This is a genomic window from Kaistella sp. 97-N-M2 (assembly GCF_021513235.1).
Lineage (GTDB): Bacteria > Bacteroidota > Bacteroidia > Flavobacteriales > Weeksellaceae > Kaistella.
In genome coordinates this window covers 2,075,270-2,305,955 of the sequence record NZ_CP090976.1, presented here as the reverse complement: position 1 = coordinate 2,305,955, position 230,686 = coordinate 2,075,270, and the positions used below count along the sequence as shown (strand labels likewise).

Genomic DNA, 230,686 nt, shown 5'->3' with positions numbered 1-230,686 from the left:
TTGCTCACGGCGATATTCTCGATATCTTCAATATTCTTAATGTAGCCCAGACCGCGAATGATATACGCCATGTCCGCCATCTCAAATTTTCTGCCGCCGACATCATTATTATTGGTTTTCACTGCGTTCATTACATCTATTAACGAAATGTTGTAATACTGCAGTTTCACAGGATCGATGACGAGTTGATATTGTTTTTCAAAACCGCCAAAAGAGGCAACCTCAGCAACTCCAGGAACGGTTTGCAGGGCGAATTTTATATACCAATCCTGCAATGCGCGCTGATCGCCCAGATCCATGTTTGGTGCATCTAAATGATACCAGTAGACATGTCCTACTCCGGTGCCATCAGGTCCCAAAGTAGGTGTCACATCTTGTGGAAGTAAACGTTGTGCATAATTGAGCCGTTCCATGACCCGTGTTCTTGCCCAGTAAATATCGGCATCGTCCTCGAAAATGACATAGACGAAACTCATCCCGAACATCGAGGAAGCCCGAATATTTTTAATTTTCGGAATTCCCTGTAGATTGCTCACGAGCGGAAAAGTTACCTGATCCTCAATAATCTGAGGACTTCTGCCCATCCATTCGGTGAAGACGATAACTTGGTTTTCACTTAAATCCGGAATGGCATCAATGGGATTGCTCCGTACGGCAAAGATTCCCCAAATAAAAAGGGCCGCCGCAATAAGTAATACAAAGTATCGGTTTTTAAGTGATAATCTTATTAAATTTTGAATCATAATGGTTGATATGTTTACTTGATTTCTTCCTGAACCTCGCCACAGCTAAGCATGTCTTTTCCATAGTAAGGATTTTTCACTTCTGCAGAATTGCTCAGCCAGAAAGCACCTTTGCTTTCATTGTACATCGGGCAAAAGACTTTGTAAACTGGTTTTGAAGTACCGAAATCTTTAACCAAATCATAAAAATCTGCACTTAATAAATCCAGATGTTCTCTTTGATGTTCGATATTTCCAGCATTTTCTCCGATGTGTTCTGCATGTTCTTTAAGGTCAGCGACGATATCTGCGAACCCTTTTTTTGTTCCGTTGAAAAGCTGCTTTGGTCAATTTTCGCGAGTGACTGTACTATATTTTTACCGACAGAAGCAGCTTTCCCATCATCGTCATTTGCGAGGGCTGAAGTCAATTCCATATAATTTAATGTAAGTTCGTCAAGATTGGCGGAGGATTTTTTGGCCGCGGTAACGGTCATGTTGGTACCCTCCATCATTTGGCCATCTTTCATACCTTTCATATCGTGTTGCATGGTAGTGTTAGCAGTTTGTTCTTTGTTGTCTTTGCAGGCACTCATAGATAGTGTTCCGATTGCCAATAAACTGAAGATTAATATTTTCATTATTTTAAAAGTTTAAAAGTTATTTGTTAAAAAAAGTAGTATAATTAGATTGATTTTCGAAGTACAAAACGCCATCGTTCTGATCAGAGATCGCGATAATTGCAGTCGCTTTATCTACCGGTTTCTTAGATACCGGATCAGTAGCCGTACGTGCGCTTTCCTGCGTCGGGATTTTATTCTGACAATCTGCGCAACAGCCGTAATAAACTTTGCCGTCATATTTTACTTCCAGCTGTTTTTTACCCATATAGGCATTATTCACCATGCAAACTTCATCGTTGGGAACGAGGTCTCCAATTTTTGGCTGGTTATTAGTAACACCAGCATTTACCACTGCGGCATTTTTATCGGTTTCGGGACTATTACAGGAATAAAGGAATACGGCCAATACAGCCATTATACCAAAAGCCAAATTTTTCATGAAATTCAGATTTAAGATTAAGATTGGATTTGTTGAAGTGTCAGATAGAAATTGACCTTTAAAGATCAATTTATTAAAGTGTGACGTATGATCACAATATTATTTCCCGTACATGACAATTACGGATACAGCAAAAAATAGGATGCCGACAAGAAACAAACTACGTTGTACGACAATGCATAATTTTGGCTGTAAGAAGAGTATTTACCCTATTTTTGGCGGTTGCCAAATGGTGTGAAATCCATTGGAATAAAACGGATTAAGATAATAGAATTGCGATCTTTTGGAAGTAAAATCAAACTTGTTTTGAGAATTTAGGAACTTATTGCTATCAGCGAGCACTGGATATTGAAAGGAACTGCAAGTATTTCCACTGCAGTTTCCGGAACAGTCACCGGTTGAGCATTGATGGGATTTAGGATGACAACATTCATCTTCACAGTCTCCGCTGGAACATTCGGGCTGTAGCTCAGCAAATGACTGTCTGAACTCTAATACAATCAAAGACTTTTCTACTTTATCAGCCTTACTATTTATGGCGCAACCGAATAAAAAATTAGGTACTAGAAATAAAACCAGTATAAAACAGAAAAACGGTATTTTAGAATTAATATGCATTTTTAAGTAATCCGTTACAAATATAGTTATTTTAACTTATAGACCGATCATTATTTGGCTATGTTTTATGATAAAAATCATTTTTTTTACAAGTTATCATGATAGATTTCTGTGTGTATAGTATGACATTTGGCTTTTCCAATATTTAGAATATTTTAATAAAAAAGTTGTTCTTACTAATTAGATGTTAGAGATTCCACTGCTGAAGTGTAAAAATCGATGGGTTGTCAATATTACATTTTGTAAACTTGACAAATTAAAAATTATCTATCTTCTACCTGCAAATTTCCTATTCTCAGTTTTGGATTCAGAATACTTAATGGCAACTACTCTATGTTTATCGTTTATGGCAGCGAAAAGAACATGCTTAAATAATTTTCTATTTTCCTCTTCCCTATCCTTCACATGATCAGTTTTGACATTCAATTTCAGCCGCGCTTTTTTCTCTTCTTTATATTGTTCAATTAAATTAGTTTCTATAAAGGGCAATTCTTCCAATTTCTCATCTATTTTGGATATATTCTCTGCGGTTGCTTGAGATTGTTTTTCTATTTCCGTAACATTCACGCCTTTCTCAGATAATTTTAAAATAGTATTATGGACTTCCACTTTGGCTAAATCTATACTTTTTTGGTACGATGTCAGTTGGGTTTCCCAATAATCTGCATTTACGTCTTCGCTATTTTTTGAATATTCTAAAATCCTGTGATAAGCATATTCCGCCTTATGAACTTCGGACTGTACTTTTGTAAATTCTTCATATTTTCTTAAAACGAAAGCACTATCTGCAAGAAATTTATTTTTTTCACTCTCTAATTTTTTTTTCAGCAACTCTATTTCAATTTTCGCTCTGGTTTCGGGATTTGTGATGATAGAAGTTTTCAATTCTTGAGTGCTTATATCCGAGATGTCTAAAACATCTGCACCCCTTTTCATCGCTTCCAAATATCTCGCTTGTTTAGACTGCAATTTTTGCAACATGAAAACATCAATACTATCATTGGTCAGCATAAAATTGATGCGCACGTTTTCATTTTTGTTTCCCTGTCGCCACGCTCGATGACCTTCTCCCACAAAACCGTAACACCTAAAAGTAGAGATTTTTCGATAAAGTAATTAACTTTAATACAAGAAAAATCAAATGAAAAAAAGCAGATTTACAGAAAGTCAGATTGTCTTCGCCTTGAAGCAATCCGAGACGGGAGTAAAAGTGGAAGAAGTATGTCGCAAAATGGGTATCAGCGAGGCAACTTTTTACAATTGGAAAAAAAAATTCGGAGGCTTGGGCATCACGGAACTTCGCCGTTTGCGCCAGCTGGAAGAAGAGAACAGCCAGCTCAAAAAGCTGGTAGCGGACTTAAGTTTAGATAAGCAGATTCTTCAGGATGTTCTGAAAAAAAGTTCTAAAGCCGGTTCAGAGGCGTGAACTGGCGAAAGGGATACAGCAGGATTACCGGGTTTCTAAGCGAAGAAGCTGTCGTTTGGTGTTTTTACAGCCCAGTGTTTATTATTACCATCCACATCGTAGAGATGATAAGGCGGTGAGGATGCGACTCATAGAACTTTCCAACATTCGTGTTCGGTATGGCGTGCAGCGTTTACATATTCTTCTGAGACGGGAAGGATGGAAGGACAATCATAAAAGGATCTACAGAATCTATTGTGAGGAAGGTTTGAACCTAAGGAGAAAACGGAACAAAAGAATAAAATCTGCACGATCCCGGGTTCCTACCAATGGCATTGCTTCTAGTTTACATGAGTGCTGGAGCATGGATTTTATGAGCGATGCCCTGTTTGACGGCAAGAAATTCAGGGTCTTAACTTTAGTGGATAATTATAGCCGTAAATCCTTGGTACTTCATTCCGGAATTTCCATTAAAGGAGAAGATGTTGCTGAAATATTAAAAAATGTTACCTTTGAGCAGCAAGCCTATCCCAAGCGGATTAAGATTGATAACGGACCGGAGTTTATCAGTAAAGCATTGGACAGATGGGCTTATGAAAGGAAAATAGAACTGGAATTCTCCAGGCCTGGAAAGCCTACAGATAATGCGTTTATAGAGAGTTTTAACGGATCATTAAGGGATGAATGCCTCAATGTGAATTGGTTCTTATCACTGGAAGATGCACAGCAAAAGCTGGATGTCTGGAAAGAGGATTATAACAGTTACAGACCCCATAGCTCATTGGGAAATTTAACGCCAAACGAGTTCATTGAAAACAGTCAAAACATGCAAATTTCTCTATTTTAGATTGTTCCATATATCGGGGGGAGGTCAAAGTTAATTAATTTTATACTTTTAAACCGTACTGTTTTCGGGGGAGCTTACAAAGTTCCCTCCAGCAAAAGAGATTATCAACAGAAAAGGACTCCAGACAACCCAATTTTATATTTGAAGAAATATGGTATTAGTGATATTTTCCGCTTTATCATTACTCATCCAGATATGGATCATCTTGATGGAATCAGTGATTTATATTCTGAGTTTAATATTATGAACACTTGGGATACCGATAACAATAAAACTGTAGCAGATGGTGCTAACTTTGCTGGTTATAACAAAGAGGATTGGGATTTCTATACAAAAATCAGAAGTGGTCAGATCAGTGAAACCAGACGTTTGACTTATTTTGCAGGACAAGAAAATTCATTTTATAATGAGGATAATATAAAAATATTAAGCCCTACCGCAGAACTTGTTAGAAAAGCAAATTCAAATGGCGATTATAATGATTTATCTTACGTTCTATTACTAACACACCCTAGACCAGATGGTACAAGTTGGAAAATACTTTTTGCGGGAGATAGTGATAATGATTCTTGGGACTATATTTTAAAAAATCACAGAGATCAAGTGACAAACATTGATGTATTATTTGCACCACATCATGGAAGAGATTCAGGAAGGAGCTATGAGTTCTTAAAAACATTGAATCCGAGGGTGACACTATTTGGTAACGCAAGTTCAAAATATCTTGCTTATGAATGTTATCCGCGAACTAGGATTACAAACAATCAAGCCGGTTATGTAATAATGGATGTTACTGCGAGTAAGATAGTTTTTTATGTAAAAAATTACGAGTTTGCGAAATATTACAAGGCTAAACGCAATTGGACAGATACAACTTACTCTACTAATTTTCAAGCATATGATTTATTTCAACTGAACCCCAAAAATAATAATTAAATTATTAGCATATTATTTATAATATAAAACCAAGTAATTAAGAAAGCTTTGCTAGTTCGGTACTAATTCATAAAAATATATTTAAAAACTATATTTTTTCACAAAAACCGGAGTAAAAATATAGTTTTTAAATTTGGGATATTATTAAAAATAGTAAATTTCAGTAGTTGCGATTCTCTGGTTTTTATCTGAACAAATCAGGGAAACCGTAATTAATTTTACGAAGATTTATATATTTTAGCTTCTAACGAAAATATTAAGTAGAAATTATGACTATAGCAGAAAAAATTATCAAACCCACTCAAGCTGGTATCTTTCGAACTATCTTTTTCTACACAGGGCAAGGTGAGTCAACATTAATGGTCATTCCAACAGGTCAAAATATAGATGATTATATGTACATATTAGTGGACTCTGACAAAGACAATGAGGAAAATGAAATTGATTTAGTTTATTTATTTAAAGAATTATTCAGCAATGGTGGGAAACTTTCAACTTTCATCAACACCCATCCACATAATGACCACATAGGTGGTATTAAAGAAATATATGACGAAATCGGGTTTTCTGAAGTTTGGCATTCAAACCATAAAGCAGGAGGTAAACATAAAGAAAAATATGAAGTTTTCACTGAAGTTGTAAAGAAAGTTGGAAAGAGCAATGAATACTTTTTATTAGGAACTAATGAGCTTAACAAGATAAGAACATCTGATAATGTAGCAACTACAAAAAAGTTAGGATTAATTGATTTTCAAGTGATATCTCCTGCACAATATTTATGTGAAGATATTCGAGAAGGTGATGCCGATGAAAGAAATAAAAGGATTCACGAGCAATGCGGTGTCATCAAGTTTACTTATGGAATAAATCCAAAAAGTATTTTAATGACAGGAGATTCTGATAAAGAAGCATGGAAAGAACACATTACAGAATATCATAAGAATAGTTTACCTGCTGATGTCTTAAGTGCGAGCCATCATGGCTCTCGAACATTTTTCAAAAATAACAAAGATGACGAGGACGTTTATGAAACACATATAGAATATATAAAGCCTTCTTATCTAATAATTAGTGCTCCAAAACAAAGTGAAAGTCCACACGAACATCCACATGACGATGCTATGGAACTATATAAGAAACACATTGACGAAGACGGTATTTTGCATCTTGGTGCTAACATTGAATCTGTAATTGTAGATATAGACTCCTATGGCAACATAACTGTTAAAACTGATAAAGAATTAATTGAAAAATATGGCATAACGGATAGTGGTGGTGAAAGCGGAAAAAATGATACATCTAAAAATGTTTACATCGGGGTACAAACATCAAGGATTGATAATAAACCTATGGGATAATGTTACAGTGGTTTAAAAAACACCCAGATTTTTTACGCAGAGAAAGTAATGCTTTGGCGAATGATAGTAATTATAAGGAGTTATTTCAATTTCGTGATAATTTATTTATCTCTCATGGCAATATTATCGTGAGGGTCAATGGTTTACATCGTTTTCCAATCTTAGTCTTGTATTCAGACGCAACACCGTATCGATTACCAATGATTTTCCCATTGGAAAGACAATTATCACAGGAAGAAATTGTTCAATTATCTAAGCTACAACTTTCTGAAGCACTTGAAAATATTAAATCTTTCACAAAATTTTATTATAATCTTAGACATCAGAATAGCTCAGGAGAACTATGTACTTTAGAAAGGGAGGATTTAGATAAACCTATAAATATTTACGGAATTTCAACGATACTTCAACGTGTTACAGATTGGCATGCAGGACATATTACAGGAGAATATCCTCCAGACAGTGAGGATGTTAATTTTATTGCACATTTTAATAATATCTGCTCAGATACAAAGTTTTTCTATTCCGAACAATTTTTAGATTTAACCTTAGCAGAAGGAGATTGTTACGCTAATCTTTTTAAATTTATTCCAAAAGATCCAATTTTCACTGAAGACAAGTATATATACTTCGGTTGTTTTATTGATGGCAAGGAGAATGGGATTTTTAAACAAATCAATATTGACCTTTCTCGATTTGGAATAAAAGATATTAAAACTTCTCTCGACTTATACTCTAAAAACAGCACTGTTGAGAGATTATTAAAGGATAAAATTTTATTAAAAGCATCTTGGTTTCATATAAGCTCAGAACCCGCTCCTTTTCGTAAAATTGAAGATCTTATTACAATTATTGGCAATGGGGATTATCAGCAAGGGTTAAGCAGATTATTCCAATCAATTCACCATTTTAAGAACTTGGATGAATATTTCTTTTTAGGATTAAGATTTCCAAACAGAAAAGGCATTTACGAATTTCAACTTTTCAAAATTTCTAAAAAAGAATTGTCAGGTGGCTACGTATTTGTACAAACAGACAATACACAAAAAATAAAAGAAATTTTTGACTGTTATGATAAAATTGAAGCTATTCAATCTGAAAAACTAACAGAAGAATCATTTCATCAACGGAATAGCAAAAGAGCTGATTATGATGTTCTAAAAAATGCATCAGTCAATATTTTTGGTGTTGGAGCTTTAGGAAGCGAAATTGCTGATTGTATTGCCAAGGCTGGTGTTGGAGATATTATGCTTGTGGATAACCAAGCTATGCATGCACATAATGCTGTAAGACATTTAGCTGGTATGGAATACATTGGCCTTCCGAAGGTAATAGCTGTATGGCAAATACTTAATAGTCACAATCCTTTTGTGAAAATTTTACCTATTACTGAGGATTTGTATCAGTTAAATCCAAAAAATTTGGAAGATGATTCTATTACAATCTGTTCAATTGCTGATGATAATGTTGAAGGATTTATCAATCAGCAGCTGGTTTTATCAAACAAACCTGCATTTTACGTTAGAGCTTTACGTGGTGGAAAAACTGCACGGATTTTCAGAATAATCCCTGAAAAAGACGCTTGCTTCCATTGTTTAAGCCTTTACAGAAATGAGAATAAACACTTCATTGAGATTCCTGAAGATGCGGAATATCCTACACTAAAAAATGAATGTAATAATCCTATCAGACCTGCAAGTGCCGCAGATTTAAAACTAACCGCTTCAATGGCTTCAAGATTTATCATTGAACATCTCCAAGGTGGAGAATCGGAAAATAATCATTGGATATGGTCAACTGAGACAGTTGACGGAACTCCTATAAATGCTAATAGTATACACAGTCAATACATTCCACCACACAAAGACTGTGTTTATTGTAATAATAAGAAGAAAATAAAGGTTGTAATAAAAGAAGATTGTATCTCATATATGCAAAACTTAATCCGTGAAAATCCAACCATAGAAACAGGTGGAGTTATGGCAGGAATTAAGGATGAAAAAGGCAATATAGTTATTACTCGTGTTTCTAGTCCAGGACCAAAAGCAGTAATGTCATCAACCAAATTTGAAAAGGATATTGAATTTTGCCAGAACTTTTTAGATGAAATATATCAGAACTCTAATCAAAGTACAATTTATGTTGGAGAGTGGCATTCCCACCCTTCTGCAAATAATCATCCAAGTGAAACAGATATAAAAAGTCTTACGGAAATTGCTATTGAAAAAAATTACCTAACAGATTGCCCTGTTATGATTATTTTCTCAAATCAAGGAAGCCCGTCTTGTACCCTACATCCAGCTGATAAATCATATTATTTTTCTGATTTGGAAAAAAAATAATTAATACACAATGTAAAAAATGCTTACGAATCCATATTTTTATCGTGCCCGACTTTTCCCCGCATTAATAACATCCATACCGATGCTTATTTTTGTTAATAAAATTATTGCTATACAGTATGCAGATGCATTAAAAAATGTTTATGATATTTTACCGTATATAGCACATTTTGGGCTTTCAGGAGCAATCATTTTTTTATGTATTCAAATAAATCGAATTGTTGCAAAAGAAATTTTTCAACGATTCCATTTTAGAGAAGAATTATTTATGCCAACTACTAACCATTTGTTGATTAGTGATACACACTACCCTAAACCAATAAAAGACAAAATTCGAAACAAAATCAAAAAAGAATTTAAAATAGTTTTGGCTGATGCTCAATCAGAAGCACAAAATGAAAATGATGCTCGTAAATTAATTTCTACCGCTGTTTCTCAAATTAGAAATGTTTTGCGGGGTGACAGTTTATTATTGCAACACAATATTGAATATGGTTTTTGGAGAAATTTAATTGGAGGAAGCCTGATTGCAGTAATTTTTGCTATTGCAATTTATTGGTATGGCACGTACAATAAATTAGAAGACCAAATAACTCTGGGAATAATTTGCTTTATCCTTTATCTAATGCCAATTGTTTTAAGCAGATACATTATCCGTCGATATGGTAATTATTACTCGAAAATATTATACGAACAATTTTTAAGTATAAAATAATAATGAAAATAGCTAACAATTTTAAGTAATAATTCATAAATACTTTAGTTTATTCACGATTTGTTAAAATTTGCAAGTGCTCTTAAATCTGCTATATAAAATCATCACTTCAGATATTTTATACAACAAATAATTTCATATAATGAATGAAGTTTTTAAATAATCATTAATTTAGATTATGGATCAAAAGAAACTTTATGGACGTTGGAATTTTTGGGAAGAATTTGTAGGTTATCCTATGATGATTTTTTACTGGATCAAAGGTGAAAAAATTTCAAAGATGTTGTCAAAAAGAATTGAAATAGCCAAACAAAAATCCAGCGAAATTAGTCTTACTAATAAGAAAAGAAATGAGTTTCTTATTCGATATGAAAAGTTAGATAACTTTTTCAGTTTCCACTTCAAAAATATAGATGCTTCCCGAAATCACAACTTTGAAGAGAAGATTGAATATTGTATAGAGCAATATCGAAAAGAATCATTAAGTATTTTAAGTTCAGGCAACCTAATGAAATTACAGGGCAATTTTTTGAATGGAGCTCAAACGACGCTTTTTCTATATTTTGCTTTGGAGAGCAAAACAAAAAGAGAAGTCCTATTAACAGATATTATGATTGGGGAAAATAGTTCTAAAATCTTTATTACTTTTCTAAAGGGTAAAAAATTCATAGATGAAAATCACAACCTAATCGTAGATCAGAAATCTTCCTTCATCAGAATCCACCGATTCTTAAAAGACAATCATATTATTAATCCGGATTTTCAAGACACCACTATTATTGAGGCTATGGAAAACGAATATAATTCCAATTTTGACAAAGGAACATTTTCACGGGCAATAACTGTGAAACCTAATGATTTTGAGGAAACTATCTATCAAGAATTATCTAAGTTATTTAATATCAAGTATTAAACTTTACGCAATTGAGTAGAATTGCATCATTAGTTATTCCAATCATACAATTTTGTCTGCAAATAAATATCAGATTATGCAGACAACAAATCCATTCCAAACCATTCTCGACGAATTAGGGGAAGTGAAAGACTTACTCTATTCTCTCAAAAAAGAACCTGAAATTGAGTTGAAAAAGAAACTGTACTCTATCAAAGAGTGTTCAGAAATTCTAAAACTCGATTATCAAACCGTACGCTCACATATTTTAAAAGGTAACATTAAGGCGGAACAAATTGGAAGATTCTACAGGGTCAACCATTTTGATCTTATGGATGCTTTGAACGAAGTCAAGTCGCTTAAGTATAGAAGATAGATAGAGAGTTTTATTTATCAAGCATTCCAATTCACCCTTCCGTATTTCCTATACGGAATCAAACCTTTAAAATATGAGCGAAAAAATCCCATATCTAAGAGTAGGGACAACCTACTATAAAACTATTGAGAAACCATTAATCTCAGGAGATAGAATCTCGATACTGACTCGATGGAATCGTGAGACCATTATTAGCGATCACGGAAAGATATATGTCTCACAAGTTCCTAAGTATGACGGTTTCTGTTGTATACCATCCCATTTGCAATACCAACAAATTATCCAAGGATTCTATAATGTTTACAATGAGATTCCTTACCAGCCTATTAAAGAGACACCGGAGCAAACAACCCTACTAGAAAAGATTCCATTTTCACTTAGATTTATGGAGCATATTTTTGGAGAACAGTTGGAACTGGGTTTAGATTATATCAAGATCTTAATGCAATATCCAACACAGATACTCCCGATTCTCTGTCTTGTAAGCAAAGAAAGGTCTACAGGAAAATCTACATTCATAAAATGGCTTAAATCCATTTTCGGGCTTAATATGACCTACATCAAAGGAGATTCGTTCAGCAGTCAATTTAATGCTGATTGGACATCGATGCTGATTGTCGCCATTGATGAAGTATTCTTTGACAAGAAGGAGATCACAGAACGCTTAAAATACCTTTCCACTACCGATAAAGACAAGAAAGAAGCCAAGGGGAAAGACCGTGAAGAAGTGGAATTCTTTGGAAAATTCATTCTCTGTTCCAACAATGAGGACAACTTCATTCAAATTGATGAAAATGAGATCCGATTCTGGATCATCAAAGTAAAATCTATAAAAAGTGAAAACACAGAATTTCTACAAAACCTAAACAAAGAGATTCCCTATTTCCTTCGATACCTTATCCAGAGACCTTTTCACAGTCGCAAAGAGACAAGGATGTGGTTCACAGATTCCGAGATCAGAACGAAAGCCCTTCAGAAATTGGTTTGGAAAAATAACAACAAACTCGAATCAAAGATCACTGAACTGTTATATGAATTTTTTGAAAGCACAGAGGACAGCAAGATCCATTGTGTTCCACAGGATATTTTCAGTATGCTGGGTAAAATGTTCAGAAATCATTATTGGACGGTCAACGATGTCCGAAAATTCCTAAAGGAAAACTGGAAACTTGAACCTCAAAACAATTCATTAGCCTACATCAAATACGACATTGATTACAGTGGAAATTTCTACCAGCAGAACAAAACAGGGCGGTATTTTATAATAGAAAGGAATTTTATTCTCCAAAAATTTGATGAAATGATGAATTAATAGATAATGAAAAGAAAATCAATATGTTATCTCTCATCAAAAGCCTCATCAAATTTTGAAGCCTTATTTTTTGATGAGAGTGTGATGAGAAGAATATCTCAAGTTTGATGAGATGATGAGAGTTTGATGAGGGCATAAAATATTATAATTCAATTAATTACAAGGTTTTATCATCAATTCATCAAAAATTAGTCAAAACCAAACCCGTCCGCTTGAACCGACAGGACACCTACTATTTATTACTAAAAAACATTAAAAATTACAAAATGAACTGCAAACAATTCAACAGCATATCGTTGGAAGAAGTCCTCCTTTCTCTCGGACACCTACCCACGAAACAATCGGAAAAAGAAGCTTGGTATCTCAACCCCTTTGCCACCGAATCCCAAGCCTCTTTTAAAATCATTAAAAGAATAAACTATTGGTACTTATTTTCAGAAGGAATCGGTGGAACGAATACCGACTTTATGAAGAAATATCTGAACGCTTCAGTCAATGAAGTTTTAGTATGGGCAGAAGATCAGAATTTCTCTTCTTTTCAAAAGCAAAACATTCCTGATCAGAAGTTCGAAAACCCGAGTAAAAATTATGAGATACTTAACGTGAATGAAATCCAGCATCCTGCGCTTTTGGAATATTTAAGAGAAAGAAAAGTTGGAAATCAAACTCAGTTCTTACACGAAATTCATTACCGAATGAATGATAAAAACTATTTCGGAATTGGTTCCAAGAACGATTCTGGCGGTTATGAAATCCGCAATAAATATTCTAAAATTTGTTTGGGCAAAAAAGATATTTCAACCATAAAAAACGGATCAGAATCGCTTCGGATTTTCGAGGGCTTTTTCGATTTTCTTTCCTTTAAAAATGTAGAGAATTTTTTAGAAAAAGAACCTGTCGATTATCTCATTTTGAATTCCGTTTCGATGATTCACAATATTAAAAGTTCAATAGGAAATTATGAAAATATTGAGCTTTATTTTGACAATGATGAAGCTGGAAATCGTGCCGTTGAAATGATTAGAAATGAAAATCAAAACGCAGAAGATTGTCGGATTTTATATTCAGATTTTAAAGACTTAAATGACTGGATGATTCGCAAAAATCCATTACCTGAAAGACAAGTAAAACTTAGGAGAAGGTGAGTAAAATAAATACAGGTGAATTATGGTGGTATGTTAGTGCAAAAAGTACCCAAAGTTTACAATAAGCGGATCCGCTGATTGCAAAATTGGGATTTTTGATTTCTTCCTATCGTCAGAAATCTTTTAAATACACTAAAATCAACACAATGGAAAAAGACTTTTTACAAGAATTTATAAACCGAGCCACCAAAGAAAACGAAGCCAAAATTGCTCAGGAAAAAAGAAAAAAACATTTTCAGGAGCTGGGCAGAAAAGGTGGTTTGAAGACTAAAGAAAATAAAAAATTAGACAAAGTTATTTCAATACGAATGACCAATTCTGAATATGAAATTCTACTTCAAAAGCAAGAAAAACATCCGCTCAAATTATCAACCTATCTCCGAAATGTTTTGTTGGAAAAAGAATTAAAAATCAATGAATTTAAAACTGATGAAGTCTTACTTCAGTATGGAAACCATTTCAAAAAAATAACCAATCTTTTGCGAAATCGGGAATGGAATGTTTTTGAAAATAAGAAAGAAATTTTAGTAAAAATTGAAAATCTGATCCAATTAATTCATCAATATTTATATTCAAAAATGCAGAACGATGAATAATTCAGCAACCACAAGAGCAATCACAAAAATTGCTTTGGAATACAATGCAAACGATAAAGGAACAGCAGAGATGGTGGCTTCTAATTATCTTCTAAGCGATACTTCTGAAGGTCAATTTCAGGAAATGAAAAGAGTAGCTGAAAGAAATACCAAAGTGAACAAATGGGCTTTGACGGGTTATATTTCTCAACCAGACGAAATTGGTAGAAAATTGAAGGATGAAGAATTCAAACAAATTGCGATAGAAGCTCTTGCAAAAGTAGGTTTGACAAACAAAAATCAATATCGACTCGATATTCACAACAGTACGAAACATAAGCATATTCATTTTGTCGTCAATAGGATTGATATATCGGGAAAGTGCACCGTGAAAGCACACGATATCGGAAAGAGATTTGGTGAAGCTGTTCGAGAATTTTGTAAAGCAAGAGGATTATTGACCGATGTTGAAATTGGAATTCAGAAAAAAGCAGAGATTCTGAGAAGCTTGACTGAAGCTATTAGGTCAGAAGATAATTTTGATGATCTGATCTTAGCAATGAACAAAAAAGGTTTTGAAGTTCAATTGTCTTCAAATGTCAAGGACGGGATTTCGGGAATGCGAATAGTGATGGAAAACGACAAGAATCATCAGACGGAAAGAATTTATAAAGCAGGTTATAAACTGTCTGAAATCTCAAATCAACTGAAAATTTCTGAAATAAAATCCTTGTTTGAAGTGAAAAATGCAGTTCAGGAATTCGAGAAAACGGCTGAGAATTGGAAAGAGTTTCGAGCCAATCTTCATCAGAAAGGATTTTCTTTAAAAATTCAATATAAAGAAGAATTTACACCCAATCAAAAAAATGAAATTCAAGATGTGTGGATAGGTAAAACTGAACAATTGGGAAATAACAAGCAGAAAAACGGATTGCTTTTTAATCAATACAAGGGGTTTTCTCTTTCTGAAATAGATTCTACCTTTCAAGATCTGATAAAATCAATGTCCGGAATCAGCGAAATAAATAGTCTGAACACGCAACCACAATCATCATCAAAGGAAAGTGTAGCAAAAATTGCAAGTGAACTTTTAGAAGAGCTTTTGAAGCCGAATTATGTTGCGCAAAACGATGATGAACTTTGGAAAAAGAAGCGGAAATCAAGGTAAATATTAACTATTCAAAAATCAAAAAAATGGAAAATCAAAATCAAAACGAAGAATCTAAAAGTAGTGGAATGGAACTTTTGGAAAACGTGATAAAATCTAATAACAATAACATTGCTTCAAATTTGGAGAATAAGGAATCTAATGCGGAAGTGAAAGCGGATATTGAAGATCTGGTATTGGCAATTGGTCAAATGCAATTAGACCTTGAAGTCATAAAAGAAATTCCTAATGAGGTATTGGCTTTTTATGAAAAAGAACAACTTTCAAGAAATCAATATCTAGGAGATATTGCCACCATAATAGGAGCCGTTATTTCAAAAAAAACCAGCGATTTTTTAGAAAGTTTTCACAAACCAGCAAAAAGGATGGAGAAATTTATTTGGAGCGGAATTGGAGTTGCAATTTTTGCAGTTTTGGTGCTGATTATTTCTATCAATTTAGCAACCAATTGGTATAAAGAAAGCATCAAAGCAAAAAGTGAACTGCGCCAAGATATTTTAAATGAAATTGCTGATGAAGGAAAAAAAATCTATAACGAAAACGAAATAAAAATATTGACTGAAAACACTCAAGTAATGCAATTGTGGATTAAAAATAATCCTAAAAAAGCGGAAGATTTTTTAAGATTTAAGGATGGATTTACTGCGAGTAAGCAAAAGGAGTAGTTAAAATATAGGCTGTGGTATGATTTGCAAGAATTACTCGCATTAAAAAGTTTTAGTAAGAGGTTCATAGTGAGACGTCAACTGAGAATAGTTTTGTGTAAGGTGTGTTGCAGGGTAAAAATTCAACTTTAGCGGTAATTTTAATAGATTTTCACTTTTTGTCAAATAACTTAAAATGTGCAAAATTTATTATATTAGCCATCTTGGACATTTATTTTATGTTCAGAATAATAACAAGGCAATAAACTATGGCTAAAGCATTTTTATCTCACAGTAGCAAAGACAAAGAAATAGTTCGTAAAGTAGCTAATCAACTTGGAAACAAAAATTGTGTATTAGACGAAATATCATTTGACCCTGGACGCATAACCCTCGAACAAATATTTAGCGAATTGGACAGTTCGGATATTTTTGTTTTGTTTATCTCAGATGACTCATTAGAATCTGAATGGGTGAAAAAAGAAATTCAAAGAGCAAAAGAAAATATGAATAGTGAGATCTTACACAGAATTATTCCTATAATCATTGACGAAAAAATTTTGTATTCTGACGTTAGGCTACCAAGTTGGATTGCTAAGCCTTACAATTTGAAATATATAGACAATGAAGTCATAATCTTAAAAAAGATACGTCAGGCACTTAGAGAAGTTAATTTCAAAAAAACAAAATTTAATCAAGATATCGAAAATAATTTTGTTGGGCGTAATTCCGAAATGGAAAAATTTGAAAATGAGATTAATAACATTGACAGTTGGACACCGACATACATAATCGCATACAACTACTTTGAAGGTATAGGAAGACGAACTTTTCTTAAGAATGCTCTTAGAAAATATAAATTAACAGAATATCTAGACACACCAACATATATTACAATTGAATCAAAAGAAAGCATTGAAAACTTCATTTATAAATTAAATACTATAAGTAAAAATCCTGCAATTTTAGATTATGATTTTTCAAGCTTAAGTATTGAATCTAAAATTGAAATTGCTGTTAATCTTGTTAAGCAATTTATGGACTTCAAGGAATTGATTTTCATAGTTGATGAAGGTGGTATTATTTTACCTAATAATTCTGTAGTAAATTGGTTTAAGGAGCTTGTTAATAACGAAATCTTTGACAACAATCTTGTTTTATGTTTGATTTCAAAGTATAGACCTAATGAAGTAAAACTCAAAAGAGAAAGAAAATCACTTGTTTATAGAATTCCCGAACTATCTACGCCTGAAACGAAAAATTTATTTTTACGATTACTCAAAATATATCAACTTGACGGAATACGTCGCGAAGATAAAGAGTTTTTCATTGAACATCTAAAAGGAATACCCTCACAAATAATTTATGCAGTTAATTTGATAGAGATAAATCCTTTTGAAGCAAAGAAAAATGTCAATGACATTATTGAATACTCCGACAGATTTAGTAGCACACTATTGAATCACCTAAAAGATACCCCAATAGCATATCAATTAGCTATTTTACTTTCGACAAATGAAATTTTCAGCACCGAACTAATAAATAAAGTTTTAGGGGATAATGAAGAAACTTCAAATGCTCTTCAAACATTGTTTGACTTATCATTATTCAATTTCGTTTTTGGTGGATATGATTATGTAAAATTAAACCCCACCTTATCAGACTTCATTAATAGGACAAAAATAAAGCTCGAAGAGAAGTACAAAACGAAACTGGATGCTATTTCAAAAGAATTACTTGAAGAGGATTTAGACAAGATTATTGTAAATGATTATTCTGAGTTTATGGTAACTCTACAAGCAATGCTAGAGAATAAATTAAAAGTGCCTAAAAAATACTTTATTCCTTCGTTAATAATAAAAAATGTCATTAAGGAGTATGACAAAGGAAATTATGATTATGTAATTAAAATTTGTGTTGAATTATTAGAAAACCAAAACTATGATCAACAAATAATTTGGGAAACCAATTATAGATTAACGTTGGCTTATGCCAGAACCAAGAACGAGAAGTTTTTTGACCATATTTCGTTCTTTAGAAACGAAACAAATAATTTAGACTATTATTTTCTGTTAGGCTTTTATTACAGACATAAGGGAAATAGAATGAAAGCATTAGAAAACTATTCTAAAGCTCTTCAATATTACTCTGAGCATTCCCGATCAAAAAGAGAAATTGTAAACATATATTTATCGCTTGGTCAATATGATGATGCCGTAGATTTAGCAAAAGATAACTATGAGAAAAGAAAAACAAATATTTACCACATTCATTCCTATTTTGTAAGTATCATAAGAAGAAAAAAAACCAGTTCATCTGACATAAAAATTTTAGAAACATTAATGAACTCTGTAAAATCAAATCCAGACATTAAATCTGATGATATACTTAGATGTATGCAGGGTGAATACGCTTACTATATTGAGAACGATATTAATAAAGCAAATGAAATATTACTTGAAGCAATCAAGTTAAATCAAAACAAAAACTTCCCAAAAAAGTCGCTATCTGAAATTTATAAAAATGCAGGGTTAGACGATGCATATGAAGAAATAAACAGTACAAACATAGAAGAAGATGACAATGAAAATTATTAAAAACTAAGTCAGATGTGTTATTCCCAAAAGCTTTGCTGTTGGAATTCTGTAAAAATATTTTTAAGATTTCACTTTAGATTATTCCATTGAACTTTGTGCAACACCCAAACTGTAGGAAGTAATCTTTCAAAAACAAATTGTAAATTATCTATTTAAAAAGGGCTCAACTATCAGTTGAGCCTTCCCTATGAAAAAGTAATTATCCCGAATTACTTATATTTTATTTGTTAATAAGCTTTTCAAGCCTATTCATCATTTCATCTTTTTCCTTCAGCATTCTTTCATAAAGAGCAATCTTCTCTTCGTGCAACTGCACTAATTTATCAATAGAATTATTGTTAAAAGTTGGACTATAGTTAATCAAACCCTGCGTATCGTGAAAAGTATTTGAAATAAAATTAATCGCTTGCTCTTCATCAAAATTCTGAAAAGCTTCTACAGGAATTCTAAGAGCATTTGAAATGGCCTTTAGAAGATCTTCTTCGATGAAATCTTTCTGCTCCAATAAAGAAATTTTCTTCTGATTCCATTCATCACCCAAGTCAAAAGCCAAAGCTTCCTGTTTGATGCCTAGCATTTCTCTAAAGCGTTTTACATTTCTTCCCTGATGTATTTTCTGTTCCATAGCGGTTATCAAATTTAAAGGCTTAAAGATAAAGCCATTTCTATTAAATCATCTGAATTGTAAAGTTAAAAAATTATCCTGTAAAAATTATACAGGGTAAAAACAGGATTTACGCTTCAAGTCCCTATCATCCCGAGCCACATTGGGAATCTCCCCATCATTTGCATCAAGACTTGGATTGCTATTACAAATCAGCAAAAGGTAATGGCTTGCAGTTTTTGACTATGGTTGGGAATGAAAATCAAAACCATCAGGGAATACCATACCTTTTCGCTTTGTTTTTCCTTTCGTTTTGCAGAACCTACATTTTTGTGAAGCTTTGCTATATGCCCAATTATTTGTCCTTTCAATCATTGTGGCAACTATGTCTGTACGCCAATCCGGATATGATACGCTATCAACATTTATTTGATGGATTCCTGCTGAAACTTATCCCAACTTTTGAAAAATGGAAAGTGTGCAACAACATTCCTTACAAACTTGAAAAGTTCGCTTCCTATTTCAGATTCCATAGGAGGTCTTGTTTGCTTTAATTTCTCAATTACCAATTTTAAAGGTTCGTAGTTTAGCAATTCAGTGTATATCGAAAATGCTTGTTTTATTTTTGAAAATCTTTCCCAATCGGTTTTGTCCCAAAAATCATCATCCATAACTTCATCATAAATATCGTAAAATCGATTATATGCTAAAGTCAGAAATTGAAGTTCTGATTTGTTGGGATTTGTATCGTTCATAAAATGGATATTATCCTTGTGCGTTGGTTTTATTGAGGGATTCTAAATTTATTTCTAAAGATAAGCAAAATATCAACTTATTAATTTTCAGCCTAATAAAAATTATATAGCTATTGAAACAAAACGCTGGTGGTTTATATGCATTACTAAATCTTAATAAAATGACTTTATAATCTTTAACGCTTCATTTTTAGCGTGTGCTTCGTTTTTAAAATCCTTTTCATAAAAGTAAAAAAAGAACTTGCTATACAAAGGAATTTCTATGAATATGAATTCCCCGGAAGTATGCATATAATGAAATGACTTATTCTTAGTATTTCCAACCAAAAGATAAGAAATTCGTTTACTCTTATCTTTTGTTGCAATTCTTTTAAGAGATTTTCTTGTTTTCGTAGTTACACTCCTTACTGAAATATCACGCATAAATGCAATTGAAAAATCTGCCAAAAATGGAACATATTCAGATTTTTTGTGACGTTTAAATTCTGTTCTTAAATCCCAAATTTGGAATTTAAAATCAATAATTTCTAACCATCTAATTATAAGCAACCAATCTTCAGAACTGTAAAATGACCTCTTTAAATCAACTTTTGATAATACTTTTTGAATCTTACGCTCTATAGAATTAAATAAATCAGAATTGCATTTTCTGCATAATGGTATTGTAGCCTTAATGTACTTTTGCTCAAGTTGATTAACATCAGATTTAAAGAATTTTTCCGGATGGCTTTCAAAAACCCACTTAGGTATAATGTGTTCTTTTGTTAAATTCTCTTCATCACCACAAAAAGAACAGGACGGAATTTTTACTTTCGACATCACTCCCGTTAAGTAGTCATCAAACAATTTTCCCATTACGTATGTTCCCCGCTCTCTAGCAATTTTTCTTATCTCAAGTAATTTAGATTCAATATTCATATTTATGGCAATGCATTTCAGATAATAATTTGAATAATGTCAAAAAGCATTCACTTAACATGCTAAATTCTACACATACCAGAAATTAATATTTACAAAATCATTATCAAAACTGTTAAGCAAATTTATTTTCAGTGTTCATTACGTCCATCTAAAACTATGTCCATAATCTAGGTTAATTCTCATAATATATTCGTCTTCGCCTATAAACTCATTCAAAAATCTTTCCGTGAATCCGCAACCTCCAGAATCCTTCGCCTTTTTTAAAACATTAACAAGTGGATAAAATGTATGTTTGTATTCACCAATCTTATAAAATTTCCCTACGAATTGGAGTGTCTCTTTTGTATCACAAATCAATAAAAAACCTTCACCCCCGCTAAATCTTCTAGCACATTCCAAACGTCCTGTAAAACTTGCTATTGTACCATTTTTACCTATTTTTTCACAAGCCCTAAATAAAATAGGTGTTATTGCTGGAAGATAATTTTTTAAAACCAAATCCCATACATCGAAAAATGCCTTCCTTTTTTCATCAGGGCCAGTACGACACCAATTACAAATGAACCGTATAGTTTGTTCATTTATATCTACGTCTTTCTCTAAAATATCAATGAGATTTTGGGCTACTGCAGCTTTCACATCTTCTGATAACCGATATTGAAACTTATCATTCATATTTAATTAAGATTTTGATTATAAGAATTAAAATCAGATAATAACTACACATTAAAATTCTTTGAATTAAGATTTTAATGTTTTTTGGTTGGCGATTGCATCAGTTTATTTTATCTATTGTTGACCCCAACTTTTGCCAAAAATCGGTTATTAGACTAGGTAAGATTTCATTAAGTTTTATTTCATTATTGAAGAACCTATTTCTATTTTTGAAGGAATCAAAAATTCCATTTGTTGTGTCAGGAACAAAAATAAATTTCTCAATCATAATATTATTCTGAAATAACTGATAAACTTTAGGAATATTCTCAAATGAAGAATTGTGAATTATTTCATTTCTTAAGCTAAGAATTAATTTTAAGTTATCGGTTTTTTCGAAAATAGTATTAGAAAAATCAATGCTTTTTATTTTCCTGAAATCACCATAAAGTAATCCCTTTGATTTTAATTTAGGATATTCAACAAAGCTTTTAGGCAAATTTTCAAGCTCAAAAGAAATTTTTGTAATAAAATCCAATTGACTTACGAGATTAATAAATAAGTGATTTATTTTAGAAAATATATTGGTGACTAATTGCCCCGAAGCAAAAATTAGAATGTTAGGTTGAAGAGGTTTTTCAAGTAACATAAAAGAGTTCTCGTTTAGTGTCTTGTAAAAATCACAGAAAAGAAATCTCGATTCCTGCACTAAATTTTGCAGTGATCCAACAAGATTTTGAAAATCGTAATAAAAAAGTATCTTATGAGTTTGTTCTGATTTTTGTGAAATAACCCATTTTTCAAACTCTTGTTTTGAAACTTTAATTTCACCGTCCACACCGCCATAGGAATGTGCCATATTCAGTGGTAAAGAGTGGAGATTCTGCAGACTGCCGAATAGTTTCCCAGCGACTTTGTGATTTAAAGTAATGAGTTTGATATCTATTTCATCAGTATTGTCATTGGATGTAATTGAGAAATTATTGCTCCATTCATATACTACTGAATCACTAGTGGGATTAGTTGTGGAAATACCATTAATGTTGTAATGTTTGTCCATAATTTTTGGGTGTAGCTTATAATATAACTACTTTTTATTTGTATCTTTATGAAATACAGATATATACTAATATTTAATTTTAGTATTAAGCCTGCTATGTTATCAAAATGGCATTTATAGCATCAGTCTTTTTATATATTTAATCTGGTAGCATAAATGCCAAAAATAGTAATTCGGTTTTAGAGAAGTCGTTTTCAAATTTGAGGTTCCATCTTTTTTCCATAAACTCAATTAAATTCAGTCCACGGTCTAGTATTTTTTTAGCATTCCATTCCTCATTTGTCGAAACTTCAATTTCTGAATGTGACCCGTCGTAGTACCCCTGTCGTATTTTCTCTTTTTTCTCGTTATACCGTGGATTTTTCTTGTCCAAAAAACAGTCGTTTTGTAAGCTCGAATTTATGCTTTGTGATAATGGAAGTAAATTCCCCAATGTTCCTTGAAAAAAGTTTATTTCATTTTTTTTATAACCTTTGAAAGATGTTTTCCAACATTTGTTGTCAGGCGTTTGAGGATAAATATGCTCAATTGAAATTTTGTCTTTTTCACCTTTTATGAAAAGTTTCCAATCTATTTTTTGACTTCCTCTCTGCCTTACTTTTTCCATTTCATATTCGTACAAGAAATATCGTAAACCATTCCAATGGTAAAAGCCACCACCATTTTTGAATTTCTTATCAATAAATTTTTGAAAATATGTGTAATCAAAGAAATTATCTGTTGTGTTTTCAGGTGTGTAAAAACAATAACTCATTCGTTGTTCGAGGCGTTCAGTTATTTCTTCAACTGTCAATTCGTTATTTCTAAATTGTCTTGCTGCTCTATAAAATTCACTGTTTCGATAAGTTGAAAAAGCTCTACTTAAACGGAATGTTATAAAAATAAATCTTTCAATTGCTTTAAATAGTTTAACCCTTTGCTTTGAGTCAACTTCATTTGATAAGAAAGAAACAGTTACAAGTGGTCGGAAATAAATGATACCAATTCGGTTTAATCGGTCAATCCACAAACTTTCCGCACTTGTTAAGTCTGTATTATTAACTGGATTGTGAGTGTTGTAGCAATGGACAGCCGCAGATTTTAAGCTATTTACATAATCTTCGATTTCCTTTGCCGAAAGTTTGGAACGAAGAACAACTGTTTCTTCATTTTCATTTTCTTCAACTTCTTCTTGGTCGGTTTCTTCGTCTTCTCTAACTTCTTCAAATTCTTGTAACGAACTTACAACAACTTCCGTTTTTGCATAAATATTTTGTGGTGTGAATTTTTGCTCTAAAAGAAAACGTATGTAATCGTCTCCTTTCTCTCTTGTATATTGAAAATACATTATCCAATGAGCAACAAGAAAATCATCGTCATTCAATGGGTTTTGTTTGTTTCTTCCAAGTTGATAATAAACTTCTTTCCAAGAATCGTTAATTTTTTCACGAAGTGAAAAACGTTCATCTGTCTTTAATTCTTTCTCGTCATAAAGTGTTGTTAGATATATAAGTCTGTTCTTTAGAAGTTCAAGATTTGAAAGCTTTTTTCCTCTGTTGTTCATTGTCTCAAAGGCAACGAACACGTCAAAATCGTCACTAATTTCATAAACATTGAACATTAGATTTTGAGTTAGTTTTTTAAAAAGAATTTCAATCTCTATAAGTCCATATTTTTCATAATAGTTTGTAAGGTTTTCAGCAAAAAAGCGTTTGGCATTTTCAAGATTTAAAGTGTAAAAAGTCTCTTGAATAGTTCCGCTATTTGGTTCGTTGAAAATTCTATACTTTAAAAACTTGAAACTAGGATTATCAACTTCATAACTGAATTTGTATGTACTGATAATAAATTGAGGCGGTCTATGAACAACTAAATATTCTTCTTTGATTGCTTTTAAGCTGAACGAACCAAGGTAAATATCTTCGTCTTTTTTGTCTTTGTTTTCGGGAATTGCTTTTAATATTTCAGAAATTGCCTGAATGAAAATCACAAATGTTGTTAGTCTTTGTTGTCCGTCAACAACGTGAAAAGGTTTGTAACCTCGGTCTTCTAATAACCATCTTTCGTCATTCCAATTATTCCAAACGTTTCGATCAACTTTTTTAAGTGATAAAAGTCCGGTATAGTGAAATCTGTCGGCTGGTAGATTTATCACATCTTCCCAAAAGTCTTTTAATTGTCTTTCCGTCCAAGCGTAGCCACGTTGATAATCTGGGATTTTAAAAATTCTGTCCTTAAATATATTTTTTAAAGATTCTAATTCATTCATTTTTTTGCTTGTTTATGGTTAGAAGTTTCGGAAATATTAAATGATATGACCAGATTATTGAGACCGAGAATCATTAGTTGTAATGTTCATTAGAAGAAAGTTTCGTTGAACCATAGATTTTTCATCCAGGCAACTCACCGTTTGCCAGACAGGTGATAATATTCTTACTATTTCTTAATTTTTTCAATATCAACAAGCTTAACAGGAACAACATAATTTCCATTAGGAATTTGGTTAAGTACGTTTAATTCTTTTAACCCGTCAACCAACTTAATAATATCGGTTTGACCATTACTGGTGTATTTTTCAACAAATTCAGACACAGTCAAATTGCCTGTAAGAATAGCTTCAGATTTTAAAGAATTAAGAAGTTCTTGATTGCCGTTTAATATAATATTTGTTGTAGTAGATGCTTCTAACATCTCATTTGGTGCAATTAATTTGAGCGGAAGTTTCCTTTTATAAGAAGTTCCATTGTTTCCATAAAATTCTATAAGAACTACTATTTCGTGGCTTCTCAGATTAATATCAAAATAATTGTTATTAATAGGGATTGAAAAATTACCATTGTATTCATTGGTTCCTTTCAATTGGAAAGTGGCATCTGTTAGTAGTTTTTTTAAGTTTTGATCTATTGAAGTCGGCAATCCATAGACATCAATAATTTTTGGAGGTTTAGGAGTTGATATTATTGTTAATGGCAGATTAGATGTATTAAACTTAATTGGAATTGAGTAGTTGTATGTTTGACCTAACTTAGAAGATTTTATTTCATATTCTGAAGATGGGGTCGGATGCAGCTCGGTTGTTATGGTGATTGGTCTATATTTAATGTCTAAAGTATCACTTCCAATTGAATTACTGTAGTAAATCCTCAAATATAATTCAAGCGATATTTTAGGATTTACAGAATTAAGTGCTTGAGCTAAAAAATTTTCGTCTCTTGTAATTTCAACATCAAAATAATAATACCCATTCTCACTCGTTATCCTTGTTGCATCATCTGTTACTAAACGAATTGATTTAATAGTTTTTTTTAACTCGCTAGGAAGTTTACCAATAGAATACTCTTCGTCAAGTTTAACAATGGATAAAACTTCATTATTAGGAATTGGTCCAAATTTAACCTTTAAGATCAAAGGGGAATTTGCAGGAATATTATTATCTGTCGTCGCAGTTGAAGATCTAATTACATATTCTGAAGGCTTTAGATTATTCCAGCACGCAATAATCTTTTCTTTACTTGGTACTGGTTGTAAATCTGGTTGAGAAAACATATAAACATTATAAATATCCCTTTGAATAGAAAGACTATTATTATTTGTCCATTTTGTTTTTGCATTAACATTGTAATTTAAAAATGGATATTTACCAGACGAACCAACTTCAGCATTAAATTCTTCTGTTTCTTTTTTTCTACTCCTTTCATTGAAAAGTAGCATAAACCCTCAAATGATTTAATTATTTTATCATTAGGCTTAATGTTTCCCTTTCTATATTCATTCCAAAGCAAGAAAACAGGCTCAAACTCATTTGAAGAAATCTGTTCAATATTTCCGTAAATTTTCGCTAGCTTATTTTCAAAAACTCCTGCTCCAATATTTATTCGACTTCTATTTTCATTATTAATACTACCATTATATAAAAGTTTAGAAGTGTAAAAATCTTTAAACTCTGACGAAACGCCGTTTTCTAAATTTCCTTCAAACAATTTATTTGACGTATAGTTCAATAAGTAATTACTTCCCTCACTTCTTGGGCTAAAAATGCTTATTTGTGTTCCGTTTTCTAGAACTGGCAGTATCGGTGTAGAGCTACTATTTAATATTGACAAGTTATTATTATTAATGATGTAGCTTCCAAGTAATCCAAGTGATTTATTTTTGAAAATAAATTGAGGAGCAACATTTCTATTTTCACAAAATGATGGAGCTTTAAACTTATTGATGAACCTTTTTTTTAAATCATTATTATTTTTCAACCATTTGTCTCTTTTGTGATTGTTTTTCCAAAGTCCAATATTTGAACAATCTCCTTTGCAATCTATTTCAGATTGTTTTAATAAAATACCGTCTGATTGTAACATTGAAACTATTTCCATTTCTAATACTTGCGATGCAGTTTGTATTGCTGTCGTTTGAGCCGCTATGTTCATAGCGAACGTTAAACAAATTACCATAGATAGTTTTATCATTTTATATCAATTTTGATTTTATAAACTTCTCTGTGCAACCAAATATATTTTTTAGAAGTCGTCTCTTTTTGCTAATTACTCTTCTAGTTTAACTATTTACATTACTGCACATAATAAATATACCATAAATAACTTTAATAATTGCAATACTACACAAAAAATCATTATATTCATTACGTATTTATACTTATAGTGTTGTTATTTTTGAAAATTTCATTATTTAAAAGAGATTTCATTTAACATTATTCATTTTATTTACATTGTTGCAGTGAAGAACTAGATCGATATAATTCTTACTATTTAATATTTTAACATCGGTAAATCGTTAATAATTTCAAGAATGAATTAGAGTAGAAATTGTAGTAAGGCTGAAAGATTAGCACCTATAATAGCACCTAAAATTAAAAAAACCCCATAAACATTATGTTTATGGGGTTTTCTGCGGAGAGCTAGGGATTCGAACCCCAGGACCTGTTACAGTCAACAGTTTTCAAGACTGCCGCAATCGACCACTCTGCCAGCTCTCCAATGAAATAGATTTCTCTTTTTCGGTGGTGCAAATATAAAAAGCTTTTACATAGCGACCAAATTATTTGCACAAAAAACTTTTAAAAGGCTCATTATCAATCTCAAAATTAATTCTTAGCCACCTGCAAACCCAAATAAACAGCGATTAATCCTACAATAATGCTCAGTAAAATGTACAATCCCAGGATGAAATAGTTTCCGCTTTGCCATAACGAAAAATTCTCCGCAGAAAAGGTGGAAAATGTTGTAAAGCCGCCACAAAATCCTGTGATGAGAAGAAATTTAAGGGAACTGTCAATCCTGATAAAGTAAGTTGTAAAAACGCCGATTAAAAAACATCCAAGCATATTCACTACAAAAGTGCCCATCGGAAAGGAGCTGATGTTCCACAATTTCTGGGTATAATTGGAGATCAGGAAACGCAAAACACTTCCGAAGCCGCCGCCGAGAAATATGTAGACGAGGTTTTTCATGAGCAATTTTTATAAGCCATCGGTAATTCAGCAATTGAAAATTCAAAAACTTACGTACGCTTGCTTTAAACAAGTTCGGCCAAATATTTCTCTGCATCCATCGCCGCCATACAACCGCTTCCCGCCGCCGTAATGGCCTGTCTGTACATATGATCCTGCACATCGCCGGCTGCAAAAACGCCCGGCAAGTTGGTTTTGGTGGAACCCGGAATGGTTTGGATATATCCGTTTTCGTCTAAATCGATTTGGTCTTTAAAGATCGTCGTATTTGGCGTATGGCCGATCGCGATAAAAATACCGTGAACATCGATCGTCGAGGTTTCCTTCGTAATATTGTTGATCACCACGCCTCTTTCCACCAAAGAGTTTTCGCCTTCAATACCGGTTAATTCGTGGTTAAATTTAACTTCAATATTTGGCGTATTACTCACTCTGTGGATCATGGCTTTGGACGCGCGGAAATGATCTTTTCGCACTAAAACCGTTACTTTATTCACCAATTTCGCGAGGTAAGTAGCTTCTTCTGCCGCAGTATCGCCGGCTCCCACAACGATGACATCTTTTCCTTTGTAGAAAAATCCATCGCAGGTTGCACAGGCGGAAACACCGCCGCCGGAATATTTTTTCTCGTCATCCAGACCTAAATATTTTGCGGTAGCGCCTGTAGAAATAATGACTGATTTTGCGAAAATTTCTTTGTTCCCCGCCCACAACTTATGAACGCCGCCCACTTCCGTGGAAAATTGGGTTTTTGTGATCATTTCGTAATGAACTTTGGTATCGAAACGTTCGGCTTGTTTTTGCAGATCCATCATCATTGCGGGACCTGTAACGCCGTCGGGATAGCCGGGAAAGTTATCCACTTCGGTTGTGGTGGTTAACTGTCCGCCGGGTTCGAGGCCGGTGTAAAGTTGAGGTTTAAGGTCTGCACGGGCGGCATAAATTGCGGCGGTAAATCCGGAGGGACCGGAACCTACGATAACACAGTCTAAAATATTGTCTTCCATTAATTAAGGTTGAGGTTTTGAGTTGTCAAAAATCGTGATTTATTTTGGGTTAACGAAGGAAAGTGCGATGAATTTTGTCGATAACGAAAATTTCGAGCCTCATAGAAATCGTCATATATTTCCATTTTATTTTTTAAAACTATCAGCAAGGTTTGCTTTGTCATTTTTATAAAAGCAAAATCAAAGGTTACAAAAAAGTGAACTTATTTTTAAAAACTCCGCCGCGACCCGGCCTGAATGGAGCTCTTTTTGTGGAACGCAGTGGAACAAAAAAGCGGGAATGGAGGACGGATGAAGTCGCCCAAAAAAGTATTTTACGTCTTAACTTTATATTTGTCGACGTTCAGGATTTTGTACACCATTTCCTTCAAAAGTTCGCTTTCCGTCATATTCACCGCGCCCAGACCTTTGCTTTTAAGATCCATTTCGCGCAGTATGGAAATAATTCGGGTGCAGTGTTTCAGGTTGTAAAACCGCGCCGCTTCCGTAAAACTGGCAATAAAATAGGGATTTATGCCCAGAGCCGAAGCCTGCGCTTGCGGCGAAGCGCCTTTCATCGTATGAAAAATAACCAGATTTGAAAAGAAGTTGTAGAGATTTCCGACCATCATGGGGAAAGCATTCTGTTTCGGTGCCTTGCCGAGATAATGCGCGATTTTAAAGGAGTTTGCCGCATCTTTTTTGCCCAGAGCTTTGATGAGTTCGAAAATATTAAAGTCCTTGCTGATGCCAATGTGGCTTTCGATCATTTTTTCGTCGATGGTTTCGCCCTCTTTCAAAATCATCTTCAGCTTCTGCAACTCGTTGGAAATACGGGACAGATCGGTGCCCAAATAGTCCGAAAGCAAAGTTGGAATGTGAGGTTTGGTCTTGAAGGAAAGCTTCGTCATTTCAGCTTGAATCCATTTTGCGACCTCATAATCCTTAATTTTCTCGCTGAGGAAAAGCATTTTGTTTTTGGAAAGAATTTTGGCGAAACTTTTTCGGGCATCTACTTTTTTATATTTGTAGGCGATGACCAAAAGCGTGGAGGGAACAGGATTTTCGGCGTAGGCTTTTAAGGCTTCGGCTTCTTTTTCGATCATTTTGATTTCCTGCGCTTCTTTCAAAATAATCACCTGTTTGTCGCCCATCATAGGAAACTGGCGCGCAAGGGAAAGCACGTCGGAAAAAGTAGTGTCTTTGCCGTAAACCACCGTTTGGTTAAAAGCTTTTTCGTCTTCCTCCAGAAAATCGTTTTCAAAAGATTTCAGTGCCACATCCATGAAGTAAGGTTCTTCGCCATGAAAAAAATAAATAGGCAAAAGCTCTTTATTTTTGATATTTTTGAGGATTAAATCTAATTCTTTCATAAATGGAACTGCCGAAACTGAATTTTAAAGAGACTTATAATTTTGAGATCAAGAGAGACAAAGATAAGTTTTTTATTTATGATTTGGTGCGCAGATCCTGGCTGCTGATGACGCCGGAAGAATGGGTACGACAACATTGGGTGCATTATTTTCACTTCGAAAAGGGCCGGAATTTATCATCCCTTATCCTGGAAAAAAAGCTGCTTTTAAACGGAACGACGAAGCGCATCGATCTTTTGGTCACGGAAAAAACGGTAGCGAAAATTTTGGTGGAATGTAAGGCGCCCGCCATCAAACTCACGGAAAATACTTTCGAACAAACGGCGCGATACAACTCCATTTTACAAGCAGAAGAGATTATTCTGAGTAATGGTTTGCAGCATATTTTTGCGAAGTTCAGCGACAAAGGGTACGAGTTTTGTCCATTTGAATTTTAAAATAAATTTTAAATAAATCCGCATGAAAAAATTCTATATTCTGCTTCTTTCAATGAGTTTCTATTTATTTCAGGCTCAGGAAATTAAAGAAATTCTTCTCACGCAAAATGGCAAGAACGCCATCGTTAATCTAAACTTGAAAGGAACTGCAATATCCATCGATACAAATGGCTATCTGCTGTCCATGAATTTAATAACGGACACTCATGCAATTTTAAACCAGTCTGCATCGGCAACCTTTCAAAATGATGTCGAGTTTACTTACCGAGATCCGGCGTCAGGGGTTTCTTCCGATTCAGATTTCGAGTATTACGATGATTTTTATAAGTACAGAAGCGGCAAATTAAAATCGGTAAACGGAATTCCCATCAAATATTATGACGAATTTTATTCGTATCGGGAGGGGAAAATCAGTTCTGTTGGCGATGTAAAATTTGAGTATTTTGATGATTTTTACAACTATAAAGAAGGTAAAATCAAATCGATTGGAACAATTACTTTTACCTATTTTGATGACTTCCATCAATATCAAATAGGGAAATTAAAATCGATAAAAGGAAATGATAACAAAATCAGAATCACCGTTTTTAATGAATAAATCCCTTCATGCCGGTCAAAATAAATTGGACTTTTTGATCTGATAGCCTCTTGCATTTCTTCTTTTTGAAGCATAGTTTTGCAAAATGTCTACAACTACCGGTTCCTTCCGTTCCATTTTACCTTTACTCCTTTTCGTAGGAGTTTTTTTAGGCTTCGGAATTTATAACGACGATTTTTATGCTTTGCCCTCCCCGATCGCGGCTTTTGTAGGTATCGTGACGGCATTTTTTCTTTTAAAAGGAAAGGTAAATGATAAGATCGATACTTTTCTGAAAGGTTGTGGTGATGGCAAAATTCTCACCATGTGCATGATTTACCTATTGGCGGGCGCCTTCGCTACGGTTTCCAAAGCAACAGGAAGTGTCGATACCATCGTTAATTTAGGTTTAAATTATATTTCACCGGCTTATTTTCCCGTCGGTATTTTCCTGATCGCCTCTTTTCTCTCTTTTGCATCAGGAACCTCCGTGGGTTCTATTGTAACCTTAGGGCCCATTGTGATTGATCTTGCGGAGAAAAGCGGATCGCCGCTGGGTTTGGTTGGTGCAGCACTTTTATCCGGTGCCATGTTTGGGGATAATCTATCTGTAATTTCAGACACCACCATCGCAGCCACGCAAAGTTTGGGTTGCGAAATGAAAGATAAATTTCGCGCTAACTTTAAATTGGCGCTGCCGGCGGCGATTGTGGCAGTCATCATTCTTCTTCTTATTGGTTTTAATCAGGAAACGACGTCTGTTATTATCGAAGAAAAAGATTTTAATATTCTTCTCGTTCTTCCCTATTTGCTCGTTATCACGCTGTCGATCATCGGCATCAATGTTTTTGTTGTTCTTTTCTCAGGTCTGCTCTTCGCTGGGCTTTTGGGCATCGGCACGGGTGTTTTTGGACTGATGGATTTTGCCCAAAATACGTATGAAGGTTTTACCGAAATGACCGAAATTTTTCTACTTAGTCTACTCACAGGCGGTTTAGCGGCCTTAGTGGAAAAAGCAGGCGGCATTAATTTCCTCTTGAGAAATATTAATAAAATTATCACTTCGCAGAAAACAGCGCTACTGGGAATTGGCGGTTTGGTAACCGTGGCCAATTTCTGTGTTGCCAATAACACGATCGCTATTTTAATTTCTGGAAAAGTTTCGAAAGAAATCACAGAAAAATATGGTTTAAAGCCACAGGAAAGCGCTTCTATTCTCGACATCTTCGCATGTTATGTTCAGGGGATTATTCCTTATGGCGCGCAGATTTTAATTTTAATTTCGTTAAGTCATTTTACAATGGGCTATATCGAACTTATTGCAAATTCGTTTTATCTGCATCTGCTTCTAATCATTACGCTTGTTTCGATCTTTTTAAAAAAGAAAACTACATCATTACAACCTGAAAAATTAAGTAATGGCTATTAAAAATATTATTTTCGATTTCGGTGGCGTGCTGATGGACTGGAATCCGCGATACTTCTTCAAAGATTATTTTAACGATGAGGAAAGGATGGAACATTTCCTGAAAAACATTGCTACTGACGAATGGAATGCAGAGCAGGACCGCGGCAGATCTCTGGCTGAAGGCACGGAGTTTCAGGTAGCGAAACATCCGGAATGGGAAAAAGAACTGCGCGCGTATTATGATAACTGGACGAGCATGTTGCTGCGTGATATTCCCGAAAATGTGGCAGTTTTGCGTAAACTGGAAAATTCCGGATACGAACTTTTTGGCTTAACGAACTGGTCTGCGGAAACCTTTATTTATGCTTTGGATAACTACGATTTCTTCCAAATTTTCAAGGATAAAATCGTAGTTTCTGGGACAGAAAAACTAATCAAACCAGATCCTGAAATTTGGACTGTTTTATTGAACCGTTATAAAATTATAGCTGAAGAATCCGTGTTTATCGATGATAATGCGAAGAATATCGAAGTGGCGAAAAGCTTAGGATTTATCTGTGTTCATGTACAAGAAGCTACCGATCTGGAAAAAGAGTTGAGGGAGTTGGGTGTGGAATTTTAGTTTGAACCGAATTCCTATCTCAAAATCTTAGGGTTAAAAATGCTCGCGCTTAATTGCTTTCCTTGCATCCTCACCCTGAATCCCTTGCCTTGCCTCACCCTAAATCCCTCTCCAAAGGAGAGGGACTTTAATGCGAACAACAAAAAATTGGCAGACTTTTTAAAGGGCAGGATTGTCTGGCAGAGAAACTACTCGCGGTTGACCAAGTCCATAGAAAAAGCGGGCACACAGATGGCTAGATAATCGCACGGATTTTCAAAAGGGTTGCTGTACCGAACGCGGGCGCCTTTTTGGATGAGAATACTCTGTCCAGATTCCAGAACCACGGTTTCACCGTCTATTTCAAACTGTTTTTTTCCTTTGATGATGTAGGTGAACTCATCAAATTCCGGCGTCTGAAAAGGTTCACTCCAATTGGGTGGCGCCACCATGTGGGCAATTGAGATCCCTGAATTTCCGGTAGAATTTCCCCAGATTTCTTCGATGAGTTTTCCGTCGGTGGTCGGAACAACGAACGGCGATTTTTGAATTTTATATTTCGACATAAGAAACTGTATAAATGTTGATCAAAAATACACAATTATAATTTTTCGTTTTGAAAAGGGAACGCCGAATATCAAAATAATTCACACAATCAATTAGCCATTGCGATAATTCCCGGGACTTTATGAGTAAATTTACTTCCAATTAATTTACAATTATGATCAAATCACTTTTGTTAACTGCAGCAATTATGGGTTCAAGCACATTATTCAGTCAAAAACTTTCCAGCGTTTCCTATCAGGATGGAACCCAAAAACTCAATGGTCTCGTCACTTCGAATGCCGGTAAAAAACTGCCCGCCGTTTTAATTTTACCCGCCTGGAAAGGCATTGACGAAGAAGCGAAAACCGCCGCCTTAAAGTTAGAAAAAGCCGGCTATATCGCATTTATCGCGGATATTTATGGCGAAGGAAATTATCCGAAGGACAACGCGGAAGCTGGAAAAACCGCCGGATATTATAAACAAAATTACGAAGCGTACCAGAAGCGCATTGCTCTCGCCTTAGAACAGTTGAAAAAAAGCGGCGCCTTGCCCGATAAAATCGCGGTGATCGGCTATTGTTTTGGCGGAACAGGAGCTTTGGAAGTTGCCAGAGCAAATATGCAGGTTGTAGGAACCGTCTCTATTCATGGTGGTTTGGGAAAAGATTCGGCGCGGAAGAACGGACCAATTTCCACCAAAATTTTAGTTGAAAACGGCGCTGATGACGAAGGGGTAACGCAGGAAAATTATAATGCGTTGGTCGCAGAAATGAAAGAGGGAAAAGCAGACTGGCAAATTATTACGTACGCCAATTCCAAACACACTTTCACAAATCCGGAGTCGCCAGATTATAATCCCGTGATGGCGAGGAGAGCTTGGGAACATACGATGATGTTTTTGAACGAGATTTTAAAGTAATCTTGTCGTCAAAATTTAGCAGTTTGTTGTCAAATCAAGCAGCAATAAATATTCTTGTGTCACATACAAAAACAAAATAAATCCTTTTCAGCAGCTGAAAAGGATTTTTATTGCAAAGTATTTTTAAAACTGCATTTCGGGGATTTCTCCCTCAATGATCAGGTTTGCTTCAGTAGATTTTATGATTTCCTCTACAGAAACTCCCGGCGCTCTTTCCAAAAGCTGGAATCCTTTCGGCGTTATCTCCAGAACAGCCATTTCGGTAACGACCTTTTTAACGCAGGCAACTCCAGTTAGAGGCAAAGTACAGTTTTTCAAAATTTTAGATTCGCCTTTTTTATTCACGTGCATCATGGCAACGATGATGTTTTCTGCGCTGGCCACCAAATCCATGGCACCACCCATTCCTTTCACCATTTTTCCCGGGATTTTCCAGTTTGCGATATCGCCTTTTTCGGAAACTTCCATGGCTCCAAGAATGGTAAGATCTACTTTTTGACTGCGAATCATGCCAAAACTAAAGGCGGAATCGAAAAAAGATGCACCCGGAAGCGCGGTAATCGTCTGCTTTCCGGCATTGATAAGGTCCGGATCTTCTTCGCCTTCAAACGGAAACGGTCCCATGCCGAGAATTCCGTTTTCGCTTTGAAATTCCACGGATAGATTGTCGGGGACGAAATTCGCAACTAAAGTCGGAATGCCGATGCCGAGGTTCACGTAATACCCGTCTTTTACTTCTCTGGAAATCCGTTGCGCGATCTGTTCTTTTGTGAGCATAGTTTGATTGATAGTTGGTGGTTGAAAAAGATGCTCCTTGTAACGCAAGGTTCAGCGAAATTTTCAACTCAATTTGATTTTCGAAAGCAGTTGCAATTTATAGAATTTTCACCTCATATAAAAATACAGAAACCCTAATCTTGAAAATATCTTTATCGCTCACATTATATCTGTATTTTTGCACCCTACTTTTACAGCAAATGAAAACATTATTTTTATATTTGAAGCCGCACAAATGGCTATTGAGTTTATCTCTCCTTTTGGCGACCATTAACCAGGTTTTCTCTCTATTTGGTCCGGCGATTACGGGAAATATTCTCGATCAGCTTGTTACGCATCCGAATTTTTTTGACAAGGAAAAACTCTTGCCCAGAAATCTGGACGAATACTTTTACGGCTTCGGCGAGTATAATGGCGTCTTTTATTTTCTCGGCCTTTTAATAGGAACAGCGATGGTCAGCCGGATTGCGAAAGCTTTTCAGGATTATGTGGTGAACGTGATCACGCAAAAATTTGGTGCCAATATTTTTACTGATGGTTTGCAGCACTCTATGGCACTGCCCTATCAGGAATTTGAAGACCAAAGAAGTGGGGAAACGCTTTCTATTTTAACTAAAGTTCGCGAAGACTCGGTGAAATTCATCACCAATTTCATCAACATCTTTTTTGGGATTTTAGTGAGTATCATTTTCGTGTCCGTTTACGCGATTCAGCTACACTGGTCGATCATGCCGGTTTATGTGGTCGGAATTTTCATTATTTCCTTCATCACGAATTTCCTCAGCAAAAGAATCAAAAACATCCAGAAAACCATTGTTGCTGAAACCAATACTTTGGCGGGAAGCACTACGGAAAGTCTGCGCAATATCGAAATCGTAAAAAGTTTAGGCTTAACGAAACAGGAGGTGAAACGCCTTAACAGCAATACCTACAAAATCTTGGGTCTGGAATTAAGAAAAGTAAAAAGCATCCGGTCTTTGAGTTTTATTCAGGGCACGATGGTGAATTTTCTGCAGCAAATGATCACTTTCACGCTTTTGTTTTTGATCTTTAAAAACATCGTCACGCCGGGTCAGTATTTGTCCTTAATGTTTTACGGCTTCTTTATTTTTGGACCGATGCAGGAAATCGGCAACATCATTATTTCTTACCGCGAAGCACAGGCTTCCCTGCATAATTTCGATACGTTGATGAAAAAGCCTGCTGAGGAAAAACCCCTAACACCGAAAAAAATTGGCGGCATTGAAAAACTGAAGTTTGAGCATGTTTCCTTTCAGCACCGATCTGCTTCTTATAAAGCCTTGAACGATATTTCCTTTGAGGTGAAGAATGGCGAAACCATTGCTTTTGTAGGTCCGAGTGGTTCCGGAAAAAGCACTCTGGTGAAACTGCTCGTTGGCTTGTACCGTCCCAAAGAAGGAGCCATTTTTTACAATAATATTAATGGAAATGAATTCGATTTTGATGAGTTGCGAAATCAGATCGGCTTTGTGACGCAGGACACACAGCTTTTTGCAGGAAGCATCAAAGAAAATTTATTATTCGTAAATCCCGACGCAACAGACGAGGATTTGCAAATGGCTTTAAAAAAATCGAGCGCCACGGCATTAATCGAGAGAGCAGAAAAAGGCATCGAAACCGTGATTGGTGAAGGTGGATTTAAATTAAGCGGCGGGGAAAAACAGAGAATTGCGATTGCTCGGGCATTGTTGCGAAAACCGCATTTGCTTATTTTCGATGAAGCAACGTCGGCTCTGGACAGCATTACGGAAGAAGAAATTACCTCGACGATCAAAGAAGTTTCGAAAGATAAAGAACAGATTACGGTTTTAATTGCGCACCGATTAAGCACCATTATGCACGCGGACCGAATTTACGTTCTGGAAAAAGGAAAGGTTATAGAGACCGGTTCGCACGAAAATTTGCTGGAAGAAAAGGGATTGTATTATGCAATGTGGCGACAGCAGATTGGGGAAAGAAAGGTTTCTATGCGTGTTTAAATAATTAAGGTAAATGTTGTAACTTTAAATTTAAAGTAGGCAGATTATACAACTTTTGAAAAAGAGGATTATGGAAAATATTTTAATTACTCCAAAAAACGAAAAGCAATTGAATTTGCTCAAATTATTGCTCGAAGAAATGAAAATTCAGTACACCTTCGAAAGAAATGAAACTGAATTGATAAACCGTGAACTCGACAAGAAAATTAACGAAGCTCGACAGGAAAAAAAAGAAGGAGAACTACTGACCGTTGACCCAAAAAAAATATGGGAAAGTATATAATACAACTTTCAAAAAGAGCCTTGAAGGATTTGAGAACGATCAAAAAATCAGGGAGAAAATTGGACATGAGCAAAGTGCAAACCTTCCTTCAGGAATTAGAAGACCATCCAAGAGAGGGAAAAGGTTCACCGGAACAATTGAAATATCATGACGGCGAAATTTGGAGCCGGGAAGTTAATAAGAAGGACCGGTTTGTGTACGAAATTTTTGAGCGAGAAGTCTCTGTTATGCTCATCCAATCATTGGGGCATTATAACGATAAATAGAATTTTTCGCATTAAAACATCCACTTTTCCTTTTTATTTTAATTGGAAACAATGAGCTATGGTTAAAGTTAAATTTTCTTATTCATAGAAAACGGGCTAAAGCCCGTTCCTATTGATTGAAGAAATTTTATAATTAAAATTCTCTTTTTCTCACCGTTCTCTGCTCAATTCTCTTTTCAAATTTTTCACCCTGGAAAATCCTTTGAACCATAATGCCGGGAATATGAATTTCATTCGGATCAAGTTCTCCTGGTTCTACCAATTCTTCGACTTCGGCGATGGTGATTTTTCCGGCTCCGGCCATGGGTGCATTGAAGTTTCTTGCGGTCCCTTTGAAAATTAAATTTCCGGCATGATCGCCTTTCCATGCTTTTACGATAGAAAAATCGGCTTTGAAAGCGTGTTCCAGAATATGCATCTTACCGTCGAATTCTTTGGTTTCTTTTCCTTCCGCGACTTCGGTTCCATAACCTGCCGGCGTATAGAAGGCAGGAATTCCGTGCTGCGCGGCGCGACATTTTTCGGCTAACGTTCCCTGCGGCGTGAGTTCCACTTCGAGTTCACCGGACAACATTTGTCTTTCGAATTCGGCATTTTCGCCTACATATGAGGCAATCATTTTTTTGATCTGCTTTTTTTGTAATAACAGTCCCAAACCAAAATCGTCTACGCCGGCATTGTTGGAAATGCAGGTAATGTTTTTTACATTGCTTTCTACCAAAGCGTTGATGGAATTTTCGGGAATGCCGCAAAGGCCGAATCCGCCAACAATTAAGGTCATTCCGTCACTAATGCCGGCGATGGCTTCTTGGGCGTTTTTTACTCTTTTATCGATCATGGTCTACGTGTAATTTTGTGGTTTAAATTTACAAATTTTTTGGGAATGGAAAATTGTGGTGAGATCCTGAGTAGTGTTTTGAAAGTTTTTAATCGCGGATTGACGATATGGCGAAGCGGCTCAAAGTTTCTTTCCACAGTAATTATAGGAGTTTACTTTGTTCTTAGCATGTAGGACTTGTGCCTTTAATTTTAATCACAAAGTCACAAAAGTGTTTTTTAACACATTAGGCACATGAGATTTTGATGGTCTCTGTGGTTAACAGCGCACAATAGTTTAGTTTCGCGTTGATGCCTGTAATCAACAGAAACCGTCCCTTGGCCCATTTAGTTTTGGTTAATGGGTGGCTTTAGCCGAAAGCTTTTTGAATAATTTTTAACCACAAAGTCACAAAAGTTTTTTGGCATATGAGGCACATTAGGTTTGGAGTTTCTCTGTGGTTAGAAGCGCACAATAGTTTTGGCTTCGCTGCGGGGATTTTGCGTGAGGGATGGCAGCGGCATCCTTTTTTTTGAGGCGGGAAAAAGGAAGGGCAAAAAAAGATAGAGCGTACAGCCCGACCTGAGTGAGGGAGGGGGCGCGAGCGAAGCGAGCGCCAATGACCGAATGAAGGGCACGCCCAAATATACACTTTACGGCTGACTACTGATTAATGGTCGTTCCTCATTGGTAGTTGATGATTTGAAAATTCGTAGTTATTGAGAAATTTTTACTGGTAGTTATCGGAGAAACGTATTGTTATGTAATATTCCTATTAATTTCGGGCAGCCGCTTTGGGCGTGTGGTGCTATATTTATTTCGTAAAGTGTTGGCAGTTTGTATTTTTTGTCTTATTTTTGCAACCTGTTAATCAACCTCTGACGAAGGGCGTGAACGTTGCTTAGCTCGACAAAACAAATTTTTATTATAAAAATGGATTTAGTAAAGTACGTACAAGACAAGTACATCACAAAAAAAGAATTCCCAGAATTCAAAGCCGGTGACACCATCACTGTGTATTACGAAATTAAAGAGGGCGCAAAAACAAGAACTCAGTTCTTTAAAGGAACAGTTCTTCAGATCAGAGGAACGGGTGCTACCAAAACTTTTACCATCAGAAAAATGAGTGGTGATGTTGGAGTACAAAGAGTTTTCCCTTTGAATATGCCAGCTTTGCAAAAAATCGAAATCGACAGAAGAGGTAAAGTTAGAAGAGCAAGAATCTACTACTTTAAACAACTTAGAGGTAAAAAAGCGAGAATTAAAGACGCTGCATACAAAAAGTAATTCTGAGTACAAGAATAGAAAAACCCATCGATTTATTTTGATGGGTTTTTTATTGCTGTAAAGCGCCGATACATTCTTCGCGGATCTGCCAGAAGTCTACGATGGAGAAGGGAATGTGGTTATTTTCCTGAAGATATTTTTTCAGATAATTTTTGTGATGTTTTATCTTGAAATCGATGATCTGATCGGGCTGAATTTCAATTTCTTCCACCAAATCGTTTAGAAAATCTTCGGGACTAGAATTCTGCCGTGTACAGTCCAATATTTTTTTATCTATTTTTAAATAATTATGTGCTTCGGGCATTTCTTTTAAATGATATTTTTGAAGAACGGTGGCAATTTTGGGCGTATTTTGGGCATTCATTTTAAAAATTCCAAGCATTAATTTTACATTTTTTAAATGATTCTCTTCAGCTAAAATTTTGAGCAGCGCATGTTTGGTGCTGCAAGTTCCGCCCCCGTCCCGAAAAACACAGAAAATGTCGGATTTATCTCGATTCCTTTTGTAAGGCAAATTCTTCACCCACTCACAGGCTTGGTCGAAAGTCGCCAATCCGCGACGAGAAAGTTCGGTGGAAACCGGTCCGGAAGATTTAAGTGAGATGTTCATGTACTTTTCTTTAAATTCTATGCAAGAAATATTGGATTTTTTCAAATCAAAAATAACAGTTTTTCATCAAATCGACCGCGTCATTTTGAGCTGAAACATTTAAAAATAAAGTTTCTAAATTAACAAAAAATATGTTTGATGAACGCGCTGCTTTTCTTCGCAACTGCGGTAAAAAAATAGTGGTGATTAATATAATGTTTTCTTTAGTTTTTAAGATTACATAAAACATTACTTGTTCGCAGTTTTAATAAAACGATCTTCAGGACATGAATAAAAATCCTACCCGATTCAAAAGGAAATTCGGCGGGAAGAAGCCGATACAATCAACATAAAAAAACCGCCCTGCATAGCAGGACGGTTCTAAAAAAGAAGAATTAAAAATTATTTTTTAATCATCAGTTTGGAAGAATATTCAACTCCCAAGCCTGTAACTTTTACAACATACACTCCGCTGGCCAAAGCCTGCGTGTTTACAGCCTCGGTAGAAGCTATTTTTTGGCTGGAAACCATTCTGCCCGAAGCATCGAAAATCTCAACGCTCAATTTACCCAAAATACTTTTGTTCGATTTTAAGAAAAATTCGTTTTTAGCAGGATTCGGATAAATGCTGAAAGCTTTGGCAGCATCCACATCGTTTGTTGCCAAGACGCATTCCGCAGGTGTTTCGAAACTGGCGGTCTGATCGTTAATATTCGTTTTAGAGCCGGCGGATGCTCCTACTCCTAAACCTCTGTTTGCAAATACATTCCAGATCATACATTTATCTGCACCTCCTGTTGTAGTATTTGCAGCTTCTGCAGCCAGAATAGCATTTCTACCATCGATAAACGTTGGGCTACATGCCTGAAGTTTTAAACCGTTAATCACCGTCTGTAAAACTCTTGTACTTCCATTCGTTGCATTCGCGCTCACATCAGAAGAGTAACCGTATTTTTCAACATATTTCCAGTGAAGATCCCATAACATTGTGGCCCATACGAAACCAATTGAATGTACATCGGGAACGACCTGTCCTGAGGAGTTTGTATATTCCATTCCGTTGGTATCACCATACGTAAAGCCATTCACGGCCATGTCCGGCGAATATTTCGCAGGTCGAATTCCAGCGCCTGTAATTGGCTCAGATGAGGCGTAAGTCCCAATACCTCTGGCTACCTGCGCGGTTGCTCCGGGCTGATTGGTTAACATCAACGCAAAGAAGTCAGACCAACCCTCTCCCATTTGTTCTTTCGATGCAGAGGAGGTTAGACAGGATGAACCGTTACCTGTATTTCTGTTCGAAATTCCGTGGCCATATTCGTGAATTACAATCCCATTATCAAAACTGCCGTCTCTCATTTTCTGTGTGGCCGGATCATATTTCAGCGTAACATTTACATTTTGGGAAGCTAACAGCCCTTTAAGATAGATTGCTTCGGAGCTTTCAATTAAGACGGAAGGAATTGTGATATTAGGATTCACTCCAGCCATACCAGCGGTGGGTGCAGATTCGGGTAAATTGTAAATGATGGCAGCTACGGCTCCTGCATTCTGTGCGGCCTGCACTTTTACCTGAAACTCACATGTACCTCTTGCAATTAACCCAATTTTTCCACTTAAAGATCCTGCCGGAAGCGGAGAACACCCGTCGATAACAGCAGCTATTTTCACGTCTGCAGTAACCCCTGTTGCGTCTAAAGTTGGACCGAAAGTGGTGGAGACATAATTAGCCACTACTCTGCCGACTGCTTCGGGCGGAGAATTGTAAAAAAAGCGCTCCACAATAGCACCATCCCAAAGATACATTTGCATTTTTGGTCTAAAACCGTCTGGAGGCGTAGCAAAATTAGCATTGTTTTTTCCGCCGCCATCCTGAGATTCTGCCTGAACGTAATCGTTTTCTGCTCCACCTTTTCCAAAATTCCAGGCCTGGAAGTTTCTGGCGGTTTCAGTAAACCCTAAACGATAAAAAATATCGTGAATTTTATTGTTTACATAAAATAAATTCGTAGTCGAGGCATTCAGGTTTGCGGCCGTGGCATTTTCGACAAAAGGAAAATCGAAGGTGCGGGTTGCGCCGCCCTCCGCATACGATCCAGGTTCGTCCTTATTTGCCCCATCATCATATGCCATCACATTATTACCTCTCGTCGAGGTGTAATTTCCAACGTAAGCTCCGCCGGCGATAGAATGCCATCCATCGGGTGAAGCATCTGTAAACCATGGATTATTAACCAATGTTCTGGCGCCGTGGCTCGGACTTTCCAATGGTAGAGCGAATACGCGGTAACTCGCTGCTAACGGCGCTAAAGCACCTGCTTCTTTACCGGCGGAAAAATCGCTTCCAAAGCCTTCCGGTACGTGGGCAGAAAAATCGTGGCTGTAAGCATCGTGCTTAAAGGAACAGGAAAGTGTAAGATTTTGTTTGTTTACAATTTCGCCGGTATTTGCATCTGCAAGAATATCCCAGTAGTTGGATGTTCCTTTTTCTTCGAAAATAAACTCATGACATAATTTTAAATCATTATTTTCGGTTTGGAAATAAATTAAACGCGTTTTTACATAAAATCCACCGTCTTTACCTGCTTCGCTGGCGCTGATCAATTCGTACCGGCCGCTGTTTTTTAAGTTTAACGCCTGCGCAACATTGCCAAAAACAGACTGGCTTGCACGAGCCGACGTGGGCTGGGAAGCGTTAACATAATTTTTGGTAAAACTGTCGTTAAAAAAATTAACTTTCGAATCTTTAATTAAAGCGGTACCAATCGCATTGTACACGGGAATTCCGTTATAGGACTGTTGTACTTTTACAACTTCGCCATTCATTGTTTTTGAAAAATCCTGATTAAGAATTTCAAAGTTATTGAGGTTTGGTTTTAGGAACGTTGTTTTGGAAGAAATGTGATTTTGGATGATAGACTTGAAATCCTGCGCATTCACATTACCAAAAGAAAACATAAAGCAAACCGCCGCAATTTTTAAAGGTAAATTTCTATTTTTCATATATATTAATTAATTGGCACCGAATTTATAAAAAATATCAATATGTTTTGAATTTTTAACATAAAAATTGCGCCTAAGACTTCTCTCGCTGTTTGAGAGTAAAAACTTTTCGCAAGTTGATTTTTATCGGTTGCAGGAAACTTTTAAAAAATTTGTAAAATTTTCGTTTAAAATAACTGGAAAAAAATTAGCGCAGGAGAAATTTACAAACTCAACAATCAAATTTTCCGGTTTTTTAGTATTTTAGTTTTATAAAACAAGCCAGATCAAAAAAAAATCATTAAAGGAGCTTTACTTGAAACACGAACACTTCAATAACCTCATCACAAAAAGAAATCAATGAAAAAGAAATTATTTGTCGCTTTAACTTTAGGGATCACCTTCTTTCTCGGTTTCGCTTTTCGATCTGCAACAGAACCAAAAAATCATACAATGAAAAAAGTAACAGGCATTGGCGGCGTTTTTTTTAAATGCAAAGACCCAAAAAAGATGACCGAATGGTACCAGAAACACCTGGGTTTGGAAACAAATCCGTACGGCGCAACCTTCGAATGGTACGAAAGCCCGGACAGCAAAACCAAAGCGCAAACGCAGTGGACACCTTTTCCGGAGGATTCAAAATATTTTGAACCTTCCAAAAAAGATTTTATGATCAATTACCGCGTCGAAGATTTGGGAACGCTCGTTCAGGAGCTGAAGAAAGAAGGCGTCACCGTGGTCGATACGATTGAAACTTACGACTATGGCAAGTTTGTGCATATTTTGGATGCAGAGGGAAATAAAATCCAGTTGTGGGAGCCTGTCGATTAAAAACAAAAAAACCAAAGCAAAAATTGCTTTGGTTTATGGTTTATTGCAGTCCCTCGCGGAACAACATATGAAAATCAGGAATTAGTTCCCTTCCATTTTCTTTTTCAATTCAGCTAATACATCTAAATCGCCAAGCGTGGATTTCTCTTCGTTGTTGGAAGATGAAGCTGGTTTAGAAGATGAATTGTTAGAAGAGTTGTCTCTTACGTTTTTCTTTTCTTCGTCTCTGAAGATTCCTGTATGAGATACTACTACTCTCTTGAATTCTTTGTTAAATTCGATCACTTTGAATTGTGCATCTTCTCCTTTCTTGATTTTAGATCCGTCTTCCTTCTCTAATAATCTTGATGGACAGAATGCTTCAACTTCAGCATCTTCAAACTGTACCTGAGCACCTTTGTCGAATACTTCTGTTGCTTTTCCTGCATGCACAGTTCCTTCCGCATATTTTGTTTCGAATTTATCCCAAGGATTTTCCAACAGTTGTTTGTGACCTAAAGAAAGTCTTCTTGCTGCTGTATCTAATTCAAGAACAATTACGTTTAATTTATCGCCTACCGCACAGAATTCTGATGGGTGTTTGATTTTTTTCGTCCAGGAAAGATCGGAGATATAAATTAATCCGTCGATGCCTTCTTCCAACTCTACAAACACACCGAAATTAGTAAAGTTTCTTACTGTTCCTACGTGCTGAGAACCTACCGGATATTTAGACTCGATATTGGACCAAGGATCTTCGTTCAGTTGCTTCATTCCTAAAGAAACTTTTCTGTCTTCTCTGTCTAAAGTTAAGATTTCCGCTTCCACTTCATCACCAACTTTTACAAAATCACCTGCACTTCTTAAGTGAGTTGACCACGACATTTCGGAAACGTGGATCAGTCCTTCTACACCTGGAGCAACCTCAACGAATGCACCGTAATCTGCAAGAACCACTACTTTTCCTTTTACTCTGTCTCCAACTTTAAGATCAGCAGAAAGTGCATCCCAAGGATGTGCTTCCAATTGCTTCATACCTAACTGGATTCTTGTTTTCTCGTCATCAAAATCAAGGATTACTACTTTTACAGTTTGTCCGTCTTCCAAAATTTCTGATGGATGGTTAACACGGCTCCAGGAAAGATCTGTAATGTGGATTAATCCATCAACACCACCTAAATCTACGAATACCCCGTAAGATGTAATATTTTTAACAGTTCCTTCAAGAACCTGTCCTTTTTCTAACTGACCAATGATCTCACGTTTTTGACCTTCAAGATCTGCTTCGATCAACGCTTTGTGAGAAACGACAACGTTTTTAAATTCCGGGTTGATTTTCACAACTTTGAATTCCATTGTTTTTCCTACGAACTGATCGTAATCTTTAATTGGCTTAACATCGATTTGTGATCCTGGTAAGAACGCTTCGATACCATGAACGTCTACGATCATACCACCTTTTGTTCTGGATTTTACAAAACCGTTTACGATTTCTCCTGTTTCGTGAAGCTCGTTTACACGATCCCACGCTTTAAGAATTCTCGCTTTTTTGTGAGATAACTGTAACTGTCCGGATTTGTCTTCTCTTCTGTCTACCATTACTTCCACTTCATCACCTACGGCAAGTCCCTGGTTATAACGGAATTCGTTTAAAGAAATAACACCTTCAGATTTAAAGTTGATATCAACAATAGCTTCTTTATCTGTAAGTCTTACAACTTTACCAATAAGTACATCATTGTCTTGTAGGTTGTTAAGAGAACCGTTGTAGATTTCCTCCAGATCGCTTTTCTCCTGTCTTGCATCAGCATCAAGACCAGATTCGAAGGAATCCCAGTCAAAATTTTCCGGTGCTACGTTTTGGTTCAAAAGAACCTCTGCTTTGTCTGTCGTTTCTGACATAAAATAAATAATTTGTATTCCTTCTTTTTCAAACTTGGCCCAATGTGATTCTTGAAAAATACGGAAGATGTTAGTTGTTAATGTTTTAACTTCGCCAAATACCTTCACAAAAAGTGGTGCAAAGATAAGTATTTTTACTGATAAACAACTAAATAAATTTTAAATAATTTGAAGCTTTTCCGCCTGAGAGTTTACGCTGGGCACGCCGGAAAACTCTATCTTCTTTTACACCTTTTCTTTAAAAAAGAGCAATTCCGTTCCTCACAAGGCTAAAACATTTTGGCGTTCATAAAGATTCATCTAAATCCAGTACCGAATTCTTACCTTTGCCAAATGGAATTACAGTCAATCTATCAAAATCTGCAGATTCAGGATATGAATCAGATGCAGAAATCTGCGTACAAAGCTACCGAAGACGAAAAAGATCTTATCCTTTTATCGCCCACCGGTTCCGGGAAAACCCTGGCCTTTCTTTTTCCCGTTTTACGGAATTTAAAGCCCAATGTTTCCGGAATCCAGGCCATAGTATTGGTCCCTTCCCGCGAGTTGGCTTTGCAGATCGAGCAGGTTTTCAAATCCATGGGTACCGATTATAAAGTCTCGGTTTGTTACGGCGGACACGACAAAAAAATAGAAGTCAATAATCTGCGAGAATCCCCCGCGTTATTAATTGGAACTCCGGGTAGAATCGCCTACCACCTCAACAATGATAATTTCGATGCCACTACCATCAAAACTCTCGTATTAGACGAATTTGATAAATCTTTAGAATTTGGCTTCCACGAAGATATGAGTTTGATTATCAGCGAAATGCCGCTCCTTTCGCAAAGAATTCTCACTTCCGCTACCGCGATGGATGATATTCCGACATTTACAGGCGTAAAAAATGAACAAAAGGTAGATTTCTTAAAAGTACTGGAATCTAAACCCGACCTTCAATATAAAAAGGTGATCACAACGTCTGAGGAAAAACTCGATACGCTATTTCAGCTTTTATGCAAAATTGGAAACAAAAGAACTTTAATTTTCTGTAATCACCGCGACGCCGTTGACCGGATCTCCGAACTTTTAAAGGAAAAAGGAATTTCAAGAGAAACATTTCACGGCGGTATGGAGCAGGACGAAAGAGAACGCGCACTGCTGAAATTCAGAAACGATTCTTCCCGAATTTTAATTACAACCGATTTGGCTTCGCGCGGTTTAGATATTGCCGAAGTAGAATCCATCGTACATTATCAGCTGCCACCGAAGGAAGATGCGTTTATCCACCGCAACGGAAGAACGGCGCGGATGAACGCCAAAGGTTCCGTTTACCTCATCATGACAGAAGATGAAAATTTTCCGTTCATCAAAAAAAACACGCCGGAAGAAAAGCTTACGCAGGATTATAAAATGCCGTCCAGAACGCCTTTTTCCACCATTTATATCAGCGCGGGAAAAAAAGACAAGGTTAATAAGGTGGATATAGTGGGTTTCCTCATCAAAAAAGGGGAACTGGAAAAAGATGATATTGGCCTCATCGAAGTGAAGGATACGACCTCTTATGTTGCTGTGAGCCGCCAAAAGGTTGTTGCTCTTTTGAAAAAACTGGAGAACCAAAGACTGAAAAACAAAAAGATGAAAATCGAGATTGCTTATTAATGCGATCTCTGCACCATTTTATTTTCCAAATTTTATGTAGTTTTGAAACTGTGACCGTTATACAATGAAATTAAACCTCCCCGATAAACTTTATTATTCCATTGGCGAAGTAGCTAAAGCATTCGATGTGAACGCTTCGCTCATCAGGTATTGGGAGCAGGAATTCCCCATCATTAAGCCCAAAAAAAACAAAAAGGGAAACCGGTATTTCACGCCGGAGGATATTAAGAATCTTAAAATCATTTTCCATCTTGTGAAGGAAAAAGGCTACACGTTGGATGGCGCCCGCATCGCTTTGACCACAAATTCGAAAATCTCCGAAACCGTGAGTATGATTGACCGGCTGGAATTTGTAAAAGCCGAACTTCTTAAACTAAAAGATTCCCTAGTGGATAAACCCGAATAGAAAAGGTATTTTCCACTTCACGAAAAGGTCGTTTTACGCAAAAATTAATCTCAGCGTCTATCTATGTTTGCATAAATATTACGCCATGAGTTTCCACCTTCAAATATCCGCCGCAAAAAATTATTTTTTGGGATTTGCCACGTCCGGTGCCATCCTTTTTTCCGGTTTGCTTTACTATAATTCAAAAAGTCCGAGCGCTGAACCGCCCACTTTTGAAAAAGTCGATTACGTAAACGCAGAAAAAATTACGTTAGCAGAATTCGATCCGAATGAACTTTCGGCCGACGGCTGGAAAAATTTAGGTTTTACAGAAAGACAGGTCGCTACAATTTTAAAATACAAAAATGTGGTGGGCGGAAATTTCTCTTCGAAAGCGCAGATGAAAAAATGCTATGCGATTTCCGAGGAAAAATTCGCGGAACTGGACTCATTTATTCTGCTTCCTGAAACATCGGCATCCACTTATAGAAATTATTCTTCGGGAAATCATCAAAACTCCCGAAGTTATTATGCCAATTACTCCGGCAACTATAAAACCTTTAAGAAAAAGGAACTCACGATTCCCGGAAAATTCAACCCGGACAACTTGAGTGTGAATGATTTTGTGCAAATGGGTTTTACGGAAAATCAGGCTAATTCTATTTTGAAATACAAAAATTATTTAGGCGGAAGTTTTCAAAGCAAAGAAAAATTCAAAGCTTGCTATATGATCAGCGCAGAAAATTACCGCAAAATGGAGCCTTATCTCCTGTTGCCGGAAGGCTCGCCCGCCGGTTCACAGATTTCTCCGGAAGCAAAAATTTCTCGAACTGAAAAAGCGAAAATAAGCTACCAAAATTTCGACCCCAACACCACCGATTTTGACGGCTGGCGAAAGCTGGGCTTTTCCGAAAAGCAGGCGCAAGTTATCCTTAATTATCGGGACAGAAATTTGCGCGGAAGTTTCAAAAATTTAGAAGATATTGAAAAATGCTTCGTAATTTCTCCCGAAAAGTTCGTAGAAATGAAACCTTTTATCGCGCTGAATCCGGAAAACATCAAAAATGGTTCTGCAAAAAAGTATGAATCCAATTATACATCAGATTCCAAAACTGCTTCTTCAGAATCGAAAACGGATTTTTCGAAAATAGATCTAAATCAGATCACTTTCAAACAGTTGACGGAATATGGTTTTGATGAGAAAAGTGCCGCAATGATGTTGAGTTATAGAAAAAAATTAGGTGGCTTTGTCAATAAACAGCAGATTATCGATACGTACGATATTGACAAAGAGCTCGCACAAAAGCTAGTCGCCACCGCAAAACTGGACGATAGCAAAGTTGCAAAATACACGTTGGCCGATGCGCCGGAAGAATGGCTCCAAAATCATCCTTATTTTAAATATTCCGCGGATAAAATTATTTACTTCCGCATTTCGAATCCGAACGAAAAGAAGATCTGGAAATTCATCAAGGTGAAACCCGAGTATGAAGCACGAATGCGACTTTATTTGAAGTCGGAATAATCCAAAAAAAATCCTCTCCAAAAATTTCGGAGAGGATTTTTAACTTAAATATTTCTCTTTCGTCCACACGATACAAAAATTGATGAGCACAATTTGAAGCTGCGGTTCTATCTATCTTTTAATAATCTTGATCGATTCGCCATCAATTTTCAAAATGTAAATTCCGGCTTTCAAATAGCGAACATCAATAGAATTTTTAGTCCTGAATGGCGCATTTTCGCGCCGGATTATTTTGCCAGAAAGATCAAACAAAGTTGCAGTCTGAACTTTTTCCAGATTTCTTCCTTTAATGAATATCGTATTGCCCACCACCGGATTTGGATAAACCGAAAACTCATTTTCACTCACAACAATCACGTCGGAAGCTGCTAAACTTCCTATGTTTTCGCAATAATCGGCAGGAAAACTTTGCCACTCCGCCAGGTTAAAAGCGCTTGTCGGCTCATTAACAGAATTACGACGATACAGAGAAACATTTCCCAACGTGGAATAATTATCGACATCCCGCATTCCGATCGCATCAACGGTTGCGGAATTATACCGAAGTTCCAGATAGTTGCTTCCGCTGAAAGTGAGTTGTGGCGCAGCGGTTAAAAACCGTGCCTCGTCATTCGTAATACAAGTAAAATTGGCGTTTGGATTTAAAACGACGAATGTTTCGTTGTTCTGAACGGTTCCTTCCAGTTCGAACGCTTCCGTGAAATAATAATTGCTTCCGCTGTAAAACTGAATGCTCAGTCGATACTTATCTAAATTAACGGGATGGCCAGTTTTGTTTGTGATTTCCAGGGCTTTGTTGTTTGCGGTGCCTTCCAGATACTTCGTAATCATTAAATCTTTGGAGAAAATGTCCGACGCCAATGTGCTTGTCGTAATCAAATTGCTGTCGGCAGATTCTAAGTATCCGGAATCATAAGCCCGAACCGTAAAATTATACGTGGTGGAGGGCTGGAGATGATCAATACTGATATTGGTGTTTTTTGTGGCCCCTATCAAAGTGCCGTTCATGTAAATTTTGTAACCTAAAACATCGCTTTCCGGGGAACCGCTCCAGCTTAAATTTACAAAATAAGCGCTGTTCTGCGTAACACTTAGATTTAACGGTGCCTGTGGAATTACGCCATCCGGCGTCTGCGTCCAGATCGCGCTGATCCATTCGGGATGATCGATAAACGGATTTCTGTTTTTTTGAATCGCAAACACTTCGTCATTTCTGTCGATCTCGCGCTGAGAAACGGGATCCTGATTGCTCCACTGCAGCAACATTGCGAGATACCAGTATTCGAAGGCTTTTTCTTCCGTTCCATCCAAAGGGCTTCGATCTGTTGCCGCGGACGCTCCAGTATAGAAATTAAAAGAACTTAATTTTCCCTCGTATCGAACGGCAAAATATAAAAGACTGCGTGCGATGTCCCCTTTAAATTCATCGATCGGCTCGTAAACCCTTCCTGTATAACCAGAATTTGGCGAGGCATTTTTACTGATTCTGGAGCCGTTTGTAAAAGTGTAGTAATTTGGAGTGCCGGCTACGCCGTAAGGATAATTGCTTCTTAACTGGTTAATTTTAGCATCCGTAGGAATTACATAAAAAAGATCCGAATACATCGGATAATTACTATTGAATGTGCTTTGCGGCATCATATGTTCGCGGTTCCAGCCTTCTCCTTCGGCGGTCGCGGAGCCGATTGCGTTTGCTTCCGTATATTCGTACGCATCTGGACCGGCCGGGATTTCGGAGTAAATATCTAGAAAAATCGTCGTGTTGGTTGCATCGTGATCGTAATACTTGTCTAAATCGGTTTGATTATAGAAAGCACCCAGATCACCGTAATGCCAGCTAATTGTCTTTTGGGAAATGATTTCATGTAATTTCGATTTTAAGGCATAACCGCTCAGAGACGCAGTTCCCTCATAGTAACCTGCAGGTATTTGAGAAAATGCGAGAAACGGAACCGAGAAGAGCAAAAATAAAATTCTTTTCATGTGATAAAATTTGAACAGCTAAATTAAATAATTCTGAAATGACAATAATTAATTCCGTGTAAATTTTACATTCTCCCTCCTTACAAATAGATGGTTATCAAAAGGTACCGCGCTTCGCATAGCATTTTACCTCCAAAAAAAATATTTTTCGGACTTAACCATTTTAATTATCTTTGAGACCAAATAACTGATATGAATAGCGAGACTTTACACAACATTACTATGATTGCAGAAACCGCAAAGGATTTTGCCGAAAAAAAGATCCGTCCGAATATTATGGAATGGGACGAAAGCCAGACTTTTCCTGTCGATCTTTTCCATGAATTGGGAGAAATGGGGTTTATGGGGATTGTTATTCCGGAAGAATATGGCGGTTCCGGCCTGGGTTACCACGAATATGTAACCATTTTAGATGAAATTTCGCAGGTTGATCCGTCTATCGGACTTTCTGTAGCGGCGCATAATTCCTTGTGCACGAACCATATATATGAATTTGGAAATGAAGAGCAACGACACCGCTGGTTGCCGCAATTAGCATCCGGAAAAGTAATCGGTGCCTGGGGTTTAACCGAACATAACACGGGATCGGATTCCGGTGGCATGAGTACAACCGCTGTAAAAGACGGCGACGACTGGATCATCAACGGGGCCAAAAACTTTATCACCCACGCCATTACCGGAGATATTGCTGTGGTAATGACTCGAACCGGCGAAAAAGGCGCCAGAAACAATTCCACCGCATTTGTTGTTGAAAAAGGAACCGAAGGATTCACGTCCGGAAAGAAAGAAAATAAATTAGGGATGCGCGCTTCGGAAACCGCCGAACTTATTTTTGATAATGTGCGCGTTTCCGACGCGAACAGATTGGGAGAAGTAGGCTCAGGTTTCAAACAGGCCATGAAAATTTTGGACGGCGGTCGGATTTCCATTGCTGCCCTAAGTTTGGGGACCGCGAGAGGCGCGTACAAAGCTGCTTTAAAATACTCAAAAGAAAGACATCAGTTTGGAAAAGCAATTAACGAATTTCAGGCGATCAATTTTATGCTTGCTGATATGGCGACCGAAATTGATGCTGCCGAATTACTGATCCAACGCGCATCTACTTTGAAAAACGCCAAAAAGCCTATGACGAAAGAAGGCGCAATGGCCAAGCTATACGCTTCTGAAGCCTGTGTACGCATTGCCAACAATGCGGTTCAGATTTTCGGCGGATATGGTTATACGAAGGATTTTCCCGCAGAGAAATATTACAGAGATTCTAAACTATGTACCATCGGAGAAGGAACTTCCGAAATTCAGAGATTAGTGATCGGCCGGGAGATTTCAAAGTAAAATCATATTTAAACATACGAAACACCGTTAAACCGGTGTTTTTTTTATGCATTGTTAGATGAACAACCTATTCATTATCGATTACGCCAGCGTGGATTTCTACAAAATATAAAGAAGCATACGCAGTTTACATTGATTACTACGGAAACTGCGAGAAAGCCTGGACCAAAGCAGGCTCTACTACAAGTCCTGTTATAAGTCGGTAAAAATTCCTGCAAGTGCCACTTTAGGCGCAACAAGATTGAGAGTGCGGAAATGTTTTGAATGTTGCGAATGCTGAGGCGACAGGTTTCCGAATTTTGGAGATGAGCGGAAAACTTCTTCAGAGCGGGCAAACCGCCGGGCAGAAAGTTAATATGACAAACCTTCCAAAAGGAGGTTATTTAATTCAAATCGGTAACACTTCCAAAAAATTCGTTAAAGAATAACCTAAAGAAACCATTTACCAAACCGTCCCAATTAATTTTGCGGCGGTTTTTTGTTTATAAAACTGAATGTTTATATTTGTTCAAATTAAATTTTAATGGAAAAGATAGATTCGCTGAATCAGGTTGCAGAATTTCACAAAACTTTTAACGCTCCAATTTTAGAAACGCCTCAAATTCCGTCGAAAGAAAGATGCGAACTGCGGGTTTCTTTGCTTCAGGAAGAATTAAATGAATTGAAGCAAGCCATTGCAGACAATGATATTGTTGAAATTGCGGATGCTTTGTGCGACCTTCAGTATGTTTTGAGCGGTGCTGTTTTGGAATTCGGTTTGGGCGAAAAATTTCCGGCGCTTTTTAATGAAGTTCAGCGGTCCAACATGTCGAAAGCCTGTTCCAATCAAAACGAAGCCGACGATACGATTGCATTTTATAAAGAGAAAGGTGAAGAAGCTTTTTCCGAAATTTCGGGCCGAAAAATTAACGTTCACCGAAAATCTGATCATAAAGTTTTAAAAAACAAATATTATTCGCCGGCGGATTTAAAATCTATTTTAGAAAACTAATTCCCTTCCTTCAAAACAAATCTCGTTCAATGAAAAAAATTACTCAAATCTTTCTCGCGGGCGCAACGCTGCTATTATCGCTTCAATCCTGCGACGCCCAAAAAGTGGTTGTGAATAGAGAAGTCGAAACCACAAACGACGGTAAAATGCTTTTAGGACATCAAACAAAAGATCAGTTGCTGAAAGAACCGTACAGCGAGTGGTATACCAAAGAACATGACGAGTATACGATTGATAAAGCCGCAGTTTCCGATCTGAAAAAAGAAAAGCTGAACTCCTACAACATCACTTTGGTGATGGGAACCTGGTGCGAAGACAGTCATCGCCAAGTGCCACGCCTCTTCAAAATTCTGGAAGCCGTTGATTTCCCGGACAGCAAATTAACCATGATTGCGGTTAATAGAAAAAAGGAAGCGCCAAATGGCGAAGAAGGCGTTTTCAACATTCAGCTCGTGCCCACGATTATTGTCCAGAAATATGGCAAAGAAATTGGCAGAATCACCGAAAATCCTTCAACGGGATATTTGGAAAGAGACCTTGTTGAAATCCTTAAAAAAGACGACACCTCACTAAAAAATTTACTCAAATAAATTGAAAGCAAACCAAAAAATACTTCCTTTTGTTTTAGGAGCTGCAGCAATGCTGCTCCTCTTTTTCATCTGGAACAGCCTTACGAAAAAAGCCGAAGACAAAGTTCAAAACGATTATTACATCATTACGAATCAGATTCGAAAAATGAATAAACTGGTTGTGATGGAACAGGATTTTTCGAGCATGCAAAAAACCACGTTAACATCTGAACTCTTAGGCGGAATGCTGCCTAAAATAGAGAAACAGATTATCACCTTTACAAAAACCAACGCCCAGGTTTCATATGATCTTAATAAAATGAAACTCGAGGTTGATTCCGTTAATAAAAAACTCATCATCAAAGAATTGCCGAATGCCGACCTCCGAATTACGCCAAGCGTTGAAATTCAGTCCTTAGATGATTCTTTTTTTAACAGATTCGAGCAAAAAGATTTCCAAAAAATCACCCAGTCTGCTAAAGACAACGCAATTAAAAGCGTTAATCAAAACCGGTTGCGTGCGGAAGGCCGAAAGCAGCTGTTAGAAAATCTCGAAAATATTTTCGTTTTGGCAAAAGCGCTGAACTATACCATTGAAGATGAAACCGGCACCTTCGATAAGTCGAAGTTGTAGTTCATTTCGGTTTGCATTCACTTTGTACTCTAAATATACCTTTTTAATGGATGAGAATTCGGCGAAAGATTAGATATTGCGCCAATTTAAACTATCTTCAAATTAATCCACTTTTCTTGCAACCAAACAGAAAAATAATTATTATTTTTACAACAAATTAATATAATAATTATGAAAAAACAATTACTCATGCTCGGTGTGCTGGGACTTCTGCTTGGTTTTACCGATTCGTTATCAGCGCAGGAATTCGTTTCAAAAAAGGTCACAAATCCCAACGGGGGAATCAGTTTGGTGGTTTTTAAAGCAAATTCGGGCCTAAATTCTTCCTCTACAAATACCTTATTCAAAGAGGTTTTAAAACTTTCTAAAGATGAGCAGTTAAAACTTATCAAAACAGAGAAAGATTTTACAGGCAAATTTGTGGACGAGAAATATCAATTTTATTTTAAAGATATTAAGGTAGAAGGCGGGATCTATCATTTGCACTATCAAAGCGGCAATTTACTCAGCATGAATGGCGAGATATTTCAATATGTTCCGGCCGACTCCCGTCCCGCTATATCTGAAACAGCGGCGTTTAATGAAGCCGTGAAAAGTGTGGGTGCGCAAAAATACATGTGGCAAGATACCGATTACACCGCACACAACGATTATAAAAAACCAAGTGGTGAATTACTTTATGTGCCTGTTAACCAGGCCGATGGAAGCTACAGTTTAATCCTCGCCTACAAATTCGACATCTATGCGGCCACTCCTATCAGCAGAGATTACATTTATGTGGACGCTGTAACCGGAAGAATTGTGGCAATTGACCCAATTATGAAACATGCAGATAAGGAAGTTAAAAAAGCCCAAAACACTCCTATTTTCGTAGAACCTATTGAAACTGCATCTAAAAATTATCCAGCTCTGGTATTGGGAAGTGCAGACACAAGGTACAGCGGAACTCAAAATATCGAAACCACCTTGGCGGCTCCAGATAAATATATTTTGCACGATACCACGCGTGGATCCGGCATTAGAACTTACAATCTGAAAAAAAGTCAAAGTCTGGGTTCCGGCGTTGATTTTCAGGACAACGACAACAATTGGACGGCGGCCGAATTTGACAATGCGGCCTTCGACAACGCAGCTTTAGATGCACATTTAGGCGTAGAAAACACATACGACTACTTTTTTACCACCTTCGGAAGAAACAGTTTTGATGGTCTCGGAACCCTTTTAAAAAGTTACGTTCATTACGGAAACGCTTACGAAAATGCAGGCTGGACCGGCTCTGAAATGATCTACGGCGACGGCGCGTCCACTTTTAAACCGTTAACGGCTTATGATGTGACGGCCCATGAACTGGGACATGGCGTATGTTCCACTTCTGCACAGTTGCTTTATAGCCGGGAGTCCGGTGCTCTAAATGAAGGTTTTTCTGATATTTGGGGCGCAGCAGCGGAATACAAATATGCACCAACAAAGCAAACCTGGCTTATCGGCGAAGAAATAACCAAAATAGCTCCAATGTATCTGCGCTCTATGAGCAATCCAAAATCTGGGCTGTCCCCTCAACCCGATACTTATCATGGCATTAACTGGAAACCGGCCACCATAGAAGAAGGTTGCATTACACCGGGCCAAACCACCAATGATTATTGCGGCGTTCATTACAACAGCGGCGTATTAAATCATTGGTTCTATATCCTTTCCGTAGGGAAAACGGGAACCAACGATATTGGCAGCAACTACAGTGTAACCGGTATCACAATCGAAAAAGCACAGCGCATTGCTTATCGTTTGGAAACAAATTATCTAACCCCTACCTCCAATTATAAAAACGCCCGGGACTTTGGAATTCAGGCGGCAAAAGATCTTTACGGAGTTGATTCTCCCGAAGCCATCGCCACGCAGGATGCGTTTTACGCCGTTGGGGTTGGTGTTAAATATCTTTCCACGCCGGACGTCGTGCTGCCAACAACACCTACGAATTTAGCAGCCACCAACACCACAGGCACACAAACCAAATTAACATGGAATGCCTCGACCGACGAAAACGGAATCGACCGGTACATCATCTATAAAAACGGAACGCAGGTAACTACCGTCGCCGGTAATGTTACCAGTTATATTGTAACCGGTCTTTCAACAGTTACCACGTACAGCTTTTACGTGAAAGCGGTTGATCCGTACGAAAATGTTTCCGCGCAAAGTAATACCGTTACGGTAACCACGCTGGACCAACCAACTTACTGCGTTGCGACTGCGACCAATACGGCAGATGAACGGATTAAACGTGTTCAGTTCGGCACTATCGATAACGAAAGCACAGGTCTTGCAGGCTATGAGGACTTTTCTTACCTAAGTACAGATGTTAAAAAAGAATCCACCTATACCATTACGATAACACCGCAATGGGGCGGAACAAGCTATCCGGAAGGATACGGTGTCTTTATCGACTGGAATAACGACGGCGATTTCTCCGATGCAGACGAAACTGCCTTCACGAAAGCAGCATCCACAACCACTCCGGTCACAGGATCGATTGTTGTCCCGGCCTCTGCACCAGTCCTCGGATCGGTAAGAATGCGGGTGATCCTTCGCTACAATGCTGTACCAGCTGCTTGTGGAACCTTCACTTACGGACAGGTTGAAGACTACACCCTGAATGTAAAAGATAAAGATCTTGGCGTTTCCAATTTAACAACTTTGGCTACAGCGCTGTACCCAAATCCGGTTAAAGATGTGATTACCATTCAAAGTAAAGAAAGCGGAGAATTTTCCTACAAAATCTTTAGCGTAACGGGCCAGATGGTCGGTAACGGAAGTTCTGCCGATAAAAAAATAAATGCACAGAAATTAAATACGGGCACTTATATAATTGAACTTACGGATAAAAATGGTACAAAAACAACGAACAAGTTCCTCAAAAAATAAATGTTAAATCTTTAAAGTAAAATCGAGTCGCCCTTACATATTTTGAGGGCGACTTTTTATGTAATTCTTTTTCATTAGATCCAAAATGTACTTTTTGGCAAAGGCTTTGACGTACTTTATTCGAAACTCAAAACCACAAGTTTTTAATCACCCTAAAAAATTAAATTATGGCCCACGACAACGACCAAAAAAAGACCGAAAAATCCGACGTTAAAAAACAAAATCAGGATTTTCCCAATATTCCGGCCTCCACGGAAAAAATAAATTCCGGCGACACCGCGCACAAGGAAATAAAGAAAACATCTAAACTTCATAACGAAGGAAAGACGGACAACACCGAAAAAAATGCGGAAAATTAATTTTCACTTTTTCCTATCGTATCAAAACGAAATCTTAAGAAACCGTTAAACCCGCCCAATTAACCTTAATCTCTGTTAAAATATTTTTGACGAAATAGTAATAAGGCTTATTTGTCACAGTTTTTGATGGTAGGTGAAACACCAAATCACGACTTATTAACATTAAAATTTTAAAATTATGTCTTACACCATTGTGGGAATGTTCCCAACAAACGAAGATGCAGATAAAGCATCAGATAAATTAGATAGTGCAGGTTTTGCCAAAGAAGATTACAACGTTTCCCGCTACAGCACAACCGGAAATATTGGCGATTCCAAAAATTACGATTACGAAGAAGACGAAAAAACCACCGGTTTTTGGAACTGGCTTTTCGGCGAAGACGAACATGAAAAGAAAAAGTACAGTTACGCAGGTTCCAAAAGCAATATGGTTACCGTTTATACCGACGATCTGGAGCGCGCTGAAAAAGCGAGATCTATAATGAATGATCAGGGAGCGATTAATGTAAATGATTTCACAAAAGATCGGTACGGAAATAACCATTCCACCAGCACAACCACAGATCTTAGCGCAGACGAACGCGCAAGAATCATCAATAAAGCCAAGAACAATCTTTATTTTACAAATGAAAACAGAACATACAATATGAGGCCTGAAGGTATGGATTCGGATATGGATTCTCAAGCGTCGAATGATACGTTCTAAAAATCATTCTAAATTTTTCCCCAAAAACCGATTTCAATTCTATGAGATCGGTTTTTTTTATTTGAAGCATTACCATTTGTTTTTCTTTCGAAGATGCGTCGCGCTTTCCGTTCCAATCTGCCATTGCAAAGAACAGTCAGTTCTGCGCGGAGGTTTTCGCCGTGCAATGGCAGGATTTCCACTACAATCCCGGCTATAACCTCGGTCTGTTCTTCTCCGCAGCGACGAAAGACGATGCAAGACCGATGAAACATAGAAAACGGATTCTTCTTTTTCAGAAAAACCCGCAAACTAAAACATACTTTACAAGAAAATCCGTATTTTCGCAACTTAAAATTTCCCGTTCAAAATGATAAAAATTACACTTCCCGATGGAAGCATCAAAGAATTTGAAAGCGCGGTAACCCCGCTCGAAGTCGCAAAATCAATCAGCGAAGGTCTGGCAAGAAATGTTATTTCCGCCTTGGTTAACGGAACGCAGGTTGAAAATACCACCCCGATCACGACAGATTCTACGGTTCAGCTTCTCACGTGGAATGATGATTTGGGCAAAAAAGCCTTCTGGCACTCCTCTGCTCACCTTTTGGCGCAGGCCATTATGGAATTTTATCCGAACGCGAAATTAACCATCGGACCGGCAATTGAGCAAGGTTTCTACTATGATGTAGATTTTGGCGAGGAGGTTCTTTCAGAGAAAGATTTCGAGAAAATCGAAAAGAAAATGCTGGAGAATGCAAAGAAAAATTCAACCTTCAGTATTTATCCGGTTGCGAAAGCCGATGCTTTAAAAGAATACGCCGACAATCCCTATAAAACGGAACTGATCACCAATCTTAACGATGGTGAAATTACCTTCTGCACCCACGAAAACTTTACAGATTTATGTCGCGGCGGTCATATCCCCGCCACCGGAATTGTAAAAGCCGTAAAAATATTAAACGCCGCCGGCGCTTATTGGCGCGGCGACGAGAAAAACAAACAACTCACCAGAGTTTATGCGATCTCTTTCCCGAAACAAAAAGATCTCACAGAATACCTGGAACTTCTGGAGGAAGCCAAACGCCGCGACCACAGAAAACTCGGTCGCGAACTGGGAATCTATGCATTCTCCGAAAAAGTGGGCGCCGGTTTACCATTATGGTTACCAAAAGGCACCGCTTTAAGAAAAAAACTGGAAAATTTCCTTTCCGAGGCGCAGAAAAAATCCGGCTACGAATTTGTGATGACACCGCACATCGGCTCTAAAGAATTGTATGTAACATCCGGCCACTGGGATAAATATGGCGCCGACAGTTTTCAACCCATCAAAACGCCGAACGAAGGCGAAGAGTTTATGTTGAAACCTATGAACTGCCCGCACCACTGTGAAATTTACAAAGTAGGCCAATGGTCTTACCGTGATTTGCCCAAACGTTTCGCAGAATTTGGCACCGTTTACCGGTACGAACAGTCGGGCGAACTGCATGGCTTAACCCGGGTGCGTGGCTTTACGCAGGATGACGCGCACATTTTTTGTACACCGGATCAATTGATGGCTGAATTTGAAAACGTAATCGATTTGACGCTGTATGTTTTCAAATCCTTAGGATTCGAAGATTTTGTAACGCAGGTTTCGTTAAGAGATCCGGACAATAAAGAAAAATATATCGGCAGCGATGAAAACTGGAAAAAAGCGGAGGATGCAATTGTTCAGGCTGCTCAAAAGAAAGGGTTAAATTACGTGATCGAAACAGGGGAAGCTGCTTTCTACGGCCCAAAATTGGATTTTATGGTCAAAGACGCTCTAGGCCGAAAATGGCAATTGGGAACCATCCAGGTTGATTACAATTTACCGGAAAGATTCGATCTTTGGTATACGGGAAGCGATGGGGAGAAACACCGACCTGTGATGATTCACCGTGCGCCTTTCGGATCCATGGAACGCTTTATCGCGATTCTTTTAGAAAATACGGCCGGCGACTTCCCCTTATGGTTAGCGCCAGACCAGTTCACCATCTTACCGATCAGCGAAAAATATTTGGATTATGCAAAAAAAGTTTCACAGTTGCTGGAAAATCACGATATTTGTGGCATAGTTGACGAAAGAAACGAAAAAACAGGTAGAAAAATTCGCGATGCGGAAATCAATAAACTACCATTTATGCTCATCGTCGGAGAAAATGAAGAATTAAATGGCACTATTTCTGTAAGAAGAAGAGGCGAAGGCGATTTAGGCGAAATGAGTGTAGAAGACTTCATTAATTACTTCAAAAAAGAAGTAAAAATTACCAATTAGAATATAACCAATTAAAATTTAAAACCATAGCACAGAAATTTCATTACAGAGGTAGAGGTCCACAGAGACGAGTTCAGGAAGATTTGCACCAAATCAATCAAAAGATACGTGCACGAGAAGTTCGTTTGGTAGGTGATAATGTGGAACCCGGCGTTTATCCGCTGGAAAAAGCTCTAGAAATAGCTAAAGATCAGGAATTGGACTTAGTGGTTATTTCAGATAAAGCAGAACCATTTATTTCCAGAATTCTGGATTATAAAAAGTTTCTTTACGAGCAGAAGAAAAAGCAGAAAGAACTAAAAGCCAAACAGGTAAAAGTAGTTGTGAAGGAGATCCGTTTCGGCCCTCAAACCGACGAGCACGATTACGATTTTAAAAAGAAACACGCGGAGAAATTCCTGGAAGAAGGTTCGAAACTGAAAACTTATGTTTTCTTTAAAGGACGTTCGATCATCTTTAAAGATCAGGGCGAAATCCTTCTTCTTAAATTGGCACAGGAACTGGAGCACGTTGGAAAAGTTGACCAACTTCCGAAATTAGAAGGCAAACGGATGATTATGATGATGAGCCCAAAAAAACCGGCAAAATAAAATTAAATTTTTACAATTTGATAATAGTAAAGAGACTTTTCGGAGTCTCTTTTTTTGTGGTTTATATTTTATTTAATTGACGCTCTACTCGTTTAAGACCAGCCTATTGAGAATCTGCTTTTATTTTGTCTATGCTTAAAAACATGTAACAGGCTGTAAAAAAGTAAACCAAATCCGGTATACCACGCAGTGGAAAGTCGGTTTTATTTAGAAGTTTGATGAGCCTCGCGTCGTACCCTTCTGCCAGTTTCAGCTGAATGTCCGGCACGAAATATACTGCGGTTATGATAAAAACCCAGAGTAACATCAAAAACATCAATACTACAGAAGAGCGGCGTACTCCATTCGGTCTGAACCAGAACATTGAAAGTAGTAAAATGAGCGGTAAATAAACAGGGATCAGAAAGACCCAGATAAATGCCGGAATGTTTAAACCTACGGACTCGCGCGTGGCTAACCATTCAGTGGGATCAACCAAAAGCCACATCGGATAACCCACTAAACTTTCCATGTACAGCGTTCCCCAGGAATACATCGACAAACTGAAGACCGCAATAAAAAGCCAGATAGCGATTTGGCTTTTCGTTGTTTTCTTCAAATAAATCTGCAACAATCTCACTGCAATGGCCGTCTGGAGCGCTGCAGGCCCCAGCTGAAAATACTTTCCGTACATCAGTAAACTGTTGCTTAGTTGCGGTGTAAAGCCCGCAGCTGGTAAGGCACGTTGAAGAGGGAGAACGAGAATAAAAGTTGCGGCTACCGATATCGTACCCAGTCCCAGCGACCACCATAAGATTGGGCGGCGAAAAACTTTTGAACAATAATAGTTTAAGAGCAAAAGTGACAGAAACATAAATGCGGCAGGAACATAATAAAACAGCATCATCTTCTCATTAAACAGCTGCATATAGTTATAAATGTTTTTCGTAATCTTCTGTAGCTGCGGATAACTCACGAAATAAGTCATCATAGTTACACCAAAATAATAAAAACATGTTACAAAGTATAGAAGCAAAATCCACTTTTGAAGTGAAGAATTTCGTGTTTGATTCATTATAACCGCGTTATTAGAAGTTAAATTCTTTTGATAACTGAACGTTATCCCATGCGTGAATAAATTTCCAATTTAATACAAAAGCACACAAACATTTAAGCACCTAAATCATCCGTGTTTACACGGAAAATAAAAGCGGAAAACACGTGAGATTTTATTAAAGGATGGTGTTCAACTGCGAAAAAACGCACTATACAGTAAAGGAAAAGAGATAAATTGAAACAAGACCTGAAGGAGCGGATCGTCGGCCGATCCGCACGCAGCCCAGGTTAGGGAATCAAATAGTCACTGAAATCTAATAACGTAATTCGGCCCGGTGTTTCTGAATAAAATCACTCCACCGTGTAGGTTGTTTACCGGTAATTTCGAAAAAATTATCAAATGTATCAGTGGAGCCGGGAATGGTACCGTTTGCATGCTGTTTCCAATGATCGTAAACACAATTCATGTAAGCCATTTCGGCACCAGCATCTTTCATTTTTTGCAAAAAGATCTCTGGAGAAAGAGCTTCGTAGCGAAAAGGTTGCCCCACAATTGAAGTCATTAACTCCGCAATCTCTGCAAAATTTAAAGCATCGTAACTCAAGCGGTAGGTTTTACCGTTATGTTTCTCCGGATTAATCAGCGACAGCGCGGCAACTTCCGCAACATTTTCTACATCAACCCAGGATAATGTTGCGTCGTCGACATAGCCATTGATTACGCCATTTTTGACCGCCTTCTCGTTTCCGTAACTTAATAAATTCTGCATAAAGTCCTGCGGCCGCAAATGGGTAAACGAAAAGCCGCTCCATTCAATGTATCTTTCTACCAATTGATGCCAAACCCAATGTCCTACAGTCGCATCATCGGGTCCGCACGCTCCGAGATGAACAATATGCTTAATATTGGCTTTCTTGGCATTATCTACCAGTACTTTGCTTTGTCGCAACATATCAACGGTATATCCCGTAACTATAAAAAGACTGTAAATTCCTTCAAATGCCGGTAAATGCGTGCTAGTGTCATCGAAATCAAGTAATACAGTTTTAATGCCCCGATCTGTAAACTGCCCCGCCTTTTCTTTGGAACGGACCGCGGCTACGATTTCTATATCTTTGTGCTGTACAAGATAATCGATGGTTTTACCGCCAACCTGCCCTGTTGCGCCGGTGACGAGAACTTTAACAGGATTAGTATTATTAATGTCTTCCTTATATATCTTATTCATGGCGACAAATTTAAGGTTTTAAAGATTACTCTTAAAAGCAACGCATTTGAATTTTAGACGAAAGTTGTGGGCGAAAAATTATTTTCAATGAAAATTTTAAAAGAGATCTCGAGAAGCATCCGCAAAGAGCAGATCATAAATTAAAGGCAAAAAAGTATTTATAAATTCCACCACTGCGTGAGGGATCGCAGCGGTTACCCCACAGCAGGCGGCGGACATGCCCCGGCGCGAGGAGTATGAGCGAAGAGCCCGACCTGCGGGAGTGAATGGCGGCGCGAGCGAAGCGAGCGCCAAAATGAACGACTAAAGGGCACGCCCAAACCCGCAAAACAATTAAAACTATTATCTTTTTTAATTCGGCGAAATTTTGTACTTTTGCAGTCTGAAAAATGTGTAGAATACTCTAAAAGTGATGCACATAACAGGAAAAGACATTGATAACAAATAGATAAAATTAAGCAAAATGCCAAAATTAAAAACTAAATCAGGTGCTAAGAAGCGTTTTAAGCTGACCGGAACCGGAAAGATTAAAAGAAAAGGTGCTTTTAAAAGCCACATCCTGACCAAAAAAGAAACGAAGCAAAAGAGAAATCTTACGCAGACTTCTTATGTTGCAGAAGTGGACAAAAAGAGCGTTTTACGTCAATTAGCTTTAAGATAGTTTTTATAAATCAACCGGTTTATAAGAATTAACAAATTCAGAAAATTTAACCCTGAAACGGCGCAAAAAAGTGTAATGAAATAATTTACCGCCCTTTTCAAAAAAAACAAATTTAATTATGCCAAGATCAGTAAATGCAGTAGCTTCCAGAGCTCGCAGAAAAAAAGTAATTAAGCTGGCGAAAGGTTTTTTCGGTAGAAGAAAAAATGTTTGGACCGTAGCGAAAAATGCCGTACAAAAAGCAATGCAATATGCTTACCGCGGTAGAAAAGAGAAAAAGAGAAGTTTTAGAAGTTTATGGATCATGCGTATTAACGCAGGAGCCAGAGAACACGGAATGTCTTACTCCCAGTTTATGGGCGCTCTAAAAACGAACAACATCGAATTGAACAGAAAAGTTTTAGCTGATTTAGCAATGAATCACCCGGAAGCGTTCAAAGCAATCGTTGATCAAGTAAAATAAATGTAGAATTTTTTGTTATCAATTATAAAATCCCATACAATTTGTGTGGGATTTTTGTTAATTTTGCGCCAGATTTAAAGATATGAAAAAAGCCCTACTCTCTATTATCACGTTGTTTTCGGTTTTCTGGTCTGCACAAACGTTCACGCAGGCTTATCAGGACCGCGCTAATCAAATCACGCAAACCAACATCAACACGTATCTTACGGAATTTGCGTCGTACGGCGTAAAAAAGACCGGATCCGTCGCCAACGCCAACGCTTTGGCGTGGCTGAAAAATAAATATGCTTCCTTCGGCTACACCGCTTCGCAAATCGTGGAAGATCCTTGGACCGGTGGCGGCTACACGTCCAAAAATCTTGTCATCACCAAAACCGGAACCCTGTATCCTACGAAATTTGTCATTGTTTGCGGGCATTTCGATACCATCGCGGGGCCTGGAGTTAACGACAACGGCAGCGGGACATCAATTATCCTGGAAATTGCGCGAATTTTGAAAGATGTGCCTACTGACTATTCGATAAAATTTATTAATTTTTCCGGGGAGGAACAGGGATTGTACGGAAGTCAGCACTATGTTCAGAACGTAGTAAATGCAACCACTCCGAAAATGGACATTAAAGTGGTTTTTAATATTGATGAAGTGGGCGGTGTGGCCGGTATGGTTAATGATACCGTTTTCTGCGACAGAGATCAAAGTTCGCCAAGCAGTAACAATTCTGCCTCGCAGGCAATCACGCAACAACTGGCGAATTGTGTCGGTCTTTATTCGCCGCTTTTTACGGAATTTGATCCTGCTTATGCTTCCGATTATGTTCCCTTTCAGCAAAATGGAGAAATCATTACGGGGTTTTACGAACACAACATCAGCAATTATCCGCATACTGCGAACGACACGTATGTGAATATGGATCCCGTTTATGTCTTCAATGTGGGCAAAGCGGCTTTGGGTGCGGTTCAGCATTTCGCCGGAGCGTCCACCATTACTTTAGCCGTGGATTGTCCGCCGGAAAGAATGTTGGAATCTCTAAAGATTTCGCCAAATCCGGCGAAGAATTTTGTGCAGATCGAAATGGTGAATCTCAATAGAAAAGATTTCAGTTTTACAATTTCGGATCTGAGTGGACGGACTATAATTGCAACTAAGAATGAAAGCAGGATCGATGTTTCGAAACTTGAGAACGGAGTTTATCTCGGCACGATGAGTGTGGAAGACCAGAAAGTAACGAAAAAGATAATAATTAAAAAGTAACTTATTTTATTAAAAAAGTAAAAAAACCTGAATAATTTTTCAGGTTTTTCTGTTTCTATTTCAAGTCCGAGTAAACAATACTTATTAGATCTCAGTCAGAGAAACCAATTTTATTTTGGATAAAATTAAAAAGTGACAGAACAGCTTCATTTTGTAATATCGTATCGATCTGTGAAATCTGCGCGAAATAAAAGCAGCCTTTACTTTCGGCTTCTCTCCGTCAATACTTTCTCGATTTCTGTTAAAGAAAATCCCTTCGCTTTCAATAAAATTAAAAAGTGATACAGCAGATCTGCAGCTTCATTTTTAAACAAATCGGCATTATCATCTTTGGCTTCGATGACCAATTCTACGGCCTCCTCTCCTACTTTTTGCGCCATTTTATTGATTCCTCTTTGGTAGAGATCGTAGGTATGAGATTTCTCGACTTTCTGATCAATTCTTTCAGAAATAGTTTCCTCCAGTTCATACAAAAAGCCTTTTGACTTCTTCTCTTCAAAACAACTGAAACTTCCGGTATGACAAACATTTCCGGCCGGCTTTACCTGAATTAATAAAGCATCGGAATCACAATCCTGCTTAATGCTTTTTACATAAAGGTAATTTTCGGAGGTTTCACCTTTCAACCATATTCGGTTTCTGGTGCGGCTGAAGAAATGAACTCGCCCGTCTTTTTGCGTTAATTCCAAAGCTTCTTCATTCATGTAGCCCAACATTAAAACCTGTTGCGTGCGATCATCCTGGATTATTACGGGAACTAAACCATTTCCTTTTTCAAAATCTAATTTCATCTTTAATTTTTATTGTTTTTAAAATATCATCTGCAATCTCACCAAACTTATTCATCTTTATTTGTAAACTCGTTAAGGGTAATTTTATCTGATGGCGATTTTATTTTGTGTTAAATTCTCTTTTAAATCGGATATTTTTATTTCATTGAAGTGAAAAATACTGGCAGCCAAAGCGCCGGTCACTTTTGTATTGGTAAAGACTTCGGTAAAGTGCTCCATTTTTCCCGCACCACCGGAAGCGATGATTGGGAGTTGGCAAACCTCGGAAACATTCTGCAACATTCGGATATCGAACCCGTTTTTGGTACCGTCGAGATCCATTGAAGTCAGCAGGATTTCCCCGGCTCCTAAATCTGTAACGGTCTTTATCCAATCTAAAGTTTTCCAGTCAGTTTTGATTTTTCCACCATTAATGAAAACGTAATCTTCACCGCCGATCTGTTTCGTATCGATGGCGACAACGACGCACTGGTTTCCGAACTGTTGGGCAATTTCCCGAATCAATTCCCGCCTTCTCACGGCGGCTGAATTAATCGACACTTTATCGGCGCCGGCTTTTAATAAAGCTTCTACATCCTGAACGGAAGAAATTCCACCACCGATGGTAAAAGGAATATTGATCTCTAAACTCAGTTTTTCAACTAATTTTATTAAAGTTTTTCTGTTTTCTAAAGTGGCTGTAATATCCAGGAAAACCAATTCATCAGCGCCATCTTTCACATATTTCTTGGCGAGTTCCACCGGATCACCGGCAATTCGCAGATCTTCAAACTGAATACCTTTCACCGTTTTTCCATCTTTGATATCCAAACACGGAATAATTCTTTTCTTTAACATTGATTAAATTTTTGAAGTTCCTTTAAACTGATCTTTCCTTCGTAAATGGCTTTTCCGATAATTGCTCCCGAGCAACCAATCTCCTTTAAATCCTCCAAATCCTGCATTGACGAAATTCCGCCACTGGCAATTAAAGCAATTTCTGACTGTTTCAAAATTTCCTGATACAATTCAAAAGAAGGTCCTGCAAGCATTCCGTCTTTTGAAATATCAGTACAAATAACTTCTCTAATTCCTTTGAGTTGATAAGATTTGATAAAGTCCAAAACATCCAGATCAGAATCGGTTAACCAACCGGAAGTTTTTATTTTTCGGTCCAAACAATCTGCGCCTAAAATTAATTTCTCAGCGCCAAATTCGTTGATCCATTCTTCACACATTTCTGGATTTTCTACTGCAACACTTCCAATCGTAATCTGATTTGCTCCTGCATTGAAAGCTCTTTCCAAACTTTCGCGCGTTTTTATTCCACCGCCAAAATCGATGATTAAAGTAGTTTGAGAAGCGAGCATTTCTAAGGTTTTTAAATTTTTAATTGTTTTCGCTTTCGCGCCATCCAAATCGACCAAATGCAGATATTGGATTCCGTGCGCTTCGTATTCTTTGGCAATGTCCAAAGGATTTTCGTGGTAGATCTTCTTGGTATCGTAATCTCCTTTGGAGAGTCGGACGCATTTTCCTTCGATGATGTCTATGGCTGGAATTATTTTCATTTATATTTTTTAAACCACAAAGTCACAAAGTCTTTCTGGATTTTTCTAACACATTAGTCACATTAGGATTTCTAATGAAAGTGAATTTATAACTTGTGAGAAGTTCACATTAGTTTTAAACTTTGTGACTTTTGTGGTCAAATTATTTTAGTTTTAAAAAGTTTTCGAGAATTTTTGAGCCGATATCGCCCGATTTTTCCGGGTGAAACTGCGTTCCATAGAAATTGTCTTTTTGCAGAGTTGCAGAGAAAGGCAAAATATACTCACACTCAGAAGTTGTGTATTCTCCAGTTTCGCAATAATAACTGTGGACGAAATAGAAATTATCTTCGGTAGAAATTCCTTCCAAAAGTCCGCCTTTTATCTTTTGCAAATTATTCCAACCCATGTGTGGAACAATGTCGGTGGCGGGAAATTCTTTTACTTTCAAATCAAATATGCCGAGACATTTGGTATTTCCTTCTTCCGAAAAATCACACAACAATTGTTGTCCGAGACAGATTCCTAAAAAAGGTTGTTTTAAAGTGGGAATCAAAGTATCTAAATTTCTCTCCTTTAAATAATTCATCGCCGTAGAAGCTTCTCCCACTCCCGGAAAAATCACTTTTTTCGCCTTTCTTATTTCCGCAAAATCGGACGTAAGAATGGTTTCAAACTCTAATTTTCGGACGGCATTTTTCACGGATTTTACATTTCCCGCGCCATAATCGATGATTGCTATCATAATATTCCTTTGGTACTTGGGATGGAAAAATTGTTCTGGTCCTGCTTCACGGCATCACGCAACACTTTGGCAAAAGCTTTGAAAATCGATTCGATCTTGTGGTGTTCATTTTCACCTTCACATTGAATGTTTAGATTGCATTTTCCAGTATCAGTGAAAGATTTAAAAAAATGGTAAAACAATTCTGTCGGAACATCGCCGATTTTTTCTCTTTTAAAATCAACATTCCAAACCAACCAATTTCGTCCGCCAAAATCTAAAGCAACCTGCGCCAAACAATCATCCATCGGCAAAGCAAACGCATATCTTTCAATTCCTTTTTTCGAACCTAAAGCCTGTTCGAAACAGTTTCCGAGAACCAACGCGGTATCTTCGATCGTGTGGTGTTCATCAACTTCCAAATCTCCATTAACATTCACTTCTAAATCGAAATTGCCGTGTTTAGAGATCTGTTCCAACATGTGATCGAAGAATGCCAAACCGGTATTGATATTGGATTTTCCACTTCCGTCTAAATTTAATTCAATGGAAATTTCGGTTTCTTTTGTTTCTCGATTCACTTTCGTTTTTCGTGGGATCTGCTTTAAATATTGGTAGATCTCGTCCCAACTTTGCGTGGTTAAAGTCGCTTCAGCAAAATTTTCCTTACCAATAAAAATAGATTTCGTTCCAAGATTTTTTGCCAGTTCTACATCTGTTTTTCGATCACCGATGACGAAGGAGTTTTTCAGATCGTAATTTCCGTAAATGTATTTTTGAAGCAACCCGGTTCGTGGTTTTCTATTCGGCGAATTGTCGGATTCAAAACTGTCATCAATTAAAAGATCAGAAAAAACGATTCCTTCATTTTCTAAAGTTTTCAGCATTTTCTCCTGTGGAATCCGAAAATCTTCTGCCGGAAAAGAATCCGTACCCAAACCATCCTGATTCGTCACCATGACCAATTCATAATCGAGTTCGGTCACGATTTTGGCTAAATTCTGAATGACTTTTGGATAAAATTCTAATTTCTCTAATGAATTTACCTGAAAATCGGTGGGCGGTTCTACAATTAAAGTTCCGTCGCGGTCGATGAATAATACTTTTTTCATGATTTAAATTTCTGATAATAGGTTTAAAACTTTTAAATTCTCGGCAGGTTTCCCAACACTTAACCGAAGGCAATTTTTTAAAGCCGGATGACGAAGACTTGTCCAGATGTAGTTTTGAAGTAATTTTTGATACACCTTTTCGGCATCTTTAAATTCGATCAAAAAGAAATTGGCGTCAGATGGATAGATCTTCACTACCTCTTTATTTTCTGCCAAACCTTTCTTCAATTTTTCTTTCTCTGATAATATCGTCTGGATATTTTCAGCCTGTTCTTTTTCGTTTTGTAATTGTTGCAAAGCCAGTCTTTGACTTTCGCAACTGATATTATAAGGAGGTTTGAACCGATTAATAAATGAAGCAATTTCTGGGGAAGAAATCCCGACGCCAATTCGTAATCCTGCCATTCCATAAGCTTTGGATAAGGTTTTCAACACAATTAAATTCGGATATTTTTTTAGTAAACTAACGGCAGATTCTTCCGGAGAAAACTCGATATACGCTTCGTCCACCACTACGATTCCTTTAAAGCTTTGAAAATAAAATTCAAAATCATCGATGGAATTTCCCGTTGGATTATTGGGCGAACAGAGGAACAAAATTTTAGCCTTCGTTTCCGTCAAAGCCTCCGCAAACTCCGTTTTATTCAATTGAAAATCGGAATTCAGCTGCAGTTTTTCGACGGCTACATCATTCATTTTTGCATAAATCTCGTACATCACAAAACTCGGATTAAAAACCATGATCGAATCTTTTTCAGGATCACAAAATACGCGCATCAGTAAGTCGATCAATTCGTCGCTGCCATTTCCTAGAAACAAATTGGCTGTGTCTACTTTATTAAGGTCCGCGAGTTTTTGTTTTAATTGAACATTTTCAGCATCCGGATAACGGTTGTAATTCCCGAAAGGACTTTCGTTGGCATCCAGTAAAATAAACCGGTCTTTATCATCGGTCGGTCGCGAACTTGAATACGATTTCATTCCCACCAAATGCGGACGGATTGTTTGTTCTAAATTAAATTCCATTTTCTAAAGATTTTAAGCGAAGTGAAACTGCATTTCTGTGGGCATCTAAACCTTCTGCAGCCGCCATAATTTCGATGGTTTTTCCGATATTTTTCAGCCCTGTTTTGGAAATTTCCTGAATAGTTATTTTCTTGACAAAACTGTCGAGGGAAACACCGCTGTAATTTTTGGCAAATCCGTTGGTGGGCAAAGTGTGATTGGTTCCGCTCGCATAATCTCCGGCTGATTCGGGCGTATAATTTCCGAGAAAAATTGATCCTGCATCCGTGATGTCTGCAATGTAATTTCTTGGATTTTCTATTGATAAAATTAAATGTTCCGGCGCGTAAGAATTGCTCAATTCAAGCGCTTCATCAATCGATTTCAATAAAATAAAACGGCTGTTTTCCAAAGCTGATTTTGCAATTTCGTTTCTTGGAAGTTCTGATAATTGTTTTTCAATTTCCTTTAAAGTATCATTGAAAACGATTTCATCTGTTGAAATAAAAACCACTTGTGAATCCGTTCCGTGTTCGGCTTGAGAGAGTAAATCTGCTGCGCAAAATTCCGGATCGGCTTTTTCATCAGCAATGACTAAAACTTCACTTGGACCCGCCGGCAAATCGATGGCGACATTATAATCCATCGCCAATTGTTTCGCCTGCGTGACATATTGATTTCCCGGACCGAAAATTTTATCCACTTTCGGAATATTTTCCGTTCCAACCGTCAACGCTGCGATGGCTTGAGCGCCGCCCACTTTAAAAATTTGGGTGATCCCACACAATTGCGCCGTGTATAAAATGGCTGGATTGATCGAACCACCTTTTTGCGATGGTGTACAAAGGATTACTTCTTGGCAGCCTGCGATCTGTGCCGGAACGGCCAACATTAAAACCGTAGAAAAAAGCGGCGCGGTTCCGCCTGGAATATATAATCCGACTTTTTCAATTGCTCTGGATTCTCTCCAACAGATTACGCCTTCAATCGTTTCAATTTCAATAGATTTCTCTTTCTGCGCAGCGTGAAATTTGTAGATATTTCCTTTTGCCTGTGCTATCGCAACCTTTAATTCTGGTGAAACCTGGGAGACGGCAAATTCAATTTCTTCTTTCGAAACCAATAGATTCTCAATGTTTACTTGATCAAATTTTACCGCAAACTCTTTTAAAGCAGCATCACCTTCATTTCTTACTTTCAAAAAAATTTCCTGAACGGTATTTCTTAAATCTTTCTTTTCAAGAGCTGCCCTTTTCAAGAGTGTTTCCCAGGTATCTTTTTCCGGATATTTAAATATATTTTTCATTTTTACTTTTTATGGACTTATTTTTAACGCAAAGACGCTCAGTAATTTTATTATTCTGTTGACTCGTTACGATCGCAAAGGCGTTTCACTCATCAAAGGCGTATTGCCTATTTGGAGTAAGTTTTACATTGTAAATTGTACATTATTCTGATCTTTAACGTCTAATGTCTAAAATCTCACGTCTACTTTACAAAACCATTTTTTCAATCGGAATCACTAAAATTCCTTCGGCACCGAATTTCTTTAATTCATCGATAATTTTCCAGAATTCGTTTTCCCGAACGACGGAGTGAATACTGCTCCAGCCAGATTCGGCGAGCGGCAAAACGGTGGGCGATTTCATTCCCGGCAAAACGTCAATGATCTTCTCAATGGATTCATTCGGCGCGTTTAGCAAGATATATTTGTTTTCTCGGGAATTAATAACAGCCTGAATTCGAAAAAGAAATGATTCCAGAATGATTGAAATATCTTCGGGGAGATTTTGGCTGGAAATTAAGACCGCTTCACTTTTTAAAACCTGCTCCACTTCTTTCAAACCATTGTGTAATAAAGTACTTCCGGAACTCACCAGATCAGCGATGGTGTCCGCTAAACCGATGCTTGGTGCAATTTCCACACTTCCGGAAATTTCAACAATTTCGGCATTGATATTATTTTTATCGAAATAATTTTGAACGATGGTCGGATAAGATGTCGCGATTTTCTTTCCCTGAAAAAAACTGAGATCTGAATACTCCTGATCTTTCGGAATGGCTAAGGATAATCTGCAGTTTGCAAAACCCAGTTTTCTTACCAAATCCACATTTTTGTTCTGTTCCAAAACTTCATTTTCGCCGATAATACCGATATCGACAATTCCTTGTTCAACATATTTTGGAATATCGTCATCGCGAAGGAAAAGAATTTCTAACGGAAAATTGGTCGCTGAATTTTTGAGTTTACTTTTAAAATCAGGGATCTTGATGCCACATTCTTTTAAAAGTTCCAAGGATTTTTCGCTGAGTCTGCCACTTTTTTGAATGGCGATCTTTAATTTGTTCATGTTCAGTCTTGAGATTGGGTCTGAACAAATGCCTTGATGTGAAACACAAAAAAAACCGTCTTTGTTCAGACGGTTTATTATTATTTTAGTCACTTTGGACCACATTAAATCAACTCGTCTTTAGATGAGATGATGATGATGGATTAAAGTGATTGTATTTTTCATGTTGTTTATAACGGTGCAAATATAGGTCATAAAAAATTTAACTCGCAAGAAATATATTTTACTTCTACTTAAGTTCCTGATAAACAGTATACAAAATTTCCGAAATATTTTTATCAGTGAATTTCTGCACAAATTCAAAACTTTTCTCAGCGCGACGGTTTCTTTCAGCTTCGTTGTTCCAGAGAAATAAAATCTTGGCTTTTATATCTTCGAAATTATGCGGATCGATATAAACTGAATCCGGTCCACCGGCTTCTGGCAGACAACTTAAGTTACTTGTGATAACCGCCGTTTTAGAATAAAGTGCTTCAATCACCGGAATTCCAAATCCTTCGAAAAAACTGGGATATACGAAAACATCTGCGAGTTTGTAGATGGCTGCAAGCTCTTCCGTGGAAACATTTTCCAGGAAATGAACCTGGCTTTCTAATTTATTTTTCTTCAGATATTTCTGGACTTTTTTGAAATAGGTCCTTTTTCGGCCAATGACCACCAATGGAATTTCCGTTCCGTTAATGGCTTTTACGATATTCAAAAGATTTTTTCGCGCTTCAATCGTTCCAACATTAAGAATGAACCTTTCCGGTAGATTGTATTTTTCTTTAACCAAATTTAAAAATACTTCGCTTTGATTTTCTTTAAAAGCCTGGTGACAACCTTGGTAGACGACTCTAATTTTCTCTTCGGGAACTTTTAAAAACTGAATGATATCGCGCTTCGTTTGCTCAGAAATGGCGATGATCAAATCCGCTTGCTCTGCAGCTTTTTTGAATTTCCAGAAATGAATTTTGCGGTCAAAAAATGAATAATATTGGGGAAATCTCAGAAAGATCAAATCATGAATGGTAACGACTTTTTTAATGGGTTTTTTAGTCCATTTTAAAGGCAGCTCGCCAGAAAGTCCATGGAAAATATCGGCATTAATCTGCTGTGCATCCTTTCCCATTTTCAGTTGTCGGGACCAACTTCCTTTCGAAGTTTCTACAAAGGAAACATTGGGTAAATTTAGAATATCGTTTCCTTTCTCTGACTGGTTTTCATTAAAAATAACGTATTCATTTTCCAGAAAATAAGTCGCTAGAATACGGATCAAATCCCGGGAATAATTGCCCAAACCGGAACTGTTGTGGAAGAAACGTTTTCCGTCGAAAGCAATTTTCATTCTTCGAAGGGTTTTATAATATCCTGCGTCATCTGCTTGCGTTTCCAGTGATCAGCTTTTTTATTATAAAGAAAAAACTTGCCGAGTTTATACTTGAATTGCAGATAGCCGCGGTATTCAATGCCGTCGAATAATCGATACGGAATATTGGGATTCTCAGTTAGACATTCATTGATAGCTTTTGAAAAAGCCGTCGGACCCGTGGTTGCGTGAACATCGTGTGGAAATCGGTGGGTTTGGATATTATCTAAAACCAGCTCCAAAGTCCTCTTCAGAAAAGGATGATCTTTATCGAAAATAAGCGCCCACTGACAGTAAAAATGCACATGCCGCTCCACACTTAGTAATGCGACGTCATCAGCTTGGATTAAATTTTTTAATGGTTGCGAAATTCCACTATCGACATCCAGATAAACGCCGCCTTTTTTATACAAAATGGCGTAACGGAAAAAATCTGCTTTCGCAGCCCCGATGGTCAACTGGTTATAGGCTTTTAGATATTCGGTCGGAAATTCCTTTGCAAAAAATTCTTTAATCTCCTCGTCATCATACAGAAAGTATTCATACTCGGGATTTTGCCTTTTCATCTTCCAAATATGCAACCGTGTAATGAGAGGCAGTTTTTTGGTTTTAAAGGTTTGAAAAATTTGTTTCGGAATTGCCATAATTTTACTTAAACGGAAACATTATTTTCCCGCAACGCATCATTTAGAGAAGTCTTTTTGTCCGTCGATTCTTTTCTTTGTCCGATGATCAAAGCGCACGGAACCTGATATTCTCCGGCCGGAAATTTCTTCGTATAACTTCCAGGAATTACAACGCAACGTGAAGGAACTCTACCTTTAATTTCAACAGGAGTTTCGCCGGTCACATCGATTATTTTTGTAGAGGCCGTCAAGACCACATTTGCACCGAGAACTGCTTCTTTTTCTACATGAACACCTTCTACAACGATACATCTGGAGCCAATGAACACATCGTCTTCAATAATTACAGGTGCGGCCTGCAGCGGTTCGAGAACGCCGCCAATTCCGACACCGCCACTCAGGTGAACATTCTTGCCGATCTGTGCACAGCTTCCAACCGTTGCCCAGGTATCGACCATAGTTCCCGAATCTACGTATGCACCGATGTTCACGTACGACGGCATTAAAATCACGCCCGATGCGATAAACGCGCCTTCTCTGGCGACTGCATGTGGAACCACGCGGACGCCTTTTTCGGCATATCCTCTTTTTAAAGGCATTTTGTCATGAAATTCGAACGGGCCGACTTCGATGGTTTCCATTTTCTGGATTGGGAAATACATAACGACCGCTTTTTTTACCCACTCATTAACTTTCCAGCCGTTTTCTGTAGGTTCTGCCACGCGAAGTTCGCCCAGATCGAGTTGACGGATCACTTCGCGGATGGCTTTTCCGCTTTCCTCGGTATGTAAAAGTTCACGGTTGTCCCAGATATTTTCGATGGTCTTTTGTAGCATTAGGTTTATTGTTGATGATTGATAATTGATGTTCGGTGATGAAACTTCGCTGTTGATAAGGTTGTAAATTTACAAAACTCTGCGTGCGAAGAGGTAAGCTTTGTTCCAGTATTTTTCGTTAAGCGAAGAAATAATGACCCCTTTCGATGTGCTAGCGTGAATGAATTTAACTTCGCCTGTGTTTCCGATGTCGTGAACGATCCCCACATGGGTCACTTTGCTGCCGCCGGACGTTGCAAAAAAGAGGAGATCACCGGGTTGCGCTTCTTTTATGGAAATTCCTTTTCCGGTGTTGGACTGATCTTCCGAACGGCGTGGAAGTTTCGTATTGTTTTCGTCGAAAACTTTTACGGTAAAACCGGAACAGTCGAAACCGGAGGAGGTATTACCCGCATATTTGTAGGGTGCTCCTAAATATTTTTCCGCATCTTTCAGAATTTCGCGGATCTCTGCATCAGGATTCCCGGAATATTTAGATTCAAGCGTTTTTAAGTCGGGACTTTTCGCCACGGTCTTCGTTGGGACGGATCTTTTGACCACTTTGTTGGAAGCGCCACAAGACACCAAAAAAAGAACGGTGAGAAATGCAAAGAGAACGTTTTTCATTTTTTATTTTAGCGATTTTTCAAAAGTAGCAAAATTATTTTCAATTGGGAGAAGATTTGGAAATTATCCTTATTTAATAAATGTTTTGGAAGTTTTTTACCGCTTTTTTGGAAAAAGGATTTATATTTAAAAATTACCAAACTTTAGCAGGCAAATGACTTTATCAGAATACAGGAAATACTTCGCAGCGGAATTAGCCGACCTTTATACTCCGTCCGAAAGTGCAGAACTATTTTCGATTTTTATTGAAAAACTAACGGGTCACAATAAGTTCGCGCAACGCCAAATTCAACGTATAAAGCTTACAGAAGTGGAAATTGCGCATTTAGAAGCCATTCTTACGGAACTGAAACGCGGAAAACCTTTTCAGCAGATTTTAGGAGAAACAGAATTTTTCGGCTTAAAATTTTTCGTGAATGAACATGTTTTGATTCCGCGACCCGAGACGGAGGAACTTTTGGAAGTGGCGATTGAAAAAATTAAAAATTCTGACTTCCACGGAAAGGATTTTAAAATTTTGGATATCGGAACCGGTTCCGGAATTATTCCGATCGTGCTGAAAAAAAATTTTCCGGAGGCGCAAGTTTTTGCGATCGATTATTCGGAAGAAGCGTTGAAAACCGCGAATCGAAATGCCAACTTTCACAAAGTTGAAATTGAATTTATCCATCAGGATTATCTGAACGTTGATTTAAGGGATGTGTTCCATGTTATTATTTCGAATCCACCTTACATCGCCCAGCAGGAAGAAAGTGAAATCGCCGCGTCGGTAAAGGAATTTGAACCGAAAATGGCCTTATTTTCCCCCACAAATAATGCGCTTGTTTTTTATGAGAAAATTGCAAAGGACTGCGAAAAGCATCTTTCTGACCATGGTTTGGTCTTTTTGGAGATCAACCAGAAACTGGGAAAGGAAACGCGGGAACTTTTTTCGGAGGTTTTGTCGGAAACCTTTTTGCTAAAGGATATTTCGGGAAATGAAAGGATGGTTTGGGGACGAAAATAGGGATGGCGCGAGCGAAGCGAGCGCCGACCGTGTGAAAAGTGCAATGCCTTACTTATTGGTAAAACAAAGGAGTTTAATGAATTTTTACCGTTGAGATTCTTACTTCGTCCGAATGACAGAGAGATTTTTTACAGGTGGCGCGAGCGAAGCGAGCGCAGAAAGAATGATAAGTGCAATGCGTTACGTATTGGTAAGACAAAGAACTTTAATAAATTTTTACCTTTGAGATTCTTACTTCGTCCGAATGACAGAGAGATTTTTTAAAGTTGGCGCGAGCGAAGCGAGCGTCGAAAGAATGATAAGTGACTGCGTTACGTATTGGTAAGACAAGGGACTTTAATAAATTTTTACCGTTGAGATTCTTCCTTCCTCAGAGGGGCAGAGAGATTTTTTTTTAGCTGGCGCGAGCGAAGCGAGCGCTGAAAGTGTGAAAAGCTCAAAAGGTTTTTGTAAAAAGTTCAAACCACAATTTTATACGTTATAAAAATTAAGCGGCTTGGTTTCCCAAAGAGACTGTTCCTTTGTCAGAACGACAGAGAAATTTTTTAAAGTTGGCGCGAGCGAAGCGAGCGTCGAAAGAATGATAAGTGCACTGCGTTACGTATTGGTAAGACAAAGGACTTTAATGAATTTTTACCTTTGAGATTCTACCGTCGTCAGAAGGGCAGAGAGATTTTTAGAAGCGGCGCGAGCGAAGCGAGCGCCGACCGTGTGAAAAGTGCAATGCGTTACGTAGTGGTAAGACAAAAGAGTTTAATGAATTTTCACATTTGAGATTCTTCGTTCGTCAGAATGACAGAGAGATTTTTTTTAGCTGGCGCGAGCGAAGCGAGCGCAGAAAAGAGTGAAAAGTTGAAAGTTGAAAGTTGAAAGTTGAAAGTTCTTCTTAACACTTGGCACTACAATTTCAAAGTCATAAACATTGTGCCGGCAGGTTTCTCAAAGGATTCTTCCTTCCTTGGAATGACAATAAACTGAACCCATTTTTTGCAAAACATAAAACTATAAAGGTTTTGGTCACACGTTTTTATAAACTTTCGCAGAAAAACAGCCTGAAGTTATAGCCCCGGTTGTGGTGGAAATCCTTTTTGGCGGCGCGCCGCCGCCAAAAAGATTGCAACGGAAAACGGGTCCACCAGTGGAATACCACGAAAATCTTCGTGCTCCAAAAATTTTAGCCAATTTTCTTTTTCACGAAAACCATATACGCCATATAAATGAGCGGCAGCGCCATAATGCCTAAGAACAAGGCATTTTCTACAGCGCGCTCCGGCTGCAGACCCACGGCATAAACCAAACCGAAAAATGCGCCTCCCAAATGCGCAGCATGGCCGATGTTATCGTTATGCTTGGGGTTCAGCATCATGTACACGGAATAGGCGAAATATAAAAAACCGAAAATATAGCCCGGAATGGCGATTGGGATAAAGAAAAAGTAAATACCCAGGTCCGGAATCATCGCAATCGACGCAAATAAAATTCCGGAAACCCCGCCACTGGCACCTATCGCGGAATACCACGCCTGGTTTTGATACAAATACAAGGAAAAAATATTCCCGAGGAGGATCGAGCCAAAGTATACAATTAAAAATCCGGTAATACCAAAAGCTTCTACTACAATGGGTCCGAAAAAATACAGCGTCATCATGTTGAAAAGAAGATGCATTAAATCTGCATGCAGAAAGCCCGCAGATAAAAGCCGGATATATTCTTTCCGCTGAAGGATCGCGCCGACATTAAATTTGTATTTTTCGAAAAGCGCCTGATTGTTAAAAGCGATATAACTGATAATCGCCGTAACCGCGATAATGACTAAAAGAACTGGACTCATAAATTTTTATAAAATAAAAGTTTCGAAAAACGAAACTTTAGTTAAACGATTTCTGATGTTAAACCCCGCGAAAGAAGTTTTTCGTGCATGGGCTTTAGTTTCTCCAAACTGCCTGTCTTCACCGTACATTTCCCCTTGTAATGCACAAGCATGGTACACTGTTCGGCCTGCTCTAAGGTATGCTCGCAAATTTCAACCAAAGCTTCGATCACGTCGTCGAACGTATTTACATCATCATTCCACAGAACAATTTTGTAAACTTCATCTTCCTGCTCGAGGACCGCAACGTCTTCTTCGTATTCCCGCTGTGGTTTATCGTAATTTTTAGAATTATAAATAATGCTAAACATGACTTAAAATTTTTTTAATGTTGAAAAGTGCGTGCCCAAAGAATTCTTATAGTTCGGACATTTCTTCGGAAAGCGTGTCGATAAGATTTGGCTCTTCATAAACCAATTCGACCAGATCTACGCTTTTATTCTGCATTTTCAGGATTTTCACGTGATAATCGTTGATGGTAAACTCCTGATTTTCGCCTGGAATATCTTCGAGTTCGTGTAATATATAACCTGCCAAAGTGTTGTATTCGCCATCTTCCGAAAGCGGAAACAGTTTGGGCAAATGTTCATTAATTTCATCTAAAGGTTGCGTTGCCTGAACCCAGAAAACATTTTCACCTACTTTATCGACGATTTTTTCTTCGTCATCTTCTTCATCTTGAATTTCACCGACCAGTTCTTCCAAAATATCTTCCAGCGTCACAATTCCTTCCGTGCCACCAAATTCATCGATAACCACGGCCAAATGCTGCTTTTTCTGTTGAAACACTTTTAAAAGATCCGAAATCTTTTTACTTCCAACCACAAAAAAGGCATCACGCATTAATTCCTGCAAATCGGTGTGATTAAGCACACCTTTTCTTTTTACATACTCGCGGATGATTTCTTTGGCGTAAAAGATTCCGATAATATTATCGATTGAATCTTTATAAACGGGAAGTCTGGAATAACCACCGTCCATAATAATAGTAATGATATCTTCTACAGGATCTTCAATATCTATGGAAGATATATTTTGTCGCGGAACCATAATCTGCTTCGCAGAATGATCGGTAAAGTCGAACGCATTTTTTATGATCTCGTAGTTCTCTTCCTCGATTTCGCCGGAATCTGCTGATTGTTTTACCAAAAGCTGCAACTCTTCCGTCGAATGAATTTCCTGTTCGGAGGCAGGATGAATTTTTATCAAACGGAGGAATCCGTTCGACATGTGATTCATCGTCCAGATAAATGGTTTAAAAACCGTGTAAAAAACCCGTAATGGCATGGCGATGACCATGGCGGTTTGTTCGGCTTTTCTTATCGCAATGGATTTCGGAATTAATTCTCCGAAAACGATGTGCATAACTGTTATCAAAAAGAAACTTATGACGAGGGAAATCGTGGTGACGGTTGCGTCTGCAATGGCAACTTCGAAATAATGGAAGCTGTTTTCGATCACATGATGCATTGCACTTTCGCCGACCCAACCTAAGGCCAACGAAGCTAAAGTAATCCCCAGCTGCGTTGCAGAAAGGTATTCATCTAAATGTTTAATGAGATGTTCAGCCTGTTTTGCCATCGAATTTCCTTCGGCGGCTTTGATCTGAATTTGAGAATAACGAACTTTAACGATAGAAAATTCTGCGGCTACGAAAAAACCATTGAGTACTACTAAAAACAAAGCTAATAAAAGCTTGACGACGTCTGAGTCCATTTAATTTTTGAAATATTTGATGCAAAGATAATTAAATTTAAATAATAAAATTTTTATGTCACGTTCTAAAAAACAGGGTTTTGAAGGAAAATGATTATAAAAAAGCACCAGTATTTACCGATGCCTTGTAAGAAAAAAAGTGGGTTCTATTTTTTGATAAATTTAATAGCCTGTTTGCGCTCGCCATCTTTCAAAGGAACCAACAGGTACATACCGGGAGCTAAATACCTAACATCAACTTCTATATTTTTAGCACCTTTTAATAGGCTTTCCGTTTTAACTCTTTTTCCCGAAGCATCGTAAATTTCGAGATCTAAAGTTTTGTATTCGGTGGTAACATCAACGAACAGATAATCCTGAACCGGGTTTTTTTGAGGGAGATCTCACTACCAAATGTCAGAGTTTCATTCGTTTTTAAGTTTACGCCCGCTCCCAGAACTATCTGCCAGGAATTAAGCGTAGTTGGGTCTGTCGCTCCATAATCGTAGACAATCAGTATCCAGTTTCCACTTATTTATTTTCCTGTAAGAAACGTACTCATCATCCCTGGATGATGATTAGGAAATTTGGCTGTTCCATACGAAGGTAAATAATTTCCTGCCGGAATTGCAAAATAATCCTGTCAACAAAAAGCTGACTGCAAAAAATTTACGGCGCAATCTTAAAAAAAATACAGCGTAATAACCTGATAACCTGCGGTATTAAGACCCAAAAAAAAGACTGCAAACTGCAGTCTTTTAATGTAATATATTTTTTCCTTAAGAATTCTTCAAAGCTTCAGCACCACCTACGATTTCTAAGATTTCGTTAGTAATTGCAGCCTGACGCGCTTTGTTATAGAAAATCTTCAGATCACTTCTCAAAGCTTCCGCATTATCGGTAGCCTTGTGCATGGCAGTCATTCTGGCACCATGCTCGGAAGCAACAGAATCTAAAATGGCTTTGTAAACCTGAGTTTTTATGGATTTCGGCATCAGGACATTTAAGATTTCTCCCGCGTTGGGTTCGAAAATATAATCCGTATTTACCGCCACGCCTTCTTTTTCAGGAAGAGCAATCGGCAATACCTGCTCCAAATGAACTTCCTGCGTTGCAGCATTAATGAATTTGTTATAGATTACAAAAACTTTATCGAAAGTTCCTTCTTTGTAATCATTCATCACGTTTTCCATAAAACTGGAAACTCCCTGAAAACTCATGGAATCAAAGATTGCACTCTGGTTGTCGTACACCTTTCGGCTTCGTCGCACGGCATCGTACACTTTTTTTCCTACAGAAAGAATTTCAACTTCGTGCTGGGCATTGCTGATGGCAGTGTTCAGTTCTTTAATGACCGCAGAGTTGAACGCACCGGCCAAACCTTTGTTGGAAGTGACTACAATGTAAAGAACTTTCTTCACCTCTCTTTCTGCAGTGTACATTGAAACGCCTTCCAAATCGGTAGTTGAACTTACGTTTTCAATAATTTCCTGCAGTTTTTCGGAGTAAGGTCTCAACATCACGATTGCATCGGTGGCTTTCTTCAGTTTTGCTGCCGAAACCATTTTCATCGCACTCGTAATCTGCATGGTGGAAGAGATCGAAGTAATCCTTGCGCGTATTTCCTTTAAATTTGCCATTCTTTGAATTCAAAGTTTAAAAAATTCAGTATTCAAAAAAATTCTGAATACTGAAGATTAAATATTTTTAGTTGTATTTGGAAGCTAATTCTGCAGCTGCCTGTTTCAGAACTCCTGTAATTGTATCATCAATCTTTCCTGTTTTAATGGCTGCCATTGTTTCAGGATGTTTCGATCTTAAGAACGCTACATATTCCTTCTGAAATTCTTTTACCTTCTCGATAGGTACATTTCTCATCAGGTTTTCAGTTCCGGAGTAAATCATCGCCACCTGAGAATCTACCGGAAGTGGTGAATTTACAGGTTGCTTCAGAATCTCCACGTTTCTTTCCCCTTTGGAAATAACGGCCTGTGTAGAAGCATCAAGATCGGAACCGAATTTTGCAAACGCTTCCAGTTCTTTGTATTGCGCCTGATCAAGTTTCAAAGTACCTGAAACTTTTTTCATTGCTTTGATCTGAGCGTTACCTCCCACACGCGATACCGAAATACCTACGTTGATCGCCGGGCGAACTCCAGAGTTAAATAAATCCGTTTCGAGGAAAATCTGCCCGTCCGTAATTGAAATTACATTCGTTGGAATATATGCAGAAACGTCACCCGCCTGAGTTTCGATAATTGGAAGTGCAGTTAAAGAACCGCCACCTTTTACAATCGGTCTTAAAACCTCGGGTAAATCGTTCATTTGAGCGGCAATTGTATCATCTTTGATCACTTTTGCAGCCCTCTCCAATAATCTGGAGTGAAGATAGAAAACGTCTCCAGGATAAGCTTCACGGCCCGGTGGTCTTCTTAGTAATAAAGAAAGTTCACGGTAAGCTACCGCCTGTTTGGATAAATCATCATAAATAATTAAGGCCGGACGACCAGTGTCGCGGAAAAACTCTCCAATCGCAGCACCCGCCATTGGTGCGTAAACCTGCATTGGCGTTGGATCGGAAGCGTTTGCTGCTACCACTACGGTATAAGCCATTGCTCTTTTATCCGTTAATGTTTTTACAATTTGCGCAACGGTGGACCCTTTTTGTCCAATCGCTACATATATACAGAATACAGGCTCGCCTGCATCATAAAATTCTCTCTGATTTAGAATCGTATCAATCGCAACCACTGTTTTACCAGTCTGACGGTCACCAATGATCAATTCTCTTTGTCCTCTTCCGATTGGAATCATGGAATCAATCGCCACAATACCTGTTTGCAACGGCTCGGTTACGGGCTGACGGAAAATTACTCCCGGCGCTTTTCTCTCCAACGGCAATTCGTACAATTCGCCGGTGATAGGACCTTTACCGTCGATGGGGTTTCCAAGAGTATCAACAACTCTTCCCAACATTCCTTCTCCTACTTTGATAGAAGAAATCCTTTTGGTTCTGTTTACCGTATCTCCTTCTTTCACCAATTTAGACTCGCCCAAAAGTGCAACTCCAACATTGTCTTCTGCAAGATTAAGAACGATTCCTTCAATACCGCTTTGGAATTTTACCAATTCACCGTACTGAACATTTTCTAAACCGTATACTAAAGCGATACCATCACCGATGGTCAATACAGTTCCTACTTCTTCCACATTCGACTGTGTATCGAAGTTTGCTAACTGTTGTTTAAGAATTGCAGATACTTCTGCCGGATTTATTTCTGCCATTTTATGGTTTTTTTTGTCTTAATTTAATTGAAATTCTTTCTGAAGCTGCGTGAGTTTAGATTTTACCGAAGCATCAATCTGTTGATCGCCCACTCTCAAAATGTAACCTCCTAAAATATTGGGGTTGATAATTGTTTTCACGTCAAATTTATTTTCGTGATTAACCAATGCTGAAGATTTTAAAATATTCTGAATATTTTCTGTTGAAAGTGTAGTCGCAGCAGTCAAAGTAATTCTCTGCACTCCGTTCATGTCCTCCACTTTATTCACAAATTCCTGTGCAATGTTCTGCATCTGGCTTTCTCTTCCGTGTTTAATAACCATGGTTACCATATTTTGGGAAACCGGAGAAAAACTTTTGAAAATTTCTAAAGCAATACTAATTTTTTTCTTTACATCAATAATCGGCGAACTGAAAAAATTCTGCAGTTCTTTGGATTTGCTGATGGTTTGCACAATGTCCTTCATTTCACTAAATACAGAAGCCGTGCTTCCGGATTCCTGCGTGAAATTAAGCAGACCTTGCGCGTATCTTTTTGCTACTTTACTTGTAAGCATTTTAGTTCAGGTTAGATTTGTTAAGCATATTTTCCACCAACGCATTTTGCGCCCCATCGTTATCCAATTTTTGGTTCAAAATTGTTTCTGCGATGTTAACAGACAAAGTACTGATTTGGTTTTTGATATCCGACATTGCCGCAGATTTTTCAGCCTGGATGGACTGTCTGGCCTGCTCGATCATTTTATCGCCTTCCGTTTGCGCCAACTCTTTCGCTTCACCTACGATTCGGTCTTTAATTTCCCTGGCTTCTTTCAAGATGTTATCGCGCTCTACCTTCGCTTCGCGGATGATTACTTCGTTTTCAGCTTTCAAATTAAGAACTTCCTGCTTCGCAAGTTTTGCCTGGTTCAAAGAATCTACGATGGTCACTTCTCTTTCGTTAACAGCATCCATAATCGGCTTCCAGGCAAACTTTCTTAAAACCAAAAGTAAGATCAAAAAGATAACGGTCTGGATGAGGAATAAACCTGATGAAAAATTTTCTAATAATCCCATACGAGTTATAATAAATTATTGTAATTGAATTTTAATTTTTTAAAAAACCACTTGCCGTAACCAACCGTTCCCGGCAAGTGATATTTTTTGTAGAAACTTCTTAGTTTACCGCAAATAATGCAGCAAAAGCAACTCCTTCTACAAGAGCTGCAGCGATCAACATCGCTGTTTGAAGTTTACCAGCCTGTTCTGGTTGTCTAGCCATACCTTCCAAAGCAGCAGCACCGATTTTCCCGATACCGATACCTGTTCCGATTACTACTAAACCTGCACCGATGATTTTTGGCATTTCTTGCATAATATAAATTTTAAAAAATTAGTTCGTAAATTATAATTGATAGTACTTTAATGATGAGGGATGTTCGATTGTACTATCATTAATCGAGATCCCTTAAGCCTAATTAATTAGTGCGCCATACCTTCTTCTCCTTCATGACCGTGCTCTTCATTAGCCATACCGAAATATACTGCAGATAGCATCGTAAAAATATAAGCCTGTAAAAAGGCTACCAAAACTTCCAGCAAATAAATAACGAAGGTTAAAAATGGAAAAGCAATTCCGGCAATTACGTTTTGGAAATAATAAATCAAAGCGATCAAACTCATTACGATAATGTGACCTGCAGACATATTCGCGAAAAGACGAATAAGTAGGGAGAAAGGTTTGATGAACAGTCCGATGATCTCAATCGGCATCATTACAATTTTCATTGGCCAAGGCAATCCCGGCATCCAGAAGATGTGCTGCCAATAATTTTTGTTCGCTGTAAACTGTGTGATTAAAAACGTTAAAAGCGCCAAAGCGAATGTGATCGCGATGTTCCCTGTAACATTAATCCCGAAAGGCATTAATCCAAAAACATTCAGGAATAAAATAAAGAAAAAGATGGTCAACAAATAACTCATGTATTTTTTGTAGTTCGCACCAATGTTTGGCTTCGCAATATCATCTCTGATAAACAAAATTACCGGTTCTAAAATTTTTGCCGCGCCCGTTGGGACCAAAGATTTTTTGTAACCTCTTGCGATCGAGACAAAAATCAAAATCAACAGGAATGCAGTTACCAGAATCATCAAAACACTTTTGGTAATTGAAAGATCGAAAACCTTCTCATTCGTGGCATGTCCTTCTTCATCTAAAGTCAAGGTGCCGTTTGCATCTGTTTTATAAATTTTTTCGTGAGAAAGCGCGTAGTGTCCGCCTTTGCTTTCTACCACTTCTTCACCGTGGTGAAATTTGGAGCTCATAAAAGCGTGAAAACCATTGGCTGCATCGTAAAAAATAACAGGAAGAGGGAAACCGATATGATTTTCGGTGCCGTCATCATTTTTCGACACCATAATATCGAAACTGTGGCTGTCTAAAAGGTGATGATCGATGTAATTTTTGTTCTCTTTTTTAATTTCTTCCGGAGCGGAAAGCTCAGATGCTACTTTTTCCGAAGCATCATGGGAAACAGCGGTTTCTGTGGCAGAAATTACCTTAGTTTCGTGTTGAGCGAACGTTGAAGAAAATGTCGATAAAAAACCTATTACAAGAACTACTCTTTTCAGCATTGCTATATCTTATTTTAAAGTTTTGCAAAAATAGGACAAATAATCATAATATAAAAATCCTTTTTTACTGATTTTATTCATCTTTTTGGGGAATTTCGGGTTCTCCAATTTGGATAAGCTTCACTGCGTAAAGGGTTTCGAGCACCAGCGAAATCAGGTAAGGAATAATGAAATGAATTTTATAATTAGGAACTTCGCTTAAATTGAGCTTTTTCATGACCAAAAACATAATCGTGAGTTTAAACAGAATCAATCCCATAAAAGCAAAACCGATGTAAGTTGGATAAATTTTCTTGATGATGGAAATAATCGTCAAAACCATGACGAAAAGCAGTGTTAAAAAGAGGTAGTATTTCACGAAAGTGGTTTCCAACCCGATCTCCAGAATTTGCCAGAGCGCAAAATGGATAAAAAACATGAAAAAATAAAGGATAATATATAAAGTGTTATTTTTTATTTTCATTCTTCTGAACGTTTTTAAGTTGATTTAATAAATTGTAAAAAGCCAGTCCCATCGCCAAAAATCCAACGCCAACGGTCAACAGTTTGTTCGGAAGATCGAAATATTCGTTCAGCTTATTTCCGCCCCAAAAGCCAAGTCCCATCGTCGCCAGCATTTGAAAAACGATGGCAGAATAAACGCCATACTGCCGAAGCCCATTTCTGGCATATTTCTTTTCATCCTCTTTGGAGAATTCCGGATCGGAAGAATTTTCGTCGGTCATCTTTTTATTTTTGCAAATCTACTGATAATCGGGCGATTTAAAAATTTCGAATTTTAAGTTTCAGCTAATTTCCCTATTTTTGCAGTTCTTAAATAAAAAACAATGTTCAACAGTTTACAGGATAAATTAGATAAAGCGCTTCACAATATTTCAGGGCGCGGTAAAATCTCAGAAATTAATGTTGCAGAAACGGTGAAGGAAATTCGCCGCGCACTTGTTGATGCCGATGTAAATTATAAAGTTGCAAAAGACCTCACGAAAAGAGTTCAGGAGAAATCTTTAGGGCAAAACGTGCTCACAAGTTTAAGTCCGGGACAGTTGATGACGAAAATCGTTCACGACGAACTAGTGGATTTAATGGGTGGCACGCAGGAAGGAATAGATCTTTCGGGCAAACCCAGCGTTATTTTAATTGCGGGACTGCAAGGTTCCGGTAAAACAACGTTTTCAGGAAAACTGGCGAATTTTTTAAAGCAAAAGAAAAGTAAAAAACCTCTTTTGGTAGCGTGCGACGTTTACCGTCCCGCCGCCATCGAGCAGTTGAAAATTTTGGGACAGCAGGTTGGCATTCCGGTTTACACGGAAGAAGGCGCAGTTAATCCCTCTTCGATTGCGGAAAATGCCGTGAAATTCGCAAAAGAAAACGGCCACGATGTGGTGATTGTAGATACTGCAGGACGTTTGGCCATCGATGAGCAGATGATGAACGAGATTAAATCGGTTCATTATTTCATCAAACCGAATGAAACGCTGTTCGTTGTGGATTCCATGACGGGACAGGATGCGGTGAATACGGCAAAAGCCTTTAACGATGCATTGAATTTTGATGGTGTTGTTTTAACTAAATTAGATGGTGATACGCGCGGTGGAGCGGCTTTAACGATCCGTTCCGTTGTGGAAAAACCCATCAAGTTTATTTCGACCGGAGAAAAAATGGAAGCTCTGGATGTCTTTTATCCCGAAAGGATGGCGGACCGGATTCTGGGAATGGGAGATGTTGTTTCCTTAGTTGAGAGAGCACAGGAACAGTTTGATGAGGAGGAAGCCAAAAAGCTTCATAAAAAAATTGCCAAAAACGAATTTGGTTTTGATGATTTCTTAAAACAGATCAATCAAATCAAAAAAATGGGTAATATGAAGGATTTGATGGGCATGATTCCGGGTGTTGGGAAAGCCATTAAAGATGTGGATATCCAGGACGATGCTTTTAAACATATCGAAGCCATGATCCACTCGATGACGCCGGAAGAAAGAAGACGGCCGTCCATCATCAATACCCAAAGAAAAAACCGAATCGCAAAAGGCGCGGGCAGAAAAATTGAAGATTTAAATCAATTGATGAAGCAGTTTGAACAGATGGGCAAAATGATGAAGATGATGCAGGGTCCACAAGGCAAACAAATGATGGAAATGATGAGCAAAGGAATGCCGAAAATGCCGGGCGCCGGCGGAAACTTATTTGGCAAATAATTTTTTTTTAGATAAAATACAAAAAAATCCTGAGAATAATTTCTCAGGATTTTCTGTTTTTGGTGCTGAATTTTTCTTAGAATTTGTATCCTAAACCTAGATTCAAATAGTTTGCTTTAACAGAATAACCGCTTGGAGCATCCTTTAAATGATTGTTCAACTGAAAAGAATAGCGGGCTTCCACAAATAGTTTCTGCGTGAATTCGTAGGCCGTTCCCAGTGCCAAACCAAAATTTAAAGAATTGTAATAATCTGGAAAAGGATTGTCGTCTAAATCAAAAGTAAATTGCGGACCTGCCTGCAGATTAAATTTCGGATCAACATAATACTTCACCATAATGGGAATTTGTAAGGCACTTCCCCCATCAATGTTGGCGTAATTAACGGCAGGTTGAATTTTCACCATATTTCCCGCAGTGATTTCTGCAAAAAAACCAGCATAGAAACCTGTGTTGGACTCACTATCGTCTCCCATTGGAGTCTTCACCTTTGCAAATCCTGTAAGCATTCCGGCGTTTGCACCAAAATTGGTTTTTTGAGCTTGTAAAACTCCGAACAGCGCAACAGCACCAACCAGTAATAATTTTTTCATAGTTTAATAATTTAGTGCGCAAAAATAATTTTTTTTTCGAGACAAATAGCATGATTATTCACATAAGCTGGAATTTACCCACCTTTTAAACATAAAAAAAGCTGTAACACTCTAGGAAACAGCTTTTAAACTCGTTAAAAATTTTTTTTATTCGGTTTTAATATTGCTCATTGCTCTTTTTTGTGGCAAGAAAATATTTAGGCCTAATCTAAAATCAATTGCAGAAGTAGTTCCTCTGTTTCCGAATCCTAAATTACCATTCAGTTTTACGGAAGCATCTAAACCGATATCCGGTGTTACGAAGTAAGTGTAACCAGGTCCGATTCCTAAATCCAAGCCGTTTGCAGAGTCGCCGCCATTGGAAGCGTTTTGTCCACCAATCCCGGCATTACCTTCCACGAAAAATCTGCCGTGTCTTAAAAGATTGTCGACTCCCTGTTCTCCCGGTGAAAAGTAATATCTGGATAATGCGCCTACTCCGTAGTTAAACTGAGTATCCGAACCTTTTGCTCCGGCAAAACCCAATCGAACATATGGTCCAACAGCCCAGTTGTCCTGCACAAAAAATGCAGCCTGTGGGGTAATCTCGAAACGATATCCTGCACCTTCATTCAGTCCGAAATTAGCAGCGGCCAGTTCGCCGCCTACCATGATATTTCCTTTTTGCAACTGTGCATTTGCCGTGATTCCGATTAACGCGACAGCACCTGTAATCAATAATTTTTTCATAATAGTTATTTTCAGTGTTTTTAACATAATTTATGCCAAAGTTAAAACTGAGGTGTGAAGATAAACTGATTGTGATAAATATCATAAAAAACCGCCGTATGGCGGTTTCTCAATTTTTACTATTTATTTTCCAAAGGAATAGGCGTATCCTAAATTAATGGAACTTAAAGTGGCACCGTCCTGTGAAACGCCGGCGTAACTCAAATTGACTTCACTCGGCCCAAAATGGTATGCCGCTTTCGGCTGGAAGTAAAATCCGCCATCACTTTCGCCATCAGAGAAAAGAAAGCCATAGCCTAAGTCTACGCCCAAACTAAACTGGGGCGTAAATCTATACTGTCCCGATGCAGCTACAGGAACTAAATTTAGATTTTTTGCCCCTAAGTCTTTAAAATCAGAAGTCGGAAAATAGGTGGAAAATCCTGTTGCAACTCCCAAATTGAAATCTGCGGCGACCGGCCAAAGATAAGAACCGTCGACACCTATGGTAAAGGAGCTGACATCACTATAATCACCTACGGGAAGACCAACGTGCGCTCCCAGCTTAAAACCTGTTTGAGCACTTAATGCTCCAAAAAGTGCCACGGCACCCACTAAAAATAATTTTTTCATGGTTAATAATTTTAAAATTAGGTAAACAAATGTATTATATTTTATTTAATTAACAAATTATTAACAATTTAATGTGCAATTTTTTGTAAACATCAATCATCCACGAAATTATGTGAAGGTTAACCTTGATGTGGATATGTTAGTAACTCATTCTTCTCGCATTCTTTGTTCCTCTTTATTATAGGATTCAATAATTTTTCGAACTACGGGATGCCGAACGACATCTTCTTCCGTGAGGTGAACAAAGCCTATTTCTTTTACATCCTTTAAAATCCGCATGGCTTCCTGCAAACCGGATTTTTGGCGCATCGGTAAATCAACCTGGCTGGGATCTCCTGTGATAATAAATTTGGCATTCATCCCCATTCTGGTGAGAAACATTTTCATCTGTGCATGCGTGGTGTTTTGGGCTTCATCTAAAATAACGAACGCCTCATCCAAAGTCCGGCCTCTCATAAAGGCGAGTGGCGCCACTTCGATGACCCTCTTCTCCATAAAACCTTCCAGTTTTTCGTGCGGGATCATATCGCGAAGCGCATCATAAAGCGGTTGCATATACGGGTCTAGCTTCTCTTTCAGGTCTCCCGGCAAGAAACCCAAACTCTCCCCTGCTTCCACGGCGGGTCTGGTTAAAATAATTCGTTTTACTTCTTTATCGCGCAAAGCCCGCACCGCCAAAGCAACGCTGGTATAGGTTTTACCCGTTCCCGCAGGTCCGATGGCGAAGACCATATCTTTCGTGTCTGTTGCTTTTACCAACTTCTTCAGATTGCTGGTTTTGGCTTTGATTATTTTTCCGTTAATGCCTTTTACGATGATATCCTGATCGAAAACCAGCTGTTTTTCAGTTTCGTCTTTAATCTTAAGAATGCTCTCAAAATCCTTTAAATTAATTGCATTATTAGTGGAAATAAAACTAACGAGGTCGTTTAATTTATTCTGAAGTATATCGAGGGTTTCCTGGTTGCCGGCAGCGAAGACATGGTGGTCGCGACCCGTTATTTTCAAGGTAGGAAAAGTGGATTTCAGCAGGTTAAAATATTGGTTATTGACGCCATAAAATGTTTTGGCATCGATGCCATTCAATTCATAATTCAATTCAAACATCTATTGTTTTTTTGGGTTTATATTTTAAATAAATGTATCAAATATATTTTAAATACCATTTTTTACTTTTCCACAATGGCCCTCTAAATATTTTATTTAAACTAAATTTGTCATTCTCTAAATTTATTCATGGCAGTTATTACATTTACATCAGATTACGGGTTGGTTGACCACAGAGTCGCCTCTGTGAAAGGTAAAATACTGAGTTTAAATGAAGATGTAAAAATTGTTGATATTTCGCATCAAATTCAGGCCTATAATCTACTGCAAACCGCCTATATCGTCAGGAACTCTTATTCTTTTTTTCCGCCAGGTACCGTTCATATTATTTCCGTGGACAGTTTTTATACAAAAGAGCGAAAATGCATTCTTTACGAAACGGACGGTCATTATTTTATCGCTGCGGATAATGGCGTTCTGAGTTTAATTTTTTACGACATTAAGCCCGAAGCGGTGTACGAAATCACCCTTAACAATAGATTTGACGATGAAGTCCATTTTACGTCGACCGATATTTTTGCGCCTGTCGCAGTGCATCTGCACAACGGTGGATTACCGGAAGTTATTGGCAGAAAGTTTAAAACGCCGAAACAACTTTCTTTTCCGCGCGCGGTTTATAATGAAAGCGAAAAAATGATCATCGGTGAGATCATGTACATCGATAATTTTGGCAATGTAGTATCCAACATCAGCAAGCGGTTTTTTGAAAAAAACAATATTGCGCTGGAAAATTTCATCATTAAATTCCGAAACTTAGCACTTTCTAAAATTTATAACCAGTATACGGAGTTTGTGCACGACTGGACCAAGGAACACGAATATCATGGCAAGTCAGCCGCAATATTTAACGATGCGGGGCTTTTGGAACTTACTATTTACAAAGGTAACGAATACAACGGGGCGAAAACTTTATTCGGTTTGCGCGTGGGCGAAAATATTTATATAGAATTCAATTAATACCAGAAAAACAAAAAATAGCCGACTCTCGCGAGTCGGCTATTTCTATTCCATCGAAAATGGTTATTTGATAATTTTCTTGTTTACGGTTTCTTTGGATGTAGTTATACTCACTACATAAGTTCCCGCCGGATAATTATTGAGATCGAATCTTTCCTCGGGCGCGTTCCCCTTATTAAAAGTCTTAACTCTTTTTCCCGACGCATCAAATACACTGTAAGAGAGAATTTTGTCTTTCGACGTGATGACAAAGACTCCTTTTGCAGAAGTTTTCGACACGTTAACATCTGTCCCAACCGAAGTTTCTCCTGTGGCCAAAGTAACGCATTCGAAAGTCGCTTTCCAACCTGCTTCGTTAGCAGCCGGATCTGAACTGAATCTTACGGTAATTGCGCCGCTTGCATTCGTAGAAAGGAAAGGACCGGGAATGGTATTCCCGCTTAGCTGCGTTCCACCCGGGAATCTTGGCGAGGCAATATTGGGTCCGTCGTAAATATTCATGAAATCGTAGGCCTCTTCCGTAGCAAATTCGGTAAAGACGAGATTTAACTTATCGCCAGCATTTGCCGGATAAAATGTTTTGATGACTGACTGGTTATCGCCATAGTTCGCATCGGGACCGCCCGGATCCGTAAAGAGAACACCGGTACACCAATCGGCATCTGTTAATGCAAGCTGCTCAAACGCAAACGCCTGAGGTCCCGAACAGTCGGTTCCAACAGCAATTTTGTAGTACGTTCCCGGAACAAGATCGGTAAAATTCAGCGTTTTGTTATTGGTAACTCCGGATGTAATTACGGTACCATCCATTGTAGAAAGTTTGTATTTCCAGTTGGTTCCTACCACATCAACAATTGTTGCAGTTAACGAAGTTTTTGTAATATTCGAAAGCGTTAATCCGGTAACAGACAGTGCACAGGAAGAAATACAATCCTGTCCTAAACATCCTTTTGAATTTACAGTCGCTCTGATTAAAGCGCCGGGTTGAGGCCCAAAACCTTTGGTGAAATTAATTCCAACACTCGGAACAAGGTGGCAATAGCTCATAATGGTTCCGCCATCTGTCGGAAGTGGCGCATTACAACCTTCGTTATTTCCCGATGCGGGTCCGCAGCCGTCGATCGCGGTATCATTTCCGTTCCATCTGCACGCATGCGTATGTGGAGAACCTAAATTGTGCCCAATCTCGTGCGTCATGGCTTCAATATTCCAGGAATATGTTGGCACTTCATTAAAAGTAAAATTCACCCCGGAATAAGAATATTTGTAGGTAGAACAAAGAGCATTCACCCATGCAATACTGGTTGTTGCCGGATTACGTAGCAGCTGCGCAACATCTCCATTGAATGAAGTTCGCGTCGTTCTGAATTTGTTCAGGATTTCCGAAGGCGATCCTGTAAACGGATCTACAGAAGTCCAAACAAAAACTTCGCTTAAGGCAACGGTAATTCCGTCGTTCGAATACAACGTAGAAATATTGTTATGCATAGCCGTAACCCAGTTTGTAGTGGTAGCTACATTAGAACCGTTTTGCGTATAAGGTCCGAAGCCGGCTTCGTAATAAATTCGCACACAGTTATCGGTTTTCTTTGCCGTCATTGTTTTTGGATCGTAAGATGGCCCGGTCATTTTCTGATTTTCCACAAGTTCATCGGCACTACATGAAAAGGGATTAGCTCCCTTCATTTTATGGTCGTTGTAGGCTAAAAAATCGCCGGTTTTTTTCGCTTTTCCTACCACGATATTTCCGACATTCTGAATGGAGGTAACGCCCACTACATCATCATTAAAGAAGCTGATCGCAACAATCGACTCGTTATCTCCTTTTACAATTCCGTGATAATAAACACCGGGAGCATAATTTGCGTAACCTTTATCGGTATTTACTTTAAAGTCGTGTGTGAAAAAATTATTTTTCACCAATTCTAAAGTGATGGTTTTTCCATCGAAAGGAAAACTCATTTCCAGGGCGTCAGGTCGTTCAGCAGTGATGCGCTGAATTTCAGTCTGATTCAATTTCATAACGGTAACTCCTTCCGCGGCGGCATCGTAGGCGTGTCGTTTTTGCTCGGAAGTGTCAACAGTGAAAAGGTTGTACTTCACAAACGTTTTGTTGGCGGAATGGGACTGTTTAACTTTTTCAGCAATGGGTTTTAAACTCTGCGAAAATCCCAGAGCAAAAAATACCAAAGTGAAACACAATTGGAAAATTCTTTTCATAATCTATAATATAAATTTTGTTATTGTGCAAAATAACTAAAAATTATTCAAAACCCTCCAATAAAAATCATTTTAGATCATTGAAATTTACCTATCAAAAACACGGCTTTTAATAAAGTTTAATTTTTTATCTTTGGAACTTATATTTTTTGCATGCTTTATACGGTTATCAAAGCCATTCACCTTATTTTTATGGTCAGTTACTTCGCGGGGATTTTCTATCTCGTGCGTTTGTTTGTATATTATAAGGATACGGACGAATTTGAGGAAGTAAAGAAAAAGGTGCTTCGCGAGCAGTATGTTTTTATGGCCCGAAGGCTCTGGAATATCATTACGGTGCCGGCGGGAATAATTATGCTCGTCAGCGGTCTAACGATGATTTTTTTAAATTTTGGATTGATGAAGACCCCTTGGTTCCATTTAAAACTCACATTTTTAGTAGGCCTTGCTCTGTATCATTACTGGTGCTGGAAAAGGGTTTTGCAGTTAAAAAGCCTTGACGGAGACGCAATGCCCCTGAAAAATCTTAAACTTCGTCAGGCAAATGAGATTGCGACGTTTATTTTGTTTCTTGTTATTTTTACAGTCATTTTAAAATCACTGGTCATCGAATACTGGTGGCAATTAATTACCGGATTTGTCGTTCTGGTTGTTTTAATTATGGGAACCGTGAAACTGGTGAACAAAAGAAAATCTTAATTTTCAGCCCTACTTTATCTATGATTGCATTATTTAAAAAAGAACTTTGGAGCTATTTCGGAAACTGGAGTGCCTGGCTTATTATCGGGGCATTTAGCTTAATCGGCTCGCTCTTTTTATTTTTCTTCGAAAACGATTCAAATATTTTCGATATCGGGACCGCAAGTCTGCAGAGTTATTTTGTACTAGCTCCGTGGTTGCTGATGTTTATTATTCCTGCCATTTCTATGAAAACTTTGGCTGAAGAACAACAATCCGGCACGTTGAACTGGCTTTTCTCCCAACCCATAAAAATTTCCGAAATCATCCGCGGAAAATTTCTGGCCGTTTGGCTCGTGGGGGTTTTGTGCATCATTCCGTCTCTGGTTTATTTGTACACCATTTATATCTTAGGTGTGCCGAGCGGAAATATTGATTGGGGCGCGACTTTGGGCAGTTACTTCGGCCTCATTCTTTTGATCGCTGCTTTTTCGGCCGTGGGAATTTTAGCTTCCTCGCTTTCCCAAAATCATATTATGGCTTATTTGCTCGGCGTTTTCCTCTGCTTCTTTTTTTATTTTGGCATTGAGCAGTTGGCGAGCTATAAATTATTGGGCGGCGCTGATTATTTCCTAAGCAATATTGGATTTTACCAGCACTTTATCGCCTTTACGAGAGGTCTCATCGATACACGAGATGTTTTCTATTTCCTTTTGGTGGTTGGGATCTGCCTCTTTCTGGCTCAAATTTTTGTTGAAAAGAAAAAGTAAAAATTGTGCTTTTTAGAAATTAAAAAATGAAGAAAAAAAATATCATTTATCTTATTTTTGGCGGCTTTTTGCTGCTCGGCGCTTTCGGAATTTTTTCTCAGCGCTTCGATCTTACGCAGGAAAAAAGATATACGCTTGCCGAATCTACGGTAAAAATTTTAAAATCCGTCGACAGGCCTTTAAATGTGGTGGTTTATCTCGAAGGTGACTTTCCGGCGAGTTTTCGTCAGCTTCAGAATGAAACAAAATTTATATTAGAGGAATTCCGCAAAATCAACCCAAAAATCGAGTTTGAATTTATTGACCCCATCAAAACAAAAATGTCGAAAGATACTTTGGCGGCCATGGGAATTCAGCCTTCCATCCTACCCGACATGAAGGACGGCAAAATCTCCGAAATTGTGATGTTTCCCTATGCCGCTTTAAAATATAAGTCGTCTGGATTTTCAATTCCTTTGATTATCAATCAAACCGGCATCGACGCGTCTGAACAGTTGAACAGATCCATCGAAAATCTGGAATATAATTTCGCTTCGAACATCAAATTACTTACAGAAGATCGCAAAAAAACCGTAGGAATCTTAATTAATCAGGATGAATTAGGTCCCACCCAATTCCAGGGATTTATGGAAATGGCCCTCGAAAATTACAACGCCGGACCTATTATCCCGGCAGATCAAAAAGAACTTTCGCTTGCCGATATTCCGAAACTGAAAAGAATGGACGCTCTTGTGATCGCGAAACCGCGCAAGGCTTTTACGGAAAACGAAAAGGTAATTTTGGATCAGTACATCATGAACGGCGGCAAAACGCTGTGGATGATTGATGCCGTAAATGCGGAGATGGACACGCTTTTTCAATCCAGAAAGATAATGGCGTACCCCATGGAAACCAATTTAACCGATTTCTTTTTCAATTACGGGATCAGAATTAATGCAGGATTGGTGAAAGATTTAAAAAAATCTGCACTTATTAGAATTGTCTCTGGCGAAGTTGCAGGAAACCCGCAGTACAGCAGTTTTCTGTGGCCTTATTTTCCTTTGGGAATTGCTGAAGATGAAAATCCCATCACGAAAAATATTAATCCCGTTAAGTTTGAATTTCCGACGTCGATTGATACATTAGGACGCAAAAACATCAAGACAAAAGTACTTTTTGAATCTAGTGAGAGAACGAATGTGAAGCAGGTGCCAAATTATGTAGCGTTATCAGAAATTGTGCTGAGCGATTCGTTAAGCGAGTTCGATCAACCCACTGCGCCAAAAATTTTTGCTGTAAGTCTGGAGGGAAAATTCACTTCCGCATATGCATCGCGAAGCGAACGAAATTCTTACCCTAATTTTAAACCGCAAAGTTCCGAGAACAAAATGATCGTGATTGCAGACGGAGATGTGGGAAGAAATCAGATGTATAAGGGGAAAGCCCTGCCTTTAGGTGAAGATCTTCTTACGAAACAGACCTACGGCAACGAGCAGTTTTTAAGAAATGCGCTGGATTTTCTGTTAGACGATTCCAATATTATGGATTTGCGAAACAGAAATATCGAAGCCAGATTGCTGGACCGCCAAAGAATTGACGAAGAAAAAACAAAATGGCAATGGATCAATCTGTTATTTCCTTTAGCCATCATCGTACTTTTGGGCGCCGTATTTTGCTGGTGGCGAAAAAGGAAATTTCAATAAATTTTTTGGGCTTAATTTTCGAGATGTGTTAAATGCTTTTAATGTTTTCCACCTAAATGCAAAATTCAGCTTTGTTCCCCTTTAAACATCTTTAATAAAATCTTCGTACTCATAATAAAGCCGCTCAAAGCCTTCCATTTTTTCCACAAAAAACTCGAAAATTTCCTGCCACGTATTTTTGTTGTAGATGGAGACATTTTCTTTTGTTACCCAAATTCTTGCGATCACTTTTCCGTTTTCCAGCGTATAAAATTCCTCTTTCTGAAAGGCGCCAATTTCTTCTTTCAAAAGATCTTCCAAGGACCAGATCTTTTCATAATATGCATTGCGAAAGAGTTCGTCGTTCATTTCAATATCCAGAGAAACTTCGGCCTTTTTCGGATCGGCATAAAATTTAAAGGAAAAATCTTTAATTTTCGTATCATAAAGAATCCATTTGCGCGGAAAACTCTTGCCAAAAGCAATCCAAAAGTCTTTTCGAAGTTGTTGTGCTTCCTGTTTGTTAAACATCTTTTTTTAATTTAAAAAAGTCTTTCAGCAGTTGAAAGGCTGAAAGACTTTTTGGAACGATGATCTTATTTATTTTTGAAGAAAATAGGACAATATTAGATTACATCCAAAGTTTTACCTACCTTCTCAAAAGCAGCGATGGCTTTATCCAACTGCGCTCTAGTGTGGGAGGCCGAAAGCTGTACTCTAATTCTGGCTTTTCCTTTCGGAACTACGGGATAAAAGAATCCGATAACGTAAATACCTTCTTCGACGAGTTGTTCGGCCATTTTCTGAGCCAAAGGTGCGTCGTAAAGCATTACGGGAACAATGGCCGCGTCTCCGTCCGGAATATCGAAACCTTTTGCTTTCATTTCTTTCCGGAAATATTCCGCGTTTTCCATAACCTGATCTCTCAACGTGCAGTCGTCGGAAATCATATCCAATACTTTTATGGCTGCACCAACGATCCCGGGCGCCAGAGAATTACTAAATAAATACGGACGAGAGCGCTGTCTCAACATATCGATAATTTCTTTTTTGCCTGATGTAAAGCCGCCCAAAGCGCCGCCCAAAGCTTTCCCTAAAGTAGATGTAATAATATCAACCCTTCCCATCACCTCGTTGGATTCATGCGTCCCACGACCGGTTTTACCAATAAATCCGGTAGCATGAGAATCGTCCACCATTACCAGGGCATCATATTTCTCCGCTAAGTCGCAAACTCCTTTCAAATTGGCTACAATTCCGTCCATCGAGAAAACGCCGTCGGTTACAATAATTTTGAAACGGTGATTTTTTTCGGATGCCGCTTTTAACTGGTCTTCCAAATCTTGCATGTTATTATTTTTGTATCGGTAGCGCGCAGCTTTACACAAACGCACGCCGTCAATGATAGAAGCGTGATTTAATTCATCGGAAATAATGGCATCTTCCTCTGTAAAAAGCGGTTCGAAAACGCCACCGTTCGCGTCGAAGCAGGCAGCATACAAAATGGTATCTTCCATACCCAAAAATATGGAAATTTTGGCTTCCAGCTCTTTATGGATATCCTGAGTTCCACAAATAAAACGAACTGAAGACATGCCGTAACCGTGGCTTTCGATCATATCCTGAGAAGCCTTCATCACGTCCGGATTGTTGGACAGGCCCAAATAATTGTTGGCACAGAAGTTCAGCAGTTTTTTACCGTTGACTTCGATTTCGGCCGCTTGCTGCGACGTAATGATTCTTTCGGTTTTAAAAAGTCCGTCGTTTTTAATATTGTGAAGTTCCTGCTGTAAGTTTTCCAGATAATTTTTAGAGATCATAATTGAAATGTTTAGAATGCTAATTTAAGAAAAAAGCCCCCAAAACGCGATTGTTTGAACGCTATTTTCCGAAGAAGGTTTTTAATTTCAGAATTATTGCTGAAGGATGCGGTTTCTGGGATATTACGAAACAACGCTTTATATAATACTACTTGTGCGTCTCCAGACATAGTTCAGTCTTGATCGTTCAAAACCACGTGCAGATGCAATGCAATATATTCGTGGTATACAGCAGTATTTCGATGATCGTAAATTATTTTCCGCGGTTGCACGCGATTTTATTCGAAAAAAGGCCCTCATTCCTGAGAGCCTTTCATTTTAGTTTTTAATAAACTTGAGATTTTGATCTGCGATTTTGAGGACATAAATTCCTTTTGGAAGATTACCGACTTCGATCTTTTCTTTGGAAGAATATTTTCCCGTTTTCACCATTTTCCCGTCCATGCTATAAATTTCGAAAGGCTGATCCACAGTGATGCCCGAAACAGACAATTGATTATTTACCGGGTTGGGATAGATTTTGACAGCTTCTTTACTGATGTTTGCTACCGCTAAAATACTTGTGTCTTTGGTTACCGTAGAATTTTTCTGGATAATCTGATTTTCATAGTTGAACTGAACAGAAGCTACCGGAAAACCCACTATCTTTTCAAAATTTTGATTGTTTGCCGTATTATCCAAAACAACATACGCCACCTGGCCGCCTGTTCCGATGACTTTGATGGGCAACGGAAGTTCAAAAAAACTGACGGAAGCATTGCTTTGTGTTTGGCTTACTTTAAATCGTAAGACCTGATCGGCGGTCTGATTCCACTTGATTTGATAGGTTGGGTAGCCCTGGCCGTAGATCCAGTCATTAAAAAATCCGGTAAAATCTTTTCCTGTAGACTGTAAAACCGAGGCTTTAAAATCTTCGGTCCTGGCATAATTATACGCCAGATTCGGACGCGAATGATAATCTTTTAGCGCAGCGTAAAAAACATCGTCACCCAAAATCCATTTCATCATCCGCAATACATAACCGCCTTTTGCATACGTTAAACGGCCACTAAAAAGCGTATTGCTGTCGCCCAAAGCCGAGGTCGCAACATAAACGCTTCCCCCGGCAGAACTCGTTATGTAATCAATTTCGTCGGCGAGATAGTTTTGGAAGGCCGCGCTATTCATCAATAATTTTTCGTTGGCAAGGTGTTCGCCGAACGTGGCAAAACCTTCATTCAGCCAAATGTCGTTCCACGCACCGCAGGTTACCTTATCGCCAAACCACTGGTGCGCGAGTTCGTGTGCGATTATACCGCGGCTCCAGGCGCCCATAGACGACATGGTGGCGTGTTCCATACCGCCGCCCCAGCTGAACTGCATGTGACCGTACTTTTCGTTTCGGTACGGATAAGGACCGAAATACTGCTCAAAAGTATCCATTACTGTTTTTGTCCAGGCGATATTCGACATGATGGTAGTGTTGGACGTCGTCGAGGGATAAAGATAATTGACAAACGGGAAAGGGGGTGTTCCCATGGTGTCGTTAATTTTGGTATAATTTGTAATACCTAAGGCAATAAGATAAGCCGGAATGGGATAGTTGGTCTGCCAAAAAGTTAATTTTTTCCCACCTGTCACTAAAGTTTCCGCCAATAATTTTCCATTTGAAGCAACGCTGTATTGCGACGGAGTCGTGATTTTTATATCCACCTTCTCAATCTTATCATTCATGCTTTGTTTCGTAGGAAACCATTCCTGCGCACCATACGGTTCTGAAAGGGTAAACAAAACCGGTGTTCCTCCTTGGGTGGAAACCGTAAAAGCATCTCCCGCACTTCCCACAGTGGAGGGAGCGCCTGAATATTTAATCGACAAGGAATCTAAAGTACCTGTCGATAATGCTGCCGGAAAATCAATTTTAAGTTCTTTTGTACCTAATTGGGTGAAAATTAACGCTGTACCATGGTATTTTACTTCTGAAACCGTGAGCGTGTTGGCAAGGTCAAAATAAATAGCCGACATATTTTCTTTAGCGATAAAATGATTGGTTACCGTTCCCGCGACAAACTGTTGCGAGGGGTTCAGTTCCAACTCAAGCCGCTGGTACCTCAAATCGTAGTTCGCGGTATTTGGATTCTCATTGTAATCAATCATTTTTGAATACAGATCCAACTCGCCTTTCATCATGCTTTTCCGTTCTGCCTCTTCAGATCTCTGGGAATAAATCTGTCCAAAAATCAAGGCTATCACTAAGATATAAAGTTTTTTCATGTAAGAAATATTTTTAACGTAAAGATAAAACAAACCCTCCAACTATTGTTGAAAGGTTAATGTTTTGTTTAAATCGTTATCATAAACTCAAGGCAGGTTGTAAAAGCTGTTCCATTTTGCTTTTTACCTGATCCACAGAGCCTGCATAATTATTGATGAGCAGGGAGAAAACTAAAGTTTTACCCGTATTGGTTTTCATGTAGCCCGCTAAAGTTTTTACTCTATTCAACGTTCCTGTTTTCGCAAAAATCTGACCGTTGCCGCTTCCATAAAACATCCTTTTCAAAGTACCGGTCTGCCCACCGATTGGTAAAGAATCGAAATACGTTTTATAATATTTTTCATCCATTAATCCGGTTAAAAATTTAACCTGAGAAAGGGGCGTAACCAAATTGCTGTGGGATAATCCGCTGCCGTCAATGTAATTTAAACCACTTGTATCGAAACCGATCGATTTTAAATGTTCCACCACAACGCTTCTACCCGATTCTAAACTTTGATCGCCATTTTTCTGGAAACCGACCATTCTTAAAAAAGCTTCTGCCAACGCATTATCACTTCGCTGATTGGTATAATACATAATTTCGCTTAAAGTGGGCGACTGGTACGCCGTAATAATTTCACGCTTCTCCGGATTAAGATCCGTCGTTTTAGAAATTACCTTGCCGCTGACGGGAATGCCGCTTTTTACCAGGGTTGTCCGAAGCGTATTGGCTAAGTAAGACGGAGCATCCGGTAATTTTGTCGTCAAACCAATACCTTCAAATATATCGGCATACACCATCTGGTTGATGTAGGGCGAAATATAATAGAAGTTTTTACTTACCGCGAAAGGACTGGATTTTTTCGCGATGAGTTTTTCATTCGCCGGGCTGATTTCATATGTAGAGCCAACAGGCAGGTAATAATTTCCGTTTTCCAGCCACACAATATTTTGCGGCAAATTCTGCGATTTATTCGCTTTGAAAACTCCTGTCTGGATTATAATATCGCCATTTACTTTCTTGATCCCCTTTTCAGAAGCCGCCATTACAAAATCTGAAACAATGTCGCGATAGGATGAGGCGCCTGCTTTATTGGTTCCGAGAGACGGATCGCCGCTTCCTACAATATACAGGTTTCCCTGAAGATTGCCATCAGAATCGATATTGCCGGAATATTCAAACTGGGTGATCCAGCGAAATTTTTCTCCTAATAAACTGATTGCCGTTTCGGTCGTCAGCAATTTTGTTGTAGAGGCCGGAACCAACGGTGTATTTTCGTTATAAGAGCTAACGATCTTCTTTGTTTTCGGATCAAACACCACAAAACCCCAGTTCGCATTCCGAAGAACCGGATCGCTCATCATGGAATTGATGTTGATATCGACCAGTTCTTTCGCCGTCATTAATTTTTCCGTTGAGGTAAAATCTTTAACTGAATTGGCAGTCTGATTTTCGTAAGATTGAGGATAATTTGAATTGATAAAAGTTCCCTGCGAGTAGGCGAATGCTGAAAAAGCGAGGGCGGAAGAAATATAAATATTTTTAAGGCTAATCATTTAATATTGATTTATTTGATTATCGTTGATGAAAAGTGATTTGTAAAGGACATAACATCTTTCCAACGGTCAAAAGTATCAATTATTATCGGAACACCGCCTTTTAAGCTTATTAAAACCTTGAAAATTTTGTTAAACTTTGTTAAAAATCAACAAAAATCATCTTTTTAATGCTTTGATAAGCAGTTATTTCCTCAAATTCTTCCAGACTTTTTAAAACCAATTTCTTGTATTCGGCGTAATTTTTTCCTCGCGGAAGTTTAAGTAAGATTTGGTATTGGTACATTAAATTTAATTTTCCAATGGGCGACTTTTCCGGACCGAGAATGCATTCCGGTGGCAGATATTTATGGAGTACAGAACCCAGGAACTGCGAGGCGCGATTCACTTTATCTTCCTTTCGATGCTTCAGTTCAATCATAACGAGCTTAACGAAAGGCGGATACAAAAACTTTTTTCGTTCTTCCAGAAAATGCGTATAAATTTTGGCGGAATCATTTTCTTTAATTAGCTGGAAAACAGGATGCTCCGGATTGTAAGTCTGAATTAACACTTTTCCTTCGCCAGACATGCGTCCAGCTCTACCGGAAACCTGAGTGATGAGCTGATATGCTCTTTCCTCTGCGCGAAAATCCTGCACGTACAACATCGAATCTGCACGTGGGATTGCAACGAGTTCAATATTATCGAAATCCAGCCCTTTGGAAATCATTTGCGTTCCGACTAAAATTTCAGTTTCGCCTTCTTCGAGACGTTCGTACAGTTTTTCGTAGGCAAACTTTTTGCGCATCGAATCCACATCCATTCGATCCACTTCTGCTTCCGGAAAAATTTTGGACATTTCTTCGTGAATCTGTTCCACGCCCACGCCGCGTTCGTTCAGTTTTTCAGAATTGCACTGCGGGCAGATCTTCGGTTTTGAAGCTTTTTGACCGCAGTAATGGCATTTCATTTCGTTCGAAAATTTATGGTAAGTCATCACAACATCACAATTCGAACAGTAGTTGACGTAACCACAACTTTCGCATTCCACCACATTCGCATAACCGCGGCGGTTGTGAAGAATCATGGTTTGTTTTTTACGCTCCAGTTCAGCTTTAATTCCGTCGATCAGTTTTAAAGAAAAATTGCCTATAATTTTCTTCGAATCCTGTTCTTCTTTAAAATTGATGAGTTCAAATTCCGGAAGTTTTACCTTCCCAAACCTCTCACCAAGGAAAACATATGCCAGTTTTTCTTTTTTCGCCAAGTAATAAGATTCTACCGACGGAGTTGCAGAACCCAGAATCACATGCGCGCCGTACATTTTTGCAAGAATCTGCGCTGCATCTCTCGCGCTGAAAAAGGGCGAAACTTCGCGCGGCTTGTACGACGAATCATGTTCTTCGTCAACTACGATCAAACCTAAATTTTGGTAGGGCAGGAAAAGCGCATTCCGGGTGCCTATTAAAATTTTCAACTCATTATTTTTGACTCTGCGCCACACTTCTACCCTTTCAAAATCGCTGAGTTTTTGGTGGTAGTAACCAAGTTGTTTGCCGTATTTCTTTTCTAACCGCTGAACAATCTGCTTTGTTATGGCAATTTCGGGCAGGAGGAACAGCACATTCTTTCCAGACGCCACGGTTTCTTCAATCTTTTCGAGATAAATATGCGTTTTACCGGACGATGTGACGCCGTGCAACAGCACATTTTTCCCCTTATTGAACGCTTCGTCAACTTCTTGCTTAGCCAAAAGTTGCGCATCAGTTAATTCGTCTAAGATTTCAATCTCGCCTTCATAGCTTTGCAAACGGTCTTTTTGTAAAAAAAATTCCTGCACCAATTTTTTTTCTATTAAGGATTTCAGTTGCGAATGCGCAAAGTTTCCTTCTTCAAAAACATCGGATTTCTTGATATGCTTTTCCGGGTCTTCGGTGTGCTTTTCGAGCAATAACAGGAAAAGCTCCTGTTGTTTCGGCGATCGTTTCAGCGACAGCAGAATTTGGGCAAGGCTCTTTTTAGAAACCTCTTCTTCATTGATTTTCAGAAAAGCGATTTCTTTGGCTTTGTATTTCTCCGCAATTTTTTCGTCGATTTCGATGTATTGCAGATCGATAAGGGATTTAATGGTTTTTACAATCTCTTTTTTTGGAATAAAAGCTTCAATTTCCGTTAAATTAATGAGCTGCCGAACTTCCAATGCCTGGATAAGATACATTTCGTTGACATCTAAATTTTCGAAGTCAATAATCGCATTGGATTTTAATTTAAGATAAGTCTCACTTTCCAGCTTTAAAGAAGACGGAAAGGCAAAACGGTAAATCTCGCCAAGGTTGCAGAGATAATATGCGGAAAGCCACGTCCAGAAAGAGATTTGCTCCAAAGGAAGAATGGGAAACTCATCTAAAAGATTAATAATTTCCTTGGGCTCAAAATTTTCAGGCGCTTCGTCGTGCAGTTCAAAAACGATTCCGGTATAGATTTTCTTGCCGCGGAACGAAACCAAAACACGCATGCCGATCTCAATTTTTTCCGCAAGTTCGTCCGGAACTTTGTACGTGAAAGTTCCTTTTAAATTCAGCGGAAGAATTATCTGAGCAAAAGTCAATGTAATGCGATGTGAATTTGAAGAGGTTGCGTGCTTACAAATTTAGAAATAATTTTCGGCTAAAGCCAATTGCAGGACTTCCATTAAAAAAACGGGCTAAAGCCCGTCCTTATATCATTCCTGTTTATACAATTAAAAATTACCGTCCTTTTCTGCGGTCCAGTTCTTTCTGAATTAAACTCAGTTCGCGACCGGTTTGCCCAGCGACCGACGTATTTTCCTGTGCTCTGCGCGTTAAATACGGGACTACATCTTTTACCGGACCATAAGGCAGATATTTCGCCACATTGTACTTTTTATCGGCCAAATAAAAGGTGATATTGTCGCTCATGCCGTAAAGCTGCCCGAAATAAATGCGGTTGTCGCCGTTTTCCAGACCTTTGGCTTTCATTTTATCCATCACGAGTTCGGTAGAAGTTTCGTTGTGCGTGCCAAAAAATCCGGACACCTTATCAAGATTTGCCATGACGAAATCGATCCCATCATTATAATTTCGGTCGGAGGCATCTTTTGTTGGCTGAATTGGATCGGGATAATTCATCGCTGCGGCTCTTTCTCTTTCTTTTTCCATGTAGGCGCCGCGAACAATCTTATAGCCGATGAAATAACCTTTTTCTTTCGCGCGCTGCAGGTTTTGGTGCATATATTCCAAACGGCCGGTTCTGTACATTTGCACTGTGTTCCAAACGATGGGTTCTACTTTATTGTATTTTTCCATCATGTCTTCCACCAGATGGTCAGCGGCATCCTGCATCCAGGTTTCTTCCGCGTCGATCATGACTTTTTTATTGTTTTCGAAGCAAAGTCGACAGACTTCATCAAAGCGCTGCACAACCCTTTGCCACTCTTCTTTTTGACTCGTTGTTAACTCTACTTTTTTTCCGACGGCTTCATAAATATCAATTCGGCCAAAAGCGGTAGGTTTAAAAACGATGAAAGGAATCGCGGAATTTCCGACAGAGAAACGCACAATATCTTTAATTTCTTTACAAACGGCATCGAACGTGGCTTCTTCTTCTTTCCCCTCAATGGAGTAATCGAAAATACTTCCTACGCCACGCTTAAACATTTGATTAACTACTTTCATACTTTCTTCGCGCGTTTCGCCGCCGCAAAACTGCTCGAATAAGGTCGCTTTCACGACGTTTCCTGCAAAAGGAATGTTGTTGTGTACCGCAAAATTGAGGACACTTGTTCCTAATTTTGTTAAAAGTGGCTGTTCGATGAGTTTAAACATCCAGAAAGCTTTTCTAAGCTGAGAATCGGTTTTGTTGGCGAAGGCAAGTTGGGTATTGTTGAAAATGCTCATTGATGCTTTTTATTGAATGCAAATTTAATGATACTAAGTGAATTGATAAAACTAAATTAAAGTTTAATTTTGTGCCAAATTTAAGCAAAATGATTTCAATTTTAGATCAGGATTTCACGCAGTTTACTCCCTTTTTAGAGGATCTAAGTCCATCGAAACTTTTTATCCTTGTCGACGAAAACACGCATGAATATTGTCTTCCCCTGCTTTTGGCCAATCTGGAAACCGACATACCTTTCGAAATAATAGAAATTGAAGCCGGTGAAGATTTAAAAACCATCGAAACTGCCATTCAGCTTTGGGAAATTTTGTCGGAATTTGAAGCGGATCGAAAATCATTAATCATTAATTTGGGCGGCGGCGTTATTACCGATCTCGGCGGATTCGTGGCTTCAACCTATAAAAGAGGAATTAAATTTATTAATATGCCGACAACGCTTTTAGCCATGTGCGACGCGTCGATTGGTGGTAAAACGGGGATCGATCATCAGTTTCTGAAAAACATCGTAGGAACTTTTGCCACCGCCGAACATATTTTCGTTTACCCCGGGTTTTTAAGAACTTTGCCTTTCACTGAACTGAGAAGTGGTTTTGCAGAAATGTTGAAACACGGTTTAATTGCGGACGAAAAACACTGGAGTGATTTAATTGGTATTGAAGATTTGACCCCAGAAAACATTTTTCCATTCGTTGAAACTTCTATGAAGATTAAACAAAACGTTGTTGAAAAAGATTTTAAAGAACAAAACATCCGCAAAACACTGAATTTTGGGCACACCATTGGGCATGCACTGGAAAGTCTTTTCCTTCAGAAAGGGAAACCAATTCCGCACGGTGAGGCAGTTGCTTTGGGAATGATCTGCGAAACGCAGCTTTCTTATCTGGAAAATTTTATTTCTGAAGAAAGCGCCACGTCAATCATCGAAAATATAAGAAAGTTTTACCCTTATATTTCTATTGATGATTTCTCCACAGAAGAAATAATAGCACTTATGAAAAACGATAAAAAGAATTCGAAGGGAGAAATCAGTTTCTCACTGCTTTCTGGAATCGGGAGCTGTAAATTCGACTGTTCTGTAAGCGAAAAAAACATTTCTTATGCATTGCATTTTTATCAAAATTTGTCATAATTTCTAACTCTGCCATAATTTCGAGACAATCCGTAAAAACTGCCAGATCACAAAAGTAAAATTATTTACGAGTTTTAAATTACTCATTTTCAATTGTTTAATTTATAATTTTGTTAAACTGCTGTTTAATTTTTTTTTATAAAGATCATTTTTGGCACAGCTTTTGAGAGGTAGACGGTGTAAAACAAAATTTAAAACCGTGAACTGATAAGGTTTTTTTGATCATTATTATTTTTCATACAATATCAAATTAAAATCGAGAAAACTATTATCACATTCACAAAAAATTAATCAAAAATTTAGAATTATGAAAAAGTTAGTTTTAGGTGCAGCAATCGCAATGAGTTCATTGACATTTGCACAGTCATTTGGTGTTAAAGGTGGAATGAATGTATCTTCACTTTCAAACGATGCAGGATTAGATGATTCTTCCTCAAAAATAGGTTTCAACGCTGGTGTATTTTTAAATGCTCCAATTGCAACAAACTTTAGCATTCAGCCAGAGGTTTTGTATAACAATTTAGGATCAAAAGTTACATTAACTGATTTTGATATCAACAATGATAACTATACTGCAGAATATGCTCGTCACTTAGATTACATCTCTGTACCAGTAATGTTTCAGTACAATGCAACACCATCATTTTATTTAGAAGCAGGACCACAATTCAGTTTCTTAATTGATGCTCGTGATAAATACAAGAGTACAAAAAATGGATCTACAACAGATTCTGATACTCGTGATTTAAACACAGATTCTTTCAATACATTTGATTTTGGAGTTGGATTAGGTGCAGGATATTGGATTACTCCAAAATTCGGTATCAATGCAAGATATAATGCTGGTTTCACAGATATCTATAAAGAAAACAATGGAGATTCTGTAAAAAACAACAACTTCCAAGTTGGATTGGCTTACAAATTTAATTAAGATGAAATCTTAAGATAAAGAAAAAGGTTGAGAAATTTCTCAACCTTTTTTCTTTTTTTATTCATCTGTAAAATCCGGGTTCGGACCAGCCGGAACCGGATATTTTTCGGTAAAGCATCCAAAACAATGATTGGAACTGCCTAAAATTAGTCTTAAATTATCCATCCTTAAAAATTCCAGAGAATCGACTCCCAGATAGTTTCGGAGTTCTTCCACATTCATATTTGCAGAGATTAAATCGTCTTTTGATGGCGTGTCGATACCGAGATAGCACGGCGCAATAATAGGTGGGGAAACGCTTCTGAAATGAATTTCTTTCACTCCTGCCTCTTTTAAAATTTTAACCAGCCGTTTCGAAGTGGTACCCCGGACGATGGAGTCATCGATGATCACTACCCTTTTTCCCTTGATTTCAGAGACAATTGGGTTCAGTTTTAAATTAACAATTCTTTCGCGCATTTCCTGGGAGGGAACGATGAAACTTCTGCCGATATATCTGTTTTTGATGAGAACCGGACGGAACGGAATGCCGGAAGCAATGGAAAAACCAATCGCGGCAGGAACCCCGGAATCGGGCACACCGATAACGATATCTGCTTCTACAGGTGCCTGTTCCCAAATTTTCATGCCCGATTTTTCCCGAATCTCGTGCACGTTTATGTTTTCCAGGATCGAATCCGGACGTGCAAAATAAATATATTCGAAAGCACAGATTCTTTTTTCGCAGTTTTCTTTAACAAGAAAACTTTTTAAACCTATTTCGTTTTCGCTGGTATAAACAATTTCGCCCGGTAAAATATCGCGAACATATTGTGCTCCAACCGCGTCTAAAGCAACAGATTCGGAGGCAGCAACATAAGTCTTTTCGTCGATTGCACCTAAAACCAAAGGACGGATGCCATGAAAATCCCGAAAGGCAAAGAATTTATTACGCGTCATTCCCACAACGGAATAAGCACCTTTAATTTTTTCCATTGTCGCCTTGATGGCGCCCCGTAAACCCAGATCCAGATTTTTTTGGATAAGCCTTAAAATCACTTCAGAATCGGAAGTTGCTTTGAAGACCACTCCTTCCGCCTCCAGTTCTTTTTTAAGTTCCTCGGCGTTGGTCAAATTACCGTTATGCGCGATGGACAGGATAATCTGATCATACTCATTTTTCGCGAAGAATGGTTGAAAATTGTACTTCTTCTTATCGCCCGCCGTGGTGTAGCGCGTGTGCCCAATGGCAGAGTTCCCCATAAAAGTTTCGGGATTGCGAATTTCTTTGAAGACATCCAGAACTAAACCTTCATCTTTAATATTGAAAATTTTCCCGTCGTTCATTACAGAGATGCCGCAAGCTTCCTGGCCCCGGTGCTGTAGGGCAAAGAGACCAAATTGGGAGAGAGAAAAAGTATCCAGATCGGTAGCGGAATAGAGACCAAAAATACCACATTCTTCCGATGGCGCATCAAAAGGATCTTCGGCTTTAAGCAAGTTTCTGCCGTAGCTTCTTTCCTTAAACTGGTTCAGATAGTCTTTTCTGTGTTGTTGTAAGTCTTTCATTTTTATCCTCACCCTAACCCTCTTCAAACGGAGAGGGAGTAAGGTTTTTTATTTGTTCAGAATTTTTTTTAATCGTTCGTAGATTTCTACGTAAGCTTCAGTAACATCGCCTAAATCTCTCCGAAACCGGTCTTTATCGAGTTTTTTCAGGGTGTCTTTATCCCAGAGTCTGCAGGTATCGGGGGAAATTTCGTCTGCTAAAATAATTTTGCCGGTTGAATCTTTGCCCAATTCTATTTTGAAATCTACCAAAATAATATTCATTTTAGCAAAGAGATCAATTAGAATGTCGTTAATATCAGAAGTCAGTTCATACATATCGTCGAGTTCTTCGTAAGTGGCGGCACCCAGAAAAACTGCATGATGGTCGTTAATAAGTGGATCTCCCAAATCGTCTCTTTTATAACACAGGTCGAAAATAGTGACGGGAGATTTAATTCCTTCTTCAACTCCCAACCGCTGCGCCATACTGCCGGCAGAATAATTACGAACCACCATTTCGAGGGGAATAATTTTCACTTTTTTAACCAGTTGTTCCCTTTCATCTAATTTTTTGATGAAGTGCGTGGGTATTCCTTTTTCATTTAAATATTCGAAAATCAAAGTTGTAATGGCGTTGTTCATTTCGCCTTTTAAATCTACACTTCCTTTTTTTGCGCATTGAAGGCAGTTGCATCATCTTTAAAACGGACAATCACTTCTGTGGGATTATCGGTTTCGAAGACCTGCTTTGCTTTTCCTTCATAAAGCATTGCTCCTTTTGTCATTTTATTTTTTTCTTAGATTTTTATTAAAATTCCTGTAAGAACGGCTATTCCGAAACTTAGCAAAGTTCCTATTAAGACATATTCTGTGAGTTTTCTCTGTTTGGCTTCGGCCAGATCGCTGAAGCGGAAAACCGATTTTGCAGCGATCATAAATCCTACTCCTTCCCAGTGGTTTACCAGAATAAAAACAAAGACCAGAAGTCTTTCCAAAATTCCGATGTATTTTCCGGCATTAACCAGAGATTCTGTTTTTATTTTGCTGTGGTCGATGGTGACGGGTGTCCAGAAAGAGATAAGTGTTTTGATCAGTATTGAACAGGGAATACTGAGAAAAACTACGGCGGTGATGAGTTTTAAACTTTCTGCATTGAAAAAATCGTCCCAACGGAAATAGGGAAAGTAAAAAAAGGAGACGACCGCGATCACCAGTACATGTAAAAACTGATCGATAAAAAACCAGATTCTTTTGGTTTTGGAAGTTTGAAAAGTCAGTTTCGCCAGATCGATAAAAAAATGCGTAATGCCGATGATTAAAGCAATCCACCACAAATTAAGATCCCATAAAAAAAGCAGCGCCAGCAGTGTGTGAATAAGAACATGAAAATAAAGGTAAATGCTTCGGCCCTTTTTTACCTCTTTCTCAGCCACCCAAGAATTGGGCTGAAGAATAAAATCTCCCAATAAATGTGCTAATATGAGGTTGGTGAAAATCATTTATAATTCGGCGATTTTTTTCCTAAAATATTGGTCTGTTTCCTGTAACAATTCAAAATTGGCGCGTTTAAGTCTCTGGCTTACGGAAGATTGCGTGATGTTTAACTCGCGGGCCAATTCGTCCTGGGTGAGATCTGAATTCCGCAATAGCTGATGAATAATTTCGGCAGTTGCGGCGGTCCAGTTATCGAAATCGATAGCGGCCCATTTGAAAAGGATATTTAAATCTCTGTTTACTTTGTCGTTTTCCGTCTGAATGGCGAGCGTTTTTCCGAGCGCTTTTATATCCGTAAGCAGACGGCCGGAATTCACGTACGCAGAGCCATTTGATTCTGTGATTTTTTCGGACCGAAAAATTTCATTACCAATTCCAATGGCGATGCGGACGTCTAAATTTTCCGCCGTCTTTATGAGCGATTTGATGAGCAATGCTTTGTGAAAGACCTCATCAACACTGCATTTTAACTGAAATTCATCCCCGCGGTAAACTTCCCAATTACTAGGAGTCTCGGACCAAGTTCCCAGCAAATCCTTCAGCATGGGAAGCCAGGCTTCCGTGTCTGATTTTTGAGAATTGATAATATCTCCGGTTATAATCGCAATCATAGGACAAATATAAGCAAATATACTAATAAGTAAAACATATAAGGTTAATAGCTAATAATAACAGTTTTATTTAAATGAAAACATAAGTTCAAAAGCTAATAATACCATATTATAAGCAAAACACCTTATAATATTTAAAATTAACAATCACGTTTTTATTTAAAATATTCCACGCCATTCTTAAAAATATTATGATAATTGGCCGTTGGAATATTTTTCATCAAACCTTCCGCAAAACGTTCCGGATGTCCCATTCTTCCAAAAATCTTCCCGGATTTAGAGGTTAAGCCTTCAATTCCAAACATTGCGTTGCTCGGATTGAACGGCATTCCGTGCGCAACTTTTCCTTCCTGATTAATATACTGCGTTGCAATCTGGCCCTTTTCATACAAGTCCTGAATGACTTTTGCGGAAGCCATAAACCGGCCCTCACCATGCGAAATAGGAATTGTATAAACCTCATCCTTCATTCCTTTTAACCAGGGCGAATCGTCGTTGATCACTTTCACCTCCACCATTTGGGAAATATGCCGTCCAATGGCGTTATGCGCCAAAGTTGGCGAGTCCGCACTGAGGTCACGAATTTCTCCATAAGGCAGTAAACCCGATTTTACCAAAGCTTGAAAGCCGTTGCAGATCCCGAGAATCATTCCGTCGCGTTCCAATAACTGATGCACGGCATTTTTCATCTTTTCATTTTTAAAAACATTAACGATGAATTTTGCCGAACCATCCGGCTCATCTCCCGCGGAAAAACCGCCCGATAAAACCAGGATTTGCGACTGATTAATTTCCGAAATCCAGGCATCTAAACTTTCATTTAAAAGTTGATGATTGAGATTAGTTAAAGGTAAACCCGATACAACTGCGCCTTCTTTTCGAAAGGCATTTTGCGTTTCATATTCACAGTTTGTGCCGGGAAAAATCGGTGCAAAAACTTTCGGCTGCGCCAGGCGGTGTTTGAAAATATTGATCGTTCCGGCCTGAACTGAATTCAATTTCGAATCGATTTCAACGACAATTTTCTCATTTTCTTTTGTAGGGAAAAGCTCTTCAAAAGTTCCGGTCCAAACTTCAAGCAGTTTTTTGATATTAAATTCATAAGAGCTGATCTTCAGCGTTTCCGAGTTTTCGACCTCACCAATAAATTGAAGTAAATCATTTTCTAAATCCTGCGTAGTTTCAATGATTAAACTTCCGATATTCTTCGTTAAAAGCAAATCTTCATCAACCTTAACATTTGCGCCAAGATGATTTCCAAAACTCATTTTTGCCAGTGCCACTGCAACTCCACCCTCTTTGATTGTCTTCACTGAAACAATCTTTTTCGACTTAATATTTTCAAGAATGAAATCAAAGATCTGTCTTAAATCTGCATAATTTGGCATTCCATTTTCCTGCGGAATATGGTTGAATAAATACAGTTTATTTCCGGCTTTTTTGAATTCAGGTGAGATAATGTTTTTCTTTTCGCCGTTCGCACACGCAAAAGAAATCAACGTCGGTGGCACGTGAATATTCTGGAAACTTCCACTCATCGAATCTTTCCCGCCAATCGCGGCCAATTCGAAATTCATCTGCGCATCGTACGCTCCAAGCAAAGAAGCCAAGGGTTTCCCCCACTTCTCCGCATCATTTCCGAGTTTTTCAAAATATTCCTGAAAACTCAAACGGATATTTTTATAATCGCCACCCATGGCAACGATCTTGGCAACACTCTCAACAACAGCATTTGCAGCGCCAACCAGGGAGTTTTGAGACGATATATCGGCATCAAATCCCCAACTTGCCAAAGATACTGTTTCGATGTTTTTGGCGTTTAAAACCGGCAGCGTCTGCACACTTCCTTCCATTTCGGTCAACTGATGTTTTCCGCCAAACGGCATTGCAACCGTGGTTCCGCCGACAGTAGAATCAAACATTTCCGCCAGGCCTTTTTGGGAAGCTACATTTTTATCGGAAAGGATTTTAAAGAAATTCTCTTCATTAAATTCAATGGCTTCGTTTTCAAGCGGCTGCAAATGCGATACTTCGGCACGCTGCGTTTTCGCACAACCATTGGTATCTAAAAATTCCCGACTTAAATCCACAATTTTATTCCCCTGCCAGAACATCTGCATCCTACCGGAATCCGTCACTTTTGCAATTTCGACGGCTTTAATATTTTCTTCTTCGCAGAACCTGATGAATTTTGCTTTGTCTTTCGCGTCAATAACAACGGCTATTCTTTCCTGAGATTCAGAAATGGCGAGTTCAGTTCCGTTTAAACCTTCATATTTGCGCGGCAGAATATCAAGGTTAATTTCGAGGGAATCTGCGATTTCGCCGATGGCTACAGACACGCCACCAGCGCCAAAATCATTCGATTTTTTAATTAAAGTCGTGACTTCCGGATTTCTAAAAAGTCGCTGAATCTTGCGTTCTTCTACCGCATTTCCTTTCTGAACTTCGGTTGACAAAGTATGAATCGAGGTTTCGTCCTGAACTTTAGAACTTCCACTGGCGCCGCCCACGCCGTCTCTACCGGTTGCGCCGCCCAGCAAAATAACGAGGTCACCATTTTGCGGTTGCTCGCGTTTTACCCAGTCTTTCTTCACGGCGCCCACGACAAAACCGACTTCCATGCGTTTTGCTTTGTAACCCTCGTGGTAAATTTCATTTACCAAAGTGGTGGCCAAACCGATTTGGTTTCCGTAGGAAGAATAGCCGTTTGCGGCTTGCTTTGTGATTGTCCGTTGCGGAAGCTTTCCGGGTAAAGTTTCAGAAATTGGTTCCAAAACATTCGCTGCGCCGGACAAACGCATCGCCTGATAAACGAAAGCTCTGCCTGACAAAGGGTCGCGGATTGCGCCGCCCAAACAGGTTGAAGCGCCACCAAAAGGTTCAATCTCCGTTGGATGATTATGGGTTTCATTTTTAAACAACAAATACCACGGTTCTTTCTTGCCATCAAATTCGGCTTCGATCTCAATCGTGCAGGCATTAATTTCATCGGAAACGACTAGATTTTCGAGTTTACCGGTCTTGTGAAAAAATCGGGCACAAACTGTTGCTAAATCCATCAGAGAAATCGGCTTCAATTCTCTACCTAAGAATTTTCGTTTTTCTAAATAGTCATTAAAAATCGTTTGTAAAGTAGATTTAAAGGAATCATTGAACTGAATATCAGTCAGTTCCGTCTCAAAAGTCGTATGACGGCAGTGATCACTCCAGTACGTATCCAAAACCTTAAGTTCGGTTTCAGTCGGATTTCGTTTTTCTGATTTAAAATAGTTTTGAATAAATTCGAGATCATCGATTCCCAAGGCAAAGCCGTGATCTTGATAAAATGTCTTTAGTTCTTCCGCCGAGAAATTGGTGAAACCCTCATGAATAAAAACAGGATCCGGCGTTTCTTCCACGGGAATTTCAAATTTCGACAGATCTTTGACCTGAGATTCAACCTTATTAATTAAAAGATTCTTAATGCTTTCAAGTTCACTTTCGGAAACTCCAAACAGTTCGATGAGCTTTCCACTTCGCACTTTGCCGCTTTCATTTTCTGTCAGCAAGGCGATGCACTGTTGGGCAGAGTCTGCGCGCTGATCGTATTGTCCCGGTAAAAATTCTGTAGCAAAGTGAACGTTTTTCGCGGGATTGTCCGTGTGCAGAATGTCGGTCACAGGGTCCACAAAAGTATTGTTAATGACCTGCGAAAGTTCGTCGTCATTCACGCCAAAAATATCGTAGATGTTGTAAACTTTAACGTCTTTTATATTTGAGGCGATATTTTTAATTTCATTAAAAAGTTTCGGACTTTCAACATCGAAAATACCTTTTTTTTCTACGAAGATTCTTTTTTTAGACATGTTTTATATGTCGCTCCGTGGGAGCTTAATTTGTTAGATTATAATTTCTGCCAATATTTCGCTCCGTCGAGCTCAAAAAAAATGCAGCCAAAAAGACTGCATTAATAAATTATACTTTAAGGTCGGCTTTTAACCCGATTAATTCGGCGTATTGATCCAAGATGGGTTTCACCTCGTTTTCAATAAACTCTTCGGTTTGAACCGGTGCGAAACCGATAAAATTTTTCGGGTCGAGCACGTCTCTTAATTTCGATTTATCCATTTTTAAGGAAGTGTCGTTCATAATTCTGGCAATAAGATCGTTGTCCTTGCCTTCCTCTTTAACCTTCTTGCTGGCTTCCATAGAGTGAACACGAATACTTTCATGAATTTCCTGACGGTCGCCGCCGGCTTTCACTTCTTCCATAATGATGTATTCGGTCGCCATAAAAGGAAGTTCTTCCATAATATGTTTCTGAATTCTGTTTTCGTACACCACGATGCCGTTCATGATATTATTCCAGATCAAAAGAATAGCATCCACTGCTAAAAACGCCTGTGGAATGGTTAATCTCTTGTTTGCAGAATCGTCCAAAGTACGTTCGAACCACTGTGTAGACGCGACCATTGCGGAACTTGTAGATAGTGACATCACGAATTTTGCCAAAGCACCGATTCTTTCAGAGCGCATGGGATTTCTTTTATAAGCCATTGCCGAGGAACCAATTTGGTTTTTCTCAAAAGGTTCTTCAATTTCTTTTAAATTCTGAAGCAGACGTAAATCATTGGTGAATTTATGCGCAGACTGTGCAATATTTGAAAGTAATGCTACCACTTTCGCATCGATTTTTCGATCATAAGTTTGTCCGGAAACGCCGAAAACTTTGTCAAAACCAAAACGCTTCGAAAGTTCTTTATCCAGATGTTTTACTTTAGAATAATCGCCATCAAACAACTCCAAAAAACTTGCAGCAGTACCGGTCGTTCCTTTTACACCACGAAATCTTAAAGTTTCCAGAAAAAATTCCAGTTCTTCGAGATCTAAAATTAATGATTGCAACCACAATGTCGCGCGTTTTCCGACGGTGGTCAATTGCGCGGGCTGGTAATGCGTAAAGCCAAGAGTCGGCAAATCTTTGTATTGAAGTGCGAAATCGGAGAGATTTTTTCATCACATTGATCAATTGTTTTTTGATCAATAAAAGTCCGTCGCGCATTTGAATGAGATCGGTGTTATCGCCTACAAAGGCTGAAGTGGCACCCAAATGAATGATTCCCTTTGCCAGCGGAGCTGCGTCGCCGTACGTGTGAACGTGCGCCATCACATCATGACGGAATTTCTTTTCATAATCCGCTGCTTTTTCGTAATCGATCTCCTCCGCATTTTCTTTCAGCTGCGCGATTTGCTCTCCGGAAATGTCGAGACCTAAATCTTTTTCAATTTCCGCCAGGGCAATCCAAAGTTTTCGCCAGTTCCGAAATTTGTTGTTGGGAGAGAAATTATAGAGCATTTCCGGACTTGAGTAACGTTCTTCAAGCGGATTTTTGTAGGAATTCATTCTTTCTTTTTTACTTGCACAAATTTAAGGAAAAATTTTGAGCCTTAAAACTTATTTTCGGCCGGTAAATTCCTTCATCGTATCATAAATTCCAAAAACATTTTTCATTACCCAATCAAAAACCGGAATCGGCAGAATACCCTGGGACAGCCGAATAAACCAATACGGAAGTGGCATAGCAAGCATTTTCGTTTCCTTCTCAATTGCCGTGATAATCCGTTCTGAAGTTTTTTCGGGCTCCAAAATTGGCAGCACTTTCGATTTAACACCATCGAACATGCCGGTATTGATGAAGAACGGCATAATGGTCATCACCGAAACATTTTTCTTTAACTGTTCCATTTCCAGACGAACACTGTCGCCCCAACCGATCACGGCCCATTTCGAGGCGGCATAAACCGACATTTTGGGATTAGAAATTAAACCGGCAGATGAAGCGATGTTACAGACGGCACCCAAATTTTGCCGAATCATATCAGGCAGAAATTCCAAAGCAATATGCATTGGCGCATTTGCATTGATGTGCATGCTTTTTTCGATCTGATCGTGCGTGTGTTCGTGAAAATATTTTCCAACAACAATTCCGGCGTTGTTGATCAGAACGTCGACGGTTCCCACTTCTGTCCGGACGCGCTGCGCAGTAATTTTAATTTCGTCGGGGTTAGAGATATCAACTTTGAAAGTAGAGATTTCGCCGCCTATTTTTGAAAATTCTTCTTTGGTTTGAAGCAGTCCCACCTCATTAATATCCCACATGATCAATTTGGAACAACCTCTTTCCAAAGATTTTCTGCCCATAATTTTTCCGATTCCGGAACAGCCGCCCGTGATCAAAACCGTTTTATTTTTAAAATCCATAAAGTTTGTCTAAATATTTTTAAGCTAAATTTGTTTGGATTGATACTTGTTATAAAGTCCCTCGAATTTTGTATGTAAAATTCAAAAAAAGCCGACCGCAGCAATTTAGAAATAAAACAATGAGTTTCCCAGAAATATTAAGCCACCAAAGAGAATTTTTTAACAGCCAAAAAACGAAAAATCTGAATTTTCGGAAACTATATCTGAAAAAACTGAAAGAAATTTTGATTAAAAATGAAGATCTTCTGTACGAAGCCATTTATAAAGATTTCGGGAAATCCAAGTTTGATACGTTCACTACGGAGATTTCTTTCGTCCTTAAAGATATCGACTACTATTTAAGCAACTTAAAATCGTTATCGAAACCGAAGAGCGTCCGAACAAACCTCGCGAATCAGTTTGGATCCAGCAAAATTTACCGCGAACCTTTGGGTTGTACGCTGGTTATCGGCGCCTGGAATTATCCGTATCAATTATCACTTTCGCCCATGGTTGCGGCACTTGCGGCGGGAAATACATGCATTTTGAAACCCAGCGAAGTGGCAGAACATTCCATGAAAGCGATGGCGAAAATCATCAACGAAAATTTTCCTGCAGAATATCTTTATGTCGCGGAAGGCGGCATCGAAGAAACCACGGAAATTTTAAAACTGAAATTCGACAAAATTTTTTTCACGGGCAGTTCGCGCGTAGGCAAAATTATTTACGAAGCCGCAGCAAAACATTTAACGCCCGTTGTTTTGGAACTGGGCGGAAAAAGTCCCGCGATTGTAACGTCTTCGGCAGATTTTGAGGTCGCTGCGAAAAGAATCGTCTGGGGAAAATTTTTAAATTCCGGGCAAACCTGCGTGGCGCCGGATTATATTTTGGTGGATGAAAAAGTGAAAGACAGTTTTTTGGATTCGCTAAAATCCTATATTCAGAAATTTAATTATGAGCCGGAAGCAAAACATTACACGCAAATCATCAACACGAAAAATTTCGAAAGACTCACCGGATTAATTGATCGTGAGAAAATTTTCTATGGCGGCGGTTCTGACGCCGGGAAAAGATACATCGAACCGACCATTTTGCAAAACGTAACCTGGAACGACGCGGTGATGCAGGAAGAAATCTTCGGACCAATTTTGCCGGTACTGACGTTTAAAAATTTCAATGAAGCCCTGTTACAAATCGCTGAACATGAAAAGCCCCTTTCTGCATATCTCTTCACCGATAAATCTGAAGAAAAAGAAAACTTCATTTCCAAAATCTCATTTGGTGGCGGCTGTATCAACGATGTGGTGATGCATTTAAGCAACGATTATTTACCTTTTGGCGGCGTTGGGAATTCCGGTATGGGGCATTATCACGGGAAATTCGGCTTTGCGGCCTTTTCTCATGAGAAGGCAATTCTAGACCGCGCAACCTGGGGCGAACCGGATTTAAAATATCCACCTTACTCGAAAAAGAAATTGAGCTGGATTAAAAAAGTGCTATAAAAAAAGTCTCGTCATTGGTTTGGCGAGACTTTTATAATTTACGATTTCGGACCCCATTTGGTAAAGAACTCCTTCGTTTTCTCCAAACTGTAGCCTTTTCCATCTTCCAGAACTGCGCTGTCCTGCGTGTGAATCTGTTTTCCGTTTCCGTCTAAAACAATAAATACGGGATAGCCGAATTTCTCCCCGGGATTGCCATATTTTGCAAAAACCTTTTCGTTCTTGTTTTCCGGCGAATAATTCAGGTGATAATAAACGTAGTTTTTATCAACAATCTCATTCAGTTCCGGCGTTGTCTGCACATAATTATTAAACCTCAAACACCAGATACACCAGTTTCCACCCGCCTGAATCATGACATTTTTGTTTTCTGCTTTCGCCTGCTTTACAACTTCGGCAATTTTTGCTTCTGCATCTTCTTTATCGTTGTACAGTTTTGGCAACTTGGCAATCTCCTCTTTGGCGGCTTTTTTCTTGGCTTCCAAAATTGCCGTACTATCAGCTTCAACCAAAAGCGTCTTATCTGCCGTATTTTCGGCTTTTACCGTTTCGGTTTTCTGCGAGCAGGCCAAACTTGTGATGAGCACCGAGGATAAAGCGAAAACTTTTAAAGTAGTATTTATCATTTTTTTTGTTAAATTAATTGTTCACCGCAAATTAACAAAATTAGAACTAACCGTAAAGTTTATTATGATTAAATTTGCAATCTGTTTATGAAATTTCTCTTCAAAATTATCCTGCTCTTTTCCCAACTTCCGTTTCGGATTTTGTATGCACTTTCGGACCTTACCTTTTTCGTTATTTATTACGTGATCGGTTACCGCCGAAAAGTGGTTCTGGAAAACCTGCAGAATTCTTTCCCAAAAAAATCCCCGCAGGAAATCAAAAAGATTGAGAAGAATTTTTATGTGAACTTCTGCGATTATATTACCGAAACCTTTAAATCATTCACAATTTCATCCACGGAACTGCGCGTTCGCGTACAGCATTTGAATCAGGATGTTTTTCACGAGGCGAAGGCGGAAAACAAAAATGTGATATTACTGGCGGGACATATTTTTAACTGGGAATGGTACAACGCTTTGGCAACTATTATTCCTCAGGAAAAAAGTTTCCCGGTGTACCGAAAAGTGCAAAGTAATTTTTGGGAAGAAAAAATTAAAAGCCTGCGCAACCGTTTTGGTAATGAAGCTTTGGAAGCGAAAGAAGTAATTCGCCACATTTTTAAAAATCCTAACGATGGAAATTCGGTTTACATGTTTGTGGCCGATCAGACGCCGCATTTTTCGGAGGTAACGTATGGCTTAGATTTTCTAAATCAGAGAACGCCGGCATTTGTCGGATACGATAAATTATCCACAAGAATGGATCTGGCTTTCGTTTTTTGCGAAATGAAAAAAGTAAAACGGGGCTTTTATCAAATTAATTATTACCGAATTCATCCCGAAGGCGAAAAATTTAAAGAATTTGAAGTGGTAAAAAAGTTTCACACCTTGCTCGAAAATACCATTAATAAAAGGCCGGATAATTATTTGTGGTCGCACCGCCGCTGGAAATACCAAAACGCCATTAAAGTAATGGGATAACATCCCTGTCTTATTAATTACGATCCTCAACAATTGAAAGCAGCAATCGCAATATTAAACTGGAACGGCAAAAATTGGTTAGAAAAATTTCTTCCCAACGTTATTGAAAATTCGGCGAACGCTGAAATTTTTGTCATCGACAATGCTTCCACGGACGATTCTGTTTCTTTTTTAAAGGAAAGATTTCCGCGCGTTCACCTTGTTGTTAATGATAAAAACTACGGTTTTGCAGGCGGTTACAACGAAGGGTTAAGGAGCATCGACAGCGAAATCTTTTGTCTCTTGAATTCTGATGTAGAAGTCACTGAAAACTGGATTGACCCGATTATAAGTCTCTTTAAAAAGGATCCGACAATTGCGGCGGTTCAGCCCAAAATTTTAGATTACAACCGAAAGGAATATTTCGAATTTGCAGGCGCGGCCGGTGGTTTTATCGATAATTTAGGTTTTCCGTACTGCCGTGGCAGAATTTTCGAAAACATCGAAAAAGATCTGGGACAATACAACGACGAGCGCGAAATTTTTTGGGCGTCTGGCTGTTGCTTTTTTGTGCGGTCGCAAGATTTTTGGGCCCAAAATGGTTTTGATGCGCGGTTTTTTGCGCATCAGGAAGAAATCGATCTCTGCTGGCGCTTCAAAAATGCCGGCAAGAAGATTTTCTACACCGGAAAATCGACGGTTTACCACGTCGGCGGCGGCACTTTAAATAAACAAAGTCCACAGAAAACATTTCTGAACATGCGGAATAACCTTTCTATGCTTTTAAAAAATATGCCCGTTGCCACTTTGCTTTGGGTAATTCCGGTTCGGTTAATTTTAGACGGCTTTGCCGGAATTTATTTCGGTCTTCAATTTGGATTCTCTCATTTTTGGGCGGTTTTGCGCGCGCACGGCAGTTGGTACGCACAGTCTTATGGAACGATGAAACTTCGCGGAAAAAATCAGATAAAAAATTATTACGGCACGAAATGGCTGATCTTTAAACATTTCCTCAAAATCTCTAAATAATTTTCTACAACTGGTCCGGATTTCTTATAAATAGACTTAAATTTATAAGACCAATGAAAATAGATATTTATTTGATTCTTACCGTCGCCGCTATTGTAATCCTAATCATAGGCTTACTTATCTATTTTTTTCAACACAAATTTTTCTTTCATCCTGAGAAACTTTCTCCCGATTTTAAGTTTGCTTACGATCATTTAAAGGCCGAAGAAAAAACCGTGGAGACGGAACCCGGCGCAAAAATTAATTATCTGCATTTTCAGGTGGATGAGCCGAAAGGCGTCGTGCTTTATTTGAAAGGAAATACGAAAAGCATTAAAGGCTGGGGAAAATTTGCAATCGATTTCACGCGGTTAGGCTACGAAGTAATTATGATGGATTACCGCGGTTTCGGCAAAAGCACGGGAAAGAGAACCGTGGAAGCAATGAAACGCGATTCCCAGTTCATTTACGATATTACGAAATCTGAGTTTGCGGAAGATAAAATTGTGGTTTACGGACGGTCGCTGGGATCCGGCTTCGCAGCAAGACTTGCGGCGAAAAATAATCCGCGACTCCTGATTCTTACTTCTCCACTCTATTCGCTGTTGCGTACGATCCATCGGTACCTTCCATTTATGCCGGCGAAACCTTTTCTGCGTTATAACATTCCTACTTTTCACTATTTGAAAAATGTCCGTTGCCCGATAAAAATCATTCATGGCAGCGACGACCGATTGGTTCCCATCAGCACGGCCGTTGATTTGTCGGAGATCAATCCAAAGCTCACGCGTCTTTACGTTATTTTGGGCGCCGGACATATCGATGTCCATCAGTTCGAAGAATACCACCGCGTGATCGAAGAGATTTTTGAGGAAAAGCCCAGTATTTTCGCGGCGGAGAACACTACCCTCAATTATTCTCACCGGAATTAATCTTTTGGTAAAATCAAAAAAATTATCTTTGTCTTAATTAAAACTTTTAATGGAATTACTCATCATTATTTTACTCGTCTTGCTGAACGGAGTTTTCGCAATGTCGGAAATGTCGCTCGTCTCCTCCCGAAAATTTAAACTTGAAAACTCGAAGAAAAAAGGCAGCGCCGGCGCAAAAAAAGCTCTGGAGCTTTCCGAAAATCCTACCAAATTTCTGTCCACCGTACAGATCGGCATCACGCTCATCGGGATTTTACTTGGGGTTTATTCCGGCGAGAACCTGACGAACGATTTTAAAAATTTTCTGGATCAGTTTGCTTTCCTTCAGTCGTTTTCGAAGCCTTTGGCAACGGTAGGCATTGTTATTTTCATCACCTATCTTTCGATTCTGTTGGGCGAGTTATTGCCGAAAAGGATTGCGATGACGTTCCCGGAAAAAATCATTACGATGCTCGCGAAACCCATGGATATTCTGTCGAAAGTGACCTCGCCTTTCGTGCTCTTGCTTACGACTTCCAATAATCTGTTGTTAAAAGTTTTAGGAATTAAAAGCACCTCAGACAGCATCGTCACAGAAGAAGAAATTAAATCCATTGTTCGAGAAAGCGCGCAGGAAGGCCAGATAGACCAAATCGAACATAATATTGTAGAGCGCGTTTTTGAGTTGGGCGACCGTAAGATCAACACACTTTTAACGCACCGAAATGCGATGAGTTATCTCAATATCACAGACAGTCTGGAAATTGTTCTGAAAAAAATCAGCGACAACAAGCACAGCGCCTACCCCGTAACGTCCGGTCACAGTTTGGACTACATCACCGGAATCGTTTTGATGAAAGACCTTTTCCCTATCGAAAATCCCGAAAGCTTTGAGCTGAAGAACCATCTTCGCCAGCCCATTTATCTGAATGAAAATTTCTATGCGTACAAAGTCCTCGAAATTTTTAAGAAGGAGCAAAACCATTACGGAATCGTCATTGACGAGTACGGAAATACCGTCGGGATGGTTACGATGCACGATGTTCTCGATGCTTTGGTGGGCGACACGTCGACGGATGAGAACTTTGATTACCGAATTGTTCAGCGCAGCGAAAATTCCTGGCTGGCAGACGCGCAGTTTCCGATCGTTGAATTTATCAAATATTTTGATCTAGAGTACGAATTCGATAACAAAGACAATTACACCACATTGGTTGGATTTTTCCTGAATGAAAGAGGCTCCACCGAAGTTGGAGACAAAGTGAAAATTGAAGATCTGGAACTCGAAATCATCGATAAGGACCGACAACGCGTTGATAAAATTCTGATCACGCGAAACGCGCTATAACCGAATATCAATGGGAAAACTGCTTCAATATCTTCAGGAAAAAGTGGTGTTTTTACCCGTTGCGCTTCCGCAGGAACACGAATTCGATTTTGAAAACAGCTTCGAAGAATATCTTTGGAAAACCCCGTTCGAGGGCAAAATAAATGCCTTACATTTTCAAATTAAAAATCCGAAAGGCGTAATTTTATATTTTCACGGCAATTCCAACAACCTGCATCGCTGGGGAAAAATCGCGGGCGAACTTCGCCATTTTGGGTACGATATTCTGGTGATGGACTACCGCGGTTACGGCAAAAGTTCCGGTCCACGCAATGAGGATTTTCTTTATTCCGACGCTTTTTTCGCTTTCGAATTTGCAAAGAAAAAGTACGGCGAAGAAAACGTTGTCGTGTACGGACGCAGCTTAGGCGGCGCTTTTGCCTTAAAAGTGGCAGCAGAAAACCAACCTAAACTCGTGATTTTAGAGGCCGCTTTTTACAATCTGCAGGACATTGTGAACCGCTGGCTTCCCGTTCAGATCACGGACAAGGTGGCACCAAAAATGACATACCACTTTTTATCGAATGAAACTATTGTCGGTCTTAACGTTCCGCTTTATCACTTTCACGGCACGAAAGATTCGGTTGTGCCGTTTACTTCCGGCAAAAAACTGTTTGAACTTTTCCAAAATCAAAAGCCGGACATCGAAAAAAAATTCATCAAGATCGCGGGAGGAAAACATGATGACCTGGCGAAATTCCAAAAATTTCGGGAAGAGCTTCAGATGATTCTTAGCCAAAAATAAGGTGTCGTCAAAAATTCAAAAATAATATGGCAGAATATACTTCGTTAGCACAAAGAGAAAGTGATTTATTCAACTGTCTTAACTGGATTTTTTATAATTTTGCGGGCCGGCTTCCTACTCTTTGGAACTCCGGAAAACTCTTAATTTAAATGATTGATTTCTGCGCTATCGATTTTGAAACTGCTACACACGAACGGCATTCTGCATGTGAGATGGGAATTTGTGTGGTTGAAGGCGGCGTGATTGTAAAAACCCAAACGTGGCTCATCAAGCCGCCAAGTTTTCCGTATTTTCATCCGAGAAACATCGAAGTTCACGGTATAAATCCACACGATGTTCAGCACGCTCCTACTTTTGATGAAATCTGGCATGAAGCTGAAAACTTGATGTATGGAAATCTGATGATCGCGCACAACGCCGGCTTTGACGCGGGCGTTTTAAGAAGCTGTCTAGATTACTACGGTTTTTTTAAACCGAAACTTAACTATTTATGCAGCATTTCTTTAGCCAAAAAATCCTGGAAAGATTTGCCCAAATATGGTTTGAAATCGTTAGCCGATCAGCACAATATTCAGTTTACGCATCACAGAGCGGGTGCCGATGCAGAAGTCTGCGCCAAAATATCGCTCCTCGCGTTTGAAAGGTTGATGCTTACGAGAAATGATGAAGTAAGTGAGGTGCTGAAAAAAAATCTGAAAATTCTTTAGGGGGACTTTTCAGGATCAATTACTCAAAACCTGCGCTACCAAATTGAATTTTGGAATTTCAATTTCGATTTCATCATTGGTGAGAAGGTGGGTGCAAAAATACGTTCCAGACATATTTCCCACGCCAGACCGTAAGACCACATTCGAAAAATATTTGAAGTTGTCGCCCGGGTGAATTTCGGGAGTTAAGCCTATTACACCATCGCCACTGACCTCTGTAAAACCAAAGCCAACATCGTAAATCAGCCATTTTCGCCTTTTCAGTTTGATGGGAAATTCGCTCAGGTTTTCGATGGTAATGTTGTAGCGGAACACAAAACGATTCTCTGAAGGAAAACTGTTTTTAACGTCGTATTCCGGAGTTACGGAGACTTTAATGTCGAAAGTAGTTGTAGAGAACATATTTGTGTTTTTTTTTAGGAATACAAAAATCCCGCCCTTTTGCGGGCAGGATTTAAATATCTGAAAGTTTTTACTGTAAAAATTTTAAAGCTCCAGCGCTTTCCTTTCGTCACCGCCCATAAGGTGTTCCACAGGATTATCGATGGCTTCTTTCACCGCCACCAAAAACCCGACAGATTCCTTACCATCGATGATTCGGTGATCGTAAGACAAGGCCACATACATCATCGGACGTATAACCACCTGGCCATCAATCGCCATAGGTCTTTGTAAAATATTGTGCATTCCTAATATTGCAGACTGCGGCGGATTAATAATTGGCGTAGACATCATGGAGCCGAAAGTTCCACCATTTGTTACGGTAAAGGTTCCACCCGTCATTTCATCAACGGTTATTTTTCCGTCTCTTACTTTTTCAGCAAGTGATTTAATGTTGGCTTCCACCCCGCGAAACGACATATTTTCTGCATTGCGAAGCACAGGAACCATCAAACCTTTCGGTCCGGAAACTGCGATCGAAATATCGCAAAACTCATAATTGGTTTTGAAATCTCCGTCGATAGAAGCGTTCACATCCGGATACATTTGAAGTGCTCTTGTTACGGCTTTCGTAAAAAAGGACATAAATCCTAAACCAATGCCGTGTTTCTGCGTAAATTCTTCTTTATATTGTTTTCTGATTCGGAAGATTTCGGACATGTCAACTTCGTTAAAAGTCGTCAACATGGCCGTTTCATTTTTCACCGATACCAATCTTGCCGCAATTTTACGACGCAATACTGAGAGTTTAGTGGTGTTCGAACCTCTGGAACCACTTGTTTCGGAAGTTCCGCCCATTGCAGGAACCGAAGCCGTATTCGCATCCTCCTTCGTGATTCTGCCGTCTTTGCCGGAACCTGAAACCTGAGAAGCTGTTATTCCTTTTTCGTCCAGAATCTTTTTCGCAGCCGGCGAAGGCGTGCCTGTTGCATAACTTGTTGCAACGGGTTTTTCTTCTTTTTTAGCCTCCTGAACGATGGCCGGTTTTTCTACCACTTTTTCTTCCGCTTTTGGCGCCTCGGCATTTTCCGTTTTGGGGGCAGATGACGCTTCAGGTTTTGCACCGTCTCTATCGATAAGGCAAACCACCTGTCCTACTTCTACCACTTCGCCTTCTTCCGCTTTTAAGGTAATAATCCCGCTTTCTTCGGCAGGAAGTTCAAGGGTTGCTTTGTCGGAATCAACTTCAGCGATTGGCTGGTCTTTTTCTACGTAATCGCCGTCTTTTACCAACCAAGATGCGATTTCAACTTCTGTGATGGATTCTCCCGGCGAGGGAACTTTCATTTCTAATATTGACATCGTGAATATTTTGTTTATTATTTTAATTCTCTTAAAAACTGCTCCGGAATAAATGCTTTTAGAACAGGAATCTGTTTCTTTTCCAAAACGGTAAATTTCCAATTTTTAGAATCAGATGAACTTGCTGCGGCCTCTTTTACGGAACTTATATAAAAATATCCCGTGGATGGGTCCAGCTTTACGTTATCATATCCGAATTCTCCTTGCAGCGCAGATTGTAAATCCTCTACTTTCAATTCGCTTCCAACGAATTTCATCTGAATCTTTTGAAGGTAAGTAACTTTCACAAATTTCTGACCCTTCTCCTCCACAACCTCATCGCTAACAACAATATTTTCGGGCTTATCTATTTTAAACTCCAGTTCCGGCGAGTTGAACATTTGGTTCATTAAATCAACCAATTGGTCTTTCGGAAACATTTTCAAGAAATCTTCATTAGCATAAAGATCCAAAGCCTTCTCGAATTTCTTCTCAACAATTAAATTGTTATAATCCCGAAACTGATTTTCGATCCCAGTTTTCATCTCCTGCGCAAAAAACGGAAGACAAAGCATACAACTTAAGACGAGAAGCACTTTTTTCATCTGGAGCTAAGCTGTTACCGGTCTTTTTGCCGGCGCATCGTTTCTGTCGAAAACCCGGTTGATAACACTGTTCTGATTTCTTTCGAACATTTTGTGACTTCCCGGTGCAGGCGAACCACTTGCAACCGGCGAAATTACCTGAATTCCGGTCTCACGGAAGGTTCTTAAAATATAATTCCAGGCGCCCATATTTTCGGGCTCTTCCTGAACCCAAAGCAGTTCTTTTCTGTTTTTATATTTCTGAAATATTTCCTGAATTTTATCTTCCTGAATCGGATACATCTGCTCTAATCTTACCAAAGCAATGTTTTCACAGTTCAATTCTTCTTTTTTAGCTAACAGTTCGTAGTAGATTTTTCCGGAACATAAAACCAATTTATCAATTTTATCTTCTTTTGCTGTAAAATCGTCGATAATAGGCTGAAACTGACCGTTCGCGAAGTCCTCCAGCGGAGAAACGACTTTCGGATGACGCAGTAAAGATTTCGGCGTCATAACGATCAAAGGTTTCCGAAATTTCCATTTCAACTGTCTTCTCAAAAGGTGGAAATAGTTTGCAGGAGTTGTGGCGTTGGCTACAGTCATATTTTCATTGGCACAAAGGCCTAAAAATCTTTCCAATCTGGCAGAAGAGTGTTCTGCACCCTGCCCTTCAAAACCGTGCGGAAGAAGCATCACCAAACCATTTTGAATCTTCCATTTTTCTTCAGCCGCGGCCAAATACTGGTCGATGATAATCTGTGCTCCATTAACGAAATCTCCAAACTGCGCTTCCCAAATGGTTAATGTATTTGGCGAAGACATGGCGTAACCATAGTCGAAACCAAGAACTCCGTATTCGGAAAGGTGCGAGTTGTAAATATCAAAACGATTATCGGAAACGTGGCGCAAAGGGATATATTCTTCTTCGGCATCTTCAGTTTTCACAACCGCATGACGGTGAGAGAATGTGCCTCTTTCGACGTCTTCACCGGAAATCCGTACGTTATTTCCTTCCGTAAGCAAAGTTGCATAAGCTAACCATTCGCCCAACGCCCAGTCGAACGAATTGGACTCGATCATTTTCAAACGGTTATCGAACAGCCTTTTGATTTTGGAAATAAATTTTTTATCTGCCGGCAAAGTGGTCATTTTAACTGCCAGTTTCTTTAGTTCTTCTAAATCAAATCCCGTATTCACGGATTCCTGCATGGCATCTTTTACGCTAAGCGGGAAATCGACCCAATCATCGGACATAAAAACGTCCATGGTATTTTTTTCAATCTCTTTAGCAGCATCATAATCTTCATCCAAAAGGGTTTTGAATTTAGATTCCATTGTTTTTAAAACATCTTCGGAAAGAATGCCTTCTTTAATGAGCTGCTCTTTGTAGATCTCTCTCGGATTGGGGTGTTTAGAAATCAACCGGTATAAGTTCGGCTGTGTAAAACGGGGCTCATCACCTTCGTTATGGCCGTATTTTCTGTAACCCAATAAATCGATGTAGACATCTTTACCAAACTCTGCGCGGAAATCTGCCGCAAATCTGATGGCGTGAACAACAGCTTCAACATCATCTGCATTTACGTGCATCACAGGTGATTCGGTTACTTTTGCGATATCTGTACAATAAACCGACGATCTTGCATCTAGATAATTGGTGGTAAAGGAAACCTGGTTGTTCACCACAATATGAATGGTGCCACCCGTTTTATATCCTTCCAGCGTCATCATCTGGGCAATCTCGTAGACAATTCCCTGCCCTGCGATGGCGCCGTCGCCGTGAATAACAATGGGCAAAACTTTTTTGTAATCTTTGTATTTATTATCAACTTTTGCACGACAAATACCCTCTACCAAGGAGGCAACAGTCTCCAAATGCGAAGGATTCGGCGTTAGATTGATGGCAACTTCTTCACCGGATTCGGTTTTTATTTTTTTTGATGACCCCAGATGGTATTTCACATCGCCGGAAAAAACATCTTCTTCAAATTCTTTCCCTTCAAATTCTGAAAATATCTGCTTGTAAGATTTGCCGAAAATATTGGTTAAAACGCTTAAGCGTCCACGGTGAGCCATTCCTAAAACGACCTCGTCAACGCCTAATTGCGAAGACCTCGTAATCAACTGATCCAATGCCGGAATTAAAGATTCGCCCCCTTCCAAAGAAAACCGCTTCTGACCCACAAATTTGGTATGAAGATAATTTTCGAAAGCAACGGCCTGATTTAATTTTTCCAAAATTTCCGTCTTCTGCGGCGCCGAAAGGTTTGGGTGATTTTCATTTACGGTAATCCATTCTCTGATGAATTTTTTCTCCTGCACGTTGTTAATGTGCATGTATTCTGTACCAATCGATTCGCAATAAATCTTTTCGAGGTGATTGATGATTTCCTGCAAGGTTGCAGCGTTCGGCATTCCGGTTTCTGTGGCCGAATTAAATTTAGTATTTAAGTCGTCTTTAGAAAGTCCAAAATTCTCCAGATCCAGCGTTGGTTCGTAATGTCGTCTTTCACGTACAGGATTTGTGTTCGTAAATAAATGACCGCGCTGTCTGTATCCTTCGATCAGGTTAAGCACTTTAAACTCTTTTTTAATATCGTCCGGAATCTGGCCGTCCGAAACGATCTGATTGGTTATTGTGGAGACATTGGATGAGGCCGGAACTGCGGAATTGGTGGAAATATCGTCGTTATAATTCTCTAGAGCAAAATCAAATCCCTGGAAAAATGCTTTCCAGGAAGGCTCAAGTGAATCGGGAAATTTTAAATATTGCTGGTATAAGTCTTCTATCAACTGCGAATGTGCAGCATTCAGGAATGAAAATTTGTCCATTTTTTACAGATTAACTCTTTATTTTATTTAAAAGACAAATTTAGCAAAAAAAAGTGAGGTACTGAGCGCAAAATCCCTTAAAAATAGTTAAATAAATTATCGGAAAACGGGCAGTGACAATTTGATTACCGTATTATTTTCTTCGCGCGGTTCCTCCAAAAAAGTCTGCTGCAGATCGCCTGTTCTTAAGGTATCTTTTTTGGCTTTTAAAAGAAGCTGCTGAATCAATTTTATTCGTCCGGGATAGGAGCCGCGGTAGTAGATTACGTAATTTTTGGAAGCGTTCACGGTGCGGAAACTAAAATTGTTATCGGAAACGCCCACCCTTTTGGAAAGCGGAATGCCGTAATAATAAGAAACTTCTTTATCCTTGTAATTATCGGCATCGGTAATAAGAATCGGCTCGCCGTATTCGTCGGTTTTTTTGCCTAAATCCATTTTCACATAATTCAAAACTTTGTTATGATTGATAACAATATTTTTGAAGAGCGCGTCTTTAGCATTTTTGGAGTTTACACTTACGCCCAAAAGCAGTTGACCTTCCTGCTGCTCTACCATTAAACTGTCGAACTTTAAACTTTCACGCTGCTTTTCTTTATCTACTTTGTTACCTAAAATAGCAAACAGGTTCTTCATACTTTTGTCGATTTGATCTGCAATATCATCTTCGGTGAGCAGATTGAGTGATCTTTTCAGAAACGGCTGTTTCGGCGTTTGAATATTCCATGTGATTCTGGTTTTGCCGTTTGCTCCTCTAAATTTGACATTGATGCCGTAGGGATTGCTTTTTTCCCTTCAAAAAGCTGGTACCGCAGGGTTCTGTTTGGATTTTCATAACGAATAAACAAATCACCAAAAATTTCGTCGTCTTTCTTGTCGTGGTACCTCATTGAACTGCCCTGCCCTGAATAAGGCGTAAAGTACTCGAAAGTTAAATGATCATTATCCGCAAAGAAGGCGTTCCAGCTGCTAAAATTTTGAAGATTATTGAATTGCGGAAAAACTTTTTCTACAGGATAATTTATTTCTTTCTCGAGGGTAAAGTTTTTACTTTCCGCCACGAAAGCCATCGAAGCGGCATAAACTGCCAACAAAAAAAGGACGATAACCGTCCCGTACTTTAACCAACGCATGCGCAAAAATACAAAAACTCAGGCACAAAAAAACACGGCGATAAAAATATTGCCGTGTCCTGGATTTGACGATTAATTTATGGAATAATTGTACCTGGCTGAATGGTCGCATTCTTTTTCACTACCACGATTCCATCTTTAATGGAATGATTGTCGTAATCGCCATCGGGCAGGTGTTTGCCGCCAATAATACGCACATTATCTCCCACCCTGCAGTTTTTATCAAGAATAGCGTTCTCAATGTAACAGTATTTTCCGACACCGAGATTTGGAATCCCCTGATGATCGTTTGAGATGATTTCTTTTGTATCCTGATAAGAATCTGCACCCATCATGTATGTACACATCAAAGTACTTCCCTTGTCGATCCTGCTGCGGTTTCCGACGATTGAATTTTCAATTTTATCTGCCATCACAATACAACCGTCGCCGAAAATTGCTTTACTCACATAAGAACCCAAAATTTTGGACGGCGGCAGCATTCTCGCTCTCGTATAGATGGGAGCATTGCTGAAAAGATTGAATTTAGGGAAATCCTTCGTTAAATCGATGTTCGCATCGAAGAAAGAATCGATTGTTCCGATATCGGTCCAGTAGCCGTCGTATTGAAAACTGAGGGTTTTATAGGTGCCAATTCCGTTGGGGATTAATTCACCGCCGAAATCGTCACCTGGATCTTCTGCAAACATCTTTTTCAAAACCTCTTTACCGAAAACGTAGATTCCCATCGAGGCGAGATATTCTTTACCTTCGGCCCTGCTCTTCTCGGACACTTCAGATTTCCACTCGTCAAGCTGGTCGAAGGAAGGTTTTTCGATGAAAGAAGTAATATTTCCGTTGTCATCCGACTTTAAAATGCCAAAACCGGGCGCGTCTTTCGCGGTAACCGGAATCGTTGCAATAGTGATGTCGCCTTCATTTTTACAGTGAAAATCGATCAGTTCGCGAAAATCCATCTGATACAACTGATCTCCGGAAAGGATTAAAATGTAATCATAGTCATACTTATCCAAATGTTTCATCGACTGGCGCACTGCATCGGCGGTACCCTGATACCACTGATCATTTTCCACATTTTGTTCGGCGGCCAAAATATCTACAAAACCTCTGCTGAAAATATCGAAATGATAAGAATTTTTAATGTGCGAGTTCAGCGAAGCGGAATTAAACTGAGTAAGCACGAGAATTTTATTATATCCCGAATTTAAACAGTTGGAAATGGGAATATCAACCAATCTGTACTTTCCTGCGATAGGAACTGCCGGCTTCGATCGGGAATAAGTTAGGGGAAACAATCTTGTACCTCGTCCACCACCGAGTACTATTGAGATGACATTAGGTTTCATAGGAAATATTTTTTTGTGTTTATTTTTTGCTCTATAACAATATTACCATTTTTCGGGCAGTAAAAAAAATATAGTTACTTGATAATTGAGGGTTTTTTATGAATAACAAATATTATCGCGATTCCGTAATTTGTTGCGGAGAAGACGATGAACAGAAGGCGATTTCACCCGAATTTAGGCCAAAAAAAAATCTCCCAATAAATTGAGAGATTTTCGCGATCCGGACGGGACTCGAACCCGCGACCTCCGCCGTGACAGGGCGGCATTCTAACCAGCTGAACTACCGGATCAATTTTTGAAAAGTACTGATAAACTTTTTGCGATCCGGACGGGACTCGAACCCGCGACCTCCGCCGTGACAGGGCGGCATTCTAACCAGCTGAACTACCGGATCATTAGAATAAGAAGGTATGCTTCTTTTTGGTGAGTGCAAAAATACAACTTTATACCTATCTACAAAATATTTTGACAAAAAAAATGCTTCCTTTAATAGAAAGCATTCATTATCACGTGCTTTATTTTTATAAATGTGCCGATAATTTTTCAGCGATTACCTCTTTTGAAGCAACTCCTACAATTTTATCAACAACCTGCCCACCTTTAAAGATTAAAACCGTTGGGATATTTCGGATGCCATAATCCACAGAAACCTGTTGGTTATTATCCACATCAACTTTTCCTACTACTGCTTTGCCTTCAAAATCAGTAGCAATTTCTTCTACAATTGGTCCCAACATTCTGCAGGGTCCACACCAAACTGCCCAAAAATCTACCAATACGGGTTTATCTGAATCCAAAACCATTTCTTTAAATGATTGATCTGTAATTTCTACTGCCATTTTTATTTAATTTTAAATTAATTTTTATACCTACAAATTTACAATTTTCCTACTAAGGCAAACTGTTAATTATCTATGTTCAACATTTGTTTTGTCTATGGTAAACGATTTCGCTATTTCACTTAAAGCTTCAATTAAAGCATCGATTTCCTGTTTGGTCGTGAGGTGACTAAAGGAGACGCGCAACGGTGTCGAATTTTCCATTTCTTCTTCTTCCAAAACCATCATCATTACCATCGACGGTTTTGCGGCGCCCGAAGAGCAGGCACTGCCCTGCGATACAGCAATTCCCTTCATATCGAGTTTTAAACCGATTAAAGGATCTTTAAAGGGCAATAAAACGCTCAGCACTGTATATAAACTTCCGTCTTCCTCCGAACTTCTGCCGTTGAATTTCACGCCATAAATTTCCGCCGTCAGGCGTTCGATAGTATGTTTTTTAATTTCTTTGATGTCCGAAGCGTATTCTTCCAGATGATTTAAAGAAAGTTCCAAAGCTTTGCCTAAACCCACGATGCCGCACACATTTTCGGTGCCGGCGCGCAAACTTCTTTCCTGTGGACCGCCTGTAATAATTCCTTTTAAACCAGAAGCTTTTCGAATGAAGGCAAAACCGCTTCCTTTCGGTCCGTGAAATTTATGCGCACTGCACGAGGCAAAATCCAGCGGAATTTCCGCAAAATTCATTTCCATATGAGCCATGGACTGTACCGTGTCTGAGTGAAATAATACGTTATTTTCTTTGCATAAAAGCGCGACTTTTTTAATATCGAGAAAATTTCCGATCTCGTTGTTGGCGTGCATTAAAGTTACCAAAGTTTTCTTGTCGGAGCTTTTGATGATCTCTTCCAGTTGTGCCAGATCGACGTCACCTTTTCGGTCGGGACGAAGGTAAACCACTTCTGTTCCACGGCGTTTTTTCATATCGAGAACGGTTTCTGCTACACATTTGTGTTCCATAGGTGAAGTAATAATCCGCTCCACTCCTAAATGTTCCACACATGATTTTATAATCATGTTATTGGATTCCGTTCCGCAGGACGTAAAAACAATCTCGGCCGGCGTAACGTGCAGATAATCCGCAACCTGCCTTCTTACATTTTCGATAAGAATTTTGGCTTCCTGACCAAGGCTATGCGTGGAAGACGGGTTGCCGTAATTCATCTTCATTACGTCGACCATTGCATCGATAACTTCTTCGGCAAGCGGCGTGGTAGCTGCATTATCCAAATAAATTCTATCCATTTTGTAATACTTTTTTTAAGATTTTTCTGCAGGTAAAATTAGTGAAAAAATTCAAACTGAGCTTCATCTGCCCAGGCCAACATTTGTTTATCGCCTGAGGTGTCGCCAAAGGCAATGGTTTTATCATATTTTTTCGTCCCTACGGCTTCGACGATTCGAAGAACTTTTTCGGGGCCGTTGCAGTTTTTCCCAAGAAAGTTACCGGTGAAAATGTCGTCTATAAATTCTGCCTGTGTGGCTAAAAGATTCATTTTAAAATGATGAGCGAATGGTTGTACCCAAATATCCAGAGAAGCGGAAACAATGTAGCAGTCGGTTTTTTCGCGGTCGATACTTTTAATAAATTCCAGCGCATTTTTTCTAACAAGCTCCGGAAAATAGTAGTCAAAAAACTCCTGCGATTTCTTTTCGATTTTTGCCCGGCTCTGCCCCTTTAAAACAGAGGAGATAAAACTTCGTTTAATTTTTTCGGGGTCCGCCAGTTTTAGTTTTAATAAAATAAAAAGCGGAATATGTTTGATGAATTGCAATTTAAATCGAGACGCGTCGTAAAATTTCAGGTACAAAAACATGGTGTCTCTGTACGTTAAAGTACCGTCGAAATCAAATAAATACAGTTTTTTCATGAAACTTAATAATTGAACTGAATTACAAATTCAACTTTTTGAAAATAAATTCAGGGATATTTCTGATGATTAACATGATGAAACCCCAAATTGGCAAAATGTAAACAACATTTCGCTGGTTTTTATAAGCGCTGTAAATCCCGTTTGCCGCTTCTTTTGGTGTGGCAGTCAGTTTTGGATTTAAGGGCAATCCTTCCGTCATTTTGGTCTCCATAAACCCGGGTTTAACCGTGATAACGTGCACTTTTTTGCCGTACAAATAATTGCGGAGCCCACTTAAATACGCAGTTAATCCTGCTTTCGCACTGCCGTAGATGAAGTTGCTTTGCCTCCCGCGGTCGCCCGCAACAGACGATAAAACGATCATGGTTCCGGCGCGTTGTCTTTCCATTTTCTCGGCGAAAAAATTCAGTACCGGAAGCAGTTTTGCATAATTAATATCGATAATTCTTTCTGTATTTTTACTATCGTACAAACCTTCTTCCGTGCCTTCTCCCAGATATCCCGTGGCACAAAAAAGCAAGGTCGAAGTAATTTCATCGAACGTTGTATAATCGATTTCCTTCCTTAAATCCAGATCGATTATCTCGGTTTGCTGCAAAAATTTGACGTCGAGATGTTTTGCAAATTTTTCCGTAGTTTCTCTGTTGGACGTGAACAAATAGATGGTCGAAAATTGCTCATGGGCTTCTAAAGCCTTTTCTACAAAGGCCTGAGAGATTTCCGAATTGCTGCCAAGAACGATCATATTAATTTGAGAATTTGAGATGAGATAATTTGGTATCGGTTGATTCTATAATTTGATAACTTGAAAATTTGCATTTTAACTCTATTATTAATTACCAGATGACCACATCACAAATTATTTTTGATTCTTTTGTGTTGAAGGGAAACAAATTTCGGATTCTGCACATTTTGAAGGTAGTTGGTGAGCGATGATTTGCTCATACTGTCTTTCGCTAAATAAATTCTGCCGCCATATTCCTCTACAATTTTATCTAAATCTTTCACTAAATTTTTTAGTTTCGAATTAACTTTAAAATCGAGTGCCAATGTATATCCCTCGAAAGGAAAAGAATTGTACGCCAACGGACTGTTCCTGCCGAACAACTTTAAAACCGCTAAAAAAGATCCGTTCCCACTTTTTGCAATGGTTTCGAGAATCTTCCGCATTCCTTCTTTGCCACTGGTTTTCGGGATCACAAACTGATATTGAATAAAGCCGCTTTTGCCGTATATTTTATTCCAGTCTTTCACAACATCCAGCGGATAAAAAAAAGTTTCATAATCCACGTAACTTTTGACTTCTTTTTTGGTTTGCTTTTTAAAATAGAAGTAATTGAACAATTTAACGGTGGTGTTATTCAAGACAAAATTCGGAAAGTAAAAAGGAACTGTGGGATTATATTTTTTCTTTAACCTTAAAGGATTCTCCTGTAAGTTTTTCGGTAACTGATGTTTGAAAGCGTGCTCGCCGCGCAGCATAATACTGCGGCCAATATGGGTGCCTTTTTGCAGGCAGTCGATCCAGGCAACATTGTAAGTCCAGTCTTCACTTTCGTCGAAGAGATTAAATATTTCGTCCAGATTTTCTGCTTTGATGCTTTCCTGCCGAATGTACGCCGTCTCGATATTTTTCAGCTTAAACCGCGCGGAAAGAATGATACCCGTAAGCCCCATTCCACCGATCGTGGCCCAATATTTATCCGCGTTTTCGGTTCTGGAACAACTTAAAACGTCGCCATTTTCATTCAAAAGAGAAAAGGAGAGCACATATTCGGAAAAACAGCCTTCTGCATGATGGTTTTTACCATGAACGTCGGACGCGATTGCCCCACCGACAGAGATAAATTTTGTTCCTGGTGTCACGTAAAGAAAATAACCCTGCGGAACAGTGACTTCTAAAATTTCGGAAAGCAAAACACCGGATTCGCACTCGATAATTCCGTTTAAACGGTCGAAACTCATCAATTTATTCAGCCTTTTTGTAGAAAATATATGTTCAGAAAGAGAAGCATCGCCGTAACATCTGCCGTTACCACGTGCAATGATTTCATTATTGCCTTTTACAAAATCCTGAATTTTCCGTAGCGTATCTTCGGACTTCATTTCTTTCTCTACGACTGGAAAATTTCCCCAATTCGTAACTTTCTGAATAAAATTGGGCTTCATTATTTAAAATAAATTTGAAGTAAAAAGGCAGCAATCCAAAGCACCAAGGTGATCTGAATATACCGGTCTCTATAAATTATTTTCGTAGGCGATTCCGTTTTGTTATAAACCAGCGTTTGCTGCAGATATCTTAGAACGCCAAAAACCACAAAGATCACCGTATAAAAAACCCGGGAGTGAAAACGCTGCTGCACTTCCGGCGAAAGAGTAAACATCAGATAACACACAATTGCCAAAGTACAGCTTATTGAAAGGGCAATATCAGCGAACTGCACATTATAGCCATCCAAAGATTTTCGGGTTTTACCAGAAACCTGCGCATTAATCAATTCTCCGCGCCGTTTTCCAATGGCGAGAACAAGGGCTAAAATAAAGGTGAGTAAGATGGCCCACTGCGAAATAAAAATTCCGGTTGCGTAACCGCCTGCGAGAACCCTTAAGACAAAACCAAGGGAAATAATACTGACATCGATGATGGCGACATGCTTTAATCTAAAAGTATAGGCCAGGTTCATTAGAAAATAGAACGCAATAATGGTGGCAAATTTCCAGAAATTATGGTGGAAATACTGTTCGCCGCAGAAAATCAAAAGAATTGCGCTGGCAACTAAAAAACCTAAAATAATGAGAGCCGTTTTTTTGGCAATTGCGCCACTTGCCAGAGGACGGCGGCGTTTCGCGGGATGCTTACGGTCCGATTCAATATCGGAATAATCGTTGATGATGTAAACGGAACTTGCTGTAAGGGAAAAAACGACAAAAGCAAAAATACTTTTAGCCAACAAATCGAGATTCGTGATATTTCCCGAGAAAAACAAAGGGGCAAAAACAAATAGGTTTTTTATCCACTGTTCTACGCGAAGCAGTTTTAAATATTTCGTCATCCGTGTTAAAAATCAATCGCAAAAATAGGGATTTTAAAATAAAAAAATCCGCCGAAGCGGATTTTAAATTTAGGATATAAAGTTCGATTACTGCGCAGTTTTCGCGTCGTTGATCATATCTTCGTTTGCTGTAATTGCAAATTCTACTCTTCTGTTTTGGGCTCTGCCTGCATCGGTATCATTAGAGGCTACCGGATCTGCTTCGCCCATTCCCATAGTGTTCATTCTTGAAGAAGCAACGCCTTGGGAAGATAAATACGCTCTAACTGCAGCGGCTCTTCTGTCGGATAAGGAAAGATTATAAGAATCTGTACCTTTACTATCGGTATAGCCATAAATGTTGATGTTCGTATCTGGATTATTGGCTAAAACGGTGGCTAACTTATTAAGGTTGGCTTTCCCGGCTTCGGTAAGGGCTGAAGAATTAAACGCAAAATTTACCATATTTTCCTTCAACGTAACTTTAATTCCTTCTCCTACTCTTTCCACTTCGGCACCAGGTAAAGTTTCCTTAATTTCTTTCGCCTGTTTATCCATTTTATTACCAATTACGTTACCGGCAATTCCACCAACAACGCCACCTAAAACTGCGCCTAGAGGAGCATTTTTACCTTTACCGATGTTGTTTCCTAAGATGCCGCCCAAGACCGCACCTGCGGATGCGCCAATAACAGTTCCTTTCTGTTGGTTATTTGAATTTTTTACAGCTTCACAACTCGTCATCAAAAAAGAGGTTGAGATAAAAAGTGCTGCGATGTTTGTTTTATTAAAAATTTTCATAATTTCTTATTTTTATATTGTTATTACATTCCTGATTTAGAAAAATTGTAAACGACTCTTACATTTTGGCCATTTGCAGGAATATTTTGTTCCAGTGAAAAAGTACTTGCCGTTTGGCTAACGAGATTTAAAGAATAACCGGAAGTAACCGCTTTCGCTTTGGTTCCCTCCATTAATTTTTTGAATTTGAATTCATTACCGTTTACCACCTCGAATTTGATAGGCTGCATCACGCTCGGGCAATCGCCACCTCCATTAAGCGTGTAGGATCCAGAATAGTTATTGGGAATTAATTTCCATTGACTTCCAACGAAACATTGCGCATCGGCACCTTCGTCGAAAGGCTTAACACTGAAATTCTTGTCGTAATCAACACTCGTAATTTGCCAGTCTCCTTTTAACTGAAGAAATTCTGCTCTGTTGGATTGTGCGGTTTTTGCAGTGGAACAGGAAACGGTAAGTGCCGCCCCTAAAATGCCTGCCAGTAATATATTTTTCATAGTAGTAAAATTAATTAACTAGGAGTTACAAAAAACCGTGCCATTGATTCGGGTAAAAGAAAAAAGTCCGGATAAACCGGACTTTTTATGATTTTTTTAAGAAAAAATTTCTGCTTACTTTTTCTTTACTGTTTTTCTTTTCAGCACTTTGGCTTTGGCGGGGGCAGCAGAAGCGGTCGCTTTGTAGAAGTTCGTAAATGCATATTCTGCGGCCTTCTTTACATCAATTACTCCACCCGCTTCAGAAATCAGATCAAATCTGTTATTTGTATTGGAGTTGATCATGGCGTTTACACTGGACTTATTAGAGCTTTTCACCAATGATTCGATCACCTGTTCCGGAGTTAGATTGGGCATATACGCCATTAAAACTGCAGCTGCGCCTGCAACAACCGGCGCTGCCATAGACGTTCCCTGCAGATACGCATATTTATTTCCGGGTACCGTTGAATAGATTTTTTCTCCGGGCGCGAAAACATTAACCATTTTTTGATTGTAATTGGAAAAGTCAGCGCGTAAGAATTCGTTGTTGTTTGTAGAAGCGCCTACCACAATCATGTTGGAAATGAAAGGTTTCGCATCATTAACATCCTTATAATTCGTTGGAAAGTACACATTTTCAGCAACGTTCTCATTTTCATTACCGGCGGCTTTTACCAAAAGTACCCCTTTATCCTGCGCATACTTGAAAGCTTCCCAAACCACATTTTTTCCGGGAGAAACCGGCTTGCCAAAACTCATATTTAGGATTTTAGCCCCATTGTCTACGGCATAACGTATTGCATTTGCCACATCTTTATCACGTTCGTCACCATTCGGAACTGCTCTAACTGCCATAATTTTGGCCACCTTGTAACCCACGCCGTACTGCACTTCTTTACCCTGCGGAAGTCCGGCAATAATCCCCGCAACATGCGTCCCATGTTCGCCTTTCGGATCTGCGTAATGGTTGTTACCATAACTTTTTTCGGAGTAATCATCGTAGTTATCGCCCACGATTTCAGCGCGCGGATCAAAGTCCAGATTGTACTGTTTGGTGGCCTGAACTTCGTAATAATCAACGGCTTCTTTCATTTGACCTTCTAAAAATTTCTGAACATCTGCAGGTGATTTTCCTTTTACCGCCGGATCCTGTGCAACCTGTCCTAAAACAGAAGCTGCCATGGCCTGTTCCTGCGTCGTTGGTTTAATTGCTGCAATGGCTTCGGGCGTTAGGTTTTGACCGTTCAGCATTCCTATCATCGTTGGAATTAAGCCCTGAATTCTTTTATATGTTTCATACCCCTGCTTCGCCTCGATACCTTTTTTGGTGTAGATGTCTTTTGATTTCATGTACATCGCAAATTCTTCGGGCATTTTTGCCTGATTTGCTTTGTTTGTCGTGGAGTTGGGTCCTTCAAACACGGATTGGTATTTTTTTACCACGCGCGTCACTTCCAAATTATCATCGTAAACATCGCCATTTTTTCCGCCGATGAAGTTCCAGCCGTGCACATCGTCGATATATCCATTTCCATCATCGTCTTTTCCATTATTAGGAACTTCGTTCACGTTGGTCCACATATTATTTATTAAGCCTGGATGATCCACCTGAACACCGCTGTCCAGAACGCCAACGATTACCTTTTTCGGCTTTAAACCTTTTGATTCTAAATATTTATAGGCGTTTTGAGTATTGACGCCGTACACATTCGTCGACGCAAAATCCTTGTGATACCAAGTCATTAAATCCTTGTCGATCATCGGGTCTAAAGTGGTGTCTGCAGTCTGCGCAAACGAAAGAAAGCCTGTCATGAAACAAGCTGCAATGAATATCTTTTTCATAAGTATCTAATTTATTGTTATTTAAAAATTTTAATTTTATGCAGTATTGATGAGCTAAGTTTTAAAAATGATAAGATTAACCTTTAAATTATTTGGTTTGAATGTTCTTTAAATAAGTCAACGCTTCCGGTCCTTTGTTACAAATGAGATCTACGATCGAGAGATCCGGCAAAAAACCATATTTATCGGAAAAAGTTTGATAATATTCTGCGGTATCAAATTCAGATTCTTTTTTGGCGGAGAAACTTTCTCTGTAATTTTCTTCGGAGGGAATTTTGAAATACTCTTTATTTAAAGTGTATGGCTTTTCGGTCTTAAGGATTTTCTGAAGGATCCTTAAAGCATTTAAATTGAACTCCAAAAGCGAATTCGTCTGAAAAGTAAAAATTTCCCGCAGTTTATCTTCGTAGAACTCAAAATAGGGAGAACCTTGATAGGCAATTTTGATGGATTTCCAGTGAATGTTCAGCCAATTATCGCGGTGAGAAACTTCAATCTCGTGCATCGTTCTCTTCCCATTGTGATTCATGGGAATAATAAGGGATAGTCGTCCGTTAGCGCCGTAAATGGTAGTTCTGTTGCGGTAGGTTTGTTTGGGAAAGCTTTCAAACTGCTCGAAAACAATTTCCGAATCTTCTCTCAAAAAGACTGAAAACCAGGAAATTGGCGGCAAATAAAAAACGGGTAATAATACTTTTTTCAAAACCTTTATTAAATTTTTATATTTTATTTTAGTAACAACTCCCGAAACCCGTTCGCACAGGCATTTTTTTATGGGGTTTGGCGGAATGAAACCGGCTGTTCACGGCGCGGAAGCGATTTTAAAAAATATTAATCCTCTGTCTCTTTTTTCTTAAATAATTTCGCGAAATAATCCCAGCCGAAGAAGAGAAGCAATATAATTGCCGCCACCCACCAATACGAGGTTTTTTGAACTTCGCCGGTATTTGTCGCCTTGAACATACGGTCCCACCGAATTGTTTTGCCATCGGGCTGGTAAGATGAGCTCTTGTCCGGAAATAGTCCCTCCACACTTAACCAAGTGAACATGGGAGAACCGACAATATTTTCCTCTGGCACAAAGCCGAAGAAGCGGGCATCTAACGACGCGTCGCGGTTATCGCCAACCATCATGTAATAATCCTGTTGAATGGTGTATTGCGTGCTTTCTTTTCCGTTGATGAAGATTTTTCCGTCTTTATTTTCGAGGTGATTGTGTTCGTACTCCGAAATAATCCAGCGGTATTCGGGCAGCGTTTCCTGATTTAAAGTAACTACATCACCCTTTTTTGGAATTCTAAGCGGACCGTACCAATCCTGATTCCATTTTTTGTTGATGGGGAAAATTGATTGCGTGGTATCTACATTTTTCGTGTAGGCATCGTGCATTGCATTAAGTTTATAAGAAACAGCAGCCGTATCCTTCGCCCAAATGTGCTCCTTCAGGTCGATGATCTGTGGTAACTCTTTAATTTCTTTTGCAGTTTGATCTGTTAATCCCTGAAAATCATACAAATATCCGGTCTGCGTCTGAACTTCCTGTACGGGCAAAAATCCGTATTTTTTATACAAAGACGGAATATCGAGTTGGCTGCCCGTAGTGGCGATAAATTTGTGTTGCTTTTTTTGATCGCCTAAAATATTTTCAGGTTTTCCGTTCACAAAAAGCCGGCCTGCACGAAACTCCATCACATCGCCTGCAACGGCAACGCAGCGTTTTACGTACGGATCTTTCCGGTCGATGGCGGTGTGCACGGAATCCTGCGGATAGTTAAAAACAACGATATCGTTTTTCTGGGGTTTTTTGAACTGCAAAATTCTTTCGTAAGGTAATTTTACGGCATCAACATAGGATTTGGGATCGTCTTTTGGATTGCCTTTTTCGCCGGTGTCCATAATGGTACCCTGCAAAAACGGAATGGCTAAAGGCCGCATCGGCATACGGTATCCGTAGGTCCATTTGTTAACAAAGAGAAAATCGCCTACCAACAACGTTCGTTCCATTGATCCGGTTGGAATTCCGAAAGGTTGTGTGAAAAAAACGTGAACAATCGTGGCAAAAACCACAGCGAAAGTAATGGAACCCAGAAAAGATTCTTTTTTACCATCCTGTTTTTCCTCCTCTGTCATATAAAGTTCCTCTTCTCTTTCAACCTCTGCATCTTTGGAATAGTTAACAAAAGCCATATAAATAAAAGGAAGGATAACGGTTAACAATTTTTGAACGAAACTTGCTTTCCCAAAATGCTTCATTAAAAAGAGATGAAAAACCGTCATCATAATGGGACCAACGATGGGCAGATAAGCCATGACGATCCACCACTTTGGATGGCCAGTTTCTTTTTGAATAAGATAATAATTGTAGAACGGGACAAAAGCAAAAAGTGGATTGTAACCCATCTTTTTAAAAAGCTTCCACGTGGTAATTCCCATCAGTAATGAGAGTATTAGAACGTAAACGGCATAAGTTAGAAAGTAATTCATATCTCGTTTGGATAATATTTAAGTTATTAGTTTGTTTTTTGTGAATATTGTTACAAAATCTTCCTCACCCTAAATCCCTCTCCAAAGGAGAGGAACTTTAAAGCCGGTTTATAAACCAAGTACATCTTTCATTGTAAAGTTTCCCTTTTTTCCCTGAATCCATTCTGCGGCGATGAGGGCGCCCAAAGCGAATCCGTTTCTGTTAAATGCGGTGTGTTTAATTTCAATTTCATCGACTTCACTTTTGTAGAAAACACTGTGTGTACCGGGAACTTCATCTTGTCGCAGCGCAAAAATGCCCAATTGTTTGTCTTTTGTTTCGTGCAATTTCCAGGCGTCAAATCTAGAGTCGTTATTTATAATTCCTTCTGCCAAAGTAATGGCTGTTCCGCTAGGTGCGTCTTTTTTCTGGGTGTGATGAATTTCCTCCAGCTGAACCTTATACTCATCGAAATTTTTCATCAATTCCGCCAATTTTTCATTCAAGGCAAAAAATAAATTGACGCCGAGACTGAAATTGGAGCCGTATAAAAAAGCCGTATTATTTTCGAGGGAAATTTTTTCTACTGCTGATTTTTGGTCAAGCCAACCTGTGGTGCCGCTAATGACGGGAATTTTATGTTCCAGACAAAATTTAATATTATTGAAGGCTCCTTCCGGGTTCGAAAATTCGATGGCGACATCGGGATTATTTAAATTTTCTGTGGTAGGCGTTTCGTTAAGGCGAGCAACGATTTCGTGGCCTTTTTTTTCGGCCAGTTCTCCAATAATTTTACCCATCTTTCCGTAACCGACCAGTGCTATTTTCATAATTTTGTCATTCTAACCCTTTCCAAAGAGAAGGTATTGTTGTGTTTTTGTTAGTATTTCGTCAAAATTCCAAGTACCAATAAATAAAAACCGTTTTGCATTTTTAAAAATTATAGCTTAAACTTAAGCCTGCTTTGGAATTCTGATTTCCAAATTCATCATAAAGGAGCGCGGGCTGCAAAGCAAGGTCCGGATCTTTGCGTCCTTCATATAAATGCGCATCTACAACTGCATCAACGATATTTAAAATATAAACCAGACCTGTGACGGCAATGGCATAATCGCGTTGTCTTTTTGCGCGATCCTGCGTTCTGCCCAGTGCTTCGGCCGTAATTCCCGGAATATTCGAAAACTCATGAGTTTGACCATTTAACTGCGCAATAAAGGCGTTTCGGTAGCGCGTATACTGTTTCTGATTCCAAAGGGTGATCCCAACTCCCGTTCCTATTCCTCCAAGGACGATGGGGATTTTCCAGTATTTTTTGTTGTAATACTGCCCTAATCCGGGCAAAACTGCAGAATATAAACCGGCCTTCGTTGGATTAAATTTCATGACCTTCACCGGCGCGTTCGATTCCTGAATATCGGTAAGAACTTCAATTTCCGAGGGAGAAGATTTTGTAGAGACGGAATCTGTAGGATAATTTTCGACACGGATGGTATCGTTCGGATTAACCTGAGCGAAAGCTTTAACGGAGAAGATAACCAGAAAAATTAAAACAAGTTTCTTCATCTATTTAAAGTGTGACAAAATATTATCCAGTTCCTCTTCATTTTTGAAGTCGAGGACAATTTTCCCCTTTTTTCCGTTGGCCGCCGCTTTAATTTCTACTTTTACGGCCAGAATATCGGCAAGATTTTTTTCTGCTTTTTTAAAATGATTGGGAAGCGCCGGCTTTGATCTTTTTGCGACGGGCTCGGCATTTTTCAGCATATTAGACTGCTCTTCCGCCTGTCTGACACTTAAATTGTTTTTCAGAATAGTTTGGAAAAGTCCTTCCTGCAGGTCTTTTTCTTCAATACTTAAAATGGCTCTGCCGTGTCCTGCAGAAATTTCGCCACTTCTGATCGCGTTTTGCATATCCGGATTCAAGCGCAGCAAACGGATCGAATTGGTGATCGTGCTTCTTTCCTTACCGACCCGCTGACTTAAATTCTCCTGCGTCATGCCAATTTCTTCGAGCAATCTTTGGTAAGTGAGGGCGATTTCGATAGCATCCAAATCTTCTCTCTGAATGTTTTCTACCAAGGCCATTTCGAGCAATTCCTGATCATTAACCAACCGAATATACGCCGGGATGGTTTCCAATCCAGCGATTTTACTCGCGCGGAAACGCCGTTCACCAGAAATAATTTCGAATTTATCGGCGTCTTTCCGTAAAGTGATCGGTTGAATTACGCCAAGATTTTTGATGGACTGCGCCAAATCGGCGAGTGCTTTTTCGTCAAAATAAGTTCTCGGCTGCGTGGCGTTGGGATAAATATCCTCCAGGGCCACCTCAACAATATTTCCTACAAATTTGTCTGCTCCTTCATCGGTTGCGGAATTAACGGTGGCTTTGGATTCTGCACTCAGAATTGCACCCAAACCGCGTCCCATTGCTCTTTTCTTGTCTTTCATTTATGATAGATGATTGATGATCAATTCAATTGTTAATTCTTAACTAAATTTTCGTTTTTCAATAAAACCTCTTCCGCCAACTGAAGATACTGTATAGCGCCTTTGCTTTCTGCATCATAGTTTAAGATGCTTTCGCCAAAACTTGGAGCTTCACTTAAACGCACGTTTCTGCTGATAATTGTTTCGAAAACCATTTCGGGGAAATGCGAATTCACTTCTTCCACCACCTGATTTGACAGTCTTAAACGCGAATCAAACATGGTTAAAAGCAAACCTTCGATATCCAGATCTTTGTTATGAATCTTCTGAACATTTTTAATGGTGTTCAACAGTTTCCCCAAACCTTCGAGCGCAAAATACTCACACTGAATGGGAATAATAACAGAATCTGCCGCAGTTAAAGCATTGATGGTAATTAAACCTAAACTCGGTGCGCAGTCGATGATGATATAATCGTAGTCTTCCCGAATTGATTTTAAAGCTCTCTTCAACATATATTCGCGGTGTTCGCGGTCCACGAGTTCAATTTCCGCAGCAACGAGATCGATGTGAGAGGGAATAATATCCAAATTGGGAGACGCTGTTTTCTGCACACATTTTCGCGCATCGGCGCTATGTTCCAAAAGATTGTAAGTAGAAAAATTAGACTGTTCAATGCCCAAACCGGAGGTCGCATTCGCCTGCGGATCAGCATCAATCAACAAAATTTTCTTTTCCAAAACTCCCAGCGCGGCGGCTAAATTAACGGCAGTTGTTGTTTTACCAACTCCACCTTTTTGATTTGCAACCCCTATAACTTTAGCCATTCGTAACAATTTTAATCCTCAAAAATACACTTTTTTATCATTTTTTGCGGGTTGATAATGTTTCGCAATACGTTAAAGTACTGTTAATTAAATATTTGACCATAAAAAAAATTATCCACAAAACTATTTCTTTTGTGGATAACTGTTAAGAAAAAAATTTAAGGTCTATTTTTACTCAAACTGCATTGAAATGGGGAAATTAAAATAACTTCGTACGTTCTCGCCATTTAATTTGGCAGGCATCCATTTCCCTTTAATGTATTTCACCGTTTTCTCGGCTTCTCTGTTAAAACCCGCGTCGGGCCCGGTAGCGCTTATGCCTGAAATTGTTCCGTCTTTTTCGACGATAAAAGTAACGGTTGTTTTGATGATACCGCCAGATCCTTCGAACTTTCCGGCATCGAAATTCTGCACCACTTTATTTCTAAAAGCATCGATGCCGCCATTAAACTTCGCTTCAACATCCACCTTTGTACTTGGCGCATTACTAACCGGTTTCGGTGCGACAATTGGCGGAACGACCACCACGTTTTGGACAACCGGAGGCGAAATACTTATAGTTGGAGGCACGCCGTCAATATTTTCTACACCGATTTTAGCATCTTTCAAATCGCTTACGGAAGTTGCGGGGATTTCTCTTTTTGTGTCCCTGGTCGGCGTCGGCAATTCCAGGGTTACTGTTTGTTCGATCGTTTTTGGCGGAATTACCGGTGATACCGGTGGTTTTACATCATCGGGAATGTTATCCACGGGAGTGAGCGTATGACCATTGTTCTCCACAATTGGGGGTGCCGGCGTCGTGACGGAATTGATAAGAAGGGGAGTAATTGCGAAAGTCGCGAAGAATGCCACTCCTACAAGAAGTGCCTTGGTAAGCATATTACCTTCTTCGTTCCGCAAAACATAAGCTCCGTAACTTTTGTTACGGTTTTCAAAAACAACCTCATTAAAGAGGAAATCTTTGTCAAGGTTCATAAAATTTTTCATCACTTCAAGGGTTTATAAGGTTAAAAAATATGATAATTACCATTCTAACGGTTTATTTAATTTATTATTAAAGACTTATCAAATAACTCGCCATTTTTGTATCAAAATCAAAAGGATTATATTCTAATCATAGTAAAATTGTAATCCAATAATTTGACGATAGTAACATCAATAAACTTTTCAAAAAATTCCTAAAAGATATACCAGCTCAATACTTACGGTCAAGAGGTGTTTTACCGACGCGAAACTCCGTTAAATCACTTCGTATTTCAGTCTCTAGACACCTTAACTTTAGATGTTTAAAAAATTCTGAACGGAAAGCAATTGTTTTTTAAATTTAAAAACACCCTCATGATTACTTTAAAATACAGGGCAAAAGGACCAGAAGTTTATACTCTCTGCGAATTACTGCACAAACTGGGCTATCAAATCACAATTTCAGATTCGTTTACACTTGAAGTGGACGCGGCTGTAAAAGATTTTCAGAAAAATAATGCGCTGGTCGTAGATGGTGCCGTTGGGATGAAAACCTGGCAGGTTCTTTTGGATAAGAGCAAAAAAATATTCAATATTAACGACCGTTTTCTGTCGGAAGAAGATCTAAAAGACTTCGCGAAAAAATTTAATTTAGAACTTGCCGCCGTAAAAGCCATTAACGAGGTTGAAAGCTCGGGCAAAGGTTTTTTGATGGATGGCAAACCGAAGATTCTTTTTGAAGGTCATATTTTCTGGAATCAACTTCAAAAACGTGGCATCAATCCGGCCAGCTTACAAACGCCGCAAAACCGCAACGTTCTATATCCAAAATGGACAAAAACCTACTACCAGGGCGGCGTGAAGGAGTACGACCGTTTAAGTGAAGCCATCGCCATCAGTCCCAATCCGAAAGTAAAAGAAGCAGCGCGGGCTGCTGCTTCCTGGGGAAGTTTTCAAATTATGGGATTTCACGCTTTAAGTTTAGGTTATGCATCTGTACAGGATTTTGTAGACAAAATGTACATCCACGAACGAGAACATTTAAAAGCTTTTGGTAGGTTTTTGGAAGTGAATAACATTATGACTTCTCTTCGAAATAAGAACTGGGCAAAGGTCGCCGAAAAGTATAACGGTGCAGGTTACAAAGCCAACAAATACGATGTAAAACTAAAAACAGCTTACGAAAAATACGCCCGATAAGGAAAAAAAGCTGCGAACTATTCCCCAGCTTTCTGTAATGATTAAAATAATTCTTTCCGAATAATATTCTGACTGCGCTCCGGTCCTACGGAAACGAGATAAACATTTATCCCCAGATATTTCTCAATAAACTCAATATATTTTTTGGCGTTCACCGGCAGTTCTTCATAACTTCTAACTTCTGTTAGATCCTCATCCCAACCGTCCAATTCTTCATACATAGGCTCGTAATTATAAAGTTTAGTGGTCGAAGATGTAAAGTAGTCAATAATTTTTCCGTCTTCGGTTTTATATTTGGTGGCAATTTTTAAAGGAGAAATTCCCGATAAGACATCCAATTTTGTGATTACAAGATTATTAATGCCGTTGATCATCGTCGCATGTTTCAAAGAAACAAGATCGAGCCAGCCCGTTCTTCGCGGTCGCCCCGTGGTTGCGCCAAATTCAAACCCAATTTTCCTGATCTTTTCGCCAAGTTCATTATCGAGTTCCGTAGGAAATGGTCCTTCTCCCACTCTGGTTGTATATGCTTTTGCCACACCAATCAAATTTTGAAGACTTGTCGGCGGCACCCCTGCACCGGAACACACTCCGCCGGTTGTAGGCGAAGATGATGTTACGTAGGGATATGTTCCGAAATCAATATCCAGCATTGCAGCCTGTGCGCCCTCAAATAAAATATTTTTTCCGTCGTGGATGGCCTGGTTCAATTCAACTTCCGTATCAACGATGCGGTCCTGTAATTTTTGACCCAATTCTAAAAATTCATTATAAATTTCCTCAAACTCTAAAGTGGGCTTTTCAAAATATTTTTCGAAAAGCGAATTTTTAATTTTTAAATTTTTCTTAATCTTTTCCGCCAAAACTTCGGGATTTAGAAGATCGACCATTCGAATACCAACTCTTGCAATTTTGTCTTCGTAACAGGGTCCAATTCCTTTTTTTGTTGTTCCGATATGGGTTCCACCCTCTTCTTCTTCGCGGTACGTGTCGAGCAAAATATGGTAAGGCATAATAACGTGAGCTCTCCGGCTGATGAAAACGTGATCGCTGCGCATGCCTTTTTCTTCGATCTGCGAAATTTCTTTTAGAAAAGCTTTCGGATTTACCACCACGCCATTGGCAATAATGCATTTTCCTTTGCATTGCAGAACGCCGGAGGGAAGCAAGTGTAGAACAAATTTTTCTTCGCCTGCGTACACGGTGTGCCCCGCATTATCGCCGCCCTGAAAACGAACAACGTAATCGGATTTCGCCGACAAAACATCTGTTATTTTTCCTTTGCCCTCATCACCATACTGAAGACCAACAACCACATAAGTCGCCATATTTTTACTTTTTTTAGATTTCTACAAAAGTAAGGTATTAAAAGTTTTGCGCAAAAATTTGTCTTAAAATTGTCGGCTTTTTTATCTTCAAACGGGCTTTGAAGGGGCTAAAAATTTAAATTCAAAAAAATCCCTTAAAAAACCTTAAATTTGCACTTTCTAAAATTATCTATGGAATCTATTCAAGTTCACGACAAAACATTCGTTCCGTATCTAAAAGATGCAGAAATTCAAGAGATCGTAAAAGCAACAGCATTAAAAATATACGAAGATTACAAAGATGAGACCCCCATTTTTGTGGGCGTTTTAAATGGTGTAATTATGTTTTTTGCCGACCTCCTAAAACACTATCCCGGTAAATGCGAAATCGCTTTTATTCAAATGAGTTCTTATTCTGGTACCCAAACCACGGGGATCGTTTATCAAAAAATGGAACTTACGAAGGACATTAAAGACCGCCACATTATCCTCGTAGAAGATATTGTAGATACGGGAAATACCGTGGAAAGTCTTTTTCAGTATTTTAAAGAAACCCAGAGACCAAAATCGGTAAAGCTGGCTTCATTCCTTTTAAAACCTGATGTTTACAAGAAGGATTTTAAGCTGGATTATATCGGAAAAGAAATTCCGAACAAATTTGTTTTGGGTTATGGTTTAGATTATGATGAACTGGGCAGAAATCTGAAAGATTTGTATCAACTGGAAGACGGGCGTATTAATGAATAGTAATTTTATTGAAGAGAAATAAAAAATTTCCTTCGAATTTCAAATCTCATAAAATGATAAACATTGTTCTATTTGGTCCGCCGGGAAGCGGAAAAGGAACTCAGGCACAAAATTTAATTGAAAAATTTAATTTAAAGCAAATTTCCACCGGCGACCTGTTCCGTTATAATATAAAAAATGACACGGACCTCGGCAGACTCGCAAAATCGTACATCGACAAAGGCGATCTGGTGCCGGATCAGGTAACCACCGATATGTTAACCGACGAAGTTAAAAGAAATGCGGATGCCAATGGTTTTATTTTCGACGGTTATCCCCGTACGGTTAATCAAACGGAAGCCCTGGAGCAAATTGTACAAGAAGTTTTAAACAGTAAAATTTCACTCTGCCTTTCCCTGGTTGTGGAGGACGAAATTTTGGTCGGGCGGCTTTTAAAAAGAGGCGAAACAAGCGGAAGAACCGACGATTCCAACGAAGAAATTATAAGAAACCGAATTAAAGAATATTACGCGAAAACCGCCGAAGTTGCAGAGTTGTACAAACAGCACGGAATTTATGTGGAAGTAAACGGGGTCGGCGCGATTGAAGAAATTTCTGAAAAACTATTTGCAGAAGTAGAAAAAATTAAATAATTTTTTCTTTTTTTAAATTTAAAGTTCAAAAATTAAGGTTAGAACTTTGAATACAAAACATTAAACCTTGAACATTATATTATGTCCAATTTCGTAGATTACGTAAAAATTCATTGTAAATCCGGTCATGGTGGCGCAGGTTCTGCCCATCTTCGCCGTGAAAAATACATTCCCAAAGGTGGTCCGGATGGTGGCGATGGCGGTCGTGGCGGTCACGTTATCATGAGGGGAAACGCTCACGAATGGACGCTTTTACCTTTGCGGTTTACCCGTCACATTAAAGCCGAAAGAGGTCAAAACGGAATGAAAAATCAGTTGACCGGTGCCTATGGCGAAGATGTTTACATTGATGTACCGTTGGGAACCATCGCGAAAAATGAAGAAGGCGAAATTATTGCCGAAATTTTGGAACATGGCCAGGAAATCATCTTAAAAGAAGGCGGAAAAGGCGGAAAAGGAAACGAACATTTCAAATCTCCGACCAACCAAACCCCGCGTTACGCGCAACCGGGAATGGACGGCGAAGAAGGTTTCGTTATTTTCGAACTGAAACTTTTGGCAGATGTTGGTTTGGTTGGATTTCCGAATGCCGGAAAATCGACGCTTTTAGCCGCAGTTTCTGCCGCAAAGCCCAAGATTGCGAACTACGCTTTTACCACTTTAACACCGAATCTGGGAATTGTAGATTACAGAAACTACAAATCTTTTGTAATGGCAGATATCCCCGGAATCATCGAAGGTGCGGCGGAAGGAAAAGGTTTGGGACATCGTTTTTTACGACATATTGAAAGAAATTCGATCCTTTTGTTTTTAATTCCGGCAGATTCTGAAAGCCATTTTGAGGAATTCAAGATCCTGGAAAATGAATTGAAAGAATACAATCCGGAATTGATGGATAAAGACTTTTTAATTTCAATATCAAAGGCTGATTTGCTGGATGCAGAATTGCGCGAGGAAATTGCGAAAGAATTCCCCGAAAACCGCCAGCCGATTTTCTTTTCCGGCGTTACGCAGGAAGGTTTAGTAGAACTGAAAGATGCAATTTGGAAAAAACTTCACGGTGAAGGGCAAAACCTGTAGAAAGTTTTAGTAGTTTAGATTAATGAAAAAAATACTTTTACTCCTTCCGGTTTTACTTTTTTTGAATTTAAATGCACAGACTGAATTTGGCATTAAAGCAGGTTATAACCTTTCTAAGATGAAATGGGACATTTCCGGTTTTGATGACTACCAATTCAAGTCGAAATCATTTTTTTACGCCGGCGCTTTAGCAGAACATCATTTGTCGGATAAATTTTCGCTTCAGGCCGAACTGCTTTACACCGAATTGGGCGGAAGAAGCATGGCGGAAGAAATTACCGATGTTGTCGGGAACGAAGTAATTGTGGTGGGCACTAACGCCACTACATTCACTACTTCACAGCTTCAGCTACCGGTCTCGGCAAAATATTATGTAGCGCCGAAATTTTCTTTCTCAGGCGGACTTAATTTTGGAATTAATGTTTCGTCCAAAGTAGAAAATACTTTTAATTCTGAAATAACACCCAATGGTAAAACCAACCTGTTTAAAACCCTAAATATTTTTCCGTTTTTGGGCACCGAATATCAGTTTGACGACCACTTCTTCGTTGATGCGCGATACCATTTCAATTTCTTTAATGCCGCGATCGACAATGCGCCGCCTACGAAAATTGGTTTTGTGCAGGCCGGTTTGGGCTACCGCTTTAAATAAGTTTTGGCGTAATAGTTGAAGGTTGACGATTAAATTTAAAACATGAAATATTTAATCACTCTTTTCGTATCCATCTTCCTGATTTCCTGCACCACTCAAAATTCTTCAAAATATACGCAAATTCAGTATGAAGCCGGCGCGTGCTTTGGATTTTGTCCTATTTTTAAAATGACGATTAATCCGGACAGAACTGCGGTAATTGAAGCCGAACATTTTACCTTCTCTAATGAGCGTTCAAAAGATGTATTTTCCCAGCCCAAAGAAGGAACCTTTACCGCCACCATCAAACAAAGCGATTTCGACAAAATGATCGCGTTGCTGGAGGACGCCGATTTAAAATCTCTGAAAAACGAGTATAAAAACAGAAATGTGTCCGATCTTCCCACTGCGTATTTACGGATCAAGTTTGCAGATGGAACGTCAAAAAACATTGAAGATTACGGCAAAAACGGAACCCCGAAGCTAAAGTTAATCTATAACTTTATGGAGGATTTAAGGATGAATCAAACCTGGGAAAAGATAAATAAGTAATTTTATTTCCGTTAAAAACTTCCTGTTTCTCAGAATTCTTTTACATTTACCTACTAATTCCCCCGGGAGGTTTTGTCCCATGCAAGCATAAAAAAAACGAGGCAATATGAAAACTTTGGCTGTTGAAAAACCCATTCATAAAAAACTTAACGAGTTACAATCGACGGCGATTTGCGGAAATGACATCAGTTCTTCGTGCCTCTACGTTTCCGCGCTGACCATTATGTATGCGGGACAATATGCATGGCTCTCTTTACTTGTGGTGGCTGTTGTGCTATTTTTGTTCAGAAGAATCTATGGCGAAGTAGTTGGCGCTCTGCCTTTGAATGGAGGCGCTTATAATGTTTTGCTGAATACATCATCGAAAAGAACTGCTTCAATCGCGGCGACACTCACCGTTTTATCCTACATGGCAACCGCCGTTATTTCCGCCAGCGAAGCGATGCATTACCTGCACAACCTTCTGCCCTGGCTTAACGTGATTATTGCGACCGTATTCGTCCTTTTGATTTTTACATTGCTTACCATATCCGGCATTGGCGAATCGGCTAACGTTGCGGTAGTTATTTTTCTAATTCATCTTGTTTCGCTGACGCTTTTGGTAATCGCGGGAATCTGGTTTATTACCACTCATGGCTTCGACACTTTTCACCTCAACTGGAATACGCCGCTAAAATCCGGCGGCATAATTACAGCTTTATTTCTGGGATTTTCGGCGGCGATGTTAGGAATTTCGGGATTCGAAAGTTCTGCGAATTTTGTAGAAGAGCAGGAACAGGGCGTTTTTCGAAAAACCCTGAGAAATATGTGGGGAATTGTAAGTTTCTTTAATCCTATGCTCGCTTTGATCATCATTTTTGTACTGCCGTTATCTACGGTGGGCGAAAATCAAACTTCTTTACTCGCCTATCTGGGCGAAATTACCGGCGGAAAATGGCTGGCGTATTTTATTTCCGTTGATGCGGTGCTGGTGCTTTGCGGTGCGGTCTTGACCTCGTTTGTCGGCGTTTCCGGTCTTGTTAACCGAATGACACTGGACCGGATTTTACCAAACTATTTTCTGCAGCAAAATAAAAAAGGATCGCACTACCGAATTGCCATTGCATTTTTTATTCTTTGTATTTCTGTACTTTTTGTTACGCTGGGCGACCTCACGTCGTTAGCCGGTGTTTATACCTTCTCTTTCCTCTCCGTGATGGCGCTTTTCGGCATTGGTAATTTACTTTTAAAAATAAAACGCCGAAAACTACCACGCCCTGTTCGGGCTTCTATTCTGTCCGTTCTTGTTGCCGTATCATTTATTGTTATCGCATTTTGGGGAAATGTGGTTTTAAACCGCAATGCGTTTTTTACTTTTCTTAAATATCTTTTCCCGGCATTACTGGTAGTTGTTATCATGTTAAACCGTATTAAAATCATCAAAGGAATTATTGCACTGCTCGAAAATATTTATAATCCGTTCCGCGGATTTGTCATCAGCAGCAATAAAAAACTTCACCGTCTTCACCGCCGCATCAATGCGCAGGAATTTGTGTTCTTCACGAAAAAAGATAATGTCGCCATTTTAAATAAAGTAATGCAATACGTGGAGGATAACGAAACCACGCGCAGACTGAAAATTGTGAATGTGATGAAAGAAGGCGAAAACAATGACGAACTGAAAATCGATCTGCGTGTATTGGACCGTGCGTATCCGGACATCGACATTGAATTTGTAGAAATCATCGGAGATTTTACACCGGAACTTATTGAGGAACTCTCGCAGAAATGGAACATTCCGAAAAACTTTATGTTTATCGCCTCGCCCAGCAACCGTTTCAGTTATCGGGTCGCAGAATTGGGCGGCGTGCGTTTGATTATGTAACAGCGTGACTGATTTAACATGCATTAAACTTCCTGTTACCGCAGGATTTCCAGTCGCTTTTCACTAAATTTGGCTCTTATAATTTTTTTTAATGAATAATATTTTCAATCTCCACAACGGTGAAGAAGAGAAAGCGAAGGTTTTGGCCACGGTTAGAAGCAATATATCGTTCAGCGGGTCCAATCTCTGGATTTTGGCGTGCGCCATTATGGTGGCTTCAATCGGTTTAAATGTGAATTCGACCGCCGTCGTTATTGGTGCAATGCTTATTTCACCGCTCATGGGACCAATCGTGGGCGCCGGTTTTGCGCTGGGAATGTTCGACTTTCAGCTGTTGCGCAAATCATTAAAAAATCTTTTGCTCTCCACCGTCGTCGGATTGCTCGTTTCGTTTTTATACTTTTTTTTAAGCCCCTACAAAGAATCCCATTCCGAAATCATTTCGCGGACCGCGCCAAATATATATGATGTGTTGATTGCATTTTTCGGTGGTCTCGTTGGTGTAATTGCCGTAACACGCGTAGAAAAAGGAAATCCGATTCCGGGAGTTGCCATCGCAACGGCTTTGATGCCACCGCTTTGTACAGCGGGTTTCGGATTGGCTACAGGAAATTTTGCCTACTTTGGCGGCGCCATGTTCCTCTATACCATCAATTGTGTTTTTATCTGCATCGCTACCTATATTATCGTTAAATTTCTAAAATATCCCGCCGTCGAATTTGTGGACAAGAAAAAATCAGATAAAATAAGGATCTGGATTACGGTGATTATCGCTTTAATGATCATCCCAAGTATATTCTTTGCGTACCGTTTTATCACGCAGCAAAATTACGAACAGAAAGTCTCCACATTTCTCTCCCGGGAGTTCGAAGACAAAGGCAACACCATCGTTTACAAAAAAACCACCTACTCCACCAATCCGAAGCAGATAGAACTCGCCTTCCTGACGCGTAAATTTTCTGCGGCGCAAATAAAAGAAGTCAACGACCGGCTTAAAAATTACAAAATTGAAGGTACGCAGGTCATCATTCGGCAAGACAGTGCTTTCTTAGCCAATGCTACCACAAAAAATTTACAGACCAATGAAGTAACCGATCAAACAAACGCTATTATAGCTGAGCTGAACAATCAGGTTAAAAAATATTCCTTTGAAACGCAGAATCTCTTCCCGGAAGCGAAGTCTATTTTGCCCGAAATTACAACCTTATCCGTTGCAAAACAGGAAGTTTTCAACACCACAGATTCCACCAGGATTATTCCGGTTGCGTTATACGAAGCTGAAAAACCCCTCACGTTACAGCAAACGGCAACGCTGCGAAACTGGCTGAAAGTGAAGCTGAAGGTAGACACTTTAGAAATTTATAAAAGATAATCGATGCCCTCTTATTACTATATTATCATTTTAATATCTCTGGCCGCATTTTTTGCGTACATCAATCAGCGGTTCATCAAACTGCCTTTTGTTATCGGCTTATTTTTCCTGTCTTCCTTATTTTCGCTCTTCGCGCTGGGCATAAAATCGACTTACAGCCTGCCTTTTGACCAAATCCGGGACTTGGTCATCAATACCGACATCAGCAAGTCGGTGCTTAATATTTTCCTTGGATTTTTACTTTTCGCCGGATCCATGCATACGAACTGGTTTACACTGAAGAAATATTTGAAAGACATTTCTGTTCTGGCCTTGGGCGGCGTTATTTTTTCGACGATTTTTGTCGCCGTTGCATTTTATTATGTGTCGCACTGGTTGGGTTTGGAAGTGCCGTTTTTATACTGTCTCATCTTTGGAGCGCTCATTTCGCCGACAGATCCGATTGCAGTATTAAGCATTTTAAAAGCCGCCAAAGTGCCGGAAAAGATCGAAGTAACGTTAGTTGGCGAATCTCTTTTTAATGATGGCGTGGGTGTTGTAATTTTTATTGCGCTTACACAAATGCTTTCTGCAGGTGTTGTTGAATTTGATTTCCCCCACTTTGGTTTCCTCTTTCTACAGGAAGCCGGCGGCGGAATTACGTTCGGTTTGGTTTTAGGTTATATTTTACATTATCTCCTGAAAACGATCGATCATTATGAAACCGAAGTTCTGCTAACCCTTGCTTTTGTGATGCTGGGCTATTTTATTTCCGCGCAGATTCATATTTCCGGGGCTTTAGCTATGGTTATTATGGGTTTAATGGTGGGCAATTTCCGCAAAGTGGAAGCCATGAGTACGAACACGGAAGAATACGTGGCAAAATTTTGGGAACTGCTCGAGATCATTCTCAATGCATTATTATTTTTGATGATTGCTTTGGTGCTTGTGGTGCTGGATTTCAATTTAAAATACATGATTCTCGGCGTTCTGACGATTGTAATTTTGATGGCTTCGCGTTATTTTACGGTGAATATTCCGCGGAAACTGTCGTTAACCATTTTAAAAATTGAAAAAGCCGAATCCCGAATCATTATTTTCGGCGGACTTCGCGGCGGACTTTCCCTCGCGCTCGTAATGGCGCTACCCGCCTCTGAAACAAAGGATATTTTAATGATTGTGACGTATATTTGTGTGGCTTTCAGCATCTTAATTCAGGGGACCACCATTGGCGGACTTTCGAAAAGACTTTTGAAAAAGTAAATCATCGGGTTCGATTGGTACCACTCTTTTCGTCCTGTCCCCAATAATCGGTGGTTTTTGCGGGAAATAAACTATCTTTGCACCATATTCAGCGGCATTCTTAAGCCATTTCAGTAATTCATTTTTACTAAAATAGAAAATCATTACCTCTACAGGGTTTGCGTTTTCAAGCCAAAAATGTAGAAGTAAAACACTTCGTCCGCAATCATTTTAAATACATAAAATATTGTTATTTACAGACTTAAAATTAATTAAGCCCATCCTCGATGCGCTTATAACAGAAGGTTACACGCAACCAACACCCATTCAGGAAAAAGCAATCCCAAACATTTTACAGGGCCGGGATCTCCTCGGAACGGCACAAACCGGCACCGGAAAAACTGCTGCATTTGCGATTCCTATCCTCCAAAATTTAGCAGAAAAGAACTCCAGAAACAATAACATCAAGGTCTTGGTTTTAACGCCAACCCGCGAATTAGCCATTCAGATCGAAGAAAGTTTCAACGCGTACGGCAGAAACCTGAACCTTCGAAACCTCGTCGTGTTTGGTGGCGTAAAACAGGCTGCACAGGAAAAAGCCTTGAGAAGAGGCGTTGATATTTTAGTGGCAACACCCGGAAGACTCCTCGATTTTATTTCGCAGCGAATCGTTTCGCTTCAAAACCTCGAAGTTTTTGTGTTGGACGAAGCCGACAGAATGCTCGATATGGGTTTTGTGCACGATGTGAAAAAGATCATCAAATTATTGCCGCCGAAAAGACAAACCCTTTTCTTTTCTGCCACGTTCCCGGACGAGATCAGCAAGCTGGCAAACTCGATGCTTACAAATCCCGTAAAGGTTGAAGTAGCGCCCGTTTCGGCCACTGCCGACACCATTAACCAAAAAGTATATTTCGTCGATAAAGACGACAAGTTAGATCTGTTGACGCATATTTTACAAAACGACATCAAGGAATCCGTTCTGGTTTTTTCCCGGACAAAACATGGTGCCGACAAAATTGCAAGAAAACTGCAGAGTCATAAAATTTCTGCGGAAGCCATCCACGGAAATAAATCTCAGAACCAAAGACAGAACGCTCTAAGCAACTTTAAATCGGGGAAAACGCGAATTTTAGTTGCTACCGATATTGCCGCAAGAGGAATCGATATCGACGAGTTAAAATACGTTTTAAATTTTGAATTGTCCGATGTTTCTGAAACCTACGTGCACCGGATTGGAAGAACCGGAAGAGCCGGCTCCGAAGGAAGTTCCATTTCTTTTGTTGATGGTTTAGATCTTGTGAATTTAAAAAGCACAGAAAAACTCATCGGCAAGAAAATTCCGGTAGAACGCGATCATCCTTACCACACCGATAATCTGGTGGTGCAAAAAAGAGATTCGAATAACAAATCTTTTACACCACGCCCGAGACAGCAAGGCAAAGAAAACGTGGGCAGTAAAAAACCCAATAACAAAAGCAATTTTTCACGACATAAATAGGGAGAATTTCAGAATACAAAAAACCGCGGAAATTACTTATCGCGGTTTTTTTATGTTATGAAATCACTTCCAAGAAAATAAGCGGTTGGCATTTTCGGTCGTGATCCGGTCGATTTCCGAAAAATCTTTGCCGTAAATATTAACGAGTTTGCCCACAACGAGATCAAGATAAGAACTTTCGTTTCTTTTTCCGCGGTGCGGAACGGGTGCAAGATATGGCGAATCGGTTTCCAAAACGATGTTGTCTAAAGGAATTTCGTGTAAAAACTGATCGATCTTTCCATTTTTAAAGGTGACAACTCCGCCGATGCCCAGCATAAAGTTAAGATCAAGCGCGCGTTTCGCCTGCTCCAGATTCCCGGAAAAGCAGTGGAAAATCCCGCGCAGTTTGGGATGTTTTTTCCGTTCCAAAACTTCAAAAGTTTCGTCGAAACTTTCGCGCGTGTGAATGACGATGGGCAGATCTTTCTCGAGGGCCCAGTCGATTTGTTGCTCAAAGGCTTTTACCTGAATATCCAAAGTTGTTTTGTCCCAATACAGGTCGATACCGATTTCTCCAATCGCGGGAAACGGCCTTTCATTTAAATGTTTTTCCACCAACTTAAGCTCTGCTTGCCAGGTTTCGGGCTTTACATAACACGGATGAAGTCCCATCATGGAAAAAATCTGCGCAGGATATTCGGTTTCCAAAGCGAGCATTTTGTCGTGCGTTTCGGAATTGATCGCGGGAAGATAAAACCTGGATATGCCTTTATTTAAAGCTCTTTCGATCATTTCTGTGCGGTCGTTATCGAATTCTTCGGAATACAGATGCGTGTGCGTGTCGATCATATTTTGGATGTTTGATAGATGATGGAGGACAGATTATATATATATGACAGATCTTCGGAGAAAAACAGTCCTGCAGCCCGACCTGAGCGGAGCTCTTTTTGGGAATCCCGAAAATTCGGGAGGCCCAAAAAAGCGGGAGCGGAGGGCGGATAAGCTCCCCAAATAGAACTAAAATATTTTATGTTTCACCTTCGACTGCTGTGCCGCAATGCGCCTTTTTAAGTTTTCCAGAAATTCTTCGTACTTCGGGTTCTTTTCATCGGACGTTTTGTGCTCCAGGGATTTTGCAATTTTAAAGTTTTCTTCGATAAAATCCAGGGTTTCCGGCGAAAAATAGGCGCGGCCGAATTTCTCCCAAATATAGTTGACGGCCTGTTTGTTCGGATGAATGAGATCGTCTTTGTAAAAACGATAGTCGCGCAGATCATCCATCAAAATCTCGTACGCAGGCAGATAGCGGCAGTTTTCGAACTGCGGAATAATTTCGTGCAGCGCGTTGATGAGGCGGGATTTGCTCAGCGTGTTTTCGATGATGCCGTCTTTGGTGTGGCGAACGGGCGAAACGGTGAATAAAATCTGAACATTCTCTTTGCAGATATCTTTCAAAGTAGAAACGGTTTCGTAAATCGAATCGGTGAGTTCCAGAGGCGTGAGCAGTCTTTTTTGGAAAAATTTTCCGGGAATTTTATGACAGTTGGAAACGAGTTTTTTCTTCGGCAAAAATTCATAAATAAAGGACGTGCCGTAAGTGATCAAAACCCAATTGGTCTTTTGCAGAAACTGATTTCCGCTTTCGATGTTGGCATTGATTTTATCTAAAGTCTGATGCAAAAACCGCGAGTTGAAGGAGGAATGATGATCCAGAGAAATCACCTCGCCTGCGTAACTTATTAAATCGTCTTCTTCGTAATACGCCGCATTGTGCAGTCTTTTAAGGGCCTTGTTGAGAGAAAACGGATTGAAAAGTGTGCCGAAAGGATTGTTCTGAACCTGAATCTGGCCGGTTTTCAGCAGATCCGACATTTCCGTGGAAAAGCAGGAACCGAGGGAAAAAACGTGGTCTTCACGGTCGATTTTTAGGTCGGAATTTTGAATCTCAACTTCTGTGCGAAATTTCATAATGTTGGTCGAAAGGTTTGTTGTAGATTAATTTTAGCTTTCCCGGCGTAAAAGATAGTTTGCCAGTTCGATAAATGGCTTTTTCTTTTCGTCCGGAACATTTATTTTTCTGAGGTAATCCTGCGCGATCTCGTTGTGTTTTTGAATGAGATGCAGCGCTTTTTCGTCGACTTTGGTCAGGCGGAAAATCTTTTCGACGCTGTAAATCTTATCGACATTGTCGGTTTTTTTGGAATACCAGTAATCGAGTTCTTTTCGCTCTTCGTCGGAGGCGTGTTTGCGCGCCAAAAGATAAAGGACGGTTTTTTTGTTTTCGTAAATATCACCGGCATGTTTTTTCCCGAACTGTTCCTGATTTCCGAAAACGTCCAGATAATCATCCATAATCTGGAAGGCGATACCGATGTGTTTTCCAAAATTAAAAATGGCTTTGGCATCTTTAAACGGCGCACCGGCGATCAGTGCGCCGATCTCGAAGGAGGAAGCGCTCAGCACACCGGTCTTGTACGTGATCATGCGGATATAATCATCGTATGTAACGTTTTCCAGTGTTTCGAAATTGATATCGTACTGCTGGCCTTCGCAAAGTAAAAGTCCGGTATGCGTAAAAACGCGGACGCAGGCTTTGAAAAGTTCCGGCTCCAGATCCTCGAAAAATTTATAAGCCTTGATGAGCAGCGCATCGCCGGAAAGAATTCCGACATTAATTCCGTGTAAAGTATGGATCGTCGGTTTGTTACGCCGCAACGGCGCCTCGTCCATAATATCATCATGAATCAGCGTAAAATTGTGAAAAAATTCTATGGCTAAAGCAGGTTTGATGGCTTTTTTCTGGTCACCGCCGAACATATCGCTGGCCATTAGGACCATGATGGGCCGAAGTCTTTTGCCACCGTGGGAAATAATGTAGTTCATGGGGTCGTAAAGCTCTGCGGGCTTATCTTTGAACCTGTATTTTTCGATTGCATTGGCAACGATCTCCTGATATTCGTCTAAAAACTGCATAAAATTTCTGTTTAGGCAAAAATACGATTTAAAAATGTGGTCTGCCAAAAAAGATCGCTATTTGGAGTGACTTTGAGAGTGCATTTTTATAGATTATGCAGATATTACTACCTAAATTTAGGGTCATCCTTTAATATCTCGACTTGGTTATTGATTTAAAATCACCGTTTATAGAAATATTTTTTCATGAACTCCTCATGAACTAGCCATGAAGTATCTATGAAGTATCCGTGAAGCCTCTATGAACTTGACCCGTCCTGAAATAACTATTGACCCGTCCTAAAATAACTATGAAGATTAATAGATAAATCCTGATATAACTATACAAAACTTATTAATTGCGAAGTTTCGGGACAAGACGGCTTTATTTGCTTCAGCTATTTTATCATTTGTAATGCAATGGACTATACTAAGTGATCAGTTTTCTAAAATAGATTTATTTTCAAAAAGTTGATCTATTTTGACTTCCCACGCTCTTTGGTACGTTTCCTACATATATATTGTCGGCAAGACTGGTATAAATGGGAAAATATCCTTTTAATAAACTTCGGATCGAAGAAAGATTAGGATATTTCACAATTAGAAAGTATTGCCGAAGAAGTGTTTTTTTTCCTCCTATCTATATTGTCACATCAATCGAGACATTATGGTTAGAACTATAAAAAGGAATATTCTCGTGCGAAAGGCGAAATACTTAGAGATGTTAACTATTCATCAACTTCATGTTATCTTAACGCTCGAAAATATAAGGGATCTGCAGAGAATTGCCTGGACTTACAAATGAATTCTAACTATCATCTTAAAGGCGAACATGAATATATACAATAGATCATGAGAAAATGAGATAGTAGCAATGAGAGAATTTCGGAACAGCAGTATCTATTTCGTGTTCATTACGGCCTCTAATCTGGCCATCATTTTGTCCTTCTCTTTCAACATTCTTTCGTACAACTCAATTTTTTGGTCGTGTAATTGAATCAATTTATCAATTGGATTTACATTGATTGTGGCAGTATTGCCAGTATTTAAAAACGCACCATTATCAAATGTATTCGAAATAATATTTATTGCCTGGTCTTCATCGAAATTCTGGAAAGCTTCTACGGGTAATTTTAGAACTTTCGATATTTTCTGAACGTATCAATGACTTGATGCCATACCTTCCTGTTTTAGAGCAACTTTTTGTGAAGAAGAATAACAAAAGCTTTTATCTCCTGAAGGTATTGGAGAAAGCAAAAATTGAAGATGATGAAAGTATTCTAAATTATGAGCTGTATACCGCCATTTTCGAAACTGAAGTGAAACTTTATGGGTTGGTAACTGAAAGTTTGCGAGCGATTCAATTAAGTTTGAAACACGAAAAAGAAAGTGCGGTTATTCCGTCAGTTGAAGAAACGCCTTCGGAAAAGATTTTTTCGGAAGTGTTAGCAAGCATTATCGAACGGGCAAAGCCAGAAGAAATTTATCATTATTGTACGACAATCCAGGAGCAGCAAACGGTATTTTATCTTTTGCTGGTAGGCAATCAATTAGGGACTGAATTACTGAATCGTATTCAACAATCTGTTTCAGACCAAACGGAAGCGAGATGTATCGTCGTATTAATTGGTCATAGCAGAAGCTGGATTCAAGATCACATTTATTTATGGCAGGGGTTTTTTGAAAAAATAATGACATCAGAACATAGGGTTTATTTTTCTAGACCTTATCACCCTACCATCCATTGGGAAAAACCTTACACTCCGTACTATCCAGACGTGGATCTGTACTACCGAGCCGCGAAACTCACCGCCGACCAGTTTATGAACTTGCGGAAAAATTACGAGACAGATAATTATGAAGGCTGTTATCCAATCTTCGCAATCGCATTTTGCAGAATTTTGCGGGTCTATATTTCTCGCTCATTGGTTTATATGCCGAACTATCTTGCGCCGAAAACTCTCTGGAAACTTTGCATTTATGCGGAACCGCAGCTAGAAAAGATGGAATATCTCTTTGACAAGATCTCAAAAGACCGCTTTTTTCTGAACGTGGCTCACTATTTAAGATTTAACGATCACCTGTGGTACGGCTCCGTAGAACAAGTGCAGGCAATGGAAGAACTTTTATTAAACTTGATGGAAAAAACTGAAATTCTAATTTCGCAGTCCTAAACATCGTCAATCTTCCTAATGAGAAGATTACTCATAAATTGAAAATTAAATATTATTAACAATTAATAATATTATTAAAATGAATTATCTATATCAATTGTTCCATTTGCACTTACAATCACCAGAATAGTACCGCACTTGCCAATCTATTTAAATTTATCAAGCCAAATACGGGAATAATTCTTATTGAGTCAAAAACAAGAGATATTTATTTTTCATATTTTTGCAAATTCTAATAATATATATGAAAAAGATTAAAAATATTTTTTTTCTTACTATCATTGCTCTTTTGGCTTTCTCTTGTAAACCCAAAGAGAACATGGTATATATGGAAAATCAAAACCATAGCGCGGAGGCGGAAGTAAAGCAGGCCATTTTTGAAGGTACGCATTTGCAGACGGGAGATCTTTTGGATATAAAGGTAGCGGCTTTTGATGACAATGCCGTACGTCCCTTTAATCTTGCGACCATGACGCAGGCCGGAAACAGCGCAGAAGTTGTACAAAGTCAGTCAACTCAAAGCGGTCCGGTAGGATATCTTGTAAGCAATGAAGGATACATTATTTTTCCTGTTCTGGGAAAATTGTATGTTCAAGACATGACCCTTTCGCAATTACGCGAAGATCTGGAGAGACGTTTACTGGAATATTTAACCGATCCTATGGTTTCTGTGCGCCAGTTAAATTTTAACATTACGGTTTTAGGTGAAGTGAAAAACCCCGGGCAATACACCAGCGCCTCCGATAAAGTAACCTTACTGCAGGCCCTCGGTATGGCGGGAGATATGACGGACAACGGAGATCGTACGAAAGTGAAGCTTGTACGCCATGAAAATGGTACCGATAATACTTACGTCGTTGATTTCACCCAAAAAAACATTACCTCTTCGCCCTATTATTATTTGCAGCAAAACGACGTGCTTTACGTGGAACCTGACGAAAATAAAAAAATTATTGCGGGTACCAATCCTAACCGTAACCTTATTTTCTCTATTATCGGAAGCGGGGTTGCCATTATTTCAATCCTTATAAGTACTTTAAAATAATATGGACGAATTTACTGAACAGGAAGACCAATCCTCCTTTGATTTGCAGGCGGAACTGCATAAATATTTCAAAAAATGGCCCTGGTTTCTACTTTCCCTGCTTATAGCGGTGCTGATGGCGTGGCTATACCTGCGTTACACACCGAAAGAATATTCGACAAGCGCTTCAGTCCTCATTTCGACGGGAGATACAAAAAACAGTTCCATCAGTATGGAAGACTTCTCCAATCTTTCTCTGGGAGGAAGTATTGGCGCAAATAATCTTCAGGATGAGATTGCGATTATGAAGTCCAAACCTATTCTCTACAATTTGGTTAAAAAACTTAATCTTGATTTTCAGGTAGCGAATGAAGGCAGAGTGATTACAACCACTGTTTACGACGAAAACCCCATCTTTGGAAATCTGGAAATCCTGGATATAAAAAAATACCGGTCACAGTCCTTTATTTTATCGCCACTTAATGAGGTAAGTTTCAACTTACGCCAGGAAGACGGCCCGGAAAAAAAATATAAATTCGGACAGCAGATCCAAATTAAAAATGCCGTTTTCACGGTTTATCGCCGGCCGATGACGAAACTGAAGAATCCCCTGAAGATAAATCTTCTCCGCCCGGATGAAGTAGTGAATAAACTCGAGCAAAACATTATCGCACAACAGGATTCCAAAAACAAATCGAGCATCATCACACTGACGCTGGTTGGTAAAATCCCGCAAAAATCTGAAAATATTTTAAACGAGTTGATCAAGGAATATAACATTGATGCGATTGACAACAAAAATTTAGAGTCTCAAAATACAGGTAAATTTATTGACGGACGGCTGGATCTTATTACCAAAGAATTAGGAAATATAGAAGATCAAAAAGCCACCTTTAAGCGAAATAATCAAATCACCGATCTGGTGACGCAGGCGCAGTTATCCGTAGAAAACGCCAACGAGGCGACGAAAAAAATAATGGATGTCGGGACGCAGCTGGAAATGGTGAACTCTGTTTTAAGCTACGCCGGGTCTGCCAATAACGAACAGCTTTTACCAAGCAATCTGGGGATGCCGTCTGGTTTAGATAATGTCATCAACGAATACAATCAACTGGTTTTAACCAGAAATAAAACCTTAAAGCAAGCAACCAACAGTAATCCGGCGGTTATTCAGTTCAACAGAGACATTTCTTCGATGCGCAGTTTGATCAAAGAAAATTTACAAAAGTCCCGGGCTTCACTTCAGTCCCAAATAGCATCGTTGCAAAATGAAGTCAATCAAAATAAAACGGCGGTTGCTAAATTTCCGGGTCAGGAAAAAATCTTTAGAACAATCGACCGTCAGCAGAATATCAAAGAGGCACTTTACTTATTCCTCCTTCAAAAACGGGAAGAAACTTCGATCTCTCTGGCCGTTACTACGCCAAAAGCGCGCGTGGTGAACCCCGCCTACAGTCTGACAAACCCTGTAGCACCCCAAGGTTCCAAAATTTATCTGATTGCTTTGGTCTTAGGTTTAGCACTGCCCTTCTTAGTGTTTTACGTTTATTTCTTTTTTGATTCAAAAATATCGAATAAGGGAGACGTCGCCAGAGTTCTTCCTAATGTTCCATTGCTGGCAGAAGTGCCTACCGCAGATAAAGAAGCCGGTGATCTCATCTCGAAAAATGATTTATCCATCTATGCGGAATCTTTTAGAATCCTCAATACGAACGTCAAATTCATACTCGGTAAAATAAAGGGCCGTGCTCCCGTCATTTTATTCACCTCCTCGGTAAAAGGGGAAGGTAAAACGACGGTATCTATTAATTCTGCTTTAAGTTTGAGCTCCAATAAAAAAGTAGTTTTAATCGGTGCCGATTTACGGAATCCCCAGTTGAAAAGATATGTTCCTTCCAGTGCGGTAGGACTTGCTGATTTTTTAGCTGATTCCGAAATCAATATCGAAGATATCATTACAAGTTCAGGCCTAAGTCAAAATCTGGATATTATTGATTCCGGGACCATTCCGCCCAACCCCACCGATTTATTGGAAGATCCCAGACTTAAATTATTACTTGATGATTTGGTTACGCGTTATGATTACGTACTAATCGATTCGGCCCCAATGATGATGGTGAGCGACAGCTTCCACATTTTAGCGCTTTCCGACATGCTGGTTTACGTTGTCCGTGCGAAATACACGGAGAAAAATCTGTTGAAATATGCGAAAATAGTCGCAGCCGACGAAAACGTGGCAAAAATGGGAATTGCACTGAATGATGTGCAGAAGGATGATTTGCGCTACGGGTACGGCGGCAAATACGGTTACGGCTACTACACCGAGGAGAAAAAAAGTTTTTGGAACCGTCTTCGCAACCGATTTTAATTTGTAATACCGATCATAAGTTTAAAAGCGTAATAAAAATATTAATGTCAGATTTTAAGAATTTAAAAGATAAAAAAATCCTCGTTACAGGCGGCGCGGGTTTTATCGGATCCAATCTTTGCGATGCACTGCTTCAAAACGGCGCACAGGTTACCTGTCTGGATAACTTTGCGACGGGCAAACGAGAAAATATCGCCCCTTTTTTACAAAATTTACAATTTACCTTAATTGAAGGTGATATCAGAGATATGGAAACCTGCCAGAAAGCATGTCTGGATCAGGATTTTGTTCTTCATCAGGCCGCTTTAGGTTCTGTGCCGCGGTCCATCAAGGATCCTGTTACCAGTAATGAAGTTAATGTGGGTGGTTTTCTTAAAGTGTTGGTTGCCGCTAAAGATGCCGGCGTCAAAAGATTTATTTATGCGGCCAGCTCTTCCACGTACGGTGATTCGGAAGGGTTACCGAAAGTAGAAGATGTGATCGGCAAGCCACTCTCTCCGTACGCCATCACAAAATATGTAGATGAACTGTACGCAGATGTTTTTAAACGGACGTACGACTTTGATACTATTGGCTTAAGATACTTTAATGTTTTCGGGAGGCGCCAGGACCCAAACGGCGCGTATGCGGCGGTGATCCCAAAATTTGTCATGCAATTAATGGCTCACGAATCTCCTATTATTAATGGAGACGGAGAATATTCACGGGATTTCACTTATATCGACAATGTCGTCTTAATGAACCTTTTAGCTCTAACGTCAGAAAACACCGAATCCTTAAACCAAGTGTATAATACGGCGTTTGGAGAACGAACCACGTTAAACGATTTAGTGAAATATCTCAAAGAATATCTGGCAGACTTCGATCCTAAAATTGCTGACGTTGAAGTGAAATATGGCGACTACCGAAAAGGTGATGTGCCCCACTCGCTGGCTAGCATTGATAAAGCAAAAAATTTACTGAATTATAATCCCCAGTTCTCCATGAAAGACGGTTTGAAAGAAGCGGTAACTTGGTATTGGGAGAATTTGAAATAAAACAATGCAACACAAAATTACCGTTCTCGGTTTAGGTTATGTAGGCTTACCTTTGGCGAGACTATTCGCTACGAAATTTCCCACCGTCGGCTTTGATATCAATCAGACGCGAATTCAAGAACTTAATAGCGGACACGATGACACGTTGGAAGTTTCCGACGAACTTTTGAGCTCAGCTCTTGTTGAGCATAATCCGGCAAAAGGTGACAAAGGACTTTTTTGTTCTTACGACTTAAAAGATATTGAGGATTCCAATATTTATATTATCACAGTTCCAACGCCCGTAGATAAAAATAACCGACCGGTTTTAACTCCGCTCATTAAAGCGAGCGAAACGGTTGGAAAAGTGTTGAAGAAAGGAGATATCGTGGTTTATGAATCCACGGTTTACCCCGGTGCTACGGAAGAAGACTGTATTCCTGTTGTTGAAAAAATATCCGGCCTGAAATTCAATGTTGATTTCTTTGCAGGTTATTCTCCGGAAAGAATTAATCCCGGGGACAAAGAGCATACCGTCGAAAAAATTCTGAAAGTAACATCCGGTTCTACGCCGGAGATCGGTGAGATCGTGAATGATATTTATAAAGCTGTTATTACGGCAGGTACGCATTTGGCACCGTGTATTAAAGTGGCTGAAGCTGCAAAAGTGATTGAAAATTCCCAGCGCGATATCAATATCGCCTTTGTGAATGAACTCGCAAAGATTTTTAATCTAATGGATATTAACACGCACGACGTTCTGGAAGCTGCCGGTACGAAATGGAATTTCCTTCCCTTCAAACCAGGCTTGGTGGGCGGACATTGTATCGGCGTCGATCCGTATTATCTCGCGCAGAAAGCCCAGGAATATGGTTACCATCCGGAAATTATTTTGGCAGGAAGAAGACTGAACGATTCTATGGGACAGTATGTTGCAGCACAGGTGATTAAGACAATGATCAAAAAAGATATTTCGGTTAATAAAGCGAAAATACTGATGTTAGGGATTACCTTTAAAGAGAACTGTCCGGACGTTCGAAATACGAAGATTGTAGATGTGATCGCGGCTTTGGAAGATTATGGAACTAAGGTAACAACTTATGATCCCTGGGCAAACACGGCAGAAGTGAAACATGAATATGGAATACATAGCACTTCAGAAATTCCAACCGAAAAATTTGATGCAATTGTTTTAGGAGTTGCACATAAGGAGTTCTTAAATATTAATCTAGAAGAACTTAAAAAAGATACCGCTGTTGTTTATGATGTAAAAGGTATCTTAGAAAAGTGTGATGCGAAATTGTAGATTTTTAAAGTTCTTTTGAAGCGGAAAAATTGAGGGAAATCCGTAACCGCTAATTATCTCTTGTTAATTTAAACCTTTAAGTTTATAAATGAAAATCACAATAGTAGGAACTGGATATGTAGGACTTTCAAATGCGATCTTATTGGCGCAACATAACGAAGTAGTTGCTTTAGATATAGTGCCAGAGAAGGTAGCCATGCTCAACAATAAAAAGTCGCCGATTGAAGATGATGAAATCATTGATTTTTTAAAAAACAAAGAATTAAACTTTAAAGCTACTTTAGATAAGAATGAGGCGTATAGCAATGCCGATTATGTGATCGTTGCAACACCAACCGATTACGATTCAAAAACAAACTATTTTGATACCAGCAGCGTGCTGTCTGTAATTCTCGAAGTTAAAGATTATAACCCTCTTGCAATTGTGATAATAAAATCTACAGTTCCCGTTGGTTTTACGGACGAACTCAAAGAAAAGATCGACTTTAAGAATATTATTTTTTCGCCGGAGTTTTTAAGAGAGGGCAAAGCGTTATACGATAATTTGTATCCTTCCAGAATTATTATTGGGGAGCAGAGCCGGCGGGCAGAACAATTCGCAACCTTATTGAAAGAAGGAGCGATAAAGGAAGATATTGCTCTATTGTTTACGAATAGTACAGAAGCAGAAGCCATAAAACTATTCTCCAATACCTATTTGGCAATGAGGGTTGCCTATTTCAATGAGTTGGACAGTTACGCACAGACCCATAAATTAGACAGCCGACAAATTATTGAGGGGGTAAGCCTTGATCCGCGAATTGGGTCCCATTATAACAATCCATCTTTTGGTTATGGAGGCTATTGTCTGCCAAAGGACACTAAACAATTGTTGGCCAACTATAATGAGGTTCCTAATAATATTATTCAGGCCATAGTTGATGCCAACAGAACCCGCAAAGATTTTATCGCAGATTCGATCTTAGCTAAAAAACCTCAGAAAGTGGGCGTTTACCGTTTGATTATGAAGTCAGGTTCCGATAATTTCCGAGCGTCGGCGATGCAGGGAATTATGAAACGGTTAAAAGCGAAAGGTGTTGAAGTGGTGGTGTTCGAACCAGTTTTAAATGACGAATTATTCTTTGGATCGAGGGTTGAAAAAGACTTGGCATTGTTTAAAAATGAATGCGATATCATTATCACCAATCGGTATGCCCCAGAATTGGAAGACGTAAAGGATAAAGTATATACCCGTGATTTATTTGGGAACGATTAAAAGTTAATTTCCCATCTGATGTCAGAGGAAGATGAAAAAGAACTCGGAGGTATTAATCATAAGAAGAAGATAAAATGAGAATATTAGTGACAGGTGCGGCAGGTTTTATCGGTTATCACTTATGTGAAAAACTACTTGCCTTAGGACATACGGTGATTGGGCTTGATAATATTAATGATTATTATGCGGTCAGTCTAAAGCATGCACGACTTGAAAATTTGGGCATTACTGAAGGCGATCTGATTCACAACATTATTTTGGAGAGTAAAGTATACGGAACGCAATTTCAATTCATTAAGATGAACCTGGAGGATCAGAAAAACCTTCCTCTTCTTTTCGAGGAAAATAAATTTGATGTTGTTTGTAATTTAGCAGCTCAGGCCGGAGTGCGGTACAGTATTGAACAGCCCATGAAATATGTAGAAAGTAATATTGTTGGTTTTGTGAATCTGTTAGAGTGTATTCGAAATGCTAATATTAAAAAATTTGTCTATGCCAGCAGTTCCAGTGTTTATGGAATGAATGATAAAATCCCGTTTTCAACCAGTGATAATGTTGACCATCCGATAAGCATGTATGCCGCCACTAAAAAAAGCAATGAATTGATGGCTCATACCTATAGTCATCTATTCAATATCGAGACAATCGGATTACGTTTTTTTACTGTTTATGGACCTTGGGGAAGACCGGATATGGCGATGTTTTTATTTACAGATGCTATCTTAAACAACAACCCAATCAAAGTTTTTAATAACGGGAATCTCTCCCGGGATTTTACTTATATTGATGATATTGTGAACGGAATCATTAAGACGGTTGAAAATAATAGTGCAGATGATCACTTGTACCAGGTGTACAATATTGGAAATGGCAAACCTGTGAAACTGAATGATTTTATTACTGAAATAGAAGAGGTTACCGGCAAGAATGCCCAAAGAGTCATGATGCCAATGCAACCCGGCGATGTGGAAAATACGTTTGCCGATGTTGAAAGATTAAAAAAGGATTACAATTATCTACCCCAAACTGAAATAAAGGAAGGTGTAAAGCGCTTTGTGGATTGGTATAAAGAATATTATAAGATCAAATAACCATTAATTTTAATAATCTTTTACCAATTTAAATACAGGTAAACAGATCATTTCAAAAAGTTAGAAAATAAAAATGAAGAGCAAATTATTAATAAAGCAATCCAACTGATCAGATGTCATTAAAGAAAACAGCCATTTCGGGTATGCTCTGGACCTTTGCACAACAATTTAGTGTGCAGGGGATTTCCTTTGTGGTATCCATCATTCTGGCACGTTTGCTTTTACCAGCGGAGTTTGGTCTAATTGCCATGATTGGTGTATTTGTGGGTCTTAGTAATGCTCTTGTCAGTGGCGGAATGACACAATCTTTAGTTCGTTCTGAAAATCTTGATGATGATGATTTCTCTACCGTTTTTTATTTTAATGTAGGTGTTAGTATTGTAATCTATTTAATAGTTTTTGCAATTGCACCATTCATTGCAGATTTTTATAAACAAAACTTATTGGTTAATATCCTACGTGTATATTCAATCGTTTTTGTAATTGATGCTTTTTCTGCAGTACAAGTAACACGACTTACCAAGAGTTTAAATTTTAAAACACAGATGAAGGTCGCTGTACCTTCCCTGGTAATTTCCAGCATCGTGGGGATTGGAATGGCATTGTATGGCTATGGTGTTTGGAGTTTAGTAGGAGCAGCCATCGTAAAATCACTTTTTAATTCTGCCCAGTACTGGTATTGGTCAGCATGGAGACCGGTATTACGTTTTAAAGTGGAGAAATTTCAGAAACATTTTAATTATGGAATAAAAATTATGTTTTCAAGTATTTTAGATACCGCTTTTTCAAATGCTTACACAATCATAATAGGTAAATTTTTCTTACCTGCTCAGGTAGGATTTTATAATAGGGCAGATACACTAAAGCAATTACCTGTGATGAATATTTCCAATATGGTAGATAAAGTGGTTTTTCCCTTGTTTGCTGCAATGCAAAATGATGAGATCCGTTTGAAAAGTGCCTATAAAAAAATTATGCAGATGGTTATTTTTTTGGTAGCACCGGTATTGCTCATTATGGCCGGACTTGCAGAGCCTTTGTTCCGCTTTTTATTTACTGAGAAATGGTTGCCCGCAGTACCCTACTTTCAGATTTTATGTTTAAATGGACTGCTTTATCCGATTCATTCTTATAATTTAATTATACTTAAAGTAAAAGGCAGGAGCGATCTGTTTTTGAAACTGGAAGTGGTAAAAAAAATAATTGCCGTATTGGTTATTCTTGTTTCAATTCGGTTTGGAATATATGGCTTGCTTTATGGAAGCGTGGTTTCTTCAGTCCTTTGTTTTTTTGTCAACAGTTATTACAGCGGAAAATTCCTGGATTATCCCGCGTGGACACAAATAAAAGATATACTGCCGATGCTTTTTCTAGGCGCAATTGCAGGTGTAGTTGCTTTCGGAACCGATTATCTCCTTAAAAATATACATGCGGTAGATTTTTTCCGGTTAGCGGGTAGCAGCATCGCTGCAACTCTTTTTTATATCTTCATCTCTCAACTCTTTAAAAGTGAACCTTTAAAAGAGCTTAAATTTATTATCTTAAAAAAATGATACCAGTAACCAAACCTTTTCTTCCTCCACAGCAGATCTATCAAAATTACTTAAGTGGGATATGGAACCGACAGTGGTTGACCAATATGGGTCCGCTCGCAAGCCAACTGGAAATGGAAATCAAACAACATCTCCAATTGAAACATATTTTATTTGTAACCAATGGAACTGTTGCGCTACAGATGGCGATTAAAGCATTAGACTTAAAAGGAGAAATTATTACAACCCCTTTTTCATTTGTTGCAACCACTTCAAGTATCGTCTGGGAAGGATGTATACCGGTTTTTGTAGATATTGATGCCGAAAGTTTAAATATTGATGCCACTAAAATTGAAGCCGCCATTACCGATAACACAACCGCTATCTTGGCAACCCACGTTTATGGCAATCCTTGCGATGTGGAAACAATAGACCGAATTGCGAAGAAACATGGTTTAAAAGTTATTTATGATGCCGCTCATGCTTTTGGGGTGGAAATTAACGGAAAATCAATTTTTGAATATGGTGATATTTCAACCTGCAGCTTACATGCGACCAAGCTCTATCATTCTGTGGAAGGTGGATTTGTCGTAACACAAAACGCCGATCTTCTCAAAAAGCTTGCTTCTATTAGAAACTTTGGTATTTCGGGGTTTGATACTTTTGCGGAGTTAGGCCTCAATGGAAAAAATTCTGAGCTTCATGCCGCCATGGGACTATCCAATCTAAAATATATTGAGGATATAATCAAGAAGCGGCAAGCCCTTACCCAGCGGTACGACGATAAACTCACAAGCCTAAAAGCCTATCGCCCAAAATGGCATAAAGGATCTGAAAATAAAGGAGCGTATTATCCTTTGGTTTTTGATTCTGAAGAGCTCATGTTGCGAATCATGGATCGATTGAAAAACAATGAAATTGGAACACGCAGATATTTCTATCCTAGTTTGGCATCTGCCTTGCCTTATTTGGCACCCAAAGCCTTGGAAATTACCGATGAGGTATCAAAGAAAGTGCTGTGCTTACCACTTTATTACGATTTAAGTTTTGAGGAAGTAGATATGGTTTGTAGGTTAATTTTAAGAGTGCAAAACAATTAAATGATGGAGCAAAAGGAAATATATATCATAGGTATAGGACATAATTCCGCAGTAACCATCGAGTTAGCAGAATTAAATGGCTATAGAATTATGGGTTTGATTCATTATAACAATGAATTAACAGGAAAAACGCAATGGGGTTATCCCATTGTCTCTGATACAGAAAGTTTTCTTAAACAGGATATTGCCTCCGTAAATTTCGCTTTATCGATGGGCGATAATACAATAAGAAAAGAAGTTTTTGATACGATTAAAAAGCAAGGTGGTATGCTCCCTCTTTTAATTCACCCCACAGCATCTGTATCTCGGTTTAGTGTATTAAATGAAGGGGTGCAAATTCATGCGAACGTAACCGTACAGCCTGATGTTGTTGTCAAAGAAAATAGTATTATATCCTTCGGGGTAGGGCTTACGCATAATGTGACGATTGCTGAGCATTGCTACATCGCCGGTCATTCATTGATTGGAGCTTATACTGTTGTGGAGGAAAATGTACTCGTAGGAATGGGGACAACAACAGTTTCAGGAAAAGTTGAAAAAATAGGTCATGATACAGTAGTGGGAGCTGGTTCTCTTGTTATGAGTACGATCGCCCCTAAAAAAGTAGTTTATGGAAGACCTGCAAAATGAAATAATCGTTTCAATCTCTTGCCTTACTTATAATCATGGGCCCTACATCCGACAATGCTTGGACGGTTTTATGATGCAGCAATGTGACTTTAAATTTGAAGTTCTTATTAATGATGATGCATCTACAGATGGTACGCAAAATATCATTAAAGAATATCAGGAACGTTATCCGGACATAATTAAACCTATTTTTCAGAAAGAAAATCAGTACTCTAAAGGAGTTCGTGGGATGAATCAGAAGTATAATTTTAATCGTGCTAAAGGAAAATACATTGCAATGTGTGAAGGTGACGATTACTGGATAGATCCCCTAAAATTACAGAAGCAGGCAAATTTATTAAATGAGAATAAAGAATGCTCAATAATATTTCATCCTTGCTATAAAGAAGAAAACAACAGTGTTAATCCGACTCCTAGTTATATTAAGTCTACAATGATGTTACGAGTTTTATCCAAAAATATCCTTGAAGCACAAGGCCAATTTGCACCCACATCTTCTTACTTTTTCAAGCGAGAAGTTTTTTTAAAATTTCCGGAATGGATTGTTAATGCTCCCGTTGGTGATTACTTTTTAGAAATGTATGCTCTAAAAGATAGTTATGGGCTATTTATGTGTGATGCAATGAGCGTTTACAGAATAAACACTAGCTATTCTTGGACAAAAAATATATTGGGGGATTTTAAAAAAAATATAGATTTTAATTTGAAAATGGCTTCGCTCTTGAAATTAATGATGTTTGATTTTGCAGAAGATCTACGAAAGTACTTTGAATTTCATATTGCTAATAAATATTTGAATTGTTGTATAATTTATTTAAAAATAGGTGATTTTAAAAGCTTTAAATCTCTTTTTCATCAATATAAAGCTTTAAATCCCACAAGGAATATGCTATTTTATAAATTACAGATTATTAGTAGTGATCGAAAATTATTTACATACTTCCGCATATTACGTAAAATTGGTTAATTGATTTTTATGACAAACCCCAGCAGTATACCAATCGTTTTCTGTTTTGATAATAATTTTGCCTTGCCGGCATTTATTAGCATTTCTTCATTATCCTATTATGCCAAAGAGCAAACTCACTATATTGTTTATTGTGTTGTTAACAAAGATTTGACAGATGCTAATAAAGCTCATATTCAAAGTTTATCAAATAAAAACCTAACCATCAATTTTGTTGAGGCAAAAAGTACTTTTCAGAATGCGCATCAACATCGGGGGATAACGGAGTCCACATATTATCGATTAATGTTACATGATTTACTTCCTCAGGAAAATAAAATACTTTATTTGGATGTAGATGTGTTAATTAATGATGACTTAAGTGAACTGTACAACATAAACTTAGACGGATACATTATTGGCGGTGTTAGGAATCTCTATATTCATCAAGTTTTTGAGGAACATTTGGTTGAGATACCCTATTGGAAAGAACATTTTTCAAATGCTAAATATACGTATATCAATGCCGGCGTATTATTAATAAATTTGGAAAAAATAAGATTAACAAAGATATGGGAAAAATGGCTTGAGCTTGCGAAATATAAATGGGAATATCATGATCAGGATATATTAAATATGAGTTGCAAAAATAAAATTTTATTTCTATCTCCAAAATTTAACGCTACCTACGCGGTAAGAGCAAAAGGGGCTGATCAATGGGATTTATTCTCTAAATATGAATTATCTGAAAAACCAGTTATTTATCATTTTACAGCAAAAAAGCCCTGGGATTCAAAATATATGGACCAGTCAACAGTTTGGTGGAATTTTGTAAAGAATAATACCACGCAATACTCATATTTTTACAAACGCTATAATAAAGAAGATGTAATTAGGAAAAAATTGAATAGAATTTCACTTAAAATGAAAAGAGTGTTTACAATCATATTTCCAAGATCATCTAAATAAAAACATATTTAATGAATTTAATTTTAAGTGCAGATAATAATTATGCTCCGTTTTTGGGCATTGCGATTTTTTCAATATTAGAAAGTAATCGGAATAGTGAAAAAAACAGATATGAAGATCAGATCGTTTTTTACGTGATGGATATGGATATCTCAGTGCAAAATAAAAAGCTGATTGATGAGATTGTAAATAAATATAATGCGAAAATTACTTATTTAAACACCAAAATAATTCATTCTATTTTAGAAAAAAGTGTAAAAGCCTCAGTGCGGTCTTTAGCAACTTATTACCGCCTTTATTTACCTACATTACTACCATTGACAGTTGAAAAAGCGATTTATTTGGATTGTGACAGTTTTATTAATCAATCCTTAAGAGAATTATGGAATATTGATATCGAAGGTTATGACATTGCAGGTGTTCTGGACGTTATTTCAATTGATAAAAAATTAAATGTAGGTTTAAGTGCTGCCGATCCATATTTTAATGCAGGCATGTTGGTTATAAACCTTAAGCAGTGGCGGGAAAAAAACTTGGAAGAAAAAATGATTAATTTCATTAATCATTATGAGGGTAAAGTTTCTTATCATGATCAGGGAACGATCAACGGAGTATGTCTTGAAAAAAAAGTACTTCACCCTAAGTTTAATGCGATGACCCCAATTTTTGTATTGAATCGCAAACGGATTTTGGATTACCATAATTTGAAGGACTATTATAATGACAAGTTGCTTCAGGAAGCAAAAGATAATCCTGTGTTTTGTCATTTGACCCCGTATCTTACAGACCGACCCTGGGTAAAAGGAAATTATCATCCTTTAAAAAAGTTATATAGAAAATTTCAGAAACAGACACCATGGGCACATGTTGAATTTACCCAACCCTCTAAAACTTTAGAACCCTGGGTAAAAGAATTATTTCACTTTCTACCATATTTTTTATTTGTTAATACTTTGCGAACTTTACAAAGTTTTCGACCTAAAACGTGGCTAAGAAAATTAACTAACTCGTAAGACAATAAAGAACTTGTCTGTTCTCAATATGCTCTTTCAATGATAAATATAAATAATACAATAAATGAAGGATACTTGCTGTCCATCACCCTCGCTACCTACAACGTAGCGCCGTTCATTCGAGAGAGCCTCGACAGTATTCTGAATCAGACGTTCTCTGATTTTGAACTCATCTGTTTAGATGACGCCTCTACCGACGGTACTGCGGCGATTTTACAGGAATATGCAGAAAAAGATCAACGGATTCGCCTCATCTTAAAAACAAAAAACAAAGGCCTTGCTGTTGCCCGTAATCAATGTCTTGCCGAGGCAAAAGGAAAATATGTAACATTTCTGGATGGTGACGATCTTTATGACGCTTCTTTATTCAAAAAAGCCGTGGCTATGGCAGAGAAAGATAAAGCGGATATGGTGCTTTGGGATTATGTAACTTTTTATCAAAATAAAGAGATTGAAGCTTTACGAGTAAAAACTTCAGAATTACATGCGATCGATCCGGCAAATAAAATAAAGTTATTGCAAAGACCTGCCTTCACTTGGGTCAAATTATTACGCACGGAAAAAGTACGCGAACTCAATATTTATTTCCCACCGGGTTTTACGCGGCAGGATATTCCTGTTCACTGGCATCTGATCACAAAACTCGATAAGATAAGTTTGCTGCCGGAGCGACTAAGTTTTTACCGTCAGCAACCCGATGCGACCACCGCTAAAAAGGATGGTAAATTATTCCATTTGGTTTATGTTACCGATATTGTGGAGCGTTATTTAAAAGACCATCATTTATACCAACAATACCGGAATGTATTTCTGAACCAGCGGTTGAATTTCTTTGCAGGCATGTACGATAATATTAAGCCCGAGTTGAAAGAAGAAGCTTTACAGTTAATCAAGGAAAGAATAACACCGGAACTTTGTGCTTACCTGAAGGAAGATCATGATCTGCGACCGCAGACCCGCTACTTTGTTTCGGCTTTACAGGGAAGTGTAAAAGGAAAGCTGCAGTTGAAGATGTGGAATTGGTCCCGATTCATTTACAGAAAATTAAAATCATGAGTCTAAGAAATTATTTGGTCGGTTTAAAAAACAGGAATGCTTTTTTATATTACCTCTGGTCCAAAAACCAGCAGCAGAAAGGCATAGAAAATTTAAAAAATGTTTCTGATCTTGAGGCGATTAAAAAGTTGTTTCACTCGTGCGCCGGAAAGTTCCCTGAGCTGGAACAGCCCAAAACCTTCAGCGATAAAATGCAGTGGTTGAAACTGAACTACCACAATGAGCTAACGACGGTGTGTGCCGATAAATATGAAGTCAGAAAATATCTTACAGAAAAAGGCTATTCTGCTATTTTAGCAGAAATTATTGGCGTCTATACCAAGGTCGACGCGATTCCCTTTCAAACTTTACCCCAAAAATTCGTGATTAAAGCTACGCATGGCAGCGGGTGGAACTTGATCTGTACCGATAAAAGCAAGATCAACTGGTTTTGGTGGAAAAAAACCTTCGATATTTGGCTGAACAGTAATATCTTTTGGCCGGGTCGCGAATGGCCTTATAAAAATATGCCCGCCAGAATTCTGGTAGAAAAATTCTTAACGGATAAAAGTGGACTTCTCATGGATTATAAACTGTTCTGTTTTAATGGCAAAGTTCATTTTGTACAAGCTAACAAAGGTCGCGATACGGCCAACCATGCGCAAAATTTTTATGATTTAGATTGGCAGATTCTACCCTTTGGAAAAGATTTAAAACCAAGGCCGGATATCGATATTGAACCACCAGCTCAACTAAGTGAAATGGTAAGAATTGCGGAAGATTTAGCACATGATTTTCCTTTTGTGAGAGTGGATTTTTACGAAGTGGAAGAGAAGATCGTTTTTGGAGAAATGACTTTTTATCCAAAAAGTGGTTTACCCGATTTTACACCGCCAGAATATGATCAGATTTTAGGTGAACTTTTAACACTCCCTACGAAAATTTAAGAGCAATGTCTAAAATTAAAGTATTACATGTAACAGGTGCTATGAACAGAGGAGGCGCTGAAGTGATGCTGATGGATATTTTTCGGCATATATCTGCTCACTTCCAGTTCGATTTTTTAATTAATTATAAAATCAAAGACGGGAATACCACTGGAGATTTTGATCAAGAAATTTTAGCAAAAGGAGGCAGGATTAAACATATCGGTGCGCAGTGGGATCTGGGCATCAAGAACTACTTCGCCGCATTTAAAAAAGTAACAGAGGAATTAGGTCTGCCGGATATTGTACATATTCATATGAATGCAAAATCTGGAATGATCGCTTTAGCCGCGAAAAAAGCGGGTGTGAAAAAAGTGATCGTACATTCCCATGCAGATCTGAAATTCAGAGGAAGCATTTTATCACGGATGGCAAGTCAAACCGAATTGCACATGCAGAAGTTTCTGATCAATCGATATGCGGATTGTTTTTGGGGATGTTCGCCAGAAGCCAACAAGAGTTTATTCTACCATAAATTTTTGAATGAAAATAATTCTGCAGTCATTAACAATGCCATCGATGTAGATTCTTTTAGAAATGTTAAAGATAAGGCGGTAGAGAAACTAAGACAAATTTACCATTTAAATGATAATACCATAGTCATTGGGAATGTCGGACGTATTGTTGCCCACAAAAACGTTCTTTTTATATTGGATATTTTAGCAGAATTAAAGAAGAAAAATATTGATTTCAGATTTGTATTTGCGGGACGCGCCGACCAGCCAGCCTATTTAGAAGAAATTTGGGCAAAGGCCTCCGAATATGGGATCACAGAGAACATCATCTATCTAGGTTTGCGTTCTGATATTCCTGCGGTTTTGAAAAGTTGTGATATTTTTGTAGCACCTGCCTTGAAGGAAGGATTTGGCCTGGTTGCGGTCGAAGCACAGGCTGCAGGATTAGACTGTTATCTGTATACCGGTTTTCCCACAAGCGTAGATATGGGAGTTGATCTGGTCCACTTTTTCAATCATTTTCAGGCTGATGTTTGGGCAGAAGAAATCAAAAACCGGTCAATAATTAATAAAGATTTGGATCTTATTTCTAAGATTATCATCAATAACGGCTTTGATACAAAATCAAACGTGGTAATTTTGCAGGATCGTTATCAGAAATTATATTCAAAGTAATTTTTGCAATAGATAATAAATTATGGGTTTAGAAAATCAATTTTCAATAGTAATTTCAGGAGATCTTTGTCCTACTAAGGATACAGAGCATCATTTTATATCTGGCGATCACGAGCAGATTTTTGGTGATTGTCTACCCTTTTTTGAGAATGCCGATTTTTTAGTGGGCAATCTGGAGTTTGTCCTCACCGATGATCCAAAACCCATTAAAAAAAGCGGTCCTATTTTATATGGCGATACTGCTTTCGTCAATATCTTTAAAAAGGCAGGCTTTGATCTGCTGAGTCTGGCGAATAATCACATTAAAGATTGTGGTGAGGAAGGCGTGCAGTCTACTTTAAAGGCTGTTGCTAAAATTGGGATCAATACCTTTGGGGCTGCCCGCAATTTAATTGAGGCCAAAAAACCGTTTATTAAAGAGATCAAAGGAAAAAAGATCGCTTTTTTAACCTTTGCAGAACAGGAATTCAATACCGCTTCTGAAAATGAATATGGTGCGAATTTTTTCGATCCTTACGAAGATTTGGACCTGATCGCTGAAATAAAAAAACGGGTTGATCACTTGATCATCCTTTATCATGGTGGCATCGAATATTACGAATATCCAAGTCCCTTATTGCAAAAAAAGTGCAGACGGTTTATTGATAAAGGTGCCGATTTGGTAACGTGTCAACACAGCCACTGTATCGGAACTATTGAGCGTTATCAGGATAAAACCATTGTCTACGGGCAGGGAAATACTCTTTTTGGGTATAGGGAAGGAAATGATTCCTGGAATCAGGGCTTGCTCTTAGATGTGCAGTTTAATGAGAACGATTTTAAAATTAACTACAAAGGAGTTCAAGCGATTAAAGAAGGTGGTATCAGACTACTAACAGAAAAAGAAAATCAAAAACTTTTAAAGAAAATTGAAGAAAGATCGAAATTAGTAAATGACTCAGTATTTATAAGAGAATCCTGGCAAAAGTTCTGCAGAAAAAAAGAAAGTTTATACCTGCCGCAATACTTAGCGCTCAACCGCTATTTCATCCATTTAAACAGATGGACCAATAATAAATTCATTTCGGTATTTTTTCTTAAAAAATACTTACGTTCCAGCCATAATATTATGCGTTGTGAAGCTCATAATGAAGTGATTCAAACGATTCTTAAACGCAATTCAAAAGAATAAATGGTTCCATATTTCATTAATCTACTTATCATAAGTATTGTACTGGCTTTGGCAAAAAATAATAGGTTTCTCAAATTTCAGAGCTTGCCGGTAATTGTTTCTGTCGTTTTATTAATCGTTTTCGCAGGGGTACGCGTGTCCTCCGTAGGTACCGATACTAACAATTATGTAGGAATGTACAATACCTTCCAAGCTGAAAAGGATCAGGTTTTCCAGATATCTACGAATGTAGAGATCGGATATCTTTATTTAGAGTATGCAGCAAGTTTAATTTCGACAGAATACTGGGCACTACTGTTTTGTATCGCCTCAGTTTGTGTAATTTGCTATCTATATGTAATAACCAAACTCTCTCACAACGTCCTGCTCTCTGTTTTTATTTACATCGCTCTGGGAACGTATGTGATTTTTTTTAATGCTGCCAGGCAGGGCATTGCGGTTTCTATAAGTGCTATTTCATTAATATACCTGATTGAAAAAAAGATGTGGAAGTACTTTTTAGTAATTGCCATCGCATCTTTATTCCATCGCACGGTCTTAATCATGCTGCCTTTTTATTTTATTTTACGTTTGCCATTTACTTATAAAAGAACAGTCCTGTTCGCTGTCGTAGGTGTTGTTAGCTTTTATTTTTTAAGTAAGATTTTAAGTCTCTTCGATTCTGCAGTAGAAGAACGGTATGCTGTTTATGAAGATCGCGGTGCTACGGGTGGCTACCAATTGGCTGCTTTCTATATTCTGATCACTTTATTTTTAATTTATGCCAGAAAATTTTTTAATAAAAAGCAGATAAAACTCTATGATATTTATTTAAATTATGCTCTTTTTACTTCTATTATCTACTTAGTGGTCGTGGCGACAAATAGTGATGTTAATTTCATTCGGTTAACCAATTATTTTGCGCTTGGCAATGTGTTTATTTTTCCTTTAGTATTTAAAAACAAACGTCTAGCAACCGGAGGGCTCGCAGTCCGCATTTTTGTCGTTATATGTTTGCTTTTCTACGCCGTTTATTTATCGAAAATGGCTAATCTTACACCCTATCTTACAAATCCCGGCTTACTATGATTTTTGTCTCGATCGCTATATCGTTTTACAATGCTGAAGAATTTTTACCGGATGCAATCCGTTCTGTGTTTGCCCAAACTCACCAGAACTGGGAACTGGTCTTAATTGATGATGGCTCCACGGATCGCTCCTTAGAAATTGCAAGGTCGGTTATAGATTCACGTGTTCGTGTTATATCTGATGGGAAAAATAAAAAATTAGCGGGACGGCTAAATCAATTCATCGACATTGCCAAATATGATTATATCCTACGAATGGACGCAGATGATCTGATGCTACCAGATAGAATTGAAAAACTTTTAGAAATCATAAGTGCCAATAATGTAGATATTGTGACCTCCGGTATATATTCTGTCTTAAACAATCTGGAAATCGTTGGTATTAGGGGTTCCTCTTATAATTCTGTAACTTTCCATCAAATACTTAAAAGAAAAATTGGGATCACACATGCAGCACTTATCGCAAAAAAATCATGGTATGAAAGAAATCGCTATGATGAAACCCTGAGCATAGCTCAGGATGTAGATTTGTGGTTCCGGTCTTCAAAGAAAAATGATCTAAAAATCATTTCGATTGAAGAGCCTCTCTATATCTATCGTGAAGAAAACAATGTTACAATACATAAAATGCTCCGGGCTTACAAGAATGAACGAATGATGATCAGGAAGTATGGGGAAACTATGATTAATATAGTAATCCTAAGATCGTACTTAAAATCATTTACTGTAAAGATACTGCATGGTTTAGGAAAATTAGATATTCTTCAAAAAAATCGCAGCCAAAACATCCTCACCGAAGAACAGAAGAATCGTTTTAATAGTGCGATTATGAAAATTCAATCAACTCCAGTAAAAGGTCTAAATGCATAAAAAAAGTTATTTATCGTAACAACAGTTCCTACCTCCCTTATATTTTTTAAAGGCCAAATTGACGTTTTAAAGCGAGAGTTTGACGTTACTTTAATTTCATCGCCGGAAAAGTTATTGTTTCAAACAGCGGCTGACTACAAAGTGAATCAACATCCAGTCGTAATGAAAAGAGAAATTTCGATTATTTACGATATTCTTAGCCTCGTGAAATTAATCGCTTATTTCTTGAAAGAAAAACCCAATATGGTGCACGGTAACACGCCGAAGGGCAGCTTTTTATCTATGACCGCTGCGTGGCTCTGCAGAGTTCCTTCCAGAGTTTACTATGTTCATGGCTTACGATATCAAGGAACGTTAGGATTTAAAAGAAAACTTTTGATGACCATGGAACGGATATGTTGTTATTTTGCTACAGATATTATTGCAGTCAGCAAAGGCGTTAAAAGAACTTTAATTAAAGATGCCATTTCGAATAAGAAAGTTAAAATTATTTGGAACGGTAGTATTAATGGAATAGATCTTAAGCATTTCAGTCCTAAAAATCCAGAATTAAAAGATATAAGAAATGAGTACAATATTTCAGAAAACGACTTTGTTTTTGGTTTTGTTGGCAGATTAGTGGGTGATAAAGGTGTTAATGAAATGGTGCACTCTTTCGATAAAATTAATGCCCTTCATAAAAACACTAGACTACTTTTGATTGGAAATTTTGAAAATGAACTTGATCCACTTCGAGAAGATACACTCGAAATTATTGCCAATAACGAAATGATATTAGAAGCGGGTGTGCAAGATGATGTACGATCTTATTTAAAAGCAATGGACCTTTTTGTTTTTCCTTCCTATAGAGAAGGTTTCGGTATCGTGTTAATGGAAGCTGCCGCCATGAGTATTCCCGCTATTTCGTCCGACATTACCGGTTGTAACGAAATTATTCAGAATAACAGAACCGGCTTCTTAATTCCTCCTAAAGATGAAAATGCTTTATTTGAAAAAATGAAATATTGTATTGAGAACCCTGAAGAAATAAAGATTATGGCAGCTTTAGCAAGAAAAACAATGAGGTCTAAATATGAACAAAATCAGGTCTGGGAGAAGGTAATAGAAAAATATAGAGAAATTATTTTATAGAAAAATTGTATATTTCACTAGGGTTGAAATTATTATAAAATCGAGATAGAGAATTATTTTATGTTGCATCAAATTACAACAGCCTTTACAAATACTGAATACCAATAATATGGACATTGTTTGAAACAATAAATATTTTATAGAACTGCTACAATTACAACGTTCAAACCGCAGAATTCTAGAAAGGGGCTTTTAAAAATCTCTCGAGTTTCCTACCTCAACGCGGAAAAAACTTAATATGCAAAAAACCACCTCCCTTCGGAAGTGGTTTTTTAAATATCTTGCGTCTTCCCTACATCAACCACGTAACAATCAAATAAGTCGCTCCCGCAACCATCGCCGATATTGGAATGGTTAAAATCCAGGCCCACAATAAACTTACCGTGATTCCCCAGCGTACGGCGGATATTCTTTTGGTTAAGCCAACACCAATAATGGCACCTGTAATGGTATGCGTCGTGGAAACCGGAATCCCGAAATGCTCGGAGATGAAGAGCGTAATAGCGCCAGATGTTTCCGCAGCTACACCTTCTAATGGCGTCACTTTGGTGATGCGCGTTCCCATGGTTTTTACGATTTTCCAACCGCCACTCATCGTTCCCAAAGCAATCATTAAGAAGGACGTAAAGGGCACCCAAAAATAATGTTCTACGAAATAGTTAAACTGGTGCGTCCCATCCAAAGCGATATAAACGGGATCGTGCAGGGTTTGAACATGGTGATAAATTACGGCCGCACCGATGATTCCCATCACCTTCTGCGCGTCATTTGTTCCGTGTCCCAAACTGAATAAAGCCGACGATACCAACTGCAGTTTTTTAAAGACTTTATCAGCCTTTCGCGGACTCGTTCTTTTACTGATATTGACGATGATTAACGTAATAATGATTGAAATTACGGCGCCGATAACGGGTGCAAGAAAGATGAAGAGGAAGATCGGAATTACTTTTTCGTAGCGGACCACGTTCTGTGTGCCCACTTGCTTGAGGGCCAGAATCAGTTTATCGTACCAAACCAAATCAACATTTGCCAACGCAACAATTTCATAATCGGAAACCAGCGCATACATTAAAGCCGCACCCAAAAAGCCACCGATTAAGGTATGCGAGGAGGATGACGGAATTCCGAACCACCAGGTGAGTAAATTCCAGAAAATGGCCGCGACGAGACCCGAAAAAATAACTTCGAGATTGATGAAATTTTCGTTCACGGATTTCGCAATGGTATTACCGATCTTAAATTCACCAATAACATAAGCGGCAAGAAAAAAGGCGGCAAAATTCCAGACTGCAGCCCAAAGAACGGCCTGAAACGGCGTTAATACTTTTGTGGAAACAATGGTCGCGATTGAGTTTGCGGCATCGTGAAAACCATTGATGTAGTCGAATACTAAAGCTAAAACAATGATTATAATTAATAGAACTGGTAAATCCATTCTTTTTGTATACTAAATTAGGGAATAGATTAAGCGTACTTGATCAAAATACTGTCGATCGTGTTGGCAACATCTTCTGCCTTGTCCGTCACGGTTTCCAGATATTCTAAAACAGATTTTACTTTGATGATGCTGATCGCGTCGTCGCTTTCAAAAAGTTTCACGATGGCCTGGCTCAAAACATCATCGGCAATGTTTTCAAAAGAATTGATTTTAATACAGGATTCTTTCACGGCTTTTGGATCTTTAAAATCGTTCAGATTACTTAAGGCCAGCTGAATTTCGATACAGGATTTGTAGATCAACAGTGTAAATTCGGTGTAAGCCGGATCCAGAGGGGCTTTGTAGAGGTAGATGTATTTCGCAGAAGCATACATGAAATCTGCAATATCATCCAGACCGCTCGCCAAATGGCTGATGTCTTCGCGATCGAACGGCGTGATGAAGTTCTCTCCCAACTGAATAAAAATTTCGTGCGTGTGGTCATCCAGGCGGTGTTCGAAATCACTCATGCTCTGCAACATCGATTCGTCGTTAATATCAAAATCCAGCAGGCTTTCGTGAAGCTCTTTCGACATCGCAACCAACTCTTCCGCAACTTTCTCAAAAAGGACAAAAAATACTTTGTCTTTCGGCTGGAACATTTTAAAAATATTTCCGATTCCCATTATTTATTCGTTTTAATTAGTGGTGCAAATTTCCGAAAAAGACTCGTAGCTTTCTCGTTTTAATATTAAGTTTTATTCACATTGCGAAATACTTCTCCACCAAAAAAAAACCGTTCCGCTAAAAATAGCGGAACGGTTTCTCTATCGAAAAGCGTACAGAATTATTTGGATTCTTCCGCTCTCATGTCTTTGCCTTTAAACTTCTGGGTTTGTAACCCTCTCAGCAATTCATCTTTGAAAGATTTTTCAATTTCAAAAAAGGAGAATTTTTCTAAAATCTCGATTTCACCGATATCCGGTCTTTTTCGGGATTTTTCTGTGGATTTGTTGATGATCTCAAGCATATCCATTTTCTTCAGGTTATCGCGTTTTCCTAAATTAAAGAAAAACCTTACCATATCGCCATTGTTTTTACGTGGCTTTCTTTCGCGGAACTCTCTGTTTCCACCGTCTCTGGAGTTTCTAAAGCCGCCGTCTCGTCGGTCGCCACCTCTGTCGCGGTCTCTTCCTCTGCCGTCTCGGTCCCGTCTGCCGTCGCCTCTATCATCAGCGTTAAATTTCTGGTCGGCCAAATCATTTTTATCCAAATAATAAAGCGCCATATCCCGCAGTTGCAGCTGCAACATCTGGTGAACCAATTCTTCTTTCGAAAAAGCGGAAAGATCCGGGATTAAGGAAGCATCAAACTCAAATAAATTTTCATGTTCCGTCAACAGTTTTTCGAAAACACCACCAACCTGCGCGGTAATAATGTCTTTTCCTGTTGGAATTTTTTTCTCAACAATATCGATTTTCGTCGACTGTTTAATCTGCTTTAATTTTCTGGATTCTTCCGGCTTGATTAAAGACATCGAAATTCCGTCTTTTCCGGCACGACCTGTTCTTCCGCTTCGGTGAACGAAAACTTCAGGATCGTCGGGCAAAGAATAATGGATAACGTGCGTTAACGAATCAACATCCAGACCTCTCGCCGCAACATCTGTTGCTACAAGGATATCGATATTTTTCAGTCGGAATTTCTTCATCACCGTATCACGCTGTGCCTGGGAAAGATCTCCGTGAAGTGCATCCGCGGCGTAACCGTTCTGCATGAGGAAATCTGCAACTTCCTGCGTCTCCATACGGGTTCTGCAGAAAAGAATGGAATACTGGTTCGGATTTGCATCGATAAGTCTTTTCAACGCTTCTTTTTTGAAACGGTAACCCACCACGTAAAATTCGTGTTTGATGTTTTTCTTTACTTCATTTAATGAACCTACAACAATACGGTGCGGACTCGTTAAATAATTTTTGGAGATCCGCTCCACTTCTTTATTCATCGTTGCCGAGAATAAATAGTTGTGTTTCGTATCCGGTGTTTCGCGAAGAATTGTTTCCAAATCATCTTTAAAACCCATCGATAACATTTCATCAGCTTCGTCTAAAACGAGCCACTGAATTTCAGAAAAATCTAAAGCTTTTCTGTTAATAAGGTCGATCACGCGTCCCGGAGTTCCCACCACAATTTGTGGTTTGTCTCGTAGAGAGCGGATTTGGTCGGTAATACTGCTTCCTCCGTAAACTGCTGTAGTTTTAACGTTGGGCATGTATTTCGAATAATTTTTAATGTCTTTGGTAATCTGCAAACAAAGTTCTCTGGTTGGACAAAGCACCAAAAATTGGATTTTGCGACTCCCGTCGTCAATCATATCCAAAATCGGAAGCGAAAACGCTGCTGTTTTGCCTGTTCCTGTCTGCGCAAGTGCGATGAGATCGCGTATATCTGTAGAGATAAAAGGAATAGTCTGTTTTTGGATTTCTGTGGGGCTTTCAAAGCCCATTTCGCCAATTGCCTTCAAGATTGCAGGACTTAAATTGGTCTCCGTAAATAAATTCATGTAAAAGATCGTCTATAAATTGGGTGCAAAGATACGTTTTTTATTTTCGATAATAAAACTGGCATTTTAGTAAATTTTTGTTAAAGCTGAATTTTCCCCACCGTGCTCCGGAAATTAGTTTTAATTTTTCTTTAAATTTGTCTATAAATTATCAATATGAAAGGCGCAATCGACTCCTCTACTTTGCAGTTTTTGAAAAATGTCGCAAAAAATAACAACCGCGAGTGGTTCAACGAAAATAAAAATATTTACATCGAAGCGCAGCAAGATGTTCTTGCGTTTTTGGAAAAACTAATTGAGGATATTGCCGGATTTGACGAAGAAATTTTAAAGATCGATCCAAAAAAAGCACTCTTCCGTATTTACAGCGACACGCGCTTCGCCAAAGATAAAATTCCCTATAAAACCAATTTCGGCGCAAGTTTGGGCATGGGAAAAGGAAACAAAATTTCCGGGTATTATCTGCACATCGAACCCGGAAAATCGTTTTTGGCTGGCGGTGTCTATCACCCCGAGCCTCCGGTTTTAAAGGAAATAAGACGAGAAATTTCCACGAACAATGAAGAATTCCGAAAAATTTTAGAACAGAAAGAGTTCCGAAACAATTTCCGCGGGCTGAGTGTGGAAAGCAAACTGAAACGCGTGCCGAATGATTTTGAGAAAGAAGATCCGATGGCCGAATTCCTTAAACTTAAAAATTTTATCGTCGTTCATCCCGTCTCAGATGCGGCTTTGATGGCGAAAAATGCTGCCGAAAACTTTGGGGAAATTTACAAAAGCATGAAGCCGCTGAACGATTTTCTGGAACAACCATTTATTTAAAGTAGTCACGATTTCATTGTCAAAATAAATTACCTACCGAATTTCTTCAAATAGTACGATGGAATAAGGCGTATTAACAATCGCCAAAAGATCTTTCGTAACAATGGTCGTCTTTCCTGAATAAGCGTCCCGTAATTTGGTCCCTGCCGCGAACACCTTAAGAATATCTGTAATTTTTTCTCCCGCCGGCAAATCTAATCCAATAACAACTTTATCGGAAAAGCCATCTCGGACATAAATCCTGGAAAACCAATAATCAGGAACGCTTCCTAAATACTGATGAACACCTGCGCCCACGGCGGGATGGTCTGCGCGAAATTTCCCGAGCTTTTGATAATGCTCCAACAGTTTTTTCGTACCTGCATTATCCTGTAAATCGCTCCAGTTCATGTTGGAACGTAAGGTCGCGTCGCCATTGGTGCCGGGAATCTGTAATGATCTTGCAGTTTCGTCGCCGTAATAAACCTGGGAAATTCCGGGCGCAAGCAGCAATTTCGTGGCCGCTTCGTAGGTTCTTTTTCGGTCTTTATCGAAAGGTGAACCGTCGTCGTGCGACGTCAGATAATTCATCACTGTTTTGCCATTTAAATCTGAATGCAGCAGTTTTGAATAATTCGAAAATAATTCTTCATACGGTTTGTTCGCATCACCTTTAAAATCAAAATTAATTAAAGATTTAAAACCGTTCTGGTAATAATTCACCTTTTTATCGCCGAAATCGTAGACCTGTTTTTGAGAAATTCCGTATCCATAAACTTCACCTACAAGGAAAAACAAATTATTGTCCAGTACTTTATCGGCATTGTTTCGTTTATAAATTTCAAACGATTGCTGACAAACCTGCTGAAAATCTTTCCAGACGTCTTCATTCGTGTGCTTCACGGTATCGACGCGATAGCCATCAATCCCAAACTCCTGAACGTAATCGGCGAGCCATTTCATAATGTAATATTTTGGGGCTTTCGGATAACCGGTTCGCGCAAAAAATTCGTTCAGCGAGGTCATTTCAGCCTCCAGCCTTCCCTCCTTTTTCCATTTGTCGACCAACATTTGCGGGAGTTCCGCCGGCACGTCAGATTCCGTTAAAACGTCCGGAAGATTGGCGACCAACGTACACGCCGTCGTATTTTCGTAGTTTCTGTATTGGCACTGCGGCGACGTTCGCACCCACGTGTTGGGATAAACCGGATCAGCACTTGTCACGGGTCCGGTGTGATTGATAACGGCATCTAAAACGATGCGAATTCCTTTCGCATGAGCTTTATCGACGAGTTCTTTCAAATCTGCTTTTGTACCGAAGTTCGGATCGAGGGCCGTCCAGTCTTTTGCCCAATAACCGTGAAAGCCGTACGTTTTTCCTGTTCCTTCGTCCGTGGCGCCGTGAATCTGTTCCACAATCGGCGTCATCCAGATGGCGTTAATCCCAAGGTCAGAAAAATAATTATCATCAATTTTCTGAATAATACCGCGCAAATCGCCACCTTCGAAACCGCGCAAAACTGCGGCTTTCTCGGTTCGTCCAAAATTAACGTCGTTGGACTTATCGCCATTGTTAAATCGGTCCGTCAGCAAAAAATAGACGTTTGCACCTTCCCAGTTAAAAGCCTGCGTTTTGGAATTTTTCAAGGTTGTACAACACGTCAGTAAAGAAACTCCGAGGAAAAAGAGGATTTTTTTCATAGTAAATTTTGAATGTTAAAGGTAACTTTTTACGTACTGATAGGGAGAACGTTTTAATCTGAAGTATTGTTTTAACATTAATTTAACATATTTTTCTATCTTTGTTTTCTTAAAATTTGGGGAAATCTTCATCCTTAAATTATATAAACCGGTAATCCTTTAAAATAGATTGATGCAAAACTTCACTCACAGCGCAATCCTTAGCTTCTTAAAAATCTGCAGATGAGCGTTATTGCACGGCAGGGTTTTAAATATTCGTTGATTGGTTATTTCGGCTTTTTACTCGGAACGGTTTCGGCGATTTTTATTTTCCCTTACGATATGGAGTTTTACGGCAAGCTGCGCTACGTGATGCCGACAGCGGAAATGCTTCTGCCCATCGTAGTTTTCGGACTCTCCTTTTCGAACATCAAGTTTTTTCATCAAACCCAAAAAGAAGGGAAAAACCAAAATTTACTGTCGCTTTCCCTCGTCGGAATTTTGATCAACTTTGCGGTTTTCGGTCTTTTATTTTTCCTCTTTTTTCTCCTGTTTCCCCAATTTCAAACCTCGGAACTGTGGAAAATGAAACGCCTTATTCTGCCGCTTATTTTGGTGATGGCGCTTTCAGCGATTTTCAACAAATACATTTCGAATTTTAAAAGAATTGTTGTCCCAAACATTTTCGAAAATCTCTTTCCAAAAATAGCAAACATCGGCGCCTTTTGTCTGTTCTTCTTTTTAGGCGTTACCGAAAAAGGATCCTACGGATTTTTCCTTGGGGTTTTTGTTCTCTCTTTCCTCGGATATGTTTTTTACGCGAATTCTCTGGAAAAAATAAAGCCGGATTTCAGCACGGATTATATTAAAAAAGATCACCTCTGGAAAGATATTCTAAACTACAGTTTCTACGGCTTTCTCGGAAACATTGGAAACTATATTGCTTTTCGCGTCGATAACTTTATGATCGGCGAATTTTTGAATTTTGAGGAGAATGGTGTTTACAGCATTATTTTATCGATACTTTCCTTTATTCTGATCCCGCAAATGGGCCTGCATAATATTTCTGCGCCCATCATCAACAAAACAATTTTGGAAGGCGAGTTTGAAGAACTGGACCGTTTTCACAAAAAAACCTCCCTGACTTTATTTTTTCTCGGAGCGGTGCTGTTTGCGTGTATCTTGGTCGGATTTCCGTACCTCACCAACTTTATTAAAAATGGCGATCAGTTGCGACAGGCAGAGCCGGTCATTTGGATTTTGGGATTTGCCATGCTTTTCGATTTGGCCACAGGATTCAACGGTCACATTATTTCCCTCTCCAAATATTACCGTTTCAATATCGTAATTATGCTCTTTCTGGCCATCACTACTATTGTTTTAAATTATCTTTTCTTGACAAAAACCGATCTCGGCATTATTGGAATTGCCATGGCCACAGCGATTTCTCTCACTTTATTCAACATGATCAAAATTTATTTTAATTATGTAAAATTTAAAGTTTTTCCTTTAACGATTGAGATGATGTACGTTTTTATCATCTGCACCCTGGCCATCACTTTAGCCATTATGCTGCCGGAAACGCAGAGCAATTTTCTAAATTTGGTTTACAAGCCGGCTTTTGTGATGCTTGTTATTTTCGGGACTAATTATTTCATGAAAATTTTTCCGGTCGGTAAGTACCTGAACAGGAATTTCTTTCGAAGTCTTTTTAAGTTTTAGAAACAGTACCGAATTTAAAGTTTTTTCAGGATCACCACCACCTGATCACCCTTCCCTTTTTTGTTGAGATTTTGGGCTTTCCTATTAAAATCACGGATTTCTTCCGTGGAGAAAATTGAATTGGACGTTTCATAACGCAGTCCTCTTTTATACTTTTCGCTGCCTGTAAACTGGAATTTATTGCTGTCGTTATAATAGGATTCAATTTCAAAACCGTTTTCTTTCGCCAAAATTTGAAAAGCTTTTTTTGTTAAAAGGTGAAAATGGCGCGGCGCATCCCATTGAACCCAATTTTCGCCATACGCGTCGTAGGCTGCAGAATCTTTCACCGGAACTCTGATGATGATTTTACCGCTGTTATTTAATCGGGCATAACACTGCTGCAATGTTTCGTGCGGATCTTCCACATGTTCGAAAACGTGATTGAAAGTAATCACATCAAATTTTCCCTCGATTTCCGACAATTTTTTTCTGAAGATTGGAAAAGGCTTTTCCTGGGTTTCCAGCGCAAAGGGTTCAATGCCGGTTACTTCTTTAAATCCCAGACCGAAAATGCTTTTTAAAAATTTTCCTTCGCCACAACCCACGTCCAAAACCTTCGCAGATTTCAGTGGACGTATCTTTAAAAAGGCTTCCAACGCCAAATTTGGAATTTTAACGGAAAGTTTTTGCATCAGAAATTTGGGGAAATGATAATAGAAAATATAATCCCGACCTTTTTGAATGAGTTGCTCGGCTATTTTTTTTTGATCCGATTTTAAACTGTAATAATTTTTCGGATAAAAGGCAGAGATATCATCTGGAATATCTGCAATTTGCAGTGTCCCGCATTTTCCGCATTCGAAATACTGGAACTTTTCCGTGCCCGCAAACATCTTATCGGTCACAAAAAATGTGTTATTAATTTCGTCTGACGCACAGATTCTGCAAACCATCCTTTAAATTTTTTTTGAGGACCAAAATTAATCTATTTTTGTACCCGATATGAAAAAAATTGCCACAATCATCGTGACCTACAATGGCGAAAAATGGATCGGCCGGTGTTTAACGTCGGTTTTAAAGTCTTCGTATCCATCCGACCTTTATGTGGTCGATAACGCTTCCACGGACGCTACGCTTTCGATCCTGAAGAATTATCCGGTCAATCTGGAAGTGCTGGATTTTAATGCAGGTTTTGGATATTCCAACAATTTAATTTTGGAAAAGCTTCGAAACAGCGGTTACGATTATTTTTTTCTGATCAATCAGGACATTTACCTGAAAGAAGATGTTTTAACGAAACTCGTGGATTTTGCGCAAATACATTCGGAGGCCGGAATAGTAGCACCAATTCAATACGACGGGGAAGGACAAGAAATTGATGCTAATTTCAGCCAATATCTCGAACTTTCTGAAGAGAAAGCACAGTTCTACGAAACCACTTTTTGTAATGCCGCGGCGTGGCTTTTAACAAAAGACTGCCTCGCAAAAGTTGGACTTTTTAACTCGTTCTTTCCGCATTACGGCGAAGACCGGAATTATTGTGAACGCGCAAAGTTTCACGGTTTCAAAATTCTTATCGTAAAAGAAACCAAGGTTTTGCACGACCGCGTTCAGAAAATGACTGCAGAAAAAGCCCTGAAACTGGCAAAAATTAAGTTGCTCACCATTTTTTTAGACCCCAACAAATCAAAATCCGAAAGCATGACTTCCGGATTAATTAATGTTTTCGGCATCAGCAAATACCTCTTCAAAAAATACCGTTCAACAACAGCGGTTTTCGCCCTGATGAAAGAATATATGGTGCTCTTCGAAAAAAGAAATTTGCTGGAGCTTGAAAAAAATAAACAGAAGTAATTTTAACGTCCGTTAAAAAACTTTCTTCCCGTTCGAATAGGTTTCCAGAACTTTTGTTTCTAAAATCTGCTCTTCGGGAACCGTCATCAAATCCTGATTCACAATAATAAAATCTGCAGATTTACCCGTTTCGAGACTGCCGATTTCATTTTCCTGAAAAGCTGCTTTTGCCGCCCAAATCGTCATGCCGCGCATCGCCTGTTCACGTGGTAAGGCATTTTCCTTCTGAAAACCATTTGCCGGGAAATTTTTGGCATCTTTTCTGGCAACCGCCGCGAAAAAAGTTTTGACGGGATTAATTTCCTCCACCGGAAAATCGGTTCCTAAAGGAAGCCAGCCATTTTGCTTCAACAGATCTTCATAAGCGTAAGAATATTGTAAACGCTCTTTTCCGAGCCGGTCTTCCGCCCAATACATGTCGGACGTGGCGTGAGTGGGCTGCACGGACGGGATAACCGAATATTTTCCGAACAGATCGAAATCTTTTTTATCGAGGATCTGGGCGTGCTCGATCCGCCATCTTCTGTCGTTTTTTGCGCCCAAAACTTGGCCATAAATCTGCAGAATGGTTCGGTTCGCAGAGTCGCCGATCGCGTGCGTTGCCATTTGTAGATTACTGTTTTTTATTCTTTTGGCCAAATTTTCAAAATGTTTGCGGTCGCTGAGCAGGAATCCTTTCCAGTCTTTTTTGTCGGAATAATCGTGGAGCAAACAGGCACCACGCGAACCCAGTGCGCCGTCGGAATAGACTTTAAAGCCACCAACCGTGATATTTTGATCGGTATATCTGCCTTTTTTAATAAAACGATCGTAGTACGCCGGATTATCTTCATGAGGACGAACATCTTCATTTTCAAGACAGTTTGTGCCTGCGCTTTTTCTAAAAGTTCTAAGGTTCTTTCCGTAATTCCGCAATCGTGAAGCGACGTTAAACCGTAGGAAAAACATTCTTTTTGAAGCTCAGCAAAATAGTTGATGGTCATCGCGTCATCGATTTCGGGGATGTGTTTTTCGACCAAAGTCATGGCATTATCAACCAAAATTCCGGTCAGTTTGCCGTCTTTCACTTCTATTTCGCCACCCAGAATTTTTGTGTCTTTTGTAATCCCGGCGATATCCAAAGCTTTCTGATTCGCCACTGCGGCATGGCCGTCAATTCTTTTTAAATAAACCGGCCGGTTTGGAAAGAGCGCATCGAGTTTTTCTTTGTTTGGAAATTCTTTCACCGCCCAATCGTTTTGGTCCCAACTTCTGCCATACAACCATTCTTTCGGCGCCGTTTTCGCGTATTCGGAAATTCTGGCAACGATCTCCTCCCAGGATTTAGTGCCCCAGAGTTCGCATTTCCATTTGTCGGTAGCGAAACCTGTGAAATGGCAATGCGCATCGATCAAACCCGGAAAAACAGATTTTCCCTGAAGGTTCTGAACATTTTTAGCTTTGTAATTTTTAAGAACATCCGCAGATTTCCCCACCGCCAAAATTTTTCCGTTCGAGACCGCCATCGCTTCCGCCGTATCAAAATTTTGATTGACAGTGTAGATTTTTGCGTTGGTAATGATGAGATCGGCGGATTTTTGTGCGGATGAAAAGCCACCAATTAAAAACGCCAAAATGATAATTAATTTTTTCATAAAATATTTTATTTTCGACTGAACATTTGATTCCATCGTAGTTTTCGGATAAATTTAATCTCCTCTTTTGATATTTTCCGTTCACCGTTTTGTTTTAAAAATGATCTCATCGTCGTGAAAAATTCGTAAAAAGACTTATTTTTCACCGATGATTTTGCAGAGGAAATTATTGCTAAAGGAAAGTTTAAACCAATATTATAAAAATATTCTCCCAGCTTTTCAGCCTTTTGATTTTTATACTGAAAAGCGGTGGGCCGCAAATGTTTCACCCATAAATCCTTGATGGTAAAAGTTTCCCAACCGTTTTTTTTCGCGAGCATGACATCGATATTATCCCAGCCCAAAACGGGCCGCAAACCATTCATCGCCTCAAAACATTCTTTGCGATAAGATTTTATAGGTCCGCGCACATGATTTTTGGAGGAGAGATTTTCGAATTTCCACTGCTGTTTTTCATCTTTGAAATCGAAGGCCAAGGCTTTTTCAAAGATGGATTTCTTCACTTTTACAAGTCCCGAAACCATTCCGGCTTTTGGTTCATTTTCGTAAACGTCGTTGATTTTCAGTAAATAATCCGGCGGAAATATAATGTCGGCATCGAATTTACAGATGATGTCAAATTCCATTAGGTCAACAGATTCCAAACCTTTATTAAATGTCCGCACGACCTTCGCGCCAGGTTCGTGCGCGGATGTTTCCAAATTTTGAAGTTTAAATTTCGAATCGTTTTGGATAAAATTCTCTACAACATTTTGGGTTTCATCGGTAGAACCGTCATTCACAATCACACAGAAAAAATTCTGAAAAATCTGGCTTTGCAAAGATTTCAAAGTAAAAAGAATATTCTTTTCTTCGTTGTGCGTGGGAATAATTATGACAAACTTCATCGTTTACATGAGTTCGTCATCCCATTCTCTGATGGTTACTTTCGCGATGAGACCTTCCAAAACAAAGGGATCGCGCTTTACAAAATCTTCGGCAGCCGGTTTGTCGACAAAAATCGCCATGGCGCCTTCGCCCGGGACAGAAAATGCGCCGGTTCCGAGCACTCGTCCGGACTTAATAAATTCATCTTCAACAACCTGATGTTTCGGAAAAACTTCCATAAATCTTTCCATCGGTGCATCTGCGTGTTCATAAAATACTACTGCTTTCATGATTTTTAGATTTTAAATGTTTTTAAAGATATTTTCTCGCATTTGCCGCTACTCTGGTCAACGGTTCGTAAAATGAAATTTTTGCGCCATCAATGTTTATAATTAATGCGCTTCCAGCCAGTTATCTCCTACTCCAACCTCGACTAAAAGAGGAACCGTGGTTTCATAAGCGGTTTCCATTTCTTTTTTAATGAGGGCGGTCACGGTCTCCAGTTCTTCTTCGGGCGCTTCAAAAACAAGCTCATCATGAACTTGCAGAAGCATTTTCGTTTTCAGATTTTTTTCGGTGAGCTGCTCATCGATTTTAATCATGGCGAGTTTAATTACATCGGCGGCACTCCCCTGAATGGGCGCGTTCACAGCGTTTCTTTCGGCATGAGCCTTCACCACAAAATTGGCGGAATTGATATCCTTTAAATGTCTTTTTCGGTTTAAAATGGTTTCAACATATCCCATTTCCTGCGCTTTGGTCACCTGTTCTGCCATATATTTTTTCAACTTCGGATAGGTTTCGAAATAGTTCGCAATCATCTCCTTGGCTTCGGTCCGCGAAAGTCCGGTCTGCTCGGCTAAACCAAAGGCGCCCTGTCCGTACAAAATTCCAAAATTCACGGTTTTCGCCTGCGAGCGCTGGGTTTTGGTGACTTCTTCCAGCGGAACATCAAATAATTTTGACGCCGTGGAAGCGTGAATATCTTCACCATCCTGAAATGCTTTAATCATGTTTTCTTCCTCCGAAATGGCGGCGATAAGGCGCAGTTCGATCTGAGAATAATCCGCCGCGATCAGTTTGTTGCCGGGATTTGCCACAAAAGCGCCACGAATCTGTTGTCCGCGCAAGGTTCGGATGGGAATGTTCTGCAGGTTCGGATTCACACTTGCCAAACGTCCGGTTGCGGCGGTGGTTTGGGAGAAATTGGTGTGCACACGGTGATCGTCTTTATCGATCTGCAGAGGCAAAGCATCCACGTAGGTGGATTTTAGCTTTTGATAGGTTCGGTATTCTAAAATATGCTTGATGATTTCGTGCTTGGAAGAAAGCTTCTGCAAAATATCTTCGGAAGTCGCGTACTGACCTGATTTTGTTTTCTTGGCTTTCGGATCGAGCTGCATTTTTTCAAATAAAACTTCGCCGAGCTGCTTCGGAGAATTCATATTAAATTCTTCGCCGGACATTTCGAAAATGGTTTTCTCCAGATTGCGCAGATCGTTCTCTAGATCTTTACTTTCCTGCTCCAGCCATTTTTTGTCGAGAGAAATTCCTTCGAGTTCCATCTTGGCCAAAACTTTCATTAAAGGCATTTCAACCGTATAAAAAAGGTCTTCGAGATTTTCTATTTTTAATTGTGGCGCGAAAACTTCGTACAGGCGCCATGTAATATCGGCATCTTCTGCCGCATATTTCGTTTGTTCTTCCACGGACAGCGCCTGAAAAGTCGTTTGATTTTTTCCTTTTTTACCGATGAGCGTTTCGATCGCCACGGGTTTGTAGCCGAGATACATTTCGGACAGATATTCCATCACGTGGCGGCCATCGGGGTTCAGCAGATAATGCGCGATCATGGTGTCGAAAATGGCGCCTTCGACGTCGATGCCGTATTGCTTTAAAATTTTATAGTCGGTTTTCAGGTTGTGCGCGATCTTCACAATCTCTTTTTTCTCGAAAAAGAGACGGAAAACCTCCAGGGTTTCAAGAGCTTCTTCGCGGTTCGCAGAGAAGGGAATATAATACGCGAGGCCTTTTTTATAGCAGAAACTCATGCCCACCAGATCGGCTTCCATTTCGTCCAAAGAGGTAATTTCGGTGTCGAACGCGACGGCTTTCTGCTGCAGAAGGTTGTGCACCAAAACTTGCTGCGCTTTTGGCGAATCGATGTACTGGTAAAGATGATCGCTGTCGGAAACCGTTTCTTTGGTTGTAGTTGTTTGCTCCAGGTCTTCGAAGTTGGCGAATAAATCCAACTGCAGAGACTCGTTCCCGTTGTTCGCCTGAATTTTTATCTCTGATGTAATTTTGGTCACGGTAACGGAAGTCGGAGTGGCGGGAGCAAAAGCACGATAGAGATTTTCGTAAAGGCGGCGGAATTCAATTTCGTCGAAAACTTCTTTTACTTTCGCAAAATCGGGCTCTTCCAGATCGTATTGTTCCTGATGAAATTCGATGGGAGCATCGCAGATAATGGTGGCGAGTTTTTTGGACAGAATTCCACGCTCCGCAGAATTTTCCACTTTTTCTTTCAGTTTTCCTTTCAGATCTGCAGTATTCGCCAAAAGATTTTCGATGCTGCCGTATTCTTTTAAAAACTTCTTTGCGGTTTTCTCGCCAACACCTTCCAGGCCGGGAATGTTATCCACGGCATCGCCCATCATCGCCAGGAAATCAATAACCTGCTTGGGATCTTCGATTTCGTATTTCGCCTTGACTTCTTCAACGCCTAAAATTTCGAATTCGGCACCTTTGAGGCCCGGTTTGTAAATTTTTATTTTGTCGGTTACGAGCTGCGCAAAATCTTTGTCGGGGGTCACCATATACGTAATATAGTTTTCCTTTTCGGCTTTGCAGGCAATGGTCCCGATAACATCGTCGGCTTCATAACCTTCCAGTCCCAAAATCGGCACATGCATGGCTTTTAAAATCCGGTGAATATAGGGGATCGCATTTTTGATGGCTTCAGGCGTTTCGCTTCTGTTGGCTTTGTAGGCCGCGAAATCGTCGGTACGGACGCTGGCCTGGCCAACATCAAAAACAACGGCCAGATGCGAGGGTCTTTCTCTGCGTATGAGTTCAATTAAGGAGTTGGTAAATCCAAAAATTGCAGAAGTATCGATTCCTGTGCTGGTAATACGCGGACTGCGGATAAGCGCGTAATATCCGCGGAAAATCATAGCATAAGCATCGATGAGAAAAAGGCGTTTGTCGGTGTCTGGTGTCATAAAAGCAAAGATAATATTTTTGCACGGATGCAGGAATATTGGTGTGGCGAAGTTTTCGGAAAGTGACGCAGAGATGGAAAGGGCGGGGAGGCGCGAGCGAAGCGAGCGTCGACCGGTTTCCTAAGTAAAGATGCAGCAACTATACTTCTGAAGAAATATTATGATTTTGTTTCTTGATAACGCGCCACGAAATCGTCGCGAAAAGTCCGCCGATCAAGAATCCCATTACAGCACCCATCAAAACGTCCAACGGAAAATGGACACCCAGATAAATTCGGCTGTAGGAAACAATAATAGCCCAGACAAAAAGAAAATAAGGCAAAAACCGATACTTCCTGCCAACAAGCATGCTCATAAACGTACTGATAAAAAAAGTATTGGACGCATGGCTGGAGTAGAATCCGAACTGGCCGCCACATTTTACTTCGCGCATAAGATTATCGAGAGCGGGATCATGACAAGGTCTGAATCGGGCAATTCCGGTTTTGAAAATTCCGGCAAGCTGATCCGAAACGGTAACGCCTAAAGCGATAAATATTAAAATAAAAACCAAACTTTTCAGCTTAAAGTTTTTGTAAAGCAAATAAAGAAAAATGATGTATAAGGGAACCCAGATCCAGGTTTCCGAAATGAGGATCCAAAATTGGTCGAAAGGCTGACTCCCTAAATTATTTAGAAATAAAAAAACCTGCTGGTCCTCCTGAATAATTTCGTGCATGCTAACGGCTTACAGGTCCTTCGTGTTGATCGTTTTCTGCGAGATTAACTTTCGGGATCTCTCTTTCGGCAATGGCTTTCTTCTCCAGATCGCTCATCGGATTAAAATCCTGTGCTGCCTGCTTCACCCGCTCAATTTCTTTTTTAATTTCAGAAACAGGATTGTCGGTTTCCTTTAAAATTTCAGATTTCACATCTTCCATCGCACCACGCATCTTTCGAACACCCTGACCTAAATCCCGCGCGATCTGAGGCAATTTATCGGGTCCGAACAATACCACGATTGCTACGGCAACTAAAAGCATTTCTCCTATACTTAATTCCATGGGGTAAAATTACAAAAGTTTATGATACTGATTTTTATTTATTAAAGTTAATTTCGTCATAAAATTACTTCGTTAGTGCTGTTTCTTTTTATTGAAAACGAAAAACACAATTACAACGCTTACCGCCATCAGTAAAAATCCTAGAAAAAATGGCGCACCCGGAAACTTGAAAGGCGCAGAATCGTGCGTAAAATAATAAAAAGTATTCGTCATTAAAGGCGGTCCCACAATCGCGGTCAAGCTCACCAAACTTGCCAATGCTCCCTGCAGTTCGCCCTGCTCATTTTTCGGAACCTGCGAAGAAATCACCGACTGCAAAGCCGGACCAGCAATTCCGCCCAAGCCGTAGGGAATCAGGAAGGCAAACATCATCCAGCTTTCGGACGCAAAAGCGAACAGAATCATTCCAACAGCATAGAGGATCAGACCGTAGAAAATGCTTTTTTCGTTGCCGAGTCTGGGTTGGATGAAACGGATTAAATACCCCTGAACCAAAGCGGCCATAAAGCCGGAAACGCCGAGGGAAATCCCGACAAGTTTTTCGGACCAGCTGAATTTGTACATCGTAAAGAATGTCCAGTTTGTCTGAACGGCGTGTCCCGCGATGTAAACGAAAATTAAAGCGGCAATTAAGCCCAAAATCTGAGGATATTTTTTCAGCTGCAACAGAGAGCCAACTGGATTTGCGCGCTTCCAGTTGAAACTTCGGCGGTTTTCTTTATCCAAACTTTCGGGCAGAATAAACCAGCCGTAAAGAAAATTAACGAGACATAAACCTGAAGCTGCGTAAAAAGGCACGCGCGCCCCATACTGCCCGAGCAGACCGCCGATTACTGGACCAACAATAAAGCCGACGCCGAAGGCGGCGCCAATCATTCCGAAATTTTTTGCCCGGTCTTCATCGGTAGAAATATCGGCGATGTAAGCGCTTGCGGTGGTAATACTGGCGCCTGTAACGCCGGAAAAAATCCGGCCGACAAAAAGCCAGAAAATTGTGGGCGCGATGGCCTGAATAAAGAAGTTCAGGGAAAATCCGAGGAGCGAGAAAAGGATAATCGGCCGTCGGCCATATTTATCGCTTAAACCGCCTAAAACGGAAGCGAAAATAAACTGCATTCCGGCATACGCAAAACTCAGCCAACCGCCGTACTGCGAAGCAACACTCAAATCCGCAGTACCGATGAGCTCCTGAATGAGTTTCGGAATTACGGGTATCACAATTCCCCACCCCGTAATATCGATGAGCAGCGTGACAAAGATGAATCCTATGGCGGCGGATTTTCGATTTTTTTTCATTGCGGGTGTAAAGATAGTTTTTTTGATATTTTTTTTTAATATTTCCGGTAAAAGTCGGCAAATTAAAGACCGAAGCTTTCTTATTTTAATTTTGTCGATTTGATGTCTAAATAATCTATTACGTACATATTTTCACGCCGTTTTTGCCTTTCTTTCGGTTTTGACGCCAATGGGCTATATGATCAAGATTAAAAAGGGCCAGGTTTGCACAAGGATTTTCGCTTCTTAAAAACATCCTATTTTTTAAAGTATAAACACCAGTTTCCTGGGAAACGCAACCTGCGACCCGACCTGAACGGAGCTCTTTTTTTGGAACGAAGTGGAAGAAAAAAGCGGGAGTGGAGGGCGGAAATGTTCGCCCAAAATAAAAAATATCCGCAAAAAAAATAGTCCCTCTTTCGAAGGACTATCTTGTATTAATGTAAAGAAAATTATTTCTTCGTTCGTTTGTCAATAACTTCTACATCCACTGAAGTTTTACCATGAGGCGTTTCTTCTTTGCCTTTGCCTTTCAGGAAGTCGTAAGCGATGGCCGAAGAGATAAAAATGGAGGAATACGTTCCAAAGGCGATACCCAAAAGTAAGGCGAACATAAAGCCGCGCAGGTTATCGCCACCGAAAATAAAGATGGCCAAAATAACCAAAATCGTGGTAAATGACGTATTAAAGGTTCTACCCAAAGTGCTGGAAATGGAATCATCAAACAATCCGGCCAACGTAACGGATTTTTTCTCTCGCAGATATTCCCGGATTCTGTCGAATACAATTACGGTATCATTGATGGAATATCCCAGCACGGTTAGCACGGCGGCGATGAAATCCTGGTTGATTTCCATACTGAACGGCATGTATTTATGAAGCAGTGAGTAGGCTCCCAAAATAATAATCGCATCGTGTGCAAGACCTGCTACAGCTCCTAAGGAGAACTGCCATCTACTGAATCGCATTAAAATGTAAAGGAAGATGCCCCCTAAAGCTGCAATTACTGCATACATTCCACCGGTTTTAATATCATCGGCCACGGTGGGGCCTACTTTGGTGGAAGAAACGATTCCGGCATGCGATTTATCCGCAGATTTAAAGTCTTTTAAGGAAAGATTGGCGGGTAAATTGGCTTTTAAACCATCGTATAATTTCTGTTCGATGGTTTGATCTGCTTTTAAGGATTCGTCATCAATTAAATAATCGGTTGCGATTTTGAGTTGATTGTTGTTTCCGAAAGTTTTTGCTTCTACCGCGGAGTTTTTACCATCCGCCGTCTGGAAGAGTTTTGCTAAATCCCGCTCCACCGCCGTCGCGTCTACAGGCTTATCGAATTTCACCACGTAATTACGACCGCCCGTGAAATCGATGCCGTACTGAAAGCCATTAATCGCAATGGAAGCAATACTGGCAACGGTTAGAAATCCAGAGATCATGTACGCATATTTTCTTTTTCCAATAAAATCGATCCAAACATTTCTGAAAAGATTTTTGGTTAAAGGAGTCCAGACTGAAAGGCTTTTTCCTTTATTCAATCGTGCGAAGATCATTACTCTTGATAATAATACCGACGTAAAGAACGTCATTAAGATACCGATGATGAGCGTTACCGCAAATCCTTTGATCGGTCCGGTCCCGAAAATATACAATACCAAAGCGGTCAAAATTGTCGTGGCATGACCGTCGATAATCGCGGAAAGTGCGTGTTTGAAACCATCTTTATAAGCTTCAAGAATATTTTTACCGGCGAAGAGTTCTTCCTTGGTTCTTTCGTAAATAATAACGTTCGTATCTACTGCCATTGCCATGGACAGTACGATACCCGCGATTCCGGGAAGCGTTAACGTCGCATCAACAGAATCCATAATTCCGAAAATGTAGAATAAGTTGATAACCATTGCAATTACTGCAAAAACACCAGCCCCGCCGTAATAGAAAATGATATAAGCAATAATTACCAGAAAGGCAATGATGAATGAAAGCATTCCTGCATTAATGGACTCAGCTCCCAATGAAGGTCCTACAACATCTGCCTGAACAATCTTCGCACTAGCGGGAAGTTTACCGGCGCCTAAAACATCCACGAGATCCTGGGCTTCCTGCTGAGAGAAATTTCCGGAGATTTGGGTTCTTCCGTTCGGGATTTCGTTTACTACGTTGGGTGCGGTATAAACCACGTTATCCAAAGTTACTGCTACAGGTTTATTTACATTTTTGGCCGTCAGGGTTTTCCAGTCTTTCGATCCTTTGGAATCCATTTGCATATCCACAACTACTCTGCCCATTTCGTCATAGTTTACTCTTGCAGATTCTACAGCGCCGTCAACGGGAGCTTTTTGGTTGATATTTCCTCTGATGGCGTAAAGTACCAAATTATTTTCGTCGTTCGCCTCAGGTTTGTAACCCCAAACAAATTGGGAATATTTAATGTTGGTCGGACGAAGTTTTTTGGCAAGGTCAGATTTTAAAATCTTGTTTACCACTGCTGTGTCGGAAAGTTTAATGTTTCCTACACCGTTGGACCGTAATGTATTCAGCTGCATTAAACCTACCAGGTTTGTATTTTTTGGAACGCCTAAAGAATCGCTTTTTGTAGCAATTAAAGCATTCAACTGCTCGAAGTATGGTAAAATTTCCTGTGGCTGCTGAACTTCCCAGAACTGAAGTTTGGCTGAAGTCTGAAGCATTTTTTTCACGCGGTCGATATCCTGCATTCCCGGCATTTCTACGGAAATTCTCCCCGTTCCGGGAACTTTCTGCACGTTGGGTTGGGTAACACCCATTTTATCGATACGCGTGCGAATTACCTCGAAAGCTGCGCCTTCGGAAGCGTCGATCTTTCTGCGGATGACGTTTTTTACTTCCTCGTCCGTAGAGTTGTATTTAATTTCGCTGTGGTTGGTGTTTCCGAAAATTTCCGGATCTGCCAGCTTCAGGTTTGTTCCCTTCTCCTTATTTACTGCATCAAACTCCGTAAAGAAATTCTCGATATAACTTTTTGTAGAGTTTTTTTGATCTTTATCGGTTCTGTCCAGTGTTTCCAAAAGAATTGGATTGGTAGAAAAATTAGTAAGGTCGTTAACTAAATCTCTGTGGTTGATTTCCAAAAGAACGTTTACTCCGCCTTTTAAATCCAGACCCAGCTTCATTTCTCTCTCTTTCGCTCTGGAATAATACAATTTCGTAAAACCGAGATTTAAGGTATCTTTAGAAAGACGCGCTAACTCTTTATTGTATTTTACGGGGTCGTTTGCCGCAAGCGTAGTGGCTTGTTTTTCAATCTTACCGGCATACCAGGTTGGTAATAATTCGTTAAGACAAATAAGTCCCAGAATAACCGCAACAAGCGTAATAAGTCCTTTTCCTTGCATTGTTAATAGTTTACAACATTAAAATTATAGTCGGCAAATATAATGATTTTCAGTAGAATTAAGAATTTTTAACAAAATAATTTAAATTCAAATTTAATCGTATAAAATGATCTTTTTCTCAGCGTTTAATCTTAAAATTTTGGGTAAATACATTTAAATTAATTATTTAAAAAAAAATATTCCTAACTTCACAAGACCTTAACACCCAAAATATTATGAAAAATTTACTCTTTATTTTCATGGCGTTATCTTCCCCCATTTATTTCGCGCAGAATATTGTTTTGGAAGCTTTCGCAAGTGGCTTTACCAGTCCGGTAGAGATTGTACATGCCAACGACACAAGACTTTTTGTGGTTCAGCAAAATGGGTTGATCAAAATTGTTCAGCCGAACGGAACGGTGAACGCTGCGAACTTTATCAATTTGAGTTCGAAGATCACTTTCAACGGAGAGCGCGGCCTTTTAGGTTTGGCTTTTCACCCGCAATACAGCACAAATGGCTACTTTTATGTATACTACAACAATACCGCGGGAAATATTACACTCGCAAGGTATTCGGTGAACAGCACAAATCCTGATGTCGCGGATATTACGTCCGAAAAAATTCTGCTGAACATTACCAAACCCTTCGATAATCACAACGGCGGCAGCATTCACTTTGCACCGGACGGAAATTTATGGATTTCGACGGGCGATGGCGGCAACGGCGGCGATCCGAACAACAACGCGCAGAACAAAAATTCGCTGCTCGGAAAGATGTTGCGCATCAACGTCAATTCCACAGGAAATTATGATATTCCGTCGGACAATCCTTTTGCAAATACGGCAGGCGCGGATGAAATCTGGTCTTATGGCCTTCGAAACGCCTGGAAATTTTCCTTCGATCTGACCACGGGAAACGTCCTGATCGCAGACGTCGGTCAGGGTTCATTCGAAGAAATTAATAAAATGCCGATCTCTCAAGCCGGTATTAATTACGGTTGGCGGTGTTATGAAGGAAACTCGGCTTACAACACTGCCGGCTGTGCCCCAATGGCAACCATGACTTTTCCGCTCGCATTTTATAACCACTCTGGCGGAAAATGTTCGATCACGGGCGGTTACGTTTATCGCGGCACAGAGTATCCGGCTTTCGCGGGCAAATATTTTTTCGCAGATTACTGTTCCACGCAGATCGGTCTGTTGAACGCGGATAATTCCATCACCTGGTCGCCGGCATTCGCAGGGAATAATTTTGCCACCTTCGGCGAAGATGCTCAAAAAGAATTGTATGTGGGAGCGGTGAATAATGGCATTATATACAAAATTAAAACAACGACGTTAGGAACGGACGCCAGCAGTAAAGATCAAATTCAAATGTATCCTAATCCGGCTACGGAAAAAATAGTCGTGAAAGGGTTGAAAACGAAAAACAATACGGCAGAATTCATTAATGCAGAGGGTAGAAAAGTTTTGGAAGTTCCAGTGAGTGATGATGGAAGCATTGATATTTCCGGCGTAAAAACGGGTATTTATTTCGTAATCATTAAATCCAATAATCTAAAAGTGTATTCGCAAACGGTGATAGTAAAATAGAACAGCGAAGCAACACAAATCCGCGCCCAGTTCAAAGTTGTCTTGCTTTCAGGCTTTTTCTAAAGTTCGATTTCAAAATAACAAACGTCGGCATTTTGATAATGCTCCTGCAGGCCCGAAGCATCCTGCAGCTTTTTCATCCCTAAAAATTGAAATCCGGCGTTTTTGTAGTGATTGATCAGGCGATCATTTTGTCCGCAGGTGTCCATTCGGATGAATTTTCGGTTTTCTTTTTGGCCAAAATCTTTCGCCCAGTTGGCGATAATTTGAACAAAATTCAATCCGCGGAAATTTGGATTGGTTGCGATCCGGTGAAGATAAACGGCATCGTTATTTTCTTTTTCTTCCCAAATCTGCGCATCATTGTAGGTGATCGACCAAATGCAGGCAATCTCATGATTGATTACCAGTTTGAACTGGCGGTTTTCCAGCACTTCGGTGGCGATAAAATCCTCGTCGAATTCGGGCCAGACATTGCCGGGAAATTTTGCCTTCTGATATTCGGTGGCGAGGTGATAGAGGCGGAAAATTTCGGGAATATCATCGAGCGTGCTGTTGGAGATGGTCATAAAATATAATTTTTTTAAATATGGACTGCTTTAAAGATAATCAAATACTTCAAAAAAAATAAATAAGTTTTATCTCAAAATTATTTTAAAAAAAAAGCGGCTTTAAAAGTCGCTTTTAGTTTTTGCATGATTTACAAGATTAAATGGTCATCGAAAAAATTCGGGTTTCGGGTTTGTTCCGAAGCATTCTTAAGTCGAAAGTCATCGCGACATTTCTCGTAAAAGCTCGTCCTTTGTCCGTAATGGCAATTTTGTTTCCGGAGATTTCAACCAAACCGTCTTTTTCCATTTCTTTTAAGGAATTTAAAGCATTTTCGATTTCGGGGAAGCTGGTTTGCAAATCCCAGGAGGTTTCCAGGCGACACATTAAATTCAAAATATGTTTCCGGATGACCAGATCTTCATCGTTTAGAATATGACCTTTAACCACGGGTATAATTCCCTGCTCCACCAAATTCTGATATTCCTCGACACTTTTGTTATTCTGCGCAAAGGCATACCAGGAATCAGAAATTGCCGACATTCCCAAACCGACCATCAATTGCGTTTTGCTGGAAGAATAGCCCATAAAATTCCGGTGAATATCTCCTGACAACATCGACTGGTAAAGATCGTCGTGCTCCAGCGCGAAATGATCCATTCCCACCTCAATATATCCTAATTCCTGCAGTAATTTTTTTCCGTTTTCGTAAAGTTTTCTTTTTTCTTCGCCACTCGGCAAATCATTTTCATCGAAACCTCTTTGTCCCACGCCTTTGATCCAGGGAACGTGCGCGTAAGAGTAGAACGCCAACCGGTCCGGTTTTAATTCCAAAGTTTTGCGGATGGAATATTCCATTTTTTCCCAGGTATGAAAGGGAAGGCCGAATACCAAATCGTGGGAAACGCCTTTGTATCCGATTTCTCTTGCCCATTCCGTCACATTTTTCACGTTTTCGAAGGGCTGAATTCTGTTGATGGCTTTTTGAACAACGGGATCATAATCCTGAACGCCGAAACTGCAGCGACGGAAACCTAAATCGTACAATGTTTGCAAATGCGCTTTCGTCGTGTTATTTGGATGACCTTCAAAAGAAAATTCCGGATGTTCTGCAATTTCGGCTTTAGAGAAAATTCCTTCCAGTAAAATTCTCAGATTTTCCGGCGAAAAAAATGTTGGTGTTCCACCACCCAAATGGAGTTCCTTAATCTTGGGTGTTCTGCCAAACAATTTTACATAGAGATCCCATTCTTTTAAAACGGTTTCCAAATAAGGCGTTTCTACGGAATGCTGCTTCGTAATTCTTTTATGGCACGCACAAAACGTGCATAATGCTTCGCAAAAAGGAAGATGAATATAAACGGAAATCCCTTCGGAATCGTTGGTTTCATTAAAAGTCCGGAGGACGGATTGCTGCCAAAAATCGCCTGTAAAACTGGCTTCATCCCAAAAAGGAACGGTGGGATAAGAAGTATAACGAGGCCCGGGAATATTGTATTTATCGATTAAAGAATTCATTTCGGAAAATAATTTTTACAAAGATTGATGAAATTCAGTCTGAAATTTCATGGTGCAAAAATACGAAATAAGTTACGAGTGCCGAAATGATCGCATAGAAGTTGTAAATTCTGATGATGAGATTTAACAGTTTTTGACAAGCTTATTTTTTAATTTATTTGTTTGGGAGAAAATTCATCTTCACAATCCTGTCCTTCCCGGCGAAAACAAGCGTGTTTTCATCGATCCAGTCGCAGACATATAATCCTTTTTCTTCGGAAATTGTTTTCCAGGTTTTGCCGTAATCGGCGGAGAATTCGATGTTTTGATCTCCAACCGCAATAATATCTTTTCCTTTGGAATTGGGGCGGAATTTTACGCAGGTTTTGTAGCCGCCGTTTTTTCCGGAAGCCTGAATCTGCCAGGTTTTACCGCCATCGTGTGTTGTGGCGATGTTGTTGATGTTTTCGGCTTGTTTTGTATAATCTCCACCCACGGCAACTCCGAAGTTTTTATCGTAGAAGTCGATGGAGTAAATTCCGGTGGAGGAAGTTCCCTGGACGAAAGGAGTCTCAAAAGCTTCCCACTTTAGAGGATTGCTCCAGGAAAATTTAAAAATGCGTGCGTGCGTTCCGCCTGTGGCAATCCAAACTTTTCCGCTCTTCACGGCGATATTGGTATTGCTCGCCGCAAAATGAGCTTCACCCGGGAAATATGTTGGGAAGTTAGTTTTCGCCTGATTATGAGGATTAACGGATTTCAAAATTATGATAGGATTTCCACGTCCTTTTTCATTGGGATCACTAACGGCAACTCCTCTGTCGTATCGGTCAAAAACAAAAGCATCAAAGAAGGCCGTTTTCTTATTGTCTGTGAGGAGAATCGACGTCTTGAGTGTTTTCTTGTTGATTTTATAGAAGTAAGCGGGACTTAAAATATTAACTGCATAAAAATATTCAGGTGATTGCGCCAAAGTTCTAAACTCCAATTTTTTTTCCGATAATCTCGTCTGCACTTTATCTGCAGAATCCTTTAAACTCACATAACCAAATTTAGAATCTGTACCGGTATACCAAACCTTTCCATCATAAATTTGCAGAGCGCGAATGCTTATTTTGTCTTTCAGTAATGTTTGAAATTCGACTTTCTGTGCGATGGAAAAATTTAAAACTAAAAAAAAAGAGGAAGAGAAAAATCTTTTTCATAAAACGTTAATTTACTCAAAAATAGAGAATTTAGGAATAGGAATACAATAGGCTGCTCATATAAATCCAGGTGACTTGGAGACAGGTCTACTCTATTGCTCCCTAAAAGTATAGACAAAAAAATCCCACCAAAAACGGTGGGATTTACTGGTTATTTTTGATCATTCAGTTTCGAATGTTTCTTACTGTATGCAAAATAAATAATTAAGCCTAAAGCCAGCCAAATCGCCAGTCGTTCCCAACTTTCTTTCGGTAAACCTGCCATTAAAGCGACACAGATTACAACACCTAAAATCGGTAGAAATGGAACAAGCGGAACTCTGAAACCACGAACTGCGTTCGGATTTGTTTTTCTCATGACGATAACTCCGATGCAGACAAGCGAAAACGCAAATAAAGTTCCGATACTTACCATATGCCCCAAATCTGAAACCGGTACAAAGCCGGCAAATAAACTTACAAATACCATGAAGAGCAAATTCGTTTTCCACGGTGTACTTGATTTTGGATGCACATCGCTGAAGAATTTTGGGAGCAAACCATCCACACTCATGCTGTAGAAAACCCTGCTTTGCCCCATCAGCATCACCAACATTACAGAAGTATATCCCGCGATAATGGCGATGGTTAATGCGGAATTGAGGAAGGTATAACCCGTTTTCGCAAATGCAGTGGTTACCGGACTTGCGTCACCTTTGAAGTTGACATAATTTTCCAGACCTGTTAAAACATAAGAAAAGAGCACATATAAAATGGTACATATAATTAATGAACCGATGATGCCAATTGGCATTCCTTTTTGCGGATTTTTAGCTTCCTGGGCGGCGGTACTTACGGCATCAAAACCGATAAAGGCAAAGAATACAACACCGGCTCCTCGTAAAATACCACTCCAGCCGTAATGGCCAAAATAATCGCTTTGGAAAAACTCAAAGAATCCCAGCTTACCCTGATCCATCAGGACTTCACCTTCATTAATAGGGATGAAAGGCGTATGATTTTCCGGGTTGATGAAGCCCCAACCTAAAGCAATAAATACCAAAACAACGGTAACTTTCAAGATCACCAGAACGTTGTTTATAAAAGCAGATTCCCGCGTTCCTTTTATTAGAAGAAGAGAAAGAAGGCAGATAATTAATATCGCAGGTAAATTTAAATAGCCCGGAGTTTCATCCCAGGGTCCGTGTAATATGGAATTGGGCAAAGTAACCCCAAAACTCAGCATAAATTTGGCCACGTACTGCGACCAAGAAGCGGCTACGGTGGCGGCGCCCAGCGCATATTCCAAAACCAAATCCCATCCAATAATCCAGGCCATAAATTCGCCCATTGTTGCATAAGAATAAGTATAAGCACTACCTGCAACAGGAATCATAGAGGCAAATTCGGCATAACAAAGGCCGGCAAACGCACATCCCAAAGCCGCTAATATAAAGGAGTAAACTACGGCAGGTCCTGCATTATCTGCAGCTGCAATTCCGGTAAGGGAAAATAAACCGGCTCCAATAATAGCACCAATACCTAGAGCCACGAGCGAGGCTGCACTCAATGTTCTTTTAAGTCCCTTTTCCGAGTCGTCTGCCGTTTGCAAGAGCTGACTGAGGGATTTCGTTTTCCAAAGATTTGACATTTTTTTTTGTTTAAGATTTCCAAAAATATAAAAAATTAGTAATTATTACGTATAAATCGGCAAAATCTTTTTCGCTAAGGCTTTTGAAAGCGATAAAATCCTGACTTTCATGATAAAAATGAAAAACCGTAAAATTTAAGTTTTAAGTGAGTGAATTTCCCGTGCGTTTGATTATTGAACGACAAATTATAGCGAAACTTTAAACGAATGTTCCTTCATTTTGCTTCATGAAAAAAGAATCCGTTCTACTGAAATCAACATTAACGGATCACAAATGAGCTTTAAGCTTCTACACAGGAAAATGATACCTCAAAATGTTGCAGTAAAAGGGTGTCCATATTTTTTTCCTAAAATCTTTATCTTTGAACCCATGAATCTCCACGAACTCTTCCTCAAACCTTACGAATCTTACCAAACCTACCAAATTCTTCTCGAAGCAATTGCCACCATTTTTGGGATTTCAAGCGTTTATTTTTCCATCAAAAAAAACATTTGGGTCTATCCAACGGGAATAATTTCGACAGTACTCTATGTTTACATTCTTTTCAAATTTGGCCTGCTCGGCGATATGATGATCAACTTTTATTATACAGTGATGAGCTTGTACGGTTGGGTGTTGTGGGCAAAAAGTTCGGAAGATCATGTACACGTCAACGTTTCCTGGGCAACAAAAAAAGAATGGATCTTTGCGGGGATTTTGTTTGTTTTGAGTCTGATTTTGGTCACCACAGTTTACTACTACAAGCCATTCATCGATAATTTATTTTCCATGCAAAACGTAACCCTCGGTTTGTATCATTTGGATTGGGCCAACTGGCTGGATGTCTTCACCACGGCAATCTTTCTCGTCGGAATGTGGTTCATGGCAAAACGTAAAATTGAAAACTGGATTTTTTGGATCGTTGGCGATCTTATTTGCATTCCCATGATGATTTACAAAGGCTTAGGAATTACCTCCCTCCAGTATTTTGTTTTTACAGCCATGGCTGTTATCGGTTATTTGGAATGGAAAAAGAACCATTTCGCGCCAACTTCGCCTTAATTTTTAGCAATTAATTAACAGATATCCATTCAGCGGTGCGCTCAATTTTGATTATCTTTGCGAACCTAAATAAATAGCGGTATTTCCGCTTTTTTTATGCAAAAAACTGTAGAATTTCACAAATACCAAGGTACTGGAAACGATTTCGTTATGATCGACAATCGTGATCTTGACTTTCCGAAAGACAAAGACCTCATCGAAAAATTGTGCGACCGCCGTTTCGGTATTGGTGGCGATGGTTTAATTCTTCTGGAAAATGACGAGAATGCCGATTTCAAAATGGTTTATTACAATTCCGACGGAAACGAAAGCACCATGTGCGGAAACGGTGGACGGTGCATTGTCGCTTTTGCGAATTTTCTGGATATTTTTGAGATGAAAACCACTTTCGAAGCTATTGATGGTTTGCACGAAGCGGAAATCCACAACGGCACCGTAAAACTGAAAATGATCGACGTAGATTCCATTAAAAATATCGGCGGCGATTTTGAGTTGAATACCGGTTCGCCACATTACGTAACCTTCGTCGAAAAGTTAAAGGATTATAAAGTTTACGAAAATGGTAACAAAATCCGAAATTCTGCGTCTTATTCCACAGAAGGAATCAATGTTAATTTTGTAGAGGAAGTCGGCGAAAACGAGATTTTTATCAGAACCTACGAACGCGGCGTGGAAGATGAAACGTTCAGTTGCGGAACCGGCGTAACGGCTGCGGCCCTGGTTTATTTTAAAGATAAAAACGAAACCTCGGTGAATGTAAAAGTTTTGGGTGGAAAGCTAAAAGTTTATGCTGACAAAGTAGGCGAAAACTACACAAACATTTGGCTGGAAGGTCCGGCAACACAGGTTTTCAAAGGAAAAATTAATTTATAGCATTTTCATTTTAAAGATATATGAAAAAAAGTTCAGGAATAATTTCGATCATAGTATTGCTCATTTTTTTGATCGGTGGTTATTTCGGGTTTCAGTATTACAAAAAATATTACGGAAATAATGTGGAAAAAGAAGGCTACGTTTTAATTCCGCATTCTGCGAATTTTAATAGCATTCTGGATTCTGTTGCGCCATATTTAAAGAATAAAGAAACCTTTGCAGAAGTTGCAAAAACTAAAAATCTAAATAAATTTTTCAACGCTGGCCGCTATCATATAAAATCCGGGACAAACAATACCGATCTTGTTAACATGATTAAAGCCGGAAACCAAACCGAAAACACCTTCCGGATCGGCGACTTTTTCACGGTGTATCAAATGGTGGGTAAAGTGGCAAAAAAAACAGAACTCGATTCTTTAAAGTTTGCCACAGATTTAAATAAGATCGCCACCGATAAAGGCTACGCCAATGCCGAAGATCTGAAGAAATATTTCTTCATCGATACCTACAACTTCTTCTGGACGGTAACACCAAAAGAATTTTTCAAAAAATTTGAAGATCAGTACAATGATTTTTGGAGCGCGGACCGCAAAGCGAAAGAGAAAAGTTCGGGTTTAAGCAGAGATCAGATATATGCGCTTGCGTCTTTGGTTTTTAAAGAAACCGGCGGCAAACCCGACGAAATGAAAAGAGTTGCGGGATTATATTTAAACCGGTACCGAAAAGGCATGAAACTTCAGAGCGATCCAACGGTAATTTACGCCGTGAGCAAAGCCAATAATTTTCAGGGCGAGACGCTGCGTCGCGTGTTCTACAAACATTTGCGCGAACCCTCGCCATACAACACCTATTTTTCCGCGGGAATTCCGCCCGGACCCATTTGTATCGTCGATAAAAATTCCGTGGAGGCTGTGCTGGATGCGGAAAAAAACGATTTTATCTTTATGGCCGCAGACCCGGAAAAATTTGGTTTCCACCGTTTCACGGCAAGTGACACCGAACACGCAAAAAATGCGAAGGCCTATCAGGACTGGCTGAATTCCAAAAACATCAAATAGCAAAACAATTTAAAATACTTAAGTTTTTAAGGGAAGCCTGCGAAAATATTTAAATATTAATCAAACATTTAATTTAACTTTTTGAAAAAAAGAATCAGTATAGTTTAAAAGAAGATTATGAGGAACAGAATTGAGATTTCATCAATTATCAGAAAAAGGACATTAGGGTTAACTCTTGTCTTAGGGGCAGCAAGTTTAGCCTTTGCACAACAAAAAGTAAACGTCAGCGGAACCATCGTAGATAAGCAAAACAACGCGGTGCCCTATGCGTCGGTATCTTTCAGCAACAAAGCGGACAAACTTTTCAGCGATGCCACTTTAACGGACGAAAAAGGAGCATATCAGCTCGCGCTGGCACCTGGTAATTACGATATTACCATTGAGGCGATCGATTTTAAAAAAGGTACGCTTAACAGACAAATTGCCGCGGCAGGAAGTTTAGGAAGTTTTTCTGTGGAACCGGAAAACTCTATTACCAATACGAAAACATCAGATATTCAGGGGGTTGTAATTACTGCACAGGCGGTAAAAGCGTACCGTGTAGAAATCGACAAAAAGGTGTACGATCCTTCTTTAGACATCGTGGCTAAAGGTGGAAATCTTCAGGATGTTTTAGCCAACGTGCCCTCGGTTGATGTTGATACGGACGGAACAGTATCGATGCGCGGAAACTCGAACGTGCGGTTTTTGATCAACGGGAAGCCTTCCTCCATGCTGGGAATTGATGATGGCGCAAATGCACTACAATCCATTCCGGCGGATCAGATTGAACGAATTGAAGTTATTACCAATCCGTCCTCCAAATATGAAGCAAGCGGCACGGCCGGTATTTTAAATATCATTCTGAAAAAATCGAAAAAAGTAGGTTTCAACGGAAGTGTGGAGGGAACTTTAGGTTATTTGCCCACTTCCAGACTGAACACCAATTTAAGCTGGAGAAAAGGCGCCTGGACGTATTACGTTAACGGTGGCGGTGGCTACAGCAGAAATAAGTCGACCAATAATTCAGAATTCAATTCTTTTCTTAACCCGGAAACTCTGAACGACGGCTTCTCCCTGAAATCGGTACAAACCGGTATTAATAAAGGGGAAAATAAAAATTACAACGTTACAACAGGATTTTTGGTAGATCTTACCGATAAATCGACCTTGAACGCCTCTGTGATGTTTAGAAATTTTAATAACGAATCTACCGGAGAGACCAATTATTTCGATAACATCATTATAAAAAACAGATTGGATCCTGCATATCCAAATGTTGCGTATACCTTAGAGGATCAGTATACCAACCGCCTGAATGTGGGAACGAGCAGAAATAATTCTTTTCAGGCAGATTTAGGTTTCGACCAAAAAATCGGTGATAAAGGACAGCTTATTACGCTCGCTACAAGTTATCAGAAAAACAAAAGCGATGGAAATTCCGTAACAACAGAAAATGGTTTCGATAACGAAAAGGATGTGCCGACAACGCTGCTGAACAATATTCTTACCCAATCCGACAACACGACGTTTTTAGCCAAGGCAGATTATGAACTTCCGATTGGTGAATCGTCTAAACTTGAAGCAGGCGCCCGTTTCGATTCCAACAAAAATGATTACGATTATTATGTAGATGAAAGTGAAAATAACGGTCCGGTGGCTATTTTACCGGATTTCACGAGTGATACTTCTTATAACGAAAGCATCCTTGCGGGTTATGTGCAGTTTAAAAGCAAAATAAACAATTTTGGCTATCAGTTAGGTTTGCGCGCGGAAAATACAGACATCAATGTTAATTTTAAAAAATTAAATGATGTGGCGAAAATTGACGTTGATAAAAACTACCTTAAATTTTTCCCGAGTGTATTTTTAAGTTACGATCTGGATAAAAACAATCAGTTGTTATTAAACTACTCGCGAAGAATTAACCGTCCGCGGTCCTTCTTCCTCATTCCCTTTATGTCGTATAACAACAACCGTAACCTTTTCAACGGTAATCCAAATTTAGATCCGACTTATGAAAACTCCTTTGAATTAGGGTACAACTTATCGAAAAGTAAAGTTACTTTCAACCCGACCTTATACTTCAAAAAATCGGAAGATGAAGTGAACTTTTACCAGTATTCCGGCGTTAACGACGATGGAAATACAGTAATTTACACGATGCCTGTGAATGCAGGAACCGAAGCCCAGTACGGGTTAGATGTGAATGCGACTTACGATCCCTTCAAATGGTGGAAAATTATGGGAAGTGCAGATCTGTTCGGCTATAAAAACGAAGGTTCGTATAATCTTTTCCCGGATGATCCCACAAAAGAGATCGATTTTTCCGGCGATGGCTTTTCCACAAGATTCCGCTTAACCAACACGTTTAAGCCAACGAAAACCACAAGTTTTCAGATTCAGGGCTTTTATCGTGGCGCGCAAAACACCGTTCAACAGAAAAGGGAACCGATGTATGCTGTTAATTTAGGAGCCAGCCAAACCATTTGGAAAGGCAGCGGAACGATCTCATTCAACATTCAGGATATTTTCAATACCCGGGCGCGGGAAAATTTCCAGACTACAGCGACTTACTCGCAGTATAGTTATATGCAGTGGCAACCACGCCAGTTCAGCATTTCTTTGAGCTACCGTTTCAAACAGGGCGATAAAATAGATCAGCCAAAACGCAGAAAAGACATTAACAGCAATGCTGCGGGAGACGAGGATCAAGGCCCAATGTAAGTTTTAATGGGTAACATCCCTTTCAAAAAACCATAAAAAATCCTGAAAATTAATTTTTTCAGGATCTTTTTGAATTTTTGTACTTCAGATTTCGGTAATCAGGTTATGATTTTCTGCTTTCCAGATATTTCTGCCATTCCCAGGTTGTTCTTAAAGCTTCTTCGAGGGAAGTAGACGCTTTCCAGCCCAGTTCTCTTTCGGCTTTATCGGCATTGGCATATGCGATGGTAATATCGCCCGCTCTTCTTTCACAAATCTGATAGGGAACTTTAACGTCGTTTGCGCTTTCAAAAGCCTCGACGACTTCTAATACCGAGGATCCTTTTCCGGTGCCGAGATTATAAATATCAATAATGGTGTCGGAAGATTCGTTCATGAGTTTCTGCAAAGCTTTTACATGAGCTTTCGCGAGATCCACCACATAAATATAATCACGAACGGCGGTGCCATCCTGGGTCTCATAATCATTTCCCCAGATGGATAGCTTCTCCCGGATTCCGGAAGCAGTTTGCGTAACATACGGAACCAAGTTGTTGGGAACGCCAATGGGTAACTCTCCGAGAAGTGCTGTGGGATGCGATCCGATGGGGTTAAAATATCTTAATAATGAAACTTTCTTTTGATAAGCCGTGGCGAAATCTTTCAAAATTTCTTCGCCCATTTGCTTTGTCTTTCCGTACGAAGATTCTGGCAGTTTCAAAGGCGTGTTTTCATCGATGGGTTGCGCATCAGCCTGGCCGTAAACCGTGCAGGAAGAACTGAAGATAAAGTTTGAAATATTTCTTTTTTTGAATTCCTGCAGAATATTAATGAGAGAAAATAGATTGTTCTCGTAATAATCCAGAGGTTTTTCCTGGCTCTCTCCTACTGCTTTAAAAGCGGCAAAATTTATACAACCGTCAATTTCATAGGCATCGAACACCTGCGAAAGCAATTCTTTTCTCTTAAGATCGAAAGGAAAAAAAACGGGTCTTTTTCCTGCGACCTTTTCAATATTATCAAGGATAAATTTTTCAGAATTGGAAAGGTCATCTACAATGATGACTTGAAAATTATTTTGTAAAAGTTCTACAACCGTGTGAGAACCAATATAACCGAGACCGCCGGTAACCAGTATTGTACCCATTAATTATTTTTATTCATAAAATCCAAAACCGCATCTGTAATATATTTCAGTTGCTCTTCTTCAAGTTCGGTATGCATCGGAAGCGAAATTACCTGATCCAGTAATTTGTCGGTATTTACAAAATCTTTCGGATCACTTTCCTGAAAATAGGCTTTCTGTTTTCTTAAAGCTACAGGATAGTAAATCATGGCGGGAATTTCTTTTTCGGTGAGAAACTGTTGCAGCTCGTTTCGTTTTCCGTTTGTAATTCTTAACGTATACTGATGAAAAACGTGCGTGCTATAATCGGCTCGTTTCGGCGTTAGAATATTGTTTTGCCCCGCAAAAGCTTCGTCATAATAATCGGCGGCTTTTCGTCTGGCATCATTATAACCATCCAAAAGCGGAAGTTTTTTCCGTAAAACCGTCGCCTGAATACTGTCTAATCGCGAGTTTACGCCAACCTCATCGTGGTAATATCTTTCGTACATTCCGTGATTTACGATTCCTCTTATTTTATGAGCCAGCTCATCATCATTGGTAAAAATCGCACCACCGTCGCCGTAACAACCTAAATTCTTCGAGGGAAAAAAAGATGTTGTCCCTAAAACACCCATGGTTCCGGCTTTTCTTACGCTTCCATCAGAAAAAGTAAAATCGGATCCAATGGCCTGCGCATTATCTTCGATTACAAAAAGGTTATGTTCTTTTGCTACGTTCAAAACCGCTTCCATATTGGAGCACTGCCCGAAAAGGTGCACCGGAATAATGGCTTTTGTTTTTGGGGTGATGGCTGCTTTTAGACGATCTATATCAATCGTAAAAGTATCGTAGTCAACATCGATCAAAACCGATTTTAGCTTCAGCAGCTGTACCACTTCCACCGTGGCTGCAAACGTAAAATCTGCCGTAATAACTTCGTCGCCTTCATTTAAATCCAGCGCCATCAAGGCAATCTGTAAAGCATCGGTACCGTTGGCACACGGAATAACATGTTTAACGTCTAAATACTCCTGAAGTTCATTCTGAAAAGATTTTACTTCGGGTCCGTTGATAAACGCTGCAGAATCGATGACGTTTAAAACTGCATTATCTACGTCGGCTTTTATTTTATAGTATTGACTTTGGAGGTCAACCATCTGAATTTTTTTCATAAAAATATTTGTTCAAATTTAGGAAAATTAAGGTTTTGAAAAAATTTAAAGCATCATTGTTTTTCCGGAGGTAAGTTAATGATTGTTTTAAAAATTAAAAAAAGAAGTTGTAGCGAAGTTCAGAAATTATTATCGAAGAAATTAATAATAAACCAAACAACACCGCATATCAATATTACTATGTAAATAAATGTTAAAATTTATTACGCTTTTTTTACCAATTTCTTATATTTGCTGTCATAAAACAATTACTCCTATGAAAAAAATACTATCGGTTTTTATCTTTCTCGTCTTTACCTTCTCAAATGCGCAGACCGAACTTGTTTTCGTGTTCTTTAAGGATAAACCGAACAAAGCAGCCTTCTATGCTAATCCGTCGATCGAACTTTCGCAAAAATCTTTAGACCGAAGAACAAGATTAGGAATTGCGCTGAATGATCAGGATGCGCCTGTCGAAGCTTCCTACATACAGAATGTGAGAGATCTCGGCTACGTGGTTACGGACTATTCAAAATGGCTGAACGGCGTCGCGGTAAATGCTACTGCGGCGCAGATTATGCAACTTCAAACGCTATCTTTTGTGCAGTCTGTGGAAAGTTTCATCAAACATCCGAACGGTGGAAAAAACGACGGTAAAAAGGTAAACAAGTTCGATGAATTTAATAACACCATCGGAAAAACAGATTTTAATTACGGCACGGGTCTGTCGCAAATTAATCAGATCAACCTTCGGCCCCTTCATATCGCTGGTTACACCGGAGCCGGCGTGACGATCGCCATTATCGATACGGGTTTTCCAACCGTGAACACAGGATCTGCGTACGCCCGAATCCGAAATAATGGCCAGATAAAAGGCGGCTATAATTTTATCAATAAAAACGCCGATATCTATTCTTATTCTCTGAATAATCACGGTTCGTACTGTTTGGGAACCATCGCAGGCTATGTAAATAATACTTTTGTCGGCTCGGCGCCTGATGCAGATTTCTATTTGTATGCGTCGGAAGATGCGGTAAATGAAATTCCCGAAGAACAATTATACTGGACGGAAGCTGCCGAAGAGGCCGACCGCAAAGGGGTCGACGTCATTACAACCTCGCTTGGATACTACGATTTTGATGACTCACGGTATAATTTACTGTATTCCGATATGAATGGCACCACTTCATTTATCGCAAGGGCGGCGCAGATTGCCGTCGAAAAAGGCATTTTTGTACTTGCGGCCGCCGGAAACGAAGCACAAAACTCCTGGCATTACATCATAACACCTGCAGATAACGAAAAAGTTTTTACGGTTGGCGCCGTGAATTCTTCCGGAGCGAGTTCTTCTTTTTCTTCGTACGGGCCGAATTCCGTGGGAATCATTAAGCCAGATGCCAGTGCGCGCGGAAGCTCCACTGCGATGGGTTACAACAACGGTGCAACAACCAACAGTGGAACATCCTTCGCGACACCGCTCGCGGCAGGTGGCGTGGCATGTTTGCTCCAGGCGATCCCGACAAAATCTTTAACCGAAGTTCGAAATCTGCTGCGCGAAAAATCGTCATTGTACCCGAACCATACGGATCCGATGGGTTACGGAATTTTAAATTTTGGCAATTCGCTCACAACAGCACAGTTAGCAACGGGCGAAAGCAGCACGAAATCTTCTCTTAAAATTTATCCAAATCCCGTGAAATCTACCTTTACTATTTCTACCGCCGAGAAAATACTTTCAGTCGATCTGTATGATGTTTTGGGCAGAAAAATTCAGGCGCTGACTAATGATAAAACTAATAATATTGATCGTGTTGCAAAAGGTGTTTATTTTATAAAAATAAAAACGGACAAAAACGAATTCATTGAGAAAATCCTGAAGCAGTAATGAATTAAACTAAATATTCCATCACAACAAGACCTTCACTTTTGAAAGTCTTTTTTATTGCAACACTATTAAATTAGAAAAAAATGAAAATATTTGCTTTTTAAAAAAGATAAAATTACTAAGCTTCAGATAGTGCAAAATTGAAGACATTGACAACGGCAAAATTATCGTTCGAACAAAAAGACTTTTCAGGAAATCCCCGCGGTAAACGATTCTTCGGCTGTTTATTAAGGAACATCAATCCTACGAAATTTTCACAGAATGTTTCTGTTCTTCCTGTGGAAGATTTTATCTGGGCACCGGTTGGTTTAAAACTAATTAAAACGTTTTAGGCAGAGTTCCGGCTTGCATTAATATTTCCAAAAAGCGAACGCATAACAAGTTTTTCATACGCGTCGCGGTTGCCTTCTTCTTTTTGAATTTTCATCAGCGCATATTGTTGAATGCTCAAAAGTGGTAGCACGATTTTCTCCCTTATTTTCACAGATTTTCTGGAAAGTGGTTCCTCTTCCATCAGCATTTTAAAGCCTGTTAATTCCAGCATTAATGCTTTCGACAATTCAAATTCTTCAAATAAAATCGTCCAAAACTCCCCAAATTTTTCGTTTTTTTTCATGTAATAGGTAAGCGGAAAATAGGATTTATTCATGCTCATCATGGAATTTAAAACCAAAGTTTTAAAGAAATCCGAACCTTTGTAAAGTGCGGCAACTTCTTCGAAACGACCGTCTTTTTTCAAAGAATTCAGCGCAAATCCAAAGCCGAAAAATCCGGGGACATTTTGCTTCAGCTGGCTCCAGGACCCGACAAAAGGGATGGCACGCAGATCTTCGAAGCGGATTTTGTTGCCAGCACCTCTCTTTGTCGGGCGGCTGCCGATATTCGTTTTGCCGTAATATTCCAGCGTGCTCATTTCCTGGAGATAGGGCACAAACATGGGATGCGCCTTTAGATCTGAATATTTAATAAAGCTGATGTCGGCAAGTTCTTCAATGAGTTTTCGCTCTTTCTCGCTTAAATCTTTTTTTGAATTTTTGAAAACGTCGTTCTCAATTCCGGCGGTAAGCAACTGTTCGAAATTATATTTCGCCTGATCTTTATTGCCAAAAACGCTCGTTATGGTTTGGCCCTGAATGGTAATTTCAATTTTATTATTCGCGATCGTTTTTCCCTGCGAAGCATAAAAATCGTGCGTTTTTCCGCCACCTCGCGCGGGTGGTCCGCCGCGGCCATCGAAGAAAACTACTTTTACGTCATAATCTTCCGACACTTTGGTGAGCTGTTCTTTGGTTTCGTAAATCTCCCAGTTGGCTTTCAGATAACCGCCATCTTTTGTGCCGTCGGAAAAACCAAGCATAATAGTTTGCTCTTTCCCACGCCGGTCCAGATGTTTTCGGTACACAGGAAGTTCATACAACCGCCGCATCACGTTCTCGCCCGCATTCAAACCTTCCATAGTTTCAAAAAGCGGAACGATATCCATGCGAATTTCTTCCTCTTTATAACCGCACAGGCGGAAAAGTGCAA

205 protein-coding genes, 3 tRNA genes and 5 pseudogenes (2 of these 213 cut by a window edge) are annotated in these 230,686 nt (G+C 39.0%); 93 read left to right on the top strand and 120 right to left on the bottom strand.

Annotated features, from left to right (window positions below):
* The 5 genes and pseudogenes from L0B70_RS13415 to L0B70_RS10710 all read right to left on the bottom strand — a co-directional run.
* Positions 1–743, bottom strand: the 5' portion of a protein-coding gene (locus tag L0B70_RS13415; RefSeq protein ID WP_260089130.1) for an efflux RND transporter permease subunit. Its footprint begins 541 nt before the window's first position; 743 of the gene's 1,284 nt are visible here — the first part of the coding sequence; its start codon is at positions 741–743; the stop codon falls past the left edge of the window.
* Positions 744–757: 14 nt separating this feature from the next.
* Positions 758–922, bottom strand: a complete 165-nt coding sequence (locus L0B70_RS10725; protein WP_235143605.1) for a metal transporter — start codon at positions 920–922, stop codon at positions 758–760.
* A 36-nt stretch (positions 923–958) separates the two neighbouring features.
* Positions 959–1,158 (bottom strand): annotated as a pseudogene (locus L0B70_RS13555) (DUF3347 domain-containing protein); the annotation flags it as partial.
* A 223-nt stretch (positions 1,159–1,381) separates the two neighbouring features.
* Entirely contained in the window at positions 1,382–1,783 is a 402-nt protein-coding gene (locus L0B70_RS10715; protein ID WP_235141790.1) for a hypothetical protein, read from the bottom strand.
* Between the two features lie 885 nt (positions 1,784–2,668).
* Positions 2,669–3,412, bottom strand: a complete 744-nt coding sequence (locus tag L0B70_RS10710; RefSeq protein WP_235141789.1) for a hypothetical protein — start codon at positions 3,410–3,412, stop codon at positions 2,669–2,671.
* Positions 3,413–3,542: 130 nt separating this feature from the next.
* Here L0B70_RS10710 and L0B70_RS10705 point away from each other — a divergent pair.
* From L0B70_RS10705 to L0B70_RS10645, 13 genes are all read left to right on the top strand, one after another.
* Positions 3,543–4,653, top strand: a protein-coding gene (locus L0B70_RS10705) for an IS3 family transposase (RefSeq protein ID WP_235141788.1) whose coding sequence is annotated in 2 segments (ribosomal slippage) — positions 3,543–3,799 and positions 3,798–4,653 — 1,113 coding nt in all. Because the reading frame shifts where the segments join, the coding sequence is not laid out codon by codon here.
* Positions 4,654–4,794: 141 nt separating this feature from the next.
* Positions 4,795–5,589 (top strand): ComEC/Rec2 family competence protein, encoded by a 795-nt coding sequence (locus tag L0B70_RS10700; RefSeq protein ID WP_235141787.1) that lies wholly within the window; start codon positions 4,795–4,797, stop codon positions 5,587–5,589.
* Between the two features lie 269 nt (positions 5,590–5,858).
* The gene (locus L0B70_RS10695; protein ID WP_235141786.1) at positions 5,859–6,947 is read left to right on the top strand and encodes a ComEC/Rec2 family competence protein; all 1,089 of its coding nucleotides are present in this window, start codon (positions 5,859–5,861) and stop codon (positions 6,945–6,947) included.
* On the top strand, positions 6,947–9,289 hold the full coding sequence (locus L0B70_RS10690; protein WP_235141785.1) for a ThiF family adenylyltransferase: 2,343 nt from the start codon (positions 6,947–6,949) through the stop codon (positions 9,287–9,289). The genes L0B70_RS10695 and L0B70_RS10690 overlap by 1 nt, the downstream gene beginning before the upstream one ends.
* Positions 9,290–9,308: 19 nt before the next feature.
* Entirely contained in the window at positions 9,309–10,004 is a 696-nt protein-coding gene (locus L0B70_RS10685) for a hypothetical protein (protein ID WP_235141784.1), read from the top strand.
* 178 nt (positions 10,005–10,182) lie between these two features.
* Entirely contained in the window at positions 10,183–10,917 is a 735-nt protein-coding gene (locus L0B70_RS10680) for a hypothetical protein (protein WP_235141783.1), read from the top strand.
* A gap of 76 nt (positions 10,918–10,993) precedes the next feature.
* Entirely contained in the window at positions 10,994–11,272 is a 279-nt protein-coding gene (locus tag L0B70_RS10675) for a helix-turn-helix domain-containing protein (protein ID WP_002976362.1), read from the top strand.
* Positions 11,273–11,345: 73 nt separating this feature from the next.
* Complete coding sequence (locus L0B70_RS10670; protein ID WP_235141782.1) at positions 11,346–12,584, top strand: primase-helicase family protein; 1,239 nt, start codon at positions 11,346–11,348, stop codon at positions 12,582–12,584.
* A 266-nt stretch (positions 12,585–12,850) separates the two neighbouring features.
* A complete protein-coding gene (locus L0B70_RS10665; protein ID WP_235141781.1) occupies positions 12,851–13,729 on the top strand; it encodes a toprim domain-containing protein in 879 nt (292 codons plus the stop codon).
* A gap of 146 nt (positions 13,730–13,875) precedes the next feature.
* Positions 13,876–14,325: a plasmid mobilization protein gene (locus L0B70_RS10660; RefSeq protein ID WP_235141780.1), complete on the top strand. Its 450-nt coding sequence runs from the start codon at positions 13,876–13,878 to the stop codon at positions 14,323–14,325.
* Positions 14,318–15,472 carry a relaxase/mobilization nuclease domain-containing protein gene (locus tag L0B70_RS10655; protein WP_235141779.1) on the top strand — a complete coding sequence of 385 codons (1,155 nt, stop codon included), beginning with the start codon at positions 14,318–14,320 and terminating at the stop codon, positions 15,470–15,472. The genes L0B70_RS10660 and L0B70_RS10655 overlap by 8 nt, the downstream gene beginning before the upstream one ends.
* Positions 15,445–16,137: a hypothetical protein gene (locus L0B70_RS10650; RefSeq protein WP_235141778.1), complete on the top strand. Its 693-nt coding sequence runs from the start codon at positions 15,445–15,447 to the stop codon at positions 16,135–16,137. The genes L0B70_RS10655 and L0B70_RS10650 overlap by 28 nt, the downstream gene beginning before the upstream one ends.
* Before the next feature lie 248 nt (positions 16,138–16,385).
* On the top strand, positions 16,386–18,713 hold the full coding sequence (locus L0B70_RS10645; RefSeq protein ID WP_235141777.1) for a toll/interleukin-1 receptor domain-containing protein: 2,328 nt from the start codon (positions 16,386–16,388) through the stop codon (positions 18,711–18,713).
* A gap of 220 nt (positions 18,714–18,933) precedes the next feature.
* On the opposite strand, the gene L0B70_RS10640 is transcribed toward L0B70_RS10645, so the two are convergent.
* The 12 genes from L0B70_RS10640 to holA form a co-directional block, all read right to left on the bottom strand.
* Complete coding sequence (locus tag L0B70_RS10640; protein ID WP_235141776.1) at positions 18,934–19,338, bottom strand: helix-turn-helix transcriptional regulator; 405 nt, start codon at positions 19,336–19,338, stop codon at positions 18,934–18,936.
* 404 nt (positions 19,339–19,742) lie between these two features.
* Entirely contained in the window at positions 19,743–20,072 is a 330-nt protein-coding gene (locus L0B70_RS10635) for a hypothetical protein (RefSeq protein ID WP_235141775.1), read from the bottom strand.
* 153 nt (positions 20,073–20,225) lie between these two features.
* Positions 20,226–20,990, bottom strand: coding sequence for a hypothetical protein (locus L0B70_RS10630; RefSeq protein WP_235141774.1), 765 nt, complete (start codon positions 20,988–20,990; stop codon positions 20,226–20,228).
* Between the two features lie 141 nt (positions 20,991–21,131).
* A complete protein-coding gene (locus L0B70_RS10625) occupies positions 21,132–21,668 on the bottom strand; it encodes a hypothetical protein (protein WP_235141773.1) in 537 nt (178 codons plus the stop codon).
* Positions 21,669–21,768: 100 nt separating this feature from the next.
* Positions 21,769–22,707: a hypothetical protein gene (locus L0B70_RS10620; RefSeq protein ID WP_235141772.1), complete on the bottom strand. Its 939-nt coding sequence runs from the start codon at positions 22,705–22,707 to the stop codon at positions 21,769–21,771.
* Positions 22,708–22,846: 139 nt separating this feature from the next.
* Positions 22,847–24,955, bottom strand: coding sequence for a DUF262 domain-containing protein (locus tag L0B70_RS10615; RefSeq protein ID WP_235141771.1), 2,109 nt, complete (start codon positions 24,953–24,955; stop codon positions 22,847–22,849).
* Between the two features lie 167 nt (positions 24,956–25,122).
* A complete protein-coding gene (locus L0B70_RS10610; protein WP_235141770.1) occupies positions 25,123–26,397 on the bottom strand; it encodes a hypothetical protein in 1,275 nt (424 codons plus the stop codon).
* Positions 26,310–27,149 carry a hypothetical protein gene (locus L0B70_RS10605; RefSeq protein WP_235141769.1) on the bottom strand — a complete coding sequence of 280 codons (840 nt, stop codon included), beginning with the start codon at positions 27,147–27,149 and terminating at the stop codon, positions 26,310–26,312. The genes L0B70_RS10610 and L0B70_RS10605 overlap by 88 nt, the downstream gene beginning before the upstream one ends.
* A 442-nt stretch (positions 27,150–27,591) precedes the next feature.
* Positions 27,592–27,676: transfer RNA gene (locus L0B70_RS10600), tRNA-Ser, on the bottom strand.
* A gap of 108 nt (positions 27,677–27,784) precedes the next feature.
* Positions 27,785–28,150, bottom strand: coding sequence for a fluoride efflux transporter CrcB (crcB, locus tag L0B70_RS10595; RefSeq protein ID WP_235141768.1), 366 nt, complete (start codon positions 28,148–28,150; stop codon positions 27,785–27,787).
* A 65-nt stretch (positions 28,151–28,215) separates the two neighbouring features.
* Positions 28,216–29,157, bottom strand: coding sequence for a thioredoxin-disulfide reductase (gene trxB, locus L0B70_RS10590; protein ID WP_235141767.1), 942 nt, complete (start codon positions 29,155–29,157; stop codon positions 28,216–28,218).
* 314 nt (positions 29,158–29,471) lie between these two features.
* The gene (gene holA, locus L0B70_RS10585; protein ID WP_235141766.1) at positions 29,472–30,509 is read right to left on the bottom strand and encodes a DNA polymerase III subunit delta; all 1,038 of its coding nucleotides are present in this window, start codon (positions 30,507–30,509) and stop codon (positions 29,472–29,474) included.
* Between the two features lie 2 nt (positions 30,510–30,511).
* On the opposite strand from holA, the gene L0B70_RS10580 reads away from it, so the two are divergent.
* The 4 genes from L0B70_RS10580 to L0B70_RS10565 all read left to right on the top strand — a co-directional run bounded on the left by L0B70_RS10580 (position 30,512) and on the right by L0B70_RS10565 (position 33,553).
* A complete protein-coding gene (locus tag L0B70_RS10580) occupies positions 30,512–30,946 on the top strand; it encodes a type I restriction enzyme HsdR N-terminal domain-containing protein (RefSeq protein ID WP_235141765.1) in 435 nt (144 codons plus the stop codon).
* A 22-nt stretch (positions 30,947–30,968) separates the two neighbouring features.
* Positions 30,969–31,544, top strand: coding sequence for a hypothetical protein (locus tag L0B70_RS10575; RefSeq protein ID WP_235141764.1), 576 nt, complete (start codon positions 30,969–30,971; stop codon positions 31,542–31,544).
* An 85-nt stretch (positions 31,545–31,629) separates the two neighbouring features.
* Positions 31,630–32,952, top strand: a complete 1,323-nt coding sequence (locus tag L0B70_RS10570; RefSeq protein WP_235141763.1) for a Na+/H+ antiporter NhaC family protein — start codon at positions 31,630–31,632, stop codon at positions 32,950–32,952.
* The gene (locus L0B70_RS10565; protein WP_235141762.1) at positions 32,942–33,553 is read left to right on the top strand and encodes an HAD family phosphatase; all 612 of its coding nucleotides are present in this window, start codon (positions 32,942–32,944) and stop codon (positions 33,551–33,553) included. Before L0B70_RS10570 ends, L0B70_RS10565 begins: the two co-directional genes overlap by 11 nt.
* Before the next feature lie 188 nt (positions 33,554–33,741).
* On the opposite strand, the gene L0B70_RS10560 is transcribed toward L0B70_RS10565, so the two are convergent.
* Positions 33,742–34,098 (bottom strand): cupin domain-containing protein, encoded by a 357-nt coding sequence (locus tag L0B70_RS10560; RefSeq protein WP_235141761.1) that lies wholly within the window; start codon positions 34,096–34,098, stop codon positions 33,742–33,744.
* A 155-nt stretch (positions 34,099–34,253) separates the two neighbouring features.
* Here L0B70_RS10560 and L0B70_RS10555 point away from each other — a divergent pair, with 155 nt between their 5' ends.
* Positions 34,254–34,997, top strand: coding sequence for a dienelactone hydrolase family protein (locus L0B70_RS10555; RefSeq protein WP_235141760.1), 744 nt, complete (start codon positions 34,254–34,256; stop codon positions 34,995–34,997).
* 123 nt (positions 34,998–35,120) lie between these two features.
* Here the strand turns inward: L0B70_RS10555 and L0B70_RS10550 are convergent, their stop codons facing one another.
* Complete coding sequence (locus tag L0B70_RS10550) at positions 35,121–35,774, bottom strand: CoA transferase subunit B (protein ID WP_235141759.1); 654 nt, start codon at positions 35,772–35,774, stop codon at positions 35,121–35,123.
* A gap of 200 nt (positions 35,775–35,974) precedes the next feature.
* On the opposite strand from L0B70_RS10550, the gene L0B70_RS10545 reads away from it, so the two are divergent.
* From L0B70_RS10545 to L0B70_RS10535, 3 genes are all read left to right on the top strand, one after another.
* The gene (locus tag L0B70_RS10545; RefSeq protein ID WP_235141758.1) at positions 35,975–37,774 is read left to right on the top strand and encodes an ABC transporter ATP-binding protein; all 1,800 of its coding nucleotides are present in this window, start codon (positions 35,975–35,977) and stop codon (positions 37,772–37,774) included.
* Positions 37,775–37,844: 70 nt separating this feature from the next.
* On the top strand, positions 37,845–38,057 hold the full coding sequence (locus L0B70_RS10540) for a DUF2683 family protein (RefSeq protein WP_235141757.1): 213 nt from the start codon (positions 37,845–37,847) through the stop codon (positions 38,055–38,057).
* Positions 38,042–38,323, top strand: a complete 282-nt coding sequence (locus L0B70_RS10535; protein ID WP_235141756.1) for a Txe/YoeB family addiction module toxin — start codon at positions 38,042–38,044, stop codon at positions 38,321–38,323. Before L0B70_RS10540 ends, L0B70_RS10535 begins: the two co-directional genes overlap by 16 nt.
* Before the next feature lie 133 nt (positions 38,324–38,456).
* Here L0B70_RS10535 and L0B70_RS10530 read toward each other — a convergent pair whose 3' ends face one another.
* Complete coding sequence (locus L0B70_RS10530; RefSeq protein WP_235141755.1) at positions 38,457–39,161, bottom strand: CoA transferase subunit A; 705 nt, start codon at positions 39,159–39,161, stop codon at positions 38,457–38,459.
* Between the two features lie 912 nt (positions 39,162–40,073).
* On the opposite strand from L0B70_RS10530, the gene rplS reads away from it, so the two are divergent.
* Positions 40,074–40,427 carry a 50S ribosomal protein L19 gene (rplS, locus tag L0B70_RS10525; protein ID WP_235141754.1) on the top strand — a complete coding sequence of 118 codons (354 nt, stop codon included), beginning with the start codon at positions 40,074–40,076 and terminating at the stop codon, positions 40,425–40,427.
* A 49-nt stretch (positions 40,428–40,476) separates the two neighbouring features.
* Here the strand turns inward: rplS and L0B70_RS10520 are convergent, their stop codons facing one another.
* Positions 40,477–41,037 (bottom strand): hypothetical protein, encoded by a 561-nt coding sequence (locus L0B70_RS10520; protein WP_235141753.1) that lies wholly within the window; start codon positions 41,035–41,037, stop codon positions 40,477–40,479.
* 381 nt (positions 41,038–41,418) lie between these two features.
* A complete protein-coding gene (locus tag L0B70_RS10515; protein WP_235141752.1) occupies positions 41,419–44,019 on the bottom strand; it encodes a T9SS-dependent M36 family metallopeptidase in 2,601 nt (866 codons plus the stop codon).
* 432 nt (positions 44,020–44,451) lie between these two features.
* Here L0B70_RS10515 and L0B70_RS10510 point away from each other — a divergent pair, with 432 nt between their 5' ends.
* Complete coding sequence (locus tag L0B70_RS10510; protein ID WP_235143590.1) at positions 44,452–44,829, top strand: VOC family protein; 378 nt, start codon at positions 44,452–44,454, stop codon at positions 44,827–44,829.
* 81 nt (positions 44,830–44,910) lie between these two features.
* Here L0B70_RS10510 and rpsA read toward each other — a convergent pair whose 3' ends face one another.
* Entirely contained in the window at positions 44,911–46,710 is a 1,800-nt protein-coding gene (rpsA, locus tag L0B70_RS10505) for a 30S ribosomal protein S1 (RefSeq protein ID WP_235143589.1), read from the bottom strand.
* Between the two features lie 333 nt (positions 46,711–47,043).
* Between rpsA and L0B70_RS10500 the strand changes: the two genes are divergently transcribed.
* From L0B70_RS10500 to L0B70_RS10490, 3 genes are all read left to right on the top strand, one after another.
* Entirely contained in the window at positions 47,044–48,351 is a 1,308-nt protein-coding gene (locus L0B70_RS10500; RefSeq protein WP_235141751.1) for a DEAD/DEAH box helicase, read from the top strand.
* Positions 48,352–48,415: 64 nt separating this feature from the next.
* Entirely contained in the window at positions 48,416–48,757 is a 342-nt protein-coding gene (locus tag L0B70_RS10495) for a MerR family transcriptional regulator (protein ID WP_235141750.1), read from the top strand.
* An 85-nt stretch (positions 48,758–48,842) separates the two neighbouring features.
* Positions 48,843–50,261 carry a helix-hairpin-helix domain-containing protein gene (locus tag L0B70_RS10490; protein WP_235141749.1) on the top strand — a complete coding sequence of 473 codons (1,419 nt, stop codon included), beginning with the start codon at positions 48,843–48,845 and terminating at the stop codon, positions 50,259–50,261.
* Between the two features lie 111 nt (positions 50,262–50,372).
* Here the strand turns inward: L0B70_RS10490 and L0B70_RS10485 are convergent, their stop codons facing one another.
* Positions 50,373–52,244 carry an endonuclease gene (locus L0B70_RS10485; RefSeq protein WP_235141748.1) on the bottom strand — a complete coding sequence of 624 codons (1,872 nt, stop codon included), beginning with the start codon at positions 52,242–52,244 and terminating at the stop codon, positions 50,373–50,375.
* 192 nt (positions 52,245–52,436) lie between these two features.
* On the opposite strand from L0B70_RS10485, the gene L0B70_RS10480 reads away from it, so the two are divergent.
* From L0B70_RS10480 to infC, 10 genes are all read left to right on the top strand, one after another.
* Entirely contained in the window at positions 52,437–53,576 is a 1,140-nt protein-coding gene (locus L0B70_RS10480) for an acyl-CoA dehydrogenase family protein (protein ID WP_235141747.1), read from the top strand.
* Positions 53,577–53,881: 305 nt separating this feature from the next.
* The gene (locus tag L0B70_RS13550) at positions 53,882–54,004 is read left to right on the top strand and encodes a hypothetical protein (protein ID WP_407929691.1); all 123 of its coding nucleotides are present in this window, start codon (positions 53,882–53,884) and stop codon (positions 54,002–54,004) included.
* A gap of 95 nt (positions 54,005–54,099) precedes the next feature.
* A complete protein-coding gene (locus L0B70_RS10475; RefSeq protein ID WP_235141746.1) occupies positions 54,100–54,567 on the top strand; it encodes a nucleoside triphosphate pyrophosphohydrolase family protein in 468 nt (155 codons plus the stop codon).
* A 29-nt stretch (positions 54,568–54,596) separates the two neighbouring features.
* Positions 54,597–55,157: a thioredoxin gene (locus tag L0B70_RS10470; protein WP_235141745.1), complete on the top strand. Its 561-nt coding sequence runs from the start codon at positions 54,597–54,599 to the stop codon at positions 55,155–55,157.
* A 1-nt stretch (position 55,158) separates the two neighbouring features.
* Positions 55,159–55,770, top strand: coding sequence for a DUF4230 domain-containing protein (locus L0B70_RS10465; protein ID WP_235141744.1), 612 nt, complete (start codon positions 55,159–55,161; stop codon positions 55,768–55,770).
* Between the two features lie 171 nt (positions 55,771–55,941).
* On the top strand, positions 55,942–58,692 hold the full coding sequence (locus L0B70_RS10460; protein ID WP_235141743.1) for a M4 family metallopeptidase: 2,751 nt from the start codon (positions 55,942–55,944) through the stop codon (positions 58,690–58,692).
* Between the two features lie 167 nt (positions 58,693–58,859).
* On the top strand, positions 58,860–59,051 hold the full coding sequence (locus L0B70_RS10455; protein WP_235141742.1) for a hypothetical protein: 192 nt from the start codon (positions 58,860–58,862) through the stop codon (positions 59,049–59,051).
* 178 nt (positions 59,052–59,229) lie between these two features.
* The gene (locus L0B70_RS10450) at positions 59,230–59,757 is read left to right on the top strand and encodes a hypothetical protein (RefSeq protein WP_235141741.1); all 528 of its coding nucleotides are present in this window, start codon (positions 59,230–59,232) and stop codon (positions 59,755–59,757) included.
* Between the two features lie 349 nt (positions 59,758–60,106).
* Positions 60,107–62,032: a threonine--tRNA ligase gene (gene thrS, locus L0B70_RS10445; protein ID WP_235141740.1), complete on the top strand. Its 1,926-nt coding sequence runs from the start codon at positions 60,107–60,109 to the stop codon at positions 62,030–62,032.
* Positions 62,033–62,115: 83 nt separating this feature from the next.
* Positions 62,116–62,622 (top strand): translation initiation factor IF-3, encoded by a 507-nt coding sequence (gene infC, locus L0B70_RS10440; protein WP_185145833.1) that lies wholly within the window; start codon positions 62,116–62,118, stop codon positions 62,620–62,622.
* Between the two features lie 103 nt (positions 62,623–62,725).
* Here the strand turns inward: infC and L0B70_RS10435 are convergent, their stop codons facing one another.
* Together L0B70_RS10435 and L0B70_RS10430 are read right to left on the bottom strand one after the other, a co-directional pair.
* Positions 62,726–63,592 carry a hypothetical protein gene (locus L0B70_RS10435; RefSeq protein WP_235141739.1) on the bottom strand — a complete coding sequence of 289 codons (867 nt, stop codon included), beginning with the start codon at positions 63,590–63,592 and terminating at the stop codon, positions 62,726–62,728.
* A 379-nt stretch (positions 63,593–63,971) separates the two neighbouring features.
* Positions 63,972–64,886, bottom strand: a complete 915-nt coding sequence (locus tag L0B70_RS10430; RefSeq protein WP_235141738.1) for an SDR family oxidoreductase — start codon at positions 64,884–64,886, stop codon at positions 63,972–63,974.
* 463 nt (positions 64,887–65,349) lie between these two features.
* On the opposite strand from L0B70_RS10430, the gene rpmI reads away from it, so the two are divergent.
* From rpmI to L0B70_RS10415, 3 genes are all read left to right on the top strand, one after another.
* The gene (gene rpmI / locus L0B70_RS10425; RefSeq protein WP_012782450.1) at positions 65,350–65,547 is read left to right on the top strand and encodes a 50S ribosomal protein L35; all 198 of its coding nucleotides are present in this window, start codon (positions 65,350–65,352) and stop codon (positions 65,545–65,547) included.
* 118 nt (positions 65,548–65,665) lie between these two features.
* Positions 65,666–66,010 (top strand): 50S ribosomal protein L20, encoded by a 345-nt coding sequence (gene rplT, locus L0B70_RS10420; RefSeq protein ID WP_143853639.1) that lies wholly within the window; start codon positions 65,666–65,668, stop codon positions 66,008–66,010.
* 82 nt (positions 66,011–66,092) lie between these two features.
* Entirely contained in the window at positions 66,093–67,262 is a 1,170-nt protein-coding gene (locus tag L0B70_RS10415; protein ID WP_235141737.1) for a M28 family peptidase, read from the top strand.
* Between the two features lie 200 nt (positions 67,263–67,462).
* On the opposite strand, the gene hisIE is transcribed toward L0B70_RS10415, so the two are convergent.
* The 12 genes from hisIE to L0B70_RS10355 form a co-directional block, all read right to left on the bottom strand.
* Entirely contained in the window at positions 67,463–68,053 is a 591-nt protein-coding gene (gene hisIE, locus L0B70_RS10410) for a bifunctional phosphoribosyl-AMP cyclohydrolase/phosphoribosyl-ATP diphosphatase HisIE (protein ID WP_235141736.1), read from the bottom strand.
* 84 nt (positions 68,054–68,137) lie between these two features.
* Positions 68,138–68,890 carry an imidazole glycerol phosphate synthase subunit HisF gene (gene hisF, locus L0B70_RS10405; RefSeq protein WP_235141735.1) on the bottom strand — a complete coding sequence of 251 codons (753 nt, stop codon included), beginning with the start codon at positions 68,888–68,890 and terminating at the stop codon, positions 68,138–68,140.
* Positions 68,884–69,603 carry a 1-(5-phosphoribosyl)-5-[(5-phosphoribosylamino)methylideneamino]imidazole-4-carboxamide isomerase gene (gene hisA / locus L0B70_RS10400; protein WP_235141734.1) on the bottom strand — a complete coding sequence of 240 codons (720 nt, stop codon included), beginning with the start codon at positions 69,601–69,603 and terminating at the stop codon, positions 68,884–68,886. The genes hisF and hisA overlap by 7 nt, the downstream gene beginning before the upstream one ends.
* 142 nt (positions 69,604–69,745) lie before the next feature.
* The gene (hisH, locus tag L0B70_RS10395) at positions 69,746–70,327 is read right to left on the bottom strand and encodes an imidazole glycerol phosphate synthase subunit HisH (RefSeq protein WP_235141733.1); all 582 of its coding nucleotides are present in this window, start codon (positions 70,325–70,327) and stop codon (positions 69,746–69,748) included.
* A complete protein-coding gene (gene hisB / locus L0B70_RS10390; protein ID WP_235141732.1) occupies positions 70,324–71,418 on the bottom strand; it encodes a bifunctional histidinol-phosphatase/imidazoleglycerol-phosphate dehydratase HisB in 1,095 nt (364 codons plus the stop codon). The genes hisH and hisB overlap by 4 nt, the downstream gene beginning before the upstream one ends.
* 3 nt (positions 71,419–71,421) lie before the next feature.
* Entirely contained in the window at positions 71,422–72,444 is a 1,023-nt protein-coding gene (gene hisC / locus L0B70_RS10385; protein ID WP_235141731.1) for a histidinol-phosphate transaminase, read from the bottom strand.
* Complete coding sequence (gene hisD / locus L0B70_RS10380) at positions 72,434–73,729, bottom strand: histidinol dehydrogenase (protein WP_235141730.1); 1,296 nt, start codon at positions 73,727–73,729, stop codon at positions 72,434–72,436. Before hisD ends, hisC begins: the two co-directional genes overlap by 11 nt.
* A 187-nt stretch (positions 73,730–73,916) precedes the next feature.
* A complete protein-coding gene (gene hisG / locus L0B70_RS10375; RefSeq protein ID WP_235141729.1) occupies positions 73,917–74,774 on the bottom strand; it encodes an ATP phosphoribosyltransferase in 858 nt (285 codons plus the stop codon).
* 229 nt (positions 74,775–75,003) lie between these two features.
* Positions 75,004–76,101, bottom strand: a complete 1,098-nt coding sequence (locus L0B70_RS10370; protein ID WP_235141728.1) for a glycosyltransferase family 1 protein — start codon at positions 76,099–76,101, stop codon at positions 75,004–75,006.
* Positions 76,098–76,766: a glycosyltransferase family 32 protein gene (locus L0B70_RS10365; protein ID WP_235141727.1), complete on the bottom strand. Its 669-nt coding sequence runs from the start codon at positions 76,764–76,766 to the stop codon at positions 76,098–76,100. The genes L0B70_RS10370 and L0B70_RS10365 overlap by 4 nt, the downstream gene beginning before the upstream one ends.
* A gap of 8 nt (positions 76,767–76,774) precedes the next feature.
* Positions 76,775–77,584 (bottom strand): 2,3,4,5-tetrahydropyridine-2,6-dicarboxylate N-succinyltransferase, encoded by an 810-nt coding sequence (locus L0B70_RS10360; RefSeq protein WP_235141726.1) that lies wholly within the window; start codon positions 77,582–77,584, stop codon positions 76,775–76,777.
* A 69-nt stretch (positions 77,585–77,653) separates the two neighbouring features.
* Complete coding sequence (locus tag L0B70_RS10355) at positions 77,654–78,190, bottom strand: C40 family peptidase (protein ID WP_235141725.1); 537 nt, start codon at positions 78,188–78,190, stop codon at positions 77,654–77,656.
* A 154-nt stretch (positions 78,191–78,344) separates the two neighbouring features.
* Here L0B70_RS10355 and prmC point away from each other — a divergent pair, with 154 nt between their 5' ends.
* On the top strand, positions 78,345–79,196 hold the full coding sequence (gene prmC / locus L0B70_RS10350) for a peptide chain release factor N(5)-glutamine methyltransferase (protein WP_235141724.1): 852 nt from the start codon (positions 78,345–78,347) through the stop codon (positions 79,194–79,196).
* A 1,174-nt stretch (positions 79,197–80,370) separates the two neighbouring features.
* On the opposite strand, the gene L0B70_RS10345 is transcribed toward prmC, so the two are convergent.
* The 12 genes from L0B70_RS10345 to L0B70_RS10295 form a co-directional block, all read right to left on the bottom strand.
* The gene (locus L0B70_RS10345) at positions 80,371–81,027 is read right to left on the bottom strand and encodes a rhomboid family intramembrane serine protease (RefSeq protein ID WP_235141723.1); all 657 of its coding nucleotides are present in this window, start codon (positions 81,025–81,027) and stop codon (positions 80,371–80,373) included.
* A 41-nt stretch (positions 81,028–81,068) separates the two neighbouring features.
* Positions 81,069–81,377, bottom strand: a complete 309-nt coding sequence (locus L0B70_RS10340) for an ATP-dependent Clp protease adaptor ClpS (RefSeq protein ID WP_235141722.1) — start codon at positions 81,375–81,377, stop codon at positions 81,069–81,071.
* Between the two features lie 46 nt (positions 81,378–81,423).
* Positions 81,424–82,782: a hemolysin family protein gene (locus L0B70_RS10335; protein ID WP_235141721.1), complete on the bottom strand. Its 1,359-nt coding sequence runs from the start codon at positions 82,780–82,782 to the stop codon at positions 81,424–81,426.
* A gap of 146 nt (positions 82,783–82,928) precedes the next feature.
* Entirely contained in the window at positions 82,929–83,132 is a 204-nt protein-coding gene (locus L0B70_RS13545; protein WP_407929704.1) for a T9SS type A sorting domain-containing protein, read from the bottom strand.
* Between the two features lie 408 nt (positions 83,133–83,540).
* Positions 83,541–84,401 (bottom strand): ATP synthase F1 subunit gamma, encoded by an 861-nt coding sequence (atpG, locus tag L0B70_RS10330; protein ID WP_235141720.1) that lies wholly within the window; start codon positions 84,399–84,401, stop codon positions 83,541–83,543.
* 67 nt (positions 84,402–84,468) lie between these two features.
* Positions 84,469–86,046 (bottom strand): F0F1 ATP synthase subunit alpha, encoded by a 1,578-nt coding sequence (atpA, locus tag L0B70_RS10325; protein ID WP_235141719.1) that lies wholly within the window; start codon positions 86,044–86,046, stop codon positions 84,469–84,471.
* 18 nt (positions 86,047–86,064) lie between these two features.
* The gene (atpH, locus tag L0B70_RS10320) at positions 86,065–86,604 is read right to left on the bottom strand and encodes an ATP synthase F1 subunit delta (protein WP_235141718.1); all 540 of its coding nucleotides are present in this window, start codon (positions 86,602–86,604) and stop codon (positions 86,065–86,067) included.
* A 1-nt stretch (position 86,605) separates the two neighbouring features.
* A complete protein-coding gene (atpF, locus tag L0B70_RS10315) occupies positions 86,606–87,103 on the bottom strand; it encodes a F0F1 ATP synthase subunit B (RefSeq protein ID WP_235141717.1) in 498 nt (165 codons plus the stop codon).
* A 100-nt stretch (positions 87,104–87,203) separates the two neighbouring features.
* A complete protein-coding gene (gene atpE, locus L0B70_RS10310; protein WP_027377418.1) occupies positions 87,204–87,401 on the bottom strand; it encodes an ATP synthase F0 subunit C in 198 nt (65 codons plus the stop codon).
* A gap of 107 nt (positions 87,402–87,508) precedes the next feature.
* The gene (atpB, locus tag L0B70_RS10305) at positions 87,509–88,660 is read right to left on the bottom strand and encodes a F0F1 ATP synthase subunit A (RefSeq protein WP_235141716.1); all 1,152 of its coding nucleotides are present in this window, start codon (positions 88,658–88,660) and stop codon (positions 87,509–87,511) included.
* A gap of 73 nt (positions 88,661–88,733) precedes the next feature.
* Positions 88,734–89,123: a hypothetical protein gene (locus L0B70_RS10300; RefSeq protein ID WP_235141715.1), complete on the bottom strand. Its 390-nt coding sequence runs from the start codon at positions 89,121–89,123 to the stop codon at positions 88,734–88,736.
* Positions 89,107–89,385, bottom strand: coding sequence for an AtpZ/AtpI family protein (locus L0B70_RS10295; RefSeq protein WP_235141714.1), 279 nt, complete (start codon positions 89,383–89,385; stop codon positions 89,107–89,109). The genes L0B70_RS10300 and L0B70_RS10295 overlap by 17 nt, the downstream gene beginning before the upstream one ends.
* Positions 89,386–89,487: 102 nt before the next feature.
* Between L0B70_RS10295 and ffh the strand changes: the two genes are divergently transcribed.
* Positions 89,488–90,855, top strand: coding sequence for a signal recognition particle protein (ffh, locus tag L0B70_RS10290; protein ID WP_235141713.1), 1,368 nt, complete (start codon positions 89,488–89,490; stop codon positions 90,853–90,855).
* Between the two features lie 76 nt (positions 90,856–90,931).
* On the opposite strand, the gene L0B70_RS10285 is transcribed toward ffh, so the two are convergent.
* From L0B70_RS10285 to L0B70_RS10270, 4 genes are all read right to left on the bottom strand, one after another.
* Positions 90,932–91,447, bottom strand: coding sequence for a porin family protein (locus L0B70_RS10285; RefSeq protein ID WP_235141712.1), 516 nt, complete (start codon positions 91,445–91,447; stop codon positions 90,932–90,934).
* Between the two features lie 147 nt (positions 91,448–91,594).
* On the bottom strand, positions 91,595–92,176 hold the full coding sequence (locus tag L0B70_RS10280; RefSeq protein ID WP_235141711.1) for a hypothetical protein: 582 nt from the start codon (positions 92,174–92,176) through the stop codon (positions 91,595–91,597).
* A gap of 123 nt (positions 92,177–92,299) precedes the next feature.
* Positions 92,300–92,788 carry a hypothetical protein gene (locus L0B70_RS10275; RefSeq protein WP_235141710.1) on the bottom strand — a complete coding sequence of 163 codons (489 nt, stop codon included), beginning with the start codon at positions 92,786–92,788 and terminating at the stop codon, positions 92,300–92,302.
* A 147-nt stretch (positions 92,789–92,935) separates the two neighbouring features.
* Positions 92,936–93,895: a PhoH family protein gene (locus L0B70_RS10270; RefSeq protein ID WP_235141709.1), complete on the bottom strand. Its 960-nt coding sequence runs from the start codon at positions 93,893–93,895 to the stop codon at positions 92,936–92,938.
* 129 nt (positions 93,896–94,024) lie between these two features.
* Between L0B70_RS10270 and L0B70_RS10265 the strand changes: the two genes are divergently transcribed.
* The gene (locus L0B70_RS10265; RefSeq protein WP_235141708.1) at positions 94,025–94,852 is read left to right on the top strand and encodes an S-adenosyl-l-methionine hydroxide adenosyltransferase family protein; all 828 of its coding nucleotides are present in this window, start codon (positions 94,025–94,027) and stop codon (positions 94,850–94,852) included.
* Positions 94,853–94,915: 63 nt separating this feature from the next.
* Here L0B70_RS10265 and L0B70_RS10260 read toward each other — a convergent pair whose 3' ends face one another.
* A complete protein-coding gene (locus tag L0B70_RS10260; RefSeq protein WP_235141707.1) occupies positions 94,916–97,072 on the bottom strand; it encodes a M12 family metallo-peptidase in 2,157 nt (718 codons plus the stop codon).
* A gap of 153 nt (positions 97,073–97,225) precedes the next feature.
* Between L0B70_RS10260 and L0B70_RS10255 the strand changes: the two genes are divergently transcribed.
* Genes L0B70_RS10255 through gldG form a run of 3 tightly spaced genes read left to right on the top strand, consistent with a single transcriptional unit; the run spans position 97,226 to position 100,202 of the window.
* A complete protein-coding gene (locus L0B70_RS10255) occupies positions 97,226–97,771 on the top strand; it encodes a CopD family protein (protein WP_235141706.1) in 546 nt (181 codons plus the stop codon).
* Between the two features lie 20 nt (positions 97,772–97,791).
* Positions 97,792–98,520: an ABC transporter permease subunit gene (locus L0B70_RS10250; protein WP_235141705.1), complete on the top strand. Its 729-nt coding sequence runs from the start codon at positions 97,792–97,794 to the stop codon at positions 98,518–98,520.
* Positions 98,521–98,546: 26 nt separating this feature from the next.
* Positions 98,547–100,202: a gliding motility-associated ABC transporter substrate-binding protein GldG gene (gene gldG, locus L0B70_RS10245; protein WP_235141704.1), complete on the top strand. Its 1,656-nt coding sequence runs from the start codon at positions 98,547–98,549 to the stop codon at positions 100,200–100,202.
* An 81-nt stretch (positions 100,203–100,283) separates the two neighbouring features.
* On the opposite strand, the gene L0B70_RS10240 is transcribed toward gldG, so the two are convergent.
* The 6 genes from L0B70_RS10240 to L0B70_RS10215 all read right to left on the bottom strand — a co-directional run bounded on the left by L0B70_RS10240 (position 100,284) and on the right by L0B70_RS10215 (position 109,693).
* The gene (locus tag L0B70_RS10240) at positions 100,284–100,712 is read right to left on the bottom strand and encodes a DUF4268 domain-containing protein (protein ID WP_235141703.1); all 429 of its coding nucleotides are present in this window, start codon (positions 100,710–100,712) and stop codon (positions 100,284–100,286) included.
* Positions 100,713–100,807: 95 nt separating this feature from the next.
* Complete coding sequence (gene kbl, locus L0B70_RS10235) at positions 100,808–102,001, bottom strand: glycine C-acetyltransferase (RefSeq protein WP_235141702.1); 1,194 nt, start codon at positions 101,999–102,001, stop codon at positions 100,808–100,810.
* A gap of 318 nt (positions 102,002–102,319) precedes the next feature.
* The gene (locus tag L0B70_RS10230) at positions 102,320–104,254 is read right to left on the bottom strand and encodes a M1 family aminopeptidase (RefSeq protein WP_235141701.1); all 1,935 of its coding nucleotides are present in this window, start codon (positions 104,252–104,254) and stop codon (positions 102,320–102,322) included.
* Between the two features lie 79 nt (positions 104,255–104,333).
* Complete coding sequence (dacB, locus tag L0B70_RS10225) at positions 104,334–105,794, bottom strand: D-alanyl-D-alanine carboxypeptidase/D-alanyl-D-alanine-endopeptidase (protein WP_235141700.1); 1,461 nt, start codon at positions 105,792–105,794, stop codon at positions 104,334–104,336.
* 142 nt (positions 105,795–105,936) lie between these two features.
* Positions 105,937–108,384, bottom strand: a complete 2,448-nt coding sequence (gene priA / locus L0B70_RS10220) for a primosomal protein N' (RefSeq protein WP_235141699.1) — start codon at positions 108,382–108,384, stop codon at positions 105,937–105,939.
* 139 nt (positions 108,385–108,523) lie between these two features.
* Entirely contained in the window at positions 108,524–109,693 is a 1,170-nt protein-coding gene (locus L0B70_RS10215) for a proline dehydrogenase family protein (RefSeq protein WP_235141698.1), read from the bottom strand.
* 89 nt (positions 109,694–109,782) lie between these two features.
* Here L0B70_RS10215 and aroB point away from each other — a divergent pair, with 89 nt between their 5' ends.
* Both aroB and L0B70_RS10205 read left to right on the top strand, forming a co-directional pair.
* Positions 109,783–110,823, top strand: coding sequence for a 3-dehydroquinate synthase (gene aroB, locus L0B70_RS10210; RefSeq protein ID WP_235141697.1), 1,041 nt, complete (start codon positions 109,783–109,785; stop codon positions 110,821–110,823).
* Between the two features lie 307 nt (positions 110,824–111,130).
* Positions 111,131–111,754: a porin family protein gene (locus L0B70_RS10205; RefSeq protein WP_235141696.1), complete on the top strand. Its 624-nt coding sequence runs from the start codon at positions 111,131–111,133 to the stop codon at positions 111,752–111,754.
* A 57-nt stretch (positions 111,755–111,811) separates the two neighbouring features.
* Here L0B70_RS10205 and purF read toward each other — a convergent pair whose 3' ends face one another.
* The 7 genes and pseudogenes from purF to L0B70_RS10170 all read right to left on the bottom strand — a co-directional run bounded on the left by purF (position 111,812) and on the right by L0B70_RS10170 (position 121,633).
* A complete protein-coding gene (gene purF / locus L0B70_RS10200; RefSeq protein WP_235141695.1) occupies positions 111,812–113,302 on the bottom strand; it encodes an amidophosphoribosyltransferase in 1,491 nt (496 codons plus the stop codon).
* Between the two features lie 48 nt (positions 113,303–113,350).
* Positions 113,351–114,069, bottom strand: a pseudogene (gene purC, locus L0B70_RS10195) (phosphoribosylaminoimidazolesuccinocarboxamide synthase).
* A gap of 12 nt (positions 114,070–114,081) precedes the next feature.
* Positions 114,082–114,783 (bottom strand): DUF3307 domain-containing protein, encoded by a 702-nt coding sequence (locus tag L0B70_RS10190; protein WP_235141694.1) that lies wholly within the window; start codon positions 114,781–114,783, stop codon positions 114,082–114,084.
* Positions 114,784–115,389, bottom strand: coding sequence for a SatD family protein (locus L0B70_RS10185; RefSeq protein WP_235141693.1), 606 nt, complete (start codon positions 115,387–115,389; stop codon positions 114,784–114,786).
* A 155-nt stretch (positions 115,390–115,544) separates the two neighbouring features.
* The gene (locus L0B70_RS10180) at positions 115,545–119,237 is read right to left on the bottom strand and encodes a phosphoribosylformylglycinamidine synthase (RefSeq protein WP_235141692.1); all 3,693 of its coding nucleotides are present in this window, start codon (positions 119,235–119,237) and stop codon (positions 115,545–115,547) included.
* A gap of 109 nt (positions 119,238–119,346) precedes the next feature.
* Positions 119,347–120,775 (bottom strand): annotated as a pseudogene (gene purB / locus L0B70_RS10175) (adenylosuccinate lyase).
* 51 nt (positions 120,776–120,826) lie between these two features.
* A complete protein-coding gene (locus L0B70_RS10170; protein WP_235141691.1) occupies positions 120,827–121,633 on the bottom strand; it encodes an SDR family oxidoreductase in 807 nt (268 codons plus the stop codon).
* 119 nt (positions 121,634–121,752) lie between these two features.
* On the opposite strand from L0B70_RS10170, the gene L0B70_RS10165 reads away from it, so the two are divergent.
* The gene (locus tag L0B70_RS10165) at positions 121,753–123,114 is read left to right on the top strand and encodes an aldehyde dehydrogenase (protein WP_235141690.1); all 1,362 of its coding nucleotides are present in this window, start codon (positions 121,753–121,755) and stop codon (positions 123,112–123,114) included.
* A 38-nt stretch (positions 123,115–123,152) separates the two neighbouring features.
* Here the strand turns inward: L0B70_RS10165 and L0B70_RS10160 are convergent, their stop codons facing one another.
* Positions 123,153–123,740 carry a thioredoxin family protein gene (locus L0B70_RS10160; RefSeq protein ID WP_235141689.1) on the bottom strand — a complete coding sequence of 196 codons (588 nt, stop codon included), beginning with the start codon at positions 123,738–123,740 and terminating at the stop codon, positions 123,153–123,155.
* Between the two features lie 87 nt (positions 123,741–123,827).
* Here L0B70_RS10160 and L0B70_RS10155 point away from each other — a divergent pair, with 87 nt between their 5' ends.
* The 6 genes from L0B70_RS10155 (at position 123,828) to L0B70_RS10130 (ending at position 129,437) form a co-directional block, all read left to right on the top strand.
* Positions 123,828–124,700, top strand: a complete 873-nt coding sequence (locus L0B70_RS10155) for a lysophospholipid acyltransferase family protein (RefSeq protein ID WP_235141688.1) — start codon at positions 123,828–123,830, stop codon at positions 124,698–124,700.
* Between the two features lie 33 nt (positions 124,701–124,733).
* Positions 124,734–125,708, top strand: a complete 975-nt coding sequence (locus L0B70_RS10150; RefSeq protein WP_235141687.1) for a glycosyltransferase family 2 protein — start codon at positions 124,734–124,736, stop codon at positions 125,706–125,708.
* Positions 125,709–125,761: 53 nt separating this feature from the next.
* On the top strand, positions 125,762–126,619 hold the full coding sequence (locus tag L0B70_RS10145; protein ID WP_235141686.1) for an alpha/beta hydrolase: 858 nt from the start codon (positions 125,762–125,764) through the stop codon (positions 126,617–126,619).
* A 49-nt stretch (positions 126,620–126,668) separates the two neighbouring features.
* Positions 126,669–127,946 (top strand): hemolysin family protein, encoded by a 1,278-nt coding sequence (locus L0B70_RS10140; protein WP_235141685.1) that lies wholly within the window; start codon positions 126,669–126,671, stop codon positions 127,944–127,946.
* Between the two features lie 10 nt (positions 127,947–127,956).
* Positions 127,957–128,730, top strand: a complete 774-nt coding sequence (locus L0B70_RS10135; RefSeq protein WP_235141684.1) for an alpha/beta hydrolase — start codon at positions 127,957–127,959, stop codon at positions 128,728–128,730.
* Between the two features lie 149 nt (positions 128,731–128,879).
* Complete coding sequence (locus L0B70_RS10130; protein WP_235141683.1) at positions 128,880–129,437, top strand: 3'-5' exonuclease; 558 nt, start codon at positions 128,880–128,882, stop codon at positions 129,435–129,437.
* A gap of 15 nt (positions 129,438–129,452) precedes the next feature.
* Here the strand turns inward: L0B70_RS10130 and apaG are convergent, their stop codons facing one another.
* From apaG to L0B70_RS10005, 25 genes are all read right to left on the bottom strand, one after another.
* Positions 129,453–129,839: a Co2+/Mg2+ efflux protein ApaG gene (gene apaG, locus L0B70_RS10125; protein WP_235141682.1), complete on the bottom strand. Its 387-nt coding sequence runs from the start codon at positions 129,837–129,839 to the stop codon at positions 129,453–129,455.
* Positions 129,840–129,923: 84 nt separating this feature from the next.
* The gene (odhB, locus tag L0B70_RS10120; protein ID WP_235141681.1) at positions 129,924–131,180 is read right to left on the bottom strand and encodes a 2-oxoglutarate dehydrogenase complex dihydrolipoyllysine-residue succinyltransferase; all 1,257 of its coding nucleotides are present in this window, start codon (positions 131,178–131,180) and stop codon (positions 129,924–129,926) included.
* Positions 131,181–131,197: 17 nt separating this feature from the next.
* On the bottom strand, positions 131,198–131,764 hold the full coding sequence (locus tag L0B70_RS10115) for a hypothetical protein (RefSeq protein WP_235141680.1): 567 nt from the start codon (positions 131,762–131,764) through the stop codon (positions 131,198–131,200).
* 6 nt (positions 131,765–131,770) lie between these two features.
* Positions 131,771–134,578 carry a 2-oxoglutarate dehydrogenase E1 component gene (locus L0B70_RS10110; RefSeq protein WP_235141679.1) on the bottom strand — a complete coding sequence of 936 codons (2,808 nt, stop codon included), beginning with the start codon at positions 134,576–134,578 and terminating at the stop codon, positions 131,771–131,773.
* A 96-nt stretch (positions 134,579–134,674) separates the two neighbouring features.
* Complete coding sequence (locus tag L0B70_RS10105; RefSeq protein WP_235141678.1) at positions 134,675–135,214, bottom strand: hypothetical protein; 540 nt, start codon at positions 135,212–135,214, stop codon at positions 134,675–134,677.
* A 56-nt stretch (positions 135,215–135,270) separates the two neighbouring features.
* Positions 135,271–135,711: a hypothetical protein gene (locus L0B70_RS10100; protein WP_235141677.1), complete on the bottom strand. Its 441-nt coding sequence runs from the start codon at positions 135,709–135,711 to the stop codon at positions 135,271–135,273.
* A 77-nt stretch (positions 135,712–135,788) separates the two neighbouring features.
* Complete coding sequence (locus tag L0B70_RS10095; protein ID WP_235141676.1) at positions 135,789–137,057, bottom strand: glucose-1-phosphate adenylyltransferase; 1,269 nt, start codon at positions 137,055–137,057, stop codon at positions 135,789–135,791.
* A gap of 216 nt (positions 137,058–137,273) precedes the next feature.
* A tRNA-Asp gene (locus L0B70_RS10090) sits at positions 137,274–137,347 on the bottom strand.
* Between the two features lie 30 nt (positions 137,348–137,377).
* A tRNA-Asp gene (locus L0B70_RS10085) sits at positions 137,378–137,451 on the bottom strand.
* A gap of 127 nt (positions 137,452–137,578) precedes the next feature.
* Positions 137,579–137,896, bottom strand: a complete 318-nt coding sequence (gene trxA / locus L0B70_RS10080; RefSeq protein WP_235141675.1) for a thioredoxin — start codon at positions 137,894–137,896, stop codon at positions 137,579–137,581.
* Positions 137,897–137,965: 69 nt separating this feature from the next.
* A complete protein-coding gene (locus L0B70_RS10075) occupies positions 137,966–139,141 on the bottom strand; it encodes a cysteine desulfurase family protein (protein ID WP_235141674.1) in 1,176 nt (391 codons plus the stop codon).
* 38 nt (positions 139,142–139,179) lie between these two features.
* The gene (locus L0B70_RS10070) at positions 139,180–139,767 is read right to left on the bottom strand and encodes an HAD-IB family hydrolase (RefSeq protein ID WP_235141673.1); all 588 of its coding nucleotides are present in this window, start codon (positions 139,765–139,767) and stop codon (positions 139,180–139,182) included.
* Between the two features lie 22 nt (positions 139,768–139,789).
* Positions 139,790–140,515 (bottom strand): SDR family NAD(P)-dependent oxidoreductase, encoded by a 726-nt coding sequence (locus tag L0B70_RS10065; RefSeq protein WP_235141672.1) that lies wholly within the window; start codon positions 140,513–140,515, stop codon positions 139,790–139,792.
* Between the two features lie 107 nt (positions 140,516–140,622).
* On the bottom strand, positions 140,623–141,939 hold the full coding sequence (locus tag L0B70_RS10060; RefSeq protein ID WP_235141671.1) for an FAD-binding oxidoreductase: 1,317 nt from the start codon (positions 141,937–141,939) through the stop codon (positions 140,623–140,625).
* Positions 141,939–142,823: a decaprenyl-phosphate phosphoribosyltransferase gene (locus L0B70_RS10055; protein WP_235141670.1), complete on the bottom strand. Its 885-nt coding sequence runs from the start codon at positions 142,821–142,823 to the stop codon at positions 141,939–141,941. Before L0B70_RS10055 ends, L0B70_RS10060 begins: the two co-directional genes overlap by 1 nt.
* A gap of 87 nt (positions 142,824–142,910) precedes the next feature.
* On the bottom strand, positions 142,911–143,603 hold the full coding sequence (locus L0B70_RS10050; RefSeq protein ID WP_235141669.1) for an OmpA family protein: 693 nt from the start codon (positions 143,601–143,603) through the stop codon (positions 142,911–142,913).
* A gap of 23 nt (positions 143,604–143,626) precedes the next feature.
* Complete coding sequence (locus L0B70_RS10045) at positions 143,627–144,103, bottom strand: lipocalin family protein (RefSeq protein ID WP_235141668.1); 477 nt, start codon at positions 144,101–144,103, stop codon at positions 143,627–143,629.
* A gap of 114 nt (positions 144,104–144,217) precedes the next feature.
* Positions 144,218–145,927, bottom strand: coding sequence for a S8 family serine peptidase (locus L0B70_RS10040; RefSeq protein ID WP_235141667.1), 1,710 nt, complete (start codon positions 145,925–145,927; stop codon positions 144,218–144,220).
* Between the two features lie 88 nt (positions 145,928–146,015).
* The gene (locus tag L0B70_RS10035) at positions 146,016–146,630 is read right to left on the bottom strand and encodes a WbqC family protein (protein ID WP_235141666.1); all 615 of its coding nucleotides are present in this window, start codon (positions 146,628–146,630) and stop codon (positions 146,016–146,018) included.
* 128 nt (positions 146,631–146,758) lie between these two features.
* The gene (lepB, locus tag L0B70_RS10030; protein ID WP_235141665.1) at positions 146,759–148,411 is read right to left on the bottom strand and encodes a signal peptidase I; all 1,653 of its coding nucleotides are present in this window, start codon (positions 148,409–148,411) and stop codon (positions 146,759–146,761) included.
* Positions 148,412–148,519: 108 nt separating this feature from the next.
* A complete protein-coding gene (gene dapB / locus L0B70_RS10025) occupies positions 148,520–149,221 on the bottom strand; it encodes a 4-hydroxy-tetrahydrodipicolinate reductase (RefSeq protein ID WP_235141664.1) in 702 nt (233 codons plus the stop codon).
* A 103-nt stretch (positions 149,222–149,324) separates the two neighbouring features.
* A complete protein-coding gene (locus L0B70_RS10020) occupies positions 149,325–149,954 on the bottom strand; it encodes a DUF5683 domain-containing protein (RefSeq protein ID WP_235141663.1) in 630 nt (209 codons plus the stop codon).
* Positions 149,955–150,842, bottom strand: a complete 888-nt coding sequence (locus L0B70_RS10015) for a ParB/RepB/Spo0J family partition protein (RefSeq protein WP_235141662.1) — start codon at positions 150,840–150,842, stop codon at positions 149,955–149,957. It lies immediately after the preceding gene.
* A 32-nt stretch (positions 150,843–150,874) separates the two neighbouring features.
* Positions 150,875–151,648: a ParA family protein gene (locus tag L0B70_RS10010; protein ID WP_235141661.1), complete on the bottom strand. Its 774-nt coding sequence runs from the start codon at positions 151,646–151,648 to the stop codon at positions 150,875–150,877.
* Between the two features lie 171 nt (positions 151,649–151,819).
* Positions 151,820–152,623, bottom strand: coding sequence for an energy transducer TonB (locus L0B70_RS10005; RefSeq protein ID WP_235141660.1), 804 nt, complete (start codon positions 152,621–152,623; stop codon positions 151,820–151,822).
* A 363-nt stretch (positions 152,624–152,986) separates the two neighbouring features.
* On the opposite strand from L0B70_RS10005, the gene L0B70_RS10000 reads away from it, so the two are divergent.
* Entirely contained in the window at positions 152,987–153,811 is an 825-nt protein-coding gene (locus L0B70_RS10000) for an N-acetylmuramidase family protein (RefSeq protein ID WP_235141659.1), read from the top strand.
* Positions 153,812–153,852: 41 nt separating this feature from the next.
* On the opposite strand, the gene L0B70_RS09995 is transcribed toward L0B70_RS10000, so the two are convergent.
* Positions 153,853–155,139, bottom strand: a complete 1,287-nt coding sequence (locus L0B70_RS09995) for an adenylosuccinate synthase (protein WP_235141658.1) — start codon at positions 155,137–155,139, stop codon at positions 153,853–153,855.
* Between the two features lie 171 nt (positions 155,140–155,310).
* Between L0B70_RS09995 and hpt the strand changes: the two genes are divergently transcribed.
* The 9 genes from hpt (at position 155,311) to L0B70_RS09950 (ending at position 164,718) form a co-directional block, all read left to right on the top strand.
* A complete protein-coding gene (hpt, locus tag L0B70_RS09990) occupies positions 155,311–155,865 on the top strand; it encodes a hypoxanthine phosphoribosyltransferase (protein WP_235141657.1) in 555 nt (184 codons plus the stop codon).
* Positions 155,866–155,918: 53 nt separating this feature from the next.
* Complete coding sequence (locus L0B70_RS09985) at positions 155,919–156,497, top strand: adenylate kinase (RefSeq protein WP_235141656.1); 579 nt, start codon at positions 155,919–155,921, stop codon at positions 156,495–156,497.
* Positions 156,498–156,578: 81 nt separating this feature from the next.
* The gene (gene obgE, locus L0B70_RS09980; protein ID WP_235141655.1) at positions 156,579–157,577 is read left to right on the top strand and encodes a GTPase ObgE; all 999 of its coding nucleotides are present in this window, start codon (positions 156,579–156,581) and stop codon (positions 157,575–157,577) included.
* Between the two features lie 22 nt (positions 157,578–157,599).
* Positions 157,600–158,229, top strand: a complete 630-nt coding sequence (locus tag L0B70_RS09975; protein WP_235141654.1) for a porin family protein — start codon at positions 157,600–157,602, stop codon at positions 158,227–158,229.
* A gap of 42 nt (positions 158,230–158,271) precedes the next feature.
* Positions 158,272–158,760, top strand: a complete 489-nt coding sequence (locus L0B70_RS09970) for a DUF6438 domain-containing protein (protein WP_235141653.1) — start codon at positions 158,272–158,274, stop codon at positions 158,758–158,760.
* 106 nt (positions 158,761–158,866) lie between these two features.
* Positions 158,867–160,624 (top strand): APC family permease, encoded by a 1,758-nt coding sequence (locus tag L0B70_RS09965; protein WP_235141652.1) that lies wholly within the window; start codon positions 158,867–158,869, stop codon positions 160,622–160,624.
* A gap of 91 nt (positions 160,625–160,715) precedes the next feature.
* Positions 160,716–161,996, top strand: coding sequence for a DUF389 domain-containing protein (locus tag L0B70_RS09960; protein ID WP_235141651.1), 1,281 nt, complete (start codon positions 160,716–160,718; stop codon positions 161,994–161,996).
* Positions 161,997–161,999: 3 nt separating this feature from the next.
* Positions 162,000–163,238, top strand: a complete 1,239-nt coding sequence (locus L0B70_RS09955) for a sodium:proton antiporter (protein ID WP_235141650.1) — start codon at positions 162,000–162,002, stop codon at positions 163,236–163,238.
* A 226-nt stretch (positions 163,239–163,464) separates the two neighbouring features.
* Entirely contained in the window at positions 163,465–164,718 is a 1,254-nt protein-coding gene (locus tag L0B70_RS09950; RefSeq protein ID WP_235141649.1) for a DEAD/DEAH box helicase, read from the top strand.
* Between the two features lie 63 nt (positions 164,719–164,781).
* On the opposite strand, the gene L0B70_RS09945 is transcribed toward L0B70_RS09950, so the two are convergent.
* The 4 genes and pseudogenes from L0B70_RS09945 to L0B70_RS13540 form a co-directional block, all read right to left on the bottom strand.
* On the bottom strand, positions 164,782–165,549 hold the full coding sequence (locus L0B70_RS09945) for a TatD family hydrolase (RefSeq protein WP_235141648.1): 768 nt from the start codon (positions 165,547–165,549) through the stop codon (positions 164,782–164,784).
* A 168-nt stretch (positions 165,550–165,717) separates the two neighbouring features.
* The gene (locus L0B70_RS09940) at positions 165,718–166,668 is read right to left on the bottom strand and encodes a GSCFA domain-containing protein (protein WP_235141647.1); all 951 of its coding nucleotides are present in this window, start codon (positions 166,666–166,668) and stop codon (positions 165,718–165,720) included.
* A gap of 33 nt (positions 166,669–166,701) precedes the next feature.
* Positions 166,702–167,673 (bottom strand): polyprenyl synthetase family protein, encoded by a 972-nt coding sequence (locus tag L0B70_RS09935; RefSeq protein ID WP_235141646.1) that lies wholly within the window; start codon positions 167,671–167,673, stop codon positions 166,702–166,704.
* Between the two features lie 879 nt (positions 167,674–168,552).
* Positions 168,553–168,810, bottom strand: a pseudogene (locus L0B70_RS13540) (XRE family transcriptional regulator); the annotation flags it as partial.
* Here L0B70_RS13540 and L0B70_RS09930 point away from each other — a divergent pair.
* The 20 genes from L0B70_RS09930 to L0B70_RS09835 all read left to right on the top strand — a co-directional run bounded on the left by L0B70_RS09930 (position 168,741) and on the right by L0B70_RS09835 (position 191,466).
* On the top strand, positions 168,741–169,826 hold the full coding sequence (locus L0B70_RS09930; RefSeq protein WP_235141645.1) for a hypothetical protein: 1,086 nt from the start codon (positions 168,741–168,743) through the stop codon (positions 169,824–169,826). The pseudogene L0B70_RS13540 and the gene L0B70_RS09930 overlap by 70 nt on opposite strands.
* A 328-nt stretch (positions 169,827–170,154) precedes the next feature.
* Positions 170,155–170,871, top strand: a complete 717-nt coding sequence (locus tag L0B70_RS09925; RefSeq protein ID WP_235141644.1) for a polysaccharide biosynthesis/export family protein — start codon at positions 170,155–170,157, stop codon at positions 170,869–170,871.
* 1 nt (position 170,872) lies between these two features.
* On the top strand, positions 170,873–173,218 hold the full coding sequence (locus L0B70_RS09920; RefSeq protein WP_235141643.1) for a tyrosine-protein kinase domain-containing protein: 2,346 nt from the start codon (positions 170,873–170,875) through the stop codon (positions 173,216–173,218).
* 44 nt (positions 173,219–173,262) lie between these two features.
* The gene (locus tag L0B70_RS09915; protein ID WP_235141642.1) at positions 173,263–174,255 is read left to right on the top strand and encodes an SDR family oxidoreductase; all 993 of its coding nucleotides are present in this window, start codon (positions 173,263–173,265) and stop codon (positions 174,253–174,255) included.
* A gap of 4 nt (positions 174,256–174,259) precedes the next feature.
* Positions 174,260–175,540, top strand: coding sequence for a nucleotide sugar dehydrogenase (locus L0B70_RS09910; RefSeq protein WP_235141641.1), 1,281 nt, complete (start codon positions 174,260–174,262; stop codon positions 175,538–175,540).
* An 88-nt stretch (positions 175,541–175,628) separates the two neighbouring features.
* Entirely contained in the window at positions 175,629–176,795 is a 1,167-nt protein-coding gene (locus L0B70_RS09905) for a nucleotide sugar dehydrogenase (RefSeq protein WP_235141640.1), read from the top strand.
* 74 nt (positions 176,796–176,869) lie between these two features.
* Complete coding sequence (locus L0B70_RS09900) at positions 176,870–177,886, top strand: NAD-dependent epimerase/dehydratase family protein (protein ID WP_235141639.1); 1,017 nt, start codon at positions 176,870–176,872, stop codon at positions 177,884–177,886.
* A 113-nt stretch (positions 177,887–177,999) separates the two neighbouring features.
* Positions 178,000–179,439 (top strand): lipopolysaccharide biosynthesis protein, encoded by a 1,440-nt coding sequence (locus L0B70_RS09895; protein WP_235141638.1) that lies wholly within the window; start codon positions 178,000–178,002, stop codon positions 179,437–179,439.
* Positions 179,436–180,518 carry a DegT/DnrJ/EryC1/StrS aminotransferase family protein gene (locus L0B70_RS09890; RefSeq protein ID WP_235141637.1) on the top strand — a complete coding sequence of 361 codons (1,083 nt, stop codon included), beginning with the start codon at positions 179,436–179,438 and terminating at the stop codon, positions 180,516–180,518. The genes L0B70_RS09895 and L0B70_RS09890 overlap by 4 nt, the downstream gene beginning before the upstream one ends.
* On the top strand, positions 180,519–181,148 hold the full coding sequence (locus tag L0B70_RS09885) for a hypothetical protein (RefSeq protein ID WP_235141636.1): 630 nt from the start codon (positions 180,519–180,521) through the stop codon (positions 181,146–181,148).
* Entirely contained in the window at positions 181,129–182,115 is a 987-nt protein-coding gene (locus L0B70_RS09880) for a glycosyltransferase family 2 protein (protein ID WP_235141635.1), read from the top strand. The genes L0B70_RS09885 and L0B70_RS09880 overlap by 20 nt, the downstream gene beginning before the upstream one ends.
* A gap of 9 nt (positions 182,116–182,124) precedes the next feature.
* Positions 182,125–183,063, top strand: a complete 939-nt coding sequence (locus tag L0B70_RS09875) for a glycosyltransferase family 8 protein (RefSeq protein ID WP_235141634.1) — start codon at positions 182,125–182,127, stop codon at positions 183,061–183,063.
* 11 nt (positions 183,064–183,074) lie between these two features.
* Positions 183,075–184,076 carry a glycosyltransferase family 8 protein gene (locus tag L0B70_RS09870; RefSeq protein WP_235141633.1) on the top strand — a complete coding sequence of 334 codons (1,002 nt, stop codon included), beginning with the start codon at positions 183,075–183,077 and terminating at the stop codon, positions 184,074–184,076.
* Between the two features lie 39 nt (positions 184,077–184,115).
* The gene (locus L0B70_RS09865) at positions 184,116–185,132 is read left to right on the top strand and encodes a glycosyltransferase family 2 protein (protein WP_235141632.1); all 1,017 of its coding nucleotides are present in this window, start codon (positions 184,116–184,118) and stop codon (positions 185,130–185,132) included.
* Complete coding sequence (locus L0B70_RS09860; RefSeq protein WP_235141631.1) at positions 185,129–186,058, top strand: ATP-grasp fold amidoligase family protein; 930 nt, start codon at positions 185,129–185,131, stop codon at positions 186,056–186,058. Before L0B70_RS09865 ends, L0B70_RS09860 begins: the two co-directional genes overlap by 4 nt.
* A 5-nt stretch (positions 186,059–186,063) precedes the next feature.
* Entirely contained in the window at positions 186,064–187,227 is a 1,164-nt protein-coding gene (locus tag L0B70_RS09855) for a glycosyltransferase (RefSeq protein WP_235141630.1), read from the top strand.
* A 22-nt stretch (positions 187,228–187,249) separates the two neighbouring features.
* Entirely contained in the window at positions 187,250–188,398 is a 1,149-nt protein-coding gene (locus L0B70_RS09850; protein WP_235141629.1) for a CapA family protein, read from the top strand.
* 84 nt (positions 188,399–188,482) lie between these two features.
* Positions 188,483–189,466 carry an EpsG family protein gene (locus L0B70_RS09845; protein ID WP_235141628.1) on the top strand — a complete coding sequence of 328 codons (984 nt, stop codon included), beginning with the start codon at positions 188,483–188,485 and terminating at the stop codon, positions 189,464–189,466.
* Positions 189,463–190,335, top strand: coding sequence for a glycosyltransferase family 2 protein (locus L0B70_RS09840; protein ID WP_235141627.1), 873 nt, complete (start codon positions 189,463–189,465; stop codon positions 190,333–190,335). The genes L0B70_RS09845 and L0B70_RS09840 overlap by 4 nt, the downstream gene beginning before the upstream one ends.
* Before the next feature lie 114 nt (positions 190,336–190,449).
* On the top strand, positions 190,450–191,466 hold the full coding sequence (locus L0B70_RS09835) for a glycosyltransferase family 4 protein (RefSeq protein WP_235141626.1): 1,017 nt from the start codon (positions 190,450–190,452) through the stop codon (positions 191,464–191,466).
* A 292-nt stretch (positions 191,467–191,758) separates the two neighbouring features.
* Here L0B70_RS09835 and L0B70_RS09830 read toward each other — a convergent pair whose 3' ends face one another.
* The 3 genes from L0B70_RS09830 to L0B70_RS09820 all read right to left on the bottom strand — a co-directional run bounded on the left by L0B70_RS09830 (position 191,759) and on the right by L0B70_RS09820 (position 195,446).
* The gene (locus tag L0B70_RS09830; RefSeq protein ID WP_235141625.1) at positions 191,759–192,901 is read right to left on the bottom strand and encodes an inorganic phosphate transporter; all 1,143 of its coding nucleotides are present in this window, start codon (positions 192,899–192,901) and stop codon (positions 191,759–191,761) included.
* A gap of 29 nt (positions 192,902–192,930) precedes the next feature.
* Positions 192,931–193,569, bottom strand: coding sequence for a DUF47 domain-containing protein (locus tag L0B70_RS09825; protein ID WP_235141624.1), 639 nt, complete (start codon positions 193,567–193,569; stop codon positions 192,931–192,933).
* Between the two features lie 161 nt (positions 193,570–193,730).
* On the bottom strand, positions 193,731–195,446 hold the full coding sequence (locus tag L0B70_RS09820) for a DEAD/DEAH box helicase (protein ID WP_235141623.1): 1,716 nt from the start codon (positions 195,444–195,446) through the stop codon (positions 193,731–193,733).
* Between the two features lie 156 nt (positions 195,447–195,602).
* Between L0B70_RS09820 and L0B70_RS09815 the strand changes: the two genes are divergently transcribed.
* Positions 195,603–196,268 (top strand): DUF2461 domain-containing protein, encoded by a 666-nt coding sequence (locus L0B70_RS09815; RefSeq protein WP_235141622.1) that lies wholly within the window; start codon positions 195,603–195,605, stop codon positions 196,266–196,268.
* A gap of 33 nt (positions 196,269–196,301) precedes the next feature.
* Here the strand turns inward: L0B70_RS09815 and L0B70_RS09810 are convergent, their stop codons facing one another.
* Entirely contained in the window at positions 196,302–197,948 is a 1,647-nt protein-coding gene (locus tag L0B70_RS09810) for an alpha-amylase family glycosyl hydrolase (protein WP_235141621.1), read from the bottom strand.
* Positions 197,949–198,170: 222 nt separating this feature from the next.
* Between L0B70_RS09810 and L0B70_RS09805 the strand changes: the two genes are divergently transcribed.
* A complete protein-coding gene (locus L0B70_RS09805; protein WP_235141620.1) occupies positions 198,171–199,649 on the top strand; it encodes a lipopolysaccharide biosynthesis protein in 1,479 nt (492 codons plus the stop codon).
* A gap of 14 nt (positions 199,650–199,663) precedes the next feature.
* Here the strand turns inward: L0B70_RS09805 and L0B70_RS09800 are convergent, their stop codons facing one another.
* A complete protein-coding gene (locus L0B70_RS09800) occupies positions 199,664–200,584 on the bottom strand; it encodes a class I SAM-dependent methyltransferase (RefSeq protein ID WP_235141619.1) in 921 nt (306 codons plus the stop codon).
* 49 nt (positions 200,585–200,633) lie between these two features.
* Between L0B70_RS09800 and L0B70_RS09795 the strand changes: the two genes are divergently transcribed.
* Positions 200,634–201,485, top strand: coding sequence for a glycosyltransferase family 2 protein (locus L0B70_RS09795; RefSeq protein WP_235141618.1), 852 nt, complete (start codon positions 200,634–200,636; stop codon positions 201,483–201,485).
* 12 nt (positions 201,486–201,497) lie between these two features.
* Here L0B70_RS09795 and L0B70_RS13405 read toward each other — a convergent pair whose 3' ends face one another.
* The 9 genes and pseudogenes from L0B70_RS13405 to secD all read right to left on the bottom strand — a co-directional run bounded on the left by L0B70_RS13405 (position 201,498) and on the right by secD (position 212,902).
* Positions 201,498–202,433: an amidohydrolase gene (locus L0B70_RS13405; protein WP_260089090.1), complete on the bottom strand. Its 936-nt coding sequence runs from the start codon at positions 202,431–202,433 to the stop codon at positions 201,498–201,500.
* A pseudogene (locus L0B70_RS13400) lies at positions 202,406–202,990 on the bottom strand (amidohydrolase); the annotation flags it as partial. The pseudogene L0B70_RS13400 and the gene L0B70_RS13405, both read right to left, overlap by 28 nt.
* A 137-nt stretch (positions 202,991–203,127) precedes the next feature.
* Entirely contained in the window at positions 203,128–204,006 is an 879-nt protein-coding gene (locus L0B70_RS09785; protein WP_235141617.1) for a glycosyltransferase family 2 protein, read from the bottom strand.
* 3 nt (positions 204,007–204,009) lie between these two features.
* Positions 204,010–204,276 (bottom strand): YciI family protein, encoded by a 267-nt coding sequence (locus tag L0B70_RS09780; RefSeq protein WP_235141616.1) that lies wholly within the window; start codon positions 204,274–204,276, stop codon positions 204,010–204,012.
* A 102-nt stretch (positions 204,277–204,378) separates the two neighbouring features.
* Positions 204,379–207,210, bottom strand: coding sequence for a DNA polymerase I (gene polA / locus L0B70_RS09775; protein WP_235141615.1), 2,832 nt, complete (start codon positions 207,208–207,210; stop codon positions 204,379–204,381).
* Positions 207,211–207,349: 139 nt separating this feature from the next.
* Positions 207,350–207,928, bottom strand: coding sequence for a phosphatase PAP2 family protein (locus L0B70_RS09770; RefSeq protein ID WP_235141614.1), 579 nt, complete (start codon positions 207,926–207,928; stop codon positions 207,350–207,352).
* Position 207,929: 1 nt separating this feature from the next.
* Positions 207,930–208,253 carry a twin-arginine translocase TatA/TatE family subunit gene (locus tag L0B70_RS09765; RefSeq protein ID WP_235141613.1) on the bottom strand — a complete coding sequence of 108 codons (324 nt, stop codon included), beginning with the start codon at positions 208,251–208,253 and terminating at the stop codon, positions 207,930–207,932.
* A 72-nt stretch (positions 208,254–208,325) separates the two neighbouring features.
* The gene (locus tag L0B70_RS09760) at positions 208,326–209,549 is read right to left on the bottom strand and encodes a TCR/Tet family MFS transporter (protein ID WP_235141612.1); all 1,224 of its coding nucleotides are present in this window, start codon (positions 209,547–209,549) and stop codon (positions 208,326–208,328) included.
* Positions 209,550–209,980: 431 nt separating this feature from the next.
* Complete coding sequence (gene secD / locus L0B70_RS09755) at positions 209,981–212,902, bottom strand: protein translocase subunit SecD (RefSeq protein WP_235141611.1); 2,922 nt, start codon at positions 212,900–212,902, stop codon at positions 209,981–209,983.
* Between the two features lie 215 nt (positions 212,903–213,117).
* Here secD and L0B70_RS09750 point away from each other — a divergent pair, with 215 nt between their 5' ends.
* Entirely contained in the window at positions 213,118–214,476 is a 1,359-nt protein-coding gene (locus tag L0B70_RS09750) for a PQQ-dependent sugar dehydrogenase (RefSeq protein ID WP_235141610.1), read from the top strand.
* A gap of 59 nt (positions 214,477–214,535) precedes the next feature.
* On the opposite strand, the gene L0B70_RS09745 is transcribed toward L0B70_RS09750, so the two are convergent.
* The 4 genes from L0B70_RS09745 to L0B70_RS09730 all read right to left on the bottom strand — a co-directional run bounded on the left by L0B70_RS09745 (position 214,536) and on the right by L0B70_RS09730 (position 219,357).
* Positions 214,536–215,045 carry a GNAT family N-acetyltransferase gene (locus tag L0B70_RS09745; RefSeq protein WP_235141609.1) on the bottom strand — a complete coding sequence of 170 codons (510 nt, stop codon included), beginning with the start codon at positions 215,043–215,045 and terminating at the stop codon, positions 214,536–214,538.
* A 139-nt stretch (positions 215,046–215,184) separates the two neighbouring features.
* Positions 215,185–216,543 (bottom strand): oxygen-independent coproporphyrinogen III oxidase, encoded by a 1,359-nt coding sequence (hemN, locus tag L0B70_RS09740; protein WP_235141608.1) that lies wholly within the window; start codon positions 216,541–216,543, stop codon positions 215,185–215,187.
* 154 nt (positions 216,544–216,697) lie between these two features.
* Positions 216,698–217,564 carry a glycosyl hydrolase gene (locus L0B70_RS09735; protein ID WP_235141607.1) on the bottom strand — a complete coding sequence of 289 codons (867 nt, stop codon included), beginning with the start codon at positions 217,562–217,564 and terminating at the stop codon, positions 216,698–216,700.
* A gap of 314 nt (positions 217,565–217,878) precedes the next feature.
* Positions 217,879–219,357, bottom strand: coding sequence for an amino acid permease (locus tag L0B70_RS09730; protein ID WP_235141606.1), 1,479 nt, complete (start codon positions 219,355–219,357; stop codon positions 217,879–217,881).
* Between the two features lie 370 nt (positions 219,358–219,727).
* On the opposite strand from L0B70_RS09730, the gene pnuC reads away from it, so the two are divergent.
* The 4 genes from pnuC (at position 219,728) to L0B70_RS09710 (ending at position 225,036) form a co-directional block, all read left to right on the top strand.
* Positions 219,728–220,399: a nicotinamide riboside transporter PnuC gene (pnuC, locus tag L0B70_RS09725; RefSeq protein ID WP_235141605.1), complete on the top strand. Its 672-nt coding sequence runs from the start codon at positions 219,728–219,730 to the stop codon at positions 220,397–220,399.
* Positions 220,400–220,495: 96 nt separating this feature from the next.
* Positions 220,496–221,272 carry a diaminopimelate epimerase gene (dapF, locus tag L0B70_RS09720; protein ID WP_235141604.1) on the top strand — a complete coding sequence of 259 codons (777 nt, stop codon included), beginning with the start codon at positions 220,496–220,498 and terminating at the stop codon, positions 221,270–221,272.
* A gap of 20 nt (positions 221,273–221,292) precedes the next feature.
* Complete coding sequence (gene mltG / locus L0B70_RS09715; RefSeq protein WP_235141603.1) at positions 221,293–222,330, top strand: endolytic transglycosylase MltG; 1,038 nt, start codon at positions 221,293–221,295, stop codon at positions 222,328–222,330.
* A gap of 117 nt (positions 222,331–222,447) precedes the next feature.
* The gene (locus L0B70_RS09710) at positions 222,448–225,036 is read left to right on the top strand and encodes a TonB-dependent receptor domain-containing protein (protein WP_235141602.1); all 2,589 of its coding nucleotides are present in this window, start codon (positions 222,448–222,450) and stop codon (positions 225,034–225,036) included.
* Between the two features lie 103 nt (positions 225,037–225,139).
* On the opposite strand, the gene galE is transcribed toward L0B70_RS09710, so the two are convergent.
* Together galE and L0B70_RS09700 are read right to left on the bottom strand one after the other, a co-directional pair.
* Complete coding sequence (galE, locus tag L0B70_RS09705) at positions 225,140–226,162, bottom strand: UDP-glucose 4-epimerase GalE (protein ID WP_235141601.1); 1,023 nt, start codon at positions 226,160–226,162, stop codon at positions 225,140–225,142.
* Complete coding sequence (locus L0B70_RS09700) at positions 226,162–227,295, bottom strand: DegT/DnrJ/EryC1/StrS aminotransferase family protein (protein ID WP_235141600.1); 1,134 nt, start codon at positions 227,293–227,295, stop codon at positions 226,162–226,164. Before L0B70_RS09700 ends, galE begins: the two co-directional genes overlap by 1 nt.
* Positions 227,296–227,551: 256 nt before the next feature.
* On the opposite strand from L0B70_RS09700, the gene L0B70_RS09695 reads away from it, so the two are divergent.
* The gene (locus L0B70_RS09695) at positions 227,552–229,159 is read left to right on the top strand and encodes a S8 family peptidase (RefSeq protein ID WP_235141599.1); all 1,608 of its coding nucleotides are present in this window, start codon (positions 227,552–227,554) and stop codon (positions 229,157–229,159) included.
* 328 nt (positions 229,160–229,487) lie between these two features.
* Here the strand turns inward: L0B70_RS09695 and L0B70_RS09690 are convergent, their stop codons facing one another.
* Positions 229,488–230,686 carry the end of a phosphoenolpyruvate carboxylase gene (locus L0B70_RS09690; protein ID WP_235141598.1) on the bottom strand. 1,345 nt of this gene lie beyond the right edge of the window, so only the last 1,199 of its 2,544 coding nucleotides appear in the window; the start codon falls outside the window, past its right edge — the gene reads right to left on this strand; the stop codon is at positions 229,488–229,490.

Bases quoted from the DNA above. Each gene is read 5' to 3' on its own strand.
- L0B70_RS10715 (WP_235141790.1), bottom strand. From the start codon at position 1,783: ATGAAAAATTTGGCTTTTGGTATAATGGCTGTATTGGCCGTATTCCTT.
- L0B70_RS10710 (WP_235141789.1), bottom strand. From the start codon at position 3,412: ATGCTGACCAATGATAGTATTGATGTTTTCATGTTGCAAAAATTGCAG.
- L0B70_RS10695 (WP_235141786.1), top strand. From the start codon at position 5,859: ATGACTATAGCAGAAAAAATTATCAAACCCACTCAAGCTGGTATCTTT.
- L0B70_RS10690 (WP_235141785.1), top strand. From the start codon at position 6,947: ATGTTACAGTGGTTTAAAAAACACCCAGATTTTTTACGCAGAGAAAGT.
- L0B70_RS10685 (WP_235141784.1), top strand. From the start codon at position 9,309: ATGCTTACGAATCCATATTTTTATCGTGCCCGACTTTTCCCCGCATTA.
- L0B70_RS10680 (WP_235141783.1), top strand. From the start codon at position 10,183: ATGGATCAAAAGAAACTTTATGGACGTTGGAATTTTTGGGAAGAATTT.
- L0B70_RS10675 (WP_002976362.1), top strand. From the start codon at position 10,994: ATGCAGACAACAAATCCATTCCAAACCATTCTCGACGAATTAGGGGAA.
- L0B70_RS10670 (WP_235141782.1), top strand. From the start codon at position 11,346: ATGAGCGAAAAAATCCCATATCTAAGAGTAGGGACAACCTACTATAAA.
- L0B70_RS10665 (WP_235141781.1), top strand. From the start codon at position 12,851: ATGAACTGCAAACAATTCAACAGCATATCGTTGGAAGAAGTCCTCCTT.
- L0B70_RS10660 (WP_235141780.1), top strand. From the start codon at position 13,876: ATGGAAAAAGACTTTTTACAAGAATTTATAAACCGAGCCACCAAAGAA.
- L0B70_RS10655 (WP_235141779.1), top strand. From the start codon at position 14,318: ATGAATAATTCAGCAACCACAAGAGCAATCACAAAAATTGCTTTGGAA.
- L0B70_RS10645 (WP_235141777.1), top strand. From the start codon at position 16,386: ATGGCTAAAGCATTTTTATCTCACAGTAGCAAAGACAAAGAAATAGTT.
- L0B70_RS10640 (WP_235141776.1), bottom strand. From the start codon at position 19,338: ATGGAACAGAAAATACATCAGGGAAGAAATGTAAAACGCTTTAGAGAA.
- L0B70_RS10635 (WP_235141775.1), bottom strand. From the start codon at position 20,072: ATGAACGATACAAATCCCAACAAATCAGAACTTCAATTTCTGACTTTA.
- L0B70_RS10630 (WP_235141774.1), bottom strand. From the start codon at position 20,990: ATGAATATTGAATCTAAATTACTTGAGATAAGAAAAATTGCTAGAGAG.
- L0B70_RS10625 (WP_235141773.1), bottom strand. From the start codon at position 21,668: ATGAATGATAAGTTTCAATATCGGTTATCAGAAGATGTGAAAGCTGCA.
- L0B70_RS10620 (WP_235141772.1), bottom strand. From the start codon at position 22,707: ATGGACAAACATTACAACATTAATGGTATTTCCACAACTAATCCCACT.
- L0B70_RS10615 (WP_235141771.1), bottom strand. From the start codon at position 24,955: ATGAATGAATTAGAATCTTTAAAAAATATATTTAAGGACAGAATTTTT.
- L0B70_RS10610 (WP_235141770.1), bottom strand. From the start codon at position 26,397: ATGCTACTTTTCAATGAAAGGAGTAGAAAAAAAGAAACAGAAGAATTT.
- L0B70_RS10605 (WP_235141769.1), bottom strand. From the start codon at position 27,149: ATGATAAAACTATCTATGGTAATTTGTTTAACGTTCGCTATGAACATA.
- crcB (WP_235141768.1), bottom strand. From the start codon at position 28,150: ATGAAAAACCTCGTCTACATATTTCTCGGCGGCGGCTTCGGAAGTGTT.
- trxB (WP_235141767.1), bottom strand. From the start codon at position 29,157: ATGGAAGACAATATTTTAGACTGTGTTATCGTAGGTTCCGGTCCCTCC.
- holA (WP_235141766.1), bottom strand. From the start codon at position 30,509: ATGAAAGAATTAGATTTAATCCTCAAAAATATCAAAAATAAAGAGCTT.
- L0B70_RS10580 (WP_235141765.1), top strand. From the start codon at position 30,512: ATGGAACTGCCGAAACTGAATTTTAAAGAGACTTATAATTTTGAGATC.
- L0B70_RS10575 (WP_235141764.1), top strand. From the start codon at position 30,969: ATGAAAAAATTCTATATTCTGCTTCTTTCAATGAGTTTCTATTTATTT.
- L0B70_RS10570 (WP_235141763.1), top strand. From the start codon at position 31,630: ATGTCTACAACTACCGGTTCCTTCCGTTCCATTTTACCTTTACTCCTT.
- L0B70_RS10565 (WP_235141762.1), top strand. From the start codon at position 32,942: ATGGCTATTAAAAATATTATTTTCGATTTCGGTGGCGTGCTGATGGAC.
- L0B70_RS10560 (WP_235141761.1), bottom strand. From the start codon at position 34,098: ATGTCGAAATATAAAATTCAAAAATCGCCGTTCGTTGTTCCGACCACC.
- L0B70_RS10555 (WP_235141760.1), top strand. From the start codon at position 34,254: ATGATCAAATCACTTTTGTTAACTGCAGCAATTATGGGTTCAAGCACA.
- L0B70_RS10550 (WP_235141759.1), bottom strand. From the start codon at position 35,774: ATGCTCACAAAAGAACAGATCGCGCAACGGATTTCCAGAGAAGTAAAA.
- L0B70_RS10545 (WP_235141758.1), top strand. From the start codon at position 35,975: ATGAAAACATTATTTTTATATTTGAAGCCGCACAAATGGCTATTGAGT.
- L0B70_RS10540 (WP_235141757.1), top strand. From the start codon at position 37,845: ATGGAAAATATTTTAATTACTCCAAAAAACGAAAAGCAATTGAATTTG.
- L0B70_RS10535 (WP_235141756.1), top strand. From the start codon at position 38,042: ATGGGAAAGTATATAATACAACTTTCAAAAAGAGCCTTGAAGGATTTG.
- L0B70_RS10530 (WP_235141755.1), bottom strand. From the start codon at position 39,161: ATGATCGATAAAAGAGTAAAAAACGCCCAAGAAGCCATCGCCGGCATT.
- rplS (WP_235141754.1), top strand. From the start codon at position 40,074: ATGGATTTAGTAAAGTACGTACAAGACAAGTACATCACAAAAAAAGAA.
- L0B70_RS10520 (WP_235141753.1), bottom strand. From the start codon at position 41,037: ATGAACATCTCACTTAAATCTTCCGGACCGGTTTCCACCGAACTTTCT.
- L0B70_RS10515 (WP_235141752.1), bottom strand. From the start codon at position 44,019: ATGAAAAATAGAAATTTACCTTTAAAAATTGCGGCGGTTTGCTTTATG.
- L0B70_RS10510 (WP_235143590.1), top strand. From the start codon at position 44,452: ATGAAAAAAGTAACAGGCATTGGCGGCGTTTTTTTTAAATGCAAAGAC.
- rpsA (WP_235143589.1), bottom strand. From the start codon at position 46,710: ATGTCAGAAACGACAGACAAAGCAGAGGTTCTTTTGAACCAAAACGTA.
- L0B70_RS10500 (WP_235141751.1), top strand. From the start codon at position 47,044: ATGGAATTACAGTCAATCTATCAAAATCTGCAGATTCAGGATATGAAT.
- L0B70_RS10495 (WP_235141750.1), top strand. From the start codon at position 48,416: ATGAAATTAAACCTCCCCGATAAACTTTATTATTCCATTGGCGAAGTA.
- L0B70_RS10490 (WP_235141749.1), top strand. From the start codon at position 48,843: ATGAGTTTCCACCTTCAAATATCCGCCGCAAAAAATTATTTTTTGGGA.
- L0B70_RS10485 (WP_235141748.1), bottom strand. From the start codon at position 52,244: ATGAAAAGAATTTTATTTTTGCTCTTCTCGGTTCCGTTTCTCGCATTT.
- L0B70_RS10480 (WP_235141747.1), top strand. From the start codon at position 52,437: ATGAATAGCGAGACTTTACACAACATTACTATGATTGCAGAAACCGCA.
- L0B70_RS13550 (WP_407929691.1), top strand. From the start codon at position 53,882: ATGAGCGGAAAACTTCTTCAGAGCGGGCAAACCGCCGGGCAGAAAGTT.
- L0B70_RS10475 (WP_235141746.1), top strand. From the start codon at position 54,100: ATGGAAAAGATAGATTCGCTGAATCAGGTTGCAGAATTTCACAAAACT.
- L0B70_RS10470 (WP_235141745.1), top strand. From the start codon at position 54,597: ATGAAAAAAATTACTCAAATCTTTCTCGCGGGCGCAACGCTGCTATTA.
- L0B70_RS10460 (WP_235141743.1), top strand. From the start codon at position 55,942: ATGAAAAAACAATTACTCATGCTCGGTGTGCTGGGACTTCTGCTTGGT.
- L0B70_RS10455 (WP_235141742.1), top strand. From the start codon at position 58,860: ATGGCCCACGACAACGACCAAAAAAAGACCGAAAAATCCGACGTTAAA.
- L0B70_RS10450 (WP_235141741.1), top strand. From the start codon at position 59,230: ATGTCTTACACCATTGTGGGAATGTTCCCAACAAACGAAGATGCAGAT.
- thrS (WP_235141740.1), top strand. From the start codon at position 60,107: ATGATAAAAATTACACTTCCCGATGGAAGCATCAAAGAATTTGAAAGC.
- L0B70_RS10435 (WP_235141739.1), bottom strand. From the start codon at position 63,592: ATGATGACTTATTTCGTGAGTTATCCGCAGCTACAGAAGATTACGAAA.
- L0B70_RS10430 (WP_235141738.1), bottom strand. From the start codon at position 64,886: ATGAATAAGATATATAAGGAAGACATTAATAATACTAATCCTGTTAAA.
- rpmI (WP_012782450.1), top strand. From the start codon at position 65,350: ATGCCAAAATTAAAAACTAAATCAGGTGCTAAGAAGCGTTTTAAGCTG.
- rplT (WP_143853639.1), top strand. From the start codon at position 65,666: ATGCCAAGATCAGTAAATGCAGTAGCTTCCAGAGCTCGCAGAAAAAAA.
- L0B70_RS10415 (WP_235141737.1), top strand. From the start codon at position 66,093: ATGAAAAAAGCCCTACTCTCTATTATCACGTTGTTTTCGGTTTTCTGG.
- hisIE (WP_235141736.1), bottom strand. From the start codon at position 68,053: ATGAAATTAGATTTTGAAAAAGGAAATGGTTTAGTTCCCGTAATAATC.
- hisF (WP_235141735.1), bottom strand. From the start codon at position 68,890: ATGTTAAAGAAAAGAATTATTCCGTGTTTGGATATCAAAGATGGAAAA.
- hisA (WP_235141734.1), bottom strand. From the start codon at position 69,603: ATGAAAATAATTCCAGCCATAGACATCATCGAAGGAAAATGCGTCCGA.
- hisH (WP_235141733.1), bottom strand. From the start codon at position 70,327: ATGATAGCAATCATCGATTATGGCGCGGGAAATGTAAAATCCGTGAAA.
- hisB (WP_235141732.1), bottom strand. From the start codon at position 71,418: ATGAAAAAAGTATTATTCATCGACCGCGACGGAACTTTAATTGTAGAA.
- hisC (WP_235141731.1), bottom strand. From the start codon at position 72,444: ATGGAATTTAATTTAGAACAAACAATCCGTCCGCATTTGGTGGGAATG.
- hisD (WP_235141730.1), bottom strand. From the start codon at position 73,729: ATGAAAAATATATTTAAATATCCGGAAAAAGATACCTGGGAAACACTC.
- hisG (WP_235141729.1), bottom strand. From the start codon at position 74,774: ATGAACAAATTAAAGATCGCCATTCAAAAAAGTGGCAGACTCAGCGAA.
- L0B70_RS10370 (WP_235141728.1), bottom strand. From the start codon at position 76,101: ATGAAAATTGCTTTCGACGGAAAACGTTTCTTCCACAACAGTTCCGGT.
- L0B70_RS10365 (WP_235141727.1), bottom strand. From the start codon at position 76,766: ATGGCAATTCCGAAACAAATTTTTCAAACCTTTAAAACCAAAAAACTG.
- L0B70_RS10360 (WP_235141726.1), bottom strand. From the start codon at position 77,584: ATGCTACAAAAGACCATCGAAAATATCTGGGACAACCGTGAACTTTTA.
- L0B70_RS10355 (WP_235141725.1), bottom strand. From the start codon at position 78,190: ATGAAAAACGTTCTCTTTGCATTTCTCACCGTTCTTTTTTTGGTGTCT.
- prmC (WP_235141724.1), top strand. From the start codon at position 78,345: ATGACTTTATCAGAATACAGGAAATACTTCGCAGCGGAATTAGCCGAC.
- L0B70_RS10345 (WP_235141723.1), bottom strand. From the start codon at position 81,027: ATGAGTCCAGTTCTTTTAGTCATTATCGCGGTTACGGCGATTATCAGT.
- L0B70_RS10340 (WP_235141722.1), bottom strand. From the start codon at position 81,377: ATGTTTAGCATTATTTATAATTCTAAAAATTACGATAAACCACAGCGG.
- L0B70_RS10335 (WP_235141721.1), bottom strand. From the start codon at position 82,782: ATGGACTCAGACGTCGTCAAGCTTTTATTAGCTTTGTTTTTAGTAGTA.
- atpG (WP_235141720.1), bottom strand. From the start codon at position 84,401: ATGGCAAATTTAAAGGAAATACGCGCAAGGATTACTTCGATCTCTTCC.
- atpA (WP_235141719.1), bottom strand. From the start codon at position 86,046: ATGGCAGAAATAAATCCGGCAGAAGTATCTGCAATTCTTAAACAACAG.
- atpH (WP_235141718.1), bottom strand. From the start codon at position 86,604: ATGCTTACAAGTAAAGTAGCAAAAAGATACGCGCAAGGTCTGCTTAAT.
- atpF (WP_235141717.1), bottom strand. From the start codon at position 87,103: ATGGGATTATTAGAAAATTTTTCATCAGGTTTATTCCTCATCCAGACC.
- atpE (WP_027377418.1), bottom strand. From the start codon at position 87,401: ATGCAAGAAATGCCAAAAATCATCGGTGCAGGTTTAGTAGTAATCGGA.
- atpB (WP_235141716.1), bottom strand. From the start codon at position 88,660: ATGCTGAAAAGAGTAGTTCTTGTAATAGGTTTTTTATCGACATTTTCT.
- L0B70_RS10300 (WP_235141715.1), bottom strand. From the start codon at position 89,123: ATGAAAATAAAAAATAACACTTTATATATTATCCTTTATTTTTTCATG.
- L0B70_RS10295 (WP_235141714.1), bottom strand. From the start codon at position 89,385: ATGACCGACGAAAATTCTTCCGATCCGGAATTCTCCAAAGAGGATGAA.
- ffh (WP_235141713.1), top strand. From the start codon at position 89,488: ATGTTCAACAGTTTACAGGATAAATTAGATAAAGCGCTTCACAATATT.
- L0B70_RS10285 (WP_235141712.1), bottom strand. From the start codon at position 91,447: ATGAAAAAATTATTACTGGTTGGTGCTGTTGCGCTGTTCGGAGTTTTA.
- L0B70_RS10280 (WP_235141711.1), bottom strand. From the start codon at position 92,176: ATGAAAAAATTATTGATTACAGGTGCTGTCGCGTTAATCGGAATCACG.
- L0B70_RS10275 (WP_235141710.1), bottom strand. From the start codon at position 92,788: ATGAAAAAATTATTTTTAGTGGGTGCCGTGGCACTTTTTGGAGCATTA.
- L0B70_RS10270 (WP_235141709.1), bottom strand. From the start codon at position 93,895: ATGTTTGAATTGAATTATGAATTGAATGGCATCGATGCCAAAACATTT.
- L0B70_RS10265 (WP_235141708.1), top strand. From the start codon at position 94,025: ATGGCAGTTATTACATTTACATCAGATTACGGGTTGGTTGACCACAGA.
- L0B70_RS10260 (WP_235141707.1), bottom strand. From the start codon at position 97,072: ATGAAAAGAATTTTCCAATTGTGTTTCACTTTGGTATTTTTTGCTCTG.
- L0B70_RS10255 (WP_235141706.1), top strand. From the start codon at position 97,226: ATGCTTTATACGGTTATCAAAGCCATTCACCTTATTTTTATGGTCAGT.
- L0B70_RS10250 (WP_235141705.1), top strand. From the start codon at position 97,792: ATGATTGCATTATTTAAAAAAGAACTTTGGAGCTATTTCGGAAACTGG.
- gldG (WP_235141704.1), top strand. From the start codon at position 98,547: ATGAAGAAAAAAAATATCATTTATCTTATTTTTGGCGGCTTTTTGCTG.
- L0B70_RS10240 (WP_235141703.1), bottom strand. From the start codon at position 100,712: ATGTTTAACAAACAGGAAGCACAACAACTTCGAAAAGACTTTTGGATT.
- kbl (WP_235141702.1), bottom strand. From the start codon at position 102,001: ATGATCTCTAAAAATTATCTGGAAAACTTACAGCAGGAACTTCACAAT.
- L0B70_RS10230 (WP_235141701.1), bottom strand. From the start codon at position 104,254: ATGAAAAAACTTTATATCTTAGTGATAGCCTTGATTTTTGGACAGATT.
- dacB (WP_235141700.1), bottom strand. From the start codon at position 105,794: ATGATTAGCCTTAAAAATATTTATATTTCTTCCGCCCTCGCTTTTTCA.
- L0B70_RS10215 (WP_235141698.1), bottom strand. From the start codon at position 109,693: ATGAGCATTTTCAACAATACCCAACTTGCCTTCGCCAACAAAACCGAT.
- aroB (WP_235141697.1), top strand. From the start codon at position 109,783: ATGATTTCAATTTTAGATCAGGATTTCACGCAGTTTACTCCCTTTTTA.
- L0B70_RS10205 (WP_235141696.1), top strand. From the start codon at position 111,131: ATGAAAAAGTTAGTTTTAGGTGCAGCAATCGCAATGAGTTCATTGACA.
- purF (WP_235141695.1), bottom strand. From the start codon at position 113,302: ATGAAAGACTTACAACAACACAGAAAAGACTATCTGAACCAGTTTAAG.
- L0B70_RS10190 (WP_235141694.1), bottom strand. From the start codon at position 114,783: ATGATTTTCACCAACCTCATATTAGCACATTTATTGGGAGATTTTATT.
- L0B70_RS10185 (WP_235141693.1), bottom strand. From the start codon at position 115,389: ATGATTGCGATTATAACCGGAGATATTATCAATTCTCAAAAATCAGAC.
- L0B70_RS10180 (WP_235141692.1), bottom strand. From the start codon at position 119,237: ATGTCTAAAAAAAGAATCTTCGTAGAAAAAAAAGGTATTTTCGATGTT.
- L0B70_RS10170 (WP_235141691.1), bottom strand. From the start codon at position 121,633: ATGGATTTTAAAAATAAAACGGTTTTGATCACGGGCGGCTGTTCCGGA.
- L0B70_RS10165 (WP_235141690.1), top strand. From the start codon at position 121,753: ATGAGTTTCCCAGAAATATTAAGCCACCAAAGAGAATTTTTTAACAGC.
- L0B70_RS10160 (WP_235141689.1), bottom strand. From the start codon at position 123,740: ATGATAAATACTACTTTAAAAGTTTTCGCTTTATCCTCGGTGCTCATC.
- L0B70_RS10155 (WP_235141688.1), top strand. From the start codon at position 123,828: ATGAAATTTCTCTTCAAAATTATCCTGCTCTTTTCCCAACTTCCGTTT.
- L0B70_RS10145 (WP_235141686.1), top strand. From the start codon at position 125,762: ATGAAAATAGATATTTATTTGATTCTTACCGTCGCCGCTATTGTAATC.
- L0B70_RS10140 (WP_235141685.1), top strand. From the start codon at position 126,669: ATGGAATTACTCATCATTATTTTACTCGTCTTGCTGAACGGAGTTTTC.
- L0B70_RS10135 (WP_235141684.1), top strand. From the start codon at position 127,957: ATGGGAAAACTGCTTCAATATCTTCAGGAAAAAGTGGTGTTTTTACCC.
- L0B70_RS10130 (WP_235141683.1), top strand. From the start codon at position 128,880: ATGATTGATTTCTGCGCTATCGATTTTGAAACTGCTACACACGAACGG.
- apaG (WP_235141682.1), bottom strand. From the start codon at position 129,839: ATGTTCTCTACAACTACTTTCGACATTAAAGTCTCCGTAACTCCGGAA.
- odhB (WP_235141681.1), bottom strand. From the start codon at position 131,180: ATGTCAATATTAGAAATGAAAGTTCCCTCGCCGGGAGAATCCATCACA.
- L0B70_RS10115 (WP_235141680.1), bottom strand. From the start codon at position 131,764: ATGAAAAAAGTGCTTCTCGTCTTAAGTTGTATGCTTTGTCTTCCGTTT.
- L0B70_RS10110 (WP_235141679.1), bottom strand. From the start codon at position 134,578: ATGGACAAATTTTCATTCCTGAATGCTGCACATTCGCAGTTGATAGAA.
- L0B70_RS10105 (WP_235141678.1), bottom strand. From the start codon at position 135,214: ATGAAGAACCTGTTTGCTATTTTAGGTAACAAAGTAGATAAAGAAAAG.
- L0B70_RS10100 (WP_235141677.1), bottom strand. From the start codon at position 135,711: ATGCGTTGGTTAAAGTACGGGACGGTTATCGTCCTTTTTTTGTTGGCA.
- L0B70_RS10095 (WP_235141676.1), bottom strand. From the start codon at position 137,057: ATGAAACCTAATGTCATCTCAATAGTACTCGGTGGTGGACGAGGTACA.
- trxA (WP_235141675.1), bottom strand. From the start codon at position 137,896: ATGGCAGTAGAAATTACAGATCAATCATTTAAAGAAATGGTTTTGGAT.
- L0B70_RS10075 (WP_235141674.1), bottom strand. From the start codon at position 139,141: ATGGATAGAATTTATTTGGATAATGCAGCTACCACGCCGCTTGCCGAA.
- L0B70_RS10070 (WP_235141673.1), bottom strand. From the start codon at position 139,767: ATGAAAAAACTGTATTTATTTGATTTCGACGGTACTTTAACGTACAGA.
- L0B70_RS10065 (WP_235141672.1), bottom strand. From the start codon at position 140,515: ATGATCGTTCTTGGCAGCAATTCGGAAATCTCTCAGGCCTTTGTAGAA.
- L0B70_RS10060 (WP_235141671.1), bottom strand. From the start codon at position 141,939: ATGAAGCCCAATTTTATTCAGAAAGTTACGAATTGGGGAAATTTTCCA.
- L0B70_RS10055 (WP_235141670.1), bottom strand. From the start codon at position 142,823: ATGACGAAATATTTAAAACTGCTTCGCGTAGAACAGTGGATAAAAAAC.
- L0B70_RS10050 (WP_235141669.1), bottom strand. From the start codon at position 143,603: ATGAAAATTTTTAATAAAACAAACATCGCAGCACTTTTTATCTCAACC.
- L0B70_RS10045 (WP_235141668.1), bottom strand. From the start codon at position 144,103: ATGAAAAATATATTACTGGCAGGCATTTTAGGGGCGGCACTTACCGTT.
- L0B70_RS10040 (WP_235141667.1), bottom strand. From the start codon at position 145,927: ATGAAAAAGATATTCATTGCAGCTTGTTTCATGACAGGCTTTCTTTCG.
- lepB (WP_235141665.1), bottom strand. From the start codon at position 148,411: ATGAATTACTTTCTAACTTATGCCGTTTACGTTCTAATACTCTCATTA.
- dapB (WP_235141664.1), bottom strand. From the start codon at position 149,221: ATGAAAATAGCACTGGTCGGTTACGGAAAGATGGGTAAAATTATTGGA.
- L0B70_RS10020 (WP_235141663.1), bottom strand. From the start codon at position 149,954: ATGAAGAAACTTGTTTTAATTTTTCTGGTTATCTTCTCCGTTAAAGCT.
- L0B70_RS10015 (WP_235141662.1), bottom strand. From the start codon at position 150,842: ATGAAAGACAAGAAAAGAGCAATGGGACGCGGTTTGGGTGCAATTCTG.
- L0B70_RS10010 (WP_235141661.1), bottom strand. From the start codon at position 151,648: ATGGCTAAAGTTATAGGGGTTGCAAATCAAAAAGGTGGAGTTGGTAAA.
- L0B70_RS10005 (WP_235141660.1), bottom strand. From the start codon at position 152,623: ATGAACCTTGACAAAGATTTCCTCTTTAATGAGGTTGTTTTTGAAAAC.
- L0B70_RS10000 (WP_235141659.1), top strand. From the start codon at position 152,987: ATGATTACTTTAAAATACAGGGCAAAAGGACCAGAAGTTTATACTCTC.
- L0B70_RS09995 (WP_235141658.1), bottom strand. From the start codon at position 155,139: ATGGCGACTTATGTGGTTGTTGGTCTTCAGTATGGTGATGAGGGCAAA.
- hpt (WP_235141657.1), top strand. From the start codon at position 155,311: ATGGAATCTATTCAAGTTCACGACAAAACATTCGTTCCGTATCTAAAA.
- L0B70_RS09985 (WP_235141656.1), top strand. From the start codon at position 155,919: ATGATAAACATTGTTCTATTTGGTCCGCCGGGAAGCGGAAAAGGAACT.
- obgE (WP_235141655.1), top strand. From the start codon at position 156,579: ATGTCCAATTTCGTAGATTACGTAAAAATTCATTGTAAATCCGGTCAT.
- L0B70_RS09975 (WP_235141654.1), top strand. From the start codon at position 157,600: ATGAAAAAAATACTTTTACTCCTTCCGGTTTTACTTTTTTTGAATTTA.
- L0B70_RS09970 (WP_235141653.1), top strand. From the start codon at position 158,272: ATGAAATATTTAATCACTCTTTTCGTATCCATCTTCCTGATTTCCTGC.
- L0B70_RS09965 (WP_235141652.1), top strand. From the start codon at position 158,867: ATGAAAACTTTGGCTGTTGAAAAACCCATTCATAAAAAACTTAACGAG.
- L0B70_RS09960 (WP_235141651.1), top strand. From the start codon at position 160,716: ATGAATAATATTTTCAATCTCCACAACGGTGAAGAAGAGAAAGCGAAG.
- L0B70_RS09955 (WP_235141650.1), top strand. From the start codon at position 162,000: ATGCCCTCTTATTACTATATTATCATTTTAATATCTCTGGCCGCATTT.
- L0B70_RS09945 (WP_235141648.1), bottom strand. From the start codon at position 165,549: ATGATCGACACGCACACGCATCTGTATTCCGAAGAATTCGATAACGAC.
- L0B70_RS09940 (WP_235141647.1), bottom strand. From the start codon at position 166,668: ATGAAATTTCGCACAGAAGTTGAGATTCAAAATTCCGACCTAAAAATC.
- L0B70_RS09935 (WP_235141646.1), bottom strand. From the start codon at position 167,673: ATGCAGTTTTTAGACGAATATCAGGAGATCGTTGCCAATGCAATCGAA.
- L0B70_RS09925 (WP_235141644.1), top strand. From the start codon at position 170,155: ATGGAAAATCAAAACCATAGCGCGGAGGCGGAAGTAAAGCAGGCCATT.
- L0B70_RS09920 (WP_235141643.1), top strand. From the start codon at position 170,873: ATGGACGAATTTACTGAACAGGAAGACCAATCCTCCTTTGATTTGCAG.
- L0B70_RS09915 (WP_235141642.1), top strand. From the start codon at position 173,263: ATGTCAGATTTTAAGAATTTAAAAGATAAAAAAATCCTCGTTACAGGC.
- L0B70_RS09910 (WP_235141641.1), top strand. From the start codon at position 174,260: ATGCAACACAAAATTACCGTTCTCGGTTTAGGTTATGTAGGCTTACCT.
- L0B70_RS09905 (WP_235141640.1), top strand. From the start codon at position 175,629: ATGAAAATCACAATAGTAGGAACTGGATATGTAGGACTTTCAAATGCG.
- L0B70_RS09900 (WP_235141639.1), top strand. From the start codon at position 176,870: ATGAGAATATTAGTGACAGGTGCGGCAGGTTTTATCGGTTATCACTTA.
- L0B70_RS09895 (WP_235141638.1), top strand. From the start codon at position 178,000: ATGTCATTAAAGAAAACAGCCATTTCGGGTATGCTCTGGACCTTTGCA.
- L0B70_RS09890 (WP_235141637.1), top strand. From the start codon at position 179,436: ATGATACCAGTAACCAAACCTTTTCTTCCTCCACAGCAGATCTATCAA.
- L0B70_RS09885 (WP_235141636.1), top strand. From the start codon at position 180,519: ATGATGGAGCAAAAGGAAATATATATCATAGGTATAGGACATAATTCC.
- L0B70_RS09880 (WP_235141635.1), top strand. From the start codon at position 181,129: ATGGAAGACCTGCAAAATGAAATAATCGTTTCAATCTCTTGCCTTACT.
- L0B70_RS09875 (WP_235141634.1), top strand. From the start codon at position 182,125: ATGACAAACCCCAGCAGTATACCAATCGTTTTCTGTTTTGATAATAAT.
- L0B70_RS09870 (WP_235141633.1), top strand. From the start codon at position 183,075: ATGAATTTAATTTTAAGTGCAGATAATAATTATGCTCCGTTTTTGGGC.
- L0B70_RS09865 (WP_235141632.1), top strand. From the start codon at position 184,116: ATGATAAATATAAATAATACAATAAATGAAGGATACTTGCTGTCCATC.
- L0B70_RS09860 (WP_235141631.1), top strand. From the start codon at position 185,129: ATGAGTCTAAGAAATTATTTGGTCGGTTTAAAAAACAGGAATGCTTTT.
- L0B70_RS09855 (WP_235141630.1), top strand. From the start codon at position 186,064: ATGTCTAAAATTAAAGTATTACATGTAACAGGTGCTATGAACAGAGGA.
- L0B70_RS09850 (WP_235141629.1), top strand. From the start codon at position 187,250: ATGGGTTTAGAAAATCAATTTTCAATAGTAATTTCAGGAGATCTTTGT.
- L0B70_RS09840 (WP_235141627.1), top strand. From the start codon at position 189,463: ATGATTTTTGTCTCGATCGCTATATCGTTTTACAATGCTGAAGAATTT.
- L0B70_RS09830 (WP_235141625.1), bottom strand. From the start codon at position 192,901: ATGGATTTACCAGTTCTATTAATTATAATCATTGTTTTAGCTTTAGTA.
- L0B70_RS09825 (WP_235141624.1), bottom strand. From the start codon at position 193,569: ATGGGAATCGGAAATATTTTTAAAATGTTCCAGCCGAAAGACAAAGTA.
- L0B70_RS09820 (WP_235141623.1), bottom strand. From the start codon at position 195,446: ATGAATTTATTTACGGAGACCAATTTAAGTCCTGCAATCTTGAAGGCA.
- L0B70_RS09815 (WP_235141622.1), top strand. From the start codon at position 195,603: ATGAAAGGCGCAATCGACTCCTCTACTTTGCAGTTTTTGAAAAATGTC.
- L0B70_RS09810 (WP_235141621.1), bottom strand. From the start codon at position 197,948: ATGAAAAAAATCCTCTTTTTCCTCGGAGTTTCTTTACTGACGTGTTGT.
- L0B70_RS09805 (WP_235141620.1), top strand. From the start codon at position 198,171: ATGAGCGTTATTGCACGGCAGGGTTTTAAATATTCGTTGATTGGTTAT.
- L0B70_RS09800 (WP_235141619.1), bottom strand. From the start codon at position 200,584: ATGGTTTGCAGAATCTGTGCGTCAGACGAAATTAATAACACATTTTTT.
- L0B70_RS09795 (WP_235141618.1), top strand. From the start codon at position 200,634: ATGAAAAAAATTGCCACAATCATCGTGACCTACAATGGCGAAAAATGG.
- L0B70_RS13405 (WP_260089090.1), bottom strand. From the start codon at position 202,433: ATGTTTTTCCTACGGTTTAACGTCGCTTCACGATTGCGGAATTACGGA.
- L0B70_RS09785 (WP_235141617.1), bottom strand. From the start codon at position 204,006: ATGAAGTTTGTCATAATTATTCCCACGCACAACGAAGAAAAGAATATT.
- L0B70_RS09780 (WP_235141616.1), bottom strand. From the start codon at position 204,276: ATGAAAGCAGTAGTATTTTATGAACACGCAGATGCACCGATGGAAAGA.
- polA (WP_235141615.1), bottom strand. From the start codon at position 207,210: ATGACACCAGACACCGACAAACGCCTTTTTCTCATCGATGCTTATGCT.
- L0B70_RS09770 (WP_235141614.1), bottom strand. From the start codon at position 207,928: ATGCACGAAATTATTCAGGAGGACCAGCAGGTTTTTTTATTTCTAAAT.
- L0B70_RS09765 (WP_235141613.1), bottom strand. From the start codon at position 208,253: ATGGAATTAAGTATAGGAGAAATGCTTTTAGTTGCCGTAGCAATCGTG.
- L0B70_RS09760 (WP_235141612.1), bottom strand. From the start codon at position 209,549: ATGAAAAAAAATCGAAAATCCGCCGCCATAGGATTCATCTTTGTCACG.
- secD (WP_235141611.1), bottom strand. From the start codon at position 212,902: ATGCAAGGAAAAGGACTTATTACGCTTGTTGCGGTTATTCTGGGACTT.
- L0B70_RS09750 (WP_235141610.1), top strand. From the start codon at position 213,118: ATGAAAAATTTACTCTTTATTTTCATGGCGTTATCTTCCCCCATTTAT.
- L0B70_RS09745 (WP_235141609.1), bottom strand. From the start codon at position 215,045: ATGACCATCTCCAACAGCACGCTCGATGATATTCCCGAAATTTTCCGC.
- hemN (WP_235141608.1), bottom strand. From the start codon at position 216,543: ATGAATTCTTTAATCGATAAATACAATATTCCCGGGCCTCGTTATACT.
- L0B70_RS09730 (WP_235141606.1), bottom strand. From the start codon at position 219,357: ATGTCAAATCTTTGGAAAACGAAATCCCTCAGTCAGCTCTTGCAAACG.
- pnuC (WP_235141605.1), top strand. From the start codon at position 219,728: ATGAATCTCCACGAACTCTTCCTCAAACCTTACGAATCTTACCAAACC.
- dapF (WP_235141604.1), top strand. From the start codon at position 220,496: ATGCAAAAAACTGTAGAATTTCACAAATACCAAGGTACTGGAAACGAT.
- mltG (WP_235141603.1), top strand. From the start codon at position 221,293: ATGAAAAAAAGTTCAGGAATAATTTCGATCATAGTATTGCTCATTTTT.
- L0B70_RS09710 (WP_235141602.1), top strand. From the start codon at position 222,448: ATGAGGAACAGAATTGAGATTTCATCAATTATCAGAAAAAGGACATTA.
- galE (WP_235141601.1), bottom strand. From the start codon at position 226,162: ATGGGTACAATACTGGTTACCGGCGGTCTCGGTTATATTGGTTCTCAC.
- L0B70_RS09700 (WP_235141600.1), bottom strand. From the start codon at position 227,295: ATGAAAAAAATTCAGATGGTTGACCTCCAAAGTCAATACTATAAAATA.
- L0B70_RS09695 (WP_235141599.1), top strand. From the start codon at position 227,552: ATGAAAAAAATACTATCGGTTTTTATCTTTCTCGTCTTTACCTTCTCA.